Source organism: Nocardia sp. NPDC005825 (assembly GCF_040630175.1).
In the GTDB taxonomy this organism is placed as follows: Bacteria; Actinomycetota; Actinomycetes; order Mycobacteriales; family Mycobacteriaceae; genus Nocardia.
This window is the reverse complement of record NZ_JBEXXC010000002.1, coordinates 288358-519043: the sequence shown is the minus strand read 5'-3', so window position 1 is coordinate 519043 and position 230686 is coordinate 288358. Positions and strand designations below refer to the sequence as shown.

Genomic DNA, 230686 nt, shown 5'->3' with positions numbered 1-230686 from the left:
GTGCCGGAGATGCCGAGTCCGCCCGACGGCGCGGCGACCGAACCCCAGGCGGCGATGAAGCCCTCGTTCACGTTCACCGATCCGGCGTTGACGCGGGCGGCCACCTCGCGGCCGCGGGCGGTGTCGCGGCTCCACACGCTGGCATTGAGGCCGTAGGCGGTGTCGTTCGCCTGCGCGACGGCCTCGTCGTCGCTGTGCACGCGGTACAGCGACACGACCGGTCCGAAGGTTTCCTCGCGGTAGACGGTCATGCCTTCGCGTACGCCCTCGAGGATGGTGGGCTCGTAGAAGTACGGGCCCAGGTCCGGGCGCGCCTTACCGCCGGCGAGGACGGTCGCGCCCTTGGCCACGGCGTCATCGACATGGGCGGAGACATTGTCGATCTGGCGCGGGAAGGTCAGCGACCCGATCTCGTAGCCGAAGTCGAGGGTCTTGCCGAGCGTCAACTCCTTGGTGTGCCCCACGAATTCGCGCACGAACTGGGCGTACACCTTGTCGTGCACGTAGATTCGCTCGATCGACTCGCACAGCTGCCCGGCGGAGGCGAAGCAGGCGCGCACCGCGATCTTGGCGGCGGCGGAGACGTCGGCGTCCTCGAGCACCAGCAGCGGGTTCTTGCCGCCCAATTCGAGCGAGTAGCCGATCAGCCGCTCGCCCGCCTGCTGGGCGATGGTGCGGCCGGTGGCGCTGGACCCGGTGTAGTCGACGTAGTCGGCGCGCGCGATGACCTCGGTGCCGACGACCGCGCCACGCCCGAGCACGGCCTGCCACAGACCCTTGGGCAGGCCTGCCCGCTCGGCGATGTCGATGGCCCACAGCAGGGTCAGCGCGGTCTGATTGTCCGGCCGCCCGATGACGGCGTTACCGGCGAGCAGCGCGGGCAGCGCGTCGGAGGCGCCCAAGGCCAGGGGGTAGTTCCACGGCGAGATGACCGCGACCACGCCCTTGGGCCGGTTGCGCACCTCCACCTGGGTGAGCACCGGCATGACGCCGCGCGGCTTGCGGTGCGCCAGAATCGATTTGCCCTCGGCGGCGTAGTAGCGGGAGTTCACCGCGACGTCGGACACCTCGTCGAAGGCGTGCACCCGGGACTTGCCGGTCTCGAGCTGGACGATGTCGAGGATGGTGTCCTGCTCGGCCAGCACCAGATCGTGGATGCGGCGCAGCAGGGCGGCCCGTTCCCCGACCGGGACCTTCGCCCATTCGGCCTGCGCGGCGCGCGCGGTGGCGAAGGCGGCCTCGATATCGGTGACCGAGGATTGCGGCAGGTCGGCAATCTTGGCGCCGGTAGCGGGCGCGAACACCTCGACCGAGGGCGCACCACCCGCGACGGCATGGCCGAGCAGGCGCTGGACCAGGTCAAAAGGCAGCGCATCGGCGGTGGCGAGCTGCGGGGCAGTCGTCATTGGTCGCCCTCTCGAAGAGTCGGATCCGGTGGAGCTCACTATTAACTGAACACCAGTGTTACATGAACACCAGTGTTAGATTAATAGACGTGACGCATGCGATGTCAAGCCCTTCGGCGGACAAGACCACCCCCGCCCGCCGCGGCCGCCCCCCGCAGACGGAGCAACAGGCCGACCAGGTGCGCGCCCGCATCGTGCTGGCGACCGCCGAGGTGTTCGCCGCGCACGGGTCCCGCGGGCTGAGCGTGGCCCGCATCATCGAGCAGGCCGGACTGGCCCGGCCGACCTTCTACCGGTATTTCGCCAATGCCACCGAGCCGCTGCACGCGGTGCTCACCGTCTCCAACGACGACCTCGTCGGGGGCATCCGCTCGGCCCTGGAACGCACCGAGGAGCCAGTCGAGCTCGGCATCAACATGATCGAGGCGTATCTGCACTGGGCGGGCGGGCACGGCTCGATGCTGGCGCCGCTGTTCGCCGAACTGCACGATCCGAGTTCACCGGTGTCGGAGTACCGGAATCGGGTGGTCGACGACATCCGGATCCTGGTGCGCAACAAGATCACCGGATTGGGTCGGCCCGCCCCCACCGACCTCGAACTCGACACCGCGCTGCACACCTGCGAATACGTCGTCTTCCGCATCTCCGCGGCCGCCCCGAACGGCGAGCCCGACCAGGCCACCATCGACGCCGCCCGATTGACCATGATTCGCGGCGTACTCACCATGCTCGGCACCCGCCAGGACGTGGAGTACGCGCTCACCGTTCCGGGATTGTTCGAATCCGTCTGATCCGCGCCACCTCGCCGGTGGACCCGGGCGGGCGGTCGAACGACATACGCCCTGAACCGCTTCGAGGCGGGTTCAGTAGGCGTCGAGGTGGGCTTCGATGGCCTTGACCGCGGTGCCCGCGCCGTCTTCCTGGGCGATCCGTTCCGCGAGCCGGGTGGCGTTGTCGCGGTAGAAGCTGTCGGTGGTCATCGCGTGCAGCGCGGAGACCAGGCCGTCGACCGAGAGTTCCCGCTGCGCGATGGTCGCCGGGCTGACGCCGAGTTCGCGCATCCGCCGCGCCCAGAAGCCCTGGTCGGCCTGGCCGGGGACGGCGGCGAACGGCATGCCCGCGCGCAGGCTGGCCGAGGTGGTTCCGGCGCCACCGTGGTGAATCGCGGCGGCGACCTGCGGGAACAGCCAGTCGTAGGGCACGCTGCCGATGGTCATGACGTCGTCACCGCTGATATCGAGGTTCATCCAGCCCGTCTGCACGAGTGCGCGGCCACCGAACCGCCGCAGCGTCTCGTTCAGCAGCTCCGAGAATTCGGCGCGACGGTCGCGGCCTTCGGTGGTGCTGCCGAATCCGACGAACACCGGGGGCGGGCCGGCTTCGAGGAAGTCCACGAGTTCGGTGGGCGGCTCCCAGTCGAGGGGCCGCGGCGGCCACCAATAGCCGGTGACCTCCAGCCCCGGGCGCCAGTCCACGGGCCGCGGCGACACACTGGGCGAATAGCCGTGCAGCACCGGCCATTCCGACGCGGTGCGCCGCCGCCGCAGCGTGCGGGCGGACACCTTCGGCAGCCCCAGGTCCCGCCGGAATTCGGCGACCGGTCCGCGATACACGGTGTCGAACAACCATGCCCCGACATCGGCCGTCAGCCGGTTCCGGAACCCGCCGAAGTCCTTGTCCCCGACCAGACTCGGCGGATGCTGCGTGGTCGCCGACAAAGGAAACAGCCGCAATCCGATCGCCGGAATCCCCTTCGCCTCGGCGAGCTGGAACCCCGAGAACTCGGTGATCGGACTGAGCAGCAGCGCATCCATCGGCTCGTCGACGAGCGCCTCGATCAATCCGTTCCCCAGAAACCGCTGCCCCTCCGGCCAGGCCAGCTTCTCCGGCACCACCAGATCCTCGTGGCCGCTCAGATCGACATTGAACGGATCCGACTCGTCGACCTTGACATCGGCCCCCATCAGCCGAAATTCGAGCCCCGCCTCGGTAATCAACTCGCGGAACAAGCAATGCGCGGCAACCACCACCTCGTGCCCGGCATCCCCCAACCGCAACGCCACATCCAGCAGTGGCGCCACGTCCCCCCGGGTCCCCATCGCCGCAATAACCAGCTTGCTCACGCGTCAACTCCTACCCGACGAGACCCGATCGATGTCACCCCTCGAATATCGAATGCGCACTGCCACTTGGCAACTGATCGAACGCCCCAGTCAGGCGTGCATCCGGAACCCGCCACCACCGGCCCGTCCACCACCCGCAGCCGGTACCCCTGGCGGGGGTATCCGCGGACGACGAGCACCCCCTGGAAATCCACTGGCCGAGCTCGCGGCGCCGAGTCCACAATCCAGCCGTGGCCATCACGGAAAGGACAGCGATCCGCATGAGCGCGGCCCTGCTGGGCCACCTCAACCTGGAAACCTTCCGCGGCCAGCCGCCTACACCTCCGCCAAAGCCGCCGCGGTGGCATTGAGCGAAAGCCTGCACGACGAATTGGCTCCGCACGGGATCGATGTGTCGGTGGTCTGCCCGCCGTACTTCCGGACCGGACTGTCCTCCTCCCTACGCGATGACGATTCGCAGATGGCATCGGTGGCGCGACGTGTTGATCGACAAGGCCGTACTCGACGCCGAGCAGATCGCCGCGGTCGCGGTCGCCGGGATCGACACACGGCGATTGCTGATCCTCACCGACACGGCCGGGCCGTCCTCGAACGGGCGATCGATTGGTCCGCGCTCACCCCCGCCGCCCAGTTGGGGCGGAGCGAGGGATCAGAGGCGCTCATGCCGAGTAGCCGACCAGGAACATCCGCACCGCCCGCTGAACAACCTCGCTGACCTGCTGCTCGGTGATGACCTCGCCGAGCAGCGCTCGTTCGCGCAGCTCGCCGTACACCAGCATCCCGAACTGTCGGGCCGCCGCGTCGGGATCGGGCACCGACAGGGTGCCCAGCGCGCACTGCTGGCGCACATAGTCGGCCAGGGTTGTCCCGAACCGGTCCATCACCTCGCGATACACCGCCGCCAACTGAGGAAAGCGCGGGACCTCGGCGATGATCAGCCGGTAGAAGCCCAGATGCTCGGGCGCGACCCAGTTTCGGGCGACTTGTTCACCGAACTGGGTCAGCACCACCTGGGGCTCGTGTCCGCATTCAGCCATTGCGATGGTGGTTGCCGTGTGGGCGCGCGTGGCCAGATCATCGACCACGGCGATCAGCAGGTCGTCCTTGCTCGGGCAGCGCGCGTAGATCGTCTTCTTCGACACCCCTGCCTGGCGGGCGATCCGTGCGACATTGGCTTGGCCGTACCCGTGCTCGGCGAACTCCGCTGCGGCGACGTCGAGGATATGGCGCCAACGTGTAACCAGCGCGGAGTTCGGCGGCCGGCCCGGGCTCACCGGCCGCGGGCGAGGCCGCTCCGAGGTGGCGCTCGTTCCTGTGGTCATCTCCCGACCCTCCCATATCGCACCCTTCGCAACCAACGCATCCTTCGCAGCCGAACAATCCTTGACAAATGGAACCTAGGAGTTCCTATACTAGAAAGGAACCCAGCGGTTCCAATAATATAGATCCAGGCGACACGAGCAGGGCAGTCACCGGTACATGACAGCCCGAATCCGCCCGCGAGGGGTCTCGCTGCTGCTGGATTCGCATCCGAATTTCAAACCAGCCGGCCCGACGACCGGCTGGGTAGGAGGACCTCCGAACATGGTTGAAGATCCCTTGGCGACCGCTCGCGCCGAAGTGCACGGCTGGTTCTTCGAGGACTATCTGCCCCGATGGGTCGCCGTCGCTGCCGGCCTGTCGGCCGATGGGCCCGAGTTCATTCACGATTACTGGGGCACCCCGATGCACGTAGCCGCGGCGGGGCATTCATTCTGGTGCTTGGACAACGCGGCAGTGCTGGAGTTCCTGGAAATCAATCACGCGCCGCTGCGCGACTCTGGTTACACCCACACCGTGGTGCCCGATCGACGAGTGACGGTGTACCACGCCGCAGGCGCGGCGGTGGAAGTCATCTGGTCACGCCGACGCGCCGACGAGAGCGAAGTGCAGCGCTTGGCCGTGCATTTCGAGATCGCCAAGTCCGATTCTGGATGGCGCGTGGTCGGAGTCCAAGCCACCGACACCACAAGCGACTCCCTCGCCGAGATCTGGCCGCAGCAATCGCTGGAGGAGATCGTGAGCCATGGCTGAGTCGACCTATCCGGCGTTGATCATGCCCGAGGGCGTCGAACGCGAGACGGTGACGATTTGGAGCAATGGGATCGCGCTCGACGCGGACATCTACCGGCCCGCACCCATTGCATCGGAAGCTCTTCTGCCCGGTGTCGTACTGAGCCACGGAGCAGGAGGCAGTAAGGCCACCACCGAACGCTATGCCGCTCTGATCGCCTCGTCGGGCATGATCACCATCTCGTTCACCCACAGCAGTTGGTTCGGCTCCGGCTCACCTTCGCAACTGATCGGCAAGGCTCCCGAACTCGACGAGCACAACGAGGCGACTGTGCGAGTGCGATTCATCCGGGATCTACTCGATCCGTGGGCGTGGACTCAGAATGTGCGCGCGGTGCTGGACTACCTCGAAGGTGAACCGCACGTCGATCCGGACCGGATCGGATTGTGGGGCACCAGCTTCGGCGGTGGCGTCGCCATTCATGCCGCCGCCGATGATCCTCGGATCAAAGTGCTGGCGGTACAGGTGCCCGCCGTGGCGCTACGACGCACCCCGATGTGGGGGTTGGCTCGCCAGCGTGCGATCGCCACCGCCCGTGGAGACTTCCCCGCCATCCCCCAAGGCGTGGACCAGCTACCGGGCTCGGACGGAACTCCCTACCTGGCGGCGCTGGCACGCTTCGATCCGCTGCCACAGGTCGACCGGCTGCGGATACCGACGGTCATCATCGACGCCGGCGAGGAGGAGCTGTATCCCACCGTCGACAACGGGCAACTCGCCGCCGAGACGATCAAGTCCCACGGAGTGCCCGTGGAGTATCACGTCATCGCCGGGATCACCCACTACGGCATCTATTTCGACGGCTACGAGTTCGGCAGCCGCACCGCGCGCGACTGGTTCGAGCAGCACCTATGACATCGTTCTCGGCTCGAGGCCTGCGTGTAGCGACGGCGCTGGGAGAGCTGCACGTGCACGACGCCGGCACTATCGGCGGGCCCACCGCGTTGCTGTGGCCGAGCCTGTTCACCGACGGGCACACCAGCTGGGGCGCGCAGCTTCCCGCCCTGCACGCCCTCAAAGGACGCACGTTACTGGTGGACCCCTATGGCACCGGTGAAAGCACTGCCGCGGCAAGACATTTCACCATGGAGGAGTGCGCCGACGCGGCGCTGCAGGTACTCGATGCCGCCGGCGTGGACCGCGCCGCGATCCTGGGCTTGTCCTGGGGTGGTTTCGTCGCGCTGCGCATAGCGCTCTCGCGTCCGGACCGGGTGGCCGCACTCGTGCTGTCCAACACCAGCGCCCGAGCCATGCCGTGGGCGGTGCGGCAGCGAGATCGTGTGCTGGCAAAGCTGGTTCGGGCCGGTGTCCCGACCGGCCTGGGCACGATGGTGGCCTCCGGCATGCTCGGTGAGACCACTCAACTCCGCAATCCTGAGCTGGCCGCGAACATCGCGGTGGGTGTGGATCGCCTCGACCGCACAGGGCTATCGCGGGCGATGCGCTCGGTCCTGGCCGACCGCAGTGACATCTCCGCCGCGCTGCACACGATCCGCGCACCCACTCTGGTACTCGATGGGGCGGAGGACCGCCAATTCGCCCGCCATCACTCCCGAGACCTGGGCAGGTGCATACCCGGAGCCCGGCTGATCGTGTTGCCTCACGCCGGGCATCTCGCGCCCCGCGAGGCCGCCGAGGAGGTGACCGCGCACATCGAACTGTTCCTGACAGACCTGAACCCCTACTGACACGACCGGCGCGCATACCGCGCGCGGAAAGGATTCACCGATCATGACCACACTGCGCTACGAGGTGTTCGTCAGCGACGGCGTTCCCCGCTCACGACCCGAACGCCTGCCCGACGGCGGCGTCATCACCTCCTCGCCCCTGGCCACGACCTTGATCATCGGCGAGCACGACGCCGTCCTGGTCGACCCGCCGTTCACTCACGACCAGATCGAACAGGTCGGGGACTGGGTCGACGGGTTCGGCAAGAACCTCACCTATATCTATGCCACCCACGGACACGGTGACCACTGGTTCGGCACCGCGGAACTGCTCAAACGTTTCCTCAGTGCGATCCCGTACGCCACCGAGGGCACCATCGAAGTGATGGCCGGAAATGCCAAGTTTCGCGAATTCGTCTGGGACTCCGACTTTCCCGGGCTGATCCCGGACGCACCCCTGGTGTACCAGCCGATTCCCGAGGAAGGGATCGACCTGGAAGGACACAAACTCATCGCCGTCGAAGTCGGCCACTCCGACACCGACGCCACCACGGTGCTGCACGTGCCCTCGATTGACCTGGTCGTGGGCGGAGACGTCGTCTACAACGGCGTGCACCAGATGCTGCTGGAAACCGGCGACGACGGGCACGGCTTCGACGCCTGGCTCGCCGCGCTGGACCAAGTGCAAGCTCTGGCCCCGCGCGCGGTGGTCGCGGGCCACAAGAACCGTGCCCTGCCGGACGATCCAGGCATCATCGAGCAGACCCGCCGGTACCTCATCGACGCGCGCGAACTGCTCGAACAGAGACCGACCCCCCAGGAATTCTTCGATCAGATGATCGCCCGCTATCCCGACCGGCTCAACGTCGGCCCGGTCTGGTACGGCAGCCACGGTCTGCTCGGCGTTCCCCTGCCACGCTGACCCCAGCGTACGAGTTCTACCTCTGCCCCGTCGGGGCAACAGTTTTCAGCAACGACGCTGCAGGAATTCCTATGAGAGCCACCCCGAACCGCACTGTGCTGTCTGTCCTGACGGCCGCCTGCACGGTCTGCACAGCCACAGTCGCCCTCGCATCACCGGCCCGCGCGGCCCCGGACTACCCGGTGCCCTACGGACTCACCGCCGGTCTACCCCATTTCACCGACCAGTCCTCCCCACCAGGAGCCAATGACTGGAACTGCCGAACTACCTCCGAACACCCCGAGCCGGTGATCCTGCTGCACGGTCTGACCGCCACCCAGGCTGCGGACTGGATCACGATCGCACCGCTGCTGGCCAACAACGGATACTGCGTGTTCTCCCTGAACTACGGCATAGATTCCCGGCTCCCAGCACCGTTGAACACGGTGACCGGCATGAAATCGATGATCGACTCGGCCACCACGGAACTGGCGCCCTTTGTGGATCGGGTACTGGCGGCCACCGGCGCCGAACACGTCGATTTCGTCGGGCACTCGCTGGGCACGCTGATGCCCCGCTGGTACATCAAGTTCCTCGGTGGCGCGAACAAGGTCGCCAAATCGGTGAACTTGACCCCGCTCAACGAGGGAACTCACGCCAACGGGGGCGCCCTGCTGGCCGCGGCGCTGCGACGAGTCGGTCTGTGGGACCAAACCCAGGAGGCTCTAACGAACCTCGGGATCGGCGCCTTCGTGCAACTGACCGCCGGTTCGACGTTTCTCGAGGAGGTTAATTCCGTCGACGCCTACCCCGCGACGATCGACTACACGTTCATCATGACCCGCTTCGACGAGATCGTGCTGCCGTTCACCAGCGGCTTCGGTCCCGCAATACCGAACGTCACCAACATCGTCGTGCAGGACCAGTGCCCTCTGGAGATCTTCGAACACGTCGGCGCTTCCGGTGATCCCGTTGTCGCGCAATACGTTCTGAACGCTCTGGACCCCGCTCACCAGATGCCCATCGACTGCTTCGGCCGTCCCCGCCACGGCTGAGGGCATCACCTCCCGGGGCCCGGTCACCACAACGCGCAAACGCGCCGCACCGTGGCCGGACCCCTTCACCACAATCCGTCTACCGCTCGACAAGGACGCTGTGATGACTATCGACCGGCCCCACCCGCGCCGAGATCCGGCGAACTCAGGACACGAGTTCGCCTGGCGGCACCTGTATCCCACTGGAGTGACCACCGAACATCAGGAGTTGCCCGCCACCCTGAGCCGCGCCTGGGACGCGCGTGTGCGCGAGGAACCCTATGCGACGGCCCTGATCTATTTCGATGCCATCCTCACGGTCTCGGAACTGGAGTCCCACGCGAGCGCGCTCGCGGCAGCGTTCCGCACCCGCGGCCTCGGCCCGGGCACGGTAGTCGGGATCTACTTGCAGAACATTCCCGCGTTCGTGATCAGCTTGCTCGCGGCGTGGAAACTCGGGGCGACGGCCCTGCTTCTCAATCCGATGTACCGGCGTGCCGAATTGCGGCGAATCATCGACGACTCCGGAGCCATCGGCATCGTGTGCCTCGACCGCGACCACGACGAAACCCGCACCACGGTCTCGGGCAGCGGCGTGCGATGGATCCTCACCGCCTCCGACCGTGACTTCCAGACAGAAGACGATCCCGAAGCGGTCACGGCCGAGGACACCGGTAGCGCTGTCGGTGACAGCAGTCTCGCCGACATCATCACTGCCACAACAGCACCCACCCTCGCGCCGGAGTCAGTCGGCCCGGACGACGTCGCTCTGCTGTGCTACACCTCCGGCACCACCGGCCCGCCCAAAGGAGCGATGGGCACCCACCGCAACATCCTGGCTGCTGCTCGCAACTTCGCCCTGTGGCAAGGCCGGCACGACAACGACCGGCATCTCGCAGTCGCACCGCTGTTCCATATCACCGGAGCCGTCGCGAGCGCCGCCACCGCGCTGCTGCACCGGGTCCCGCTGATCCTCATCAACAGAACCCGACCGGAACTGGTTCTGGACGCGATGCGCCGTCACCGGGCCACGACCACGATCGGCTCCATCACCGTGTTCAATGCCCTGCTGACGCTGCCGCACGCACGCGCGGAGGACATGCGGCATCTGCGGCTGGTCTACTCCGGTGGAGCACCGATACCGCCGGCCACCATCGAGGCGTTCCGGCGCCGGTTCGGGATCTATATCCACAACATCTACGGCCTGACCGAGACCGCCTCCGCTGTGATCGCCGTCCCGCCGGGAGCCACCGCGCCCATCGAACCCGCCGGTGCGACATTGGCGATCGGGATCCCGATGACCGGGATCGACACGCGAATCGTCGACCCCGCAGGGCACGTCCTGAGTGCCGGTCTCGCCGGTGAGCTACAAGTGCGGGGCCCGCAGATTACCCCGGGCTATCTGGGCAAACCCGACGAGACCGCGCATGCGCTGTCCGATGGCTGGTTACGTACCGGCGACGCCGCGATCCAAGACGAGACGGGCTGGATCTACCTGGTCGATCGGATCAAGGACCAGATCAACGTCTCGGGGTTCAAAGTGTGGCCACGCGAGGTAGAAGACGTCCTGTACGAGCACCCCGCAGTACTCGAGGCCGCGGTGATCGGCGCTGCGGACGCATATCGCGGCGAGAAGGTGGTCGCGTTCGTGTCCCTCGTCCCCCAGGCATCCACGAGCACGGCCACGTTGATGGCGTTCGTCGCCGAACGACTGGCCGCCTACAAACGGCCTCGCGACATCCACATCGTGCAGGAGCTTCCGAAAACCGTCACAGGCAAAATCCGGCGCCACGAACTGCACTCACCCCCGGACGACTGACCTCACCGGCGGACACGCTCACACGGACTCCGGCTTACGCGCCCGGTACTCGCGGTCGAATGCCACGAGCAGGTGAATCTCCTTGCACCGCAAATTCATTCAGCATCCGCCAGCCGGTCGGTAGACAACTACTTTCTCGTCGGTGAGTACGGTGCCCGCCGAACCGACCCATCCGGGCTCACCGCGACCGGCCTGGTGATCGGCGCGACAGCGGTGCAGTCGGCGGAGTCAGTGGCGGAGTTGTTCGGCGATCGACTGGACTCGGGCGCGCGTGATACCGGATCGGTGCTCGATGGCGAGCGGGTGGTCGGTGGGCTCGAGTTCGAGGAGGGGGCGGGTTCCGAGCGGCTGGGTGTGGAGTTTGGTTTTCAGGTTGATCGTTGTCGGGGCGTAGATGGGGATTTGGGTGGAGAGCCAGCCGAAATAGGGCGGTTCGTCGACTCGGGCGGGGTCGTCCCACAGCTCGGACATGCGGTGGAAGTTCGGTTCACTGAGCGAAATCCAGACGCCCCAGACGAATTCGTCGTCGCTGTCCAGGATGGGCAGGACGATGCGTGCGCGGACGAAGAAATGTTCGCCGGCGATGACGCACTGCTCTTCACCCAGAACACTGCCGGGCGCTTCGGCTACTTCGTCGTTCCAGTAGGCCGGCGCGGGAAAGGCGAAGCTGAGCGGCGGGCCGTCGTGGAGTTCATCGCAGCAGGTGCAGGCGAAAGTAGAGCTGGTCACAACAGAAGCGTAGGCGGGTCAGCCGATCGGTTGACGCGGGTGTCGGACGGATGGGCTGGGAGAAGGAGCCGGTGCACCGATTCGGGGGTGGGCGGGCGTGCAGAGCATGGAGGGGAAGGCAATTCGGTCGACGGATGGAGCAGCGGTGATGGGGACCTCGTGGTGGCGTGCTCGGGGAGTCCAGGTCGGCGTGGCGGCGCTGGCCGGGGCGGTGCTCGTGACCGCGTGTTCGGCCGAGCCGGAGGCGAGGGATCGCGCGGAGACGAGTCAGCAGACACAGAACGGATCGATGATGATGTCCGACACCAGTGGTTCGGGACCGGTCGACGTGCCGGTGGAGCAGGCGAACAAGGCGTTGCTCAGGGCGGCCGCGGACGGGGACGCGGACGGGGTTCGGGCCGCGTTGAATCACAAGGCGCAGGTGGAGACCCGGGATGGGTCGGGGCGGACTCCGTTGATGATCGCCGTGCTGGATGACAATGTGCCGGTGGCCAAGGTGCTGATGGAATTCGAGGCGGATCCGGACGCGAAAGATGATCGCGGGGAGAGCCCCTGGGTGAATACCGGGGTCACCGGCAGCGTCGCCATGATGGAATTGCTGCTGCCCGCGCAGCCGGATCTGACCTTGCGGAATCGGTTCGGCGGCAACGCGCTGATCCCGGCGGCGGAGAAGGGCCATCTCGACTATGTGCGAGAGGTGTTGCGGCAGACCGATATCGACATCGATCACGTGAACGATCTCGGCTGGACCGCGCTCCTCGAAGCCGTCTACTACGGCAATGGCAGCGCCGTGTACCGCGATATCGTCCGGGTGCTGGTGGACGAGGGCGCAAACGTCGCGATTCGTGATGCCAAGGGCCGCACGGCGTATGACCATGCGGTGCGTCGCGGGTTCACCGAGATCGCGGCGATGGTCAAACCTGCGTGACGTCGTGCGGCTGGACGCGTTCGAAGTGGATGGCGGGGTCGGTGATCTTGCCGTAGCGCAGGGCGGGCAGGTCTCGGAGGTAGTTCATGTGGAGCTTCCAGGGGGTGCGGGTGCCCTGCTTGGGCAGGATGTCCAGGGAGCGCAGAACATAGCCGGGCTCGAAATCGAGGAAGGGAGCCGGGCCGACCGCGGGGTCGCGAACCGGGGTGGCCTTGGTGTAGCCCTCGGCGTCCATGTGGCGCAGCAGCCGGACCACGTATTCGCACACCAGGTCCGCCTTCAGGGTCCAGGAGGCGTTGGTGTAGCCGATGATGAAGGCGAAATTGGGGATGCCCGAGAGCATCATCGCCTTGTAGGCCATGGTGTCGGGGAGGTTGATGTCGTGGCCGTCCACGGCGAGGGCGACGCCGCCGAACGGGATCAGGTTGAGCCCGGTGGCGGTGATGACCATATCGGCGTCGAGGTCGCGGCCGGATTCCAGGCGCAGACCGGTCTCGGTGAAGGTGGTGATGCGGTCGGTGACCAGGTCCAGCTTGTCCTGGCGGATGGCGCGGAAGAAGTCGCCGTTGGGGGTGAGGCACAGCCGCTGGTCCCACGGCTTGTAGCTGGGGTTGAAGTGGGTGTCGATATCGAAACCCTGGGGCAGCCAGCGTTGCTGCCAGCGGCGGATCCAGCCGCGCATGCGCGTCGGATAGCGTTGCGACAGTTGGTACATCGCGGTGCTGATGGCGACATTCTTGGCGCGAGCCGCCGCGTACGCGGCGCGGGTGGGCAGGATCTTGCGGAGACGGACCGCCAGGTCGTCACGGGCGGGCATGGAGATGATGTAGGACGGGGAGCGTTGCAGCATGGTCACGTGGGCGCCCTGCTCGACCAGCGCGGGACCGAGGGTGATCGCGGTGGCGCCCGAGCCGATGAGGACGACCCGTTTGCCTGCCACATCGACCGACTCCGGCCAGTGCTGCGGATGGATGATCGGGCCCGAAAAGCGTTCCGTGCCCGGGAAGTCCGGGGTGTAGCCCTCGTCGTAGCGGTAGTAGCCCGAGCAGCTGAACAGGAAGTCCGCGGTCAGGGTGACCGGTTCCCCGTCGTGGTCGGCGGTCACAGTCCAGCGGTTGCGCGGCGAGGACCATTCGGCCCGCACCACCCGATGCCGGTATCGGATGTGGCGGTCGATGTCGTTCTCGGCGGCGGTGTCACGCAGATACGCCAGGATGTCGTCGCCGTCGGCGATGGCCTTCTCCCCCAGCCACGGACGGAATCGATAGCCGAGGGTGAACATGTCGGAGTCGGAGCGAATGCCCGGATAACGGAACAGGTCCCAGGTGCCGCCGCTGGCCTCCCGCGCCTCCAGAACGGCGTAGGAGCGTCCGGGAAAGGCGCGCTGCACATGATAGGCGGCATCGATGCCGGACAGTCCGGCCCCGACTATGAGCACGTCGACGTGCTCCGGCATGGTGGCCATTCCCCCAGCGTATTCTTCGCGCCGCGAGCGCAGTGCCCGATGCCGCTACGAACGGGACAAGAATTCTCCGATCACGCCCGCCACCCGGTCCGGCGCCCCCTTGTCGATACCGAAGTGGTCCAGGCCGGGCACGGTGACGCGCTCGTTGTGCGGGATCACCGAGGCGAGTAGCTCCTCGTCGGAGGCGGTCCATGCCCGCCGGTCCCTGTCCCCGTAGACGAGTAGCACCTCTGCGCTGATCTCGGCGTAATTCCGGTACGTGCTGTCGAACCGCGCGTACTGCCGATGCTCGACCAGATTCTGCGGGAGCTGCGCGATGACCTCGTCCTTCTCGGGCGCTTTCATCATGATCGGCATCATGCGCCGGAACATCCACCGCGGCGTCTTCCGGACGGCGTCCGGCCCGATCGCCCGCAGGAACTCGATGAAAGCCTCCAGGGGTTTGCCTCGGTCGAGGTATTTCTCGTAGGCATCCATCCATCCCAACGGCATGGACCCGTTCACCGACAGTCCCGGCTCGTACACCGCGACCTTCGCGATCCCCGTGTTCTTCCGCGCCGCCTCGAGCGCCACGAATCCCCCGTAGCTGTGCCCGACCAGAAATGCCGCGCCCGTCTTGTCCTGGAGTGCGCGCACATCCGCGCAGTCGTCCTCGACACCGTGGCCGGGGCGCTGCGGTCCGCTCTCCCCGTGCCCCCGCCGCTCGATGGTGTGCACGGTGAACGCGCCGGCCAGGGCCGTCGCGAACCGCTCGTATCCGCTCGCCAGGGCCAGCACTCCCGGAATCACGATCACGGCGGGCCCGCTGCCCCTGCTCAGGTACGTGATCCGGGTCCCGTCCTCGGACACCACGGAGTCCACGCTCGGATCAGCGTCGAAATCGACCATGACAAGCCCTCCCCTGGTCGGGCCGCCCGGCTCAGAAAGGCCGCGGCGACAGCGGCATCGAGCACCGCTCACGCTACGCCGCCCCGGCCGCCACGCCCACGCCCGACAGAACTCCGCACCCCCGCAGCGTGTCCCGGCCCCGGATCACTCCCGATTACGCAGGCCGCTCGCCCGCAGGACGCGGCGCGCGATGCCCGACCGGATGGATTCCTCGGTCCCGAGGATCCGCACGTGCTTCCGAGCCCGGGTCACGGCCGTGTACAGCAGCTCTCGGGTGAGCAGCGTGGATTCGGGCCCGGGCAGCACCGTCGACACGGTGTCGTACTGACTGCCCTGGCTGCGGTGAATCGTCATGGCGTACACGGTGGTCACCCCGGGGAATTGGGTGGGATGCACCAGATACGGCTCGGTGCCGCGCTGCAGCGCCGCGCGCAGCGTCCCGTCGGGCGCGCGCACGATGACACCGGTGTCGCCGTTGTAGATCCGCGCCTCGTGGTCGTTGGCGGTGACCAGCAGCGGCTGCCCCGGATACCAGTGCCCGGCACCGGGATCGGCGCTGATCCCCGCCCCGATCACCCAGCCCGCGGCCAGCCGGTCCCAGCGTTCGACACCGGCCGGACCCTGCCGGTGCGCGCACAGCAGACGATGCGATTCGAGGGCGGTGAGCGCGGCGGTCGCGTCCCCCTCCAGCGCCGCGTCGGTGGCTTCGTGGGCGGCCCGCAGCACATCCGCGCGCACGCCGGCGATGTCGTCGGGCGCGTGCAGCGACAGTTCGTCACCGCCGTCGGCGAGCAGGGCGAGCGCGCCGTCGGCGTCACCCGCGCGAATGGCGACCGCCAGCTCCGCGATCCGTCCGCCGAAGCGGCGTCCGCGTGTCAATCGGACGATGCCGCCGCGCAGCCGTTCCCGTTCGCGCCCGGACAGCGCGTCCGGATGCGCGGCCGTCGCCCGCAAGTCCCCGCCGAGAATGCTGTCGAGCGCCGGATTCGCCTGTCCCGGAACAGGTCCGGCCACCAGGTCGGCGAGCACCGCGCCCGCGTCGACCGATGCCAGCTGGTCGGGGTCGCCGACCAGGACGAGCCGCGCGTCCGGCCGGACCGCGGGCAGCAGCCTGCTCATCATGGTCAGCGACACCATGGAGGTCTCGTCCACCACGATCACGTCGTACGGCAGCCGATTGAACTCGTTGTGCTTGAACCGGCCCGCGCCGCCGCGCTGCCAGCCCAGCAGCCGGTGCAGCGTCGCGGCCGTGAGCTCGGGCAACCCGATCTCCCCGGCCTGCTCGCGCACCGCTTCCTGCATGCGCGCCGCCGCCTTGCCGGTCGGCGCGGCCAGCGCGATCCGCAGGGCGGGCGCACCGGGCACGGCCTGCTGATGCGCCACCAGCAGCGCCAGCACCCGCGCGATGGTGTGGGTCTTACCCGTACCGGGCCCACCCGCGACCACGGTCGTCCACTGCGTGGTGGCCAGCGCCGCCGCCAGCCGCTGGCGATCCGGCGGCTCGCCGGGCCCGCTGTGATCCGGGAACAACCGATCCAGTTCGCGCCGCACCAGTTCCGCGTCCACCATCGGATGCGAGGCGGCCCGCTCGGTGAGCACCCGCCGGATGGTCTCCTCCTGCCGGAAATACCGGTCGAGGTAGAGCAGCGGCCCGGCATCCCCCGGCGCGTCGATGAGCCGCAGCGGCCGCAACGGCCCCGCCGGACTACCCGTCACCAGCGGACTCACCCGCAGCGCCGCGATCACCGACTCGACGTCGGGCCACGGCAGCGTCGCCGGATCGATGGCCGATTCCTCGGTCCCCTCGGCGTCCACGCCGATCTCGTGCATGCGCCGCACTTCCAGGCACACCGACCCGGACCGCACCGCGCGCACCGCCAGCGCGGTCGCGAACACGACCGCCTCGGAGCGTTCCCCGCCGAGCCGCGCCAGCCGCAGCGCCACGTGCACGTCCGCCGCCGACAGCACCCCGGCGGCATTGAACACCTGCAGCAGCCCGGTGCCGCGCTGCGCCAACTGGATCGAGGTCATCGCACCACTCCCGTGTCACCGGCGAGCAGCGCCGACAGGTCCTCGACCAGGGCGGCGGGCGGATGCCAGTCGAAAACACCGCAGCCGTCCGGGGTGTCGGGCCCGACCATGCCGCGCACGAACAGGTACCGGATGCCGCCCAGATGCCGCGCCGGATCGTAGCCGGGCAGCCGCCACCGCAGATACCGGTGCAGCGCAACCGAATACAGGATGGCCTGCAAGGGATAGTGCGAGCGCATCATCTCCGCCGCCATGCGCTCGCGGGTGTAGTGCGCCACCGTCAGATCACCGACGCCGAGCCGGTTGGTCTTGTAGTCGACGACCAGGAATCGCGGCCCGTCCGTGCGCAACACCGCGTCGATACTGCCGGTCAGGTACCCGCGCAACGGAGTGTCGTCCAGGTGCGCGAGCTGGTCGGCGTAGGGCGCGAACACGTCGTCGGCGGGCAGGTGCCGCCGCAGCAGATCGGCGATGCGCGGCACCGTGACCCGCGCGGCGACCGGATCGTCGCCCCCGGCGAGCGGCAGTTCGAAATCGAGCTCGCTCAACCGATCCCGCGCCGAGAACCCGGCGAGCGTCCCGTCCCCGATCGGGGTGTGCATGACCGCCAGCAGCGCCCCCGAGAGCACGTCGGGGTCCGCGTCGAACATCTGCTCGTTCACCGCGTGCAGGCAGCGGGCCCGGATCTCGGCGGCCAGGTCGGCGGCGTCGGTGTCGACGTACTCCAGCACCTCGTGCACCAGGGTGCCGAACTCCGCGCCGTAGGGCAGCGAATTCATCAGCGAGGGCGCGGCTCCCGCGAACGCGCTCAGATCGTCGGCGAGCATCGCGGGGTCGGCCGGTTCGTCGGAGACGCCGCCGCCCTCGGGCAGATCGGCCGCGGGCAGGGCGTCGTGCGCGCCCGCGGTCAACGCCGAATAGGAGGTGCGTCGCCACGCCTGATCGAGCACCCGGTCGAAGCGGGCAGCGGCCAACGGCTCCGACGCCGTGGTCGTGTCGTCGTGCGGCAGTCGGGCGCGCGCGATCTCCCGCACCGGCTCGACGGCGATGACGCCGGGCTCGGCGGTCGACGCCCACTCCCGGATCCGTTCCAGCACTACCGAATCCGCGGGCACCGGCACCTTGTCCGCCACGGCGGGGCTGCCCGGTTCGCGTCCCAGCAGCATGCGGTGCAGGGGCGCGGTCTGGGTGTCGTAGGCCGGCGCCCACCACGCCACCACCTGCGCGCCGGCCCGCGTCAACGCCACGTACAGCAGCCGCAGTTCCTCGGCCTGCTCCTCGGTTTCGGCGCGCAGCCGCCGGGAGTTGTAGCCCGGCGCGTCGGAGCCGCCGACATCGAGGACGCGGCGGCCCTGCTCGTCGTGGAACAGCAGCGTCGGCGGATTGCGCAGCTTGGCCGCGTCCCACGCGAAAGGCAGGTACACGACCGGGAATTCGAGCCCTTTGCTGGCGTGCACGGTCGCCACCTGCACGGCCGCCGCGTCGCGGTCCAGCCGACGGCTGCGATCGGCGACGCTTCCGGAGGCCGGGTCGCGTACGCGGTCGGCCAGCCAGCGGGTGAGCGCGGACAGGCCCAGACCCTCGCGCAGGGCCGCGTCGTCGAGCAGCTGCGCGATCTGCCGCAGATCGGTGAGCTGCCGTTCCCCGCCTTCGAGGGCCAGCAGACGCGGCGCCAATCGGGTTTCGGCACTGAGCTTCTCGGCGACCGCCGCGAACCCGGCGCGGGCGAACAGCCGGGCCGCGTCGCGCAGATCCGCGCTGAGCCGGCCCACCAGATCGGGTCCCCCGGCGTCGATGTCCGCGGCACTCGCCCCGAGCAGCGCCGTCCCGGCCGCCAGCCGCACCCGGTCTCCGCGATGCGGCTGCTCCACCGCCCGCAGCACCCACAGCCATTCGGTGGCCGCGGGCGTCCCGAACACGCTCGCGCCGCCGGCCAGCACCGAGGCCACCCCGGCCGCCTCCAGCTCGGTCCGCACCATCTCCAGTTGCGCGCGATTGCGTACCAGCACCGCGATATCGCCGGGCCCGATGGCCCGTTCGCGGGGCGTCCCGGCATCGATGAGCACCCCGGACCCGAGCAGCCCGACGATATCGGCGGCCACGTCGACGGCCACCCGCTCCCGCTGCCGGCCCACCGTCGGATACCCGGACTTGTTGAGCGGTCCCGCCCCACTGCGCGGCAGGCATCGCAGCCGCAGCGGCGTCACCCGCTCGGGCGCACCCGACAGCCTCGAGAACGGCCGGGTCGCCGCCACCCGGTGCACGGTGATCTCCTTGTGCCCCAGGGCCGCACCGCCGTGCACGTGCTCGAGCGCGGCCAGCAGCCCCGCGTCGCTGCGCCGGTTGGTGGTCAGTTCCCGCTTGCTGTCGGCGTGCGCCACCGCGTCCAGGTAGCTGAGCACCTCCGCGCCGCGGAAGGCGTAGATGGCCTGCTTCGGGTCGCCGACCAGAACGAGGGTGGCGTGCCCGTGGAAGGCGCGGCGCAGGATGTCCCACTGCAACGGGTCGGTGTCCTGGAATTCGTCGACCAGCGCCACCCGATACCGGTCCCGGATCCGCCCGCAGGCGCGCGGGCCGTGCTCGGGGTCGGCGAGCACCTCGTGCAGCAGCACCAGCAGGTCGTCGAAGTCCCGCAAGCCCGAAAGCCGTTTGCGCCGAGCGGTTTCCACCCGAGCCGCCGACGCGAACGCGACTCGCTCGGCGGCCGGATCGTCGTCGCTCTCGGCCTCCGGCATCAGCAGTGCGTGCGGGTCGCCGACCGCCGCCGCGGCCAGTCGCTGCGCGTCGGCGGGACCGAACACCGATCCGCTGCGCGCGTACCGGCTCAGATACAGGTCGTCGGCGACCGTGGACACCACATCGGCGACGCTCTCGACCAGCCGCACCCCCGGGTCCTGCTCTCCCGACAGCCCCAGCTCGTCGAGCATGCGCTGGCAGAAGCTGTGCGTCGTGGCGATGGTTCCGGCATCGAAGTCCGAGAGCGCCGTCAGCAGCCGCTCCCGCCTGGTCGCGATCTCGCCCGGGTTGCCCTGTGCCAGATGCCGGATCAGCTCGTCGCTCGACGCGAGCGCCCGCTCCGGCTCGGCCAGCGCGGCCGCCACCCCGACGAATCGGTCCCGGGTGCGCTCCCGCAATTCCTGTGTCGCGGCCCGGCTGAACGTCACCAGCAGCAGCTCCGAGACGTCCACGCCCAGCTCGGCGACGAACCGCACCGCCAATCCGACGATGGCGTACGTCTTTCCGGTGCCCGCGCTGGCCTCGAGGACGGTCGTCCCCGTCGGCAGCGGCCCGGTCAGCTCGAACCGGTTCACCGAATCCGCGAAAGTCCCTGGTGCGTCGGCGGTTCCGAACGTAGCGCCCGCGGTCGCGGCACCGGCATCCGATCGCGGTGCCGCCGAGCCGTCATCCCACAGCCCTTGTCCCGCGGGTTCATCACCCGAGCGCGGAGAGACGCTCGTGCCGGCGGTATCCGAATCACGGTGCGGCTCCGACGGATCAGCGAGGCGCGATTCCTGCCGGCCGGTCGCCTCGGGAGCGGCGGCCCACAGCCCCTGCGGCCCGCCGGAATCGGCCTGCTCCGCGACCGTTTCGCGCGCGTCGGCACCCGAGCTCGGCCCACCCGGCGGTGCCGGTTCCGCCCGCAGCAGCCTGCGCGGCGCGGGCCGCGGGGCCAGGTCGGGATCGGTGAACGAGAACAGGTCGTCGGTCATGCGGGGCTCCCGGGGGCGGTCACGGGCAGGAGAGTCCTCCTCGGGGTGGTCATGGCTGACCCTGATTCTCGTTGGTCAACAGGGGATTCCAGAGGCGACGCGCCAGCTCACCGAAACGCGTCGGTTCGGATTCGACACCCGGCACCGCGGCAGCCGCGGCCTCGGTCAGCTGATCGAAGCGCGGCGACTGGCCCAGAATGTGGCGGAAGTATCGGTCGGTGTGTTCGCCGAAGCGATCGTCGAAGTCCTGGCTCGCCGCGTGCAGCGCGTCCTCGGGCGACGCGCCCGCGAGCCGCCGCTCGGCATAGGTGGCCGACGCCGACGGCGCGATCGGCAGCGGTTCGGTGAGGCCCTCGTCGCGCAACAACGTCAGCTCCCGCAGCAGTCCCCGGGCCAGGGGCGCGGGCGGCGCGGTGAGCGTCGACTGCCAGGCCGGACGATGGTGCTTGCCGCGCCCGATGGTGATGGCGCGCCACGACTGATGGGTCCCGGTGGCGGCCAGCGCCAGCAAGCGAATCCACGCCGCCATCCGATGCTTCGGGGCCAGCCGCGAGAACGTCGTGCGCAGCAGCGCGTCGTCGTGGACATCGGGCACGGTGCCGGTCAGCCGACGCCCGTCACCCAGATCCACCGCGATATCGATGGTGCGCGACGGGATCTCGTGCAACGGCCGCGCCACCCGCACCAGCTGGTCGACGGTCCCCTCGACCTCGTCGAGCACGGCAGCGCCCATCCCGAACGGCGGCAGCGTCCCACGCCGCCACTCCGCGGCCCGCAGCACATTCGGATCCACGCCGGTGAGCCGCGCCGACAGCATGCGCTCACCCATATTCCACTTGGTCAGCCCGTCGAGTTCGATGGGGAGCCGGTCGGCGATCTCCTCCTCGTCCTCGGGCACCCGAATTCCCAAGCGCTGCCACAGGAACGCCCGCACCGGATGCTCGGCGAAGGACACCAGATCGGCCAGCTCCACATCCCCGAGCTCGCGGCCCGGCAGCGTGGCCGGCAGGAACAGCGGCCGTGGCTCCGGCGCACGGCCCGCCGCCACCGCACCCGCCAGCGCCACGGTGTCGAAACTGAACGGATTCTCCGGCCGGAAGTTGCGGCGATCGAAGGGCTGCAACGGATGCCGCGTCACCACCTGGTCCATCGCCGCCGCGCCGATGTGCGCGCGCACGGTGTCGAGCAGTTCGGCCAGCGGGATCGCGGGCGGTCGGTGCGCGCCCGAGACCGGATCGGATCCGGTGTGCAGCAACACCAGCCGCTCCCCCGCCGCCATGATGGCGTCCAGCAGCAGCTGCCGGTCCTCGCTGCGCGGATCCCGATCCCCGGGGCACCGGTGCCGGGCCAGCACATCGTCCCCGTCCACGCCGCCCGCGCGCGGGAACACCTCGTCGTCGAGACCCAGCAACACCACCACCCGGTGCGGCACCGACCGCATCGGCACCATGGTGCACACCGTCAGCTCCCCGGTGCGGAAGTTGGCGCGCGAGGGCCGCCCGGCCAGCCGGGCCGTGAGCAGTGCGCCGATATCGCTGAGCCGCAAGGGAATAGATCCCGCCGGTTCCAGCGCCGTCGCCAGTTCGCGACGCGCCTGCACCGCCATCCAGCCCTGACCGGACGGCACCTCGGTCAGCAGGTCCAGGGCGCGCCCCAGCACCGCGGCCCATTCCGACGCGGGCCGTGCGCTGCCCGCGGGCTCGTCCAGGGTGGAGCCGCGCAGGTCGCGCAGGCACACCGCGAGCCGGTCCACGAATTCGGCGAACCGGCCGCCCAGATCGATGTCATTGCTGTCCACGTCGTCCAGCGGCAGCACCAGATCCAGCCAGTCCTCACTGGATTCACCCGCCGCGACCCCGAGCAGGATCCGGTCCACCGCGGCATTGAGCGTGTTCTGCGGGAAGTCGCCCAGCCCGAACGCCTGCCGCTGCCGCTGCCCGATCCCCCAGCGTGCCCCGGTCTCGGCCGCCCACTCCCGCAGCCGCTCGATGTCGTCGTCGTCGAACCCGCAGCGCACCCGAACCGGTTCGGCCGCACACAGATCCAGCGCCTCGGTCACGGTGACGCGGCCGTCGGCCAGCTCCAGCAGCGTGCCCACCACGTCCAGCACTGGATTGACCGCGCGCTGTGCGCGATCGGCCAACCGCACCCGCAGCCCGTGCGCGGGATGCCCGGGCTCGGCCCCGTCGAGGGACCACTGCCCGAACGCCGCCCGCACCAGCGGCGCGTAACTCTCCACGTCGGGGCACAGCACGATGACGTCGCGCGGTTCCAGCGTCGGATCGGCGGCGAACACGCTCAGCAGCGCGTCACGCAACACCTCCACCTGCCGCGACGGCCCGTGGCAGGAGTGCACGGTGACCGTCCCGTCGGCCAGGCCCGGGTCGGGCAGCAGCGACCAGCGGTCCTGACGCACGGCGGCCTGCAGCTCCGACAGCAGCGTGCGCGGTCCGAACTCGTCCGGCCCGGGGTGATAGGTGTCGATGTGGTCATAGCCCGACAGGCGCTCCTGCAGCTCCCGCACATCGCGGCCCAGCGCCGCCAGCAGTGGATGCCGCACGCGCACACCGGAATTCGGGATAACCTCGGCGTCGGCGAACTTGGTCCACAGCGCCGGGCTGGGATGCACCAGCCACAGGTGCACCTGCCGCCCGGTCGACAGCGCCGACAGCACCTCCAGCTGATCGGTGGTCAGCCGCGTCACCCCGAACAGCGAAATCCGTTCCGGCACCGACACGATCGACGGCTCGGCCCGCAGCCGCGCGCACGCCGCCGCCAGCCGCTCGGCGGGACTGGGCACCCCGACCACGCCGCGCACCCGCCGCCACAGCATCGCCTGCCACACCAGATCCGCGGGGAGGTCGTGCCCCGCGCCGTCGGTGTCGCCGCCCGCGGCCCACTCGGTGATCATGGCCGGGCGCTGGGTGCCGTAGCTGTCGAACAGGGCCGCGATCCGCGCCGCCGTCGCGTACCGCCGCCCCACCCGGTGCCCGCCCGCATCGCCGTGGCCGAGGTGGCGGGCGAGCACCGCGCTCCACGGTTCGGACAGCACGTCGTCGAGGACCGGCAGCAGGGTCCAGACCAGTCGCTCCGGCGACCACGGATCCTGCTCCGGATCCACACCGGTCGCCTCGGCGAGGACCGCCGACACCAGCGCGGCCGGATCCGCGAAGTCGATATTGGCCGAGATCCCGTCGGTACCGAGCCCCCCGGCCGCACCGCGACCGGTGCCACCCCCCGCGCCGAGTACCGTGGCCAGCCGCTGGGTGAGCCAGCGCTCGATCCCCTTGGCGGGAACCGCGACGACTTCCGGGGTGAACGGATCGCCGAGCGGTTCGATCAGCAGCCCGGCGAGCGCGTCGGCGAGCGTGTCCGCTCGTTCCGCCCGGTGAATGTGCACGACCTGTGTTTATACAGTCGGCGAACGACATGCAAACACCGGGCTGTGCGGCTCGCCGGGTGACACCGGACACACGCCGGATATTTGCTAGGGCGCGTCACTGCGAATTTCGAGTGTGGTATGCGACAGTGCCTTTCGGGGTGGTTCTCGTTTCTCGCTGAAAGGCTGGTCCGCGTACATGTCTGCGTCGGTGATTCCCCTGGTGCCCAGAACCGGGTTCACGGTGCGACGGGTGGGAGAGCGCTGGGAGCTGGTCAACTCCCGACATTACGGACGCGGCGTGGTGCTGCAGTCCTGGCCGCGCGACCGCCACACCGAGGCGTTCGAGCACTGCTATCGGCTCAACGGCCGCGGAATCGAAGAGCTACGCGCGGCTTTCCGCTGATTCGGACGAAACTCGCAACCCTCACACGAAAATCCGTGTGACAGTGTCGATTCGATAACAGACAACCCGATCACCTGCAAGACGTGCGAATCGGGCATTGTCCCCTCTATTGTGTTCCCTCGTGCGTTCCCCCAAGGCCCGGCGCGTGGCCTCCTCCGCTTGTGTCCTCGCGGCCGCTGCCCTGATTCCGGCCGCGCCCGTCCTCATTCCCGTCGCCGGCGCGGTCCCCGCGCACACGCAGGGCCCGATCGCGGGATTCGACGCGGATATGAGCAGACGCATTGCCGCGGTCGACGACTATCTGGCCACCCGCCCCGGCGTCACCGGTTACGTGATGCGCGACCGCGTCACCGGCGGCATTTACCGGAATGGCAACGCGGACACCAACTTCTGGACCGCGTCCACCATCAAGCTGGCGATCGCGGAGGATCTGCTGAATCGCGCCCGGGTCGGCGCCATCGTGCTCGGTCCCGACGACCGCGCGCTCATGGAGTCGATGCTGGCAACCTCCAACGACAATGCCGCCGACATCCTGTGGAACAAGTTCGCGGGCTTCGACCGCATGGCCTTCAACAACGCCTTCCGGGCCAACGGCATGGTCGGGCTGATCCCGCTGCCGCCGACCACCTCCATCGAGCAGATCAAGCTGTTTCCGGACTGGGGCTTCCAGCAGTGCTCGCCCGCCGACCTGGACCGGCTGATGGACAACATCCTCACCCGCATGCACCCCGACGACCGCGCGTACCTGCTCGACCGCATGCGCCGCGTCGACACCAACCAGCACTGGGGCGTGTGGGGCGCGGGCGCGGCCATGAACCCGGGCCTGAAGAACGGCTGGTCCGACGAGCAGGGCGGCTGGGTGGTCAACTCGGTCGGCTTCGCCGGACCCGGCGAGCGCTACACCCTGGCGATCATGACCGAGCAGGGCAACCAGGGCGGATACCTCGAAGGCTCCGAAACCACCACGCGCGTGGCGCAATTGCTGTTCCAGGGTCGCTGAGCCGCCTCCCCGAAGCTCGAGCGCGGGCGGCCGTCCCGGCCGCCCGCCACGGGGCTCGCGCCAATCCGCACTGAACGACCGCCCATATTGTATTTTCGGGTGAGCTGTCTGGAAGGTCTGTTTTCGGTCGGTCCTGATTGGGCTGCGCTACTCACACTGCATTACCGTTGTGCGTGAGTTGTCGTAGTTTCACCATCTGGCGAGGAGCAGGAACTAGATGAACGCCGAGAATTCCGTCGCACAGCGCCATCGGGTGGTGGTGATCGGGTCCGGTTTCGGTGGACTGTTCGCCTGCAAGCACCTGCGCAAGGCCGACGTCGACATCACACTCATCTCCAAGACGTCCACGCACCTGTTCCAGCCGCTGCTGTACCAGGTCGCGACCGGCATCCTGTCCGTCGGCGAGATCGCCCCGGCCACCCGCATCGTGCTGCGCAAGCAGCAGAACACGCAGGTGATCATGGGCGAGGTCACCGATGTCGACCTCGAGGGCGGCACCGTCACCTCGCGCCTGCTCAACCGGGACTACGTCACCCCGTTCGACAGCCTCATCGTGGCCGCGGGCGCGCAGCAGTCGTACTTCGGCAACGATCACTTCGCCACCTACGCGCCCGGCATGAAGACCATCGACGACGCCCTCGAACTGCGCGCGCGCATCCTGGGCTCCTTCGAGGAGGCCGAGCTGGCCACCGACCAGGAGACCCGCGACCGGTTCATGACCTTCGTCGTGGTCGGCGCCGGCCCCACCGGCGTCGAGCTGGCCGGGCAGATCGCCGAACTCGCCGACCGCACCCTGGACGGCACCTTCCGCAATATCGACACCCGCGACGCGCGCGTCATCCTGGTCGAGGGCGCGGGCGCGGTGCTCGCCCCGATGGGCCCCAAGCTGGGCGCCAAGGCGCACAAGCGGCTCGAGAAGATGGGCGTGGAGATCCAGCTCAACGCCATCGTCACCAATGTCGACGCGCGCGGGGTCACCGTCAAGGACAAGGACGGCTCCGAGCGCCGCATCGAATCCGCCTGCAAGGTGTGGTCGGCGGGCGTGCAGGCCAGCGGCCTGGGCAAGATCCTGGCCGACAAGTCCAAGGGCACCGAGGTGGACCGGGCCGGACGCGTCATCGTCGAACCGGACCTCACCATCAAGGGCTACCCGAACGTGTTCGTGGTCGGCGACCTGATGTCGGTGCCGGGCGTGCCCGGGCAGGCCCAGGGCGCGATCCAGGGCGGCACCTACGCCGCCAAGGCCATCAAGGCCGAGAACGAGGGCAAGCAGAAGGTCGAGGACCGCAAGCCCTTCAAGTACTTCGACAAGGGCTCGATGGCCACGGTGTCGCGGTTCAGCGCGGTGTGCCAGGTGGGCAAGCTGGAGTTCAGCGGGTTCTTCGCGTGGCTGGCCTGGCTGGGTCTGCACCTGTGGTACCTGGTCGGCTTCCGCAGCCGCTTCGTCACGGTGCTGGAGTGGTTCGTGTCGTTCCTGGGCCGCCACCGCGGTCAGATGGCGGCCACCGAGCAGTGGGTGTTCGCGCGGCTCGCGCTCGAGGCGCTCGACGATCCCGCCGAGGCGCTGGAACTGGCCAAGCAGATCGGCGCGGCGGAAAACGCTTCCGGCAACGGCAAATCCGTGGCGAATTCCGAATCGGCGAAATCCACCGAACAGCGCGCGGGCTGACGGCTCGGCCCGGCCGTCCCTTCGAATGAGGGTCTGACCGGGCGGCGTGTCCAGACCAATCCGGCACACCGGCCGGATCCGAATGTTCGACGTCTGTCGATATTCGGAAGAAAGGTCATTCATGGGCAAACGCCAACCGGTCGATACTGTTTCGCCGCGGCGACGGCGCCTGGGCACACTGGCGGTCGCGGGCGCGCTGCCGCTGGTCGCCGCCCTCGCCGCCGCCGGAACCAGTGCGGCGGAACCGGTTTCGTCCGACGATACCCAACCGGCGGTGGTCGACAACCAGCCCGGCACCATGCTGCCGGGCGGCGCCGACACCCAGCCGGGCGTGGTCGTCGACACCCCGTTCGGCAAGCTGGCCGTGCCGGTGCCGCAGGCCATGGCCGACGGCGCGCACGCCTACCTGGCCGCCACCGCGGCCGAGGTCGGCCCGGACGAGCTGATCGAGCCCGCCGCCGAGGTCGTCCTCCCCGTGCGGGTCGGCCGCAACGCCTCCACCGGCTTGCGTGACATCCCCAACGCGCCGCTGACCCCCGTCGACAACGGCAAGCTGCGCTTGGGCGACCCGCTGGACGTCCCCGAGGTGGCGCCGATCGCAGCACCCGAGGGCAAGCTGCGCCTGGGCGACACCCAGCTCGACATCCCGGTCTGGCTCGACGCGGACCAGGCCGCCCAGGTGAACGCGCTCGCCGCGGGCGCCGAGGCCGAATTGGCCCGCACCTACGACTCGGCCGGCTTCGAGCCGAGCCGGTCGGACCGCATGGCCGCCGCGACGGTCGGCTCGGCCGCCGTGGGCGCGGCGGTCGGCGTGGGCGTGGCCGCCCCGCTCGAGGTCGCCGGTGCGGTCATGGGCGGTGTCATCGGCGCGATGGCGGGCACGCCGTTCGCGCCGGCGGGCTGGGTCTTCGGCCCGGCCGCGGGCGCGACCGCCGCCGTGAGCCTGATCGCGGTGCCGGCGGCGACCGTCGGGGCCGTCATCGGCGGCGCCGTCGGCGCGGTCAACGGGTACCTGGCTCCGGCCACCCCGGACGCCGTGGACCGTGCGACCGGTATCGACGACACCACGATGGCGGACGCGCCGAGCGTCGATGAGGCGTCCGTTCAGGAGTGATCGCCGAGCTAACGAGGCCGGAATCCATCACCAGGATTCCGGCCTCTTCGCTATTCAAAACCCGCTTGAATGGCTACTTTTCGGTTAACTCACGGATTCTCGGTCGTCCATTTCGCTCACCAATCCAGGTGGTCGGTGGGTTCGAATGTCGGTCGTCCCGATGTTCCCCCTGCCCAGAAAGGTCATGTATGGCCGCAGGTAAGCACCGCGCACTGAACCCGCACCGGAACAAGGTCGGCAACGTGGTGGCGGCGGGTGCCGTCCCGCTAGTCCTGGCGATCGTCGGATCCGGTGCCGCCAACGCCGCCCCGTCCGAGGTCGCTCCGGGAGTGGCACAACGCGACGACGCGCCCAAGGCCCAGTGGCCGGCGGCGGCGTCCCCGAATGTGAATCCCTATGAGGGCATGCACATTCCGAGTGACACCAAGAGCTCGCTCCAGTGGTCGCGTCAGGCCCCGGACAAGAGCTACCTCGCCCCCGTGGGCGTGCTCCACCCGCCGGTTCCGGTTCAGGCCGTGCCGCCGATCGCGCCCCCGCCGGGCATGTTCCGGTTCGGCGACGTGACGGTTCCGGCGCCCGACTGGATCGACAGGGAACAGGCGATCCAGATCAATGACAATGCCGCGCAGGTCGAGGCGAATCTCGCCACCTTCCTCGACTCGATCGGCATGGAGCGCAGCCGCTCCGACCGGATCGCCGGGCAGACCATCGGCACCGCCGCGATGGGCGCCGTCGCCGGAGCCGTCGCCGCGGTTCCGATCGAGCTCAGCTCCGCCGCGGTCGGCGGTGTGACGGGCCTGGTCGTCGGCGCCACTTTGTTCCCGGTCGGCCTGGTGGCCGGTCCCGTCCTCGGCGCGGCCGCGGGCGCGGCCATGGTCGCCATCCCGGCCGCTGTCGCCGGTGCCGCGATCGGCGCCGCCGTCGGCGCGTTCAACGGATTCAACGCACCGCCCCGCGTCGTCGGCGACTGATCCCTCCCCGACGAGGCCGCTCGACCAGGTAGATGTGCGCACGCGGTGGGAACCGGCGGTGAGGTGGGTTCCCGCCGCGAACGCGACCCGCCGTGTGCCGAAGGCTGTGCGCACGGATCGAAGTTCTTGCGCGACAGCCGTTTCCGATGCGCAGGTCAGGCCGTCAGCAGTCGACCGGTCCGCGTGAACAGCGTGCCGCCCGCGGCCAGCGGCAGCAGCGCCTGATCCAGGCCGGCCGTATCGGCAGGGCGATCGTCGGGATAGGTGAGCACGCTCTCCAGTGCCCGCGGCCCCGACAGCGCGTCGTCGGTGATCGCCTCGGAACCCAGTTCCAGACGGTGCCGCAGCAGCGGAATCGCACCGACGTCGGCGATCAATTCCCCGGTCCAGTGACCGTGATCCTCCCCCGTGCGGCCGATCTGCACCCGTTCCCGAAGTCGCAGCCGCGCACCGTCTTCCAGGCGCACCGTGGTGAACGTGTCGTGTTCCGCGCCGCCCGCGACCACGGTCGGTTCCGGATCGAAGTCCAGTTCCCCGCCCGCGGCCACCTCGAAACGCCAGTGCGCCACCGACTTCCGGGTCTCGCGACCCGGCAGCGCGATGGTCGCGGCCACCGACCGCACCCGCAGCCGCGCGCCCGCGCCCACCACGATCGTGATGTCCAGGACGTCACCGCCCAGCGGTGTGGCGGCGGTGCCGATCAGGTGCACCGTGTCCGGGCCCGTGTGCCGCGCCGCCAGGCCGCCGACCGCGTGGATGCGCGGCAGCGTCCCGGCGGACGCGGTGATGCGGAGCTCAGTGCGAATGGGCAACGCCCGCATCCTGTTCGGCGGCCAGCCGCAGCTGCTCGCGCACCCAGGCCAGCACCGGCGTCGCGGCCGGGTCCTGGGTGAGGGAGGTGAACACGAACGGCCGGCCCTCGCGCACGGTCGTCGAATCGCGTTCCATGACCGACAGATCCGCGCCGACCATCGGGGCCAGATCGGTCTTGTTGATGACCAGCAGATCCGACCAGGTGACCCCCGGGCCGCCCTTGCGCGGCACCTTGTCGCCGCCGGCCACGTCCACCACGAAGATCTGCGCGTCGATCAGACCCGAGGAGAAGGTGGCGGTCAGGTTGTCGCCACCGGATTCCACCAGGATCAGATCCAGCGGCGGGTTGGCCTCGATCAGGTCGTCGATGGCATCCAGGTTGGCGGTGATGTCGTCGCGGATGGCGGTGTGCGGGCAGCCGCCGGTCTGCACGGCGGTGATGCGCTCGTCGGGCAGCACCGCGTTGCGCCGCAGGAAGTCGGCGTCCTCGGTGGTGTAGATGTCGTTGGTCAGCACGGCCAGCGACAGCTCGTCGCGCAGCTGCCGGCACAGGGCCGCGGTCAGTGCGGTCTTGCCCGATCCGACCGGACCGCCGATCCCGATCCGCACCGGTTCCCCGGGCGTCCGCTCCCGCTTGGGGCGGTCGTGACTGTGATCGTGCGGTTCCCCGTCGATGAGGTGAGGTGGCATGTGCGCTCCTTTCACCCCCATCCTGACCCAGTCACGTAAACCGGGTGTTACCTGGCCCGTGACCGGCTACGACGCGAACAGCGGCATGTCCCGGCGGGGGTGCCGTTCGGCGAGCACGTCCTGCAGCGGATCGGAGAGCGCGGCCAGTGATGCGGTGGCGGCGCGGGCGGTGGCGTCGCACACCGGGGCGAGGCGGATGGTGCAGGCGGCCACGGCGGCCGGATCGAGGGCGAGCAGGCGCTGCGCGGCGGTGGCCGCCCCGGTCATGGTGGTGTAGACGGTCACGGCGGCGATATCGGCGGGGGTGGCCTCGCACACCGTGCCCACCACGCCGAACACGGTGGACAGATGGGGGCGGGCGCCGAGCGCGCGCCACTCGGCGTGCGGCCAGACCTGTTTGGCCAGCCGCAGCAGGCCTCGACCCTGGGCGCGGGAGGCGGTGCGGGCGGCCGGGGACGGGGTCCGCGCGTCGGCCTCGAGTTCGGCGCGCTGCGGGTCGAGGGTGCCGGCGCAGACGGCCGCGGCCAGTGAGGCCGCCACCAGTCCCGAGGTGCGGATGCGCCGGCGCAGGAACAGTTCCACGCTGGGCACGTCGCGCAGCAGCCCGGAGGTGATGGCCTCCTCGACGCCGCCGGAGTGCACGTGCCCGCCGATCGGCAGCCGGGAGTCGGCGAGGGTCAGCAGGGTGGCCAGGCTCATCGCCGCACGTCCGGGTGTCGCATGGGTCGATCCTAAGCGACACCCGGCGCGGCGGTGTCGACTAGGTGAGCAGGCAGGGCATGGCCGCCGAGATGCTCTGCAGCGCACAGGTGATGGAGTTGGACAGCCCGGCCGAGCCGGTCATGGGCACCAGTCCGGCGACCGGTGCGGCGCCGGTGTCGGTGACGGGCGCCAGCTCCACCGGGGCGGCCATGGCCGGGGCGGCGCCGATGCCGGAGGCGATGGCGGCGACGGCAAAGGCTTTCAGTGCAACGCTTTTCATGAATATCCCTTTCTCACACAGCATCCTCACAGGATGTGATCGCAGCGAGACTAACCCACGCTCCACAGGTGTGAACGGTGTTTGTTTCAAAATGCGCGATTTGACCTTAACAATAGTTGAGGTTGCAGACTGGGCGGGCAGAACGTCAACGAGGTAGAGGAGTCGCCGTGCACGCCATCCGTCTTCACGAGTTCGGGCCCGCCGAGAACCTGCGGTACGAGACCGTCGCGGACCCCGAACCCGGGGCCGGGCAGGTCCGGATCGCCGTCCGCGCGGCGGGAGTGCACCTGCTGGACACCTCGATTCGGCAGGGCGTGGCGGGCGGCCCGCTGCCCTTGCCCGAGCTGCCCACGATTCCGGGCCGAGAGATCGCCGGGACCGTGGACCGGGTCGGGCCCGGCGTCGACGAAAGCTGGCTCGGGCGAGCGGTTGTCGCGCACATCGGGCAGGCGCCGGGCGGGTACGCCGAGCTCGTGGTCACCGAAGCCGAACGGCTGCACGCGATTCCGGACGGCCTCGACGCGGGTTCGGCGGTGGCGATGATCGGCACCGGCCGGACCACCCTGGGCATTCTGAATTTCGCGGAGGTGGGCCCGGAGACGGTGGCCCTGGTTCCGGCCGCGGCGGGCGGCATCGGCACCCTGCTGGTGCAGTATCTGGTCGCGGCGCGCGCGACCGTCATCGGGCTCGCCGGCGGTCCCGCGAAGACCGATCAGGTGTACGAGAACGGCGCGGATCTCGCCCTGGACTATCTCGATCCGTCCTGGCCCGAGGCCGTGCGCGCCAAGTACGGGGAGCGGCCCGCGACCCTGCTGTTCGACGGGATCGGCGGAGACGTCGCGCGCACCGCGGTCGACCTGCTCGCCGACGGCGGCGTCCGCCTGGTGTTCGGCTGGTCCGGCGGGCAGGCCGACCTCGACGAGCAGGCCCTGGCCGCGCGCGGCATCACCTCGCAGGTGGTGCTCGGTCCGCCGCTGCTGCAGCGCGGGGGCGGCTTGCGCGCCTTGGAGACTCGCGCCCTGGCCGAGGCCGCGGCGGGCCGGTTGCGCCCGGCGGTGCAGTCCTTCCCGCTCGCCGAGGCGGCGGCCGCGCACCACGCCCTGGAGACCCGGGCGACCACCGGCAAAGTGGTGCTACTCCCCTGACCTGCGCCCGAGGCTGCGTTCCATGAACCGTTGCGCGGCCCCGCGTCGCAGGTCCGTCCAGGCCTGCACCGGGCCGGTCCACCAGGGCGAGATCTCGAGGGGCCGGGCGACCACGGCGTGACAGACCAGGTTGGCCGCCTCGTCGGCGGTCAGCCCGGGCACGCCGGAGAAGTCGGTGGGCGCGCTCATGCGGGTGTGCACCAGCGGCATGTACACCGAGGTGGTGGTGACGCCGTCGGCGGCGATCTCGGTGGCCACCGTCCGCAGCCAGATGTCGAACGCGCCCTTCGACGCGCCGTACGCCGACCAGCGCGGCGCGGGCGGCATGCGCAGCCCCCAGGTGGAGATGTTCACGATGTGCCCGCGGCCGCGTTCGCGCATGCCGGGCAGCAGGGTCAGCAGCAGCCGCACCGGGCCCAGATAGTTGACGTCCATGGTGCGGGTGAAATCGTGGAAGCGGTCATAGGATTCGTCGATCGGGCGGCGGATCGAGCGGCCCGCGTTGTTGATCACCACATCCACGCGGCCGTGTTCGGCCAGCACCCGGCGGCCCAGCTCGGCGACGGCGTCGAATTCGGTGATGTCGGACGGGTAGACGTGCGCGACTCCGCCCGCGGCGGTGATCTCGGCGGCCACCTCCTCGAGGTCCTCGCGCGATCGCGCGACCAGCAGGACCGTCGCGCCCGCGGCGGCCAGCTTCCGGGCCGCGGCCTTGCCGATGCCGTGCGAAGCGCCGGTCACCAGGATCACAGTGCCCGACACCGCCTCGCGCAGGGCTTTCTCGCGGGGCCGCGAGGTCGGATAGAAGATCCTCGTCGCCACGCGTTCGGCCAGCGGTCGGCCGTTCGGCTGGTTCGGGGCGTCGTGCTCAGCCACGTTTCCGAGCCTAACCGCCGGACCGGTATGTGATCGCGATTGAGTGGAAATACCCTGGCCGCGACACGGATTCCTGCACCAGGATGGGAACGACATTCCGGGGGAAGGAACCGATGATGACAACCCGAGCACCCGACCGGCCCACGCCGGAACAGGTGACGTTCTGGGACCGGTGCGCCCGCGCGGTGGTGCTGGTGGTGTTCGTGCCGCCGCGACTGCTGTGGGAGGGGATCAAGCGCGTCCCGCGGCTGATCGCGGCCGCGTTCCGGCTGTTCGCCGACCATCTCGCGAAGCCGCTCGCGATCCTGTTCCGGGACTGGGTGTTCCGGCCGCTGCGCGATTTCGTGCGCAATTACCTGTGGCATCTGCTGATCCAGCAGTTGTTGTTCGGCATGGTGCTCACGCCGATCGGCGCGTTCCTGCTGGCGTACGTCCTGCGCCCGATCCAGCGCGCCATCGAGGAATGGTTGTGGCGGCGGGTGCTGAAGCCCGGCATCGCGTGGGTGTTGCGCGCAATCGTGAAACCCTTTGTTGAAGCGATCGTCTGGACCGTGACGAAGTTGTGGGAATGGCTGGTCGTGGTCCCGCTGACGACGTTGTGGCGGTTCGTGCTGCGCCCCGGCGGCCATTGGCTGTTGACCGTCGTCGTCGAGCCGCTGGTCGAATGGCTGATCGTGTGGCCCGCGCGGCAGCTGTGGCGTTGGCTGCTGCGGCCGATCGCGTACGCGATCGTCGCGGTGATCGTGTTCGGCTGGCGGGCGGCCACCGCCGTCGTCGCGGTGACGGTGGTGGCCCCCTGCCGCTGGCTGCATCGCACGGTCGTGCGCCCGCTGTTCGCGGCCATCGGCCGGGCGTGGCGGGCGCTCGCCGATCCGGTGCGTCGGCTGTATCAGCGGGCGATCATGCCCTGGCGCACCCGGATCGCCGAGACGTGGTCCGCACTGTTCGGCTAGTGCGCGGAACCGGCTTTCACCGCAGCGTCTTTCGCGGGAGTCCCGGTCTTGGCGAAGAACGCGACCGCGGCCATGGCGGCCAGCAGCACCGCGCCGGTGGTGGTCGCGACGTGCATGCCGGTCACGAACGACTCGCGCGCCGAATCGATCAGGGCGGTGTCGCCCCCGGCCTCGGCGACGGTCTCCCCCAGCGTGGATCCGAAATCCCCGCCGGACCGGAACACCAGCGCGGCCAGCGAACCCAGCAGCGCCAGGCCCAGACCGTTGCCCAGTTCGAAGCTGGTCTCGGAGATGCCGACCGCCGATCCGGCGCGTTCGGGCGGCACCGAGGACACCGCCACCTCCGACACCAGGGTGAAGGCGATGCCGAAGCCCGCGCCCGCAACCACGGATCCGGCCACATACCAGCCGATTCCGCCGTCCACGCCGACCCCGAGCAGCATGAGATTGCCGAGCGCGGCCATGCCGAGCGCGAGCACGAAGGTGGTCTTGGTGCCGAACGCGCGCCCGATCCGCGCGCCGCCCATGGAGAACACGAACACCACGACCGCGCCGGGAATCCCGAGCAGCGCCGCGGCCAACGGGTCGCGGCCGGTCACCGATTGCAGATACATGCTGGTCAGGTAGCTCATCCCGGCCAGGGCGAGCATGCAGACCGTGCTGGAACCGATGGCCACGGAGAACAGTCCGCGACGGAACAGGCTCAGATCGAGGAGCGGTTCGTCGAGGTGGCGCTGGCGGCGGACGAACGCGGTCAGCAGCAGCGCGCCGACGATGCCGATGCCCACCGCGGGCAGGTCGAAGCCCTCGGCGGCCAGGCGCTTGATGGCGTACACGATCGGCAGGATGCCGCCGATCGACAGCAGCACGCTCACCCAGTCGAGGGGTCCGCGCGCGGCGGCGCGGTGTTCGGGGAGCAGCAGCGGCCCGAAGACCAGCAGTACCACCAGGACCGGAGCATTGATGAGGAACACCGAGCCCCACCAGAAGTGGTGCAGCAGGACGCCGCCGATGATCGGCCCGACCGCCGAGCCGCCCGCGAAGAACGCCGTCCACACACCGATGGCGGTGGCGCGGGAGCGGTCCTCGGGGAACAGGGTGGAGATCAGCGCCAGCGAGGAGGGCAGCAGTGTCGCGCCGCCGAGTCCCATCAGTGCCCGCGCCGCGATGAGCACGCCCGCGCTGGGGGCGAAAGCGGCCAGCGCCGAAGCGATTCCGAAGACGGTGGCCCCGGCCAGCAGGATATTGCGTCGCCCGATGCGGTCACCGAGATTGCCCATGGTGATGAGCAGGCCGGCGATCATGAAGCCGTAGATGTCGAGGATCCAGAGCTGTTGGGTGGCGGACGGATCCAGGCTCTGGGTCAGGGTGGGCATGGCCAGGTAGAGCACCGACATGTCCATCGAGACCAGCAATACCGGGAGCAGCAGAACGGCCAGACCCGCCCAGGCACGGCGGGGCGTCTTCGCGCCGGGGCGCGCGAGGGTACTCGTCATGACCTATCCTTCGGGCTGCTCGGGGCCCACCGGGCCCTGTCCATGGAATGCGCCCGGGCGTACAACGTACGCTCGAGCGCGGGTACAGTGTACGCACACCCCGCGCCGGAAGGGAACAATTCGTCCGATGACCGAGGCCAAGCTCACCCGGGCCGCCATCGTCGACACCGCCATCGCCCTCGCCGACGAGTCCGGACTCGACGCGCTGTCCATGCGCCGCATCGCCGAACGGATGAACGCCGGGGCCATGTCGCTCTACCGGCACGTCCCCAACAAGGACACCCTGCTCGCCGCCATGACCGACGAGGTCGCCCGCCGCAACCCCTACCCCCCGGCCGAGGGGCAGGACTGGACCTGGCGTGACCGGGTGCGCATCGCCGCCGAAGTGGATTGGCGGCTCTATCAGCAGCACCCCTGGGTGCTGTTCACCTTCGCGGTGCCGCGCTACAACTTCGGTGAGCACAGCCTCACGGTGCTGAGCTGGCTGGTGGAGGGCTTCGCCGAACTCGGTGTCGACGCCCGCGAGGCGACCCGCATGTCGCTGTCGGTGTGGAGCTATATCGCCGGGGTCGCCCTGCAGGAGGTCAGCGCCCGGCTGCTGCAGGGCCGTGACAGCAGCGCCGACGAGCGCTCCGGGCTCACCGCTCTGCTCGACGGTGACCCGCGCTGGCCCACCCCGCCCTCGCTGACGGGTCTGGTCGGCTCGGGCGACACCGCCCTGCTGAATCCCGAGCACCTGCTCGATACCGGCCTCACCGCGCTCTGCGACGGTTTCGAGGCCCGCGCCGCGCTCTGACCTGACCGTTGTCCGCTCGAAAACCGTTCGGTATCGGGCTCGTTCAACCCCCGCCGCAAGTACATTCCGGTCGGTACTCTTTGAGAGGTGCGAAAGGTGGGTGATCCGCACGGGTTCCGGACGCCGAATCCCGGAACCGCGTGGTCACCGACGCGTCGATGAACTCCCAGCGGTCACGCCGGAGCTGGGTCTCACTACCAACGATTCTCCTTTTCCGAGGTGAATGATGGCTAGGAAGTTCGAAGGACATATCGCCCTCGACATTCGTGATTCGGTCGCCGACTGGGGACCGTACGCGGAACCGACCGCCCCGCCGGGCGCGCCCAATGTGCTGTATCTGGTGTGGGACGACATCGGCATCGCCACCTGGGACTGCTACGGCGGCCTGGTCGAGATGCCGAATATGAAGCGGATCGCCGACAGTGGCGTGCAGTTCACGCAATTCCACACCACCGCACTGTGTTCACCCACCCGCGCCTCCCTGCTGACCGGGCGAAACGCGTCATCGGTCGGCATGGCGACCATCGAGGAATTCAGTGACGGATTCCCGAGCCTGTCGGGGCGCATCCCCGCCGACACCGCCTTGTGCTCGGAGGTGCTCGGCGAACGCGGGTGGAACACCTACGCCGTCGGCAAATGGCATATGACGCCGTTGGAGGAGGAGAATCTCGCGGCGTCGAAGCGGCACTGGCCGCTGGGGCGCGGATTCGAACGGTTCTACGGTTTCCTGGGCGGCGAGGCCGACCAGTGGTATCCGAATCTCGTCTACGACAATCACCCGATCGCGCAGCCGTATTCGCCGGAGGACGGCTATCACCTGTCGAAGGACCTGGCCGACAAGTCGATCGAGTTCATTCGCGACGCCAAGGTGATCGCCTCCGACAAACCGTGGTTCATGTACCTGTGCCCGGGTTGCGGGCACGCCCCGCACCATGTCGCTCAGGAATGGGCGGATCGATACCGCGGCAAGTTCGACATGGGCTACGAGAAGTACCGCGAGATCGTGCTCGACAACCAGAAGCGCATGGGCCTGATCCCGGAGAACACCGAGCTGTCGCCCATGAACCCGTACAGCGATGTCACCAGCGCCGACGGCAAGCCGTGGCCGGCGCAGGACACGGTGCGCGCCTGGGATTCGCTGTCGGAGAACGAGAAACGGCTCTTCGCCCGCCAGGCGGAGGTGTTCGCCGGATTCCTGTCCTACACCGACGCCCAGATCGGCCGGGTGCTGGACTACCTCGAGGAGACCGGTCAGCTGGACAACACCATCATCGTCGCCTTCTCCGACAATGGGGCCAGCGGCGAGGGCGGCCCGAACGGCTCGGTCAACGAGATGAAGTTCTTCAACGGCTACATCGACACGATCGAGGACAGCCTGGCCAAGCTCGACGAGCTGGGTCTGCCGACCACCTACAACCACTACAGCATCGGGTGGGCGATGGCCTTCAACACCCCGTACAAGCTGTACAAGCGGTACGCCTCGCACGAGGGCGGCATCGCCGATCCCTGTCTGATGGCCTGGCCGGCGGGCATTCCGGCGCGCGGCGAGATCCGCCACCAGTACCTCAATGTCTGCGACGTCACCCCCACCGTCTACGAACTGCTGGGCATCACGCCGCCGGACACGGTGAAGAACGTGCCGCAACGCCCCCTCGAGGGGGTCAGCTTCCGGGCCCTGTTCGAGGACGCCGACGCCGATGTCGGCAAGCACACCCAGTTCTATTCGATGCTGGGCACGCGCGGCATCTGGCATCGCGGCTGGTTCGCCGACACCGTGCACGCGGCCTGCCCGTCCGGCTGGGGACACTTCGATCAGGACCGCTGGGAGCTGTTCCACATCGATCAGGACCGCAGCCAGATGCACGACCTGGCCGCGGAACATCCCGAGAAACTGGAGGAACTCGAGGCGTTGTGGTTCTCCGAGGCGGAGAAGTACAACGGGATGCCGCTCAATGATCTCGACATCGTCTCCGCGCTGGTGCGCTTCCGGCCGACGTACGCCAGGGGCCTGGACCGTGCCGTCTATTACCCGGACAGTGCGGAGGTCGGACCGGGCGCGGCGCTCGAGATCCTGGGCCGCTCGTTCGCGCTGCTGGCCGAGACGACGATCGTCAGCCCGGACGCGGAGGGCGTGCTGTTCGCCCATGGCGGGCGGCTCGGCGGGCACGCCCTGTTCGTCCAGGACGGCCACCTCTGCTACGTCTACAACTTCCTCGGCGAGGAGGAGCAGGCCATCGTCTCCGATTGCCGGATACCGCTCGGCGATCACATCCTCGGGGTGCGCTACGAACGGCACGGCACCCGGCCCGACCATTACACGCCCACCGGTGAGGCCGTCCTCTATATCGATGAGAACCCGGTGGGTTCACTCGATGACATGCGGATCCAGCCGACCGTGTTCTCCGGTGTCGGGGAGGGTGTGCGGGTCGGCCGGGACACCGGGCAGTCAGTGTCGGCCCGGTACCACTCGCCGTTCCCGTTCACCGGCGGAACCATGCACCAGGTCATCGAGGACGTGACCGGAAAGCCGTACCAGGATCTGGAAATGGCTGCGGCCGCCGCGTTCTCACGCGACTGAGCCGCGCGCTCGGGGCGGCGGTGTTCCCGTCGGAACTTTCCGCTGGTCGCCGCCCCGAGCGCAGCCGTCGTGGCACGCTGTGCACGATTGCCGATCATGCACAGTCACGCGGTGTGCGAATACGCAGGGGAGGCAAGGTATTAGCGCTCGATGTCGCCGTCGAGGTACACCCAGTTCCCCTCGTCCCGGCGAAATCGGCTGTTCTCGTGCAGTTCTCCCGCCGATCCGTGGACGCGGTAGTGCGCCCGGAATTCCACGGTCCCCTCGGTGTGGAACGGTCCCCCGCCGGTCGCGCCGAGGATCTCGAGCCGATCCCAGCGCATGCCCGGATCGAAATCGACCTCGGCGGGCCGGGTTTCGGGGTCCCAGCTGCGCAGCAGATACGCCTCGTCCTGGACCGCGAAGGCGCTGAACCGCGACCGCATCAATTGTTCGGCGGTGGTGGCGGCCCGCTCGCCACGGTGCAGCCGCCCGCAGCAATCGGCGTAGGCGGCGGGCAGCCCGCACGGGCAGGCCTCGGGCGCGGGACGGTTCTCGCGGCGCTTCGACATGGGCTCAAGCGTAGAAGCTGCGTCCCTCGGCCCCGCCGGACACCGACCACACCTCCACGATCTGCCCGTTCTCGGCGCGCAGGATGTCGGTGCCGCTGAGTTCGCGCACGATCGTCCCGTCCGGTGCGGTGATCCGGGCGCCGTAGGGGCGGGCGATGATTCCGGTTCGGGTGTCGTCCATCTCGACGACCGGGATGCCCTGGGTGGAGAACTCCAGGCCCGGCCGCTCGGCCCGGAAGGTGTCGATGGCGGCGGCGAAGGCCGCGCGGTCCTGCACGCTGTCGTAGGCGTCCGCGCCCGGCTGGGCGTAGCGCAGGGTGAATGCGGGGGCCATGATCTCGTCGGCCAACGCGAGGTCGCCGTTCCACATCTGGGTCCAGCGGTCGAACAGTTCGATGGCGTAGTCGCGCATTTCCACTCCAATAGTCTCATTGATATCGTATGACTGACACCAAGGTATAGTCTCAGCGATACGGTGTCAAACGAAAGGGATTCGGAATGGCCGAGCTAGGCCCGCAGGACCACATCGTGCTGGGGCTCATCGCCCGCCACGGACCGCTGACCCCCTACGACATCAAGGCGCGTCTGGAGGAGAGCGTCGACAAGTTCTGGCCCATCCCCCACGCGCAGCTCTACCGCGTCCCCCCGCGCCTGGCCGATCAGGGCCTGCTCCGCGAGGAGGCCGAGGAGTCCGGCCGCCGCCGGCGCATCTTCCACCTCACCGACGCCGGGCGCGCCGAATTGACCCGCTGGCTGGGCGATCCCACCGCACCCCAGCCCGAGACCCGCGACCCCGCCCAGCTGAAACTGTTCTTCGCCGATCTGGGCGAGCCCGGCGACGTGGTGGCCCTGGCCCGCAATCAGGTTGCCGAGCACCGGCATTGGCTGGACACCTACCGGACGCTCTACGACGAGATCGACGCCGCCGACAACGTCCGCGCCACCTCGCGGGCTCGCATCCTGCGCCTGGGCATCATGCACGAGCAGGCGTACGTGGACTATTGGGAGGAATTGGCCGCGAACCCCGATCCGCGGCCGTGACCGGTCAGTCGTCGTCGCCGACCACGACCGCGTACGCGAACCCGTCCCACCCCTTGCCGCCGACGGTCTGCACCACGGTCCCGTCCAATCGCGGCTCGGCCGCGATGAATTCGATGACCTCCCGGCTGGCCCGCACCGCCGCGTCCCCCGAATCCGCGTCCGCGATCCCGCCGTTGCGCACCACATTGTCGACGACGATCACCGACCCGGGCCGGGTCAGCCGCAACGCCCACCGCACATAGTTGGTGTTGTTGACCTTGTCGGCGTCGATGAACACCAGATCGAACGGCTCGGGCCGCTCGGCCTCGAGCTCGGGCAGCGAGTCCAGTGCCGCGCCGACCCGAATCTCCACCCGATCCCCCACCCCCGCCCGATCCAGATTCTCCCGCGCGACTTCCGCGTGCAGCGGCTCGAATTCGAGCGTCACCACCCGCCCGGACTTCCCCACGGCCCGCGCCAGCCACGTCGTGCTGTACCCGCCGAGCGTCCCGATCTCCAGCACCCGCCGCGCCCGCACCGACTTCCCGAGCAGATACAGGAACTTCCCCTGCGGCGGCGACACGTCGATGGCAGGCAACCCCGCCGCCGCGTTCGCCCGCAACGTCCCCGAATCCTCGTCCCCCACCAGGGTTTCGACGAGGTAGCGATCCACTCCGGCCCAATCGGCAGTCGTCATACCTCGAAGTCTGCCAGGGGTTGCGGCACCCGCCCAGCATTGCGCTCACGCTGACAGTTTCGCGCTCAGGACTTGACCGCGTCCGCGAGCCTCGGGAGTTGCCGTAGCGGATTGTGGTGTTCGATCTCCATGCGCTGGTCGGCGTCGAAGATCGCGGACAGTCCCGGCGCCGGATCGTGGGATCCGGTCTGGGGCAGGGTGAGCGCGCTGAAGGGCCAGTCGGATCCGAAGACGATGTGGTCGCGGCCGGTGACCGCGAGCACGCTCGCCATGGCCGCGGCCGAGCCGCTCAGCGCGGTGTCGTAGTAGAAGCGCGAGATCTGGTTCTGCGTGTCGAGGATGGAGGGTTTCGGCAGGTCCTCGGGCCACAGCCGGCCCAGCACCGACTGGGAGGCGACGCTGATGCGATGGGACAGGAACGGCACGGTGCCACCGGCGTGCGCGAGCTGGAAGCGGATACCGGGATAGCGCTGGGTCATGCCGGTGACCATCATCATGGTGGCCGCGCGGGTGGTGTCGAAGGTGAACTCCTCGAGGAAGTCCGGCAGCGGCAGTGCGGGTTTGGCGTTGTCGGGGATCGCCGCCGGGTGCACGAAGACGTAGGCGTTGCGCTGGTTCAGGGCGGCCATCAGGGGTTCGAAGCGTGGATCGCCGAGGTAGACGCCGTTGTAGGCGGACAGCAGGATCACCCCGTCGAGACGCAGTTCGTCGAGGGCGTGGACGGCCTCCGCGATCGAGGCGGCGATGTCGGGCATCGGCAGGACCGCGAACGCGCCGAACCGGGTGGGGTGGGCGGTGAACAGCCCGGCGGCGTAGGTGTTGCAGTACCGGGCCATGTCGATGGCTTCCCGGCCGCTCAGGAACGACACGCCCGGGTCGGACACCGAAAGCGCCTGTGCCTGAATGCCGTAGTAGTCCATGAATCCGATGGCCTGCTCGGGCGACCAGTCCGGGGTCGGGTAGCCGCCGATGGTGAGATGCCCGTGCTCGAGCAGCGCGGCCCGGTAGTCCGGCGGCAGGAAGTGCGCGTGCAGGTCGATGCGGTAGGTCCCGGCCGGTGCGGGCTGCTGGGCGCGCGCCGGGCTGCCGAGACCCGCGGGCAGGGCCGCGGCGGTGAGTCCGGCCAGACCGCCGCCGAGTGCGGCTCGCCGGGTGAGGTCGGGTCCGATTGCGGGTCGAGTGTTCGTCACGGGGTTCGCCTTTCGATCATGATCGAAATCGCTTCTGATATTTTCGTCAGATACGATTCGGGTAACAGTGCCGAGGGGAACGAGGGAGCGCATGGCCGCAGCACCGGAGGCGCGGACCCGCACCGATCGGCGGCGTGAACGCACCCGCGCCGCCCTGCTGGGCGCGGCGCAGAAGTTCCTGTCGGAGGGGCGTTCCGCGGTGAGCATCCAGGAGATCACCGAGGCCGCCGATGTGGGGTTCGGCTCCTTCTACAACCACTTCAGTTCCAAGGACGAGCTTTTCGACGAGGCCGTCCGCGCGGTGCTGAACATCTACAGCGGGCTGCGCGACGACATCGTGGCGCTCTACACCGACCCCGCCGAAGTGTTCGCGGTCAGCTTCCGCATGACCGGGCGGCTGCAACGGCAACTGCCCGAAGGGGTCCGGGTGCTCCTGAACTCCGGCACCTCCATCCTGCTGCGCGACGAGGGTCTGGCCCCGCGGGCCCGGCACGACATCGTGGCCGCCCAGGAGGCGGGCCGCTTCGAGCCGATGGATCCCGATATGGCGGTCATGGCCGCGGGCGGCGCGCTGCTGGGTCTGCTCCAGATGCTCGACGCCCGACCCGACGCCGACGCGGGCGCACTCACCGACGAGATGACCTTCCACGTGCTGCGCATGTTCGGCATGACCAAACGCGCGGCGGAGAAGCTCACCACCGCCGAACTGCCCCCGCAGCCGCAACTCTGAGTTCATCGCCGCGCGCTCAGGTCGAGGGCGATATCGGCGAGCATGTCCTCCTGCCCGCCCACGAGACGGCGACGTCCGGCCTCCACCAGAAGTGTCCGCACGTCGACGCCGTAGGTGCCCGAAGCCTGCTCGGCGTGCCGCAGGAAGCTCGAGTACACGCCCGCGAAGCCGAGGGTGAGGGTCTCGCGATCGACCTGGACCGGACGTTCGAGCAGCGGGCGGATCAGGTCGTCGGCGGCATCGGTGAGCGCGTCCAGGTCGGCGCGGTGCTCCCACCCGGACAGGTCGGCCACCGCGACGAACGCTTCCAGCGGCGTATTGCCCGCGCCCGCACCGAGACCCGCGAGGGAGGCGTCGACCCGGATGGCGCCCTGTTCCACCGCGACGACGCTGTTGGCCACCGCGAGCGACAGGTTCTGGTGGGCGTGGATACCGATCTCGGTGGTGTCGTCGAGGACATCGCGGTACGCGCGGACCCGGTCGCGCACACCGTCCATGGTGAGACGGCCCCCGGAGTCGGTGACGTAGACGCAGTGCGCGCCAAAGGATTCCATCGATTTCGCCTGCCGAGCCAGACCTTCGGGGCTGTTGAGATGGCTCATCATCAGGAATCCGGCGACGTCCATCCCGAGTTCGCGGGCGCACGCGATGTGCTGGGCGGCGATATCGGCCTCGGTGCAGTGGGTGGCCACCCGGACCGACCGCACCCCCAGGTCGTGGGCGCGGCGCAGGTCCGCGACGGTGCCGATGCCGGGCAGCAGCAGCGTGGTGAGCCGGGCTCGGGTGAGTGCGCCCGCGGCGGCTTCGAGCCAGTCCCAATCGGTGTGGCTGCCGGGGCCGTAGGTGAGGCTGCCGCCGCGCAGGCCGTCGCCGTGGGCCACCTCCACCGCATCGACTCCGGCGGCATCGAGGGCGGCGGCGATGGCGGCGACGTCGCGCGGGCTGATGCGATGCCGGAGCGCGTGCATGCCGTCGCGCAGGGTCACGTCCTGCAGGTACAGGCCGGTCATCGGGCGGGCTCCGGGGTCGGCGCGGTCGCGGCCAGGCGTTCGGCGACCCGCAGCGCGGCCGAGGTCATGATGTCGAGATTGCCGGCGTAGGCGGGCAGGTAGTGGGCCGCGCCCTCCACCTCGAGGAAGACCGACACCTGGTGGGTGACGGGCGTGTTCCCGGTCAGCGTGTGGCGCGCGGTGTCCGGGGCCAGCGGCGTGATCTGGATGTCCTGTTTGAGCCGGTAGCCGGGCACGTAGGCCGCGACCTCGGCGACCATGGCGGTGATCGATTCCCGCAGGGCCGCCTCACGTTCGGAGTCGGGATCGTCGATGAGCGCCAGAACGGTGTCGCGCATGATGAGCGGGGGTTCGGCGGGATTGAGGACGATGATGGCCCGGCCGGCCGCCGCGCCGCCGACGTCTTCGATGGCGCGGGAGGTGGTTTCGGTGAACTCGTCGATATTGGCGCGCGTGCCGGGCCCCGCGGACTTGGAGGCGATCGAGGCCACGATCTCGGCGTAGGGCACCGCGGTGACCCGGGCGATGGCGGCGACGATCGGGATGGTGGCCTGTCCGCCGCAGGTCACCATGTTCACGTTCGCCGCGTCGAGGTGCGCGCCGAGGTTGACCGCCGGGACCACGAACGGCCCGAGCGCGGCGGGGGTCAGGTCGATCAGCCGTTTGCCGTGCGGTGCGAGCGCGGCCGAATTGGCGTGGTGCGCACCGGCGGAGGTGGCGTCGAAGACGATGTCGATCTCGTCGAAGTGCGGCATGGCGATCAGGCCCGCGACGCCGTCCGCGGTGGTCGGCACGCCGAGTCGCGCCGCGCGGGCCAGCCCGTCGGAGGCCGGATCGATGCCCACCAGCGCGGCCATCTCCAGTGAGTCCGACAGGCGCAACACTTTGATCATCAGATCGGTGCCGATATTGCCCGATCCGATCACCGCGACCTTCGTGCGGTTCATCGTTCCTCCAGGGTGAAGTCGACGGCGCCGAGTACATCCGCGCCGGTGAACAATTCGGAGCGCACGCGGGCTCCGGACCGCAGCGGGGCCATCGGCCCCAACGCTCCGGACAGCACGATCTCCCCCGCGCGCAGCGGGTCGCCGATATCGCGGGCGGTGCGGGCCAGCCAGGCCAGGGCCTCGAGGGGGTCGCCGAGGCAGTCGGCGCCGGTTCCGGTGGACGCGATCTCGCCGTCGACAGTCATGCGCATGGTGATCGCCCGCGGCTCGAAACCGGTGGGCGAGAGGCGTTCCGAGCCGAGCGCGAACCAGCCGCCGGAGGCGTTGTCGGCGACGGTGTCGGCGAAGCTGATGTCCCAGTCCGCGATTCGGCTGTCCACGATCTCGAGCGCGGCGACCGCGTGGTCGACGGCCGCGCGCACGCTGTCGGCGTCGAGGCTCTCGCCGTCGAGGTCGGCCCCGAGCACGAAGGCCAGCTCGGCCTCGACCTTGGGTTGCAGCAGCACCGGCCGCCGCGGCCGCGGCGTCACACCGGCATCCATGTCGTCGAACAGGACACCGAAATCGGGCCTGTCCACTCCGAGTTGCCGCTGCACCGCGGGCGAGGTGAGCCCGATCTTGCGGCCGACCCGCCGGGCTCCCGCCGCGGTCCGTTCCCGGACCCCGATGCGTTGCACCGCGTACGCGAGGGCCACATCGTCGGGTCCGATGAGATCGCGGACCGGGGTGACGGGTTCGCCGCCGTGCCTGGCTCGGGCCAGCCGCGCTGCCGCCGCGCGCACCTCGGGCGCGTCGATCACGTCCGTTCTCATCGAGCCTCCACTGTCGTTGCCGTCGGATACGGCAGCGCCGCACCGGGTTCGGTGCCGGGAATCGCGAGCTGCCGGCGCAGTTCGGCGATCAGTTCCGCGGCTCGTCCGCGCGGGACGACGCCGAAGACGAATCGGTCGGGGCGCAGCAGGATCAGGCCGCCGTGCCGGGCGCCGCCTTTGGCCAGCCAGGACGCCAAGGCGCCGGTGTGGTCCTCGATGTCGGCGATGTCGGCGGCCGTGTCGACAGGGCGCCCCTGCGGTCGGCCGCCGGCGGCATGAACGGTGACGAACCGGATGCCCAACGCCCGCGCCGTCGTGAGATCGTCACCGGCCAGCGCCGTGCGCGGGTCGATCCCGATGCCGAGCAGCGAGAAGCCCAGGCCGAGTGCGTCATCGAGGCGCAGGTGGCGGCCGTCGACGGTCCGCACCGGCGGCTGCGGCGCGAGAGTGCCTTCGATACCGCGTATCCGGTGCCGGGGCATCCCCAGATACGCGCCGCGCCGGTAGCGTGGCGAGGGCTTCATCTTGGCGGCCCGGATCCAGCCGCCGAGGCCCGGCACCCGGGTCGCGGTCATCAGAGCCAGATCGCGCACCTGGGCCAGAGCCGGGTGGGCGAGGGAGACCAGTTCCTTGTTGAGGACCGACAGATCGATCATCGCCTTGGCGTGCGGGCGGCGTTCGGTCTCGTAGGTGTCCAGGATCCGTTGGTCCGCACCGTGTTCGAGGATGGCGGTGAGCTTCCAGGCGAGGTTGTCGGCGTCGCGGACGCCGGAGTTCATGCCCTGGCCGATGAACTGCGGCGTCATGTGGGCGGCGTCGCCCGCGACGAGGACGCGCCCGTCGCGCCAGCGATCGGCGACCACGGCATTGAAGGTGTAGACGAGTTTGCGCACGACCTCGACCCGGTCGGGGTCGACGAAGCGGGAGATGTGGCGGCGCACCGTGTCCGGGCTCTCCATCTCCTCTGTGGTCTGGCTGTCGGTGAGCATGAATTCGAAGCGGTGGTGGCCGCCCGGCTGCGGGCAGGACACGATCGGCAGGGCGGGGTCGCAGACGAAGTCGAAGTAGGGCAGGTGCGCGAACGGGTTCGCGCCGTCGCGGGCCTTCAGGTCCACGACCAGCCAGCGTTCGGGAAAGCTGGTGCCGCTCATGTCGATTCCGAGCGTGGTGCGCACGACGCTGCGGCCGCCGTCGCAGCCGATCAGGAATCGCGCGCGGACGCTCTCGGCGGTCTGCCGGTCGGTGTCGGGCGGGTTCTTGCCGTAGCCGGTGCCGCGGCAGCGGGCGTGCTCGACGGTGACTCCTTCCGCGTCCTGCTCGAAGCCGAGGACTTCGCGGCCGCGGAGCACCGTGACATGCGGGTATCGGTCCAGCGTCCGTTCGAGGGTATTCTCCAGGTACGGCTGGTAGAGGAAGTTCACGATCGGCCAGCCGAGCGGTCGGTCGGTGCGCTGGAACTGGGCCAGGATTCGCCCGTCACCGCGCACCCACTGCACGACCGAGTCGGCGTTCATGTCGGCGGCCAGTTCGTCAGCGGCCCCGGCGGTCTGGAAGATCCGCAAGCCTTCGTCATCGGTGTACACGGCGCGCGCCATGCCGTAGAACTCGGGTTCGCGTTCCAGGACGAGCACGCTGGTTCCGCGTCTGCCGAGCAGGTTCGCCAGGGTGAGGCCGGTGGGTCCGAGACCGACGATCACCACGTCGTAGCCGGTGTCTGTCATCGGGGTCCTCCGGTCAGCTGTGGGACGGTGATCTCGGGTGTGGCGGCGGTCCGCAATGCCTGCCGGAACTGGGTGAACTTGTCGAGCACGGTCTCCCCCACCGGGGTGTGACCCCAACTGCTGATCCCCCGGTAAGTCGTGGGCTCCCAGGTGGATTCGAGTTCGGGACCGATGACCACCGGATTCCAGCCGACCTCGAGTTCGAAGCCGGAGGGGGTCACGCAGTAGAACGACAGCTCGCGGTCATTGGTGTGCTGGCCGATCGACCACTGCATGCGGAAGCCCAGTTCGGTGACCCGCCGGAACGCGGCGAGCATGTCGTCGAGGGTCGCGGACTGGATATTGATGTGCTGCACCCGGGTTCGCAGCGGATCGAGCTTCAGACCGCGGAGGTTGGCGATGGCGATCGAGTGGTGGCGTTCGTTGACCCGCAGGAACCGGATCTTCATCTTCAGGCCCGACACGTTCTCGTCGATGAAATCGGTCAGGCGGGAATCGAAGACGGTTCGGTAGTAGGCTCGCACGGTCTCCGGTTCCCTCGACACCATGGCCACGTGCCCGAGACCGGCCTCCCCGGTGACCCAGCCCGAACTCAGCATCCGCAGCGGAGCCGCGGTGGTGGTCGACGTCGTGAAGATCTCCTGCGCAAGGCCTTTCGGCCCGGCGAAGCGCCACAGGCGTTCCACCCCGCGCAGGGCGGCCTGGTCCGCGCTGCCCTCGGTGATCGGCACGCCCCGGTCGGCGACCCTGGCCAGGATCCGGTCGAAGGTCTGGTGATCGTCGATCTGCCAGCCGAGGGCGGTGACGTCCTCGGCGGGGCCGCGCTCGATCAGGAACCGGCATTCGCGGTCGTCGAGGCGGAAACGCAGTGTGCCAGGGTCGATCTCGTCGACGTGCAGGCCGATGGCGTCCGCGCCGAAGCGCCGCCACTGCGGCAGCCGATTCGATCGGACCGCGATGTAGCCCAGGTGGACGGCGCCGAATACCGATCCGTCGGCGGTGGGTCGGAGGAACTCGCTCATGATCAGTCCTCGAGGAACGCGGCCGCGAGGGTGTTGAACAGTTCGGCGCGCTCCCACTGCACCCAGTGGCCGGTGTTCGCCGCCAGGTACAGGTCGCAGTTCGGCATGGTCTCGGCCAGCATTCGCCCGCCGTCGGGACGATTGACCTTGTCGTTCGCACCCCAGATCACCAGGGTGGGATGGGCGAGCGCGCGCAGCCGCGAGTCGCGGGTGAAATCCATGCGCCACAAGGTCCGCAGCGCCAGCGGGCCCGACGGGCGGCGCAGGGGCGGGTTGGCGACGATCTCGGGGTCGATGCTGGCCGCGTAGCGCTGTTCGATCAGTTCCTCGGGCACGGTGCCGCCATCGAATACCAGGTACTCCCGGATGAATCGGCGCAGCTTGTCGCGACTGGGACCTTCACCCTGGTAGTACCCCAGCAGCGCGTTCAGCCCGGCGGTCGGCAGGGTCCGGGTGGTGCCGACGCCGCCCGGGCCCATGAGCACCATGCGGCCGACCCTCTCGGGCCGATCCAGCGCCAGGCGCAGGGCGGCAGCGCCACCGTAGGAATTACCGACCAGATGCGCGGAATCGATGCCGAGCTCGTCGAGAAGCCCTCCGATCGACCGTCCGAGGTAGCCGAACGGATCCGTCTGGTCGATCCACTTCTCGGATCGCCCGTATCCGGGCAGGTCCGGCACGATCACGCGGAACCGGCGGGCCAGCTCGCCGATATTGCGCGAGTAGTTCGCGGTCCCGGTCGCGCCCGGGCCACCGCCGTGCAGCAGCACGACCGCCGGTCCCGATCCGGTCTCTCCGACATGGATCTCGCGGCCGCCGACCCGGACCGTCCGTTCGATCAGCTGGCTATCGATGCTCGTCATCGCCACCTCCGTACCCGTTGTTGATGAAATCATCAGTTACGACGGTTTCCTCTGTCAAGAAGAAAATGATGAAATCATCAGAACTGTGGGGCGGGTGTCCGCAGACGAAAGAACGCCAATGCCCATCGGGCATTGGCGTTCGATGCGGTATTCGCCCTCCCCGGGACCGGGGAGGACCGTGACTCAGAACAGGAAGTAGCGCTGGGCCATCGGGAGTTCGGTGGCGGGTTGCTCGCTCCAGACCTCGCCGTCGATGCGGACGGTGAAGGTGTCGGGTTCGACCTCGATGCGGGGCATGGCCTCGTTGTTGGGGAGGTCGGCCTTGGTGCGGCGGCGGACATTGGCCACCGGGACCAGTTTCCGGTTGACGCGCAGGCGGTCGGCGAGGCCGTCCTCGATGGCCTGTTCGGAGACGAAGTGCAGGGAGGTCGAGGCCGTCACGCTCGGGGCGGCGCCGAACATGGGGCGCGGGAGGACCGGTTGCGGGGTCGGGATGGAGGCGTTGGCGTCGCCCATGGCGGCCCAGGCGATCGCGCCGCCCTTGATGACGGCGTGCGGGCGGACGCCGAAGAAGGCGGGCTCCCACAACACCAGGTCGGCCAGTTTGCCGACCTCGACCGAACCGATCTCGGCGTCCAGGCCGTGCGTCACCGCCGGGCAGATGGTGTATTTCGCGACGTAGCGCTGGACGCGGTTGTTGTCGGCGGCGCCGTCGCCGGGCAGGGAGCCGCGACGGCGCTTCATGACGTGCGCGGTCTGCCAGGTACGCATGACGACCTCGCCGATCCGGCCCATGGCCTGGGCGTCGGAGCCGATCATGGAGATCGCGCCCAGGTCGTGTAGGAGGTCCTCGGCGGCGATGGTCGAGGGGCGGATGCGGGACTCCGCGAAAGCCAGGTCCTCGGGGATGGACGGGCTCAGGTGGTGGCACACCATCAGCATGTCCAGGTGCTCGTCGAGAGTGTTGATGGTGTGCGGCCGGGTCGGGTTGGTGGAACTGGGCAGCACGTTGAGATGCGAAGCGACGGTGATGATGTCGGGTGCGTGGCCGCCGCCCGCGCCCTCGGTGTGATACGAGTGGATGACCCGGCCGCGGATCGCGGCCAGGGTGTCCTCGACGAAACCGGCCTCGTTCAACGTGTCCGAATGCAGGGCCACCTGTACGCCCGAGGCGTCCGCGACGGTGAGGCAGCGGTCGATGGCGGCCGGGGTGGTGCCCCAGTCCTCGTGCAGTTTGAAACCGCCCGCGCCGCCGCGCAATTGCTCCCACAGCGCGTCCTCACGCACCGTATTGCCCTTGCCCAGCAGCAGGATGTTGACCGGCCAGGAGTCGGTGGACTCCAGCATGCGGGCCAGATGCCAGGCGCCCGGGGTGACGGTGGTGGCCTTGGAGCCCTCGGCCGGGCCGGTGCCGCCGCCGACCAGGGTGGTGATGCCGCCCGCCATGGCCTCGTCCAGGATCTGCGGGCAGATGAAGTGCACGTGGCAGTCGATGGCGCCCGCGGTGACGATGCGGCCATTGCCGGCAATGATCTCCGTCGACGGACCGACCACCAGGTCCGGGTGCACACCGCTCATGGTGTCCGGGTTCCCGGCCTTGCCGATGGCGACGATGCGGCCGTCACGAATACCGATGTCGGCCTTGATGATTCCCCAGTAATCGACGATCACCACGCCGGTGATGACGGTATCCGGGGTGCCCTCGGCGCGGGTGGCGCGGGCCTGGCCCATGGATTCGCGCAGCACCTTGCCGCCGCCGAACACGGCCTCGTCACCGGCGAGTCCCGGTCCGCCGCTGCGGTCCTCGGTGATCTCGATGAGCAGGTCGGTGTCGGCGAGCCGGATGCGGTCGCCGACGGTGGGCCCGAACAGTTCGGCGTATCGGGCGCGAGAGAGTTCGGCCATCAGGCATCCAGCTTTCCGGGAGGGGTGAGGCTGATTCCGTGCACTTCGCGGTCGCCGCCCAGCGGGACCAGCGAAACCCGTTGCCCCAGACCGGGTTCGAACCGCACCGCGGTACCGGCCGGAATGTCGAGGCGGTGGCCGTGCGCGGCGTCGCGGTCGAACGCGAGCGCGGAGTTGGCCTGCGGGAAATGCACGTGCGACCCGACCTGCACCGGCCGGTCCCCCGTATTGAGCACATCCAGTTCGACGCGGTCGGCGCCGGCGTTCAATTCGATCGTGCCGTCGGCACAGAGGTATTCACCGGGAATCATCGCGTCATCCGATCGGGTGGTGGACGGTGACGAGCTTGGTGCCGTCCGGGAACGTGGCCTCCACCTGCACGTCGTGGATCATCTCCGGAATGCCGTCCATGACGTCGTCGCGGGTCAGCACGGTGCGCCCGGAGGCCATCAACTCGGCCACCGTGCGCCCGTCCCGCGCCCCCTCGAGCACGTGATCGGTGATGATCGCGATCGCCTCGGGATGATTGAGCTTCAGCCCCCGCGCCTGCCGCCGCCGCGCCAACTCGGCCGCGTAACTCAACAGCAGGCGTTCCTGCTCGTGCGGCGTCAGTCGCATACGGGCTCCTCGGCAATCACGGGGACGGATCGTCGGTCATTCTGGCACGACCCGCGTTACCAGCATGTTTCAGAGATATACGATTTTCCGCGCCCCGCGAATCCGCCCCGCCCGTCCCCCGCTACGCGCTGAGGTTCTGCAACCGCACCTGTCCCCGCGCCACTGTCCGCTCCTGCTCATCGGTGATGACGACCTGCCACAACTGCTGCGACCGCCCCCGATGAACAGGCGTCGCCACCCCGGTCAACTTCCCCTCCCGAACCGCCCGCAGGAAGTCGGTGTTGTTGTTCACCCCGACGACAGTCCCCCGGTCCCCCAGCCAGGCCCCGCCCGCCACACTCGCGAGAGTCTCGATGACCGTGCAGTACACGCCCCCGTTCACGATCCCCGCAGGCTGGTACAACTGCGGCGTCACCACCCACTCCGCCGCGACCCCGTCCCCGCTCAACTCGGTGAACTTCAACCCGATGAGGTCCGTGAACGTCCCCTCACTCAGCTTGTTCATCAGCTCAGGCGTCACATCAGCCAGGGACTTGATCGAGGAGAAGTCATCGCTCATATGAACACAGTTGCACATAGGCCGGGCCACCTCACCGCCGGGACCCCGCCGCACCCATCCGCCTAAGGCCTCGCTTCCCGAGCACCGGAATGATCGTCGCACTCCCACACCAGCGCCTTGGTCAATTCGCAGGCGCCCAGCCTGGTCCGCCACGGATGACACTCGGCGGGATGCACCGTCTGCAGTTCAGCGAACGCGGTTATCCGCCTGGGGTTTCCACCGACATGCGCCAATGTAGGGGTGATCACGACCGCGCAGTCGATCTCCCGCAACAGCCGGTACAAGGTCCCGATGCGATCCGGGTGCGAGTTGTCCTGCAACAGAACCGAACACACACGCAACCCCAGCTGCAGCGCTCTTTGGCGGGCATAGAACTCCGCCCAATCCAGGTCGGCTCTGGTCGTGAGCAGCGGCCGGAATATGTAGATCACTGCCTTGTCCGGTCGATCGGCCACTAGGCCCCCTCGGGTCGGTGATTCGACGGGGCCGGTCCTCGCGCACCGGCCCCGAACTCTGTGCCATAAAGCTACGAACAGGACACCGACTTCGACCACATCTATGCTCGAAGATGCTCGACTGCCAGTCTTCCAGTTCGATATGGCCAGTGGCGGAGGATCATTGGGAATGCGTGAGCATGCTCGCGCATTACTTCTGATTTGGAGGCTGATCATGCGGATACATTTCCTGGGCAAGGGCGACTCCGAAGGCGGAGGCTGCCCGAGCATGTACTACACAGAACGAGAGACCTACGTCGTCCAAGGGTGGAAAACGGACACGACCGGAACCGTCGAGATCCCGCAAAGGCTGCTCGGTTTCATCCAGCCGGATACGTACATCGGAACGCACCTGACCGACACGGGCAGAGGGACTTTCGCCCTCTCCGGTACGCCGGTGACCGATGGTGAGACGCTGGCGCAGATGGACATTCGCCCCAATGAGACCGCCATCGAGGTGCCCAGGCAGGAGAGGACGTACTACGGCAATGCTGCTAGTGCAGGGTGAGGCCTTCGACAACCTGTTTCGCGAGGCCGAGCGCGAGGCGTTCCACCTCGAGGTCAGAGACGACTACTACCCACCGGACTACCCGCCCCTGGTTCGGTTCCTCGCTGGCGAACCCGAGGACTACGGGTGGTTCCAACCGTGGCTGGACCTGGTTCGGGAGACCACCGAGCGGGGTGTCGCGGTCAACCGGGCACGGGTAGTCACCTTGCCGCACAACGATTACACGCGATACGCGAAGCATGTTGCCCGCCTCAACGCGGAGGCCGGTGAAGACGTGCGATACCTGTCCCGGCACTTGATAGCGCCCGATGAACTGACCACCGATGACTTCTGGCTGTTCGACGACTCGGTGGTGGCCTTCACGGTGTTCGAACCGGGCGAGAACGGGCGTTGGCTCGGTGGCGCCGTGACCACCGATCCGCACATCGTCGAACACACCCGAACCGTCAAGGCACGAGTGTGGCCCCTGGCAGTTCCGTTGTCGGAGTACAGCGAACCATGACAGGTTCGCTCGATCAGGCCAAGGAGGCTCTCGGAGCGCGGCTCCGGGAGCTTCGCTTGGATGCGGGTATCTCCGGTAGCGAACTCGCCCGGCGGGCAGGCTGGCATCAGACCAAAGTCCCGAAGATCGAATACGGGAAGACCAAGCCCACGGATGCCGACATCCGCGCCTGGTGCTCACATACCGACTCCGAGAGCCAGGTATCCGATCTGATCGCGACCTTGCGGAACATCGAAGCCGCGTGGCTGGAATGGCGGCGAGTTCTCGGTACCGGCACCAAACGCAGGCAGCAGGCGTCGATCAAGCTGGAAGCCGAGACCGAGATCATGCGGGTGTACCACCCGTTCCTCGTCCCCGGACTGCTCCAGACAGCCGAATACGCCGAGGGCGTCTTGCGGCAGGTGATCGAGTTCCAGCAGGTGCCGAACGACATCGACGAAGGGGTGTCGAAACGCCTGGAGCGGCAACAGATTCTGTACCGGCGGAATCACAAGTTCCACTTCGTCATCGCCGAGCAGGCGTTGAGAACCACCGTTGGAACCGATAAGACCATGGTCGGGCAGTTGGACCGGCTGCTGGCCGTCGCCGGTTTGCCGCGGGTGGTGCTCGGCATCGTTCCCGCCGAAGAGCCCTACCGGGTATCGATGACGAACTTCACCATCTTCGACAACACCCGGGTGATGGTCGAAACCGTCACCGCCGAACTCACGGTCACCCAACCCAGGGAGATAGCGCAGTACGGACGCGCGTTCGATGCCCTGGCAAGCCAGTCCGTCACTGGCGACGAGGCCAGGAACCTGATTCTCCGGGCACTCGCCACACGGTCCCGCTGACACCTGACGCTGGACCCGCACGACCACAAGGCTTGCAACTTAGGTAAGCCTGACCTACACTCGGAATCGGCGTCAGGATCGTGGGAGGCCCCGAGGGCTGCGGTGGCCCCCGATCCGCTGCCGGTGGTGGGTTCTGTCGAGAGTGATCGGTCGACAGAGCCCACCACCTCTGTATTGCGGGGCGGCGCGGACGGCGAGCGCCGCTTTCGCGCTAGCCGAATATGCTGGGCGCGCAGCCGAAGCTGCCCGTGCTCGTAGCCGCGCGGACCTGCACGGTCAACGACTCCAGGGGGATCGGGCCGACGCCGGTCTCCACCGTCGCGGTAAGAAGGTGCTGACCAGCGGTTTTCGGAGTCCACGACACCTTCGCCGGACCTCCGGTGGGGCTGTCGCTCACCTGGCCGGTGCCGATGGTGGCGCCATTGTCGAAAAAGGTGACCGCCAAGCCGCTCGCCGCGTAGCTATCCCCCGTCAGGTCACCGGCGCTCAACCGGTACAAGTCACCGCTGTTCACCTCGTAGGCACATCCAACCTGTGGATTCGACTGCTTCATAGCGACGTGACCCATGGTGGTTTCGGCCGCGGCCGGAGCGGCGAACAGCAACACCGGGGCCGAAACCGCGACCAAAACCCGAATGCCCCAGCCGATCCGGCGATCCACCCTGATACGTGCACTCATCTGCGCCTCCTGTTCGTCGGCCTCGAACTACGAGGCCGACGAAAGCTATCGCCCACAGGAAGTGAAATGTTCTAATTTCAATGAATCGGGTTGCCCCTACTTCCCGGGGCGCGCCGATCCGGCATCGTGACCGTGAGTACGAGCAGATCGAGGCCGGACGCCGCGAGGACGCGGGGGTCGGGTTACTCCGCCTCGAGGTCGGTCATGCCCCAGAGCATGCGGATCCAGCCGGGGTAGCGGGCGCTTTCGACGTCGTAGAGTTGGACATCTACGGGAATGGCTGTGCCGGTGCGGAAATCACGGATGCGGACGGCGCATTCGCCGGTGTCGCCGAGGTTTTCGGCCTGGGACCACAGGCGGCGGAATTCCGGGTTGCGGCCGAGTCTTCGGAGGAATTCGCCGGACCACTCGGGGACGTCGAAGGCCGCCATGCGGGCGCGCAGGACGCCGACCGAGCCGCGGAGGGCGATGTCGCGGTCGATCAGGGCGGTGGCGGCGCGCGGGTCCTCGAGCAGCCAGGACAGCCAGTTGCCGCCCTCGGTCAGGCCGGGGAAGGACAGCCGGGCGGCGTCGTTGAGGGCCAGCACGTTCCAGCGGGAATCGAAGTATCCGGCGGGGTCGGGGCCGAGGCGTTCGAGGCGGCGCAGCTTCGCGGGGGTGATGGCGTCCAGCAGTTCGCCCAGTTCGGGGGCGGCCGGGTCGGGCAGGCCCGCCAGATCGAACAGGTAGCGGCGCGACCGGTGCGAGACCGGTCGGACGCGGTGCAGGCAGCCGTAGAGGGCCTCGACCACCGCTTGGGTGGGGCGGCCGCGACGGCCGAGTTCCAGGTGGGTGATGTAGCTGGCGCTCACGCCGGCCGCCATGCCCAGTCGCTCCCGTGACACCCTGCGCTCGTCGCGCAGCAGCCGCAGCACCGCACCGAAGCTCGGCGGTTGCACGGCCGCGCCGTCGACCTCGGAGGACCGGCGTCCCGCACCCCGCAGGCCCGGGTCCTCGCACGAAATCGTCGCCACGCCTTGCATGTTCGCCATGTCTCTCCCGCTTCTCTCGGCCATGACTGTGACCCCGACCACGAATCCACGGTATGTGGATGACCGGGCCGCAAAGGGTGCTGAACGTGCCAGCCAATCGGCTGACACCGCCAGAACGGTTTGCCGCCGGGCACGGCTGGGGAAACGAATGGCGCGCAGTCACTCTGAGTCGAATTCTGTGCACTGACGGTCATGGGCACCCGTGGCCGCAAACCCTAGGGTCGATTCCGGGCGGGCGACGCAGTGAGCCGCCTCCCCCGCCCGGTTCCACCCGGCCGGCCGTCGGTGTCGACCCACCTGCAGGGGTCGATCACCCGGCCGGCCGCGAGAAGAACCCCGCATGGAGTGGGCTGGCAGGTCACCGCGTGCGGGCACGGCCCGCACGGTGGCGATGTCGCCATCGCGGCCGCGGTCCTGGGCGCAGCCGGGACCGGCGGTCCGGTGCGCACTCGGCGCGCGGCGAAGTCCACTCCGGTGATCGTCGGCGACGGCTTCGACGTGTTCCCGCGCCTGGCGACTTCGATCGGAGAACCCGCCTGACCTCGGACCGATCGAATTCCTTACCAGCACAGCCCGGTTCGCGAGGATCACCTGATCCTTGGGCGGATCCCACGAGACGCTGTCGGGCCGCACACCCGGAGCATCCAACGCCCGACCCCCGGCCCCTGTTCCGTCGTCATCCGGAACAGGGGCCGCCGCGTGCCCTGCGATCACCTGCCCGGGCCAGGGCGAGGCTTGCTCTGCCTGCCGCCGAATCGACTTACCGCGCACCCGAAACGAACGCTCGCCAACCGGTAGCTGAGGCATTAACCGACACGTCGGAGGCGGCCCGCAGTTTTGCTGTGGGCGCACGATTGTCGCCTCTGCGTGCCGCGCGCGTGGCACTGAGAGTCGATTCTCGGGCGCGAATTCACTGGTCGATTGACCGACAGGTCCCTTTTGCGCGACTTTTCAGCACTGCGGTCCTCGTAATGCCCGTCTCACACATGCATGGAGTTTGCCGTGAACTTTCTAAAATCAGGCGGTTCGCAATTGTTCAGCACGAAACTGGGACTCGGGTAGGGGCGGGTTCCGAGGGGAGTTGAGATGGCTGTCCTTCTGGACGCGCAGTCGTACCCGATCGAGAATCGGCGCGGCCTGGTCACCGACCTCGCGAAGTCGGTCGCTCTCCAGGTCGACGCCGAACTGCTCGATCCACCCGAACACGTCATCACCCGTCACGAGAAGTGGCGGCTGGGCGTGGCCACCCTGCACCGGATCCAGATCTCCGCGGTCCGCGTGCGGCGCACACCCGCGCATGTCCATCGGACACCGTCGTCCGCGGTCGCGGTCGTCCTGCAGAAGCAGGCGGTCCGGCATCACTACCAGAACGGCCGCCACACCGTGACCGCCCCGGGCGAATGCGCCCTGTGGGACTTCGCCACCCCCTTCGAGGTGGGCTGGGACGGCATCGGCGAATCCTGGTGCATCGCGGTGCCGCGGGATCGGCTGGGACTGTCCGCCGAAACCCTGGCCGCCGCCACCGGACGGCTGCGGCACAGCCCCCTGCACGATATGGCCGCCGGGCAGATCACCGAGCTCATCGAGGGCGCCGAAGCCCTCGAACGCGATCCCGCCGCGGTCATGGTCGGCCAGTGCTGCGTGGAAATGGTGCGGGCGCTGCTGCTCTCGGCGTCGGGACCCGCCACCGGCGACGAGACGCCCGCGCATCAGCAGGCCGTGGTTCGTGAGGTGCAGAACTACGTGCGCCGCCACCTCAACGATCCGGACCTGCGGGTCGAGCAGATCGCGGCGGCCCACAATATGTCGGCCCGCTACCTGTACCGGCTGTGCGCCAACGCGGGAATCCGCTTGGAGCAGTGGATCATCGGCGAACGCCTCGCCGCTGCCCGCGCCCTGCTGGTGGATCCGGCGCACGGCGGACGCACCATCAGCGCCATCGCGCACACCGTCGGCTTCCGCGACGCCACGCATTTCACCCGCCGGTTCCGGGCGGCGTACGGGATGACCCCGCGCGACTGGCGCTACGCCGCCGCGACCGCCTGAGCGTTAGCTCCCGGACCCGCCGACACCTCGCGCCTCGGCCCGCCATTCGCTCGGGCCGACGCCGTAGGCGGCGCGGAAGCGGCGGGTGAAGTGGCTGGCGTCACGGAATCCGCAGGCCCGCGCGATCCAGCCGATGGTGCGCTCGGCGTGCCGGGGGTCCGCGAGCATGCGACGGGCCAGCTCCAGCCGCTCGCCGATGATCCACTGCCGCAACGACAGCCCGTGATCCGACCACAGCCGGTACAACCGGCGCACCGAGATATGGTGCGCCGCAGCGACTTCCTCGGCGCTGAGATCACCGCGCCGAAGGTTCGCCCGCAGGTAGGTCTCGATCTGACGCAACAACAGCGGCGCGGGCAGGCCCGCGCCGGCATCGGCCGACTCGGCTCCGGCCGCGGACAACACCAGGGCGCGGACCAGATCCACCGCGGCGCGCCCCAGCTCGGCAGCGCCCGGATCGGATTCGATCGAATCGGCGCGATCGAGCAGCTCCGCGATGAACGAGCCGATCATGGGATAGAGCGGGCTGCCGCGCAGGCTCAGCGCGGCGGACCGAAGGATGTCGGCCGGCAGCCCCAGCTCCTCCACCGACATACGCAGGCTGACGCTGATCGACGCTTCTCGCGTCACCGATATGAACGGGCTGTCGTAGTCCACGGCGCCGCAATCCCCCGGCAGCAGCAGTTCCCGCACGCCGAAATGCTCATGAATCCGGGTCCCGCCGATCTGCCTGGTCACCGAGAACCGCCCGGCCGGACTGGCCCGGACATGCTGAGGCGTCCTGACCAGCTCGAGCCCCGAGGTCGCGAAGCGCAGCAACTCCGCCGGCCCGAAAGTCCACGCCTCCACCCGGGCCTCGGCCGTCCGGTCCGCGGTGAGTCGAACCTCAGCGGCGGCAAGGGTTTCCGACGCCGCGGCGGACACCGCGTCCGCCCGTTCGTGCCGGGCCAATGCCGCGGTATCGAACACGACCGCCATCCACGCCTCCACCAGTTCGATCCGACGACGCGGTGCGGGCACCCCTCGGGATACCCGCACCGCGGTCGGAACAGTAGCAGCAGCAAGTGGGCAGCACACCATCGTGCAGATAGCCCGGCCGCCCTCCGCCACGGCGCAGGAATTGCACCGTCAATGCATCAAGATCGTTTGCCGCACAGTCTACTTGCGAGACTCCGGCGGGCGCGGTACATGACCGAATCGACGGCTACAGCAAACCGGTGGCATGACGTTCGGACGGACCGACAGGTCTACCTGACGCACACCCGGCGCACCGGTAGACCACGGTCCTCGAAGGCCGCCAGCATGGCCTGGCCGCGACGCGCCCCCTCCGAGGAGGACGTATTGGCCAGGGCCGGAACGTAGGTCGCCGCACCCACCACCGATTCCGCGACCAGCCCCCAGAAGCGCCGCACGCTCAGCCCGGAGCAGTGCGTCATCGCCCCCTGGATGAGCGTCAGCGCGGGCAGGCAGCGGTGCGCGAGCCAGACGTAGAGCGCCGGCTCGCACGGCAGCGCCACCACACCGTCCTCACCGACGAGCGGGTCGCCGTCCAGGACGCGAATGGTGGTGTCGGACAGACCGGCCCAGTCGATGCCGCCGTCGTTGTCGGTGTGAATCCACAGGTTCTCCAGGCCCGGATCCCAGGCGCGGCCCTCCGACACCACCATGGCCATCACCCGGCCCACCACCGCGTGGATCAGCGCGGTGGCCACCACCTCGGCGGCGATGTCGGCATTGCTCATCTCCGCGGCGTGGCGCCGGTACATCAGCTCGATGCGGCCCTCACGAATGCCGTCGGCGAGTCGCCACCATCTGCGTTTACCCTGGTCGACCATGGCGGCGACGGCGTAGACACGCGGGTGGTCGGGTTGCAGGGCGCGCAGGCGGTGACAGGCCGTCCCGAAGGCGAGCCTGGAATCGCGCGGCGGGCACACGGTTACGGGTTCGAGCATCGAACCTCCTCATTCATCGACTATTCGGCCAATGTGGGGACCAAAGGCGTGGAGCATGGACAACGTGTACGAGAAGATAGGTTAGGGTTACCATACTTATCGACCAAGAACGTGTCAGGAGTAGTTCGTCACCGTGCCCGCCGTAGTCACCACCAGACGGCGACGTCTGTCCGGACTTCTCGTTCTCGCCGTGCTCCTGCTCGGCGCACTGGCCGCCAGCATCGCCCTGGGTACCCGCAATCTGGGGCTCGGAACCGTCTACGACGCCCTCACCTGCCCTGGTGGACTGCCGCTTTCGTGCCCGGCCACCGACACCGCCGCCCAGATCGTGCGCGAATTGCGGCTCCCCCGAACCGGACTGGCCCTCATCACCGGGCTCGCGCTCGGCATGGCCGGGGCGCTCATCCAGGGCTACACCCGAAACCCCCTCGCCGACGCCGGATTACTCGGCATCAACGCGGGCGCGGCGTTCCTCGCCGCACTCAGCATCCACCTGCTCGCGCTCACCAGCCCGGCCCAGTACATCTGGTTCGCGTTCGCGGGCGCGCTGCTCGCGGGCGCGGTCGTGTTCGGCATCTCCGCGCTCGGCGGCGGTAAGGCCAGCCCACTGAGCCTGGTCCTCGCGGGCGCGGCCGTGACGGCGTTCCTGCAGGCCATGACCAATATCGTTGTCCTGCTCGACGGGACGGCTCTCAACACCTACCGCTACTGGGTGGTCGGCGACGTGGCCGGGCACGACGCCACCGTCTTCCGGCAGGTCCTGCCGTTCCTCGTGGTCGGTGCGATCCTGGCCCTGACCTGCGCCCCGACCCTGAACCTGCTCGGCCTCGGCGACGACGTGGCCCGCGGTCTCGGCGTCGACATCACCCGCAGCCGCGCCCTCGGCCTGGTCGCGGTCGTCCTGCTCGCGGGCGCCGCCACCGCCGCCGTCGGACCCATCGCCTTCCTCGGCCTGATCGTCCCCCACCTGGCCCGGGCGTTCACCGGCCCCGACTATCGCTGGCTGCTCCCCTACTCGGCGTTGCTCGGCGCGATCGTCCTGCTCCTGGCCGACACCGCGGGCCGATTGATCGCCCGACCCGGCGAACTCCAGGCCGGTGTCACCCTCGCGGCCCTCGGCGCACCCTTCTTCCTCCTGCTCGTCCGCCGCCGAAAGCTGGTGAGCCTGTGACACTCCCGACACCTCCCAACGCCACCTCCGACGCTGTGAGCTCGGGCGACTCGCCCGCAAACCCCTCGGCGGGTAGTGAACAGCCGGAATCCACCGCGCTCTCGCACGAAATCCGCCACGGCGCGGCCGCCGGATTGCGGGCCGTCCGACCGGCGGTGCGGGCGGGCGGATTCTCCTCTGTGCTGCGTCCTCTGGCGCTGATCACCGTGATCTCGCTCGCGGCCTTGCTGTTCGGATTGTTCGCGCTGGATATCGCGGTGGGCGAGTTCCGGATTCCGCTCGGGCGCGTGCTGGATGTGCTGGGCGGCGGAGGAACTCGGGCGCAGCGGTTCGTGATCATGGATTCGCGGCTGCCGCGGGCGCTGACCGCCGTGGTGGTCGGGGCGGCGCTGGGGCTGGCGGGCGCGGTGACGCAGTCGATTCTGCACAACCCGCTGGCCAGCCCGGATCTGCTCGGAATCACCTCGGGCGCGAGCGTCGGCGCGGTCGCGGTACTGGTCGGACTCGGCGGGGCCGGGACGGGGACGGCGGCGGCACTCGGGGTTTCGGGGGCGGCGCTGGCGGGCGGGCTGCTGACCGCGGTGCTCATCTACCTGCTGGCCTGGGGTCGCACCGCGTCCGGGGACGCCGGGGTGATGGGATTCCGATTGGTGCTCATCGGGATCGGCGTCAACGCGGCGCTGCTGTCGGTGGTGAGCTGGCTGCTGACCCGGGCGACGCTCACCGACGCCGCGCACGCCCAACAATGGCTGACCGGGTCGCTGAACATGGCCGACTGGTCGAGCCTGATCCCCGCCTCGATCGGCTTGGGGCTGGCGCTGCTGGTCACCGCCGGGTCGGCGCGCACGCTGGCCGCGCTGCGCTTCGGCACCGACACCACCCGCATTCTGGGCGTCCGCATCCAGACCCAGCAGGCGATCCTCATCGCCGCCGCGGTCGGCTGCACCGCGCTGGCGACCGCCGCGGTCGGCCCGCTCGGCTTCGTGGGGCTGGCGGCGCCGCAGATCGCGCGTCGGCTGCTGCGCACGCCCGGCGAACCGGTCATCGCGTCGGCGCTGGTCGGGGCCATCGCCGTGGTCGGCGCGGACCTGCTCGCCCGCACCGCGTTTCCGGTGTCGCTGCCCGTCGGTGTGGTCACCGCGGCCGTCGGCGGACCGTTCCTGCTGTATCTGCTCGTTCGCACCAACCGGAAGGCGACGCTGTGACTTCGACGTCGGCTCCCGCGACTTCTAAGGTGGCACTGTGACTCTCGCTGCGGAATCCCTCACTCTCGGCTACGGCGAGCGGATCATCGTCGACGGCCTGTCGGTCGACATCGAGCCCGGGCTCATCACCACCGTCATCGGCCCCAACGGCTGCGGCAAATCCACCCTGCTGCGCTCCCTGGGCCGGCTGCTGCGCCCCAAGGCGGGCCGGGTCCTGTTGGACGGCAAGGCCATCGCCACCATGAAGACCAAGGACATCGCCCGCGTGGTCGGCATGCTGCCGCAGACGCCGGTCGCGCCCGAGGGCCTCACCGTCGCCGACCTGGTCGCCCGCGGCCGACACCCGCACCAGTCGTGGCTGCGGCAGTGGTCCGCCGACGACGAGACCGAAGTGCTGGCCGCGCTCGAACAGACCGGCATCGCGGACCTGGCCGGGCGCACCCTCGACGAGCTCTCCGGCGGCCAGCGCCAGCGCGCGTGGATCTCCATGGCCCTGGCCCAGGGCACCGACATCCTGCTGCTCGACGAACCGACCACCTACCTCGACCTCACCCACGCCCTCGAGGTGCTGGACCTGGTCGACCGCCTGCACGACGACCTGGGCCGGACCGTGGTCATGGTGCTGCACGACCTGAACCTGGCGATCCGCTACAGCGACCGCCTGATCGTCATGCGCGACGGCCGCATCGAGGCGCAGGGCGCGCCCGCGGACATCATCAGTGCCGAACTGCTGCTGAATGTGTTCAATCTGCGGGCCGAGGTGCTCGAGGATCCGGTGTCCGGGCGGCCCATGATCGTGCCGATCGGCAACCGCCACGTCATCGTATGAGGAATCCCACACCAGCAACCCGCCGGTTACGACGACCTGTAGTACGCATTGCTGTCGTTGCCTCCGTAAGCTGGTGGGATGGCAGGTCTTGGTGAACTCGAGAAAGCGGTCATGGACCAGTTGTGGTCGGCCGACGAACCGCAAACGGTCCGGCAGGTCCATGAAGCCCTCGCTGAGCGTCGTGAACTCGCGTACACCACGGTGATGACCGTTCTGCAGCGCTTGGCGAAGAAGAACCTGGTGGTCCAGCAGCGCGACGACCGCGCACACCGCTACGCGCCCGTGCACACCCGCGACGAACTCGTCGCCAGCCTCATGTTCGACGCGCTGCAGCAGGCCGACGAGGTGGGCAGCCGCCGCGCCGCGCTCGTGCACTTCGTCGAGCAGGTCGGCGCCGACGAGGCTGACGCATTGCGGGCCGCACTCGCTAAGCTCGAAGCCACCGAGGTGGCGCGCAAGGACAAACCCGAGTCCACATAGCTGTACCCTCGGCCCGAGCCCCACAACGCAGTGAGCTGAGGACATGGACTGGACAGCGCCGGTATTCGCCGGTCTCGCCTTGTTACTGGCGGGACCGGTGCCAGCGCTGCTCTCCCGGGCCACCTGGCCCTTCCGCAGTCCCCGTGCCGCTCTGGTGCTCTGGCAGGCCATCGCGCTGGCCGCGGTGCTCAGCGCCTTCGGCTCCGGCCTCGCCATCGCCTCCCGCCTGCTGGTCCCCGGCCCCGACGGCCGGCCGACCACCACCCCCAGCAAGGAAATCGATGTCCTCGGCCTGCCGCTGTGGCTGGGCCTGGTGCTGGTGTTCGCGCTCACACTGCTCGTCGGGGCACGGCTGATCTGGTCGGTGATCCGGGTCGGGATCCACACCCGTCGCCGCCGCGCCCGCCACCGCATGCTGGTCGACCTGCTCGATCAGTCCAGCGTGCAACGCAAATCGGCCGACATCCGGGTGCTCGCGGCCACCGAGCCGATCGCCTACTGCCTGCCCGGGCTGCGCCGCCGCGTGGTGCTCAGCCAGGGCACGGTCACCAATCTGACCGACGAGGAACTCACCGCCATCGTCAGTCACGAGCGCTCGCATCTGCGCGCCCGCCACGACCTGGTGCTGGAAGCCTTCACCGCCGCGCACGAGGCCTTCCCCCGCGTGGTCCGCTCCAAGTCCGCGCTGGACTCGGTGAAACTGCTCATCGAACTGCTCGCCGACGACTCCGCGGTCAAGGTCACCGGCCCCACCCCGCTGGCCCGCGCCCTGGTGGCCTGCTCGAATTCGCCCGCCCCGCAGGGCGCGATGGCCGCGGGCGGACCCAGCACCTTGATCCGCATCCAGCGCCTCGCCGGTCCCATCGGTGACCTGCGCATCGCCGTCGCCGCCTACCTGGCCGCCGCCGCCATCCTCGTGGTGCCGACCCTCGCCGTCGCGATCCCCTGGCTGGTCGAGGTCAGCCGCCTGGTCAGCCGTGCCTGAACCCGCTCCGCCCGCCCGCGAATCCGACTCGGGCGCGGACGGTTCCGCCGTGCCCGCCGAACGCTCCGGCAACACCCCCAACCCGACATCCACCCGCCGCGGTCCCGCGGCGACACCGAATCCCGATCCGGAGGCCACCATCCACACCGATCCGACACCCGCACCGACATCCACCGCGGCGGCGCCGACCCGATTCGCGGATCTCGGTCTGCCACCGGTGCTGGTGCAGGCGCTGCGGCGGGGCGGGATGGATACGGCGTTCCCGATTCAGGCCGCGGTCGTTCCCGATATTCTCGCGGGCCGCGACGTGCTGGGCCGGGCCGCGACGGGGTCGGGCAAAACGCTGGCGTTCGGGTTGCCGATGCTGGTGCGGCTGTTCGGTGCGCCGAGCGCCCTCAAGCGGCCGCGCGGTCTGATCCTCGCGCCCACCCGGGAGCTGGCGATCCAGATCGAGGCGGCGCTGGACGAACCCGCGCTGTCGCTGGGCCTGCGCCTGGCCACCGCCGTCGGCGGGCTCCCGATCAAGAAGCAGGAGGAGCGGCTGGCGCGCGGCGTGGACGTGGTCATCGCGACGCCGGGCCGGTTGACCGACCTACTCGGACGGAAAGCGGTGCAGCTGAACGACATTCGCGTGGTCACCGTGGACGAGGCCGACCATATGGCCGAACTGGGCTTCCTCCCCCAGCTCACCGCGCTGCTGAACAAGGTGCCCGACGACGCGCAACAGCTGTTGTTCTCGGCGACGCTGGACGAGACCGTCGACGGGCTGGTGCAGAAGTATCTCCACGATCCCGCCACCCACGCGATCGGCGCGAGCACGGCGCACGTGCCGAATACGGCTGCGGCAGGCCCGGATTCAGACGCACTCGCGGTGGATTCCGTGTCGGGCACGTATTCGGCAGCGCCGGGCACCGGGTCGGCCACCTCGGGCACGACGGGCACCGGGTCGGCCGCGGTCGGCGTGGACTCGCCGGTCGGCACGGTCACGGGAGACCTCGGGCGAGTCGCCGCGGGACCGACGATCGCGCATTACGCCCTGCACGTCCGACGGCCCGACAAGCGCGCGGTGGTCAGTGAGATCGCCGCGCGGCAAGGCCGGACGCTGCTGTTCGTGCGCACCCAGCACGGAGCCGACAAGCTGGCGCGCAAGCTCCGCGAGATCGGTATCGGCGCGGTCGCCCTGCACGGCGGCAAGGCGCAGAACCAGCGCACTCGCATGCTCGCGGCCTTCGCCGACGGAACCGCGCCGGTGCTGGTCGCCACCGATGTGGCCGCCCGGGGGCTGCACATCGACGACATCTCGCTGGTCGTGCACGTCGACCCGCCCGCGGATCCCAAGGACTACCTGCATCGCACCGGCCGCACCGCCCGAGCGGGCGCGTCGGGCACGGTCGTCACCATCGTCACCCCCGACGATCGCGAGGAGGCGGCCCGGCTCGCGGAGCGCGCCTCGGTGACCCTCACCGACGTCGAGGTGCGCCCGGGCGATCGCCGGCTCGTCGAGATCACGGGAGCCCGCCGCCCGAGCGGCCGTCCGATCGCCGATCCGTCGGCCCCGCCCGCCCCCGAGGGGAAGGCCGACAAGGAGCAGCCGCGGTTCCGGCAGCAGCGGCCGCAGGGCGAGAGCCGCGTGCACAACAAGAAGCGCAAGCCGGGCGCGGCCCGTCGTTCGTCCCGATGAGGGCGACACGTTTGTAGGTTCCTACGACACGCGGGCACGAAGAGCGCGACCTTTCCGGCAAATCCGACGAGATTGAGCTAACTCGGAGCCGGAAAGCAGGCCCAGCAAATTTGTAGCAAACGTCAATGTGGCCTGTGGCGTGCCACAAGAATCACCCTCTCCATTCCCTGCGGGGAATCGCGCACCAGGCGGCGAACGGCGAGCATCGGGACCATGCCCGAGCGAAACATCCTGCGCTACACCGTGATCACCTCCACCCCGGACGGCGGATCGGCCTTCACCGATGCCGAAATCCCGCTGGCCGATCGGACTCTCGCCGCCGGCGTGCCCGCCATGGCGGTGGGCGCGATGCCATCGATCCCAGCCGTGTCCTATCTCCGCAGCGGCGGCTTCGACAGTGCGCCGCATCCGGCCCCGACCAGGCAATGGGTGGTCATGTTGCGGGGCGCGATCGAGGTGACCACCACCGACGGCGAACGCCGGCGGTTCGCACCCGGAGATCTGGTGCTGGCCGCTGACACCGACGGCCTCGGTCATACGACCGTCGCGGTCGGGGCACCACCGTTCGAGGCGCTGTTCATCCCCACCCCGTCCTGAACCGACGGAATCAGATCAAGTCGGCGGTGCCGTCGACGACCTTCAGCAGGCAATCGAAACGGCCGATGCGCCAGCCCTTTTCAGTCGCTGCAACCCCAGCACATAGCTGCCGACGAACCACCGGTGGTGCCGCCGGTGGCGTCGGCCTTCACGTGCACGGCGATGGCGTCGGCGTGCGCCGGCGCGCTGTCGCCGGTGATCTCGATGAGCTGGGTTGCCCGCGGCAATCGGAATTTCTTGGCAAGTCGCTGGCGAACGCACAGCATTCAGCTACCATGGTCCAACGTGCAGTTTCTTCCCGGGCAGACCCCGCCCTATGACCTGACCTACGACGACGTCTTCCTCGTCCCCCGCCGGACGGATGTGGCGTCCCGTTTCGATGTCGACCTGTCCACCTCGGACGGGACCGGCACCACCATCCCCCTCGTGGTCGCGAACATGACCGCCGTCGCCGGCCGTCGCATGGCCGAGACCGTGGCCCGCCGCGGCGGCATCGTGGTGCTGCCGCAGGATCTCCCGATCCCGGCGGCCGCGGACACCATCGCCTTCGTCAAGAGCCGCTCGCTCACCGCCGACACCCCCGTCGTGCTGGATCCCGAGCAGTCGGTCTCCGACGCGCTGGCCCTCATCCACAAGCGCGCCCACGGCGCGGTCGTCGTGGTCGAGAACGGCAAGCCGGTCGGCGTCGTCACCGAGGCGGCCTGCGCCGACGTGGACCGCTTCGCGCGGCTGAGCACCGTCGTCGACACCAGCTTCGTCACCGTCCCGGCCGACACGTCGCCGCGTGACGTCTTCGACATGCTCGAGGCCGGGCACGCGCACCTGGCCGTGCTGGTCCACTCGGACGGCACTCTCGCGGGCGTGATGACCCGCACCGGCACCATCCGTGCCGGCATCTACACCCCCGCGGTCGACGCGAACGGCAAGCTGCGCATCGCGGCCGCGGTCGGCATCAACGGCGACATCCCGGGCAAGGCCAAGGCCTTGGTCGACGCGGGTGCGGACGTGCTGGTGATGGACACCGCGCACGGACACCAGACCAAGATGATCGAGGCGCTGCGTTCGGTGGCGAACCTGGGCCTGGGTGTGCCGCTGGTCGCGGGCAATGTCGTCGCCGCCGAAGGCGTGCGCGATCTGATCGAGGCGGGCGCGGACATCATCAAGGTCGGTGTCGGCCCCGGCGCCATGTGCACCACCCGCATGATGACCGGCGTCGGCCGCCCGCAGTTCTCCGCGGTCGCCGAATGCGCCGAAGCCGCCAAGGAATTCGGCAAGCACGTGTGGGCCGACGGCGGCGTCCGTCACCCGCGCGACGTGGCCCTGGCGCTGGCCGCCGGCGCCTCGAACGTGATGATCGGCTCCTGGTTCGCGGGCACCTACGAGTCGCCCGGCGACCTGCGCGTCGACCGCGACGGCAACCGCTACAAGGAGTCCTTCGGCATGGCGTCCAAGCGGGCCGTGGCCGCCCGCACCGCCACCGACTCGGCGTTCGACCGGGCCCGCAAGGCGCTGTTCGAGGAGGGCATCTCGTCCTCGCGCATGCGTCTGGATCCCGAGCGTCCCGGCGTCGAGGACCTGATCGACCACATCACCTCCGGTGTGCGCAGCTCCTGCACCTACGCGGGCGCGCGCACCATCGGCGAGTTCCACGAGCGCGCCACGCTGGGCATCCAGTCGGCCGCCGGCTTCGCCGAGGGCCGTCCGCTGCCCTCGGGCTGGTGATCGTCTCCCGCTAGTACTGCACAACTCGAACCCGGCGGGTCCGCTCGGATCCGCCGGGTTTCGTGTGTGCGGACCCCTTCGGCGTGTCATCGCCGGTCCGGCGTCGAACGATTCCCGGCGACCGTCCATTGTGATCCGGCCCCGCTGTGCGGAAACCGGCGAAGCCGCCCGGTAGCATGGCCTGACCGGACCCAGGCACTGGGTATCCGTGGCGTACTCCGCCAGCAACCCCTGCGAAAGGAACCAGTTGTCACCCGCGTCCAAGGGCGCTTCACAGGAGGGCTCCTCTACCGAGCCGGGTGACAAACCCGGCTTCCCCGCAATACCGGCTTCGGAAACGGCCGGGTGGTGCTGACCGTGTCGGTTCTGCTCACCATTCTCAGTCTGCTCGGATTCATCGCTCTGACCGCCGGCACGGCCTTGTTCGTGGCCGCGGAATTCTCGCTCACCGCTCTGGAACGCTCCACCGTGGAGGCCCACGCCCGTGACGGCGACCGCCGGGCCCGGCAGGTGCACCAGGCGCATCGCACTCTCTCGTTCCAGTTGTCGGGCGCTCAGCTGGGCATCACCATCACCACCCTGATCACCGGTTACATCGCCGAGCCCGTGCTGGCCCGGCTGCTGGAACCGATGGTGAGCGCGTTCGGGCTGGGCGTCGGGACCGTGAAGGGCATCTCCCTGGCGCTGGCGCTGATCATCGCGACCTCGCTGTCGATGATCTACGGCGAGCTGGTGCCCAAGAACATCGCCATCGCCTCGCCGCTGGAGACCGCGCGCTGGACCGCGGGCCCGATGATCGCCTTCTCCTCCGTCTTCAAGTGGATGATCAATTTCCTGAACGGGGCCGCCAACTGGGCGGTGCGCCGGATGGGGATCGAACCGGCCGAGGAACTCCGGTCGGCGCGCTCTCCGCAGGAATTGGGTTCGCTGGTGCGGACTTCCGCACTGCACGGGGCGCTCGATCAGCGCACCGCGCAGGTGGTGGATCGGTCGCTGCAGTTCGGTGATCGCACCGCGGAGGAGTTGATGACGCCGCGCATGACCATCGAAACCCTCGATCAGGACTGCACTCTCGCCGATCTGATCGACGCCGCGCGCGAAACCGGGTACTCGCGGTTCCCGGTCGTGGACGGCGATCTCGACAACACGCTCGGGTTCGTGCACATCAAGCAGACCTTCGTGCATCCGGTGAAGGATCGCCGCCAGATCACCTTGAAGTCCATCGCGCAGCAGGTGCCCGTGGTGCCGGCCAGCCTGGACGGCGACGAGGTGCTCGAGCGGGTGCGCCGCGACGGCATGCAGGTCGCGCTGGTGGTCGACGAGTACGGCGGCACCGCGGGCATCGTCACCATGGAGGACCTGATCGAGGAGATCCTCGGCGACGTGCGCGACGAGCACGACGAGGAGGAACTCGATGTGCGCCGCACGGCCAACGGCTGGAACTGCTCGGGTCTGATGCGCATCGACGAGGTGTCCCGCACCACCGGATACGACCCGCCCGAGGGCGAGTACGAAACCCTGGGCGGCCTGGTCCTGACCCGTCTGGGCCGGATCCCCGAAACCGGCGACGAGGTGCTGCTGCCCGAACCCGGCAACAGCCAGCTCGAGCACACCCACACCCGGGGCGGCTGGATCGCCACGGTCGAGCGGATGGACGGGCGGCGTATCGACCGCGTCCTGATCCGGCCGATCGACGCCGAGGCCCTCGCGATCTGGGAGCAGACTCATGGGTGACCTGTACGCCGTCCTGTTGACGTTCCTGCTGTTGTTGGGCAACGCGTTCTTCGTCGGCGCGGAGTTCGCCTTGATCTCCGCACGCCGTGACCGGCTCGAAGCGCTTGCGGCGCAGGGCAAGCGGAGCGCCAACACCGTCATCGAGGCGGGCCAGAACCTGTCGATGATGCTGGCGGCGGCGCAGCTGGGCATCACCATCTGCTCGATCCTGCTGGGCCGGGTGGGTGAGCCCGCGGTGGCGCATCTGCTGGAGCAGCCGTTCGATCTGCTGGGCGTGCCGGATTCGCTGTTGCATCCGATCTCGTTCGCGCTGGCGTTGACGATCGTGGTGATCCTGCACATCCTGCTCGGCGAGATGATCCCGAAGAACATCGCGCTCGCCGGTCCGGAGCGCATGGCGCTGCTGCTGGTTCCGCTGCACCTGATGTGGCTGCGGCTGGCCAAGCCGTTGATCGCGGTCTACAACTTCGCGGCCAATATCTCGCTGCGGGCGTTGCGGATCGAGCCGAAGGACGAGCTGGATTCGACGGTGTCGTCGGACGAGCTGGCCGAGATGTTCGGTGAATCGCGCTCCGAGGGTCTGCTGGACGAGGAGGAGCATCGTCGCCTCACGCAGGCGCTGGGCTCGAGCGACCGGATCGTCGCCGATGTGATGGTGCCGCTGGCCAAGGCCCGCTCGGTGCCGTTGCGCGGCGACGGGACCACCCTCGGCGACATCGAATCCGCTGTCGCCGAGACCGGTTTCTCGCGGTACCCGGTTCGGGCGGACGACGGTTCGCTGGTCGGCTACCTCCACGTCAAGGATGTGCTCGACCTGACCGCCGACGAGGACGCGGGGCCGGGCACCCCGATCCCGCGCACCGATATCCGTCCGCTGCCCACGGTCAGCATGGGCACCACCTTGTTCGAGGCGCTGGCCCGCCTGCGCCGAACCAACTCCCATCTGGGTCGTGCGGTGGACAGCCGCGGCAATACCGTCGGCATCGTGGCGCTGGAGGATCTGGTGGAGGAGTTCGTGGGCACCGTCCGCGACGCCACCCACCGTCTCGCCGAATGATGAACGCCCGCATCGATTCCCCCGTGCTGTCCGGTCCCGCTTGGCGGGACCGGGCGGCCGCCCACCGCGCCCGCGTCGACGCGCTGCTCGGCCCGTACCTCGACCGGCGCGCGGCGGGCACCAAACACCCGGTGATCGACTTCCTGTTCACCTATTACGGCAACAAACCCGCGCAGCTGAAACGCTGGCATCCGGGTTTCGGTGTCACGCTGACCGATGCCGAGGAGTACACGGGGTCCCGCGGCTACCACCAGATCTCGGTGGACTCCCCTGACGGCCCGCCCGTCACCGGCTGGACCGCCGACCCCGTCTTCCTCGAAAAGCGCCGCGACACCATCGAATTCGTGGCCTCCCTGTTGTCCGCGACCGCGTCGCGCCCGGCCCAGCTGTCCTGCTTCGGCCTGCACGAGTGGGCCATGGTCTACCGCACCGACGACGTCCGCCACCAGCAGGTCCCGCTCCGTCTGGGCTCCTCCGGCACCGACGCCGTCGTCGAATCCATGCAGATCCGCTGCACCCACTTCGACGCCTTCCGCTTCTTCACCCCCGCCGCGGTCCCCCTCAACATCGAACCCCTCACCCGCGACTCCCAGATCGCCCGCGAGCAACCCGGCTGCCTCCACGCCAATATGGACATCTACAAGTGGGGCTTCAAACTGACCCCCTTGATCAGCTCGGACCTGCTGTTCGACGCCTTCGAACTGGCGTGCGCCGCCCGCGAGCTCGACATGAAGGCCAGCCCCTACGACCTGCTGGACTACGGCTACGAGCCCATTCGCATCGAAACACCGTCCGGCAGAGCCGAATACGTCCGCGGCCAGGCCGATATCGCGGCCCGGTCGGAACTCCTGCGCACCCGCCTGCTCGACGCCACCAGACACCTGCTGACCAGATCGGGCGAATCACATCCCGGATTCGATGCGTTTGCAAACAAATGATATTCGTGACCGGTGTGACGGATTAATCCCGCTTCCGAATGGCGCTGACGTGCACTAATATCAGAGAATCTCGACCGCACACTGGCCGATTGGCACATTCGACTACAGGTTCGGACGGCTAAGGAATTTGGGGGGCAGGGTTGGATAGGGCACCTGGTCGGCGCATCTGACAGGAATAGTGCCACGTATCCGTCCCTGGTCGGCGGATCGGCCACACTCGTCGTCATCTTCGACAGTTCCTGCTGTCGCCCGCGCGTGTCCGCGCCCAATTAGAAGACCAACTGGCCTCGTTCACGAACGACGGGGGGGATTGCCGGGGGCTCCGAGGTGCTGCCCCACCTCGAATGCGGCCCGATAAACGGAATATGCGACATGCCGTTTATTCAGAATGCTCGTTCGGCGACGCACGCGACCGAATCTTTTCGCGATCACGCGAATTCTCGAAGGGTGCGCATCTGCTTTCGACATAGGAGGCGCATAGCTATGACACGGGATCAAGTCGCTCAAGCGATTATCGCGGAGGGGCAGCGACGTGGAATCAGTCAGCGCGGCATCGTGATCGCACTGGCGACCGGGCTGGTCGAGTCCAACTTGACGATCTACGCGAATCCGGCGGTGCCGGAGTCCATGCAGATCGAACACGATGCCGTGGGGACCGACGGCTTCTCGGTGGGCGTGTTCCAGCAACAGATCCGGCAGGGCGACAACGGCGAGTACTGGTGGGCGGATTGCGCGACGTGTATGAATCCGACCACGTCGGCAGGGCTGTTCTACGAGCGGCTCGCGAGGCTGGACTACAACGGTCCGGATTCACCCGGTTCGTATGCGCAGGAAGTGCAGCGGTCGGCGTTCCCCGATCGGTACGACGAACGCATGTCCGAAGCCCAGGACATCTATGACCGGCTGGCTTCGGTATCGCCGGGTGGGGAACCGACGGAGAAGGAACTCCCCTACGACAGGTCGATCGTCCCGCAGGAGAGGTTCTTCTGGTGCGGTCCCGCGGCGACCCAGATCGTCTGCAATTCGTGCGGGGTGAATCTCTCCGAGCAATACTTGGCCACCGAGATCGGAACCACCGAGAACGGGACCGATTACGTCGGATTGATCACTCCGGTGCTGAACAGGATTCTGCCCGCCGCGAAGTATGTAGACACCTATCTGCACGACGACCCGCCGACCGGCGCCCAGAAGGATCGGCTGTGGAAGGACATCGTCAATTCGATCGACGCCGGCTTCGGTGTGGTCGCGAATATCGATGCCCCGCCGAACAATTACCCGCAAGGCGTCAAGGGTTCGGTATCGCCCGTCTACGGCGGCGGTGAGGTCTTCCACTACATCGCGTTGATGGGCTATGACAGCGCGTTCCCGCGCGCAGTGTGGGTCGCCGACAGCGGATTCAGCCCGTACGGATATTGGATCGGCTTCGATCAGCTCGCGACACTGATCCCGCCGAAGGGCTATACCTCGGCTACCGCGGCACCCATGCCCACCTTGCCGATCGGCGACGTGTGGATCCAACTCTTCGGCGACGGCGGCAACAACACACCCGGCACGGGTTGGCCCCAGCTGGGCGGGCGAACCGTCGTCGACGAATTCGCCGCGATCGGTCAGAAGTTGAAGATCAGCGGCTTCGCGGCACCCACCACCGCGGTCGACGTGCCGTTCCCGGTCGGCGTCGACGGTCAGGTTCGTGACGTGTGGATCCAATTCTTCGGCGACGGTGACGACTTCACCCCGGGAACGGGATGGCCGCAGCTCGGTGGGCACACCCTCGTCGACGGCGTCGCCGCCATCGGCCAGAAGCTGAAGATCAGCGGCTTCGGGGCTCCCACCGGTGCGACCAACGTGCCCTTCCCGACCGGTGCCGCGGGCCAGATCCCCGACGTGTGGATCCAGCTGATGGGTATGGGCGGCACCGGCTGGCCGCAGCTGGGCGGGCGGACACTGGTCGACGGCGTCGCCGCCATCGGCCAGAAGCTGGCCATCGACGGCTTCGCAGCCCCTCCCGGCCCACCCCAGATCTCCTTCCCCGCCCGGATCGCCGACCAGGTCAGAGACCTCGAGATCCAGTTCATGGGCATCACCGGCAATGGCTGGGAGCAGTTGGGCGGCCACACCCTTGTCGACGGTCTCGCCGAGATCGGAAAGGCGACCAAAACACCCTGACGCACACGGGCGGCTGCGGCTCGGTGATCCGAGGAGCGTCGAGCCGCTGTCCCGGATCGGCCTGGACCCGAGCGGTCCGATCGAGGTCCGGCGCGCGGCACTGTCCGTGTCGGAGAGCACCGGGATGTGCCCGGAGGGAAGCGAATTGCAGGCGGAGGTTCTCCCGCGTCGCAACTAAAGCAGAATCTATTGCTTCTGAACAACGGCTCTGCCTACTCTCGCTAAAGCAGAACATTCCGCAATAGCGCGGTCGAGCGAGAGGCCAACAATGAGGTCGTTGCTGAAACTGGCGAAACGGGTGGGGGTCAGCGCCCGCGTCATCACCGCCTCGGTCACCACCGCCGTCATGGTCGTCGGCGGCTGCGCCTCGGCGCCGGACCCGCTGGGCGGCGCCCAGCACTTCACCGCCGACTTCCTCAGCGTCGCGGGCGTCTTCGAGGGCAACCCGATCACGGTGCTCGGTCTCGAGGTCGGGAAGGTCGACCGGGTCGTCACCCGCAGCCGGTACGTCGAGGTCCACATGACCGTGGACAAGGGCGTCGACATCCCGAAGAACGTTCAGGCCGCGCTGGTTTCGCCGTCCATCGTGACCGACCGGCACATCGAGCTCACCCCCCGCTACACCGGCGGTGACAAGCTGCGCGACAACGCGGCCGGGGTGACCGAGGTGGTCGACGTGACGCCGCTGCTCATGCAGAACCTGGACCGCTCGGTCAACCGGCAGGAAGGATTCATCCGCACCCATGCCCTTCTCGGGACCGGGCTCTCCGGCGAGATCGTCAGCCTGTTCTGTGAGCGCGTCCAGATGCGCTCCGACGGCTGCCGGACCGGCAAGATGGAGGACTTCGGACCCGACTTCGGTCTCATGGCGGCACTGCTGGGATTGACGAGATAGATGGCGGGCTCCCGCCACCATCGCCGCCGCGATTACTGGAACCCTGTCGGAACACGATCCGGTCGTCGATGCCCGTACGATCGAGCGGGCCTGGCTCTGCGGCGGAACTCGACTCGAGCAGGATGGTGAGGACAACGTGGTGCGAACGCGTCTCGACGAATGGATTGCCGGCGGCCGGTACGTGCAGCTGTGCGGTCACCGGATCTTTCATCGTCAGGACGGTCCGGTCGACGGTCGGCCGGTGACGCTGGTACACGGGTTCCCCACCTCCTCGCATGATTGGGCGCCGGTGCTGCCCGCGCTGGTCGACGCCGGGTGCCGGGTCACCACACTGGACCTGGTCGGGTTCGGGGCCAGTGCGAAGCCCGCGCGGCACGACTATCGGATCACCGAGCAGGCCTCGATCGTCGAGCAGTTGTGGGAGTACCTGGGAATCGAGGCCACGGCGCTGATCGCCCACGACTACGGGGTGTCGGTGGCGCAGGAACTGCTGCACCGCAACCCGTCCCGGATCACCGCCGCCGGGTTCCTCAACGGCGGGTTGTATCCGGACCTGCACCGGCCGACCCGGATCCAGCGGCTTCTGCACAGCCGCGCCGGTGTCGTGCTGCAGCATCTCGCGAGCGAGCCGGCTTATCGGCGCTCGCTGCGGCAAGTCCTCGGTCGCGAGGTGGCCGAGGACGAGCTGCACGACATGTGGCTGGCGTCATCGATGAACGACGGCAAGCGGATTCAACACCGGCTACTGCGCTATATCGACGATCGGCAGATCCACGCGGACCGCTGGCGGTCGGCGTTGGAGAGCTATCCCGGCCCGAAGCTGTTCGTCTGGGGCCCAGCCGATCCCGTCAGCGGAGCGCATGTCGTGCCTCGCCTCCAGGAGCGCCTGCCCGGCGCGCACCTGGTCGTCCTCGACGAACCCCCGGCGACGGGTCACTACCCCCAGGTGGAGAACCCGGCCGCCGTCGCCGAGGCCTTGACCGCGTTCCTGAAGCCCTGACCGTGTTCCCGGCGATGGCAGTCCGGCGCCGACCTCCTCCGCACCCGCCTGCTCGACGCCTGCCGCGAGCTCCTCGCCACCGAGCACCAGGCCGTGTGCCGACCGGTCTCATTGTTTCGGTACTCACGAATTACGTTTGCTTACAAACGATCCCGTGATTGTCGGATGAAACAACGCCACCCGATCGAGCGATTCACTCAGCACCCAACGCTGCTATGCCGACTCAGCCCGTGCGGTCCGGGGCGTAAGCTCCCGACGATATGACGAAACCCGTGAATCTCGACGGCGGCTTCGGCGCGCTCATCGGTTTGGATATGGTCGAATTCGATCAGCCCGGCGCACGCAGTGTCTGCCGGATCACCGTCGCCGACCAGCACCTCAACCCGCACGGCGTGCTGCACGGCGGGGCGATGTATTCGATGGCCGACCAGGGCATGGGTGCGGCCGTGTATTGCGTGCTCGCCGAGGGCGAATCCTGCGCCACCATCGAGATCAAAATCGTCTACCTCGCCGCCGTCCGCGACGGCGTCGTCGAATGCGAATCCCGCGTGATCAACCGAGGCCGACGCGTCATCGCCCTGGAATCGGAAATCCGAAACGCAGGCCGCCTGGTCGCCAAGGCCCTGGGCACCTACGCCGTCTTCCCCGCTCCAGTGCGCGACTGAGCCCGAGGCTCTTGCGGTGGCGGTGGGTGAGGGCTTGGGGCGGATCGGGGAGCAGGCGGATCGGTCTGCGACATTCGGGCTGATCCGGCAGTTGGCCGAGCCGGGAGTCGGTGGAGTGGAGCGGGAGGAAGTCGCCTATGCGCTCCAGCGGTCGGCTGATCCGCGGGCCGTGGCGCCGCTGGCCGAGATCGGGTTGGATCGGGATCGTCCGCGGGCGGTGCGGCTGGCGGCATTGCGGGTGCTGGAGAGCACCGGCATGTGTCCGGAGGGCGCCGCGTTGCGGATGTGGTGGGCCGGGGGCGATGACGTGGTGCGTGCCTGCGTATTACGGCAGGCCCAACGCACCGAGGCCGATCTACTCGAACCGGTCGCATGCGATCCGCGTCATCCGCTGCACAGGCACGCGCTGATCGGCCTCGAGTTCTCGTTCGAGGAACCGCGGTGGCAGCAGTACAAGATCCAGGGCCTCGACCACCCTGACTCGCGGGTGCGGAAGACCGCCGCCGACGTCCTGTGCTGGGACGAGCCGGTGGCCGCTGAGCCCGCCTTGCATCGGGTCGCCGGCGACAGCGACACCGCTGCCGCGTGTGCCGCGATCGATACGTTGCGCTATTACCACAGCAGGGCCACGCTGCGGCTGCTCCACGAGATCGGCCGGGGTGACAGCGAAAGGGCCGGCACAGCACGGGCTTCCGAAGTCGACCTGTTGGGCGAGTTCCAGGACGAGCAATCGGCGATCCGTGAGTGGATCGCTCCCGTGGCCGACCTGCTCGGGCCTCCGGAGCCCGCGGCCTCGACGACCGCCTGATCGATCTGGCCCGCACCGACCTCCGCGAGAACATTCGCGCCGAGGCGGTCTCCCAACTCGGCGACCGGATCGAACCGCTACTCCCCCTGCTTTCCGAACCACCTTTGGTGACCTGGGCGGTGCACACCCGGCTTCTCGACGCCTGCCGCGGCGGGCGTCAGCACATGCCCGACCTCACCCCGTTGCGAGACGTCGACAACCTGCACTTGGCCCGCGCCCTCGCGGATTTCGACGCCCAGGCGTGAGACCGGGCCGGGCGTGGTGCCCGGCCCGGGCGCTCAGCAAGCCGGGGTTCAGCCGCAGGCCGGCGAGGTTTGGTTGGCCAGGGACAACAGATTGCAGATCCAGTCCTTCTGGACTTTCCATTTGCCGTCTTCGGCGACGAAGGGGACGACGGCCTGTTGGGGGGCGCCGCCGCCGATGGCGGCCTGGGCGTCGGCGGTGAGGGTGCCGTTGCCGAGGTCGACGACGTTGGTGACGGTGATGGAGGCGTTGTTCTGCTTGTAGGCCTCGATGATTCGGGTCGGGAGGCTCGGGTCGGCCTGCATGCCCTGCATGAGGTCGAGCTTCTCGGCGTCGGGGACGGCGGGGTCGAGGACCTTCTGCATGGCGGTGTTCAGCTCCGTGGCGGACGGGGCGGGCGGGTATGCCTGTCCGGAGGCCGTTTTCGACGTCGAGGACTTGGCGGGCGTGTGGCCCGGGTGCTTCTCACCACTGCCGCATGCCGACAGACCGAGCACGGTCACGACAGCCAACGCCACCACGGCGAGACGTCCACTCTGACGGAGCTTCACTACACATCCTTCACACATTCCGAATACTTCCGTCACACAAGATGACTGGGAGAAGCTCCCGGAACAAGTCGAGGGGGCGCTTTCAGTCCGAACCCTCATAATTGCCACTGATCATCGCGACCGGCCCCGGGTAGGTTGGAGCGGTGGCGGTTGAACGGGAACGGGTCGAGCTTTTCCTCCGCGATCTGGGCGCGGAACAGATTCCGCACCCCGGGGGCACACTGATGACGCATCTCGCGCGGGTCGCCGACCTGCTGGCCCGGTGGGGCGCGGATACCGATGTCCAGTACGCGGGGCTCTGTCACGCGATGTACGGCACCGACGGATTCGATCGGTCGCTGCTCGAGGTGTCGGAGCGGGCGAAGCTGGCCGCCCTGATCGGTTCGCGGGCAGAGGAACTGGTCTACCTGTACGGCAGTTGTGACCGGTCGGCGGTGTATCCGCGGTTGGGCGCGACGCCCACCGTGTTCACCGACCGGTTCACCGGCCGGGAACACGACGTGGACGACGACGCGCTACACGCGTTCCTGGAGATCACCGCCGCCAACGAGTTCGATGTCATGGTGCACAACACCGAACTCGCGGCTATACACGGAGCTTCTCTGTATCAGCTGTTCGCGCGAACAGCGGATCACCTGTCTCCGGCGGCCCTGCAAGCGTGGCGAAACCGGTTCGGGCCACGGTGATCCGAGGCGCTTCCGTCGCGGTGACCGTGCAGAGCCGGAACAGCAGCAGGAACAGGCAGTCGATGAGGAACGGGACTGCCAGGAATGCCACCGCGGGGACCGCGATCAGCAGGAAGCGCAGCCATTCGCGGACTCCGGCGCCCGCCATACGGCCGCCGAAACGCACGGCGGCCCACATCATCCAGCGCTGCGGTGTGGAGACGCCGCATTCGCGGAGCATGCGGCGGAAGATCCCGTCGGCGTCGGAGCGGCCGACGGGTGCGACCTCGCACAGGTAGTCGTGCAGGATCGCCGCGCGGGTGTAGGCGCCGTAGCGGGGGATCAGCCAGATCAGGGGCCTGGGGACAGAAGCGAAGTCGGTGACGAAACCGACCGGCACGCTGAAGGTGTCGGTGGCCGCGCGGTAGGTCAGCGGCGCCTGCAACCGCCACCGGACCGCGTCGACCTCCTCGACGACCACGGCTTGTTCACCGAGGAACGGCATCGAATCCTCCTCGCCACGATTCGGTGCGGTCGGTCATCGGGCCAGCTCCTGGTTCAGGGCGCCGGCGAGCGCTTTGCAGTGGCCCTCGGCGAGGTAGGCGGTGGTGTGGCGGCCGTCGGTGAGGTAGCCCTTCATCCAGGCCAGCGCGCCGCCCCAGTCCTGCCATCGATCGATGTTCCACCACGGCTGCATGCTGCGGTTCGTCGCGGTGTCGAGCATGTGCTGAGCCCAGCGCGTGGCGGCTTCGGGCGAACTCAGGGAATAGAACTCGGTCATATCGGCCACGCTGCGCAGGGGGTTTCCCGCCGGGAGCGACGTGATCGGGTCGCCGGCGGCGGCGACCCACCAGGTCGGCAGACCGGTGTCCCGTTCGCCGGAGATCCCCCACCCGCCCGGATCGATGCCGACACACCGGCCGCGGGGACGAGACGGATCGGCGATCAACGCCACCCCGCGCACATCCAGTTCCGGATGCTGTCCGGCCGAAATCTCGGCCGCGACATCGCCCGCGATCTGCGCGCCCTGCGAATACCCGCCGAGCACAACGGGATTCGGGCTCGCACCGATAGCGCCGAGCAGCGCCTCGCGCCCCGCCGCGCGACTGTCGGCGTAGGTACCGGGACTGCCGTACTCGGCGGGATAGTCGACGATGCGGGTGGTGAATTCCGCGGGGTCCAGGTCGTGCAGGAACTCCTCGCTGATGTTGTCACCGCCGTGCGGGCAGAATGTGCCGGGCACCATGAGGACGTCGATCATGACCGCACTCCGGTTCGCGCGGTGACGATTCCGCAGGCGGCGGAGAATTCGTCGGGCGACAACCCGTCGGCACTGTTCATGTCGCAGGGTCCGAACGGGGCGCAGCCCTCGGGCAGTCCGCCACCCCATCCCTGTCCATCGGTGTATTGATGCGCGACCTGTCCCGGCAGTTGCGGATCGTTGCCGTAGCCCGCCGCCACCACACGCAGTCCCTCGGGCCGGGTGGGCCACATCGACGCGAAGTCGGAGGCATTGGCGTACCCGATGACCCGGCGCGGATCACCGAGCCAGTCGGCGGCCGCCCAATAGGCGCGATTGATCCCGTCGGATTGGTCGCCGGACGGATTGCCGCCCTGTTCGACATCGAGCATCACGATCATCCGCGGGTGCGGTCCCCCCGCCTCGGTGACCATGTCGATGCAGGTCCGCACCGTCTCCTGCCAGTTCGGACGCCAGTAGAAATAGACGATGAAGCACGCCAGCCGCCCGGAATCGGCTGCGGCGGTGGCCCATCGATAGTTGTGTGCGAAGTGGTCGTCGCGGAATGTGCCGTCATTGCTGCGAAACGACAGGACTTCGTACGGATAGTCGTCGTCGACGGGCGCCTGAAAAGTGGACACGTCAGCGAACAAGGTGTCGGTCATGAAGTTCTCCCCCAGTACTGATCGGCGGTCTCTCCCACCGCCGATCACGAAGGTAGAACCCGATGCCCCCGATCCACCACGCATTTATTCAGAACCATCGAAAAAGACGCGGTCACACCGCTTTTCCGAGTTTCCGGACCGGACGGGTCCGGCGGGGACCATGCCCGCCGCACCGGCGATTCAGGACCCGAACCAGCGCCGCCGTCGAGCGGCCGCGAATTCGGCTTTCTCCGCGGCGAATTCGGCGGATGGCCCGAGGAACGGGGCGACGGGCGATGGGCCGGAGAGGAAGTCCGCTTCGACTTTCCCGACGAGGCCCCCGCCGAACTCGATGTGGCACGTGCCCTGTCCCAGATACCGACCGTCGTGGGGGCTGTCGTGCAGGCGGGCGATGATGTCGGCCGCGACGGTTCGGGCCGCGGTCTCGGCGAATACGCCCGCGCGGGGCACGGGCGCATCGGCGCAGTCGCCCAGGGCGTACACCCCGGGGTAGGGGGTCGCCAAGGTGGCCGCGTCGACATGAATCCAGCCGTCCACTCCCCCGGCGGTCAGCCCGGACACCTGCACGACCTCCGGAACCCGGTGCCGGGGAATGCCGATGAACAGGTCGTAGGGCAGGTCCCCGCCTCGCGTCGACGCGGTGTGGGTCGCCGGGTCCAGTGCCCCCACCCGCGTTCCGGGCGTGTACTCGATGCCACGGTCGGCGAGCGCGCCGAGGATCGCGGTGTCGGAGCTCGGCGACACCGGAATGGGTGAATCCATCGGGGTGATCAGCCGCATGCGGGTCGCCTCGCGCAGATCGCGGCGCACGAGCTCCTCGTGGAGCAGCAGCGCGCCTTCGTACGGCGCCGGCGGGCACTTGAACGGGACGCTCAGGATCGACATCAGGATGGTCCCGCCGGCGAAGGCGTCGAGGCGTCGCCGCAGCCGGTGGACGCCCACGAGGGAGTAGTACTCGTGACCGTCGTCGAGGAATCCGGGAGTGGCGGCGCAGTCGTACTCGGCGCCCAGCGCGACGACGAGCGTATCCGGTGTGTACTCGCCTCGATCGGTGGTGACCGACCGGTGGCCGGGATCGATCGCGGTGACCGTCTCGCGCCGGAACTCCACGGCCGGAAGGTCGATGGTGTCGTACGGTATCCGGACCTCGTCGACGGTGCGCCCCCGGAACAGCACGTCCAGCTTGGCGAAACCGAAGACGAACCCTTCGGCACAGTCCAGCAGGGTCACCCGGACCTCGTCCGGCACGGACCCGGACAGACCCGCGGCGAGTTCGAGCCCACCGAATCCCGCGCCCAGGATCAGAACGGTGTGCATCGTTCGAGTATGCGCCCGATCGCGCCCGCCGTGTGCCCGAAATTTGCGGACCATCATCGCCGGTGTCGTCGCCGGCGACGACGCCACCGGCCGTACCGCCTACGCCGTGACCGGGTGGATCTTCAGATTGCAGGTGTCGAGGGCCTCGTCGACCACGCGGGTGTCGGTCGAGTTGGGCGGAGTGACTTGGGTTTTGACGACCTTGGGGTCGGATTTGCCGTAGACGCCGCAGGCCACCGATTCGGCGATGGCCTTGGCGGGGTGACCGGACTTGACGACAACGGTCGGTTCGGGGTCGCCGGTGGGTTGCGGGCTCATATAGCCGGAGGTGGTGCGTTCGGCGTGGACGACCTCACCGGTGGAGGTGGTGAGGTCGAGCCCGGGGTAGCCCTTCAGGGTGCAGGCCTGGGCGGGGTTGGCGATGGAGAAGGTGAGGGTGATGCCGTGGTGGCTCATGGCCGCGCCCAGGCCGGTGGCGGTGATATCGACCTGGCCGGGGGCGCAGGCGGCGATCGGGGTGTCCGCGGGCGTGGTGGCGGGCGCGGGATTGCCGGTGGGGGCCGCGCCGGGGTTTCCGGCACTCGGGCTACCGGCGCTGGGTGAGACGGCTGGGATCGCCGAGCGCGGCGTCGTGGTCGGAGCGGCCCCGTCCGAGCAGCCGGTGACGCCCGCGATCACCGTGCAGGCCAACAGCATCGTGAATCCCGTAGAGCGCATCGCCCACCTCCGTCGTCGAATCATCGCAGCCTTTCAAGATCGACTGGGCGACCGGCCCTGTTAACCGCCGCGACAACAGATTTCAGACCCGTGCGACGGACCGAGCGCCCACTGGCAACGACTGTCACAGACAATTTTGCCCCCACATCTACCGAGCGGTCAGTTCATGAGTTAGCGTTCGACATGTAACCGTGACCACATCGCACGAGGACTGTGCCACCGGTCACGGCCGATTCCAGGGCTCGACAGAAGACGGGGGTACCGCGATGAGGCGGTTCACGGGTATGCGGCGGTCCAAGCCCGCGGCGGTGCTGGCGGTGACGCTGATGGGAGCAGCGGTGCTGCCGATGCAGGGCGCGTCCGCGGACCTGCAGTCCGACATCCAAACTCAGGTGCAGCAGTTCTTCGACGTGGGCCGGACCTCGGTGCCGCGCGCCGACTGCGGGGCCGACGCGCTGCCGGAAAAGGGCCTGCAGGGCGATGTTCCGGCCGACGATCGCAACAGCGGCCGCAGCACGCTGGGCTACCGCTGCAATCTGTCGTTCGTGGGCGGGTACGTCGGCAAGGGCGCGGGCATCACCTCGACGACCTACGACCACTGCTCGTACACGGGATCACTGTTCCCGGGCAACATTCTGGGCCCCGCGCAGGGCGTGCAGGTGCTGGACGTGTCGGATCCGGCGAACCCGGTGGAGACCGGCAGTCTCACCGAGCCCGCCATGCTCGCGGGCACCTGGGAGTCGCTCAAGGTCAATGCCGAACGAAAACTCCTGGTGGGCACCGGTGTTCCGGTCGGCACCGGCGCGGGATTCCTGTCGGTGTACGACATCTCCGACTGCGCGCATCCCCGGCTGCTGAACCCGGGCGCGGGCACGAATCTGCTGATGCCGCTGCCGATCACGACCCACGAGGGCGGCTTCTCCCCCGACGGCCGCACCTATTGGGCCTCGGGCATCGCCCCCGGCTTCGTCAGCGCCGTCGACCTGACCGATCCGACGAATCCGCACGTGATCTGGCAGGGCCTGACCGGCATCGAGGCGCACGGTTTCGGCATCAGCCCGGACGGCAATCGCATGTACCTCTCGGCGCTGGGCGGATTCACCGTCATGGATATCAGCGCGGTGCAGCGGCGTGACCCGAATCCGCAGGTCGCCCATCTGGGACGGGTGTTCTGGACCGACGGCTGGGCCACCCAGCACAGCATCCCGGTCACCTACGACGGCAAGCCGTATCTGTTCACCGTGGACGAGGGCGGCGCGGGCGGGGTGAAGCTCATCGACGTCTCCGACGACGCCAACCCGCAGGTGGCGGCCAAGCTCAAGCTGGAGATCAACCTGCCCGAGAATCAGGATTCGGCGATGGCCTCGGCCATGGGCGGCTCGGTGTTCTCCTACGACGCCCACTACTGCGCCGCCGATCGGCCGAACGACCCGACCGCGCTGGCCTGCGGCTGGGAGGAGTCCGGCATCCGGGTCTTCGACGTGCGGGATCCGTTCCACGCCAAGGAGATCGCGTACTTCAACCCGCCCGCGCGCAAGGGCCGCAATCTGGAACTGTGGAACTCGCCGCACGCGCTGGCCTCGCTGATCGGTTTCCCGCTGATGGAGTTCCCGTCGGCGGCGCGGGCCATGTTGGAGGGCAAGTTCGACCCCAACCAGGCGCTGTCCTCACGCACCGGGATGGTGGCGTTCGGCGACCTGTCCACCGATTGGTGCTTCTCGCCGCCGGAGTGGCACGGCAGCCAGCTCTGGGCCACCTGCAATGACAACGGGTTCATGGTGTTGCAGCTCGCCGAGGACGTGTACACCCCGCCCGCCGACCAGCAGTCCGTGGTCGGTTCATGACGGAACGCCGTGCCCGCCTGTGGGATCGGTCGCGTCGCCGGTTGGCGGTCGCCGCGCTGGCCGTCGCGCTGCTCGCCGCCGGAATGCTGCTGCGCCCGCTGCTGATCCCCGACACCCATGCCGCGCCACCGGTGCTCGACGCGGTCGAGATCGGGTTCAGCCAGGACATGACAGCGCACCACGAGCAGGCCCTGATCATGGTGCAGCGCTTGGATTCCGGCGTCGATCCGACCGTGCGGCAGCTGGCCCAGCAGATCGCCGACGCCCAGCGGATGGAGATCGGCACCCTGCTCGGCTGGCTGCGCCTGGCCAACGCCTCGCCCGATTCCCGCCACCCCATGGCGTGGATGACATCGACTGCCGCGCACGATCATTCGATGACCGCCATGCCCGGCACGAACGGCACGTCCATGCCGGGCATGGCCACGCAGGCCGAACTCGACGCGCTCGCCGCCGCGCGCGGCAAGGACGCCGAAGTCCTGTTCCTGCAGCTCATGTTGCGCCATCATCGCGGCGGCGTGGCCATGGCCAAGGCCGCCGACGAGCTGGTCGCTTCGGGGCCGGTGAAGGAGGCCGCGCGCGGCATGGTCACCGCCCAGTCCCAGGAGTCGGGGCTGATGACGATCATGCTCGCGCAGCGCAATGCGCAGCCCCTGTCGTGAGAGGCGGGACACCCCTGCGCGCGGCCGCGGATGTGCTGTACTGAGCCCATGATCGAATCTGGTGAGCCGGCCGCGACGGTCGACCCCGTGGTCGAACACTCCCTGCTCGGCGGCCCCCGCCGCTACACCCGCACCCAGGTGGCCGAGATGTCCGGCGTGCCGCTGGAACGGGCCCGCAAACTGTGGGTGGCCCTGGGCTTTCCGGCCGCGGCCACCGACGACGAGGTGGCGTTCACCGACAATGACGTCGCCGCCGTGCGCGCCTTCGCGGAACTCAACCCGGCGACGGTGACCAGCGAGCAGAGCCAGATCGCCGCGGCCCGCACCGTCGGCCAGGCGATGGCGCGGCTGGCCGAGTGGCAGGCCGATCTGATCAACCGCGAGATCGAGGAACAGCTGGCCGCGGCCGGGCAGGCCGTGACGCCGGAGCTGCGCCGCGAGGCCACCACCCGGGCCGTCACGGTGCTGTCCGAACTGCAGGACTACGCCTGGCAGCGGCACATGGCGGCCGCCCTGAGCCGCACCCACGAATCCGACGGCGCGACAAGGCATTTGCTGGTGGGCTTCGCCGACATGGTCGGCTACACCCGGCTGTCGCGGCACCTGGACCCCGACGAGCTGACCGAGCTGCTGGAAGCCTTCGAGACCACCACCACCGAGGTGATCACCGCGCACGGCGGCTGGGTGATCAAGAATGTCGGCGACGAGGTCATGTTCGCCGCCGAGAAGCCCCGCGACGGCGCCCGCATCGCCCTGGAGATGCACACCGCGATCGCCCGTGTGGCTCAGACGATTTCGGAGATGCCGCAGATCCGGGTGGGCCTGGCCTACGGCCCGGTGCTGACCCGCTTCGGCGACCTCTACGGCACCGTGGTCAATGTCGCCGCCCGGCTCACGGGCGTGGCCCGCCCGGGCACGGTGCTGGTCGACGACGGCGCGGCCGCCGAACTCGACGGTGACGACGCCCTGGCCCTGCGGCATCTGCGCAGCGTCCGGGTCAAGGGCATCCCGCGACTGCGGTCGCACGTGGTCCGGGAGCGCAAGCGGCGCTAGCGGACCCGACCGATGGGTCACCGCGTGTGCATCTGCTTGCGCGGTGGCTGGTTCCGAGGTCGGTCGGTCCAGACCGAAGCCAGCACGAACAGAGCGTCGAGCCCTGAAGCAGCCGCCGTGACCGCGGCGGCATAGGACCGATCCCGTACCAGCTCGACCAGTTCGACAGCCACGATGCTCGCGTCGTGATGCAGCGCCGCGCCGAGCGCTCGCCGCAGGTGGTCCCGCGATCGAGTCTCTTCCACAACGATATTCGGGCCGATCGCCTGCGCCAGTCCTCGGGCATCGGTGGCCGCGGAGCTCGCACTGTGCTCGACCGGCCCGCGAGCCTGCCATCCGGGTGCCGTTCTCATCGGGTGTCAGCCCCTGAGGCCGGCCCAGCGGCGATATCGCCCGGATTGTCTGGGTAGGCGGTCATTTCGGCGTACCCCCGCGTGCGGTGTTCTGGGCGGCCGGACTGGCGTCGCTGCCCACCTCGGTGATCTTCCAGCCCGCGCCCTTGTTCACGGTGACCTTGTAGACCACGGTGGTCAGTCCGCCGTCGGGGGCCTGGGCGCTGGTGGAGGTGACATTGAGGAAGACGTTCACGCTGTAGACCCCGTTCTCGTCGGACATGACCTTGGCGGCGACGGGAGTCGCGGAGGACGTCCAGCGCAGGGGGGTGAGGACCTCGCGTAGTTTCGGCGCGGTGGTGTCGAATTTGGCGGCCAGTTCGCCGCTGGTGTTGCCCTTGAGCTTGCCGACCCAGGCGTTGAGGTCGCGGTAGTCGATGGTGGAGGCGCCCAGGGCGTAGTCGGTGGCGACTCGTTCGGCCTGCCGTTCGTCGGCGGCCGCGGCATCGCGGTCGGCGAGATGGCCGCTGGTGATGCCCCACAGCACGCCGAAGGTGGCGGTCGCGGCCACCAGCAGCGCGCCGGCCCCGGCGGTGACCAGGGTGGCCACCGATACCCGGACACTGCGCCGCGCGAGCGGGCGGGGCCCGGAAGCCGGGGCCGGTTCGGGTGTCTCGCCGCCGGTCGCGGTCGATTCGTCGGATGCTGCCATGGTGTCTCCTCGGTGAGTGGTGGTGCTACTTGACGCTGATCCGCAGGTGCAGCGCGCCGTCGTCGGCGGTGCCGTGCAGCGCCTGGCTGATCAGCCCGCTCAGATCGAGCTGCCCCGCCGAGGCGGTGGCGGAGTCGATGAGGGGGCGCAGGGCGGGCGCGAGCTGCCGTAGCTCGGGCCCGTTGTCCCGCAGGAACGCGATGAGCCGGTTCAGGAACGGCAGCAGCCCGTCCCCGCCGACGTAGTCCTCGGGCATGGTGCCGCCCTCGGGATTGCGGACCATGGTCTCGACCACGTCGACGATCTCGCGCAGTTTGCCGCCGTACTGACCCCAGAACGGTCCGCTCTCGGCGAAACCCGGTCCGGCCCAGTCGAGATCGCCGCCCGCCCGCTGGAACTGTTCGAGCAGGGCCCGCAGTTTCTCCGAGCGCGCCAGCAGGGTGGCGGCGAGCAGGCCGGTGGAGCGCCCGAGTTCGGGGATGACCTGCTCGGTGCCGGACAACCCCTGGCTCAGGGTCGAGACCAGTTCGCCCAGCGCCTGCGGGTCGACCTGCTCGAGCACCCGGGTCAGCGAGTCCGCCACCTCCGGGATGGACGCGGGCAGGCGGACCTGCTCGGCGGCGATGCGCTGCCCGTCGCTCAGATACGGTGCGCCCGCGTCGGTTCCGGGCCGGAAGTCCAGGTAGGGCTCGCCGAGCGCCGACAGCTTCTCGATCACCACCGCGCTCGACGCGGGCAGCCGGTAGCCGTGTTCGATGCGCAGGTTCACCACCACGCCGCGCGCGGCGGTGTGCACCGCGGTCACGTCGCCGACCCGCACGCCGCGGTACAGCACCGGCGACTTCGGGAGCAGCCCACCGGAATTCGGCAGCGCCATGCTGATCCGGGTGTAGTCGTGCACCCAGTCGACGCGCACCACGTCGACGGTGAGGTAGCCCGCGCCGAGCGCGAACACCGCCGCGATCGCACCCAGGGAGACGACGGACTCGCGTTTCACCGGACCACACCGATCATGCGCAGCGTGTCGATGATCCGGGTGACCTGCTCGTCGTGCGGCATCGGCGCGGCCTCGACGTCGATGCCGGTCACGTTCACCTTCGGTCCGTGCTCGGCCCAGGGAATGATCTTGTCGCGCACGAGCGACACCAGCGCGTTCAGGTTCGACGGCGCGCTCAGGTCGAACGGGCGGCTGGTGAACGCCAGCGGCACGAACGCCTTGGCCGCGCTGTCACCGGCGGCGGCCACCGGGGCCAGCCACTCCATGCCGTGCGCGACGCCGCCCAGCGCGCCGATCACTCCGAGCAGCTGCACCACCGAGGCCGCCGACGCGGTGACCTGCGCCGCCTCGGCGGGGGTGAGCAGGTTGCTCAGCCGGGACCCGTTCTCCTCCAGCACCCGCAGGTCGTCCTCGATGCCGTGGCCCAGCGCGCTGACCGCGTCGAGGTGCTCGCCGATATCGGTGAGATCCGCGCCGACCACGCCCGCGATGCGTGCGGTGTCCCGGGGATCGCCGGGCATGGTGGCGTTGACCCGGTTCACGACGTCCTGGAACTGGCCCACCGCACCGGTGCCGATGAAGGTGGCCATCCCGGACATGATGTCCTCGACCTGCAGCGCGGGTTTGCTCTGCGCCAGCCCGATCACGCCCTCGGGCCCGAGGTCCGCGCCGGATGCGCCCGCGGGCGTGGTCAATTCGATGTAGACGTCGCCGAGGATCGTGTTCTGGCGCAGCTGCGCGGTGGTCGCGGTGCTCAGCCGCGCCGACCGCTCGATGTCGACCTCGGCCACCGCCATGCCGGGCGCGTCGGCGGTCGGGTTCAGCACCCGCACCGAGACCAGGCTGCCGATCCGCACGCCCGAGGACATCACCTTGGCCCGGGCGGGCAGGTTCAGCGCGTTCGCGAACTGGATGCGCACCCGGTAGGTGTCGCCGGCGACCGTCGCGCCGGGCACCGGCACGGTGGCGGGGTCGAATCCGCAGCCGGCCGCCAGGGTCACGGTCAGCAGCAGCGGCGCGACCCGGCTCCCCCACCGGAGTCGGCAGTCCGGCACCGGCTTTCGCTCCCGATCCCGGTTCATCGCGCACCCGCCGCCGCCAGCACGAGCTGCGAGAGCCCGATGATGCCCGGGTGGTCGCCCACGCAGTGCCCCGGCGACAGCGCGTTCAGCGCCGCGCACACTCGCTCGGCATCGGGCTGCGCCAGTGCGACTTTCGGCGTGTTCCACGCCAGTGCCGGGTCCCCCGCGCCCGGATCGGCGACGCGGCCCAGGGCGGCGGCGACGGGCGGAATCATGGTGAGGATCTCCTTGATGGAACCGACATTCGCGGCCAGCATGCGCAGGTAGGGCACGGTGGCCTGGAGGCCGTCGAGCAGCGGTCCGCCGAGCGGCCGGATCACGGAGTTGGCCCAGGCCAGCAGGGCGCCGACGCGGTCGATGATCGGGATGGCCTGCGCGAAGATGGTGTTGTTGATGTAGTCGAACGCGGGCGCCAGCCGGCTGATGGCCGCTTTCACGTCGTCCCAGTGGATGTCGAGGGTCTGCGACAGCGCCGAGAGCGCGTCGATCAGCTCACCGAGGTGCCCGGTGGCGGCGTCCGGGGACCGCAGCGCCGTCCCGAGTTCATTGATCAGGGAATTGAGTGCGGGCCCGGTGCCGGAGGTCGCCCGCCGCAGCGCGTCGACGCCGTCGTGGAGCTGGTTCGCCTGCGCCGGGTCCGCGCCGCCGCCCAGCTCGGTCGCGAGTTTCGAGACGGCGTCGAGGGTTTCGGTGATGCTCTTGGCGGTGAGCGTGCGGGTGACGCACCGGTGCGGGTCCCAGGTCGCGGGCGCGTTCCCGTCGAACAGGACGGCCAGTTCGCGGTCGGCGACCAGTGTCGTAGCGATGGTGGCGGCCGAGACCTCGCCGCGCAGTGGATGATCGGCGTCCACGTCGAATTCGACGCGTACGCTCCGCTCCCCGGGCGCGAGTGCGGTCACCGTGCCCACGGGGATGCCGCGCACGGTGACGTGACTGCCGACGTACAGCCCGATCGCGTCGGGAAGCGTCGCGCAGTAGGCGCGCATCGCCTTGGGCGGCGACAGCACCACGAGGTAGGCCGCCGTGGCGAGCGCCGCCAGCACCAGGACTCCGGCGATGGACATGAATCCGCGGGATCCGAGTATTCGCTTCATGGTCAGCACCCCGCTCCGGGCAGCGGGATACAGATCCCGTCGAGGGTCCGGTCCGACTGGTCGACGGTGATCCCGCCCTGCGGGCTGATCAGCTGTTGCAGCCGCTGCAGCGTGTCCTGCACGCTCGCCAGCGCCGCGCTGGTGTTCGTGCCCAGTTCGGTCAGCTCCGGGATGAGCTCGGCGACCTTGTCCACCAACGGTTTCAGCGATTCGTCCCACGCCGGGCGCAACGCGGTCAGCCGGGCCAGCAGCCGATTGGTGACCGTGAGCCCCGCCACGATCTCGTGCTCGCGGACGAAGATGGCATCCTCGACCCGCCGCAGCGCGCTGATCAGCCCGAACAGCCGATCCTTGTGCTGGTCGACGGCGGTGACGTATTCGTCGGCGACGGCCAGTACCCGCGAGATGTCGTCGCGCTGGGTATTCATGATGTCCACCAGCGTGTCCACGGCCTGTCCCAGCCGGCGCACGCTGTCGGGTCCGGCCGCGATGGCCGAGGACAGCGCCGCGAAGTTCTTCCGCACGGTGGTGCCGTCGATCTCGCCGACCGGTCGTGCGGCGTCCTGGAACACCTGCATCAGGCTGTAGGGCAGCCGGACCCGATCCTGCGCGATAACCGTGTCTCCCAATGGCTTCTGCCCCGCGGGCAGCACCGCCAGATAGTGGCCGCCGATGGCGGTCAGCATGCGGACGTCGAGGGTGGTGGCATCGCCGAGGAAGACGTCGCCGTCGACGGTGAAGGTCATGCGCACCCGATCGGCCAGCAATTCCAGCCCGCGCACCGAGCCGACCGGGATGCCCGCCACCCGCACGCTGTCACCCACTTTGATCGACCCCGCCTCGGACAGGTCCGCGTGATAGGTGTGCTTGCCCAGCGGCAGTTCGTAGACCACCGCCGACCCGGCCGCCACCACCACGACCAGTCCCAGGCCGAGCAGGCCGAGCCGGACTTCGCGCCGTCGCGGATTCATCGCTTGCACACCGACACCCGCCGGCCGTCGATCAGAATCGCCAGCGCGGCGGGGACGTCGGCCTTGCCGTTCGAGCATGTCCGGTTCACCTCCTGTCCGGTGCGGGGGACGACGCTGTCGAGGGTTTGCAGCAGCCCGGGGAGCTTGCCGAGCGCGTCGGCGGCGGCGTGCGGGTCCGGGAACGCCGTGCGCACCGCCTGTTCCAGGTCGGGGTTTCGCTCGGGGGTCAAGCCGAGGGTGGCCGCGAGGGCGTCGATCGGCGTCAGCACCGACGGGGCGGTCACCACGAAGTCGATCAGGCCGGTCATCTTGTCCTCCAACGCGTTGAACACGTCGGCGATCCCGTTGAGCAGCGTCATCGCGTTGAGCGAGCGCCCGTCGAGCCGGACGGCGATCTGCCGCAGGTTCGCGAGCAGCACCGCCAGCACCGACTGCCGGTCGCGGACATACGACGACACCTTCTCGATGGCGGCCAGCGCCGGGCCGATCCCGGTGCCGTCGCCGTCCAGCACAGCCAGCATGGTCTCGGTGAAGTGGTTGACCGCCGCGGGCGACAACTCGGCCAGCACCGGCTGCAAACCGTTGAACAGCGCGGTGATGTCGAAGGACCCCAGGGTGCGGCGCAGGTCGATGACGCTGCCCGCCGGCTGCACCGGTCCCGACGAATCGGGTTGCCGCACATCCAGGTACCGCTGACCGACCAGGGTCTGGAAGCGGATGGCGACGGTGCTCGCGGTGTACACCGGATGGCCCGGCTGGACGGTGAACCGCACCCGCGCCCGGAAGTCGGGGTCCAGCGCGATGGCGCTCACCTTGCCGACCGCCACCCCGAACATGCGGACGTCGTCACCGGTCTTGAGGCCGTTGGCATCGCTGAACACCGCCGTGTACGTCGTGCCCGCGTCCGCGACCGGACGCTCGATGGCACGCACGACGACGACCAGCAATACGGCCATGGCGAGGGTGAAAGCCGCCATCCGCCAGGCGATTCCGCTCAGACTCCTCATCGGCCCGCCTCCGCGGCCGGGCCGGGCAGGGCCGCCGAGAGCACCGGGATTCCGCTGAGCGTGACGCGCAGGTTCACGGCCGGCCCGTCGGGCCCGTCGGGCATGGCCGCGCGCAGCCGGGTCAGCAATTCGTGCAGCTCCGCGCTCGAGCGGAACGGGGTGGAGACCGCGCCGCCGAGAGCCAGTAGCAGCGGGGTCAGCGGGCCCGCGTAGTCGCCGAGATAGTCACGCGCGGTCGTGAGAGTGTTTGTCGCGCCGGGCAGCAGGTCGTCGGCGATCGCGGCGACCGTCTTGTCGAAGCGAACGCGATCGGTGCGCAGCGCCTCCATGCGGTCGAGATTGTCGAGCAGTTCGATGGTGCCGGTCAGGAACGGCGGCAGCCCGAGCAGCAGCGACGCGTACTGCCCGATCAGATAGGACGGCGCGTAGCGCTGGGTGTCGGCCAGGGTGCGGGCGGTGGTCACCAGCGCCTCGAACAGCGGGGTGAACGCCTTGGAGTCGGTGCTCACCTGCCGCAGCACCTCGGCCAGCTCCGGGGTCAGCACCTGGTTGACCGAGCGGCCCAGCTGTCGCAGCAGCGCGCCGGTGGTCGCATCCGAAAGCCGCTGCGCCGCAGCGCCGGTCAGCTCGATCACGGCGCCCGACCGCAGCGGAGCGCCACCGGTCCCGCGCTGCAGGTCGAGTTCGCTGATGCCGAACAGGTTGCCCGGCGCGGCCAGCAGCGACAGGGAATCGGTGACACCGGGCAGCCGGGATTCGTCGAGCGCCAGCATCATGCGCACCCGGCCGGAACCCGCGCCCTCGATGGACTCGACCGACCCCACCAGCACGCCGTCCAGGCGCACATCCGAACCGGTGACGATGCCGTCGCCGAGTTGCTCGGCGACCACCTGCACGCGCAGCGCGTCATCGCCGCGCAGCGCCTGCGTGCAGACGCCCGCCGCCAGCGCGGTCGCCACGACCGCGGCGGCGACCACGCCGGTGCGGCGCGAGGACCGCGAATTCATTGCCACACCGGGCAATCCGTACAGTGCCATACCCCTCATCCCGTGAACTCGATGGCCGAGTGGAACCCCCACAGCGCGACCGACAGCACCATGTCCAGGGCGATGATGGCCACGAAGCTCGCCCGGACCGCCCGCCCGGACGCGATGCCCACCCCCTCGGGGCCGCCGGTCGCGAAAAAGCCCTGATAGCAATGGATCAGGATGACCGCGACGGTGAACACGACCACCTTCAGCACGGCCGCGAGCATGTCCCAGCCGGACACGAACTGGAAGAAGTAGTGGTCGTAGACCCCGGCCGCCTGCCCGTGCAGCACCACCACGACCGTGCGGCACGACAGGTACGCCAGGATCAGCGCGACCAGGAAGGTCGGCACGATCGCCACCGCGCCCGCGATCACCCGCGTGGTCACCACCAGCGGCAGCGACCGCAACCCGAGCGATTCGATGGCGTCGATCTCCTCGGCGATGCGCATGGAACCGATCTCGGCGGTCATCCGGCACCCGGCCTGCGCGGCGAATCCGATGCCCGCCGCGATCGGCGCGAGCTCACGGGTATTGGCGAAGGAGGACACGATCCCGGTCAGCGGGCCCATGCCCAGCATGTCCAGGGTGGCGAAGGATTCGATGCCCACGCCGACCCCCATGGCCAGGCCCAGCACCGCCAGCATCGGCACCGTGCCGCCGCCGACGATCACCGAATCGCGGCCCCAGGTCATATCGGTGATGACCCGCATGGTCTGGGATCGGTAGTGGCGCAGGGTGAACGGGATCGAGGCGATCACCTGCCACACGAACCCGAGCACGAAGCCGGCGTTCTCCAGCGGCACCCACGCCCGCTCGCGGGAACGGAACGCGCGGAACACGCCGCGCAGCAGTTTCGGGGAATACTCGCTCGCCACCATCACGCCAACCTCACCGGCAGGAACATGGTGGTCAGCTGGGTGAGCGCAACATTGAGCAGCACGATCCCCAGCACCGACAGCACCACCGCCGCGTTCACGCCGTCGGCTACCCCGCGCGGGCCGCCCTTGGCCTCGAGTCCGCGCTGGCAGGCAACCAGCACCACGATCAGCCCGAACAGCACCGACTTGCCCAGCGACACCAGCACATCCCCGAGCACCGTGAACGAACCGAAGGTCAGCCAGTAGCTGCCGGAGGTGACGCCCTGCGCGGTCACCGCGACCAGGTACCCGGCGGCGATGCCCACGAACATGATCAGGATGTTGACCAGCGGGGCCACGAACACCATGGCCACCAGCCGCGGAATCACCAGGCGGCGCACCGGATCCACGCCCATCACGCGCAATGCGTCGATCTCGTCGCGAATGGTGCGCGCCCCGAGATCGGCGGCGATGGCCGAGGCCGCCGCACCGCCCAGCAGCAGCCCGGTCGCGGTCGGCGCGCCCTGTTTGATCACGCCGAGCCCGCCGGTCGCGCCGAGCAGCGAGTCCGCGCCCAGCTGATGGATCAAGGTGCCGACCTGCACCGACACGATCACGCCGAACGGAATCGCCATGAGCACCGCCGGAATCGCGGTGGCGGTGACGAAGAACCAGCTCTGCCGCAAGGCCTCGGGCCAGCTGAAGCGCAGGCGCACGATGTCCACGACGGCGCCGCCGATCGCCTGCCCGGACAGGTCCACCAGACGGCCCAGGGTGCGCACCGCGGACACCACGGTGTCGGCGAAGTTCGCGCGAAGAACCTGCGCCGCACCGGGTTCCACCCGCGTCGACAGCGTGGGTTCCGGCGGTGTCGGCGGCTCGGTCCGGATCGCCGCACGCGAGCCGGTCACCGCGCGGCACCTCCGGCGCCGTGCGGGTCGCGGCGTGCGCCGTGGTCGATGAAGTATGTCGTCATTGGCATGCCTTACCGTCGGATCGGGGTGGTGAGGGTGGGCGGTCAGATCGGCACGGGCAGGCCGATCAGTCTCCGGAGCTCGGCCGTCACGGCGTCCGGGTGCTCCACCGGTGCGCTGTGCCCGCCCGGAAGTTCCATCAGGCCCGCGGAATTGGGGAATCGGCGCACCAGTCGCTGCGAGGCGGCGAAACCCAGCAGCTGATCGTCGGTGCTGCCGATCACCAGCGTCGGCGCGGTCAGCCACGAGATGCCGAACTGGCCGTCGCGCAGGCGCAGCAGTGCGCGCGTCAGGCCCGCGCGGGTCGCGGCGGGGGTGGTCAGCACCTGCTCCTGCATCAACGCGCGCGCGGCCGGGCGCGCCGTCGCGCCGATCACGACCGGCGACATCAGCGCACCGCGCCGGGGCAGTCGCCGGGGCACCGGCATCCCGCCCAAGGCCTTCGCCGCCGCCGGGGCGACCCGGTCCAGGACGGCGGACATCGGGGCGCTCAGCCCGCCGCCGGACAGCGTGGCGGCCAGCGTGGTGCCGATGCCACCGGGACTGGTGTTGATCAAGGCGATGGCGTCCGCGAAGCGTTCCACCTCGCCGGGATGACGCTGCACCCAGGACTGAATCGTGATGCCGCCCATGGAATGACCGGCGACCAGCGCCCGCTCACCCGGGCGCAGCGCGGTGCGCAGCACCGTCGCGAGATCATCGCCCAGGTGCTCGATGGTCCAGCCGCCGCGCGGCGGCCGCCCGCTGCGGCCGTGCCCGCGATGATCGAACGCGATCACCCGGCACTCGGCCGACAACGCGGTGATCTGATGGGTCCAGAAGTCGATCCGCGAGCAGAAGCCGTGGGTCAGCACCACCGGATAGCCGTCCTCGGGCCCGAAGACCTCGGCGTGGATCTCGGTGCCGTCCGCCGACCGGATCGGCAGCTCCCGGCCCAGCGGAAACCCGTCGTACAACTGGAATTCCGCTGAATCCCGCAGTCGGGTGAGTTCGCGCCGACCCAGCGTGCGCCACCGCCGCGGCATCGATCACAGCCCCGTGCCGGGCCGCGGGAACGGCGGCCGGGGACACGGCAGCACCGCGGGTTCGGTGATGCACGCGCTCCTTTCCCACGGGGCCGCGGGACCTCCGGTCAGTTCGCGTCGCACCGCGGGCACCGACAGCGCGCCGTTGATCGAGGCGTAGCCGGTGGTCCGGCCGTCGGCCTCGAACCGGAAGGCCGCGGGCCGGGGTCCCGGACCGCCGCCGAGTACGCGCTGCCAGGCCACCAGATTGCGCAGGGACGCTTGATCGACCGGCGTCACCTCGCGGCCGGGCGCGTCCAGCGCCAGCACGTCGATGTGCAGGTCCTCGCCGATGCTGGTCCAGAAATACGGGTAGCTGTCGAAGGGATCGGTCGCGCCGAGCATGGCGCGCGCGGCGTGGCGGCCCTGGGCCGCGGCCACCCGGTCGTGTTCGATCCGGACGCGGCGGCCGTGGCGGATGCTGTCGAACTCGCAGACATCGCCTGCGGCCCATACCTTCTCGTGACCGGTCCGCAGGGTCGCGTCGCAGCGGACGCCGCCGGAGCGGCCCAGCGTCAAGCCGACCCGCTTGGCCAGGGTGACCTCGGGCCGGGCGCCGATTCCGGCCACCACGATGTCGGCGGGCAGCTGCTCGCCGCCGTCGAGCGCGACCGAGGTCACCCGCTCGTCGCCGTAGAGCGCCTCCACCGTGCGGCCGCCGTGCAGGTCGACGCCCAATCGGAACAGTTCGCCCTGCACGATGTGGCCGATGCGCAGGCCCAGCGCGCGGGCCATCGGCACCGGCTCCGGGAAGACCATGGAGGTGCGGTGGCCGAGCGCGGCGATGGAGGCGGCGGTCTCCGCGGCCACGAACGAGCCGCCGATCACCACCACATCGCGCGCTGTCAGCAGGTCCTTGCGCAGATCGTCGGCATTCCAGGTGGTGCGCAGGTAGTGCACCCCGCGCAGCGCCGCGCCCGGGCAGTCGAGCAGCCGGACGCTGGCGCCGGTGGCCAGCAGCGCCCGGCCCCAGCGCACCGTGCGGCGGCCGATGCGGGCGGTGCCCGCGTCGGGATCGAGATCCATCACCGGCGCGCGCAGCCACAGTCGAATGTCGTGGGCCGGCCACCATTCCGGCGAGTGCACCGCCAGGTCGTCGACGGCGTAGCGGCCGCGCAGGTAATCCTTGGTGAGCGGGAACCGGTGATACGGCGGGTCGCTCTCCCGGGTCGCCAGGGCGATGCTGCCGTCGAAGCCCTGCCGCCGCAGCTCCTCCGCCGCGCCGGCGGCGGCCACGCCGCCGCCGATCAGCAGGATGTCGACGTACTCGCCGTCCTCGGGGGTGCCGGTCACGGTTCAGTCCTCGTAGGGGATGAAGTCGGACTTGCGGGCGCCGCAGACCGGGCAGACCCAGTCCTCGGGGATGTCCTCGAACGCGGTCCCGGGGGCGATGCCGCCGTCCGGGTCGCCGTCGGCGGGGTCGTAGATCATGCCGCAGCGGACACAGACCCACAGCTGGTCGGTCGTGGTGGTTGTCATGACTGTTCTTTCGAGGGGTCGATGGGAGCGCGGACCGGGCTCAGGGCTCGATCGGCGCGGGGGCGGCCAGGGTGAACCGGTTGGCGCGCCGGAAGGTGCCGAAGTCGTTGAACCGCACGCCGTTCTCGCGCAGCACCCGCTGGCAGTCGCCCTTGATGGCCTCGCGCAGATAGAACGGGTCGCGCACCAGGAAGTGGTGGATCGCGTGCGTCTCACCGAAGTTGAAGCACAGCGCGTGGAACGGCTTGAGCCACAGCGCCGTCCACACCTGGGTCTGTTGCAGCACGTTGTGCGCCTGCACATCGCCGAAGTAGTGCATGTTGGAGCTGACGAAGTGCAGGCAGAAGGTCCGCACCGCGTTGGGGGCCAGGATGGTGACCGCCAGGAAGGTCAGCACCTCGCGGCCGGGGATCGCGGCCGGGCCCGCGAAGAACTCGTACACGCTGACCCCGAGGAACAGGTGCCACAGGGTGTAGTGGAACAGGCCGAGCGGGAAGTAGGACAGCGCGTTGCTGGCCGCCAGCTGCCGGGCCTCGGCGGGGGTGCGGGCCTCGTGCTCGATGTAGGACTCCACGATGCGGCGCATGCGCAGCGGCTTGGTGTACATGCCCAGGAACGAGTCCATCAGGCTGACCGTGCGGTGCGGGCCCCAGCCCTCACCATTGGTGATGGCCCGCTCCTCCATGTCGGAGTCGGTGCCGGACACCTCGTGGTGGTGCAGGTGCAGGCGGCGGCGGACCCACGGGTTGATGGTGCTCGGGCGGAAGAACCAGACGCCGAACATCATCGTGTTGTGCACGATCCGGTTGGTCCGGTAGTACATCGAGTGAATGAGGTCGTGCTCGAGCTCGTGCAGGACCGACAGCCAGAACGCCGTCACCAGAATCGTTGCCCACCAGGGCAGTACGCCCAGGCCGTACAGGACGCCGTCGCCGAGCACGCCGACGATCGAGACGATGAAGAATCCCAGGCCGATCTGATCCTGATGCGAGGCCAGCCACGGGTGCCGGGCCCGCCACTCGTTGCCGATCTCGATCAGCGCCCCGCGAATGTGGGCGATCCTGTCCGCGTCGCCGGCGGCCAGGGAACGCTCGCCGGGCAGTCTGGTCGCGATTCTCATGATTCCTCCTCCGGGGATATCGCGGTTACCAGCTTTGCTGCTCCCGGCAGGTGAACGCTTGGCCTAACGGAGTGAATCTCGGCGATGATTCATACTCAGGGTGTGAACTACGACTGGAACGCCGAGCCGATGGTTCCCGCGGACATCGCCCGGGCGCTCTACGCCGAGCGCCACGCGGCGGCCACGGACGTCATCGACACCGTGTCGCGAGACCTTCCGGTCTTCGCCGATCTGCTCGTCGGCGAGCTCAGCGAGCTGGCGGCGGCGGCCATCAAGGTGATGATCAACGGGTTCCTGATGTCGGCGTGCGGTCCGCGGCCCGGCGGACCGAGTTTCGATCACGCCGCGGTGGAACAGGCGGCCTTCGATCTCGGCCGGTTCGAAGCCCAGTCCGGGCGGTCGATCGACGCGCTCAACGCCGCCTTCCGCCTCGGCGCGCGCATCGCCTGGCGGCACTGGAGCGCCACCGCACAGGCCCACGGCATGGGCACCGCCGACATCTCGCGATTCGCCGAACTCAACTTCGTCTACATCGACAATCTCGCCGCGGCCAGCGTCAGCGGCCACGCCGACGAGATGACCGCGGCGGGCCAGCAACGGCAGCGCCGCCGCGAACAGCTCGCCGAACAACTCCTGTCCGGCGCACCCCGCGACGAGATCCCGGCCACCGCCCTGATCGCCGCCTGGCAGCCGCCGGAATCGATGCTGGCGATCGTGCTCCCCCGCGCCGAAACCCGCAACGCGGTCCCGCTGCTCGACCACCGCACCCTGCACGCGGGCGGCGACCTCATGCCCGGCGGCCCCCAACCCGACCTCACCATCCTGCTCGCGCCCACCACCGCCGAACTCTCGCGCGCCGTACTGCTGCGCCGGCTGGCCGCAGTTCCGGCCGCTGTCGGCCCCGAGCAGCCCTGGCTCGAAGTCCGCTACTCGGCGGTCCTCGCCGCCCGCGCCTGGACCTGCTGTCCGCACGGCGCCGGCCCCATCGACACCGAGGAATCCTTGTCGGCGTTGGTGATCCACGCCGACCCCCCGACCCGCGCCCGCCAGCGCACCGCCGCCCTCGCGGTGTTCGACCACCTGCGCCCCGACACCCGCGCCCGCTACGAGGAGACCCTGCGGGCCTGGCTGCTGCACCAGGGCCGCCGCGAGGACGTCGCCCGCTCCCTGGTCCTGCACCCCCAGACCGTCCGCTACCGCATGGACCGCATCCGCGAACTCCTCGGCGAGGACCTCAACGACCCCGACCGAGTGCTCGACCTGGTCATCGCCCTGGCCTGACGGCGTCATCGCCCGTGCCCGACGGTGTCGCCGGCGCGGGGAGTGCGAAATCTCACCGGCGGCGACCGGACCGGCCCTGGGTATGGTCGAGGTGGATGATCGGCCGCACGGCCGGGAGAGGTTGACCATCAGCATGACTCGGGCCGAGGCGCTCAGTATTCCGGCGCACATCCACGGATATCCGGAGGTGGCGTTCGGCGGGTACCTCGCGGGCCTGCTGGCGGCGCATTCCGGTGCGGACACCGTGCGCGTCGACTTCCGCCGCGCCGTTCCGGTCAGCACCCCGATCCTGCTGTCGCACCCCGACGACGGCCGCGCCGCTCTCTCCGCCACCGACGACACCCTGCTGGTCGAGGCCGCGCCGACGACTCTCACCCTCGACCCGCGGCCCACGCCGCCGTGGGCGGCGGCGAAATCGGCTGTCGAGATCGGTTTGTCGGGCAAGCGGGCCGTCACCGACTGCTACGGCTGCGGTCTGGCCTGCGCGCCCGGCATGGGACTGCGCCTGTTCCCCTCCGAGCTGCCCGGCGAGCGGATGATGGCCGCCGCCTGGACTCCGGATGCCGGACTCGGCGACGAGACCGGCGAACTCCCGCCCGAAGTGGTCTGGTCCGCGCTGGACTGCCCCGGCGGGCGGGCCGCCTTCGCCTTCTCGAAGATGGGCCTCGGCGCGTTCACCGCGGCCCTCTCCGCCACCCAGCTCCAGCCCATGTACGCCGGGGCCGACTACATCTCCCACGCCTGGGTGGTCGCGCGGGACGGCCGCAAACACACTGTCGGCGTGGCTCTCTCGACCGCCGACGGCGACCTGTGCGCCTTGTCCGAGGCCCTCTGGATCGAGCCCCGCCAACCCTGATCCGCCGACCGGTCAGAGGTTGGCGATGGTGTGTTCGAGGCGTTCGGCGACCAGTTCCCGCGCCTTCTCGCGCAGGGCCGGACGGAAGCCGCTGGGGTACACCGGGTCTGCGGGCTCGTAGCCCTTCAGGACCTCCTTGGCGAGGGTGATCTTGTGGACTTCGGTCGGCCCGTCCGCGATGGCCATGATCTGGGCGTAGGTCATCATGTCGGTGAAGGGCAGGTCGGTGCTGACGCCGATGGCGCCGTGCAGGTGCATGGCCCGCTGGGCGATGTCGTGCATGACCTTCGGCATGGCGACCTTGATGGCGGCGATGTCGTGGCGCACCTTGCGGTAGTCCTGCTCCTGGTCGATGCGCCAGGCGGTGCGCAGCACCAGCAGCCGGAACTGTTCCATCTCGATCCAGGATTCGGCGATCTTCTCCTGCGTCATCTGCTTGCCGCCGAGATTGCCCCGGCCCATCGGGCGGGACACCGCGCGCTCGCACATCATGTCGAAGGCCTTGCGCACCAACGCGACCGTGCGCATGGCGTGGTGGACACGCCCGCCGCCGAGGCGGGTCTGGGCGACGATGAAGCCGAGGCCCTCCGCGCCCAGCAGCGCGTCGGCGGGGACGCGGACATCGGTGAAACGCAGGTGGCCTTCGTGTTCGCTGAACCCGGGCACGGTGAAGTTGCGCACGATCTCGAGGCCGGGGGTGTCGGCGGGCACGATGAACATCGACAGCCGCTGATGCGGGGCCGCGTCCGGATCGGTCACCGCCATGACGATGTGGAAGGTGGCGAATTCGGCGGCGGAGTTGAACCACTTCTCGCCGTTGATGACCCACTCGTCGCCCTCACGCACCGCGCGGGTCCGGAACGCCGTCGGATCCGACCCGCCGGTCGGCTCGGTCATGACATAGCAGGACCCGATCTCGCCGTCGAGCAACGGCTGCAGGTACTTCGCCTTCTGCTCGGGCGTGCCGAAGTGCGCGAGGATCTCGGCGTTCCCGGAATCCGGCGCCTGACAGCCGAACACCAGCGGCGCCCACTGCGAGGTCCCGAGCACCTCGTTGAGCAGCGCCAGCTTCAACTGCCCGTAGCCGGGGCCGCCGAGTTCGGGCCCCAGGTGGCAGGCCCACAGCTGCTGCTCCTTCACCTTCTCCTGCAGCGGCTTCATGAGCGCCCGGATCTCCGGGTTGGTGCGGTCGTACGGGTTCGGGTAGATCAGGTCGAGGGGTTCCACCTCGGTCCGGACGAACTCCGCGACCCAGTCCAGTTTCTTCTGATACTCCGGATCGGTGCCGAAATCCCAAGCCATGGTCAGCCTTTCGTGGTCGTGCGCGGTTGGATGAGTCCGTCCAGGACGGTGGTGCAGAGGATGCCGGCGATCTCGTCGGGCGTGTGCTGCCCGCCGGGCCGGTACCAGAAGGTCACCGAATTGAGCATGCCGAGCACGCCATTGGTGACCACGTGGTCGGCGGTGCGCAGCACACCCGCCGCGGTGCCCGCGTCGATGACCTGCTGCCACAGGTTCTGGATGCGGTCGCGCAGGTCCTGGAGTTCGCGCGCCCGGTCACCGTTGAGCGCGGACACGTCGCGCAGCTGGATGGCGACGGCGGCGCGGTTCGCGATGATCATGACCACATGCGAGTGGATCAGTCTGCGCAGCTTGGTGACCGGATGGTCGGGGCCGTGCGCGATCTGCTCGGCCTCGCCCAGCATGAGCCGGGTGTAGTCGCCGAGGATCTGCCACAGCAGCTCCTCCTTGGACCCGATGTGGTAGTACAGCGCTCCGCGCTGCACCCCGGCCCGATCCCCGATCTCGGCGACACCGGTGCCGTGGAAGCCCTTCTCCGCGAACAACTCCAGCGCGGCGGCCACGATCCGCTCCCGGGTCTCCCCCGGCCCGGCCTCGGAGGCGGGCGGGCGGCCGCGGCGGCGGGCCGGGACGGCGGCGGTCATCGGAATCCACCGTCCAGGGCGAGAGTCGCGCCGGTGCAGTAGGCCGAGGCGTCGGAGGCGAAGAAGAGCGCGGCCCCGACGATGTCGGCGGGCACGCCGAGACGGCCGAGTGAGGTGTGGCGAGCCAGTTCCGTGCGCATCTCCGGCGGCCACGCCTTGGCGATATCGGTGTCGAACGGTCCGCAGCGAATGGTGTTGACCCGCACCGTGGGTGCGTAGCTGTGCGCGAAACCGCCGGTCAGCGTCTCGAGACCGGCCTTGGCGGCCGCGTACGGCACGGCCATCGGTTCGGGATGGGCCGCTTCGATCGAAGATATATTCACGATCGATCCCCCGCCCGCCTCGGCCATGCGCGCACCGATGAGCGCCGAAAGCCGGAACGGCCCCTTCAGATTGGTGGCGATCACCTTGTCGAACATGGCCTCGGAAACCTGGTCCAAGCTGGGATAGAGCAGCGACATCCCGGCGTTGTTGACCAACACGTCGACACGCCCGAACTCCGCGTAGGCCGCTTCCGCGAGCGTCTCGCACTGCCCCCAATCGCCCACATTGCAGGCCACGGCCAGGGCGCGCTGCCCTGTGGCGTCGCGCACTTCCCGCGCCAGTTCCTCACACGCGTCGAGCTTGCGGCTGGCGATCACGACGTCGGATCCGGCGGCCGCGAACGCCCGCACCATCTCCCGTCCGAGCCCGCGGCTGCCGCCTGTTACCACAGAGACCTTGCCCGACAAGGCTTTTCCCATGAATCGCACCTTCGCGTCGCGCCCCCGGAAAATGTTCCACCCAGTACATTAAATGTACCGATCGATACAAACAACCCCCATCGTCCGAGGCCCCCACTGCGAGGCCGGGGAATACCGCCCAGTAACCGCGAGTAATATGACGGGCGTACTTTTTCCACCCGGCTTCTCGAAATGAGGCAGTAGATGACAGAGCGGATTCAGGTCGGCGGGCTGCAGGTTGCCAAGGTGCTCCACGATTTCGTGGAGAACGAGGCCCTCCCCGGCACCGGAGTTGATTCCGCCGCGTTCTGGTCGGGTGCCGAGGCCGTCATCAATGACCTCGCCCCCCGCAACCGCGCCCTGCTGGCGGAACGCGACGACATCCAAGCCAAGATCGACGAGTGGCACCGCGCGAACCCGGGCGCAGGCTACGACAAGGCTGCCTACAAGCAGTTCCTCACCGAGATCGGCTATCTCCGTCCCGAACCGGCCGACTTCCAGATCGGTACCGAGAACGTGGACGCCGAAATCGCCACCCAGGCAGGACCGCAGCTGGTCGTGCCGGTGATGAACGCCCGCTTCGCCATCAATGCCGCGAACGCGCGCTGGGGCTCGCTCTACGACGCCCTGTACGGCACCGACGCCATCTCCGAGGCCAACGGCGCGGAGAAGGGCTCGGGCTACAACAAGGTCCGCGGTGACAAGGTCATCGAGTGGGCCCGCAACTTCCTCGACGACGCGGTGCCGCTGATCACCGGCTCGCACGTCGGCTCCACCAAGTACTCGATCGAGGACGGCGAGCTCGTGGTCGGCCTCGAGGACGGCACCGAGATCGGCCTGGCCGACAACGACACCCTCGTCGGCTACCTGGGCGATCCGGCCAACCCGACTTCGGTGCTGCTCAAGCACAACGGGCTGCACATCGAGATCCAGATCGACCCGTCCTCCCCCATCGGCTCCACCGACACCGCCGGTGTCAAGGACCTGGTTCTGGAGTCCGCGGTCACCACGATCATGGACTTCGAGGACTCGGTCGCGGCCGTGGACGCCGAGGACAAGGTCCTCTGCTACCACAACTGGCTGGGCCTGATGAAGGGCGACCTGGCCGAGACCGTCACCAAGGTCGGCAAGACCTTCACCCGCACCATGAACCCGGACCGCGTGTACACCGCGATCGACGGCGGCGAGCTCGTGCTGCACGGCCGTTCGCTGCTGTTCGTGCGCAACGTGGGTCACCTCATGACCTCCGACGCGATCATCGACGCCAAGGGCAACGAGATCCCCGAGGGCATCATGGACGGCCTGATCACCGTCCTGATCGCCAAGCACGCGCTCAACGCCGCGGGTGACGAGTCCGCCAAGCGCAACACCCGCACCGGCTCGATCTACATCGTGAAGCCGAAGATGCACGGCCCGGACGAGGTGGCCTTCACCGACGAGCTGTTCGGCCGCATCGAAGAGGTCGTGGGCCTGCCGGTCAACACCCTCAAGGTCGGCATCATGGACGAGGAGCGCCGCACCACGGTGAACCTGAAGGCGTCCATCCACGCCGCCAAGGACCGCGTGGTGTTCATCAACACCGGCTTCCTGGACCGCACCGGCGACGAGATCCACACCTCCATGGAGGCCGGGCCGATGGTCCGCAAGGCCGAGATGAAGGGCCAGCAGTGGATCAAGTCCTACGAGGACTGGAACGTCGACACCGGCCTGGCCACCGGCCTGCCCGGCAAGGCGCAGATCGGTAAGGGCATGTGGGCCATGCCCGATCTGATGGCCGAGATGCTCGTCCAGAAGATCGGCCACCCGAAGTCGGGCGCCAACACCGCCTGGGTGCCCTCGCCCACCGCCGCCACCCTGCACGCCACCCACTACCACCTGGTGGACGTGTTCAAGCGGCAGGCCGAGATCGCCAAGGGCGGCCCCCGCGCCACCGTCGACGAGATCCTCGAGATCCCGCTCGCCCCGAACACCGACTGGTCCGCCGAGGAGATCCAGCAGGAGCTGGACAACAACTCGCAGGGCATCCTCGGCTACGTGGTGCGCTGGATCGACCAGGGCGTCGGCTGCTCGAAGGTGCCCGACATCAAGGACATCGGCCTCATGGAGGACCGCGCCACCCTGCGCATCTCCAGCCAGCTGATGGCCAACTGGCTGCGCCACGGCATCGTCACCGAGAAGGACGTCATCGCCTCGCTCGAGCGCATGGCTCCGGTCGTCGACCGCCAGAACGCCGGCGACTCGTCGTACTTCGCCATGGCTCCGGACTTCAACGCCTCCATCGCCTTCCAGGCGGCGAAGGAACTGGTCCTCGAGGGCACCACCCAGCCCAACGGCTACACCGAGCCGATCCTGCACCGCCGCCGCCGCGAGGCCAAGGCGTTCAACAAGAGCGTGTAGGACTCAGCCGCTTCGGGCTCCGACTCAGGTTGAGCCGCAAGGGAATCCCCGGTCGATCACCATCGGCCGGGGATTCCTCGTTTCGGACCCGGTCGGATACGCTGCGCAGCGTCCAACACCCCGACCATGAGGATTCACCGATGGGTTCTGCTGTACTCGAGATCGTCAATGTCATCCTGACCCACGTCAACGCGACCGTGTCGTGGTTCACCTCGGGCTCGGCGGGCCCGATCCCGCTGTAAGACCGCGCGGACGACAACAGCGCGAACCCCTCCACCGTACGAACGGCGGAGGGGTTCGGGCGTTTTCGGGTCAGAGGGTGGCGGAAGCGGTGGCGAATTCGCCGGCGGAAGCCAAGGCGACGTCCTCCTCGACCTCGTGCGGGGTCAGGCGGCGGCCGGTGCGGCCGAGGCCGAATCCGGCCAGCAGCGCCGCCACCGCGAAGAAGGCCGCGCCCGTCAGGAAGGCGATGCGGTAGGCGCCTTCGACCGGGAGCGCGATCACCGCGCCGTTGGGCAGGGCGTGGCCGAGGGTGTCGCTGGTGAGGATGGTGACGACCAGGGCGCTGCCGATCGCACCACCGACGGTGCGCATGATCGAGTTGATCGAGTTGGCGATGCCGGTCTCGTGCGGTGCCACATTGGCGACCAGGAGTGCGGGCATGGCGGCGTAGGCGATCGCGATGGCCGCGTTCGCGACGATCAGCGCGACAACGACTTCCGCGCTGTTCGTGTGCAGCGCCGCCAGTGCGGTGAGCGCGAACAGGCCGATGACGCTGGCGAGCAGCAGGACGTAGCGTGCGCCGATCCGCCCGACCAGGCGGCCGGCGATCGGGCCCATCACCACCGAGACCACCGCACCCGGCAGCATGAAGGCCACGCTGGTGCGCAGCACGGAGGCGTCGAAACCGAAGCCGGCCAGCGCGCGAGGCGTGGCCACGAAGTAGGTCGCCCCGAGGAACACGCTGAACATCGCGAAACCGACGCAGAAGCTGGCCATATTGGTGACCGCGACCGGGCGGTACGCCAGCAACGTGGTCGCCACCAGCGGTGAACGCAGCTTGGACTGGAGCAGCAGGAACCCGGCCAGCACGACCACCGACGCGATGAACAGTCCGATCACGCGGGCACTGCCCCAACCCCATTCGTGACCTTGGGAAATCGGCAGCAACAGGCAGACCAGACCGACACCGAGGACAGCGGCGCCCACGTAATCGACGCGGCCGCCCTGGCCCGCGCGCCGCGGCAAGGTGAAGAACGCCAACGCCAGCACCGCCACCGTCAGCACGACACACAGCCAGAAGATGCGGCGGTAGTCCGCGCCGCCCTGCGTCAGCAGACCCGTGGCCACCAGCGCGACACCGCTACCCACGCCCAGCGTCGAGGCGGTGACGGCCAGTGCCCCGGTCAGGCGCTCGGCGGGAAGTTCATGGCGCAGCACGCTGATGGCCAGCGGGAACAGACCGAAACTGGCTCCCTGCAAGGCCCTTCCGGCGATGAGCAGATCGATGCTGTGCGCCGAGGCCGCGATCAGGCTGCCGGCCAGCGTCACCACCAGCGTCGCCAGGATGACCGGCTTGTGTCCGTAGACATCACCCAATCGCCCGAGCAGTGGCGTCAGCGCCGAGGCGGCCAGCATGGTCGCGGTCGTGACCCATCCGACGGTGGTCGCCGAGACACCGAGCTGCAGGCCGATCTGCGGCAGCGCGGGCACGGGCAGGGTCTGGGCCATGGCCAGCAGAAACACGGTGCTGGCCATGGTCAGCACGATCGCGGTCGGCGAGGCGGAACGCCGATGCTCGAGCGGGGAGGTCATTCGTGAAACCCTACGACGTAATCGACACAGTGTCGATTATGATAGACGCCACGTCCATTGCAGGAATGGAGCTCGAATAGGGTGTACGCATGGTGCAGCAGGGCGGACGCAAGGTGAACCAGACCCGAGTCACGACCGAGGGTCTGCGCCGCCGCGGCGCCGTGTCGAAGGGCGATCAGCGCGAGGCCGAGATCCTCGACGCGACCCGCCGGCTACTGACCACGAAGCCGATGGCCAACCTGACCGTCGACGACATCACCACCGCGACAGGCATTTCGCGCACCAGCTTCTACTTCTACTTCCCGTCCAAACACGCGGTTCTCGCGCGTCTGATGGAGGACGTGAGCGACGGCTACGCCAAGACCCACGTCTGGCTGCCGTCCACCGGCCCGCAGCGCGAACTGCTGCGCACCCAACTCGCGGGGACGGCCGCGATCTGGCACGACAACAGCACGATCCTGGTCTGTTCACTGGAGGGTTACGACAACAACTACCCGCCGCTGACGGAATTCATCGCCACCATCCAGAACCGATTCACCAGCGCGTTGGCCGCCAAGATCGAGCGCGACCGCGCGGCAGGCCTCGCGCCCGGGGGCATCGACTCGGCAACGCTGGCGACTCTCGTCACCCTGATGCGCGACGGCCGGCTGTCGCAGTTGTCCGCGGCGCCCCCGGACCAGGTGACCCGCGGCCTGGACGACCTCACCGAAGCGATTCTGCGCCTGATCTACGGCCGCCTGGACTGACTCGGCTGCTAGATGCCCGCGCCGATCAGGCGTTTCCGAGTCAGCTCACCACGATGACCGATTTGCCGCGTGAGTGGCCGGCGGCCAGGTGGGTGATGGCGGCGGGCGCTTCGGACAGGGCGTAGGTGCGGTCGATGTGCGGGACGACCGCGCCCGCGGTCGCGAGTTCGGCGAGCGTGACCATGGCTTCGGGTTTGGGCAGGGCCAGCAGGGCGCGCAGGCGCTGGCGCACGAAGGGCGAGAGCAGCTCAGCGCGCACCGAACGACCGAGGCCGCCGAAGAAGCGGCCGCCGCCCTCACCGCCGCCGAGGACCAGGGTGCCGGTCTCGGTGAGCAGGTCGCGCAGCACCGCCAGCGGGCGGTTACCGGCCATATCGAGGATGAGATCGTAACGGCCGCTGAGCTTTTCGGTCCGGTAGTCGATGACATGATCCGCGCCGAGCCCGGTGACGAAGGCGGCGGACGCGCCCGAGCAGACACCGGTCACCTCGGCGCCGTCGTGCTTGGCCAGCTGGACCGCCAGATGACCGACACCGCCGGAGGCGCCGATGATCAGCACGCGCTGACCCGCCTCGATGCGGCCCGCGTCGCGCAAACCGGTGAGCGCGGTCGTACCCGAGATCGGCAGCGCCGCAGCCTGTTCGAAGCTCAGGTCGGCGGGCTTGGGTTGGAGCTTGGCCGCGGGAGCGGCGGCGAATTCGGCGAACGAACCGGGGACCGTCCCGAATACCTCGTCACCGGGCTCGAATGCGGTGACCTGCGGGCCGACCGCTTCCACGATGCCCGCGACGTCCCAGCCGCGTACCCGCTCCCGGGGTTTGCCGGGGCCCAGCGCCAGCCGGGCGACCAGCGGTTCGCCGGTCATCATGTGCCAGACACTGGGGTCCACACCCGCGGCACGGACCCGGACGAGTACCCCGCCCGGCCTGATCTGCGGGGTGGGAATGTCGGTGTAGGACAACACATCGACGGTGCCGTAGACGTCCTGGGTGATGGCTTTCACGACTCATCCTCTTCCGGATATTCGAAGACCTCGTCCAGCGGTGCGCGGAATACCCGGGCGATCTGGAACGCCGTCTCCAGCGATGGCGAGTACTTGCCTTGTTCGATGGCGTTGACGGTCTGGCGGGTCACGCCGAGCCGGTCGGCCAGCTCGGCCTGGGTCATCTCGCCGTGGGAGAACCGCAGGGCGCGAATGTTGTTGGTGACCTTCGTGGGTTTCACCATGGCCGCATCCCCCGCCGATAGGCCTCCAGCTTGGCGGCCGCGCCGACGACCGCGGACAGCGTGAATCCGAGGTAGATGACATTGGCGATCCAGAAGGTGTCACTGTCGACCAGGGCCAGCACCAGCGCCGCGATGGCGCCGAGAACGACGAATGCTTGGCCGACATGCGTCCCGCGCAGGTCGATTTCACGGTCGCGCTGATCGCGCCGGTCGCGATCGCGGGATCCGATGGCGACGGCGATGGCAGCCACGATCGAGGCCGCGATGGAACCCCCGATCGCCCACAGCATCGGCGCGACATAGGCGACCTCGACCAGCGCCGTGTGCCGCGCCCGCACCAGCATGACGATCAGGTAGATCGCGTACGAGACGACGGCCACGACACCCAGGATCCAGGTTCGCTTCTCCTCATAGGGCACGCGATCAGTGTAAAGAAATCACGACACAATGTATAGTTTTCTTTACATTGACGTCGAAATCACCTTCGCCGCAATCGATTCCATCGGCTACTGTCGGGACCATGGCCGATCTCGAAGCCCTGGACCGTATCGAATCGCTCGGTCCGGAATTCTTCGCCGACCCGCACACCCACTACCGTCGCTGGCGCGAGGACGGTCCGGTGCGGCAGGTGCGATTCCCGGACGGGATCGTGCGGTGGGTCGTGCTGGACTACGCGGCGGGGCGGGCCGCGTTGAACGATCCGCGGTTGCACAAGGCGGCGGCGGTCAACGACGAGCTGCTCAGCCGGAAACGCGGTGTGCCGCCGTCGGATCCGAAGCAGCTGGCGGTGCTGACCCACATGCTGAGCACCGATCCGCCGGGGCACACCCGGTTGCGGAAGCTGGTGACCCGGGCGTTCACGCCGCGACGGGTCGCCGAGTTGGCGCCTCGGATCGAGGAGATCACCGACGGGCTGCTGGACGCGCTGGCGGGCCGGGACGAAGTGGATCTGCTGCACGAGTTCGCGGAACCGCTGCCGATCACGGTGATCTGCGAGTTGCTGGGGGTGCCGCTCGGGGATCGCGACGATTTCCAGGAGTGGACCCGGGCGCTCGTCGCGGTGGCGGGGCTGGAGGAGAATCGGGCCGGGGCCGCGGCGGCCATGGCGGACTACCTGACCGGGCTGGTGCGGGCGAAACGGGAACGGCCCGAATCGGATCTGCTGTCGGCGCTGGCGCTTCCGGCCGACGACGGGGACACCCTGACCGAGACCGAACTGGTCGGAATGGCCACGCTGCTGTTGATCGCGGGCCACGACACCACCGTGAACCTGATCGCCAACGGCACCCTCGCGCTGCTGCGCAACCCGGAACAGTTGCGCGCCTTGCAGACCGATCCGGAGGCGATTCCGGCCGCCATCGAGGAGTTCCTGCGCTTCGACGGACCGGTGAACATGAGCACCGTCCGCCACACGGCCGAACCGGTCACCATCGCCGGAACCGACATCCCCGCAGGGGAATTCGTCTTCGTCGCGCTCCCCGCCGCCAACCGCGACCCCGAGCGCTACGGGGAACCCGACGCCTTGGACCCGACCCGTGACACCGGCGGCCATCTGGCCTTCGGCCACGGCATCCATTTCTGCGTCGGCGCTCCCCTGGCCCGCCTGGAAGCGCGAGTCGCCTTCTCGGCCTTGCTCTCCCGATTCCCGGATCTGCGTCTGGCGCGTCCGGCACAGGAGCTGGAATGGCATCCGAGCACGCTCATGCACGGGCTGAAGGAGCTTCCCGTCCAGCTCTGAAGGCGTCCATAGGCGGCCGCGCGGATCGGGGATTTCCGCGCGACTCGCCCATCGCCGAAGCGACGAGCGTCACAAAACTGGTCGGTCGTCCATAGCTAATGAGTGGCGAATGACGAGGCCGGGCGAGAAAACGTCGCGGTCCATTCGCGACAGAACAAACCGAGTGGTCACCTTTCGATAAAACTTCACCTTCCGAAACCGTTCGATGCGCTAACGTCACTCAGGCCGTACTGGTGGGACCGCATTTTCGGACGATGTGGAGGTGTCGCAAGAATGGTCGGGACAGCAACGCCGCTGAAAGAAAGCCCGCGCTTCGCCGCGTGGCTCGACGCGGTCAAGCAAGCCCCACCACAATCGGTATTAATTGCTATTGGTTTGCTGTCTTTGATACCGGCACTCCTGACCAGCGGTCCCGTTCTGGCGGCCATCGCGATCTGGTACCGCAGCAACCGCAGTCTCGAGGCCAGCGTGACGCTGTTCTTCACGACGCTGATCCTGACGGCGATGTTCGCCGTCTCGGCGCTGTCCCTCGGCGCGGCCTGGCGCCGCAGCCGCACGACCCCGATGCCGGCCGACGTGCAGGGTTGATCCCGCCGCGAAGAGAACGAGCTGCCTCATGAACGTAGTCGTTGTTCCTTCCGTTCCCCGTCCGATCGCGCTGCTGCCCTGCCGGCGGATCACGCTCAGCTTCCAAGCCGAGCAGACCCGATTGCGCGATACCGCCGAGCGGCTCGCCCTCCTGTGCCACCGCCGCTGGCTGGGCCGCTCCGACTTCGACATGTTCCCGCCGCTGCACCGCTGGGGCGCGGTCCCCGCTCTGCCGTTGCCGCAGGGACTTCCGACGCCGCACAGCCTGATCAGCGCGGCGGCCCAGGGCGCGCGGCTGGCCGCGGCCACCCCGGTCGAATTCCTGGCCGCCGCGATCATGCTGTCCACCGGCTGCCCGGCGGCCGCGACCACCGACCCGCTGGCTCCGACGCCGGGACCGAGCCTGACCGCGCAACCGCTGAGCCTGTCGATCCTGGCCATGGACGAGGACGACGCCACCCTGGCCGTCGACCTCGCCGCCACGGCCATCGCCGTCTCCGGCGGGCGGATCTCGCAGCGGCACGAGGACTGGATTCCACTCGACGAGGAGCTGCCCCAGCACACCGGGACCCACGGCTCGGTGGCCGGTCCGGCACCCGCCGCCTGATAGTGCACGACCCCCGCGCGCCGCGTCAGAGCCCGAAGACGCGGCGCGCGTTGCCGTCCAGGTACAGCTCGCGGGTCTCGTCGTCCAGGCCCAGCGCGTCCAGACCGTCGAGAGCGTGCTGGGGCAGGATCATCGGATAGTTGGTGCCGAACAGCACCTTGCGCCGCCCGCTCGCGGACTTCAGATACGAGACGAGTTCGGGCGGCAGCCTTTTCGTGGTGTAGGCCGAGGTGTCGATCACCACGTTCTCGTGTTTGCGCGCCACCGCGATCATCTCCTCGGTCCACGGATAGCCGACGTGACCACACACGATGGTCAGCTCCGGGAAGTCCAGGGCGACGCGGTCGATATAGGGAATCGGGCGGCCCGGCTCCGAGGGCCGCAACGGACCGGTGTGCCCGACCTGCGTGCAGAACGGGATCCCGAGGTCCACGCAGGCGGCGTAGAGCGGGTAGAAGCGGGCGTCGGTCGGCGGCACCTCCCACAGCCACGGCAGCACGCGGACCGCCGCGAAGCCCTCGTCGCGCACGCGATGCCGCAGCTCGCGCACCGATTCCATGGGCTTGCGCAGGTCCACCGAGGCCACGGCGGTCAGGCGGTCCGGGGCCTCGGCCACCCACGCGGCGACCTCGTCATTGGAGATGAGCGCGCCCTCCGGCGCGCACCACGCCGAGATGAGCGCCCGGTCGACGCCGCCCGCGTCCATGGCCGCCAGCGTCGCCTTCAACGGGATCTCACCGGTGGGAATCACTCCCCCGGTCCACCGCCGCAGCGAATCGAAGATGTCACGCGCGAGAAAACGCTCCGTCGGATGTTGAGCCCAAGCGTCGATCGTCACGTTTCCAGTGTGGGGAACAAACGGCCGTCGCGGATCGTTCTCCATGCACCAGGGGCGGAAAAAATCAGCCGACAACGCAGCGTCGTTGTGCCACCATGTGATTCATCGAAGATCAGCCGACCGATACGGTCGTGACCAGCAGGAAGGGGGAGACGGCTTTGAATCCGAGTATCGACGAACAGTACCGGGGCTTCGGCCGTCTCCGGGCCCATTCATAACCGGCCGACCCCCTTTTCCTGTTCGATCCCTTTCACGAAACATGGTGACCCCCATGCTGTTCCGTCATGCCGAAGACCCGGAGATAACCACCGACAATTGGATACACGCCGGAGTGCTGCTGCTCAACGCCTCCTACGAGGCGCTGACCACGATCCGCGCCGAGCGCGCGGTGGTGCTGCTGCTCGGCGGGGCCGCCGAGACCGTCGCCGAACGGCAGCCGCACTTCCCCATCCGCTCGCGGCACGTGGAGGTGGCGCTGCCGGAGACCATCCGGCTCACCCGCTACATCTACCTCGAGCACCGGATCCTGACGCACGACGACGACAGCCGCGCCACCCTCCCGGCGGTGCTGCGCCGCGACCGGTACCGCTGCGGGTACTGCTCCGGCTGGGCCCGCACCGTGGACCACATCCGCCCGCGGTCGAGGGGCGGGCCCAATACCTGGGCCAACCTCATCGCCGCGTGCGGTCCCTGCAATACGTACAAGGCGGACCGGACTCCCGCGGAGGCCGGCATGCGCCTGCTGTGGGAGCCCAAGGCCCCCAATGACAGAGAGCGGGCCCAGCGCCAGATCTGGAAGGAACTGGCGGCTTCCTGACTCGAGGAACGACAGACGGCCATCACGCGTGATCGGACATGAAAGGAGCGAGATCCGATGACGAACACTGCACTGCAGGAGCAGACCCTGGCGGATCTGCTCCCCATCTCCGACTCGAAGGACTACTGGGCGCGCGCGGCCTGCAAGGGTGACCCGAACCACGAGGCGTGGTTCCCGTACCCGTCGCAGGACTTCGACTACGCCCGCGGCATCTGCGCGGGTTGCCCGATCCGCCGCGACTGCGGTGACTTCGCGGCCCGCACCGGCCAGTCCGGCGTCTGGGGTGGGCACGAGTACGACCGCGGCAAGATGATCCGCGACTAGGTAGCACGGGCGGTCACCTCGGACAGCGGGGTGGCCGCCCGTTTTCGTGCCGGTCGGGATGGGCGTTACCGGCTGGAACAGGTGGGGTGCTGGGCGTCAACATAGGATGGGCGCTCGTGGGTACTCATCGCGCCGCGGGCGGGTCACGAGGTGTCAGCAAAGGACCGGTTATCGCAGTCGTCGCGGTGATTGTCTTAGCGCTGGCGGTCGTCGGCTGGGCCTGGTTGTCGAATCGGTCGAAGGAGAAGGACAGCCGGGCCGCGTCGTCGTGCGTGGAGGGGACCGCCACACTGGCGGTGACCGTCGATCCGGACATTCTGACGCCGGTCAAGGCCGCCGCGGATCGGTTCAACGCCACCGCGCCGCATGTTCGCGATCACTGCGCGCAGGTGGCGGTGACCGCACAGCCGTCGGCGGCGATGGTGGCGGCGTTCGTCGCGAACAAGTGGGACCCGGCCTTGGGGCCGCAGCCCGCGCTCTGGATTCCGCAGTCCTCGCGGTCGATCGAGCAGATGCGGGTGCCGGGTTTGATCGCGGGTACGCCGGCCCCGGTCGCGGTGAGCCCGGTGGTGCTGGCCGTGCCCGAGGAACTGCGCAACGCCCTCGACACCGCGAAGGTGCACTGGGCGGATCTGGCCAGGCTGCAGACCGGTTCGCTGGCCGATGCCGGGCTGCCCGCGTGGGGCAAGCTGCGTCTGGCCATGCCCGCCGGTGACCCGACGGTCGCCGTCGCGGCCGCGGTCGGGTCGGGCGTCTCCGGTACCGATCCGCTCGACGAGAAGGCGGTCGCCACCGGACAGGTCGTCTCCGCGATCTCCGGTCTGGCCGCGAGCGCGCCCGCCGTGAAGGACGCTTCGAGTGCGCTCGCCGATCTGGCCGGCGCGGCCGATGCCGCCGGGGCGGTGCACGCCGTGCCCGCCACCGAACAGCAGATTCGCGCCCACGCGGGACTGACCGCCTACCGTCCCGACAATGCGGGCCCGGTGGCCGACTTCCCCGCCGCACAGCTCACCGGCCCCTGGGTCGACCAGACCCAGAACCTCATCGCGGGCCTGTTCTCCGACTTCCTGCGCGCGCCCGACCAGTCGAAACTGTTCACCGACAACGGTTTCGGCGCGGCCGCCCCCGCGGCCACGAAGGCGCCGTCGAAAGCCGTCCTGGACAAGGTGAATCAGATCCTGGCCCACCCGGTGCTGGGCGTGCAGGCGACCGTCCTGCTCGACGTCTCCTCCTCCATGTCCACCGCCGAGGGCTTCGGCACCCGGCTCGGCAATGCCGTGGCCGCGTTGTCGTCCACGATGACCGTGATGCCGCCGGAGTTCGGGCTCGGCGTGTGGGAGTACTCCAAGAACCTCGACGGCGCGAACGCGCACAAGGTGCTGACCCCGACCGCGCCGCTGACCGACGCCCAGCGCACCGCCCTCGCTCAGGGCCTGACCACGGTGACCGCGAGCCAGTCCAAGCAGGACCGCACCTACCCCACCCTGGAGGCGGCCTACAAGAGTGTGCTCGCCAACTACGCCGCCGCCCGCACCAATTCGATCCTGCTCATCACCGACGGCCCCGAGGACGACTCCCCCGTCACCGGTGACCAGCTGCTCGCCGATATCGCCGCCGCGACCGATCCGGCGCATCCGGTGCGCATCGACGTGATCGTGGTCGGCGGCGCGGGCACCCAGACCCTGCAAACCCTCACCCAGCGCACCGGCGGCACGTACACCAAGGTCAACACCACCGCGGATCTGCCGTTCGGCACGGCCGTCTCGCAGGCGCTGACCACTCCCTGACCGAGCGGGCGGATCCGGCCGGGCAACAGCACGGCAACACAAGGCCGAAATGTCCGGGTCCGCCAGCAAACTCGTGGCATATTCGGCGGATGACACACAGTACGGGTCCCGAACCCACATTGAAGCAGGGCCTGGCCGCCGGAACGACCATCGCCGCCGGCATTCTGCTGCTCGTCATCGGCGTGCTCTCGGTCCTGCAGGGCATTTCCGCGGTGGCCTCGGACGACCTGCTGGTCGTCGGCTACGACTACATCTACAAGATGAACACCACCGGCTGGGGCTGGATCCACATCGGCGTCGGCATCGTCCAGATCATCGTGTCGATCGGCCTGTTGAAGGGCTCCACCTGGGGCCGCACCGCCGCCCTCGTGCTGGCGGCGCTGTCCATCGTGGAGAACTTCCTCTGGATCCCCTACTACCCGGCCTGGTCGCTGCTCATCATCGCCCTCGACGTCGTGGTGATCTGGGCGATCTCCACCTACAAGCCGGCCTCCGCCTGACCCCTTTCACCCTGCGCCACAACGACGAGCGCCCCATCGGTTCCGTGAACCGATGGGGCGCTTGCCCGTTCAGCTGTCCCGCGCCGCGGTGCCGAACAGTTCCCTGCCGGTGTGATCGGCAGCGGAAAGCTCGTCGAGAGCGGCCGTGATACGGCGTTCCTCCCACTGGAAATGGGATTCGAGAATCGCGGACAAACCCGCGACCTCGCCCCGCACCGCCACCAGATTGTCGACGGTGACATCGGTCAGCAGGCTGGTCATCCTGGTCAGGATCTCGGCGACCAGCCGATGGTCGGCACCGAGCTCGGCGAGCACCGGCGCCAGCTCCGGAAAGCGCTGGGCCAGCACCGGAAATGCCGTCTCGTCCTCGTTCGTGTGGTGATTGGTCAGCGCACGACAGAACGCCAGGCAGTGGCCGCGCAGCTCACGAAGCGGACGAACAGGGTTGTCTTCTCGATGCTCGTCGAGCTCGCCGGCGACACGCTTCAGTTCGCCGCGCAGCCAGTTGTGAGTGTCGATGAGTTCACGCCCGAGGGCGCGCACGCGAGTGCGATCGGTGGACACAGGGGTCTCCCAAAGTCGATGTGGAGGAACGAATCCGCGCCACGAGCGGGCGCGAGCCGCAGATCAGCAGGGCGGGAGAAGTGGACCCATGGCTGCCTCCTGGAATTGCGGTGCCTCCATGCCGAACGCCGTCCACCTGGCGTCGTCACGCGACACGAGCCCCATCGTACCGAAACGACAAGCGCCCCACCGGTTCCGGAAAACCGATGGGGCGCTTACCTGTTCAGCTGGGACGGATCACTCCGCGTCGATGTACGAATCCATCGGCGGGCAGGAGCAGACCAGGTTGCGGTCGCCGTAGGCGCCGTCGATGCGGCGGACGGACGGCCAGACCTTGGCGCGGGTGTGCTTGACGCCCATCGGGTAGACGGCGGTTTCGCGGGTGTAGGGGTGGTTCCAGTCGCCGACCAGGCACTCGGCGGTGTGGGGGGCGCCGCGCAGCGGGTTGTCCTCGACGGGCCAGACACCGGCTTCGACCTGGTCGATCTCGCCCTTGATGGCGATCATGGCCTCGATGAAAGCGTCGAGCTCTTCGAGGTTCTCGCTCTCGGTGGGCTCCACCATGAGGGTGCCCGCGACGGGGAAGCTCATGGTGGGGGCGTGGAAGCCGTAGTCGGCCAGGCGCTTGGCGACGTCGTCGACGGTGACGCCGGTGCGCTTGGTGATCTCGCGCAGGTCGAGGATGCACTCGTGGGCGACCATGCCGTTGTCGCCGGTGTAGAGGACCGGGAAGTGCGGGTCCAGCTTGCGCGCAATGTAATTGGCCGAGGCGATGGCGGTGAGGGTGGCGCGGCGCAGGCCGTCGGCGCCCATCATGCGGATGTAGGCCCAGGTGATCGGGAGGATCGACGCCGAACCGTACATGGCCGCCGACACCGCGTGCGAGCCCTTCACCAGCGGGTCGCCGGGCAGGTACTGGGCCAGGTGCTCGCGCACCGCGACCGGGCCGACACCGGGACCGCCGCCGCCGTGCGGGATGCAGAAGGTCTTGTGCAGGTTCAGGTGGCTGACGTCGCCGCCGAATTTGCCCGGACGGGCCAGGCCGACCAGGGCGTTGAGGTTCGCGCCGTCGACGTACACCTGACCGCCCGCCTCGTGCACCAGGTTGCACAGCTCGGCCACCTCGTGCTCGTACACGCCGTGCGTGGACGGGTAGGTGATCATGATGCAGGCCAGGCGCTCGGCGTGGTCCGCGATCTTGGCGCGCAGGTCGTCGAGGTCGATGTCGCCGTTGGGGCTGGTCTTCACGATCTCCACCCGCATGCCGACCATGGCCGCGGAGGCGGCGTTGGTGCCGTGCGCGCTGGACGGGATCAGGCACGTATCCCGGTGGGAGTCACCACGATCCAGGTGGTAGCGGCGGATCGCGAGCAGGCCCGCGTACTCGCCCTGGCTACCGGCGTTGGGCTGCAAGGAAACCCGGTCGTAGCCGGTGACCGCGCACAGCCAGCCCTCGAGGTCCTCGATCAGCTTGATCAGGCCGGGCGCGTCCTCGACCGGCGCGTACGGGTGCACCCGGTTGAAGCCGGGCCAGGTGATGGCCTCCATCTCGGCGGCCGCGTTGAGCTTCATGGTGCAGGAGCCGAGCGGAATCATGCTGCGGTCCAACGCGATGTCCTTGTCCGAGAGCGCGCGCAGGTAGCGCAGCATGGCGGTCTCGGTGCGGTACTTGGTGAACGCGGGCGCGGTCAGGTACTCGGAGGTGCGGACCTCGATGTGCGGGCGCTGCTTGCCGTGGAACAGCGCGCCCTCGGGGCCGACCGGAACCTCCGCGCCGAAGCAGTCGAGCACCGCGACCACGTGGGTGTCGGTAGTGACCTCGTCGCAGGCGATGGCCACATGGTCGGCGTCGACGAGACGCAGGTTGATGCCCTCGCCCTTCGCCTTGGCCACGATGGATTCCGCCCCGCCGGGCACGTTCACCAGGACGGTGTCGAAGTAGGTCTGGTGCACGACCGCGTCGCCGAGGCCGGCAGCCAGCCACTGTGCGTGCCCGTGCACGCGGCGCGCGATCGACCGCAGCCCGTCCGCGCCGTGGTAGGAGGCGTACATGCCGGCCAGGATGGCCAGCAGCACCTGCGCGGTGCAGATGTTGGAGGTCGCCTTCTCGCGGCGGATGTGCTGCTCACGGGTCTGCAGCGCGAGCCGGTAGGCCAGATTGCCGTCGGCGTCGACGGACACGCCGACCAGACGGCCGGGCAGCTGCCGCGCGTGCGCGGTGTGCACGGCCAGGTAGCCCGCATGCGGCCCGCCGAAGCCCAGCGGCACGCCGAAGCGCTGGGTGGTGCCGAAGCAGGCGTCCGCGCCCTGCTCGCCGGGCGGGGTGATGAGGGTCAGCGCGAGCAGGTCCGCGCCCACCGCGACCAGCGCGCCGCGCTCGTGGGCGGCCTCGATGACCGGGGCCCAGTCCACGATCCGGCCGGACGCGCCCGGCTGCTGCACGATGACGCCGAAGAAGTCGCCCTCGGGCAGCCCGCCGTCGGCCAGGTCGGCCTCCACGATCTCGATGCCCAGCGGCTCGGCGCGGGTGTAGAGCAGGGTGCGGGTCTGCGGGAACAGATCGGTGTCGATGAGCAGCCGCTCCGACTTGGACTTGCGGTTGGCCCGCTGCAGCAGGGTCATGGCCTCGGCGGCGGCGGTGGCCTCGTCGAGCATGGACGCGTTGGCGACCTCCATGCCGGTGAGATCGCCGACCATGGTCTGGAAGTTGAGCAGCGCTTCGAGGCGGCCCTGGCTGATCTCGGGCTGGTAGGGGGTGTAGGCGGTGTACCAGGCCGGGTTCTCGACGAGGTTGCGCAGCAGCACCGGCGGGGTGAGGGTGTCGTAGTACCCGAGCCCGATCATGGAGGTGGCGACGGTGTTCGAATTGGCCAGTGCCGCAAGCTCGGCCAGCGCGTCGTGTTCGGAGACGGCGTCGGGCAGCACGGTGAGGCCATTGCCCTCGGGGGCGTCCAGGATGCTGGCGGGCACGGCCCTGGTGGCGAGTTCGTCCAGCGACTCGACGCCCACGGTCTCGAGGATGCGGCCGGTTTCGCCGCTGTCGGGGCCGATGTGGCGGTCGGCGAAGGATCGAGTCCAGATCACGGCTGCTCCAAGGGGTGGGCGGGGGTCGACCATGGGGTCGACGTGTCGTCTGCCCTCCCCCTCTGTCCTCGATGCCTGAGAGATTCGGACTCCGGCCTGGCGACCGGTGACCTTTCACCATGGGCGGACGGCACGCGGCCATCACTTTCCAGAGGCGTCGAAACTCCGCACGGTCCCTTGTGCCTGAGAGATTGACGGGGAGGTGCTGCTCCTTCGGCGTCCGAGACTATCCCCGGAACTCTCCCGCACGGCTGCGACGCACTGTCAGTCTAAGCGGCCGCAGGTTACAAGAATGTTGCCGACCGGACTAACCGGTCTTGCTCATCCGCGCCTTACGCCGGAACGAGAGCTCGTCCTCGGGGCGATCCATGGCGGACGCGGTCTCCGCGCGCTCGGCCGGGAAGTTGGCGATCGCTCCGGTGAGCTCGCGCATGGCGCCGCTCACCGCGATGCCGAACACGCCCTGGCCACCCTGCAGTAAATCGACCACCTCTTCGGCGGAGGAGCATTCGTAGACCGTGGTCCCGTCGCTGAACAGGGTGATTCCGGCGAGATCCTCGACACCGCGGCTGCGCAGATGGTCCACGGCGATGCGGATGTTCTGTAGCGAGATACCCGCGTCGAGCAGCCGCTTGACGATCTTGAGGACCAGGATGTCCTTGAACGAGTACAGCCGCTGGCTGCCGGATCCGGTGGCGCTGCGGATGGAGGGGACGACCAGTCCGGTGCGGGCCCAATAGTCGAGCTGCCGGTAAGTGATTCCGGCCACCTGGCACGCGCTGGGCACGCGGTAACCGACGAGTTCGTCGGGCACAGTGTCATCGGGGAACAGCCCTGGCTGCACCACATCCCGAGGTTGCGGTTGATCTCCCACTGACTTACTCCCTTACTGCGCGCCTATCAGGGCTGGGCTCTTGATCGACTCTGGAGCGTTGGCCTAACAATCGAGGCTACTCCCCTGATTGTGGCCGCAAAATCGGCACCGTTAAAGCATGGCCGAGCGCGTGTTTCTCACCCTAAAGCTGAGGTAGAGACTAGGAAATGTCTCATTTCGGATGCTTTGCCCGGTCACGAGTTGGTCAGCTGTCCGTGGCCTTGAAATCATCCGGCGATACCGATTCGAGAAACTCCTTGAACTTCTCGACTTCGTCCTCGCGCTCGTCGGGCATGACCAGTCCGGCCTCCTCGAGCACCGGCTCCTCGGCATAGATCGGGCAGCCCACCCGCAACGCGATGGCGACCGAATCCGAGGGCCGCGCGGAGATGCGCAGATCGTTCTCGAAGACCAGGTCGGCGTAGAAGGTGCCCTCCTGCAGATCCACGATCCGCACCTCTTTGAGGGTGTGGCCCAGCTCCTTGATCAGGATCTTGATCAGGTCGTGGGTGAGCGGGCGGATGGGCGTGACGCCCTCCTGCTCCAGCACGATCGCGGTGGCTTCGGCCTGCCCGATCCAGATCGGCAGGTACCGGTCCCCGGACACCTCACGCAGCAGCAGCACGGGCTGATTCTGTGGCTGTTCGACACGGATGCCGATCACACGCATTTCGCTCATCGCACTGCCTCCCAGATCCTCACCAGGCCGCCCAACCCGGCTGTATTACCGAGTCTAGGCGAAGAATTCAGCCGCCGAGGGAAGCGCGCACCGAGGTCTTCACGAGGCAGGTGTGCAGCGTCAGCGACAACGCGGCCAATTCCCGGACCGTCTCCTCGGCGCGAGCACGGGCATCGGCGTCGCGGCTCTTGGCGATCGGCGCGGCGATCTGGGCCACCATGGCGGCCTCACGGTCCGCGGCCAGCTTGAACGCGCGCAGATGCCTTGCCTCCAAACCGAATTCGCTCAGCGCCTTGGCGGTGCGAGCGAGCGTGACGGCATCGCCGTCGAAGTACCCGGCGGCGCCGGGGGTGATCAGGTTGGCCCGGATCAGTTCGGTGAGGAACTTCTCGTCGATGCCGGCCTGGTCGAGCAGATCCGCCCGGGTGATCCGGATTTCATGATCGAACCGGAGTTCCTCGGGCGACACCTCACCGGGCACGGCGTTCAACCGGCGCAGCCGGCCGCCCCCGTTGGCGGACAACGCATCCGGGGTTTCCGGGATGCCCCGGGATTCGGGCACGATGCCTCCCACGGCGTTCGCCCGGGCCCGTGCTTCCCGGACTCCGAGCGTCGCCGCCCCACTGTCGATCGCTTCGAGCTGTTCCTTGATCACCTTCAACGGCAGGTACTGGTCCCGCTGCGCGGTCAGCACGAAGCGCAGGCGCTCGACATCCGCCACATGGAAGCGGCGGTATCCCGAGGGCGTGCGCTCCGGGCTGATCAGGCCCTCCGATTCCAGGAATCGGATCTTGGAGATGGTGATGTCCGGAAAATCCGGACGCAGGAGATCCAGCACGGAGCCGATCGACATGCCTCCGCGCGTCCACTGCGCTGCGCCAGTCATTCCGCTCGGCCCTATAGCGCCGAGTCGCTCGTCGCCGGTCGCGGACCCGTCAGGAAGACCAGGCGGAACTTGCCGATCTGGACCTCGTCGCCGTTCTGCAGCTCCGAGGAGTCCACCGGCTCACGGTTGACGTAGGTGCCGTTGAGGCTGCCCACGTCGACGACCTGGAAGGTGTCGTCGTCCTGGCGGAATTCCGCGTGGCGACGGCTGACCGTGACATCGTCCAGGAAGATGTCGCTGTCGGGATGGCGTCCCGCCGAGGTGGTCGGCTGGTCGAGCAGGAAGCGCGAACCAGCGTTCGGACCACGCTTGACCACCAGCAGGGCCGCGCCCGCGGGCAGACCCTCCACCCCCTGCACCGGCTGCTCGCCGGTCTGCTCGGTGCGCGACGTGTCGACCTCGTTCAGGAAGTCGGCACGGAACACCGAAGTGGTCTCTGCTGCCGTTTCCTGGTAACCCGGGTCCTTGTTCTCGCTCACCCTTGCTCTCCTCCTCGAACCGAATAATCCATGCAAGCAATTGATGCCCTCAGCGATGCGGCGCTCCGGCCGCTCCCCGCCTCGGGTGGGTTCCGGAAATTCCGGGCACCGGCTGCGCGCACTTCTGTTGGCATTGACCGTACCCTGCCAGGGCGTACCCGTGCAGGTAGAACTGTGAAGGCTGCTTCAGCCTCCGATAACTCCTTGATAACCTGCGGCATCGAGGAGCTTGCCGAGCGCCGCGTCGAGGGCTTCGGCGGAGTCCGCCTCGAGGTCGAACAGCCAGCCGTCGCCGTAGGCGTCGGAGTTGACCGTCTCGGGCTCGGCGTCCAGAAGCTCGTTCACCGCAACGACTTTGCCCGACAGCGGCGCGTAGATGTCGGACACGCTCTTGGTGGATTCGATCTCGGCGATGCTGTCGCCGGACTTCACCTCGGAGTCCACCGCGGGCAGCTGCACGAACACGACGTCACCCAACTGCGACTGCGCGTAATCGGTGATGCCCACCCGCACCCGGGTCGGACCCACCTTGCTCACCCACTCGTGCTCCTCGGAGTAGCGCAAATCCTCGGGTACTGCGGTCACTGGCAGTGTCCTTTCAACGGGCGGTTCCTCTCGGGATCGTCGTCGATCCGTCCGTCGCACACCCTATCGGGAGTGATCATGGTGTGGCACGGGCGGTATCGCTCGGGCCACGGCGAGGGCTTTGCCGAGGTACAGGATTCCGGTCCAGACGTAGACCGCCGTGCCCCAGATCAAGAATGCCCCACCGAAGGCACGGCCGAAACCCGCGGCGGCCCAGTCCATCTGCCCGGCCAGCAGCCAGGGCAGCGCCGACATGAGCGCGAAGGTGGCGGCCTTGCCCAGGTAGATGACCTCGGGCGGGGGCAGGTCGCGACGCTTGTAGATGCCCAGGGTGAGGGTCAGGATGCCGTCGCGGGCGACCAGGATCAGCACCACCCACCAGGGCAGGATGCCGCGAATCAGGAAGCCGCCCAGCGTCGCCAGCAGGTAGAGCCGGTCGACCAGCGGATCCAGGATGGCACCCAATTTGGACGATTGATCCAGTAGCCGGGCCAGCTTGCCGTCGAGGAAGTCGGTGAAACCGCTGGCGACCAGCAGCGCGAAGGCCCAGCCGTCGGCCTTCTCGACCAGCAGCAGCCACAGGAACACCGGTACGCCGATCAGCCGCACCAAGCTGAGCACATTGGGCACGGTCAGGATGCGGTCGCTGTACACCGGTTCGGCGTTCCGCTCGGTTGTCACAGTCCCCGTCCTACCGCAATCGGCGCGCCATCACCATCCGGGCACGCCGCCGCGCCGGACGCGAACCTACTCCGTGAGAGAGTTGTGTGCAATCCTTCTCACATCTGGTTGGGACCGCGAGAGGAAAGACCATGCCCGACTTCGACTATGACGTCGTCGTGATCGGCTCCGGCTTCGGGGGTAGCGTCAGCGCGCTGCGCCTGAGCGAGAAGGGCTACCGGGTGGCCGTGCTGGAATCCGGCCGCCGCTGGAACGCCGAGGACATCCCCAAGACGAACTGGAATGTGCGCAAGGCGATCTGGGCCCCGCGTCTGGGCCTGACCGGCACCCAGCGGATCAGCGTGCTGGGCAAGTGCGCGGTGTTCTCGGCGGCGGGCGTGGGCGGCGGGTCGCTGATCTACGGCAATACCCTCTACGAGCCGCTCCCGGCCTTCTACACCGACCGCCAGTGGGCCCACATCACCGACTGGCGCTCAGAGCTCGCGCCCTACTACGACCAGGCCCAGCGGATGCTCGGTGTGACCGAGAACCCGCGCATGACCCCGGCCGACGACGTGATCCGTTCGGTGGCAGCCGATCTGGGCGTGGGCGACACCTTCCACCCCACCCGGGTCGGCGTGTTCTTCAACGAGGCCGCCCCCGGCGAGGAGGTCGAGGACCCCTACTTCGGCGGCGCGGGCCCGCGGCGCAACGGCTGCATCCACTGCGCGCGCTGTTTCACCGGCTGCCCGCACAACGCAAAGAACACCACCCCCAAGAACTACCTGTACCTGGCCGAGCAGGCCGGTGCGCACGTGTTCGAACTCACCACGGCCACCAAGGTGCGGCCCATGACCGGCGGCGGCTACGCCATCGAGACCGAACGCTCGGACCGCTGGGTCCGCAAGGGCCGCAAGGTGTTCACCGCCGAGCAGGTGGTGTTCGCGGCGGCCGCGCTGGGCACCCAGAAGCTGCTGCACAAGATGCGTGACGAGGGCGTGCTGCCGAACCTGTCGCCGCGGCTGGGCGAGCTGACCCGCTCCAACTCCGAGGCGATTCTCAATGTGGTGAGCAAGTCCCGCGACGATTTCGCCGAGGGCATCGCCATCACCTCCTCCATCCACCCCGAACCCGACACCCACGTCGAGGTCTGCCACTACGGCAAGGGACAGAACGGCCTGTTCCCGCTGTCGGTGCCGATCGTCGACGGCGGCGCGTTCCGGTTCCTGCGCTTCCTGCTGGCCATGGTGCTGCATCCGGTGGTGTTCGCGCGCAGCCTCAACGCGCGCCGGGCCTCGGAGCGCTCGGTCATCCTGCTGGTCATGCAGTCGCTGGACAATTCGCTGACCTCGTTCCGGCGCTGGGGGCAGCTGAAGACTAAACAGGGCATGGGCAAGCCGAATCCGACCTGGATCCCCTTGGCTCACGAGGTCGGCCGCCGCTTCGGCGAGCGCGTCGACGGCGATGTGCAGATGCTGGCGATGGACGTGTTCAACATTCCCGCCACCGCGCACTACATCGGCGGCTGCGTCATCGGCGAGGGGCCGGAAAGCGGTGTGGTGGACCCGTATCAGCGCGTGTACGGCCATCCGGGTCTGCACGTGGCCGACGGTTCGGCGGTGACGGCGAACCTGGGCGTGAACCCGTCGCTGACCATCACCGCGCAGGCCGAGCGCGCAATGGCGTTCTGGCCCAACCGAAACGAGGTCGATCCGCGGCCGCCGCTGGGCGCCGCGTACCGTCGGATCAGCCCCGTCGCACCGCAGTCGGCGGCGGTGCCGGAGTTCGCTCCGGGCGCGTTGCGGCTGCCGATTTTCCCGGCGGACCACCGGAACTGAGCGCGGCGGCGCGCCCGGCGGTAGTTTGGGGCGTTGTGCCCGTACCATTCGCGGTACCGATCCGACGAGGAAGGTGAGAGCCGATGCTCGTCCGAGTGCAGAACGCCGCCGGCACGCACGCCGAGAGGGTGCTGATCGACTGGCTGCGAACCTGGAAGGGCAGCACCGACCCCCAGGGTGTCGCGACCGTCAATTGCAGTCTGTTCCACGGCGATAAGCTGCATCCCTTCGACGCGGTGGTGTGGACGCCGACCAGCTGCGTGGTGATCGAGGCCGAGGCGCTGGGCGAGCGGCTCGACGGCGAGCTGCAGGTGCCGGTCAACGGCCCGTGGCGGGTCGGGGACCGGATCGTCACCTTCGAGGGCGGCGACAAGCGCAGCCCCCTGGACAAGTCCCGCGATCACACCTTCGCGTTGCAGACCTGGCTGGCCGAGCGGGGACTCGGGCAGCGGGTCATCCACGGCATCGTGCTGGTGGTGCCGCCGCCGGGGTCGAATCTGAAGGTCACCCAGCTGTGGAACGACCCGAGCTTCCAGGTACTGCTGGGCGACGAGCGGCGGCTGCGTGACCATTTCACGGGTCTGCTGTCGCGGGGACGCCCGCAGTGGTCGGCCAATGACGTGGCGTGGGCGTTCCGCGGCCTGGGGATCCTGCCGTATCTGCCCGCCCCGCAGGATCTGCTGAACGAGGGCTTCATGGGCCCGGTCGATCCGACCCTGTGGCACGGCGGCCCCCAGCAGGCGCAGGCCGAGGCGTACGCCTTGGAGCAGGCCCGCTTGGAGCAGGAGCACGCCTCGGCGGGCCGCGGTTTCGTCATGCCGTCGCCGTGGTTCAGCCCGTGGAAGCTCTACCCGCGCCGCAGCGACCGAATCGAGGTGGGCCGCGGGGCCATGCGGGTGATGCTCACCCTGGGCTTCATCATCGCGGCGCTGTGGGTGGTCTGGTTCATTCTGGCGGGGGCGGCGTCGCTGTATTAGCCGCCCGTCCCGCGGTGGTTGCCGCGAGGTAGCGGCACGGCAGGTAGAGGGCTGTCACGAGCGCCACGGCGGCCGCGGTGCCGCCGACCACATCGGTCGGATGGTGGTATCCGAGACCGACCATGCCGATCATGACGGCGGGCAGCACCACCACCATGACGACCACCGTGGCCCGGTGTACCCGTGCGGATTCGGTCACGAGCGCGAACGCGGTCACCACGGCGACCAACTGCACGGTGTGCCCGCTCGGGTAGGCCAGATAGTGCTCGAGCTTGCGTTCCCAGAACGGTTTGAGCGCATAGGTATTGACCGCCACCACCAGTTCCGGGGCGATCAGCGCGAAACCCGCCTGCCACCACAGCCGCCGGTAGGCCAGCCACGCGGCGGACACGGCCAGCAGGGTCAGCACGACGGGACTGTTACTGGGGAACACCAGCACTCGGTACACCCAGGTGTGGGCGTCGAGCGCCGAGTGGATGCCGTTCTCGAGGGTCAGGTCCGCGCTCGTCGAGCCGCCGCCGGACGGAAAGGTCAGCGGCACAAGCAGGGTGACGATCACCCCCGCCAGGATCACGGCGGGCAGGGTGGCCGGGTGGGGCCGGGCCGCCGGGAGCTCGGGGACGGGGGTGGTCGGTCTGCTCACGTCTGCACGATAGCGTCCGCGTTCATTCGCGCAGCGCGGCCCGTTCCCGCAGCGGCCGGACGGTTCAGCACAGCCTTGCCATCTCAGCCGAGCATCGCCGCGCGCAGCAGACCTTCCGGCACACCCAGGCCCTCGATCAGCGTGAGCGCCTGCGGCCGTAGCCGGTCCACGAGTTCGTTCACCCCGCGCCGCACCGACTTGGCCCGCTCCACCGACATGAACCGGTGCATGATGTACCAGGCCTGATTCTGCTCGATGGCCGAGTAGACGAACAGATCGCAGACGGTGTCGGCCAGCGCCCGCGCCTCCGGATCCTCGATCGCGGCGATGCCGTCGATGAAGGCCTCCAGCACCAAGCGCTCGATGTGCGCCGACCCCGCGGCCAGGATGTGATCCTGGGCGTTGTTGAAGGCCTCGAACGGCCCGGTCTCCTTCGCGCGGGCCCGCAACCGGTGTCCGGCCGTCCGGACCAGGTAGTCCTCGCGGTCGGCGAACAACTGCAACTGGATCGAGCGCCGCGACAGGTCGCCCTCGTCGACGGTGTCGTCGCCGCGGTCGCGCAGACGCTGAATCATCTGGCGCACACCGGATCGCTCGCGCACCACGTCGCGGGCCATGGTGGCGGCGAACTTCACCCAGCCGAGCGCGTCGAGATCGCGGACCTCGTCGGCGTAGGCGGTCAGCAGATCCTTGGCCACCAACTGGGTCAAGACGACATTGTCACCTTCGAACGTCGTGAAGACGTCGGTATCGGCCTTCAGGGTCACCAGGCGGTTCTCGGTGAGATAGCCCGCGCCGCCGCAGGCTTCGCGGCATTCCTGAATGGCGGCGGTGGCGAAGCGCGTCTGCGCCACCTTGAGTCCGGCGGCCCGGTTCTCCAGCGCGCGCCGGGCCCGCGGGTCGTTCTCCTGCCCGGTCTGCACCAGATGCATGCGGTACACGAGATCGTTCTGCGCGAAAGCCAGTGCGTAGGAGCGGGCTACCAGCGGCAGCAGGCGGCGCTGATGGCTGCGGTAGTCCATCAGCACCGTCTCCTCCCCGGTGTCGGGGTCGGCGAACTGCCGGCGCTGCTCGCCGTAGCGGACCGCGATGCTCAGCGCGACCCGGGCCGCGGCGGCCGCCGCGCCGCCGACGCTGACCCGCCCGCGCACCAGGGTGCCCAGGGTGGTGAAGAAGCGGCGGCTCGGGTTCTCGATCTCGGAGCTGTAGGTGCCGTCCTGGGCCACGTCGGCGTACCGGTTGAGCAGGTTCTCGCGCGGAATCCGGACCTGGTCGAACAGGATTCGGCCATTGTCGACGCCCGGCAGACCGCCCTTGTAGCCACAGTCGGAGGTGGTCACGCCGGGCAGGTCACCGCCGGCCTCGTCGCGGATGGGGACCAGGAAGCAGTGCACGCCCTGGCTCTGCCCGCCGGTGATCAGCTGCGCGAAAACCGCTGCCATGCGGGCGTGTTCGGCCGCGCCGCCGATGTAGTCCTTGCGCGCCGAGGGAGTCGGGCTGTGCACCACGAACTCCCGGGTGGCCGGGTCGTAGGTGGCGGTGGTCTCCAGGTTGGCGACATCGCTGCCGTGGCCGGTCTCGGTCATGGCGAAGCAGCCGAGCAGTCGCAGCGGGATCAGCTCGTCGAGGTACTCGCGGTGCCGCTCGGTGCCGAGGTTCTCGACCGCGCCGCCGAAAAGCCCCCATTGCACACCGCTTTTCACCCACAGCGACAGATCGTTGTAGGCGAGCATCTCGAGCGCGGTGACGACCGCGCCCGCGTCACCGGGGGTGCCGTCGGGGTGACGGAAGCCGGATTCGACCCAGCCGAAGGAGGAGACCAGCCCCATCTGCTCCAGCACCCGTGCCCGCGCGGCTTTCAGATCGAGGCTCGGATCGGCGAACAGGCGGTCGTCGTCGAGGACTGCGCGGGCCCGTTGGCGCACCTCCCGCCAGGGGCCGTCGAGTGCCGTGCGTAGCTCTTCGGAGATCGAAACGCCGCTCGTCGCCATACCCAAAACACTACTGCTCCGGCTGTGCTCATCCTGGTGATCTGGATCGCCCGTGTACGTTTCTTACCGTGAGCAATGAGGTGGCCGTCGAGTCGCCGGGTCTGCCCGCGGGGCTGCGCACCCGGTGGTGGCGCCGCCTGCTCACCACCGTCTCCGATCACGTCGTCGCTGATCAGCGCGCCACCGTGGACACCGTCGTGGAGGCGCCCGCCCCGGTCCAGCCGATCGATCTCACCGACGACGCGACCGTGACCGAGGTGCTGGATCTGGCCGAGCGGGTCGGGGAAGTCGTGCTGGCCTCGGGCACGGCGGTGATGGACACCACCACTCAGATCGAGTTCATCGCCGCCACCTACGGGCTGTCCAAATGCGATATCGACGTCACCTACAACTCGATCCGTATCTCCGCCGACCGCGGCACCCGGCTGCCGCCGGCCACCACCATGCGGGTCGTGCACTACCGGTCGCTCGACTTCACCCGGCTCGCCGCGGTGGACCGGCTGACCCGGCGCATCCGCAGCGAACTGGTGCCGCCGCAGGACGCGCTGTCCGCCCTCGACGAGATCACCTCCGCGCCACACCCGTACCCGCGGTGGTCGGCGACGCTGGGCTGGGCGCTGATGGCGGCGGCGGTGGCGCTGTTGCTCAACGGCGGCTGGCTGATCGGGCTGCTGAGTTTCGTGACCACCATGCTCATCGACCGCACCAACCGGCTGCTGAACCGGCGCGGGCTGCCGTTCTTCTTCCAGCACATGATGGGCGGCGTCATCGCCGCGACGCCCGCGGTTCTGGTGTCCACCTTCGCGGCCGGACTGCGTCTGGACCCGGCCCTGATCATCGCGGCCGGAATCGCGGTGCTGCTGGCCGGTTTACAACTGGTGGGCGCGGTGGAGGACGCGATCACCGGGGCGCCGGTGACCGCGTCGGCGCGCATGCTGGAAGTGATCATGATGACCGTCGGGATCATCGGTGGGATCGCGCTCACGCTGCGGGTGGCGGAGGTGTTCGAGGCGACGGTGCCGACGGTCGAGATGGTCTCGACCCGCGACCTGACGAATCTGCCGCTCAAGCTGTTCGCGGGTGCGGTGACCGCCGGCGCGTTCGCGCTGGCCTGTTATGCCGAGCAGCGGGCGCTCGCGGCGGCCGCGTTCAGCGGTGGCGCGGCGACCGTGGTCTATCTGCTGGCCCAGCATTTCGGGTTCGGGCCGGTCGTCTCCTCGGGCGTGGCCGCCACCGTGGTGGGTCTTGCCGGTGGCCTGCTGGCCCGGCGCGCGCTGACGCCCCCGCTGGTGGTGGCGGTCGCGGGCATCACTCCCCTGCTGCCGGGCCTGAAGGTCTATCGCGGGCTGTACGCATTGCTCAATGACGAACTGCTGATCGGGCTGAACCAATTGTTCAGTGCGTTCGCGGTCGGTCTGGCGCTGGCCGCCGGTGTCACCCTGGGTGAGTGGATGGCCCGTGACCTGCGGCGTCCGCGCATCATTCGCCGCATGGGCTCATTGCGCCGACCCCGTCTCGCGGCCGGCTGATTTCGCGACCTCGATAAATACCTTTCATCTATCATGAAATCACGTTTCTAGTAATTCTAATTGTATTGCCAGACAAGGCTTTTAATTAATTCTGATCATGCCTGTTACCGTGCAGTATGACCACGAGCCGCCGCCCGCGCGAACGCGATGTCTTCGCGCTATGGGGACAACTCGTCGCCCGCTATCGCTTCCTCGTTCTGGGCGCGGCCGCGGCCGCCCTGCTGGCCCTCGGCGCGTACTCGCTGGGGTTCGAGGGTCGCCTCAGCGCGGGCGGTCTGGACGACCCGAATTCGGAGTCGGTGCAGGCCGCGGAGCTGGCGGCGGGCGCGTTCGGGCCGAATCACGCCGCGGACATGGTCATCATCTATCACTTCCCGGACGGGACGACCGTCGACGATCCCGCCGTGAATCAGCCGGTGGTGGACAGTCTCAACAACCTCACCACGCGGTTCCCCGACGCGGTGCAGGCGGTCAACGCCACCTACTGGCCCGGGGTGACGACGACCCTGGGCTCACAGTCGGGCCTGGCCACCAAGGACAAGACGCGCGCGGTCGCCTCCATCGCCCTCAAGGGTGAGACCGGTGACGCGCTGTCGGCGCACTACGTGCAGGTGAAGAACGCGTTCGCGGTGCCGGGCATCGATGTGAAGGTCGGTGGGCTGCAACCCATCGGGACCGCGCTGACCGACACCATCTCCGCCGACACCCATCGCATGGAATTGCTGGCGATCCCGGCGGTCGCGATTCTGTTGTTCTTCATCTTCGGCGGCGTGGTCGCGGCGGCGCTGCCGCTCATGATCGGTGTGCTGACGATTCTGGGCGCGAACGGCATCGTGCGGGGGATCACCAATGTCGCCGAGGTGAATTCGTTCGTCGCTCCGGTCGTTTCGATGATCGGGCTCGGCTTGGCCATCGACTACGCGTTGTTCATCGTGAGCCGCTTCCGGGAGGAGGTGGCCGCCGGGTACGACGCCCCGACCGCGGTGCGGCGTTCGGTGACGACCGCGGGCCGCACGGTGGTGTTCTCCGCGACCATGATCGTCGCGAGTCTGGCCGGGATGCTGTTGTTCCCCCAGGGCTTCCTGAAGTCGATCGCCTACGGTGCGATCGCCACGGTCAGCCTGGCCGCGTTCACGGCGGTCACGATTCTGCCGGCGATGCTGGCGATCCTGGGCCCGCGGGTGAACGCCCTGGGCATCGAGCGATTCCGGCGCGCCGACGCGGCCCGCGATGTGGAGCAGAGCTTCTGGGGCCGCTGCACCGCTTGGGTGATGCGGCATCCGCGCAAGATCACCGCGCTGCTGATTCTCGGCCTGCTGGTGCTGATCCTGCCGGTGCGCAATATCGCTTTCGGCGGTTTCAGCGAGAAGTATCTGCCGCCGGACAATGCGGTGCGGGTGGCCCAGCACGAGATCGACACCTATTTCCCGCTGCGCAAATCCGACCCGATCGAATTGGTCATCGTCACCGGTGACAGCACCGAGGTGGGTCCGCTGGTCGAGCGGGCGAGCTTCGCCCCCGGTCTGCTGCCCTCGGGTTTCGAGATCCCGACCCGGTCCCAGACCGATCCGACGATCTACAAGACCCAGGCGTATCTGGTCGATTCCAGCAAGTACGACAAGACGATCGACTTCCTGCGCAATCTGGAGACCGCCGACGGCACCACCCTCATGGTGACCGGCGTCCCCACGGTCCAGCACGACACCATCGCCGCGCTGCTCGACCGTCTCCCTCTGATGATCGCGCTGGTCCTGGCCGCGACCACGATCCTGATGTTCCTGACCTTCGGTTCCCTGGTGCTGCCGCTGAAGGCCGCGTTGATGAGCGTGCTGGGCCTGGGCTCGACCCTCGGCATCCTCACCTGGATCTTCACCGAGGGTCACGGCGCGACGCTGCTCAACTTCACGCCGCAGCCGATTCAGGCGAACATCCTGTTCCTCATCATCGCCATCATCTACGGCCTCTCCACCGACTACGAGGTCTTCCTCCTGTCGCGCATGGTCGAGGCCCGCGCTCGCGGCGCGAGCACCGAGGAGGCGATCCGGTCCGGCACCGCGCACACCGGTCGCATCATCACCGCGGCCGCGCTGATCCTGTTGGTCGTCACCGGGGCGTTCGCCTTCTCCGACCTGGTCCTCATGCAGTACATCGCCTACGGCATGATCGCGGCCCTGATCATCGACGCCACCGTCCTGCGCATGATGCTGGTCCCGGCGGTCATGAAGCTGCTGGGCGACCGTTGCTGGTGGGCCCCGGCCTGGATGAAGCGCATCCAGCAGCGCATCGGCCTGAGCGAACCCATTCTCGACGACGAGCGCGCCCCCGCCGAGCCCCCGGTGGCCGAGATGGTCGGCGCGTCCGGAGGTTCGCGCCTCAGCGTCTGATGCTGTCATTTTCGGCCACACCAGACCGTCACTAACAAAGTATCCATTCGATAGACACGGCGTCAGCTAGGCTGCCGGCTGTCCCGGCCCGGTGTTGTACGCACCGGCGGGTGCCGGGGCGTCTATCGAAGGGAACACCCATGATTCGACCTCGTACGATCGGCGCGACCGTGGTCCTGGCCGCCGCCTTGACCTTCGGGGTTTCGCCCGGCCTGGCGCTCGCGGTCGATCCGCCGGTCGCGACCGCCAATGTCCTGCTCGATCCGGCCACGCGCTCGCTGAACCTGTCCGGTGTGCAGAATGCCCGCGACGCGGGCGGGTACCGGACCACCGACGGTCACAGCGTCCGCACCGGTGTGGTATTCCGCACCGCCGCACTGAGTTCGGCGACCACCGCCGACGTCGCGTCGCTGGCCGCGCACAATGTGGTCTCGGTGCACGATCTGCGCACCGGCTACGAGCAGTTGCTCGCGGGCTCGGACAAGATCCCCGCCGGAGCGGCCGAGCACCATGACGACGTCCTGGGCGGGCTCTCGCCGATATCGGGGCTGAGCACGGCGTCGTCGGCGGCGAACGCGTATCCGCAGTTCATCACCGCTCCGGGCGCGAACGCCGGCTTCGCCGACGTGATCCGCGACATCGCCTACAACAACGGCGGAGTCCTGTTCCACTGCACGGCGGGCAAGGACCGCACCGGCTGGGCGGGCGCGGTGCTGCTGACCCTGCTGGGTGTCGACAAGGACACCGTCTACTACGACTTCATGCTGTCCAGCTACTACCGCGATGCCGCCCCCGGCGACGTGAACAACGGCGTGACCGCCGCCGAGCTCGACTCGGCCTTCGCCCAGGCGAACAAGTCCTACGGCAGCTTCGCCAACTACGTGAGCAACGGCCTCGGGCTGACCGCGGCCGACATCGCCGCGCTCAAGGCCAAGATGCTGGCCTGACCGAAGCGACCGACCGGTGGCCCGTAACCGGATCGGTTGCGGGCCACCGTGGTTCGTGACGCCGGGTCAGCGCGCGACGAGGCCGATGCCGCGGCCGATATCGGCCAGGGTGGAGTCGAAGAGCACGTCGGGGTGCGAGATCTGGATCGGGTAGTTGCCGAAGACCTCGAGGGTGACGTGGCCGTAGAGGCGCGCCCAGAACTGGATCATGACGTAGCTGACGCCCAGGTCGAGTTTCTCGGCGGGGAACTTCTGGCCCGAATCCGCCAGCACGCGAAGCAGTTCCGTCTGGAAGGTGATCAGGTCGTCGCGCAGTTCCGGCGGGATCAGCTCGGTGGGGGTGGTCACAACCTGGTAGTCGGTGAGCAGGCGGCCCGCGGCCCCGAGGAAGATGCGGCCGACCGGTTCGCCGAATTGCTGCATGGCGCTGGTGATTCCGGCGGTCACCGGCGAGGCGAAGACCAGGGTGAATTCCCGCGAGTGGTTCAGCGCCCAGCGGCGGAAGCCCCGGCAGATGGCGAAGAAGCGGATCCCGGCGTCGTCGGGCAGACCCTCGACCGACGCCTCGAGATCCTTGGCCAGGTCGAGGCAGACGTCGGTGCGGACGGCGGCGACCAGGTCGTCGCGCGATTCGTAATAGCGGTACAGCGCGGGGGCGGTGATGCCCAGTTCACGGGCGATGGCCCGGAGCGTGATCGCGTCCGGGCCGTGGTCGACCAGTAGTGACCGCGCGACGCGGCGGATATCGGCGTCGCTGACCGCCGGCGCTCGTCCGCGTCGGCGAGGTTCACTCATGGTTGACTCCAATGTAGAAACGAGCAGGGCCCCGGATGGGGTATCAAAAGTTACCGCGTCCGGGGCCCGATCGCTCACTCGTAGGCGACTTCCCAGCTCTTGATGCCGTTGAGCCAGCTGGAGCGCAGACGAACCGGCTCCGAGATCTGACGGAGGTTCGGCATCACGTCGGCGATCGCGTTGAAGATCAGATCCAGCTGCAGGCGGGCCAGGTTGGCGCCCACGCAGTAGTGGGTGCCGGTGCCGCCGAAGCCGACGTGCGGGTTCGGGTTGCGCAGCACGTTGAACTTGTACGGGTCCTCGAAGTAGTTCTCGTCGAAGTTGGCCGCGCTGTAGAACATTCCGATTCGCTGCCCCTTCTTGATCGAGGCGCCCGACAGCTCCAGGTCCTCGGTCGCGGTGCGCTGGAAGGCGATGACCGGGGTGGCCCAGCGGACGATCTCGTCGGGAGCGGTGCGCGGACGCTGCTCCTTGTAGATCTCCCACTGATCGGGGTTGTCCACGAACGCCTTCATGCCGTGCGTGGTGGCGTTGCGGGTGGTCTCGTTGCCGGCCACCGACAGCAGGATCATGAACCACGCGAACTCGTCCGAGGCCATCGACTCGCCGTCGAGGTCGGCGTGCAGCAGCGTGGAGGCGATGTCGTCCATCGGGCAGGCGCGACGCTGCTCGGCAAGGTTGTAGGTGTAGCCCATGACCTCGGCGGTGGCGACCTTGTGGTCACCGTTGAACTCCGGGTCGTCGTAACCGATCATCTGGTTCGACCAGTCGAAGATCTTGCCGCGGTCCTCCTGCGGGATGCCGATCAGCTCGGCGATAGCCTGCAGCGGCAGCTCGCAGGCGACCTGCTCCACGAAGTTGCCCGAGCCGTTCTTCTTGGCCTCGTGCACGATCTTCTCGGCGCGCTCGCGCAGCGCATTGCGCAGCGACTCGATGGCGCGCGGGGTGAAGCCCTTGGAGATGATGCGGCGCAGCTTGGTGTGCTTGGGCGGGTCCATGTTCAGCAGCAGGTAGCGCTGCACCTCGATCTCTTCGCGGGCGATGTCGCCGTAGAAGCGGATGACCGCGGTGTTCTCCTCGGAGGAGAACTGCTCGGGGTTCTTGGAGATCTCCTTGATGTCATCCATCTGGGAGATCGCCCAGTAGCCGCCGTCGTCGAAGCCGGTCAGGCCATCGGCCTGCGGCACCCAGAACGGAGCGGCTTGCTTGCGAAGAGCTGCGAACTCCTCGACCGGCAGGCGCTCGGCCAGCAGGTCGGGGTTGGTGAAGTCGAAACCGTTGGGAATGGACGGCGCGGACACGGAACCTCCTTTGGAACACGTTCGACGTCGAGTGAACCACACCACAGGCCGGTTTGTGAACACGTATTACTAAATAGCGTTCATTTGATCTGTCACCAGTTCGGTTCGGTGCCGTAGACCTGGCGATATTCGCGGTCGAAGGTGCGGCGGCCGAGCAGCCGCCAGGCCAGGCGCGCGGTCCTCGGGAGCTCCGCGAGAACCTTGCGCCGATCGGGCGCCGAGGCGGCGTGCAGCAGGAAGCCGAGGAAGACCAGCTGGCGATCCTTGGGCATGTGCGCGCGCCCGCGTTCGCCGAGCGCCCGCCACTCCGGCACGGTCATGACCTGCTCGACGATCGACAGGATGTGAGTCTCCTCCTCCGCGAGGTGCTCGTCCAACGCGGCCGCGAGGGCGGTGGCGGTGGCCGCGAACCGGTCTCGTGCGGCGGGGTCGGCGGCCGTGGCGAACGCGGCGGCGTCGCGCTGCGCGCGGGTCGAGAGTTCGGCGATGCGTTCGTGCTGTTCCTCGAGGCGCAGGACCAGGGCGGCGGCCATCGGGGCGCGTTCGAGCAGCAGCGGCCACATCAGTTCGTCCTCGCCGGTGTGATGGCTGTGCAGCCCGGTGCCCAGTTCGGCCAGGAAGTCGGCGAGGACGCGGGCGCGCTCGACATCGCCCGGGGCGACGCCCGCCGCCAGGGCGGGCAGGGCGCGGAAGTGGCGGCGAAAGGCGTTGTGCACGACCACCATGTCGTAGGTGTCGGGCCGGGCCTGCGCGATGTCGGTGCTCATGGCTGCTCCTGTCGAAGTCGGTGATTGCGACCAGAGTGCTTCGGCGCGCTTGGAATCGACTCGAGGCGGACTTGGGGGCGGCGGTCCTAGACTTACGCGATCATGGTTCGGATTCGGGTACTCGGCGCATTGACCGCGACCGGCGAGCGCGGGGAACTCGATCTCGGCGGGCCGCGGCAACGCGGGGTGCTGGCGCGGCTGCTGGTCGCCGGGGGCGATGTGGTGCCGGTCGATCGGTTGATCGATGACCTGTGGCGCGGCGAGCCGCCGCCCCGAGCGCTGGGCTCGCTTCAGGCGTACGTCTCCAATCTGCGGCGACTGCTCGAACCCGATCGCGCGCCGCGGACACCGGCGACGGTGCTGATCAGCCGTGCTCCCGGGTACGCGCTGCGACTCGACACCGCCGAGGTGGACGCGTGGGCGTTCGGCGCCGACCTGGACGCGGCCGCGCGACTGCACGATCCACGCGAACGGCGGCGCGCGCTCGAGCGGGCCCTGGCCACGTGGCAGGGTCCGGCGTACGGGGCGTACGCGCAGGAGTCCTGGGCGAACGCGGAGGCCGTGCGACTCGAGGAGTTGCGGCTCAGCGCACGCGAACAGCTCGCGGTGGCACTGCTCGAACAGGACGAGCCGGCGCTGGCGGCGGCCGAGGCCGAGGTGCTGTGCCGGGAGCATCCGTTGCGGGAGGAGGCGTGGCGGCTCACCGCGCTGGCCCGGTATCGCGCGGGCCGCCAGGCCGACGCGCTCGCGGCGCTGCGGCAGGCGCGCGAGGTGCTCGCCGAGGAGTTGGGCATCGATCCGGGACCGGCCCTGGCCCGGCTCGAAGCCGATATCCTCGCCCAGCGGATCCCCGTGCAGGAGCAGGTGATCGCCGTCGCCGCGCCGCCGCGCGATCCGGTTCCGGGTCCGGTGATCCCGGAGTTCCTCGGGCGTGCAACCGAACTCGCGTCTCTGCGCGCGGCGGCCGCTGCTTCCGGTCCGCGGACGGCGACCGTGGTGGGTGAGGCGGGCAGTGGCAAGTCCTCGCTGCTGCGCCGCCTGCATGACGACTTGCGAGATGCGGGTTATCACGTCGTGCTGGGTCATTGCCCTGAGGACGAGGCCGCGCCCTCGGCGTGGCCCTGGGTCGAGATCCTGCGCGCCTTGGCCGCCGTGCACGACCCCGCCGGGCTCGCGCCCACGCTCGCTCCCCTGCTCACCGATACCGCGGGCGCACCCGAGGCCGACCGCGCGCACGGCAGGTTCCTGCTGCACCGTGCGGTGTGCGACTACCTGACCGCTGTCGCGGCCGCGGGACCGCTGGCGATTCTCTTCGACGACGTGCATCGCTGTGATGCCGAGACAGCGGCCCTGCTCGCCGCAGCGGCGACCCGGGCACCGGTGTTCGTCGTGATCGGCTACCGGCCCGACGAGGCGCCGCCCGCGCTGACCCAAGCGCTGGCCGGTCTCGCGACCACGATCCGGACGCGAATCCAGTTGCGCGGCCTGGGCCTCGAGGACAGTGCCCGGCTCGTCACCGCGCTGACCGGGAGCGCCCCTGCGGACTCGGTGCTGGCGACCCTGCACGAACGCACCGGCGGCAACCCCTTCTACCTCACCGAGACCGCGCGGCTGCTGAGCAGCGAGGGTGAGCTGGTCGCCGCGTCGGAGGTTCCCGAGGGCGTGCGAGATGTGCTGCGTCGCAGACTGTCCCGCTTGCCGGAGACCGATGTGGCGTTGCTGCGGCTGGCGGCGGTGATCGGCCGGGAGTTCGATCTCGCGGTGCTGCTGCGGGCCGCGGAGGTGGGCGAGGAGGACGTGCTGAACGCGGTCGAGGCGGGCAGCGTGGCGGGTCTGCTCGACGAACCCGCCAGCGGCCGTGCCCGTTTCACTCACGTCCTGGTTCGCGACACCCTGCTCGGGGATCTGTCGCGGGTGCGCCGCGATCGCTGGCATCGCCGGATCGGGGCCGCGCTCGAGGAGATCGCCCCGGACGATCTGACCGCCCTGGCCCATCATTTCGGTGAATCGGTGACCCCGGAGACGGCGCGGCGGGCCGCCCGTTACGTGGTGGCGGCGGCCGAACGCGCCGAGCGGCGTTTCGCCTACGACGTTGCCGCGACCGGTTACGAACGCGCGGTGGGCGCGCTGGAGCGACTCCCCCGCGACGAGACCGTCGACGAACGGGTCGCGTTGCTGGGCAGAGCCGGTCACGATCACCTCTCCGCGGGGTCCGCGCTGGCCGCGCGTGCCGCTCGTGACCGTGCGGTGCGGCTGGCCGAGGACGCCGATCGCCCGGACCTGGTGGTGCGGGCGTTCACCGCCTGGGACGCGCCGACGCCGTGGATGAACCGGCAATACGGCGTGGTCGAGCACCCGATCGTCGCCCGGTTGGAGAACGCGCTGCGCCTGCCCGGCCTGTCTGCGGCGGATCGCTGCCGATTGCTCGTGGCGCTGGTCGACGAGATCGGCGGCGAGTCAGGCGAACAGGCGAGCCCGGCGGCGGCCGAGGCCGAGGCGATCGCCCGTGAGCTGGGCGACGACACCCTGCTCGCGCCGGTGCTGCAGGCCCGGGCGTCGCTCTACGACACCCCGGATCGGGGCGTGCTGGGCGCCGAGCTGATCGAGATCGGGCGGCGCACCGGCGATCACACGTATCAGCTGCTGGGCCACACGATCGCGCTGCAAGCGGCCGCCTCCGCCGGGGACCTGGCCGCGGCCCGCGAGCATGTCGAGGCGACCACGGTGACGGCCGACCGCTATCAGTGGCGGCAGGCTCAGCTGGCCAACGCGATGGCGCGCGGGCTACTGGCGCTGGCCGCCGGCGACCCCGACGACGCCGAGCGGCACTACCTGCGCGCCGGTGAATTGCTCACCGGCGCGGGCATTCTCAATGCGGACGGCATCGTGCTGATGGCCATCTTCACGGTCCACCTCTACCGGGGCCGGCTGGCGGAGCTGGCGCCGGTGGTCACCGGCTTCATCGAGTCCACCGAGACGGTGCCGTCGGACACGGTGGTCGACTTCTACGTGCTGGTCCTGCTCGCCGCGGGCGATCTGCGCGCCGCCGAATCGACCCGCGGCCTGACCCGACCGGTGCGCCACGACCGATTCCGCTCGTTCTTCCTCACGCTGCGCGGCATGGTGGTCGCGGAGTTGGGCACACCGCGCGAGGTGGCGGAGACCTACACCGACCTGCTGGCCTACCGGGGCCGGCTGGGCGGCGCCGACACCGGCGCCTACGTCGTCGGCCCGGTCGACCTGGTGCTCGGGGAGCTGGCGACCCGCCGTGGCGAGGCCGCGCTGGCCGCCGAACACTACCGCGCTGCCCTCGCCGTCGCGCTGGCGTGCGGAAACCCGGTGTGGATGACTGCCGCCCGGGCGCGCCTCCGCCACTGACCGGTCACTGGTCGTCTACTAGTGGGTGGCTCGATCGTTGTTCCCGACCGTCCCACCGACCCGAGGAGCCCGCCGTGCCCGACCTTCACCGCACCGCCACCGAGCTGTTCCTGAAGACCTCGACCACCCTGCACCGCCGCCTGATCGACGTCACCGCCGGCAAGCTCGGCACCCGCTTCAAGAACATGCCCACCCTGACCCTCACCACCACGGGCCGCCGCACCGGCCGCTCCCACACCGTCGTCCTGACCGTCCCGGTCGTCGACGGCCCTCGCTACCTGATCGTGGCCTCCCGAGGCGGCGACGAGATCTCCCCCGCCTGGTTCCACAACCTGTCCGCCAACCCCTCGGTGGAAGTGTCCTTCCAGCACGGCCCTTCCCACCCCATGACCGCCCGAGTCCTCCCCGCCGCCGAACGCGAAGCCCGCTGGCCCCAGATCCTCGAGGCCTACCCCGGCTACGCGAACTACCAGGACCGCACCACCCGAGTGATCCCCGTCGTCGAACTGTCCCCGCGCATCGACCGCTGATCGACGTTCCGGGGATCGCGCTCCGTCCTATCGGACTCGGTCAACGGCACAGGGATTCGATGAACGCCGAGAAGCCGGGGAACTCGTCGCGGGCATCGGCCACGATCTGCGCGGTCGAACGGCCTGCCCCCGGCGCGTGGCGCTCGGCGATGGCACGGAACTCGTCGTTCGGCTCGGTGTCGATACTCGGATAGTTGAAGGCCTCCGCCGGCCCCGACCCGTTGGCGAAGATCCAGAGCAGGTCCCCGAGATTCCTTGCGATCACACCGGTTTCCCCCTCGGACCCCACATAGACGATGGGCTGCGCGACGAGCGGCACATCCGGCCGGATCAACCAGCAGCCGGCGTAGTCGCCCGCGCCGGTCGAACCGAAGAAGCGGAATTCACCACCGTCGACCTCGTCGTTGCCGGTCCACAGCCGGAACCACCAGGCGGTGCGATCAGCCGCTTCGAATTGCTCGTACGGCTCGAAGTCACACCCGGTCGATTCGTCGGTCTCCTCGTCCCAGTTCCACTCGAAACCGATGGCGAAGACTTCCGCCAGGGCAGGGGGAAGGGTCAGGTCTGCGATGTCGTGCACCGCGACAGCATATTTCGCGGCGGTGACCCAGCCTTAGAAGGCATTCCACTTCTGGTGGCGGTCGCCATCCCGCATGCTTGCGACCCGGTGCCGGAATTCCGAAGCATGTCTGTCGCTCAGGCCGACGAGCTGCATCAGCCAGGTGACCATGGTCAGTTCCCGGATATCGCGCAGGAGCGAGTAGTGAGGATGCGTGGTGACGTCGTCGCCGTAGATCTCGGTGAACCGCTGGTAGTCGGCTTCGGTGAGGTCGAAGCGGTCGACGGTCATGGCGATTGTCGTTGTGTCCCAGGCCTTCGGACCGAACGCGACCACTTCGAAGTCACACAGCAACGGTCCGCTGGCGGTGGGGATGATGTTGCCCTGGTGGGCGTCGCCGTGGATGACGCCGAGGTCGGTGAATTCGAGCGACTGATAGCGGGTGCGCAGGTCCTGGTAGAGGTCGGTGAGGAACGCGACGTCGGCGGGGTCGGCGTTCCCGGGGTCGGCGAGGCGGCCGGGGACCGCGGAGAACGGGTCGAACGTCGGCAGTGGGAAGTCCGGTGCCGGTAGCGCGTGGAAGTCTCGCAGTAGCGTGGCGAGGTCGTCGATCGTCACGGTGCCCGCGGTGTCGGCGAGGGTCCAGTAGGTGACGACGCGGCCGTCGACCCGTACCAGTTGCGGGAGATTCTCAGCGATTCGGACAGCGGGGAAGTCGTTGCGGGCCAGCCATCGAGCGACGGCGAGTTCCTTCTCGACCTTGGGAAGGTTGGCATCGCTGCGGGCGATGCGGGCGATCACGCCGGCGGAGGGCAGAGCGTAGATCGCATTCTCACCGATGCGGACGAGGCGGGCGTCGCCGATGGGTAGGCCGGATTCGAGCGCCGCGAGTCGCAGTGCACGCGTGGCGGATTCGCTGGTGAACACGGACGACGTGGTGCCGGTCATGGGATCGAGCGTATCGCTGTCCGAGGCCGGGTCCACTGGCCGGAGCCCGAGCGCTGCTCTGCGAGCCGCGATCATGCCACGCCATCGTCCGACAACACTCTCGGTTCCGCCGATCCATCGTGGGCCGGAGTGGTCTGGGCCCGGTTCGATGCCCGCGAGGCTGTGCACGATATCGACGAGGTACCGGTATTCACCGTCGCTGGTGGATTCCTCCAGCGAGTTCAGCGCGGTGCGGAGTTCAGGCTGTTCGCCCCGGATGGCGTGGTGGTAGCAGACCGCGAACCGCAGGTAGGCGAGGGCGGAACCGAGTCCTGTGCGGGTGTAGGAGTGTTCGAGTTCGGCGGCGTGCCCGGCGATATCGGTATCGCTGCCCGCCGCTTGCAGTAGGACTGCGGTGGAAACCTGCGCTTGGGACCAGGTTTGGTTGAGTCCGTGGAGTAATGCGTTGGCGTGTGCGATCTGGCTGGTGGCACGCGCGGGATCGTCGAACGCGGCGGCGAAGGCGAGACCGGCCTGGGCGAGTGCAGCGGGTCCGGGCTGATCCTGTTCGAGGGCCACCTGCCGGGCGGTGTGGTAGGCGGAGCAGGCGAGGGTGATTTCGCCGTGGACCCACCACAGGTGTCCCAGGGCACGGAAGTAGTGGGTGTCGCGGTCTAACGCTTCAATGGTGGACAGTGCCTCGGGGAAGTCGCCGAGGTGACGGGCGATATGCGAAAGCCCGCGTAGTGCTTGTCTGGCAAGAGGACTGCTACCGGCGGCGACACGGCGCATGTTGTCCGCGGATTCGCGGTAGAGGCCGAGGTGGCGTTGATTCTCGCCGAGGTAGTAGCGGGTGAGGTCTTCCATGCTCGGCGGCAACCCCGCCATCGACAGCACTGCCGTCAACTCGTCCACGCTGTCGCGGCGATGTGCCCGCTGTCCGAGGGAGATCGCGTGCAGTGTGCGCGCGATTGCCGCGGCCGCGCCGTCACTGCCCGGAGCGGGAAGGGCGAGAGGTTCCCAGATGGATTCCAGGACATAACGCCAGGCGGCTTCGAGTAGCCAGCCGGGTTCGAGGTCGAATTCGCTGCCCAGCCGCAAACCCTGGGTGAGGCACGCCATCAGCTGCCGCCGCGACCGATAGCCCGAGGCTGTGGGGACCTGGTCGCGGAGAGCCGTGAACGTTGCCTGCGCGGCGCGCCGCCAGTCGGCAGGCGACCACCGGTCCTCGGTGGCGGCGTCGGCGGCACGGACGGCGGTGCGGAGCAGCTCGTGGAGCCGGTAGGGCCAAGGGGATTCCCGGTCGTAGGTGATGAACGGTCGTTCCACGAGGTTCAGGGCGGCGGAGTCCCGGGCCGATCGGGATGCGTTGGTGGCCAAATCGATCGAGAACGCATCGAGCAGGCTCACCGTCCTGAGGATCGTCCGCTCGTCAGGAGACAGGTCCCGCATGATGCGGGCAACAAGCGCCGGGAAGTCGCGCTGGAATTCTTCCGGCCCGGGTGCCGCGCCCGTGCGGGCGAGGACGTCCTGGAACCGCATCACCGCCAGGTCGAGGTACAGCGGAAGGCCGTAGGAGCGGGCCGCTATCTCCGAACGGACGGCATCGGGAATCACGGGTCGGCCGCCGCGGGTGAGGCGAGTGCGGAGATAGTGGTCGCGGTCGGAGTCGGAAAGGTATCCGACGAGGTGCTGGCGGGGCTCGGCGGCAGCGTCAGGTGCCAGACTCGGCCATCGGTGGCCACCGGTCCAGTCCAGCTGGCCTTCGAGGCTGGTGTCGTCCCACTGCAGGCGGTTGCGGCCGGTGATGATGAACAGGGCGTTCGGCATCAACCACACCATCCGCTGATACAGCTTCTCCACGTCCCGGTGCCCGCGCTCGGTGATGTCCTCGAAGGTGTCGAGCATGATCACCGGTGTCGCCGCATGTTTCGCGGGAATCTGCGAGAGGTCCCAGGCGAGCAGGTGTGGAAAGTAGGACAGCGTGTCGATGTCCTGCGGTGCGTCGAGGAGGTCTGGTAGCCGGGCACACCGCGACAGTGCGCGGACCTTGTCATGGCGTTCCCGCAAGGCTTTGCTGAGGCCGGTGACGAATCCGAGTACGGTCGCGCCAACCGCGCTGGGCATCTCGACCGCACCCGACAGGTCTTCCATCACCGCGCGGAGATCCTCGGGGACGGCGGCCTTCTCCGAAAGCCGGCGCAGCAGCCCGTGCCGTCGCAGGTAGCCTTCGAGCGATTCGCTCGGGTGGTTGACTTCCCAATAGCAGCGCAGGGCGATGTCGAAGGCCCGCAGCGGGCACCCCAACTTTCCCAGCGCGAGCCGGACCGCCAGCAGTGCGTCCTCGAACCCGACGCCGCCCTGACGTGCGAGATCGATGCGGACCGGTAGCAGGCGCCCGACCTGATCGGGGATGGGCGACCAGAAGGTCTCCGCGCCATGGGAACCGGTGACGCCGAGATGAGTTTCGAGGCGCCGGGAGAAGGTGGTCTTCCCGATGCCGCCGACGCCGTAGAACACCAGAACATTCCGGCGCGGGGACGAGAAATCATCGACTCGACAGCGACCGGCCTGTTGATCGTTGACATGGGTGACGAGACTCTCGGCCACCGCGGACCACTCGTCGTGGCGATTGGTGAATACGTCCACGGCGGCGATGTCGTCACCACCGGAGCTGAACAGCGACCGCAGATCAGACGAGCCCGACACCCTGCACCCCCTACCGACGGCAGTCGCGTACCGACGCCTGTCGTAGGACCCCGACTATACGGCAGCCGTCAGCTCTCTACGATCCAATTCTCTTTCAGGAGAACAGCATTCACGATCAAAGATCCTTCACTCCGAACCGTCGAGCGCACCGCCGATCACGCCGGCCGTGAAGGCGTCCCACTCCCCGGGGCTGAAAACGAGGGCCGGGCCGGTCGGGTTCTTGGAGTCACGGACTCCGACCCGGCCCGCGGCTAGGAACGCGACCTCCACGCACTGGGATCCGGTTTCGCTGTAACTGCTCTTGAACCAGCGGCCCTCGGTTGAATCAACGGTCACGATCGAACTCCCTTGCTACCTGGCGGATCAGATCTCTGGTTCGTACCTCATCCAGGGTTTCGGCCCGGATGGCCGCGGTCAACTCAACGTAGCGATCGACGTCCTCGCGCCCCTCGACGTACAAGTCGCTTGTCAGTCGGCCCTCGACGTAGACGATCGGCGGCTCGATCTGGGTGTTCCTCGAATCGACACCGAAATCCAGCAGCACGAACGGACCGTGTTGGAAACCCCACGTGTACCCGGACGTGTACGGCTGAACCCGCACGGTCACGTTCGGCCGGGTGCTCGCGTCGGCGAGATGCTGTAGCTGCGCAGCCATGACGCGCTTGCCGCCGACTACCCGGTGCAGCGCCGCTTCGTGAAGCAGCACTTCGACAGTGAGCGGGTTGGCCTTGCGGGTCACGATGATCTGACGTCTCGACCGAATCTCCACGCGGCGCTGGATGTCTTCGTCGTTCTCGAAGCCAGGGAAGGATCGGAAGACCGCGCGCGCATAGTCGGCGGTTTGCAGAAGCCCGGGTATCTGCTCCTGGTAGGTGATCAGGCGTCGGGCGGATCGTTCCATGCCGACATACATGTTGAACGCATCGCTGAAAAGCCCACCAAGGGAGAAGATCCCATCCTCATCCTTGGCCGTGGCCGCGCGAAAGGCCAGGCCGACCGCCCGCTCGGTGTCGTCGGCGTCCACCTCGTAGAGCATGCACAGCTCTCGCACATCCTGCCGTCGCGGCTTGACCGTTCGCCCCGTCTCCAATCGCTGTAATGCGTTGAAGCTGAGCTGAACCTGGACCGCCGCCTGCTCGAGGGTCAAGCCCGTGGCCTGACGGCGTTCACGGAGGAACCTACCCAGTTGCCGCCGCAACAGAGTCGGCGATACGTCCTCCACCATGGCTGCTCCCCTGGAAAGTGAATACAGCTGACAACGGAATCCGAATGTTGATGCACGGCCGATTTGGTTCCTGCCGTGGGGCTTCAGACTAGCTGATCTGAATATTCAGATTCTCCGCTTTCAGAATCGCCCCCGGTGGTGTCCTGGTAGCAGCGATGACACGGAGGCGGGTGACTATGTCCAGCAACAACCAGTGGTCGGTGCAGGCGATCATCGACCGCATCGAACATGAGAAGCGGCAGACCGTAGTGAGCGACCGAGCGACCGAGGAGCCCTCGGCGGCCGGGTATTCGGTGCGCGGGTTGTGGTCGTGCTACTCCGATCCCGGCACACTGACTGCCGCACAGGCGCATACGGCGATGCGGCTACATCTCGGGTGCGGGGTCGACACCTGTCTGGTGCGCTCGCGGGCGCGGGCCGCCCTCGTGGCGGCGGGGCGGATGGTGCTCGACAGACGGGCCGTGCGGTCCCGCTCCGAGGCGAGGCGTTCGCTGTCGATGATCGTGCGTGCGGCGATAGTGGGCTGCAGCGCACTGTTTTTGGGTGGTCAGCATGTCTTGCGATGACCCCGATGCGATCGAGATTCAGGTTATCCAGGATGTTCTCGACATTGTCGAGGCTCGGCTGCGCGAGTGTGAACGGTGGGGGCGGCGGTTGACGGTGCCGCGGTCGCGGGTTCATGCCGCGGTGCTGCACGCCGTGATCGTCAGCGCGCGGGAGTCCCACGGGTGCCGGGCCACACTGGACCGTGCCGGGATTCTCGACGCGATCTTCGACGGTGTCGAGTCCTCGCCTGCGACGAACGCCATGGACCCGGTCGACTCGGCCATCGAACGGCACTTGGTCAATACGAACTGACCGTTCGTCGAGCGGACTCACTCCGGTTGGCGCTGTTCAGCGTTCAGGGATTGGTCATGCGTTCCAGGGAGTCCAGTCGGAGGGCCTCGTCGGTGATGCCGACGAGGAGGACGGGGTCGAAGCGGGCCACGGTGTCCAGGACCGAGGACCAGGGGGCGACGCTCCAGGCTTCGGCGAGGAGGCGGCGGATGCGGCGGCGGGCGAAGCCCTGGGTGGCGGGCGGTGTTGCGGGGTAGGCGCGGACCAGGGTGTCGGCGATGCGGGTGAGGAGGTGGCCGCGGATGTCGCGGGTGGTGCCGCGGGCGAGGTCGACTGCCTGGTCGAGGGCGCCGATCGCGAGGGCGGCGTCGACCAGGCGGGCGGCGGCGCGGTCGCGGACCTCGGCCGGGGGGAGTTGGGAGAGGAGTTCGGTGGCGGAGGCCAGCGCTGTCTTCGAGCGTTCGGAGCAGTCGCCGTCGGCGAGCGCGGGGATCACCTGTGCCATGGCGTGGATTCGTTCTCCGGTCACCGGGATCGAGTGGCGGCGGGTGAGCACGTTGGGTTCGCGGCCCGCTTTCACCTGGGCGGCCAGGATCTCTCGGTAGGCGATGGACCGGGCGAGGTCGCCGGTGAGTTGTTCGGCGACCTCCAGCGCCCGGTCCACCGCGCCGGCGCGGGCGGTCGAGCCGGCGAGCAGCGACAGCACGCGTTCTTCGCCGAGCGGGGTCATCCATCGGGTCGCCAGGAGCCCGGTCACCGCGTCCCCATCGCCGAGGGCCGCCGAGAACAGGGCGCTGACCACGCGATTCGTCAGCAGGTCGGGTGAATCGCGTGCGGTGGAGGCACGTTCGGCCTCGTCGCGCACTCGGGCGGTGACCAGGTCGGCGAGCTCGCCGCTGCCTTCTTCGACGACGGTTCGCAGCGCGATCGCGATCTGCTCGGCATCGTCGAGCAGCTCCGCGACGGTGGCGGGTTCACTCCAGATCGCCGCGCCCGCACGGATTCGCGTGGTCAACCACACCGGGAGCAGGGTGATCCCGTCGATCAGCTCGCGGGCCATATCGAGCTGCCCGGTGTCGGCGAGCAGCACCGCGAGGCCGCCCAGCCCCGCAGCCAGACCGTCGACCGGATCGAGCGAGCCGTGATACATCACGACGAGGTGGTCGGTCAGATCGCGCACCCGCTCGACCGCCGCATCGGCCAGCAGCGCGCGAACGAGCGCGGCCAGCGGTGTGCTCGGCTCGGGCGCCGGGGTGCCGCCGAGCCAGTCGGTGGCGCAGACCGTGGTGAGGAATGACCGGTCGGTGCGCAGGTAGCCGCCGTTCGGCAGCGTGGTGCCGACCCGCAGGGCGCTCATCGCTCGCTCGAGGAAGGCGCTTCTGCCGGTGGCGGATTCGGATGACCGCGTCGCGAGATAGGTGAAGGCGAGGATCCGGTGGTCGTCGCCGTCGATCCGGTCGGCGATCGCGACGGCGCGGGTCATCTCGCCCGCGACGGCCAACGCCCGCATCATCGTGTACCGGACCAGGTCGCGTTCACGCGGGTCGATGCTCTGGTACGCGCGGAGTTCGATCTCGGTGACGAGCCGCCGGGCATCGGCCGTCCGATCCGCCGCGAGCAGGGCGGTCAGCGCGCGGACCGCCACCTCGAGTCCGCCTGTCCCCCGGGTGAATCGGCGAGCCAGCGCGACCACGCGATCGGCTTCCCCCAACACGACGAGGCACTCGGCCAGCTGCACGACCGCGGCCTCGATATGCCCCCACGGGTAGTCGGAGATGCCGCTGATCGCGTCGTTGAACGCGGTCTCGAACCCGGTGTCCGACGCCTCCAGCTGGGCGTGCCAGGCCTCGATGTCGACCAGCACGGTGTCGGTCTCCGCGCGCAATACCTCGCCGAATCCGGCCGTGACGAGATCATCGGCGATGGCGGCCAGCACGTGCGACCGGACCACCTTGCTGCTGATCGACGCGAGCTCCGCCCGGATCGACCGCACCTGCGGGGCAGCCGATTCGGCGTCGCCCTGCGAGACGAAGGAACGCGCGATCGCGGCCAGGGCGACCACCCGCACCCCGACGGATTCGGTGGCGCCGCTCAGCTCCTCGACGCGGTCGTGATCGTCGAGCGCCGCGTAGGCGCGCACCGCGGGCCGCACGATCTCGTCGCGTTCCGCGGTGCGCGCCCACACCACGTGGCGGTCGATCTCGGTCTTCGCGGCCTCGATCGCCTGGTGAGAGCCGATCGACCGCCAGGCCGGAATCAGGTGCGCGAGCACCCGAACCCGTTCGACGGGTGTGGTGATCTCGTCGGCCAGCAGTTCGGCGCTCTCGATATCGGGGACGGCGATGAGGGCCTCGACGAGACGAGCGAGGTCCGCGTCGCGCACGAGGGAGGTCTCCGACTCCCGCAGCGAGTCGATCACGGCCCGATTGTGGTGCGGATCGTCGCGGAGAAATTGAGTCGAGGCGACGCCGATCCGGGCGCGCAGGCGGCGATGCGGGTCCAGCAGCCCGTCCGCCAGGCTTCGCGCGCGCACGAGTTCACCCATGTCGGCCAGTGCCGCAGGCAATTTCGCGGGAATGTCGCGGCCGCGGCGGGTCAGCCGGTGCCGCCGCAGGGCGAGCTCGCCGACGGCGACCAGGTCCGGATCCCGCTGGTCGAGCCAGACACCCGATACGGTCGCGATCTCGGTCCGCGCGATCTGGTCGCTGCCGGACAGCAGCAGGAGCCGATCGTGGCGCGCGGTGTCGAGGGCGAGTTCGGTCATCCGCACCATGTCGCCGTGCCTGCGCAGCATCGAGAAATATCGGGTCAGCAGATAGGTCGGCGTCTCCACCGGCCACCCGCGGTCGCGGAAGCGATCGGCCCAGGCGTGGAACCGGTTTCGATACTCCGCGAGGAGCGCGCGGCCCAGCGTCGCTTCGGCCTCGCGTTGCAGGGTCTCGTGCGCGAGCAGGTACACGTGGTCGGCCCCGAACCGGCTGGTCCGGACCCGGAAGGTGCGCCCGGTGACGCCCGAGAGAATGGTTTCGATGCGGAACGGCGGCCACCCGGTCAGATCCTCGAGCTCGGCGCGGGTCAGCCCGCGAGCCGCGGTCACCAGTCCGAGAACCTGCTGGTCGGCGTCGGAGCGTTCCAGAATCCCCCGCAGTTCCAGTTGCGCGGCATCGCGGATGTCGAAGGCTTTGGCCGACGGTCCGAGTTCGCGGCGGCGGCAGTGCCGCAGCGGATGGGCGGCGGGAACATCCAGCGGGAGTCCGGGATTCGGCCGCCCGGAGACCAGGACCCGCAGGCCGGGTCCGGGATTCTTCGGCAGCAGCGAGGCGATGCTGGTCCGCCCCCGATCCTCGTCGAGCCCGTCCACCAGCAGCACGACCCGATGCCCGACCTCCGCGGCCCGTTCGCCGGCCAGCGCGAGCATATGGCGGCGCAGCCCGTCCCGGCTCCCGGTCGCGCTGGCCACGGTGGCGGCCTGATCCGGCAGCAGCGCCGAGAGCTGTTCCAGCACAGCGTCGGTGAACGCCCGATGATCGTCCTGGTCGGCCATGCGCGAGGTGATGAAGAAGGCCACCACCCGCACCCGCGGCGGCGGATTCAGGGCGAACCAGGACATCAGGGCCGTCTTGCCCGCCCAGGGTCCGGCCCGCCACCACAGGTACGCCTCGTCGCCGGTGCAGAAGTCGGCGAGTTCGGCCAGTTCCGCGTCGCGATCGGACAGTCCCTCGGCGGGCGCGATGTCGCGGATCGTCGCCCGGTACGGGGTATCGCCGATAGCGGGAAGCGCGGCGGGTTCGGTGCGACCGGTCCATCCGGCATTGGCGGCCAGTGCGATTCGTCCCGCCGTGCCCCGTTCCAGCGCTTTCGGTTTCGGCATGTTCGCAGCGGGCAGCCGGGTGCGAAGTTCGCGAAACAGGATGGTCATGGTGAGGTACCGGTCGGCTGTCGGCACCCCGGCGCGCAGGGTGTCGAGCATCATGCCGGTGAAGGCGGTGCGGCCGCCGCTCCCGGTGGCCCGCGCGAACTTGGCCTTCTCGTCGGTGGCGGTGAGGACGAACGCGCCGTCGATATCGGTGGCCTCCCGCAGCGGCTCGCCCTCCCCGGCGAGAACGTCACGGCCGAAGGCTCTTCCGCTGTGGCAGCAGTCGAGGATCACGACCACGGGGCCGCGCACGTTGGACTTGATCCGCGACCTCAGCACGGGATACGGCAGCGCGGTGACATCGGCGTCGGCCGAGCGCGAACCCGAATGGGTCAGATGCAACTGGTTGTCGACCGCGACGCCGTGGCCGACGTAGTAGACGAGCAGCAGCCCGGTCGCGGCGCGAGCGGCGGCGGTGACCCGGGCCGCGATGGTCGTGCTGTCCCCCGGATCGAGAATCACATCGATGTGATCCGCGGGCAGTCCCGTTTCACCACGCAGGAATTCGGCGAAGTCGAGCAGGCTGCGCTCCACCTCGGGGAAGGACTCGAAGCCCGAATCCGGGGCGTAGCGTGCGGTTCCGATGAGGATCGCGCGCGCGGCTTCCGGATCTGGAAGCGTCATCCTCCCCTGCCCTTCCCCCCGTACGTCACTGTTCCAGAGAGTCTGCCACGGGTTGCCGAGGAAAGACGCGCACCGCTGGATGCGATGCGCGCCTTAAGTATTGGTCGCTTGCTTCAGTACGCGCCCTCGCCGCGGGTCACCGTGCCGATCGTCTTCGCGATCAGCAGCAGATCCAGCACCATGGACCAGTTCTCGACATAGGACAGATCCAGGCGCATGGCATCCTCGGGCGTGAGGTCGGAACGCCCGCTCACCTGCCACAACCCGGTGACGCCCGGCTTCACCAGCAGACGCCGTCGCATGACGCCGTCGTAGGAGTCCACCTCCCGCTGCACCTGCGGCCGGGGTCCGACGATGCTCATCTCACCGCGCAGCACATTGAAGAACTGCGGTAGTTCGTCGAGGGAGTACTTGCGGATCACCTTGCCGACGGAGGTGACGCGCGGATCGTCGCGGACCTTGAAGAACAGCGGATTGCCGCCATTGCTGTCGATGAGCGCGTTGATGTGCGACTCGGCGTCGGCGTACATGCTGCGGAACTTGATCATCCGGAACGGTTGCCCGTCCCGGCCGATCCGCTCGGACAGGTAGAAGATCGGGCCGCGGCTGGACAGTTTCACCGCGAGCGCGATCAGGGCCAGCGCGGGTGCGATGGCCAGCAGGGCGGCGACGGCGAAGCAGAAGTCGAACACGCCCTTGCGAATCGACTTCGCCCGGTCGTACTGCGGCTTCTCCACGTGCAGCATCGGCATGGACGCGACCACCCGGTGGGTGAGCCGGGTGCCCGCGATGTCGACCAGGCCGGGCGTGACGATCAGTTCGGCCCCGAGTTCGTCGAGCTCCCATGCCATGCGACGGAAGTCGGCGGGCCCGAGATTGTCCGTAGCGGTCACCGCGACGGTGTCCGCCCCGGTGCGCCGCACGGCGTCGAGGACGTCGTGATCACCTGCGACCACGGGGATTTCCCGGCCGGCGACCTCGAGCACCGATTCCGCCAGCTGCCCCTCGGCGCGGGTGCAGACCCCGATCACCTGATAGCCGGAGTCACGGTCCAGGGAGAAGGCCGACACCATCGCTCGCGCCGCCTCGGGACTGCCGACCACCAGCATGGCGGTGCGGTAGGCGCCGCGCGCACGCCGGCCCGCGACCCAGCGCCGCCAGATCCGCCGTTCCACCATGAGCAGGACCATGCCGAGCGGCAGGGCGATGGCGAGGTACCCCCGAGCGATATCCACGCGCAGCAGTAGCGAAACAATAGCGATTCCGCCGAAGAGCTTGAGTGACGCGGACACCACGCGCCGGTATTCCTCTGTGCCGCTACCGATCACGCGCGGCGAGCGGGTCCCGCTGAGGGCCAGCGTCACCGACCAGGCGAGCGCCAGCACGGCGGACACCATGGTGTAGCGAACCTCGAGCGGGAGTTGGGACGCCAACGGGGGCTCCGCACCGGATCCGCCGAAACGAATCCACTGGGCGAAACCGACGGATAGGATTAATACGCAAAGGTCGCTGATAAATAGCCGACTGGCGTAATCTGCTTGCCAGCGTTCACGATCCGAGCGCGGCTCGGGACGCGGTGGCCGGTGGACGCGCACGGCGCGACCGGCAGAAATTTCATAAGACATGAAACGAACGCACCTCCCCCACGGGAGAACTCGGTTCCGATCCCCGCTGATCAGTTCCACGACCAGGCTGACGCCGGTTTCCCAAGGGCTTTCAGACCATGACAACCGATGATGCCGCCGAGTCTTTCGGCGGCCAGAAGGCGAATGTTACACACCCCGGATGTCATACACCCTCAATCTCGCACGGCCTCAACGTTTCCGGAAAGTAACGGGTAGGAACCTGACCGGTTCCCCCCATCCATCCCCCCTATTTCCCCTATTCGCAAAATCGCAGGTTGAACTACGCAAGCCACACGGTGTGAGCTGGTCGAAACCCTTGCGGCGCAAGGCTCGACGGTTTGCCGACCGGACGCCCGGTTCTGCGGGTCGCAAATTTACAGTTGTTTTGGCACTATCCGTCCGTCGTCGGGCCCCGAAGCACCTCGCAATCCTGTTGTAACGTAAGGCCGGACCGAGCCGACCCACTGGTCATCCGGCGCTGCGCGGGCAGCCCGGACTCGGTGAAAGATGGGGAAAACTTCGTGCAATGCCGTCTTTGCAATTCGAATCGATTGCTCAGCGTTCTTGATCTAGGCGCCACGCCGCCTTGCGAGAAATTTCTCACCGCCGACGAGCTGGACCTGCCCGAAGCGACGTATCCGCTGCACCTGCGGCTCTGCGAAAACTGTCTGCTGCTGCAGATTCCGGCGCTGATCACCCCGGAAGAGACATTCACCGAATATGCCTACTTTTCATCGTTCTCGGACAGCTGGGTTCGGCACGCAAAACTCTTCGTCGACCAAGCAATCGAACAGCTAAAACTGAACGACAATTGTTTCATAATTGAGGTGGCGAGCAACGACGGCTATCTCCTGCAGCACGCGGTGGCCGCCGGCATCCCCTGCCTGGGCATCGAGCCATCGGTGAATGTCGGTGCGGCAGCACGGAACAAAGGCGTACCAACCGAAACAGGCTTCCTCGACGAGGAGCTGGCCGGCCGCGTGGCGGCCGAGCACGGACCGGCAAATCTGGTGGTGGCCAATAATGTCTATGCCCATATCCCGGATCTGCTCGGCTTCACCCGCTCGCTGCGCGCGCTCATGGCCGACGACGGCTGGCTGTCGATCGAGGTGCACCACGCCCTGAACCTGGTGGCGCTGGCCCAGTTCGACACCATCTATCACGAGCACTTCCAGTACTACACGCTGCTGTCCGCCCAGCGCGCCCTGGCCACCGCCGGCCTCGAGGTGGTCGACTGCGAGCTGATCGGCACACACGGTGGCTCCCTGCGCATCTGGGCTAGACCGCAGGGTGTGGGCACCCCTGCCGATCGGGTCGCCGAGGTGCTGCGCCTCGAAGCCGACGCCGGGCTGCACGAGGTCGCCGGCTACCTGGAGCTGCGCCCCGACACCGAGCGGGTGCGCCAGGACCTGCTGCGATTCCTGTTGGACGCCAAGGCCTCCGGCAAGCGGGTGGTCGGCTACGGCGCCCCCGGCAAGGGCAACACCCTGCTCAACTACTGCGGCATCCGGACCGACCTGCTGGAGTACACGGTCGACCGCAACCCCTACAAACACGGGCGGTTCACGCCCGGCACTCGCATCCCGATACACGAACCGGAGCGGATCGACGCCGATCGCCCCGATGTGGTGCTGGTGCTGCCGTGGAATCTCGAGCGCGAGATCACCGCGCAACTGCGGCACGTCATCGAGCGGGGCGGCGAGATCGTCTACCCGCTCCCCCATCTTCATCATGCGACGCTCGACGACGCCGCCGCATCCACACCTGCCGAAAGGTAAAGCTCGTGAAGGTCGTACTGTTCTGCGGCGGTTACGGCATGCGCATGCGCAACGGAACCGAGGACGTCATCCCCAAGCCCATGCAGATGGTGGGCCCGCGCCCGCTGATCTGGCACGTGATGCGCTACTACGCGCACTTCGGGCACAAGGACTTCGTGCTGTGCCTGGGCTACGGCGCCACCCACATCAAGAACTTCTTCCTCACCTATCAGGAGTCGGTGTCCAACGACTTCGTCATCCGCGGCGGCAAGGTGGAGCTGCTGCAGTCCGACATCAGCGACTGGACAATCACCTTCGTCGACACCGGGGTGGAGTCACCGATCGGTGAGCGGCTGCGCCGGGTGCGCGGCCACCTCGAGGGCGAGCCGTACTTCCTGGCCAACTACGCCGACGTGCTGACCGACGCCCCGCTGGACGAGATGATCGGGCAGTTCCAGGATTCCGGGGCGGCCGCCTCGATGATGATCGTGCCGCCGCAGTCCTCCTTCCACTGCGTGGACGTGAACTCCGCGGGCGAGGTCAAGAACATCACCCCGGTCTCGCAGCTGCCGATCTGGGAGAACGGCGGCTACTTCGTGCTGACCCAGGAGATCTTCGACCACCTGCCGCCCGGCGGGGATCTGGTGGAGGACGCCTGCGGCGCGCTGGCCGGGCAGGGCCGGCTGTTCGGGTATCAGCACCACGGCTTCTGGAAGCCGGCCGACACCTTCAAGGAGCGCGCCGAGCTCGACACCGGCTATCAGCAGGGCGATCGCCCGTGGATGGTGTGGGAGCGTCCCGGCGCATGATCGGCTTCGACACCGGCGCGATCACCGAGATCGCGCTCCTGGCCGCGCATTGCGATGATCTGGCCATCGGAATGGGCGGCACCCTGCTGACGCTGGCGCAGGCGCGCCCCGGCCTGCGGGTGCGGGCGCTGGTGCTGACCGGCGCGGGCACGAAGCGGGCCGAGGAGGAGCACGCCGCGCTCGAATCCTTCTGTCCCGGAGCGGAAATCGATCTCACCGTGCTCGACATTCCCGACGGCTACGCCCCCGCGCACTGGGCGCGGGCCAAGCAGGCGGTCGCCGCGCTGGCTCGCGGCGGCGCGGCGCAGGTGGTCTTCGCACCACACCGCGGCGACGCCCACCAGGACCACCGGCTGCTGGCCGAGCTGGCCCCCTCGGAATTTCGTGACCATCTGGTGCTCGGCTACGAAATACTCAAGTGGGAGAACGACACTCCGCAGCCCGCGATATACCATCCGCTCGCTGACGGGCTGGCCGAGACCAAGGCCGCCCTGTTGCTGAAACACTATCCCTCGCAACACAATCGAGACTGGTTCGAGGAACAGTCCTTCCTGGCCCTCTCGCGGCTGCGCGGGGTGCAGTGCCGCGCCCGGCACGCCGAGGCGTTTCTGCTCGAGAAGGCCGTCATCACTTTCGGAGGTGCGTAGTCATGCGGGTGCTCGTCACCGGACATCAGGGGTATCTGGGGACGGTCATGGTGCCGTTCCTGCAGCAGGCCGGGCACGATGTAACCGGTTTGGACATCGGCTATTTCGCGGACTGCGTGCTGGGCGACGCTCCGCCCCCGCCGCCCGCCATCGCGGTGGATCTGCGCGAGGTGACCGTCGACCAGCTCGCCGGGTTCGACGCGGTGGTGCATCTGGCGGCGCTGTCGAACGATCCGCTGGGCGCGCTGGCGCCCCGGATCACCTACGACATCAACCATCACGCGTCGGTGCGGCTGGCCCGGCTGGCCAAGGAGGCCGGGGTGCGCCGGTTCCTCTACGCCTCCACGTGTTCGGTGTACGGCGCGGCCGGTGACGGCCTGGTGACCGAGGACGCGCCGCTGCGTCCGCTCACCCCGTACGCCGAATCCAAGGTGCGGGTCGAGGACGATGTGGCCGCCATCGCCGACTCCGGCTTCTCCCCGGTGTTCCTGCGCAATGCCACCGCGTTCGGCTTCTCGCCGCGACTGCGCGCCGACATCGTGCTCAACAACCTGGTCGGCTACGCCGTGCTGACCGGCGAGGTGAAGGTGCTCTCCGACGGCACGCCGTGGCGGCCGCTGGTGCACGCGCAGGACATCGCGCTCGCCTTCGCGACCTGCCTGGACGCCCCGATCGAGGCCATCCATTGCCGCGCCTACAACGTGGGCACCGAGACGAACAATCTGACGGTCGCGCAGATCGCGCGGGCGGTGGTCGACGTGGTCCCGGAATCCACGCTGGCCATCACCGGCGAGAGCGGCGCGGATCCGCGCTCCTACCGCGTCGACTTCGGGTACGCCCGTAGGGAATTGGGCTTCTCGGCGCGCTGGAGCATTCCCGACGGCGCGGCCGAGCTGTATCGCGAGTACACCGCGCGCGGGCTCACCTCGGAGGCCTTCTTCCAGCGCTTCACGCGCCTCGCGCACCTGACGTCGCTCCAGGAGGCCGGGGTGCTCGACGACGAACTGCGCCGGATCAGGACCGGGGTGTGAGCTGATGGGCGGCGAGCAACTCGCGCCACGATCCCGCACCCGCGTCCCGCTCCGACACCACCGTGACCGGCTGCGGCCAGGCGATGGCCAGGTCGGGATCGTCGTAGGCCACACCCAGGTCCTCGGCCGGGTCGTGCGGGCGGTCGATGCGGTAGCAGACGTCGGCGACCTCGGTGAGGGCCTGGAAGCCGTGCAGGAAGCCCGGCGGCACGTAGAGGTGCCGGAAGTCGTCGTCGTCCAGCCGGAAGGCCTGCTGGACACCGAAGGTCGGCGACTCGGGCCGGATGTCCACGAGCACGTCGTGCACGGCGCCGTGCGCGCACCGGACCAACTTGGCCTCGCCGCGGCCGGAGCGCCCGTGCAGTCCGCGCACCACGCCCCGGCGCGAGCGCGACTGGGAGTCCTGCACGAAACTCGCGGCCAGGCCCGGCCGGCCCAGGTGCTCGTCGAATTCCCCGGCGTCGAAGGTGCGGGTGAACAGGCCGCGATCGTCGCGGAAGGGTTGCGGGGTCAGCAGCAGGACGTCGGCGAGGTCGGTCGCTTCGATACGCACCAGGCCATGCTGCCATGAGCGCGACGGCGGCGGAGGCCGTGCGGACCGAACCGGCCCGGGGCTGCCGCGGCTGCGGGTACGGCCCGCTGGTGCGGGTGCTCGATCTCGGGAAAATGCCTGCGGCGGACGACTTTCCGAGTCTGGACTCGATATCCGGCGGCGACGAGGCGGCGCATCCGCTGGCCATGGACCTGTGCGCCGGCTGCGGGCTGGCGCAGCTCGCCGAGGACGACACGGTCACCGCCGAACCGCGCGGCGTGGAGCCACGGGCGCTGCGGGATCAGGCCGTGGACGCGGTGTCCCGGGTGGCCGCCGGGGGCTGGCTGCCCGGCGGCGGCACCGTGCGCGAGTTCGGCAGCCCGCACGGCGGCAGCTGGCTGCCGCTGCTGACCGACCGCGGCTACTCCGTCACCGAGGGCCCCGCCGACGTGGTGATCGACTGCTTCGGCATCATGCACGAGCCCGATCAGCGCGCGGCCTTCGCGCGGCGGGCGGCGGCCGTCGCGCCGGGCGGCGTGCTGCTGATGCAGTTCCACTCGCTGCGCGCGATCGTCGAGCAGGGGCAGTGGAACGCGTTGCGGCACGGGCATTTCGCCTACTACTCGATGGACTCGCTGCGGGCCCTGCTGCGCTCGGCGGGTTTGGCGGCGGTGACGGCGTGGGAGTTCGAGCTCTACGGCGGCACCGTCCTGGTGGCCGCGACGCACGGCCCCGCCGACGCCGATCCGGCCATCACCCGGATTCGCGTCGCGGAGGCGGCGGTCGCGGACCCGGCCGTGGTGCGCGGACTCCAGTCGGCCGCCGATGAGCAGGCTCGGGCCCTGCGCGCCTGGCTGGAATCGGAGAACGCCTCCGGCAGCACTGTTTACGCCTACGGGGCGGCCTCCCGCGCGGTCGCCCTGCTCCATCTCGCGGGCGCGCACCGCGGTCTGCTGGCCGGCGTGGCCGACGCCTCCCCGGGCAAGCAGGGCCGCCGCATGCCCGGAACCGACATCCCGATCCTGTCGCCCGCCGAACTCGTTGCGGCGCAGCCGGATCGGGTCCTGCTGACGCTACCGGACCTGCTCCCCGAGGTTTCCTCCCGGTGGCCCGAACTCGACGGGAAGTGGGTGATCGACGTGCGGGAATCGCTATGAAACCCAGCAACTCTCGTCCGACGGCGCCCTGAGAGGCGCCGGGCACGCGACACGTCGGTCAGTGAGCGCGATCATGCGATTGCGGCCGCACGCAGGGTAATCGAGTGGGATAGTCTCAGCGTGGGGTAGATCACCGGCCGAGGGGGACGGGTGGACGTCCATCCGTGCCCTGAGTGCACAGGGGAATCATCAAGCGAGCGTACGCAATTACGCAGCAATACCTGATGAGGGAATGGGAAGTATCATGCGCAACACCAAGACCGTGCTTTCGCGCACCGCGGCCGTAGCGGTCGCGAGCACCATCGGCGTCGTCCTGAGCGGCGGCGCGTCCGACGCCGCGATCGACGGCAACAATTCCGTCGTCGATCAGCAGGGTCGGACCGTCGAGGCCCTGTCGGCGGACACCCGAATCGATTTCGTGCCGCCCCTCGACGGCAATCCGCTGACCCGCGAGTGGTTCCACAGCGGCAAGGCCTGTTTCAAGGTGGCCCTGCCCTCCGGCGATCCGTGGAGCGGCCACCTCACCATGGGCTACCAGGTGGGCTACCCGGCCACCCTGTCGGGCAAGATCTCGTTCCAGTACCAGACCCCGGGCCTCGAGCTCGAGATCGGCGGGGACGGCCCCAAGGCCGACATCTACAACCTGATCCCGACGCTGGGTGTGCAGCTCGACGTCGGTTTCGGCCCGGGCATCCAGTCGGTCGACGTGGCCGGCGGCGATGTCTCCGGCGCCGACGGCTGCATCATGATGTCCGGCTTCCACGCCACCGTGACCGGCGTACTGGGCACCACCACCATCCGCCCGTTCGTGCGCCTGGTGAGCAGCTCCGGTGACACCGTGGTGGCCTACGGCCCGCTGGCCCGCATCTGATCTCCCGGGCCCGGGCGGTCTCACACCTCGCCACCGCCCGGGCCCGCGTGTCGAATTGCGCTGCGACACAGGTCTTTCTGTGCGCATTGCCCCCGCTCAGTGCAGGAGATCAGGGCGGCGCAGCGCGGTCGCGACGGTGCGCACCCGGACGCGTTCGGCGGCGGCGCGGGCCAGCCGCCAGTCCCCGCCGAGCACCGCGCCGCGGCCCACGTATTCGGGGTATTCCGACCCCAGCCGGTGGTGGAAGCGCAGCATCTCGGTGAGCTTGCTGACCGTCGAGGTCTGGCTGCACAGGTTGAAGCTCGAATTGCGCCAGGCCGCCAGGATTTCCGGCATGCCGAAGAAGTCGCCGAAGGCGCAGACGCGGGCGAACAGGTCCACGTCCATGGGGAACACCAGGTCGCCACGGAAGCCGCCGACCCGGTCGAAGTCCTGACGGCGGAAGACGGCCGCGGCGGTGGGCCCGAAGTCGGCGGGGCCGCGGTGCACGATGGTGCGCATGAGGGCGCGAGCGTCGCGGCGGCCCAGCAGATCGGGCAGACCCAGATCGCTCTCCTCGACGCGGCCGTCCTCGTCGATGACCTGGAATTTCGAGGAACAGATCGCGATGCCGTTGTCGCCCATGATCTCCAGCTGCTTGTCCAGCGAGCCGGGCAGCAGGATGTCGTCGGCGCAGACGACCTTGACGAAGCGGCCCGAGGTCAGCGAGACGGCCTTGTTCCAGTTCTCGCCGATGGGCAGGGTTTCCTGATTGCGGTGGATGACCACCCGCGGGTCGTCGAAGGATTTCGCGATGGCGCCGGTGTCGTCGGTACTGGCATTGTCCAGGACGACGACCTCGATGTCGGTGTCCTGGTCCAGAATCGAGCGCAGCGTGGTCTCCAGGGTGCGGCCGGAATTGTAGGCCGGGACGCACACCGAAAGGTTCTTCATCATTCCCCCTGAACTGGTTCGGCCGGTTCGCCGGGTGAGCCCTCACCTCCCGCCACGAGCCGGAACACCCGATCCAGGCCCGCACGGCCGGCGTCGATCTGCTCAACTGCCTTCTGCTGCAGAGTATCCCGCAGCTCCGGCGCGGACTCCCACAACTGGCGAATCGCACGGGTCAACTCGGCGTCGAGATTGTCCACGTCCAGGTGCACGATGCGCAGTCCGGCGGCGGTGTCGGCGTCGAACATGTCGGCCAACCCATAGAATTTGTCGTCGTAGTACTGCGAGGCCGTTACAGCCACGGCCGGAATACCCTGGGAGAGCGCGAAAACCGCGAGGTGATAGGCGCTGGTCACCAGGACCCGGCAGCGGGAGACCTGTCGCGCCACGTCCTGGGCGGTGCCCGCGCGGCCGATGACGGGCCGGGTGCGGGCGGCGCCCTCGAGCAGCGGCAACGTGTGGCGGCGGTCCTCGTCGTCGTATTCGGAGATGATGAGCGGGGCCAGCGCGGTGTTCAGGGCGGCGGCCTCGCGGCGCAGCACCTCGCCGAGGGTGTCGCGGGCCGAGTCGCTCACCTTGGAGTAGTCCGAGATGCGCAGGCACAGGCCCAGATCGGTGCCGATGCCCGGACGGCGCAGCCGGTAGGAGAACTCCACCGCGTCGTCGCCGGTGACCAGGATCCGGTCCTCGGGGACGCCGAGCTCGGCCAGCAGTTTGGGTCCGCGGCGTCCCTCGCGCAGGGCGATGAGATCCGCCCCCGGCAGCACCTCGGCCGCGCGGCGCAGCAGATCGGCATCGCGCATGGGGCCCAGCCCCTGACCGATCATGACGTTCGGAATGCCCTGGCGCTGCGCGGCTTCGAGCAGGTTGAGGGTGCGATGCGCCTGATACAGGTCGACATCGGTCATATAGCCGCCGCCCTGGGCGATGACCAGGTCCGCCCCGGCCAGCGCGGCCGGCACCGGCGGCAGGTCCGGAATGCCGGTCGGTTCGGGCTCGGGCTCTCCGGTGGCGAGCGCGTGAACTTCCTTGCGCGCCCAGTTCTTCACGCCGCGCAAATAGTGTTTGGGCACCTCGGTGGCCGATCGCCAGCGCAGCGCCGCCGGACCGAGCACGTGCACCCCGGCCGTCTCCTCGAGCCGTCCCGCGAGCCCGTCGCGCCCCCACGGCCCGCCCGCGTGCGCCACCACCGGCTCGGCCTGCGGCAGCACCCCGCGCAGGATGTGCGGCTCGTCGGTCAGCATGCCGATACGGGCGTGCGGCCAGTGTTCCCGCAGTCGTTCCACGGTCATCACCATCATGGCGATATCACCGCGATTGCGGAGCCAGTACTCGCCGTTGTCGACGAGCACCTTCAACGTCCCGGCACCATCCCCCGCGCCAGAGTTCCCCACGCGATTCCTTCCGACGCCCGTTCCGAGCACGAATCCGCTGCGAATCTATCGCACGACCAGTCCTTCGCGCTACACGAACGAAGGGCCCGGGCGGCGCGAAATCGACTCGCCCGCAAGATCATAACTGGGCGCACGACCATTTAGGTCAGCTCGGAAACAGGGGGCTGACCCACTTGCTGCACAGCCACTTTCCGTCCACGTAATCCATCGACATGGTGATGTTCTGATGCTTGGCCTTGTCGGGGGTGTTCTTGGTGGCGGCGGTCAGCTCGGTGATGTCCACCGCCAGCTCGTAATGGGTTCCGCCGCCGGAGGTCACCGTGCACGCCGCGGTGTCGGACCAGGTGTGTTCGGCGTCGTTCTCGAGCAGCAGCCGGATGGTCGGCAACAGCGTCTGGGCCTGCGACTTCCACTGTCCTGTCGCGCCGGCGATCACCTTGGCCTGCCAGCCGTCGCCATTGCTGTAGTCGTAGGAGCTCATGAGCTTGCCGTAATCACAGGCGGCCTGCGTCGCAGCGTCCTTGGACGCGGCCGCCGGAACGGGTTGCTGCTGCCCGGAGGACTTCCCCCCACCGGGGGCGGAACCGAATGCGCCGGTGCCGAATCCGAGACCGATGCCACCCGCCGCCACCAGCCCCACGACGAACGCCGCGATCAGCCGTTTGCGGCCGGGTCGCGGTGCGGCCGCGGTTCCCTCGGCGAGCGACCGGCCCGCCGAGGCGTCGACGGAGGGTGGTCCGGTGTGCGCCACGACCGGGTACCGCGGCCCCGACGAGTAGCCGCCGACCTGGGTGGGCAGCTGCTCGCGGTGCGAGGGCGTCGGCCCGGACCCGGCGGCGAGGCTGGGCTGGGTCGTCGCACCGGTGAAAGTGCCGCGCTGATAATCCATTCCCGGCCGCGATCCACCGGTGGGCATCGGGACGCCCGAATCCCGCCCCGCACCCGGCCACGGCTCGTGCGACCACGGCCCCCGCACCCCGCCCGTCCCGGTGAGCGCCGCCTCGGCCGCGGCGGCCAGTTCACCGCAGCTGCCGAATCGGTGGTCGCGGTTCTTCGCCAGCGCGCGCTCGATGACCGCGTCGAAGGCCGGGGGCACGGTGCCGTGCACCTGACTCGGCCGCGGAATCGGTGCGCCCAGGTGGGCCGCGACCAGCTGCGCGGTGCTCTCCCCCGGGTACGGCAGCTGCCCGGTGAGCATGTGGAACAGCGTGCAGCCCAACGCGTACACGTCCGCGCGGTGGTCGGTGTCGCCGCGCAGCTCGAACTGTTCGGGGGCGGCGTACTGGAAGCTGGCGTACATCTCACCGGTGCGGGTGAGCGTGCTGGTGTGGTCGACCGCCTTGGCGATCCCGAAATCGGCCAGGAAGACCTGCTGTTCGGTCCCCCAGGCCAGCAGGATGTTGGCCGGTTTCACATCACGGTGCAGCACGCCGGACCGGTGCGCGTGGTCCAGCGCCCGTGCGGTCTCGCCGATGATCCGCACCGCGTGGTCGGGCCGCACCGGGCCGTCGCGCAGGATGGCCGCCGCGTCGGTGCCCTCGATGTACTGCATGGCCATCCAGAGCCGGTGGTCGTCGTTGCCGCGCGCGTACACCGCGACGATGTTCGGATGCGACAGCCGCGCGGCGGTATCGGCTTCCCGCAGGAAGCGGGCCCGCACCTCGGGATCATCGGCCTTGCCCGCGGCCAGCAGTTTCAGCGCGACCGATCGGGGCAGATCGCGGTCCTTGGCGAGGTACACCTCGCCCATCCCGCCGACGCCGAGCAGCCGTTCGATGGTGTACCCCGCGAATACCTGCCCTTGCGCGAGTGTGCGCCCCACAGCCTGCCTGCCCTCTCCGACCACGTCATTCCCGCCGATCACCGTAACCCAGATACCGTTCGGCGACGCGAGCGTTAATCACCCGGGACGCTTTTCCGGATGGAAACGAATTGCTTATTCTGTGTCACAACATAATTCGGAATTCATTCCGGCCCGCCCCGGCGCGACTTGATCTTTCTCGCCACACGGACTGGTCAGTCGCATGATTGCCGTTCGTTAGCCCTCCTCCACCCCCGGATTGGCATACACTTGCGCTGCAAGGGCGTTCGGATCGGGATGTCGGTCCGAATGTGGGCGACGGACCCGGGGGTGAGGGTTTTGACACGGCCCATTCGGGTGTTCATGACGGGGTCGGAGTGGTTCACGGCCGCTCACGGGGGACTGAATCGGTACTTCACCGATCTCTACGACGCGCTCGCCCGCGACAACGGAATAGCGCTCAGCGCAAGAGCTTTCGGCGACGCCCCCGCCGGGGCGCGCTCCTGGGGACCGACGGGCGGCTCCACCCTCGATCGCGCCCGCACCGCGTTCCTGGATCGGGACGCGCTCACCCGCGACACCGTGATCGACCGGCACTTCTGCCTGTACGGTCCGGCCGCGGTGCGGAACCCGCTGGTGGTCCATTTCCACGGACCGTGGGCCGCCGAGAGCCGCCTGGCGGGCGAGGGTCCGCGCGCGGTCCGGGCCAAGTACCTCGTCGAGCGCTTGCGGTACGCCCGCGCCGACCGATTCGTCGTGCTGTCCGACCATTTCCGGCGTTTGCTGGTCGGCGACTACGGCATCCGGGCGGACAAGGTCCGGGTGATTCCGCCGGGCGTCGATCTGGACCGCTTCATCGCCACCGAGCCGGACGCGAACTCCGGGATCGTGCTGTGCGTGCGGCGGCTGGAGAAACGCATGGGCATCGACGTCCTGCTCCGCGCCTGGTCCGCGGTCGCCACCCGGCATCCGGACGCGCGGCTGGTGATCGTCGGAACCGGCACCGCCGAGACCGAATTGCGGGAACTGGCGGCGAGCCTGTTCGGCGACGAGCCGCACTCCCCCGTCCGGTTCACCGGCACGGTGTCCGACGCGGAACTCACCGACCTCTACACCCGGGCCGATCTCACCGTGGTGCCGTCGCTGGCCCTGGAGGGCTTCGGCCTCATCGCCCTCGAATCCCTCGCCGCCGGACGCCCGCCCGTGGTGTCCGACTGCGGCGGCCTGCCGGATTCGGTCCGCGACCTCGATCCCTCGCTCATCGTCCCGCCGGGCGATGCCGAGGCGCTCGCCGCCCGGCTGGTCGCGGCCCTGGACGGGGTGCGGCCGGACCCGAAACAGTGCCGCGCCCATGCGGAGACGTTCTCCTGGGCCGTCGCGGCCCGGCGGCACCGTGACCTGTATACGGAGCTCACCGCGCGATGACCCTGAAGGCCGTCTTCCTGGCACACACCGCGGCCCCCTCCGGGGCCGAACTGGCGACCCTGCGACTGGTCTCGGCCATGCCGGCCGGACGCACCGCCGTGGTGTACACCGAGGACGGCCCGATGCTGCGCCTGATGGCGGAGCGCGGTATCGAAACCCGCGTCGTGCGCAATGATTTCGACTCCCGCGCCATGACCATCGACAAGGCCGGGGTCCGCAGCCTGCTGGTCGGCGCGACGGGCCTGCTGCGCCTGGGCTGGACCCTGGGCGCGACCGTGCGCGAACTGGAGGCCACGGTCCTGGTCGCGGGCAGCACCAAGGCGATGCTCATGGGCGCGGTGGCCGCGCGCCGGGCCGGGGTGCCGCTGGTGTGGCATGTGCACGACCGGGTTTCGCGCGACTACTTCGGCCGCGCGCTGGCGCTGATCATCCGGGTGCTGGGCTGGGTCGTGGCCCGCGGCGTCATCGCCAACAGCCGCGGCACCCTGGCCTCGCTCTACACCTGGCGACGCCGGGCTGTGGTCGCCTACCCGGGCGTCGAATTCCCCGCCGGTGACGAATCAGCCGAGTCCGCGGCCGATTCCGGGATCCTCGGCGACGCCCGCCCGCAGGGCCAGCGTCCCGCCACCGAGACCGTCATCGCCGTGGTCGGCCGTCTCGCCCCGTGGAAGGGTCAGGACCTGTTCCTGCGCGCCCTCGCCGACGCGAAAACCCTGCCGCGCGAGGTGTTCCTGGTCGGCGGCACCTTCTTCGACGAGCAGTCCTACCGCGCCGAACTCGAGGTGCACGCCACCGCCCTCGGCCTCCCGGTGACCTTCACCGGCCACGTGGACGACCCGGAATCCTATCTGCGCCACGCCGATATCCTCGTGCACTGCTCGGTGCTGCCCGAACCGTTCGGGCAGGTCGTGGTCGAGGGCATGCGGGCGGGCTGCGCCGTCATCGCGACCCGGCCGGGCGGCCCGGAGGAGATCGTCGACCCGGGCGTGAACGGCCTGCTGGTGACCGCCGGGAACCGGGCCGAACTCACCCGCGCCCTGGACCGCCTGATCGCCGATCCGGAACTGCGCACCAAACTGGCCGACGCCGCGCGACTGCGCGCGCGGGACTTCGACGTGGCCGCCGCGGGCCGGACCGTCACCGAATTCCTGACCGGCCTGCCCGGAAAGCGGTGGCGTCGTGGATGATCCGACCGACCCGCTCCCCTACGACCCGCCCACTGTGCAGCTGGAGAGCCTCGGCACCCTGAGCCGCTTGCGGCAGCGCCGCCACCTGCGGCACCGCATCCCCGAGGTCGACCAGCAGGCCACCGCCTTCGAACACGACGAATCACGCCGCGACCACGGCCCGGCCGCGCACCGGCCCGCCCACCCGGGCGGCTTCGACCGCGGGCCCGCATTCGGCCGGGCATCGTTCGAGGAGACCCGCGCCGCCCGCTACGCGGCCCCGTCGCGGGGTCCGGTGCTGCCCACCTTCTACGGCGACCCGATCGAACCGCCGACCGTCCGGCTGCCCGTCATCGTCCCGCAGCGCGACGCGTCGGGCGCGTACCGCCCCGCCGACGGCGAATCCGACTCCGCCGCAGATCTTTCCACCGACACCGGTAAACACCGTAAACAATCGTCGTCGGGCCTGGGCGGCATCGGTGGCATCATCCGCGACATCGGTCTGGTGACCTTCGGCAAGTACGGCCAATACGTCATCACCCTGGTCACCGTCCCGCTGCTGGCCCGGATGCTCGGTCCGCACGGCACCGGCCTGCTGGCCATCGGCATGTCCTCGTACTTCATCGGCTCACTGGTGGTCGACCTCGGCGTGACGTCGTTCCTGGCCGCCAAGGTCCCCGACGACGATCCGGGCAACCGCGAGGTGAACCGGCTGCGGGGCACCTATCTCGCCATCCGCGCCACCACCCTGACCATCATCGGCGCGGCGCTGCTGGCCACCATGACCGTCGGGGTCTCCCCCAAACTGCACATGGTGCTGCTGGGGCTCTTCGCCGGCGGATTCTGGTCGGTGTCGGAGGACTGGCTGCTGATCGGCCAGGGCCGGTTCGGGACCTCCACCATGTATCAGGGCGTGGGGCGCATCGGCTATCTGGCGCTGCTGGTCGGGCTGTTACCCCGCTTCCCGAGCGCCTCCATGGCCGTGCTGTGCCTGCTCATCTCCTCGATCGCCACGGTCTCGCTGACCTGGTGGGATTCCTTCCGCAGGTTCGGCCCGCCCGCCCGGCCCTACGGCGTGAAGGCCGTACTGCGCATGGCCGCACCGATTTTCACCTCCCGGCTGCTGGTCACCGGTTACGGCCAGGGGTCGGCCGCCGTCTACGGCGCGGTGCTCGAGGCGGCCTCGCTGGGCCTGTACTCCGCGGGGGACCGCCTGGTCCGCGCCATCCAGTCCACCCTGGACCCGATCGGTTTCGCCCTGCTGCCGCGCATGGCCCGGCGCAGCGGCGACGATCAGTTCTGGCGCAATCAGATTCAGATGATCGTCGGCTGCGTGACCCTGGCGTGCCTGGCGGTGGTGGCGGTCTGGATCATGGCGCCGACCCTGATCCACCTGATCTACACCGACGACTTCACCGGCGCGATCTCGCTGCTGCGCGTGGAGATCCTCATTCTGCCCGCCACCACCATCACCTCGTATGTGACCACCGCCGTGCTGCCGGTCAAGCAGGACACCATGGGCGTGCTGATCGGCGCGATCATCGGCACCTGCGTCGCGGCGACGGCCTTGGTGGTGGCCATGCGAACCGGCTCGGTGTGGAGCCTGGTCTATGGCACCGTTTCCGCGGAATTCGGTGTCGCGCTGTGGTACATCATCCGGGTGCGCTGGCTCATGGTCCGGGAACGGACCCGGCGGGACGGGCCCATCGAACCGGCCACCGCATTGCTGACCAAGGGGGACGTGGCGTGAAGGTGCTCTTCGTCGGGGATGACTGGGTGGGCAGCAACGCGCGCTCGCTCGCCGACGGATTCCGGCAGGCCGGACACGAGGTGGTCGTCATCGACACCACAGCGGTGACGCTGCCCGCACGGCTGTCGCCGCCGTGGGTGTACTCGAAGTTCGCGCACCGCCGCGCCCCCTGGGATGTGGAGGCCCTGCACCGCGAGATCGACAGCGCCGCGCAGGCATTCGCACCGGACGTGCTGTTCGCGTTCAAGTCCGTGCACCTGGATCAGCAGCGGCTGCTCGGCGCCCGCGCCGGCCTGCATGTGCACTACAGCCCCGATGACGTCTCCAATCCGTACAACACCAGCCCGGAATACCTGGCGCACGAGGCCGAATGGGACCTCATCGTCACCACCAAATGGCACAACGTGCCCGAACTCACCGCGCGTGGCGCGCAGCACGTGAAATTCGTTCGTAGTGCTTATGATCCGGCGCTGCACCACATCACCGCCCGCCGCACCGTGCGCCGATTCCTGCTCGGCTTCATCGGCGCGGTCCGGCCCGATCGCGAGGACCTGCTGGTCTCCCTGGCCCGGGAACACCACGGGGACATGCTGCTGCGCGGCCCCGGCTGGCGGCGGGTGCGCGCGCTGTGGCAGACCGGCGCGGACGTCGGCGGCGCGGTCTACGGCGAGCACTTCTCGGCGGCCGTCGCCGCGGTCACCGCCAACCTGGTGCTGCTGAACTCCGACAACCGCGACACCCACACCTGCCGCACCTTCGAAGTCCCCGCCGCCGGTGGGCTTTTCGTCGGCGAACGCACCGACGAGCACGCCGAACTGCTCCAGGACGACGCCGAGTGCTACCTGTTCTCCGGCCCCGCCGAACTGCGCGAGATCCTGCGCCGCTGCACCAAGTATCCCGAGCAGGCCGCCAAGGTCGCCGAGGCCGGGCACCACCGGATCGTCACGGGCGCGCACAGCTACGCCGACCGCGCCCGCGAGATCGTCGACGCCCTGGCATGAACCGCGCGGTCCGGGCGAAAAAGACCTTGCCGCAAGCGGGTAACGCCGCGGCACGCCCGGCGACATAAGGGGGTGATGGGAGAGTGATGGCCTCCGCTCAGTTCGCCGTATTCCTGGTCGCCGCCGCGCTGGCGACAATCGTCGTGGCCGCGATGTTCCTGCCCGGGGTGGCCCGGGTGTTCCTCATCGCGCAGACCGCGCACTGGTCGCTGTCGTTCATCGCGCGGCCGGTGGTGCTGCTGTGGGTCGAGCCCGTCCCCGGCTTCGGCGACAATGTGCCCGACCCGCGGCTCTACGAGTACGGCTACGACGACGGCATCGCGGCGGTGCTGCAGCCGGTGATCTTCGGCCTGTGGTTCTACGCGGGCCTGATCATCGCCTACGTCCTGTGGGTACGGTCGCGGCCGCCGCGGAACCCGCCGCGCACAGCGCCTTTCGCGGGCGACCCGGTCTTCACCCAGACCCTGTTCCTGCTCTACGGCATCGGCACCCTGGGCCGGCTGGCCGCCTACGCGACCGGCTCCACCGGCAAGGCCGGTGAACTGGAGAGCCCCAACCCGCTGATCAACCTGGTCACCATTCTCGCCACCCTGGGCGCGGTCGGCCTGATCGTGTTCTTCCGCAGCGACTCCGGCCGCACCACCCTGCTGGTGGTCGGCGCGCTCGTCGGCGGTGAACTGCTGTGGACCGCGACCGTGCAGTCCAAGACCCCGATCATGGGCGCGGCCCTGGCCATCGCCGTGCGCTTCGCCATGACCGGCTGGACCCGCCGCAATGTGATCGGCGTGCTGAGCATCATCGCCCTGGCGCTGGGCGGCTTCGGCTGGCTGCAATCGCTCAAGACCGACTCCGCAGCCAAAGCCGAAGCGGCGCAGGTCGATGCGCAGTATCCGACGGTGGTGCACCCGTTCCTGAGCATGCTGCGCCGCTTCGATCTGCTCGAGGCCGCCACCGACGCCTGGTTCGCCGGCCCCCACTCGTGGCTCACGCCGCAGCAGGTGGCGGTGCACGCCTTCCAGAGTCTGATCCCCACCCAGCTGCTGGGCGCGGAGAAGTTCCGCTCCGGCGCGGCCTGGGCCGAGCAGGTGCGCGGCGGGTCGGTGGACATGTCGACGGTGGAGGTGTCGCTCGCCGAGGGCAATATCAACGAGGGCTACGTGCTGGGCGGCTACATCGGGGTGGCGGTGGGGGTCACCATCACGTTCGTGCTGCTGCTGATCTGGATCCGGGCCCTCTACAGCAAGTACCTGGCCATGGCCATTCTCGGCTTGTCCGTGATCGAGGTGCCGGTGCTGTTCGAGCGCGGCATCCTCGGCACCGTCGAGATGCTCGGCAAATACCTGCAGGCCGTGGTGCTGGCCTGGACGGCGTATCTGGTTGTTGGTGAATTCCGAAGACGAGTGGAGCAGCCGCCGGGGGCCGGTGTTCCATCCGGGAAAACGAGGACAGCGCAATGGGTTTGATCGACTACTGGCGACTGCTGCGGCGGCGCTGGCCGATAATCGTTGCCGCGGTGGTGATCTGCACGGGGGCGGCCTACGGCTACGCGAGCACCCTGCCGACCGAGTACACGGCGACGAGTTCGGTGTACGTGTCCATGGCGACCGGAACCTCGGTCAACGACTCCTATCAGGGCGGACTGGCCGCGCAGCAGCGGGTGCGCTCGTATGTCGACCTGGCCAACTCGGTCACCGTCGCGACCTACGTCCGCGACCAGCTGGGCCTCAAGGCCTCGGTGAACGATCTGCGCGGCCGCATCTCCGCGGTGTCGCCCCCGGCCACCACGATCATCGTCATCACGGTGAAGGACTCCACCGCGGCCGGGGCGCGCACCCTGGCCGACGAGGTGGTCTCCCAGTTCCGGGCGCTGGTCTCGCGACTCGAGGTCACCCAGACCGACGCCGCGCCCGCGGCCCGCGCCGAGGTGATCGACAAGGCGCAGACCCCGACCCAGCCCAGCGCCCCGCAGAAGAAGCGCTACTACATCCTCGGCGTGCTGGCCGGGCTGATGCTGGGCGTGGGCGCGGCGGTGGTCCGTGACAAGCTCGACAAGCGGGTGCGCACCTCCACCGAGCTGGAAGCCTTTCTCCCGGTGCCGATCCTGGGCATCGTGGACGACGGGCGGCCCGGCGCGGCCGGGGAGCTGCGGCGGCTGCGTACCCGGCTCACCGAGGATCCCGACCTGGTCAGCCTGCTGCTGACCTCGCTGTCCCCGCACTCGGAACCGGACGTGGCGATCGGGCTGGCCCGCACCTTCGCCGACACCGGCGCGCGGGTGGTGCTGGTCGACGCCGACACCACCGGGCACGGCTCCACCCGGCGCACGCCCGCGGCCGCGGCGGCCGGGCTCTCGGAACTGTTGCGCAGCAACGGGAATCCCTCGGCGGCGGTCATGCCCTGGCCCGAGGTGGGGATCAATGTGCTGCCGCTGGGCGGCGTGGACTTCCGCACCCCCGACCTGCTCGATTCGGAACGATTCGCCGACATCATGTCCAAGCTGCGCAGCGAGTTCGACCACATCGTCGTGGAGTGCGCGCCGGTGACCGCGGCGGCCGACGCCATCGCGCTGGCGCGGCGCTGTGACGGCACCATCGGCGTGATCGAACTCGGCCAGACCACCTCCAATCAGGTGCGCGGCGCGGTGGCCACCTTCGGCCACGACAACAAGCGGATGATCGGGACCGTGGTGTTCTCGCGGCCGCACAAGAGCGTCGGCGAGATGGTCCGGCATCCCCTCGATCTGGTGAAGCGGTGATCGAGGGCGGCGGGGGGACGGACCAGGCGGGAACGGACGGCGAGGCGAATACCAGCAGCGGCGTGCGGCGCCGGCGCATGCTCATGGCCGGGCTGGGGGCCGCGGCCATCCTGCCCGTGGCGGCGGCGTGCTCGAGCGGGGATTCCGGGGACGGCGCCGAGTTCCGGTCCCCGCACGTCACCGATCAGCCCGCGGCCCGCAATGTGAAGGACTTCGGCGCGGTCGGGGACGGGAAGGCCGACGACACCGAGGCTTTCGAGAAGGCCGCGGCGGTGAGCGGGCGTCCCCTCGTGCTCTACATTCCGGCCGGGCAATACGTGCTCACCCGTTTCCCGGCGCTGTCGGACTACGCGACGGTGCTGGGCGACGGCGCGGACGTGACCACCATCAACTACGACGGTGACGACACCTTCATCGCGCTGCAGCGCAAGCAGCGGGTCCGCTTCTCCCGCCTGGGCTTCTACTTCTCGGGCGCGAAGGTGACCGCCGTGCGGCTGTCGGAGTGCTTCCGCTGCACCTTCGACTCGGTGGTGCTGCGCGGCAATCACCTCAGCGACAACGCGCCCCGGTTCCAGGAGCAGCGGGGGCTGGTGCTGGACCGCAATACCGGCGGCACCACCGTCATCAACTCCGACATCAACAATTTCGGCTACGGCATCGTCACCTCCTGCATCCAGAACTACGTGACGTCGTCGAAGCTCACCAACAACCGCATCGGCGTGCTGGGCACCGGCGGTGACCACAATGCCGGATTGGCCATGGCCAATGTGGAATTCGTCTCCGACAACGACCCCCGCACCACCGACAAGCACGTGTTCGTCGACGGCCCGGCCAATGACTGGTGGCTGACCAACGTGTGGTTCGAGGGCGCCGACACCGCGCTCGCCATCGGCGGCCCGGCCGGCGGGCCCGCCCAGTTCGGACTGGTCAACTGCAAGGTGGCCGCACGCAAGGTGTGTCTGGACCTGATCCGCTGCCGCCAGCCGTATCTGGCCAATGTGCAGTTCGATCCGGATCTGGACGCGCCGCCGATCGAAGTGCGGGTCGATCCCAAGGGCGTGGCCGAGGGCACCGCGATCAATCTGATCTCCGGGTCGTTCGAGGACGTGGATCCCAAGTCCTTCCCCGACGGCTGGCACGTGATCGGGCGCGGGGCGATCCACGGGGCGCGCTTCGCCGGAACCACGGTGGCGCAGGCCTTCCAGCCCGGCACCGACATCTTCCAGGTCCAGGACCGCGACGGCACGGTGCTGTCGGCCGTATTGAACAGTGGGGCTTATCTTTCCGATCGCAGCGAAGGGGGAATCGTGTTGAAGGATGCGGCCGGGGTGTACTGGCGGATGTCGGTGGGGACCGACGGCGCGGTCAAGACCACGTCACTGGGAAAGCAGCGGCCACACTCGTGAGCGGGCAGCCGACAGCACTGCGTCTGGGACCGGCGCGACTACACGGCAGCACCCTGCTGCTGCGGCTGCCGCGCTACACCGACTTCCCGCAGTGGCGGGCGCTGCGGCTGCGGGATCGGGCCTTCCTGGAACCGTTCTGGCACACCTCGCCGCTGTGCTGGGCCGACCGCCACACCGAGAAGGCCTGGGTGCGTGAATGCCTGGAGGCGGCCACCAATGCCCGCACCGGGCATCGCGTGGCCACCGTGATCGAGATCGACGGCCGCTTCGCCGGGCAGGTGGAGATCGGCAATATCGACGATCGGGCCAAGCAGGGCGAGATGGGGATCTGGATCGACGCGCGGCTGGGGCGGCACGGCTTCGGCGGCATCGCGGCGGGCCTGATCCTCGACTTCGCCTTCGACGCACTCGGTCTGGAGCGCGTGAACGCGCCCATCTCACCGGGGAACGCGGCCGCCACCAGTGGCGCGGTGCAGATCGGGTTCGTGCGGGAGGGCCGGATGCGGCTGCACTTCGACGTCGGCGGGGCGCGGGCCGATCACGATCTGTGGTCGATGACGCGGGCGGAGATCCCGCCCAAGGGGTTCACCGAGATGTGGACCGAACGGACCCTCGAACACCGCACCCCGCCCGCGCCGCCCTGCGCACCCGAAGACGCGCTGCCGGCCCCGGTAATGCCCGACACCGCAATGCTTTTCGGTGTCCAGGCCCGCTATCGCGCCGGGCAGGTATGGCGAGCCGCGCAGCGGCTGCTGCCCGCCCGGCCGGTGATCTTGCGGCTGCCCGGTCACGACGGGACGGTGCTGCGTTCGGCGCGGCCCGCCGACGGCCCGATGCGGGCCGCGGCCGTGCGTAACGCGGGACCCGTGGCCGCCGACGGAATCGGTAGCAGCGGAACGGCGTGGCTACGCGAAATCGCCCTCAGCGCAGCGGGTGTCCGCTCCCCCGCCGGTCTGCTGTTCGTCCTCGACGTCGCGGGCGCCTACGCCGGCACCGCCCGGCTGTTCGACCTCGACCTGTTCGATCGCAATGCCCGGATCCAGTTGTGGACCGATCCCGCCCGCGCCGACGACGCCGTGCGCACGGCCGCCACCCGGGCACTGCTGGGCTACGCCTTCGACCGGCTCGGACTGTTCCGGGTCAGTACGGCCGTGGCGGCCGGAGACACCGCGTCCGCCGCCGTCGCCGCCGACGCGGGCCTGCACCAGGAGGGAACCATGCGCAGCTACACCGGACTCGACGGACACCGCGGCGACCACGACCTGTGGGCCATCACCGCCGGGGGTGATCACCATGCGTGACTACCGGCGCAGCAGCGCGATGCAGGCGCGCCTGCACGAACTGGTGCCGGGCGGCGCGCACACCTACGCCCGCGGCGCGGACCAGTATCCCGAGGACATGGCCCCGATCCTGGTGCGCGGCAACGGCGCCCGGGTCTGGGACGCCGACGGCAACGAGTACGTCGAATACGGCATGGGCCTGCGCTCGGTGACCCTCGGCCACGGCTTCGCGCCGGTGGTCGAGGCGGTGGCGCGGACCATCGCCGACGGCGTCAACTTCTCGCGGCCCACCGAGCTGGAACTGGCGGCGGCCGAGGACTTCCTGAGCCTGGTGCCGGGCGCGGACATGGTGAAGTTCGCCAAGAACGGCTCCGACACGACCACGGCGGCCGTGCGGCTGGCGCGCGCGGCGACCGGGCGGGAGAAGGTCGCGATCTGCGATCAGCCGTTCTTCTCGGTGGACGACTGGTTCATCGGAATGACGGAGATGAACGCCGGGATCCCGGCGGCCCCGACCGTGAAGTTCCGGTACAACGACCTGGAATCGCTGGAAGCCGTGCTGCGCGGCGAGGACATCGCGTGCGTGATCCTCGAACAGGCCACGGCCCTGGCCGATCCCGCGCCGGGCTTCCTCGAAGGCGTGCGCGCCCTGTGCGACAGGTACGGCAGCCTGCTGATCTTCGACGAGATGATCACCGGGTTCCGCTGGTCGGCCGGTGGGGCGCAACAGCTCTACGGCGTGGTGCCGGACCTGTCGTGCTGGGGCAAGGCCATGGCCAACGGCTTCCCGCTCTCGGCGCTGGCCGGGAAACGCGAATACATGGAACTGGGCGGCCTGCGCACCGACGCGGACCGGGTGTTCCTGTTGTCCACCACGCACGGGCCGGAAACCGCGTCGCTGGCGGCCTTCCGGGCCGTCGTCGAGGCCTACCGCGACGGTGATCCGGTGGCGCGCATGGAGGCATCCGGTCGCCGCCTGGCCGCCGCGGTGAACGCCATCGCCGCCGATCTGGGCATCGCCGACCAGCTGGAGGTGGCGGGCCGGCCGTCGTGCCTGGTGTTCCTCACCCGCGACCCGGAAGGCGTTCCGTCCCAGCCGTTCCGGACGCTGTTCCTGCAGGAGCTGCTGGATCGCGGCGTGCTGGGCCAGTCCTTCGTGAACTCGGCCGCCCACACCGACGCCGATATCGACCACACCGTCGACGCCTGCCGGTCGGCGGCCGAGACCTACCGCAAGGCGCTCGAGCAGGGCACGGTCGCGGGGCTGCTCGCCGGGCGGCCCGTGGCCCCGGCGCTACGGCGCACGGCCGCACCGCGCCGGCTCGCGGATTGATCGAGGAGTTCTGATGTCGGCACCCCGGATCGCACTGGTCCACGAACGCTTCACCGAATACGGCGGCTCCGAGGCGGTGGTCGCGGAGTTCATGAAGACCTGGCCCGGCGCACCGGTTTTCGCGCCCATCACCGACCCGCGGTGCACGCGCACGCTGCTGGAGGCCGCGGGACTGAGCCCCGCCGCTCCTGGCGCCGGTGGGCCGGGAGCCATGTCCTCGCCGGCGAGCGAGCTGGTGCGCGACACCTGGTTGTCGCGGGCGTACGCCGCCAGTGGACGACGCTCGCACGCCCCGCTGCTCCCGTTCGCGCCGAGGGCCTTTCGCACCCTCCCCCTCGAAGACGCCTACGACGCGGTCGTGGTGAGCCACCACGCCTTCGCGACCCAGGCCGCCTTCGCCACCACCGCACCGGTCATCGCCTACGTGCACAGCCCGGCCCGCTGGGCCTGGGACAGCGCGTTCCGGGCCCGCGAGGCGGGCGGCCGAGCCGGGCAGGCCGTACTGACCGGACTGGGCGCGCTGGCCCGGCGCAACGAACTGCGGGCCGCGCCCCGGCTCGCACACGTGGTCGCCAATTCCCAGGCGGTCGCCGATCGGGTCCGCGACTGGTGGGGACTGCCCGCGTCGGTGGTGAATCCGCCCGTGCGCGTTGCCCGTTTCGCCCCCGATCCGAGTATCGAGCGCGAGGACTTCTTCCTCTTCGCGGGCCGCCTGGTCCCCTACAAGCGACCCGACCTCGCCATCGCGGCCGCCCAGCGCGCCGGGGTGCGGCTGGTCATCCTCGGCGGCGGCCGCTACCGCCAGCAGCTCGAGGCGATGGCGGGCCCGGAGACCACCTTCCTGGGCGCGGCCTCCGACGACGTCCTGCTCGACATGTACCGGCGCTGCCGCGCGCTGCTCATGCCGGGCGTGGAGGATTTCGGCATCGTCCCGGTGGAGGCCATGGCCTGCGGCGCGCCGGTGCTCGCGGTCGGCGCGGGCGGCGCGCTGGACACCGTGGTGCCCGGCATCTCCGGCGAGCACGTCCCGGCCGGGACCGACACGGAGGTGACCGACGGATTCGCGCGCGCCATGCGCGATTTCGACCCGGCCGCCTATCACGCCGACACCATCCGCAAGCATGCCGCGACGTTCTCCCCGGAGGCGTTCCGCACCCGAATCGCCGACATTGTGTCGCGCAATTCCCGCTGACCGACTATTCATGGATCTGCAACAGCCATCGCGCTCGATAGCGTCAGCGGCGGCGTCATCATGGTCCAGGAGTAGCGAACATGCCCACCGTCCCCCTCGTCGATGCCCACATGCACCTGTGGGACACCAGCGCACACGCCTGGTACCCGAGTTTGGCGAGGTTCGTCGATGCCGGAAAACCCGAGATCGCGCAGAACTTTCTACCGGCCGACTTCGATCGCGGCCTCGGCGGCATCCGGGTGGACGGGCTGGTGCACGTGTCCGCGACCACCGCGCCGCACGCGTACCTGGCCGAAACCCGGTGGGCAGACGCCATCGCCGACGCCGACCCGCGGCCGTTCGCGCTGGTCGGCGGCATCGACCCGACCCTGCCCAAGGACGAGCTGATCGACCACCTCGACCAGCAGGCCCGCACCCCGCGGCTGCGCGGCATCCGGGCCTTCGCCGGGCTCTCGCCGAACACACCCGCGGCCGACACCGTCGCGGGCTGGCTGCAGGAGCACGACGCGGTCTTCGACCTGGTCGCCCAGCCCGGCGAGATCCTCGACTGGATCGACTTCCTGGCCGGCTACCCCGATCTGCGGGTGGTGCTCGAACATCTGGGCTTCCCGCAGGGGCGCTCCTCCGAGGCCCGCACCGCCTGGCACAACGCGATCTCCCTGGCCGCCAAGGAGACCCAGTGGCTGTGCAAGCTGTCCGGGTTCGGGCTGATCTGCCGGGACCTGTCCTGGCCGACGGTCGAGTACTGGCTGGAATCGAGTGTGGCGCTGTGGGGTTGGCGGCGACTGATGTTCGCCTCCAACATGCCGGTGGACTCGATGGCGGGGACCTACACCGAACTGGTCACCACCATCGATCAGGCCGTCACCACCGATGCCACCGAGCAGGAGGCGGAGTACTTCTACCGCACCAACGCCCTGGACACCTACCGGCCGCAGTAGATCCGGAGCCGACGGGGCGGCGACTCGACGCCGCCCCGTCGCCCGTCAGGTCCGGTACCGGAACAGGATTCGTCCCCTGGTGAGGTCGTAGGGGCTCAGCTCGACGAGCACCCGGTCCTCGGGCAGGATCTTGATGTAGTTCTTCCGGATCTTGCCGCTGATGTGCGCCAGGACCCGATGCCCATTGGGCAGTTCCACCGTGAACGTGGCATCGCGCAGGCACTCGACCACGGTGCCCTGGATCTCGATGCCCTTGCCTTTCCGGCCAGGATTCGTCATCGCAGCACCAGTTCCAGGTTGCCGCCGACCCGGCGCGCGCCGACGCTGTCGAACAACGCCAGAGCCGCACCATTGGATTCGTTCACTTCGGCTGTCGCGGTGGGTATTCCGCGATCGTGCAACGCGCCCAGCGCCTCGGACAGCATGACCCGGCCGATGCCGCGTCGCCGCGCCTCGGACCGCACCGCGATGAGTCCGATGCGCGGCAAGCGCGTCGCCTGGACCACGCGCAGCAGTCCGACATAGCGATCGGCCTGTGCCGCGGCCACATACAGCGTCGGATCCACCACGGTGTCGCCGCCGGGCCCGCGCAGGAGCTCGGCGGGCACCTCCTGCCAGCCGATCGTCGATTCGACTTCCTCGCGAATGAATCGGTCCACGACGCGCAGCGGTTCCTCCTCCGCGCTGCCCGCGGGCACCACCGTGATGTCCGGGGGCGGTGTCACGGCACCCAGTCCGGTGGTCGCGGGATCAGTGGGCACGAGATACTCCCACTCACGCCTGCTGGTCACGAAACCCGCTCGCCCCCAACAGGACAGCAGTCCGTCGTCGCCCTCGTCGACCACGGTGTGCAGCGGCCGTCGCAGGGTGGCCAGCATGGCCGTCGCGATCTGATCGAAGACGTCGTCGTGCCACGCGTCGATACTGGCGAACAGCCGCCCATCGGGCCGTCGTGAAACCTCGCCGCACGCGACCACCAGGTCGTTCTCGACGGCTTCCCACCGCGTCGATTCGACCCGGCGGATATCTACAGAATTAGTGTTCATCGGTCGTCACCTTTCGGAATTGCCTACGCAGAGAGGCGCTCCCGGCGACGACTAGTTCGTTCGCCCATCCGCGACCACGAGGGGGAGCCCCCACATCGGTACTGTCTGCACGGGTCTCACCTCCTCGCCTGATGTCACGGTGTCCAGAACGCTAACAGGCCGCTCCCACACCAGCCCACCGATTTTTCTACCTGCGGTTTTCCCCGGCCCACGTCTCCGGTGAGGTGGTCCGCCACCAGCCGGTCCTGGTCGACGGGCTGCCCGGGTACATCTCGTGGCGCGCGGACGGCACCGCCCGATCGGTCATGTCGTTCGCGGTCACCGGCGACCGCGTGACCGCTGTCGCACTGCTCGTCGACCCGGCCCGGCTCGCCGTGCTGCGACCGGACACGGTCGGTGGCGGCGCGGGCTGACATCAATTGCCGGAATCGGCCGCGCAGTCGATCTTCGACGGATACGTTGGCCGAAATGTCCAGTTGAGTCGGGTGATGGTGATCGCTATGGCGTCTCGTGGGTGGGGTGTGCGCAATGCCGGCGTCGCGGCGTCGGTCGCGGTGGCCGCGATCGCGGTCGGCGGACCGGCGGGGACAGCCGCGGCGCAGACACCGGGATGCGATGCGCCGCAATGGGTGAGCGGATGGATGGCCGCGCCCTCGGACGCCTTCGGGGCGGTGGATCCGTCGATGGCGCCGCAGGCGCACGTGGGCGGGCAGACGTTCCGGCTGGTCGCGACACCCCACCTGGGCGGGTCCGTGGTGCGGATTCATCTGAGCAACCGGAATCGGCCGGTGCCGGTCGAATTCGCGCACGTCACCATTGCCGAGCAGGCCGCGGGCCCGGCGGTGCGGGCCGAGACGCTGCGGGAGGTGAGCTTCGACGGGAGCTCCCGCGTCACCGTGCCCGCGGGCGGCGAGGTGGTCAGTGATCCGATCGAGTTGCCGTTCGAGGCTTTTCAACCGCTGGCGGTGAGCGTGTACGCGCCGGGCCTGACGGTGCTGCCGACCGAGCACTTCAATGCCAATGCCACCAGTTACTACAGCCTGCCGCTCACGGGCGACGCCACCGACGAACCGACCGGTGCGGCCCTGCCGCTGCCGACCACCTCGATGCCGTTCCTGTCCGGCCTCGATGTCCAGGCGCCCGGCACCACGTCGACCATTGTCGCGTTCGGGGATTCGATCACCGACGGCTATGTCGGCGCGACCTACCTGAGCGTGCCGCAGGATCCGAACGTGGTGGACCGCAATGTCCGTTATCCCGATTTCCTGCAACGCCGCATCGACCAGGCGGGCCTGCCGTTCACCGTGGTCGACGCCGGGATCAGCGGAAACCGGGTCACCCGAGACGGATTGATCCCGCAGTTCGGACCGGCGGGCGTGACCCGGGTGCAGCGCGACGCCATCGCCAAGGCCGGCGTCACCGACGTCATCATCCTCGAGGGCATCAATGATCTCGGCGTCCCGATCGGCGTTGATTTCGACCAGCTGGTCGCGGGCTACACCGACCTGATCACGCAACTGCACGCCGCCGGGCTGGCGGTCCATCTCGGCACGATCATGCCCGCGGGCAACGCGCTCTCCGACGGCATCGCCACCCTGCCCCTCGCCGGGCCGGTGCGGCAGCGGGTCAATGCGTGGATCCGCACCCAGACCCTGTCGGACAGCGTCATAGATTTCGACGCCGCCCTGCGCGATCCCGCCGACCCCGATGTGCTCGCGCCCCGCTACGCCGGCGCCGACAATCTGCACCCCAACCCGGCCGGATACCAGGCCATGGCCGAGGCCATCGATCTGAGCGCCTTTCGCGGCCGCTGCCGCTGACCCTGCACCGCGCCCCGTGTGACTCGAATCATGGCGGGAGGGCAGCCGGTCCCCGGTCACGGCAAGTGTGACTCTTGTCGACTTCACTCGGCGGTAGACCGATCGTCATACTGAACTCGGTACCTACTGACGAGTAACACCGAGGAAAGGTGGAGGTCGATGAATCGCCGTCGAGTGGCAGCCGGGATTGTTGTCACCGGTATCGCGTTGAGCGCACCCCTACTGGGCGCGGGCTCCGCGGGAGCGACTCCGGTGAGCGGGGGCTGCCATTCCGGCACCCGCGCGCCGACCTCCGATCCGCACACCTACGACTCGTGCATCGAGGGCGAGTGGGGCAACCTCCGCCAGTGCCCGCCCTTCACGGTCGTGACTCAGGCGGTCGACGGCGATGTCCGCTGCGTCAACGAATAGCCGCAAACCATGCGCAATCGAACCAAGTGAGCGACCGCTCAGGACATTTGACCAGTTGCCCATGAATTGCCGAGCGCACCCCGAGTTACATCAAACCCGTTGTTACACATACCAACTCGAATAGCCCCGGGGTGACCAGTCACACAGGGCTGTCACGGCCGTTCGGCTTGAACGGCCCCGCGCGGAACCGTAAAGTTACCGGCTAGTTAGGCACGATGGTGTTCCTACCTCGGCCCGACATTCTGCTAGGGGGCCATTCGCACAACGTCCGCATCCACCGACGCATGTCGGACGAACCCCGTTGGGTATCAACAGGTTCGTAATCAAGGAGGGGACGATGACTTCCTACATCGTCACGGGCGGAACCGGATTCCTCGGTCGGCGGCTCATCGCCGGACTGCTGGAACGCGACCCGGAAGCCGTGGTCCACGCACTGACGCGGGAGGCCTCGGTGGCCAAGCTGCGCGAGATGGCGGCGGGCTGGGGCGCCGAAGATCGCGTGTTCCCGCTGGTCGGCGACCTGACCGCGCCCGGCCTGGGCTTGATCGACGACACGCCCGGCGCCGACCACGTCATCCACCTCGGCGCGGTCTACGACATGACCGCCGACCCCGAGGTCACCTACGCCGCCAATGTGCAGGGCACCGCCTCGGTGATCGCGCTGGCCCGCGAACTCGGCGCGGTCCTGCACCACGTGTCCTCGGTCGCGGTCGCGGGCGACCATCGCGGCAAGTTCTTCGAGGACGACTTCGATCTGGGTCAGGGCCTGCATTCGCCCTACCACCGCACCAAGTTCGAGGCCGAGAAGATGGTGCGCGAGGCCGCGGACCTGCGCTGGCGGGTGTACCGCCCGGCCATCGTGGTCGGCGACTCCCGCACCGGCGAGATGGACAAGATCGACGGGCCGTACTACTTCTTCCCCGCCATCGCCGGACTGGGCGCGCTGCCCTCGGAACTGCCGGTGCCGATCCCGGATCTGGGCGCCACCAATATCGTTCCGGTCGACTACGTGGTCTCGGCCATGCTCGAACTGATCGCCAAGCCGGGTCTGATCGGCCGCACGTTCCACCTGACCAACCCGGAACCGCAGCCGTTCACCGAGATCTACAACGCGCTGGCCCGCGCGGCCGGCGCCCCCACCGCGATCGGCACCGTGCCGGGCTCGCACACCGCGCTGCACGCCCTGGGCGGACTGCCGGGCGTGCCCACGGTGCGCGATTTCCTGTTGGAGCGCTTCGGTATTCCCGCCGAGGTTGCCCCGCACACCGCGTTCGAGTCGACCTTCGTCTCCGAGTCCACCCGGGCGCACCTGCGCGGCACCGGCGTCGAGGTCCCGGCCTTCGAGGACTACGCCGAGACGCTGTGGTCGTACTGGCGCGCCCACCTCGACCCGGACCGCGCCCGCCGCCACGACGGCGGTCTCGGCGGCCGGATCGTGCTGATCACCGGCGCGTCCAGCGGCATCGGCCTGGCCACCGCGCACGCCGTGGCCAAGCGCGGCGCGACCGTGCTCATGGTGGCGCGCACCGAGGAGGACCTCGAGGCCGCGGCCGCCGCGGTGCGGGCCGACAGCGGTGCCGCGCAGGCCTACGTCTGCGACATCACCGACGAGAAGTCGGTGGAGCTGCTGGTCAAGCAGGCGCTCGCCGACCACGGGCACGTCGACTACGTGGTCAACAACGCCGGACGCTCGATCCGCCGCTCGGTGCTCAACTCCACCGACCGCATGCACGACTTCGAGCGGACCATGGCGGTCAACTACTTCGGCGCGGTGCGGCTCATCCTGGCACTGCTGCCGTCCATGCGGGAACGCCGATTCGGGCACTTCGTGAACATCTCCTCGATCGCGGTGCAGACCAAGGTGCCGCGCTTCGCCGCCTACGTGGCCAGCAAGTCGGCGCTGGACAACTTCAGCGAGATCGCCGCAGTCGAGAACGCCGACGCCGGAATCACTTTCACCTCGGTGCGCATGCCGCTGGTGCGGACCGCCATGATCGCGCCGACCGACCTGTACAAGTCGATTCCGGTGCACAGCCCCGATCAGGCCGCCGACATCGTGGTGCGGGCGCTCGAGCATCGGCCCAGCCGCATCGACACCCCGATCGGCACCTTCGCGCAGTTCGTGGACACGGTCATGCCGTCGGTGAAACGCGCCATCCTGCACCAGGGTTACCGGATGTTCGGCGAGTCCAAGGCGGCGCGTTCGCAGCCGAAGACCGGGCACCCGGCGGTGGACGCCGAATCCACCACGGCGAGCGGCGAGAGCGCGGCGGAGGTCACCGCCAAGCCCGATTCCCGCAGTCCGCTGCTGGCGCTGGCCCCGATCGTGCAGCCGCTCATGGGCCTGCCCGCGCCGGCGGCGCGGATCACCAACCGGATTCCGGGCCTGAACTGGTGATCACCCTGTCCGGCAACGGCATTCGGATCCGTTCGGTGCAGTAGCGGTACCTCACACAGAGTTCGGCCCGGTGCGGGACAGCGCACCGGGCCGACTCGTGCGATACCCGCGGCTCACTGTGGGATGAGGCCCCGAGTGCCGTGACACCCGACGCCCCGCGAACCGCGGGTACCCGGGCCCGCTCCGGGGTCTCGCGGGCGGGTCCGCCGAGACCGCCCGGGAGCCGGGCCCTTCCCCTCCCCGGGGTCAGATGTGGTCCGCGGCGAAATTGGCCGCGGCCACCAGATCACTGCCGTAGGCGACGTGCGCGTTGGCATTGAGGCCGGAACCGCACACCGGGTCGCCGCCGACGCACCAGTCCCCCGTGCGGGACAGGAACTCGCCCGGCACATTCCAGCCCAGGCCGCGGACGGGGTCGCCGAAGAGCAGGACCGCCGCCACCCGGTCGCCGAGATAGCCCGGCAGCTGGACGCGGCCCGGGTACCAGGACACCACGCCGGTGCCCAGCGCGGCCTGCACGACCGCCGCCCCCTGCGAGTAGCCGACCAGGACGAACTGCTGACCCGGGCAGGCGGCGGCGCGAATGATCAAGTGCCGCACCAGATCCGCGCTGCCTGCGCCGACGTCGAAGCTGTAGTCGGCGGGGTAGTTCACGCGGTAGGCGGACATCGAGACGGGCAGCCGGTCCTGCAGGACGCCGAAGAGGGGGTCGCCGATCTGATCGCCGAGCCAGCCGGGTTCGCCTGTGCCCCTGGCCACTACGACGTCCACATCGGCGCAGCCCTGCGCGTGGGACCTCGGTTGTGGCACGAACACGGTCGCGATCGTCAGCATGATCGCGAACCCCCATGCCGTACGCCATCTTCCAGACAGCAGCACCTTCCGGTCGCCCATCGTCCTCACCTCTCACGTCGTTGTGAGAAGTCCGGTGACTCTTGTCATTGACTAGAGACCGATCACCGGACCATGTGACCCAAGGTAAGAACGCTCCGGAACGGCGGCAACGAATTCCACTGGAGAGACACCTGATTGGTACCCAACCGTTTCATCATGAAACTTGTTATCTACGTGCAACTTTGGGGCAACAAAACGGCCTCGGACCGGATCCGGAGCACACCGCGAACCGCACGCAAAATACAACCGGTTCTCATAGTGTGTTGGTATGGAACGACTTACCGGGCTCGACGCGAGCTTCCTCTATTTCGAAACAGACACCCAACTCCTGCACGTCTGCGCATTGCTGATACTCGACCCCGCCGCCGACGGGGTCACCTATGAGCACGAGGCGTTCAAGGCCGAACTCGGCCGGCGGCTGCATCTCATCCCGGCCATGACGCGGCGGCTGCACGCGGTCCCGTTCAACCTCGATCATCCGGTCTGGGTACGGGATTCGAACTTCGACCTCGACTACCACGTGCGCCGGCTGGCGCTGCCCAGCGGAGCCGGGGACCGCGGGCTGGCCGAATTGGCCGCCGACATCGCCGGACGCCCCCTCGACCGTGCCCGCCCGCTGTGGGAGATGTGGGTGGTGGAGGGCCTGCCGCACGGCCGGGTGGCGGTGGTCTCCAAGTACCACCACGCCATCGTGGACGGCATCACCGGCACCAATATGATGATGCACCTGTGCGATATGCAGCCGGGCGTGACCTACACCCCGCCCGCCGAGGACACCACCGCCGAGGCCGAACCCACCGATCTGCAGCTCGCCGGCGAGGCCCTGCTGAACCTGCCGGGGCGCCTCGGCATGGTCGGCATGGTGCCCAAGACGGTCGGCATTCTGGGCGGGCTGGTCCAGCGGCGGCGCGAATCCGGCAGTCGCGGTATGCCGTTGCCGTTCACCGCGCCCCGCACGCCGTTCAATCGGGCAATCACCCAGCATCGGGCCATCTCCTTCGAACAGACCGAGTTGTCGGATATCAAGGAGATAAAGACCGCCTTCGGGGTGAAGGTCAACGACGTGGTGCTGGCCGTGGTCGGCGGCGCGCTGCGCAGCTACCTCGAACTGCACGACGAACTGCCCGAAACCTCGCTCATCGCCTCGGTTCCGGTGTCCACCCACGACACCTCACGCCACGAGGAGGGCACCAACAAGGTGTCGACCATCTTCGCCCGGCTCTACACCGAGATCGAGGATCCGGTGGCGCGGGTGCTGGCCATCGCCGAGGACAATCGCGGGGCCAAGGAGGAGCACAATCTGATCGGCGCGGACTTCCTCCAGGATTGGGGAAAGTACGCCCCGCCCAACACCTTCCAGCTCGCCGCTCGGGCGTACTCCTCGCTCAAGCTGGCCGATCACCACCCGGTGGTGCACAACCTGGTGATCTCCAATGTGCCCGGGCCCAACTTCCCGATGTACTTCCTCGGGGTGCGGGTGTCGTCGATGTATCCGTTCGGACCGGTGTTCCACGGCGCGGGCCTGACCGCCACCGTGATCTCCAACAACGGCCACCTGGACTTCGGCTTCATCGCCTGCAAGGAACTGGTCCCCGATGTCGACAAGATCGCCGACGCCGTCCCCGAGGTGATCACCGCGCTGCTCAAGGCCGCGCGCGAAAAGGGCTGAGCCCCAACCGAGTGGCTACCGTCTAGAGCCGCTCCGCCACCGACCGCACAGCCTCGAGGAACACCGGGACAAAGACGTCCGCCTCGAGTGCGCAGGCCGCGTGGCCCGCCCTGGCGAGGAAGATCTCCGCTCCCGGAATCGCTTTCGCCATCTCCAGCTGACGGAACACGGGCAGCGCCCGATCCCGCGTGGTGATCACCACCGCCGTCGGCATCTTCAAGGTCGGCAGCCATTCCGACGCATCGAAACGCCCCAGCACCGCGAGCGCCTGCGCGAGCGCCCAGCCGCTGGTGGCCCGCAGTTCCGTCATCGCCCAGCGATCCATCCGGCCCACCGGCCACGAGGACTCCGGCAGCGTGGGCAGTTTGTCGCGGCGCAGCTCCGCCCGGCGGAACGACCACTCCGAGAACAGGGCGGCCGTCGCCGACCAGCCCCGATGGAAGGCGCGCTCGCGCCACTTCTCCTGGAAGCGGTAGGTGGTCGCGGCCAGGACCAGCCCGCCCACCCGGTCCGGGTGCCGATGCGCGGCCAGCTGGGCCACCACGCCGCCCATGGAGTAGCCCGCCAGGATCGGGCGCTCGACGCCCACGGCGTCGGCGACCGCGATGACGTCGTCGGCCAGATCGTCGAGATCGAAATGCTCGGACCGGATTCCGTGGCCGTGCCAGCGCTGATCGAACAGGACCACGCGGTAGTGGGCGTTCAGCTCACGCAGCGAGGGGAACCAGTTGAGCATGGCGGTGGTCGCCATGCCGTGCAGCAGCAGGACGGTCGGCGCGGCCGCGGACGGGCCGGGCAGGTCCACCACGTAGGTGGCGCCGCGGCCGGGCAGCTCCACCATCTCACCCTGCGGCACCTCGGTCAGCCGGGAGATGCGCGGTGACAGGCGGCGGCCGCGCCGGGGCGCGGCGGGCGTGGTCGTATCCGAGCTGGGGTTCGTCATCGAGGGCCTCCCGGCACACCGTCGCGGCGGTCGAACTGGAACACGTTTCACTCGATGATGCCATACCGCGGGCGCCGCGGCCGGTTACGGCGTGCAGGGGGCGGGGGCGGCGACCAGCGTGGTCACGACCACCGGGGCCGCAGGCGGCGGCGGGGTGACGGACGGCTCTTCGGGGATGTCGTAGAGGTGAATTCCGGTGCGGCGCAATTGCCCTGGCTCGATCGCGACTCCCGGGACGTACGCGACGTGGCCGTAGATGTCTGTCACCTGGGCAGTGAACGGGCCCCTGCCCATGCCCGACACGGTCCAGTAGTTGTCGTAACCGCGGCGCATCGGGCGGTAGTCACCGCCGGAATCCGGGCGCAAGGCTACTTGCGCGAGCGGATTGCCGGTGCCGGAGAACAGGATTCCGATCCAGCTGGTCGAGGAGCTCTGCTGGACGCGGTAGAAGAGCTCCGGGGCGGGGTTCGGGTCGCGAACGGTGCTGATCCTGACCGGCGCGATGCCGTCGACCGAGTTGGCGATCGCCTCGAAAGCCGAACGGCTCAAGTCGTATTGGTCCGGGCCGCAGCCGGGGCAGCGGTCGACGACCTGGGCGCGGACGCTGCCGAGCGGGCCGTCGATGTCGACGTAGGAGCCGCAGGGGGCGGAACCGTCGTATCGGCTGGTCGGCACCCCGACGTAATAGCCGTCCAGCGGCAGATCCGGCAGGGAGCACGCGACGCCCTGATTGAAGGCGTAGAACCGGGCCTCCGCCCGTTCCTGCGGCGGTCCCGCGTCGACGGATTGGATCTGCTGAGGAGTAACCGAACTCGGTGCGGGCGCGGCGGGCAGCGTCACGACCGTCGGCGTCGGCGCGGCCGTGCTGCAGCTCAGCGACTGGGGTCTGATCCACCACGTGGCCAGTCCCACCACCACCGCTCCCACCAGAATAGTCCACAACCACGGCCTGCCAGGATGGACCTCTTCGTGTCCGGTGCGGTGCATGGCCGGTCCCCAACCCTCCGAATTTGTGTTTGCTGACGCGATGCTGCACTCCCTTTCAGGAAAGCAGCCGGGGCGGTGACGCCGAGGTCGAATGGCGATTTCGGAGTGAAAAGCGCGGCGTGTTGGCGGTGTGTCCGCATGTAGAACCCGGGGCCCGGTCGCTACGTATGTCCGTATGTCCGCGTCTCCGATGTCCGCACACCCGGGGAGAGATCGCCATGGCCCAGCTCGCGCCCTTCTACCGGCAGGTCCAGGCTCACTACGACCTGTCCGACGACTTCTACGCGCTGTTCCTCGACCCCTCCATGACCTACAGCTGTGCCTACTTCGATCGCACGGGCCTGACCCTGGAGGAGGCACAACTGGCCAAGATCGATCTGGCGCTCGGCAAGCTGGGGCTCGAACCCGGCATGACCCTGCTCGACGTCGGCTGCGGCTGGGGTTCGACCATGATCCGCGCGGTGCTCACCTACGGGGTCCGTGTCATCGGACTCACCTTGAGCCGCAACCAATTCGAGCATGTCGGCGCCCAGTTGCGCGATCTCGGCATCTCCGAAGCCGAAGTGCGCCTGCAGGGTTGGGAGGAATTCGAGGGCACCGCCGACCGGATCGTCAGCATCGGCGCGTTCGAGCACTTCCGCAAACAGCGCTACCCCGAGTTCTTCACCCGCTGCCACCGCATGCTTCCCGCCGATGGCCGCCTGCTGCTCCACACCATCATCGGCCACAGCCTCGCCGACCTGCGAGCCGCCGAGATTCCCGTGACCCGCGAGGACGCCCTGTTCCACATCTTCGTCAAACGCGAGATCTTCCCCGGCGGCCAGCTCCCCCAGAAGGACACCGTCCCCCGCGAGGCCGAGGCGGTCGGATTCCGCACGACCCGCATCCAATCCCTGCGCCCCCACTACGCGAAAACCCTTGACCTGTGGGCCGAATCCCTCGCGGCCCACCACACCGAAGCCGTCGCCCTCACCTCCGAAGAGGTCTACCAGCGCTACATGAAGTACCTGACCGGCTGCGCCCACTACTTCCGCGCGGGCCACCTCGACGTCATGCAGTTCACCTTGCAGAAATAGGCCTCACGCGGGGTGCCCCCGCACGGGGGTGCGTCCATCAGAACCGTCGGCGGCCTTCCGGACGGTCGTATGGTGCGTACACCAGCCCCGCCATCTGTTGTGCCGCCGTCAACCCATCGGTACAGGCGACACAGACTTCCAGGCGACGATCTTCGCTTCCAGATCCGGGCGATCTTGCTCTGTGATCACAAGTAGCCGTCGGGCGTACGAGTTGCGGCGGCGGGCGCCGACCTGCACTCGATCTTGACCGTTGCATGGTGAACATGTTTGGCTATCACTGCCATTCGTTCACGGGGAGATCAAATGCGCTCGTCCGCAGTACCTTTCATCAATCAACTGATAGCCGTGCTGGCGACTCTGGTGGGAATCCTTGCCACCCTTGTCATTCCAGCGCAGGTCGCCTACGCCGAACCGCTCGATTGCACGGCCGTGGCCGCGCGGATCGAAGCGCACAACCAGGCCGCGGCCGTTCACAACGCGAATCCGCCGGATTCGAGCAACCAGGCCGCGGTCGCCGCGTACAACGCCGAGGCCGAGCGGGGCAATGCGGAGATTCCGGAGTTGGAGTCCCTCGCCGATCAGTGTCGGCAGCAGGGGGTCGATGTTCCGCAGGTCGGTGCGGCGCCGCAGACCGGCGAGCCGGATGCCTGCCCGGCGGCGCTCGTCGTTCCGGTCGGTCACCCGGGCCTCGCACAAGACATCGCCGCGTGCCCGCCTTCGGCCGCGCAGCCGCCACCGCCGCCGGCCAATCGGCGCAAGCTCCGTCCGGCGGTGCCGTCGAACGTGCTGCCACCGATCAGCCGGGTACTGCCGGGCGCGCCGAAGGCGCCCTACCAGCCGGCGCAGCTGACCGGAACGCGCCTGGATCCGCCGACCACGGTGCTGCCGGCGTCCTTCGCCGCCAATCCGGCGCTGAAAACCGTTCCGGGGTATCAGCTTCCGGCACCGGGCCAGGCCAACCCGAGCGCGGCGGCCCCGAACATCTCCGAGACCGCCGCGAACTTCCTGCCCTACGTGATGCAGAATCTGTCCCAGGGCTTGCCGTTGCCGGTCGGCAGCTACGGGGTGCCCACGGTCGACGGCTACGAAGCGGCAGCCAACAGCACCCCCGTCCTGGACGTGCACGGCGGCGGCGGACTCATCGCCTACGGCCCGATGGACGACGTCTACGGCCCCAGCGGCGTATACATGCGTCTGGTTCCCGGTATGCAGGACAAGGGATCCGACGCCACCCGCGCGCTGCTGGGCGACAACGTGCCCCTGGACTACGACGCCGGCCATCTCGCCGGGTCGACCAGCGGCGGGTCCGGTCGCATCCCGCAGAACCTCATCCCCGAGAACTTCCACAACAATCGCGGGGTGAAAGCCCAGTGGGACAAGCTGATCACCGGCGTCGCCGAGGGCACCAATCCCGATGTGGATCAGCAGGTCGTCCATGCGCTGGCCATCCCGGTGTGGGGCGCGCCCGGTGAGCCGCCGACGGCGGTACTGCTGTTCGCGTGGGGTGAGAAGGGCTGGAATCTGCCCCCTATCATCATCGACAACTCCATCTGACCGCACAGAACAGGACGAGCCATGACCGCCATCGACGACCTACGGAGCCTGCTGCCGGTGCCCCCGAGCGTGTCACGCCCCGCGATCGACTGGGTGGCGGTCGAACACCGCATCGGGATCCCGCTGCCCGAGGATTACCAGCAGCTGGCCGGCACCTACGGAGAGTCGGAGTTCTCCTCGATCGTGCGCCTCAGCGTCCCGGATGCCACCTCCCCCTCAGCGGATCTGGAATGGTGGATCAAGGATGCGCGCGAACGCCTGGAGAACCCCGACCTTCCCCTCGAATGCGACGACATTCCAGCAGGTTTCGCACTGAACCCCGCATCCCTGACCGCATGGGGCAGGCTGGCGGACGGCGGCTACTGCCTCTGGGATTCGAGGGACGGCGACCCGAACACCTGGCCCGTCGTGATCGGCAGCAAAACCCACACCCGCTGGGGCTTCTACCGCGGCACCGCCACCGAATTCCTCAGCGCCCTGCTCACCGAATCACTGCCCGCCGGTCGCCTCTTCGACGAATTCGCCGACATGGTCGATGAATTCGGCGCGTACTGCGACTTCTACCATGAGGGCCGCAAGATCGACCGCGTCACCGCCGCCTAGTCGGACCGCACGCTGCAAGCGGTGACGGAAGTGGACCGGCCGAGGAAGGCCAGCAGACGCTGGTGAGCGGGTGCGTCGGCCGACGACGGTTGCGCCGGGCCGAACATGCCCGGGCGACGGAAGGCGTCGAAGTCCATGGATCGCATGACGCTGAGCAGGTGGTCGGCCTGCTGGTCGTCGATGAGGGGTTGTTGTCCGGTGGCTACGGCCAGGTCGATGCCGTGGACCAGGATCTCGGTGAGGTGGATCAGAGCGGCCATGGGGCCGGGGACCGGTCCGAAGCCGAGCCGGACGGTGGTGTCCAGCGCGCCGGGGCGTGACCAGGCCTCGCGGTCGAGGTGCGCGGCGGCGGCGTAGGCGGTGCGGTGGTGGGTGCCGAGCCAGTCGTCGTGGTGGCCGCCGCCGGGATCAGTGTGGGTGAGTTCGGCGGCAAAGACGCGCAGGCCGCCGACCAGATGGTTGAGCTCGAATCGGACATCCCAGCCGGGGCAGAGCGAGGGCAGACCGAGCTGCGGGTCGTCGATGCCTGCGACGATGGCGCCGGTGGTGTCGAGGGCGTCGCGGATTCGGTCGACGAGGGTGGGGACCACGGTGTTCATGGTGGTGTCTTTCGATCGGAGGACCACTCGAGTCCATCGAGCCGGAACGGTTCCGTCTCGGCTATGTCGAGAACGGTACAGCCGGGCCCAGTCGATACGCAACCGTTCCGTCTCGTGTTAGCGTGGATCACATGCCCCATCCCCCGCGCCGCACCTCCGGCGGCCCGGTCCTGCAGGACGACCTGACCGAGGCACTCGCCACCGCCTTCTTCGAGGAGCTCGCCGCGGTCGGCTACGGACGCCTCTCCATCGAGGCCGTGGCCCGCCGCGCGGGTGCGGGCAAGGCCGCCGTCTACCGCCGCTGGCCCTCCAAACAGGCCATGGCCACCGACCTCATCACCAAGGTCGCCGTCGACGCCGCCGACACCCCCGACACCGGGACCCTCCGCGGCGACCTCCACACCTTCCTCACGGCAGCCGCCGAAGGCCTCCGCCACCCCCTCGCCTCGAAGATCATCCCCGACCTTCTCGCCGAAGCGGCCCGCGAACCAGCCCTCGCCGCCACCCTCACCACCGGCATCGCCACCACCCGCCGCGACCGCGCCACCACCGTCCTCCGCCGCGCCATCACCCGAGGTGAACTCCCCGACGACCTCAATCTCCCCCTCGCCCTGGACTTCCTGGCCGGCCCCCTCTACTGGCGACTCACCATCACCGGCATCGCCCTGGAACCCACCTACCTGGAGGACCTCACCACCATGCTCCTGACAGCATTCCGCGCCAATACCATTCCGACCTAACGGCGACGCATGGCCTCCAACACCTCGGGATCAGCGGGAGCGATGGTCACGTCCTGCGGAGAGTTCCGCGGGAAGGTCCAGGTCAGGTCGAAGGTGCTGGTAGCGACCACGAAGTCCGCGTCGAGCGTGACGTGGTGGAATGGATTGGAGCTCCCCGACACCGCGATCCACCGCAGCGTCTGCTCCTCGTCATCGTCGGTCAGCGCGACCCACCCGATGCTTCCGTGCGACGCCGACTCCCCCACCATCGCGCGGCTACCGTCGTGCACAGCCGAGCCGAACGTCGGGTCCACATCGACCCATTCGACCGCCGACCAGGCCGTAGCCCGAAAATCCTCCTGCCAGAACCACTTGTCCGGCTTTCGCGGCTCACCGTCCGGCTGATGGAAACTGCGCTGCACCAATGTCATCGTCAGCAGCGTCCCGTCGGCGAACACGATCGAGTCCCCATCCGGCGCCTCCCGCGCCCGCCACCGCTCGAGCACCTGCCGCGCCGTGGCTTCACGACTGTTCATCGCCAGCGCCCCTTCGAGCCTGGTCCACATCTGACCAACGGCCTTCTCGGTATCGAGGATCGACCCGAGGTGTGCTCGAAATGCCGGCTGTTCAGCGGCATACATCGCAAACCACCGCGTCCCGGCACTGGCTTCGACGTTCGCGATCCGATCAGCCAGCTTCAGAATCACCGCCGAAGGGCAATCCGCGATCTTGGCATAGATGTCCTGGTTCCGTTCCGCACGCGTCGCTCCGATGCCGGTTACCGCCCACACCAGTTCGGCGACCCCCGCACCGAAGGCCGCCTCCAGTTCTACCCTGGTCACGGCGGTGTCCTCCAGCACGTCGTGCAACCACGCGGCCACTCCCAGATCGCCCGAGAACCGGAAGTCGCCGAGCACATCCCGAACCGTCGCGAGGTGGATCAAATACGGTGCGCCACCGTATTTTTGGTCACCGTGAGCCGCTCGCGCGAAGCAGCGTGCGGTCTCCTCGATGTCGTCGTCGATCATGCAGTCGAAGCTACCGGCGCGGGCCGGCGAAGGCGGTGCGGAGGAAGGCGACGAGTTGGGTGCGGACTCGGGGCTGGGTGAGGCCGTCGGTGCCGGCGCGCAGGGCCGAGAGGAGGGCGGAGACCAGCAGGGAGAGGAGGACTTCGCCTGCTATGGCGGGGTCCAGGGTGGGGTCGAGGTAGCCGTGGGCGATGCCCTCGCGGATCCGGGCCACGGATTCGGCGGCGTAGGCGCGGGCGTTGTGCAGGCAGCGGTCGAGGACGGCGTCGTCGATCGAGGAGGCTTCCAGGAGAAAGAAATTCACCAGGCCGGGTTCGGTGGCGACCAGGTCGTAGCAGCGGTCGATGACCCGGGTGTAGCGGTCGCAGAAGGCGTCCATGGTGGTGGGGGTGACGTCGCCCTCGGGGCCCAGGAGGAGGTCGCGAATGTGGAGGAAGCTGTGGTCGATGACGGCGTCGAGGATGGCGCGCTTGTTCGGGAAGTAGTTGTAGAAGGTGCCGTGGCTGACCCCCGTCGCGGCGGCGATGTCGTCGACGGAGATGGTGCGGAATCCTCGGGTGACGACCAGTTCGTAAGCGGCGGTGACCAGTTCGGCGCGGCGGCGGTCGGCTCGGGACGGGCGGGGCGGGTGGGGATCGGGGGCCGGGGCGGCGGTCACGGGGGTGATGGCGGGCTCAGGGGGCGCAGGGTTCGGTCGAGGTAGGCGAGGACCGCGGTCATGCTGCGGTCGCGGATGACCGGATTGCCCGCGCCCAGCAGTTCCCGCATGAGCCACGGGCCGACCAGGGTGGGGATGGTGTGGCCCAGCACTTCCGGATCGATGTCGGGACGGATCCATCCTGCCTCCAGGCCGCGGGTGAGTTCGGCGGCGATCAGGGAGGCGGTGAGGGCCTCCAGGCCGAGCAGTCGGTGCGCCAGTTCGGGATCGATGGCCCCGGCCTCCACCACCAGCAGCCGCAGCACGCGCGGCTCACGTTCGAGCAGGTCGTACAGGCGGGCCATGGCGGCGCGGACCGCGGCCACCAGGTCGTCCACGGTGTCGGCCGCGCCGAACACGGTGTGCAGTCGCATGGCGTCGGTCACCTTCTCGATGCCGAGATCGATGACGTGGTCCAGGATTTCGCGTTTGCTGCCGAAGTAGCGGTAGACGGTGCCCTGGCCGATGCCTGCGCGGGCGGCCACCTCGGAGATGGCGGTGGCCTCGTAGCCATGCGCGGTGAACACCTCGTAGGCGGCTTCGATGATCTCCCGGCGGCGGCGCGCGGGGAGTTCGCGCTGCGGCGGGCGGCCGATGCGTGCCGAGGCTATTTCGCGGCCCCACCCTTCACACCGGCGTCCTTGGGGCCGTAATCGGTGACCAGCCACTCGCCGTCGTGCCCGGCCACCGTCACCACCAGCAGGTTCGGCACCGTCGCCGGGTCGGGCTGCTGCACGTTCTGGGTGCGCTGGGTGGCGTAGACGGTGACCGTGTACTGGTCGTTGCCCTTGGCCTCCACCGAGGTGCCCACCACATCGCCCGACGCCACCACCTGGGCATCGGTCATGATCTTGGCGAGGGTGTCGTGGAACTGGGTGTACTTGTCGCGCAACGGATCCGAGGCTCCCCGCTGCACGCCGTCGAAGAAGGCGGGCAGGTTGCGGTAGTCGTAGGTGAGCGAGCGCAGCGTGTAGTCCTTGGCCACCTGCGCGGCGCGATCACGATCGGCGTCGCCGGCCTTCAGCGCGTCGTAGTCTCCCGAGGCGTTGTGCCACAGCACCCCCAGCACCACGGCCGCGATCGCGAAGATCGCCGCGGCCGCCGCCACGAACGGATTGAGTCGTTCACCGATCCCCTTCGGGGACTTCGCCTCCGGAGATTCCTCGACGGTCTCCACCGCGTCGGGCTTGGCGGTCTCGGTCTGCTCGGTCTCGGTCACGGTCTGCCTTCTCTCTAGCGAGGAATCTCGATGCCCACGTGCGCCGCGCCGTCGCCGGGGAACATCGTGGACAGCAGGTCCACGATCGATCCGGCGTCCACGCGCAGCGGTTTGATCACGCTGGTGGCGGGTTTGAGGACGGTGGCGATCTGCCCGAGGTCGGGCCCGATCAGGCGCAGGTATTCGTCGATCTTGGTGACCAGCGGCCCGATCGGATCGTCGAAGATGCGCTCGCCGATGTAGGAGTAGTTCTGGAACGCGGCAATGATGTGCAGCAGTTCGGGCAGCGCGGTGGTGAGATCCCCGGCGGCCGCGCTCAGCGTGGGCGCGCGCCCGTCGAACTTGTCGCCGAGGGTCTGCACGTTCGAGTACAGCCGTCCGATGGCTTCGCGCTTGTCCCGCAACAGATTCGCGGTCCCGACCAGCGCCTTGGTGAGGTTGGCGACCTCGGCGTCGCGGCCCTCGAACCCGGCGGCCACGGTGCCGGCCAGATTCCGCAGTTTGGCCGGATCCAGTTGCGCGGTCAGGGCATCCAACTTGGCGAGCGCGTCCCCGACGGTGGTCGCCACCCGCACCTGGCGGTTGGGCACCACGCTGCCGTCGCGCAGGAACGGCCCGGCGGTCCCGGTCGGCCGGAAGTCGAGGAACTGCTCCCCCGCCGCCGACAGGTTGGCGATCTGCACGACGCTGTCCACCGGAATCCGGTACTTGGCGTCGTATTCGAGGGTGACCGCCAGTCCGTGCGCGGTCGCCCCGATATCGCGCACCTTGCCGATGGGCAGCCCGCGCAGCGTCACCTGGGAGGTCTTCATCAGCCCGCCCGACCCGTCGAGCAGCACGGTGACGGTGTTGTTCTGGCGGCGCGGATCCAGATTCAGCACGCCGACGGCCATGTAGCCGCCGCACACGAAGGTCAGCACCAGCAGCATGACCAGCGACATCGGCCCGGACAGTGACAGCTTCATCAGGGCACCATCCCGATCCCGCGCAGCGTGCCGATCAGCTGGTCGGCTTGCGCGTCGGCGGCGGATACGTTGCGCACCTTCACATCCGGCGCGCTCAGGAAGGGAATGATCTTCTCCTTCAGCAGCGTGTGGAAGGTGTCGAGATTCGCCGCCAGCGTCAGGTCGGCGTATCCGGCCGTCACCGCGGTCGGAGCGAGCACGGACACGATCGACCGGAAGTCGCCGATGTGCGGCAGCAGCAGATCCCCGGCGTTCTTGGCGAGCGGACCGCCGCTGATGATCAGATTCACCACGGCCAGCAGCACATCCGACAATCCGGCCGCCCGATCCGGCCCGAGCGTCAGGATCCGGTCCACCGCGCCGCGACCGGATTCCAGCTTCGCGGTGATCTGTTGCGCCGAGGTGAGGATGCGATTCAATTCGTCGGTGTGGGTGGCCATATCGTGCAGCGCCGCGCGCCCGGCCCGGTTGACCCGGTCCAATTCGGCCGGGTCCGAGGGGAACGCGGCATTCACATCGGTCACCAGTTTCTGGATGTCCGACCAGCGTCCGCCGGTGATGATGTTCGACAGCGCTCGCAGAATGTCCTCCACATTGGTGGCCGGAATGGTCTGCGCCACCGGAATCACGTCACCGTTGCCGAGCATCGTGCTGCTGGCGTTCTTGGGCGCTTCCAGCGCGATATGGATATCGCCGAGGATCGTGGACTGCCGCAGTTCCGCCGTCGTGGATTTCGACAGTTTGGCGTCGGTGTGCAGTTTCACCGTCGCCACCGCGGTGGTTCCGATCAGCTCGATGTGGTCGAGCATGCCGACCTCGACACCGTCGGAGATCACCTTGGCGCGGTCGGGCAGATTCAGCACCGATCCGAATTCGATACGCACCGAATAGGTTTCGCCGGAGGGATAGGTGCCGGGAATCGGGATATCGGTCGCCTTCACCCCGCAGCCGGTCAGCACCAGCGCGGCCGCGGTGACCACCGGCAGCAGCCGCACGACCGCCCGCCTCATCGCACACCCGCCTGCGGTAGCTGCGCGGCCAGCGGCGGCAACGCGGTGAGCAGCGAGGTGATGTCACCCTGGTGCTGCTGCACGAAGGTGTGCGCCTGCGGCAGCACCACATCCAGCAGGCTGTAGATCTGCTGATCGTATTTCCCGGCATTGCGCGCGATTACGGGCAGGAATTCGACCGCGATATCGACGGCTCCGGAGAATTCCGCCGAGAACTGCCCGATCAGCTGCAGGCCGTTGCGCAGATTGTCGAGCACCTGCGCCATATCCGGCCAGTTGGTCACGAACATGGTGGTGAGCTGATCCAGATTGTCGACCAGCCGCCGGAACGCGGCATCCTTCTGCGCGGGGTCACCGACGACCGCGGACAGTCGCTGCAGCAATTGATTCCACTGCTGCCCGGTCCCGTCGATCGCCTTGTCGGCCGCGGTCAGGGTGTCGTCGAGCAGCGAATCCGGTGTGCCCGAGCCGCCGCCGGTCAGATCACCGGCCAGCTTGCCCATGGCGTCGAGGGCCTCACTGATCCCGATGGGCGTTTTGGTCCGTTCCAGCGGAATGCATTTCGCGGTGTCGAATCGCGGGCCGCCGGAGTACGGCTTGGTCAGTTCCACGTGCCGGTCGGTCACGATGGAACTCGACATGGTGACGGCCGCGATGTCGGCGGGCAGCTTCACCGAGTCCTTGACGCTCATGGTGACCCGCATACGGTCGCCCAGCGCCTCGATCTTCGACACCGTGCCGACCTCGACCCCGAGCATGGTCACGCTGTTGCCCTCGTACAGTCCGACGGTGTCGGTGAACTCGGCGCACACGTGCTGCTTCGGATCGCGGACGGTCGTCGCCCACGACACCCCCACCGCCCCGGCGGCCACCACCACGACGGCGAGCCCGGCGGCGAGCGCTGTTCTGCCCCAATTCATTCAGCACGCCTTGCCTTCGAAGGGAATGCACAGCCGGACGCCGGCGGCCGGGTCCCGGACCTGCACCTGAGTGCCCAGCAGCCCGCTGAGCCGGTTGATCACCTCGCGCATCCCGTTGATCACGGTGTCGAGCCGGTTCGGGTCCTCCATGAGCTTGGAGAACAGCTGCTCGAACTGGGTGACCGACGGCTCGATGCTGTCGTAGGCCATGAGCGGCCGGTGCAGCACGATCAGCAGTCGTTTGAGCAGGGCGAACATGCTCACGATGTCGTTCTTGCGGTTGCCCAGCCGGTCGGCGACTGTGCCGAGCTGTTTCACGAAGTCCGCCAGCAGCGCCTTGTCGTCGGCGATGGCGGCGATGTACTCGTCGGAGACGGTGAGCGCGCTGTTGAGCTGATCGGTGCGCTGGGCCAGCACCCCGGTGAGTTCATCGGCATTGCCGATCACCCCGCGCAGCGCGTCGGGTTGTTGCGCCAGCGCCGAATTCAGCTGGCCGATGGTGTCGCGCATGGTGGTGGCGTCGACCTTGCCGAACACCGGGGTGCCCTTGTCGAGAATGTCGCTCAGCTCGAACGGGGTGGTGGTGCGCTCGGGCGGGATGTGCTTGGACGCCAGGTCCTTGTCCCCGGCGAGGGCCAGCGCCAGGTAGTGCCCGCCGATCGGGGTCAGCATCTTGACCTCCACCGCCGACCGGTCCCCCACTCGCACATCGCGATTCACGGTGAAGGCCACCTCCACGTGATCCCCGACCAGGTCCACGGCGCGGATCTTGCCGACATCGATGCCCGCCACCCGCACCTCGTCGCCGGGCCGGGCCCCGCCGGAGATGCGGAAGTCGGCCACGTAGGTTCGCTGCCCGAACGGGATCACGTACACCGCGCCCGCGACGGCCAGCGCGATGACGCACACCACGACCCCGGCGATACCCCAGCGCAATTGCGTGTTCTGGTCCCCGCGACCGGTGAGCACGTCCCGGATCAGCTCGCCCATCCGGGCGATCAACGCTCTCATCAGTTGCACACCACCAGGTTCTGGTTGGACAGGATGACCCCGGCCACCGCGGGCAGCGCGGCCTCACCGTGGGAGCAGGTGATGCGCGGCTTGAACCCCTGCCCGGGAACCGTCTGATTCAGCCCGGTCACCACTTGCGGTGCCAGAGCCAGGATCTGGGTCAGTTCGTCGGTCTGCGGCACCAGTCGCCGGAGCAGACCGTCGACCGGACCATAGGCGGTGTCGTAGGCGTCGCGCGTCTCCTCCAGCAGCGGAACCACGGGCGCGAGCAAGGTTTGCGCGGTGTCGACCGCGCTCAGCATGGCCTGGGTCTTGGCGGTGAACTGGTGCAGGATGCCCGACAGCTGCTGCACCAGGTCGCCGACCGCCTTCGATTTGCCGCCGACGGCGTCCGCGACCACGCCCAGATTGCGGATGAGCAGCACGATCACGGCCTCGCTGTTGCGGGCGTGCTTGGTGAGCGTGTCGACATCCGCGAGCACCGGCCCGATCCCCGAACCGTCGCCCTGGATGACGCGCAGCAGGTTGGTGCCGAGCTGGTTGAGCTGCGCGGGATCGAGCGTGTCGAACATCGGCTTGAAGCCGTTGAACAGCTTGGACACGTCGAAGCTCGGGATGGTGCGCTCGACCGGGATCGTCGTCCCGGCGGCGATCTTCGTACGCCCCGGCCCGTCGGTGAGCAGTTCGACGTACCGCTGGCCGATGAGGTTCTGGTATCGCACCGCGGCCTTGGTGTTGTCGTACACCGGCCGCTCCCGATCCACGGTGAAGCGCACCCGCGCCCGGCTGCCGTCCAGCGACACCGTCTCCACCTTCCCGACCGCGACACCGGACATGCGCACCGAGTCCCCGGCGAAGAGACCCGACACGTCGGTGAACACCGCGTCGTAGCTGACCTTGTCGCCCGGGATCGGCGTCCGCAGCGCGGTCACGATGAACGTGGTGCACCCGGCCACGACCAGCAGGAACACGACCAGCTTGAGAGCAGACCTGGTGACCTCGCTCATTTGGCCCCTCCCCCCAGCGAATCCGCCAGGTACGGCATGGTTTTCGCGATCAAATCCACCTGCAGCCGCACCCGGCCGTCGACCACCGGGAACGCCCCGTCCATGGCGCGCAGCAGATTCGGGACCCGATTGTGGGCCGCGGCCACCGAGCCCACGGACACGCTGATCGGCACCGCCACATCGAGAATGCCGTCGAGGACCTTCTCCAGTTCCGGATTGTTCTGCTGCAGCAGATTCGAGATCCCCACCAGCACCGCGTCGTTCACGCCATGGGTGGAGCGATTGGTGCGCGCCCGGTTCTCCGGATCCCCGAAGTAGGCGCTCTGCTCGAGTACCGCGAGGATGGCGTGCCCGGCCGCGGGCGTCACGTCCCGGAACGCGCCGGTCATGTCGCCGCCGATGCGCAGATAGTGGGCGAGGCTGTTCTGCTGTCCGTCGGCCAGGGTGCGCGCGGTCTCGAAGAACGACCGCAGGACCGGGCCCATGCTGGCGGCATTGTCGAGCATCAGATCGAACAGCCGGTGCACGGCCGCCGAATCCAGCACCTGGGTCAACCGCGCCGCCCGCCGGAACACGCCGGCGACGGTCGCGTTGGTGGCGCCCTCCCCGATCTGGAGCACGGCGTGCTCACGCAGCTTGTTGCCGTCGGTGCCGGGCACCAATTCGATGGCGCTGGAACCGAACACGTTCGACGAGGTGAACCGCGCGGTGACATCATCGGTCAGCGCGTCGGCCTGCCGTCGGTCGATCCGCAATCCGATGCGCTGGTGCCCGTAGCCCACGGTCTCGACGGTCGCCACCGTCCCGATCGCGTACCCGCGGAACTTCACCTCCGCGCCCGGGGCCAACCCCTCGCCGAGGGTCGCCGCGTCCACGGTGACCTCGAACCGATCCACGAAAGAGCCTCGGGCATAAGAACTCACGACAATCGTCACAGTGACGAGGACGACGGCGACCAGCAGGCCGCGCAATCGCAGCAGCCACGGTCCGGCGCTACGGCCGGAATGATCCTTGAAGACGGCCATGTTTCACCCCGAGATCCGGATGCCGACATCCAGGCCCCAGATCACGATCGTCAGGATCATGTCCAGGATGACCACCAGCACCAGACTGGCGCGAATGGCGCGACCCGAGGCCCGGCCCACGCCCTCCGGTCCGCCCGAGGCGTAGAAGCCCTGGTAGCCGTGGATGAGAATGATGGTGACCACGAAGATCGTCGCCTTGATCAGCGAGGCGATCACGTCGCCGGGCTGCAGGAAAGCGTCGAAATAGTGGTAGTAGGTGCCCGAGGACTGCCCGTGCAGGACGTTCACCACGGTCGCGCACGACAGGTACGACAGGATCAGGGTCAGCAGGTGCAGCGGCACGATGGTGATCGCGCCCGCGATCACGCGGGTGGTCACCACGAAGGGCATGGGCCGGATGCCGATGGCCTCCAACGCGTCGATCTCCTCGGAGATGCGCATGGCCCCGATCTCGGCCGTCATCCGGCAGCCCGCCTGCGCCGCGAAACCGATGGCCGCCACCATGGGCGCCATCTCGCGGGTATTGGCGTAGGCGGAGACGAACCCGGTCAGCGGGCCCATCCCGACCATGTTCAGTGCGGTGAAACCCTCCACGCCGATGGACCCGCCGACCGCGATGCCCAAAAACGCCAGCACCGCCACGGTGCCGCCGCCGACGATGAGCGAGCCGGAGCCCCAGGTGATGTCGGACAGGATGAGCATGGTCTGCCGCCGGTACACCCGCAGCGTGTGCGGGACGGCCGCCAGCACCTCGTAGACGAAAGTCGCCTGGTGGCCCAGGGATTCGAGCAGGGACATCGGCGCCTGCGCCGAAGCGCCGATCGTGCGCCCCGCGGTCCCGAGTGGCGTGTACTTCGCCGGTACCTGGGTCATCAGCCCACCTGCGTCGGGATAAACATCGACACCAGCTGCGTGATCACCAGATTCACGCCGAAGGCGGCGATCACACCGATCACCACCGCCGCGTTCACGGCATTGGCCACGCCCTTGGGTCCGGCGGTGGCCTCCAGCCCGCGCTGGCACGACACGATGAGCACGATGACGCCGAAGATGATCGATTTCACGATCGCCACCCACAGGTCGCTCATCTTGGCGAAGGCCGCGAACGCCGACAGGTACGAGCCGGGCGTCACGCCCTGGAAGCCGACGGCGATCACATAGCCGGTGAACACGCCCATGAAGATGATCAGCATGCACAGCAGCGGCGTCAGCGCGATCATGGCCGCCAACCGCGGGGCGACCAGCCGCCGCACGGGGTCGATTCCCATGACGCGCAAGGCGTCCACCTCGTCGCGAATGGTGCGCGCGCCCAGATCCGAGGAGATGGCCGACCCCGCCGCACCGCCCAGCAGCAGCGCGGTCACCATGGGCGCGCCCTGCCGGATGACACCGAGGCCGCCGGCCGCGCCGGACACCGAGCTCGCGCCGACCTGCTGGGTCAGGCTCCCCACCTGCACCGCCACGATCACGCCGAACGGAACCGACACCAGCACAGCGGGAATCGCCGTCACGCTGACGATGAACCAGCCCTGCTGGAGAGTGTCACGCCAGGGATGGCGGAGTTTGACGATATCGAGGATCAGGAATCGGAACGCCGCGCTCGCCAGCTGAATGGTGCGGCCGAACGTGCGCAGCCCGGAGAGTACGAATTCGATTGCCTGCCATAGTGATTCCGGCCCCCGAACAACTTTCTCGACCAATGTTCACCACCCCACAGCCCCTACTGTTTGGTCGATGCCGACCGGTCCCTCTGTTGACCCGGTTCCGACTGACCGAGACAGTAATACAGATTTCGGACTGACGTGTCAGTCTTCACCGAAATAACCAGGGCCTTGACAGGGGTTGCGAGAGCGGAGAAAGATACGCGCGCCGCGCGAATAGCACGCATTACCAGCACTTTTCAGCAATAGGTCGGCAAATGCGAAATGCCACCGGACCATTCGGTTGGTCCGGTGGCATTTCAGATTTTGCGAAGTGTTAGCTCAACTGCGGGCGACCGCCCTCACGACTGTCCGGACAGTACGAGCGCCTCGGCCAGCGGCAAGGATTCGTCGGCGCACGCCCCCGGGTCCAGCACGGCTCCCCGGCCGATCAGGTCCCGCGCGACCCGGAACTCCGCCGGGCGGGCGATCGCCACGACCCCGACCGCGCGGCCGCCGCGCAATGCCAGCACGGTCGCGTCGCCGGACTCCGCGCTCCCCCGCACGATCAGCTCGTCCTCCGCCCGAATCATTCCCGCGAACTGCACGTTCCGGCCGTACTGCATCGACCAGCCCCACGGCACCTCCGCCGTCAGGGCGGGCAACCCGAGCATCGACCGGGCCGCGGCCGCACCTTGCGCCTGCGCGCTGTTCCAGTGCTCGTCACGACGGGACTCACCCGATTTCGAATCCAGTCGATTCACCGCGTCACCCGCGGCGAACACTCCCGGAGCCGACGTGCGATACCGCTCGTCCACCCGGATACCGTCGTCCACGGCCAGCCCGCCGGTCACCGCGAGCCGAGTGTCCGGGACAGATCCGATCGCCACCAGCACCGACGCGGCGGTCCAGGTGCGGTCGTCCTCGGCCACGGCGACCACGTCGTTGCCGGTATAGGCCAGGTGCGAGAGCCGCACCTCGGTCGAGATGGCTACCCCGTTGTCCGCGTGCAGCTTCCGGATGTAGTCGCCCACGACGGCGGGCGCGACCCGCTCCAGCGGCGCGGTCCCCGCATCGAGCACCGTGACCTCCGCGCCCAGACCCCGCGCGGTGGCCGCGACCTCGCAGCCGATGAGACCGGCCCCGATGATCAGCAGCGACGGATCCCGCTCCAGCGTCGCCCGCAGCGCTTCGGCCTCGGCCCGGCCCCGCAGGGTGTGCACCGGCAACGCGGCGTCGGGCGCCACGGACCGGTCCGAGGTCACCGCCAGCTGCCGCGACCGGGCGCCGGTGGCCAGCAGCAGCGAGTCGTAGCCGATGGCGGTCCCGTCGGCCAGCCACACCAGACCCGGTCCGGGATCGATGGATTCGACCGGCACGCCCACCCGCAGGTCGATGTCGTTGCCCGCCCAGAAGTCGGCGGGATGCAACAGCGACCGCCGGTCCTCGACCGCGCCGGCCAGCAGCTCCTTGGAGACCATCGGCCGCCGGTAGGGCGCCGAGAGCTCCGCGCCCAGCAGCACGATCTCCCCGGTGTAGCCCTCGGTGCGCAGGGTGCGCGCGGCGGTGGCTCCGGCCACGCCCGCGCCCACGATGACGATGCGCCCGCTCACGCGCGGCTGACCTCGACCATCTCGAAATCGCTCTTGGCCGCACCGCAATCCGGGCAGGACCAGTCGTCGGGGATGTCGTCCCAGCGGGTGCCGGGCTCGATGCCGTCCTCGGGCCAGCCCAGCGCCTCGTCGTATTCGAAGCCGCACTGCAGGCAGCGGAAGAGTTTGAAGTCGGTGCTCATGTCAGTGTCCCTTCTGAGCGGAAGCCGGTTCGAAGTCGATCTTTTCGCGCACCCCGCAGTCGGGGCAGCACCAGTCGTCCGGGACGGCGGACCAGGCGGTGCCCGCCGGGAAGCCCTCGCGCGGAGCGCCTTTCGCCTCGTCGTAGACGTAATCGCAGATCGGGCAGCGGTAAGCGGCCATCACGCCACCACCCCGTACTTGGCGAACACGCGGGCGCGCTTGCGAGGCTGGACATTGGCGCGGGTGATGTCACCCGAATAGTGCTCGAGCACGCGGTGATCCATCACCTTGCGCCACAGTGGCGGGAAGTAAGCCAGCGAGATCATGCTCGCGTAACCGCTGGGCAGGTTCGGAGCGCCGTCCATACTGCGCAGGATCTGATAGCGGCGGGTGGGGTTCGCGTGATGGTCGCTGTGCCGCTGCAGGTGGTACAGGAAGATATTGGTGACGATGTGGTCGGAGTTCCAGCTGTGCTCCGGGGTGCAGCGCTCGTAGCGGCCGCTGGCGGTCTTCTGCCGCATCAGGCCGTAGTGCTCGAGGTAGTTCACCGTCTCCAGCAGGGCGAAGCCGTAGATCGCCTGGATCACCAGCCAGGGCAGCACGCCCGGTCCGAACGCCGCGGTCAGCGCGCCGAACAGCACCACCGACATCAGCCACGCGTTGAGCACGTCGTTGCGCAGCGTCCACGGACGCCGGCCGAGCCGTTCCAGGCGCTTGGCCTCGAGCTCCCACGACGAGCGCAGGCTGCCCCACACGCTGCGCGGCAGGAAGCCCCAGAAGGTCTCCGCGAAGCGGGCGCTGGCCGGGTCCTCCGGAGTGGCGACGCGGACGTGATGGCCGCGGTTGTGCTCGATGTAGAAGTGGCCGTAGAACGTCTGGGCCAGCGTGATCTTCGACAGCCAGCGCTCGAGCTCGTCCTTCTTGTGGCCCAGTTCGTGCGCGGTGTTGATGCCGACGCCGCCCATCACGCCCATGCTCAGCGCCAGGCCCAGCTTGGAGATCAGGCCCAGGCCGCCGTCGACGCCCAGCCAGGACAGGTCGCTCGCGGTCCACAGGTAGCAGGCCACGGTCAGGCTCAGCAGCTGGAACGGGATGTAGGCGTAGGTGCAGTACCGGTAGTACTTGTCGTTCTCGAGGTACTCCATCACCTCGTCGGGCGGGTTCTGGCCGTCCGGGCCGAAGAAGCGGTCCAGGATCGGCAGCAGCACGTACACGATCAGCGGGCCGATCCACCACCACACCGGCGAGACCGCGGTCCAGCCGAACTCGTTGAAGGTCCAGACCAAGGCCATCGCCAGGAACAGGGCCGTCGGGGGAACGAGGCCGAGCAGCCACAGATAGCGCTTGCGGTCACGCCACTGCGGGCGGGCCGTGGCCTCTTCCGCGCTGAAATGAGACGTCGTCATTGCCGTACTCCTAGCGTTTACACTTTCTCAAGAACTGTATTCATTAGATACACTGTGATCCAGTCTGTCAACGACGAGACGAAAGTTGAGCCCATGTACGATCGGGACGTGGTTGAAGCACCGAACTTCCAGACCGAGATGCGGCTGTTGCTGCGCGAGCGGATCATCGAAGCGGGCCGGCGCATCGTCATCACCGAAGGGTGGGGCGCGGTGAACATGTCGCGGCTCGCCAAGGAGGTGGGCGTGAGTCGCCCGGTGCTCTACAAGGAGTTCGCCAACAAACACGAGCTGGCCGAAGTGGTGGTGCAGCAGGAAGTCGACGGCTTCCTGGTCGGCATCGCCGAATGCCTGGCCGCGCATCCGACCGAGGTCGCGACCGGGATGACCGCGGCGGCCGAGTTCACGCTGCGGACCGGCGCCGACAACACACTGATCAAAGCGGTGCTGGCCGGGCGATCGGAGACCGACAGCTCACTGCTGCCGGTGCTGATGACCGAGACCGAGCCGGTGCTGGGCCGCGCGGTCACCGCACTCTCGGCGGGCATCCGGTCGCAGTACGGGCTGCCGGCGATGAGCGACGCCGAACTGACCTCGATGACCGAGGTGCTGGTCCGGCTCGCGCTGAGTCACCTGTTCCAGCCGACCGGGCCGATCGACCGGGCCGTGGGGCAGATCAACAAGGTGATCGTCGGCGCCTACGGCGCGGTGCTGTAGCGACGGCGCGGCACGCGAGAAGGCCTGCCGCGCCGCCGAATCGGGCTACGCGAGCCGCGCCGCCAGGCGGGTCGCGTTCATGTAGGCGATCGCCTCGATGCTGACCATCGGGTTCACCCCCGACGAGGTCGGGAAGCAGGAGGCGTCGGCCACCACGATGTTCGGCACATCCCAGGTGACGCCGTCGGGATTGGTCGCCGAATCCGCGGCGGAACCGCCCATCCGGGCCGAGCCCATGATGTGCAGCGCGCCCATCGAGCAGCGGCCCGGCGCGTACCCGGCGGCGGCCGCCCGGGCGGCGAAGTCCTCGTGGCTACCCTCGACGCCCGGCGCGTAGCCGACGCCCGCCTGGTGCCCGGAGAAGATCCGCTGCGCGCCCGCCGCCTCCAGAATGCTTGCGGCATTGACGATTCCGGTGTGCATGTGGGCGGCGTCGCGGGCCGACAGCCGGTAGCGCACCACGGCCTCGCCCTGCTTGTCGGTCTCGACCGAGCCGTGGTCGCGGTCGCGGGTGATGACGCCGACGGCGACGGTATTCGCTAGTTTCAGCATGCGGTCGCGATGCGCGGCCGCGCCGGTCCAGGCCTGGAAGCCCACCGACATGCCCGGGGTCATGGGCCCGGTCTCGTAGATGACGCCGTAGCCGTTGCCGTCCAGGTCGCGATCCTGTTTGGAGTAGCGGGTCTGCAGGCCGCCCTCCCACGGGCGGATCTCCTCGTCGAAGACGCCGAACACCGCAGTGGCCGGATGCAGCCGGAGATAGTCGCCGATGGCACGATTCGTCAGGCCGGAGCGGCGCAGCAGGGCGGGGGTCTGGATCGCCCCGGCGGCGACCACCACCGCGCGGGCACGCACCCACACCGAATGCCCGTCCGCCGTCACGGCTTCCACGCCGGTGGCGGTGCCATTGCTGACCTCGATGCGCCGCACGTCGGTGCCGACGAACAGGCGCGCGCCCGCCGCGGCCGCATCCGCCAACCAGGTCTTGACCGCCGACTGCTTGGCCCCGATGCGGCAGCCGAAACCACAACGCCCGCATTCGATTCCGGCATCGCAGCCGCGAACGTTGCGGGGCAGCGACTCGACGTGCCAGTCCAGTTTGCGCAGGCCGCGTTCGAGGATCTCGTCGCGGCGCGAGGCGGGCGAATGGTCGAGGTTCACCCCGAGCCGGGACACCACCGCGTCGAGGGCGTCGGTGTACTCCTGCTCGGCGAACTGGCTCGCGCCCAGCCGGGCCCATTCCGCGCGCACGTCGTCCGGGGTCCGGAAGGAGGTGGTCCAATTGACCACCGTGCCGCCGCCCAGCGCGCTGCCCGCCACCAGGCTCAGCTGGCCTTCGGCGGTGGCGGCCGGACCCGGCGCGTACAGCTTCAGGAACCCTTCCTTCTCGCCGATGCCGAAGTCCGGGTCGTCGAAGTAGTCGCCGCGTTCCAGCACAACGACATCCAGGCCCGCCTGGGCCAGGACCGCCGCGGCCGTCCCGCCACCCGCGCCCGACCCGATCACGACCACATCGCACACGACCGTCGTGTCGGAGTCCGGCCGCTCCGGGCTGAGCCCGCGCTTCGCACCTTCGACCGGGCCGAACGCGGGCGGGAAGCCCATCCTTTCCCACACCGGATTCACCCCGGTCGGCCCCGGCGTCAGGTAGTAGGAGGTGACCGCCGCCCCCTTCAACGCCTGGAACAGCGCCCGCTTCTGCTCGATCCGGGAGTTGGCCATCCCGAGCAGCATTCGCTCCCGCTCCTCGGCGCCGAGCCGCGAGAACTTGCGCCACCCCGCGCCGTTGAGCGCCCCGAACACCCGCGAATCCCACACGCGCATGAGCAGTTCGAACTGCCGCCGCTCCGCCTCCCGGGGATTGCGTCCGAGCAACTCGGTGACGGTGTCGACGACCCCCAGCGCGGAAGCCGACGCCACCTCACCCCCGTCCCCCGGCGCGAAAGTGTCACAAACCATCTCGAGTACGGCCCGCCGCGCCGCATCTGAACCCATGCCGCCATCATGCGCTACCCGCCCGCCCCTGTCCCGGCAATTGCGGCACACCGCCCTCACATGCTGCCGAGCCGAATCCGCCTACCCTCGAATCGTTCAGTCAGCCCCTATCGAACAGGACCGGTCGTGACCCTCGAACAGAACTGGGATCGCATCCGCGAGACCGTATCTCGCGCCGCCCACTGCACCCTCGCGTCGACCGATCCGGACGGCGCGCCGACCATCGCACCGATCGGCACGGTGTTCCTGCGCGACGACGCGACCGGCTTCTACTTCGACCAGTACGCCGAGGCGCTGGGCCGCAACCTGGACCGCGATCCGCGGGTCTGCCTGCTGGCCGTGGACGGCCGTGGACTGTTCTGGTTCCGTTCGCTGCTGACCGCGCGCTTCCCGTCGCCGCCCGGAGTCCGGCTCTACGGCACCGCCGGGCCCCGGCGCGTCGCGACCGCGGACGAACTGCGGCAGGTGCGGACGCGAGTGCGACTTCCGGCGCGGCTCCCGGGCGGGAAATTGTTGTGGTCGGACTTCTCTCACGTCCGCGACATCAGCTTCACCGATTACCGACCGGTTCGGTACCCGCACATGATGTCCCACCTCTGGCGATAACACGCCATCCGCCGCGCGGAGTTGGCACGATTCGACACTTCTCCGCCGCCCTGCGGCGTGCGACAGTTGCTCGGCCAGTGCTGTCGGCGCCGACCGAATGTGGGGTGAGGGCATGATTATCGCGATCTGGGTGGTACTGCCGTATGCCGCCGTCGTGTCGTGCGCGGTCGGGCATCTATGGCGGTATCGGCGCGACGGTTTCCGCGGCTATCTGTACGGGCCGCACATCGACAAGGCACAGCGGATCGGGATCGCCGCCGTGCGTCTCGGGTTCCCGGTGGTGTTCGCGGTGCGGGTGGCGGAGATGCTCGCGTCGGGCCCACACACGCGGCCCGAGCACGACATTCACGTACTGCTGTCGGCGGTCCAGATCGTGGCCGCGCCCGTGACCGTCGCCGGGGTGGCGCTGATCCTGATCCCGCCATTGATCTCCGCCGACACACGGCACCGGGTCACCCCGCTCGACCGCTTCACGCTGCCGCTGCTCAGCGCCGCACTCCTCTCGGCCGTCCTGGTCACCTTCGACGGCAGCGCCACCGACGGCCGCTACCGCGCCGCCGAAACCCTGTTCCCTTGGGCGCGTTCGCTGCTCGCGCTCCACCCCGACCCGTCCGGCATGGATCACGCCCCCGCCCTGTACCAAGCCCGCGGGCTGATCGTGGTGGCGATCATCGCGGTCTGGCCGTACACGCGACTGGCCGGGATCCTGTCGGTGCCCGCACTGCGGGTACTGCGGCAGGCGGTCCCCGCACCGTATCGGTCCGCGCCGACGGTCTGAGACGGGCCGCTCAGCGATTTCCAGGAGATAGCTCCCATTCCTTGGAATCACTCGTCACGCAGGCCGGTAAATGGTTTCCCTATACAGAGGGGCTATCACTCCGGATCCGAGTAGCGCGCTACTCATGCCTCGGTCGTCGGCAACGGCGACACTCGAGCAATGGCGCGCATTTTCCTCAGCCATTCCAGCCGAGACAATCGGCAGGCCATTGCGCTGAAGGCCTGGCTCGTCGCGCAGGATCCCGCTCTTGCCGACGAGATCTTCCTCGACCTGGATCCCGAGACGGGGATCGCGCCCGGGGTGCGATGGAAAGACGCCCTGGTCCGAGCCACATCCCGGTGCGAAGCCGTGATCTGCCTGCTGTCGGAGCAATGGGATTCCTCACCGGAATGCCGCACCGAGGTACGGACCGCGGAGAACCTCAACAAACGAATATTCGCCGCACGCCTGGAACCGTTCGTGAGCCGCGAGTCCACCCGGGAATGGCAGCAATGCGATCTGTTCCCCGCCGGACCGACGACAGCGGTACCCGTCGCCGGGGGCCCGCCCGTCGAATTCTCGACCGAGGGTCTGCGGCGACTGTGGCGGGGTTTGCGGGAGGCGGGTATCGGAGCCGAGTATTTCGAGTGGCCACCACCCGGAGATCCCAGCCGGGCGCCCTATCGAGGATGGGATCCGTTCGAGGCGGTCGACGCAGCCGTGTATTTCGGCCGGGACGCCCAGATCCTGCGCGGCCTGGACATGCTACGCGGAATGCGCGCCGCCGGCGTCGAGAACCTGTTCGTCATCCTGGGCCCGTCGGGCACCGGCAAATCGTCGTTCCTGCGAGCAGGACTACTCCCCCGCTTGCGCCGCGACGACCGGCACTTCCTGGTTCTCGACATCGTCCGGCCCGAACGGGCCGCGGTCACCGGCCCGGTCGGCCTGGCCGCGTCCCTCTACGCGGTGCGCCAGCGGCTCGGGCTGAGAGAACCGACCCTCGGTGCGATCAAGACAGCCTGCGCGTCCGACCCCGCTCAGGTCACCGGCTGGCTACGGGAGGTCCAGGCCGCTGCCGCGGACGAGAAGCCCGATTCGAGCGATACGGTGACCCCGACGATCGTGCTCCCCGTGGATCAGGCCGAGGAACTGTTCGGCAGCGAGGCGGGGCGCGAGGCGGCGTTGTTCCAGTCGATTCTCGCCCGGCTGGTCGCGGACGGCCTGGATATCATTGCCGCACTGACCATTCGGGCCGATCGCTACGAACCGCTGCAGACCTCGCCCGCCCTCGCCTCGGTGAAGAGCGTGGTATTCGACGAATTGCGACCTCTGCAGCCCGCGCGGTTCGCCGAGGTCATCCGAGGACCGGCGGAGCGCGCCACCGCGGCCGGCAATCCGCTCACCGTGCGCGAGGATCTCGTGGAACGACTGCTCGCCGACTGCGCGGACAGCGCCAACCCGCTGCCATTGCTGTCGCTGACGCTGTGGCGGCTGTACCTCGACTACTCCGCCGCCGGCGAACTGACCGTCGCCGACTACACGGCGATGGGCGGAATGGCGCACGTGGTCGAGTCGGAGATCGATTCCATACTCGCCCAGGACGACTCGGAGCGGCAAGAGCAACTAGAGCGATTGCACGCGGCCTTCGTACCCTGGCTCGCCACCATCGCCCAGGACAACGATCAGCCACTGCGCCGCATCGCGCGCCTGGCCGACCTGCCCGCCACCAGCCACCCACTCATCGCGGCGTTCGTCGACCACCGGCTACTGGTCCAGGACGAACGCGGCGGCGAGACCACCATCGAGGTGGCGCTGGAAAGCCTGTTGAGCGAATGGCCCGCCCTGGCCCAATGGTTGCGCGAGGAAGCCAGCGATCTGCGCACCGCGGACGGCCTCGACCGCGCCGCGATCGAATGGGAGAGCAGCGGGCGTGACGACGCCTGGCTGATGGCGGGCACCCGGCTGAGCGAGGCCGAAAAGATCGCCGCTACTCCGGCATTCGCCGATCGGCTGGCCGGCGCGCGCGAGTTCCTCACCGCGGGCCGCCGGCGCCAGGACGCCGAGACCGCAGCCGAACAGCACCGCCACGCCAAGGAATTGAACGATGCGCGCGCCTATGCCGACGGGCTACGCCGACGGTCACACATCTTGCGGGCCGTCCTGGCACTGACCCTCGTCGCCGCGCTGGTGGCCGGATTCTTCGCGATACGAACCAGTTTGGCCCAGCACGAGGCCGATCGACGACTACACGAAGCGACCGCCCTGCGCCTGGTCTCCGAGGGGCAGGCCATGCTCGCCGGGATTCGGCCCGGCGGTGACACACGAGCCATCGAACAGATCCTCGCCGCGCGCCAGATCGGCTCGCATCCCGACGATGGAGCGGTCCTCGACGCGCTCTCGACGACATCCGCCCAGGTGAAGATATTGGACACACCCGCGCGGAACTCCGTCACGGCATTCGCCGTCAGTCCCGATGGGCGGCACGCGGCGTCAGCGAGCGGGGGGACGATACAACTGCTGGACGCGGTCACAGGCCGGACCACCGGCCCTACATTCACCGCGAACAACAAGAGTCCCGTGAACTGCCTGGCCTACAGCGCAGACGGCCTGCGGTTGGCGTCCGCGGGCAATGACGGAACGGTCCAGATTTGGGATGCGCTGAATGGTTCGCACATCGCGGGCCCCTTCCAGACCGGACACACGGCGGTGATGTCGGTGGCATTCGGGCCGGACGGACGCCATCTGGCCGCAGGCGTGTTCCCGGATGCGATCCAGATATGGAATATCGGTGCGGGACAACAGCTTCGCACGATACGAAGCACCGACCCAGCCTGGCGGCTCGCCTTTCTACCGGAGGGAAAACGTCTTGTCGCCACCACGGATTCCGGCCTGCAACTCTGGGACACCGAATCGGGCGCGGCGGTCGCACATACCCCGGACCAGGAAGCCAAGAGCGCATCTGTCGTCGCGGTCGCTCCGGGCGGTGGCCTCATCGCATCCGGTGGATACGACAAACTCGTACATTTCTGGGACGCGACAACCCTCCAGCCCGCCGGGGCTGCACTCAACGGTCACGACGATTCGGTGGGAGCGATCGCATTCAGCGGGGATGGGCGTAGTGTCGTCTCCGGAAGTTGGGACGGAACGATTCGGCTGTGGGACGTCGCATCCCGGCAGCCGGTCGGCACGCCTCTGACCGGACATCACAGCAGCGTGAAGGGTGTCGGCTTCACCACCGATGGACACCGAGTGCTGTCGGCGGGCGACGAAACCATCCGGATGTGGAACGCCGACACCGCCGCCACGATAGGTACGGTGATCGCGGCGGACGACTCGTCGCTGAACTCGGTCCATTACAGCCCGGACGGTACCCGCCTGGTATCCGCGGGTGCCCGCAATGATCCGCATTCGAGTCTGCCCGGCGTTATTCGTGTCTGGGAAGCCGCAACGGGAGCCCTCGTCTCGAGCATCACGACGGATGGCACGTTACCTGCGAATGCGATCTTCAGCCCCGATGGCGCCCGCATCATTGCCCTGGAGATGGGCTACAAGACACCGACCGATCGGATCGCTGTCACGATCGATGATCTGATCCCCGTCTACTCGATCGCGACCTTCGACGCGAAAACCGGCGCACCTGTGACCACCTGGGAGATCGATGCACAGAAGGCAGTCGGCACCTCGGTACTGAGCCCGGACGGAACCCGTCTGGCCACTGTCGGCGGAGCGCTGCCGAAAGACTTTCTGGCCAACGGCTTCAGGGCCTACGATCTGACATCGCCCACACTCGGAGTCGACTTCAGTGTGATGCTGTGGGATCCGAGCACCGGACATCGTGCCGGCACCCCGCTCGACGAGCATTCGATTGTCAGTGCCGTGGCCTTCAGCCCGGACGGCCGCCGCATTGTCACGAACGGTGGATTCGGCCAAGTGAAGATCTGGGACGCCGAGTCCCATCGTCAGGTCGGCGAGCCGATCTCCGATACCGAAACCTCGACCTTCCTCGCGTACAGCCCGGACGGCCGGCGGATCGCCTCGGCCAACTCCGAATCCATTCGGCTGTTCGATGCTGATTCCGGGAAGCTCATCAGTAACTCGATCACAGATCCCTCAGGGTCCATACACGCCATCTCGTTCAGCGCCGACAACCGATACCTGATCGCGGGGGTCGGCAAGTCCGTCCGGATCTGGGACGCGGCATCCGGGCTTCCGGTCGGCAGGCCGATGACCGGCCCGGCCGACACCATCCAAGGACTGTCCGTCAGCCCCGACGGCCGCCGGCTCGCGACCATCGGATCACCGTTCGGCATCGACGATCACGCGGTCATCCATCTCTGGCCCGGTCCCGCCGTCTGGCCGGACCGGTTGTGCGACAAGCTCACCACGAACATGAGCCAGCAGGAGTGGAACGAATGGGTCTCCCCGGACATCCCGTACCGGGAGGCCTGCCCCGGCCTGCCGCGCCGGTCGGACGACGGCACATGAGCGGAACCGACGATCAGGTCGTCGCCGAACTCTGGGCCGATCGGCTGCGCTGGTCCCGCGCCGCGGGCCGGCTCAAGCGCCGCCTCGATCGGGCGCGGATCATCGCGTTCGCGGCCAGCACCATCGGCGCACTGTGCACGACCGCGACTGCGTCGGTGCTGCATTCGGGTGGCGCGGCCCGGACCGGTGTCGCGGCGGTCGGCGCCGCGTGCCTCGCCCTGGCCGCCTTCGTCGGGATCCACTACCTGACCCCTGACGCGGTCCGGGCGTGGACGCGGGCGCGGGCGACGTCGGAGGCCGTCAAGCGACTGATCTTCGAGTTCCGCGCGGGGGCTCAGTCCAGCGCGGATGCCCTCCGCCACGGCGTGACCGACATCGTCACCGCCGCGGCGGATCTGCTGCCCGTCGTCGGCACCGGTGACGACACGACGCCGGCGGCCCCGCCGCCATCCATGACACCGGAAACCTATGTCCGGCAACGAGTCCAGGGGCAGATCGGCGACTACTACCAACCGATGGCCGGTCGGTACACGCGGTCCGCGGCGCGCTGGCGCTGGTTCGCGATGACCCTGGGTGTGGCGACCGCGCTCGTCGCGACCGCCACGGCCGTCACACCGGGTACCGGCCCCACCGCCCTGGCCCCCTGGGTCGCGGTCCTCACCACGGCCACCGCCAATGTCGCCGCCTACCAGACCGCCCGCCGCTACGACTACCTCGCCATGACCTACCTCGCCACCGCCCAACGTCTCCGGGGCCTCGCCGACGACTGGGCCGCCGGAGCACTGTCGGACTGGCCCCTGTTCGTCTCCACCTGCGAGTCCGTGATCGCCACCGAGAACACCGCGTGGATGGCCAAGTGGACCGAGGGCAGCGTCGCCCGTTTCTGATCGACATTCGCCGACTCGGGCGACGCGAGCGATCCGTCCACGCCAACGGTCCGATCATTCCGGCCGGCGGCCGCCGCGGCCGATAGAGTCGGGCCGGAGACGGTTCGCCGGTCACGCCCGATGGGAGCCACCGTTATGCACGATGACCGCCGGTTGATCGAGGGCAGGCTCGGGCGGGTGCTCGACCGCATCAAGCCCGCCGTGTATCCGGAATCGACGCCGATGCGGGTGTCGATCTGGGAAGCGCCGGGCGAACCGGTGCCGGTGGCCGAGGGTCTGGCCGCACCGCGAACACCGACGTCACCGGGCACTCCGTGGGGTGCGCCCTGGGGTACCAGCTGGTTGACCGTCGAGGGGACGGTTCCGGCGGAGTGGGCTGGACGCACCGTCGAGGCGATCATCGACCTCGGTTTCGACGCGAACCAGACCGGATTCCAGTGCGAGGGTCTGGTGTATCGCCCGGACGGGACGCCGGTGAAGGGGCTGCACCCGCGCAATCAGTGGGTGCGCATCGCCGCTCCGGCGCGCGGCGGCGAACAGGTGCTGTTCCATGTGGAGGCGGCGTCGAACCCGATCATCCCGTTCTTCGGGCCGACCGGGCTCGGCGACCTCGCCACCGCGGGCACCGCTCCCCAATACCGTTTGGGCCGAATGGATCTCGTCGTCTTCGATGACGACGTGTGGCAGCTGGTCCAGGATCTCGAGGTGCTCGGCGAGCTCATGCACGAGATGCCCGAGGACCCCGCGCGCCGGTACGACATCGTGCGGGCCATCGAACGCGCCCTGGACGCCATCGACCTGCAGAACGTGAACGCCGGGGCGAGCGCCGCCCGTGCTTGCCTCACCGAGGTGCTCGCACGCCCGGCCGTGCCGTCCGCGCACCTGATCTCCGCGGTGGGGCACGCCCACATCGACACCGCCTGGCTGTGGCCGCTGCGCGAGACCGTGCGCAAGGTCGCGCGGACCACCGCAAATATGACCGCGCTGCTCGACGCCGAACCCGACTTCATCTACACCATGTCCCAAGCGGCGCAATACGACTTCCTCAAACAGCACCGGCCCGAGGTGTACGCCCGGGTCAAGCAGGCGGTCGCCGACGGACGGTTCGTGCCCGCCGGCGGCATGTGGGTCGAATCGGACACCAATATGCCCGGCTCGGAAGCCATGGCCCGCCAGTTCGTGCACGGCAAACGGTTCTTCCTCGAGGAATTCGGCATCGAGAACGACGAGGCGTGGCTGCCCGACACCTTCGGCTTCGCCGCCGGACTGCCGCAGATCATCAAGGCCGCCGGATCCAAATGGCTGCTCACCCAGAAGATCTCGTGGAGCCAGACCAATACCTTCCCGCATCACACCTTCCTGTGGGAGGGCATCGACGGCACCCGGATCTTCACCCACTTCCCGCCCGTCGACACCTACAACTGCTCCATGCAGGGCCGCGAGATCGCCCACGCCGCCAAGAACTTCAAGGAGAAGGGCCGCGCCAACCGGTCCCTCGCCCCGACCGGCTGGGGCGACGGCGGCGGCGGGACCACCCGGGAGATGATCGCGCGCGCCGCCCGCCTGCGCGACCTGGAGGGCTCCCCGAAGGTGACCTGGGAGCGGCCCGCCGACTTCTTCGCCGCCGCCGAGGCCGAATACGCGAACCCCGCCGTCTGGGTGGGCGAGCTGTACCTGGAACTGCACCGCGCCACCCTGACCAGCCAGGCCAAGACCAAACAGGGCAACCGGCGCAGTGAGCACCTGCTGCGGGAAGCCGAACTGTGGGCGGCCACCGCAGCGGTCCGCACCGACTTCGAGTACCCCGCCGCCGACCTGGACCGGCTCTGGAAGACGGTGCTGCTGCACCAGTTCCACGACATCCTGCCCGGCTCGTCCATCGCGTGGGTGCATCGGGAAGCCGAGGCGACGTACGCGCGGGTGGCCGCCGAACTCTCGGCCATCATCGAACGGGCGCAATGGGCGCTCGGCGGCGAACGGTCCGGCTCCCACGTCTTCAACCCCGCCCCGCACGCCTGGCGAGGCGTCCCGGCCGGCGGCGCGGGACCGGTGGTGCCCGGCCGCGGCGCCACGGTGACCGAGCGTCCGGACGGCGGATTCGTACTCGCCAACGACCGGACCCGGGTCGAAGTCGACGCGCGCGGATTGGTCGTGTCGCTCTACGACCTCGGGCAGCGGCGCGAAACCCTGCCGCCGGGCGCGGCCGCGAATCTGCTCCAGCTGCACCAGGATTACCCGAACTCCTGGGATGCGTGGGACGTCGACCAGTTCTATCGCAATACCGTCACCGATCTGACCGAGGTGGACTTCCTCGTCGCAGAGTCCGGTGCCACCACCGACGTCTCCGTCCGCATCGGCCGCTCCTTCGGCTCCTCCACCGTCGAGCAGGTCCTCACCCTGCGCCCGGACACCGGGGCGCTGGACATCGCCACCACGGTCGACTGGCACGAGACGGAGAAGTTCCTCAAACTCGCCTTCCCCCTGGACATCCACGCCGACCGCTACGCCTCCGAAACCCAGTTCGGGCACCTGTACCGGCCCACGCACACCAACACCAGCTGGGAGTACGCCAAGTTCGAGGCCTGTAATCACCGCTTCATCCACCTGGCCGAACCCGGCTGGGGCGTGGCCCTGGTCAACGACTCCACCTACGGACACGATCTGACCCGCGCGGTGCGGCCCGACGGCGGCACCACCGTCACCGTCCGCGCGTCCCTGCTGCGCGCGCCGCGGTTCCCCGATCCGCAGACCGACCACGGCGCACACCATTTCCGGCACGCGCTGCTGCCGGGCGCCTCGATCACCGATGCCGTGCGCTCCGGATACCGGATCAATCTGCCGCCGGTCACCCCGGGCGTCGCCGAACCCGTGGCGCCGCTGTTCACCGTCGACAATGACGACGTGGTGACCAGTGCCGTCAAATTGGCCGAGGACGGTTCCGGCGATGTGGTGATCCGGCTCTACGAAGCGGGCGGCGGTCGCGCGACCGCTTTGCTCACACCGGATTTCGAGTACACCGGTTATCGCCGCTGCGACCTGCTGGAGCGGTCATTACCCGAGGAAAACGTCGCGGAAGCCACCGAGGCGGGAATTCGACTGCGCCTACGGCCTTTCCAGCTCGTCACGCTCCGGTTCACCCGGTAAACCATTGCGATCACCGGCTTTTCAGGACGACCTCACATAATCGAACCGGCGGCTGCTCTGATCCAGTGAGCGGAAATTCCCGACCTGCGTTCCCTGGGTCGGGCAGAGGAGGAATGTGCTCTTGACCATCGAGGTCGAATTCTCCGGCCGCGCCGCATCCTCACCGCTGTCGGCCATGCGCAGGGTGGCGGTGAATCCGCCCGACGGAATGACCGCGTACAGGCCCTCGCCGTTCCCGAGCCGGGCGCTGTGAAAAGTGAGTCCGCCCGCCCCGTCGAAACTCAGCACGGTCCCGGGTTCACCCTCGACGGCGAATTCCCCGCGGTAATCCCCCAGGCTCGATCCGCACGTGCCTGCGGCCGCGCTGATCGGCGCGTTCGCGGTCACCGCGGCGGAAACCGCCAGCGTGAGCGCCGCCGCGACGACGATCCTCGAACCAGGTCCAGCAGCCATCGTGCGTCCCTCCCGGTCAGGTCCTCCCGGCAGTCCACAATAGAACCGGATGAAACACCCCCGGACACGCCGGTTCGTAACCGAAATGTGGTCTGGCACAGTCCATAACACAATAGTCTGAAAACACACCGTTCCGACCGATTAGTTTGTCTGTGCCACAGTGGAATTCACCGAAATGTGCACACGATCAGCAGGTCGCGACATTCCGGTGATCCGGCAATGCCAGCAATTGCTTTGACCTGGTTGTAGCGTCGTACGACATGACGCAAAAGAAAGCGATCGGCCTGCTCGTCAGTGCGTTCGTTTGTGCGGCCGTATTCACCATGAACCCGTCCGCGGCATGGGGATCCGGCGACGTCGGGACCCCCGCGGCTCCCGGAGCTGTAGCGCCCAAGGGCCCGGCCGGCAATGGCCCCGCCGGAGTCGCCCCGGAGCGGATCGTCCCGGTCCCGCCGCCCGCCGGCGCGTTCCTCTGCCCGACCCCCTGATATCTCCATCCACCACTACCCCCGAAAAGTCCACCCACCGGCTCGTGCCGCGCCCGCCAGAACCGGGTCCGCGGCACGAGCCATTCGGGTGCTACGGGGAATTCAGGCCGCCAGGGCCGACGACAGCCGCCGCAGTTCCGCGACCGGTTCGGCGACATCCACCACCAGGCGCGTGAAATCCGCGCCCGCCAGTTCGATCAGCACGCCCTGACCGTCGAAACGGGTATCCCAGAACTCCTTGCGGCCCTTCCCGCGGAAGATGCCCGCGGCGATCACGCCCGGGAAGAACGTGCCCGGCGTCCGCAGCCACGGCGGGCGCAGATCCACCGGGGCGGGCGCCACGGCAGTGACCTGGGCCAGGTCGAAGCTCACGTGGTCGCGCAGCGCGAGCAGCTTGTGCGCGCCGGTGACCCGCGCCGTCACAGTGGTTCCGGTGACCTCGAATTCGACCATTCCGCACCTCGCACGCTCGCCCGACACTGTCTGCCATCCACAGTGCCGGGCGAATCTGGTCGTAGCCTGAGGGTTTCCTGACGCTTCTCTCAGGCTTGCGCGCGACCCTGTCAGTCGGTCGGCAGGGTGATGTTCTCCGCGGCGGCCTTGGCGGCCACCTCGGCGGGGAAGATATTGCGGAACAGGTACAGGTCGCGGCCGAGCTTCCAGCCGGGCGCGAGCGCCACCGCGTACCGCTCGAAGTAGCCCAGCTGCTTGCCCATCAGCACCAGCTGCTGCGGGCCGGACGCGCCGCGGCGCTTGCCGAACTCCAGCAGCCGCGCCGAGACCAGGCCCAGATCCAGTTTGTCCAGGCTGCCCGAGAGCACCGGGCCCAGCGCCGTCGCGAGCTGACGGCCGATGGTGGCGTCGTCGCCGCTGTCGTCGGCGACCAGGTCCAGGGCCCGCAGCGCGCGAGCCACCGGACGGAAGTCGTTGTCGATGGAGCTGGCGTAGAACAGCGCGCGCACGAACTCGCGCCACTCGGCCTCCATCCGGCCCACGATGCCGAAGTCGAGCATGGCCACCCGGCCGTCGTCGAGCAGCCACAGGTTGCCGGCGTGCACGTCGCCGTGGAAGACCCCGTGCACCGCAACCGATTCCATCCACGCCTTCACCAGGCGGCGGATCAGCAGTTCCGGTTCCGGGTGGGCATCGCGGATGTCGTCGAAGCGGTCCAGTGGCATGCCGCGCATGCGCTCCATGCACAGCACCCGGGGCGCGCAGAAATCCCAATACACCTCGGGCACGGCCACCTTGGTGTTGTCGCCGAAGGCCGACAGGTGTTCGCGGGCGCGGGCCTGGTTCTCGGCCTCGATCAGGAAGTTCAGTTCCGCGACCGTGGCCTCGTACAGATCCCGCACCACCGCTTGGGTATTGGCGACGCGGGCGTTCTCCGACCGCTTCTCCAGGGCGCGCGCCAGCTTCATGGCGGCGCGCAGGTCCACGATCATGCGCCGGGCGATCTCGGGCCGCTGCACCTTCACCACCGCGGGGCGGCCGTCGGGCAGCACGCACGCGTGCACCTGGGCGATGGAGGCGGCCGAGAGCGGTTCGTCGTCGAACTCGAGGAACAGCTCCGAGATCGGCTTGCCCAGATCGGCCTCGATGATGGCGCGCGCGTCCGCGGCCGCGAAGGGCGGGACGTCGTCGAGGCAGCGGAGGCAGGCGTCGGCCAGCTCGCGCGGGAAGGCGCCGGGCGAGGACGCGATGAGCTGGCCCAGCTTCACGAACATCGGGCCGAGCGTCTCGAAACCGTTCACCACGCCCTCGGCCGCGGCCCGCTTGCGCTTGGCCGGGCGCAGGCCCCCACGCAGCACACCGGCCACCACCGAGCCGCCCAGCACCGCGCCGACGACCGCGGTCCGCCGCCACTCCGAGAATCCGAAGGTGTCCAGGTCGGGCCGGATCACCTCGGGCGTCCCCGATCGCACAGTCATAGGTGAGCTCACGGGCGGCAGTGTATCGCTGACGGCGGCGGACTTCGCGCCATGGGCGGGGCCTGGCGCGGCACGTGACCGAAGCTCGACCGGCGCGAGACCGGGCACATCGCCCAGGCGTTCGCTGGTTAGGAAGTGGACATGCACGGTACCGTGGGCGGTCGAGTCGCGATCCGGCTCGACGCGGGCACCGATCGAGCCCGGCCATTGAAGGTGAAAGGCAAGACCTACGTAATGACGGGTACAGCGGAAAAGCTGGCGGAACTGCGCAAGCTCCTGGAGATCGCCGAGGAACCGACCGGCGAGAAGGGTATCCAGAAACGACTTGCCAAAGGCGTCGCCAGCGCCCGAGAACGGGTGAACATACTGCTGGACCCGGGCAGCTTCGTCGAAATGGGCGCGCTCATGCGCTCGCCGGGCCAGCCGCACGCGCTCTTCGGCGACGGTGTGGTCACCGGCCGCGGCCTGATCGACGGCCGCCCGGTCGTGGTCATCTCCCACGACTCGGGAGTGCAGGGCGGTTCGGTCGGCGAGACCTTCGGCCGCCGCGTCCGCCTGGTCATGGAGTTCGCGTACAAGAACGCCTGCCCGGTCGTGGTGATCAACGACTCCGGCGGCGCCCGCATCCAGGAGGGCGTGACCGCCCTGGCCTGGTACGCCACCATGTGCCGCCTGCAGGAGGACCTGTCGGGCTTCGTGCCGATGGTCGCGGTCATGTTCGGCAAGTGCGCGGCCGGCTCGGTGTACGGCCCGGTCAATATGGACGTGCTGGTCGCCACCGACGACTCCTACATGTTCGTCACCGGCCCCGAGGTCATCAAGGGCATCACCGGTGAGGACATCAGCGCCGAGGAGCTGGGCGGCGCGGCCGTGCAGGCCCGCAACGGCCTGCTGCACCACGTGGCCCGGACCGAGGTCGACGCGCTCAACTGGGCCCGCGAGTACCTCAGCTACCTGCCCAGCAGCTGCATCGAGGAGCCGCCGGTCATCAACCCGGGCCTGGAGCCCGAGGTCACCGACTCCGATCGGGAACTGGACCGGATCATCCCGGACTCCGATCGCCAGGGCTACGACATGCACGAGGTGCTGCTGCGCATCTTCGACGACGGGGCCTTCCTCGAGGTCGGCGAAGCGGCCGCGCAGAACCTGATCACCGGATTCGCCCGCGTGGACGGCCGTCCGGTCGGCGTCATCGCCAACCAGCCCATGGTGCTGGGCGGCGCGCTCGACGCGGCCTGCTCGGACAAGGGCGCGTACTTCATCCGCCTGTGCGACGCGTTCAACATTCCGCTCGTCTACGTCGTCGACACCCCGGGCGTGCTGCCCGGTGTCGAGGAGGAGCGCAACGGCGTCATCAAGCGCGGCGGCCGCATGTTCCGCGCGCTGATCGAGGCGACGGTCCCGATCGTCACCATCGTGACCCGTAAGGCGTACGGCGGCGGCTACGCGGTCATGGGCTGCAAGCAGCTCGGCGTGGACGTCAACCTGGCGTGGCCGACCGCCCGCATCGCGGTCATCGGCGCCGACGGCATGGTGACCGTCACCGGTAAGAAGACCCTCGCGGCCACCCCGCCCGAGCAGCGCGAGACCGTCCGTCAGCAGATGGTCGACTTCTACAACGCGCTCATCGACAACCCGTGGGTGGCGGCCGAACGCGGCTACATCGACGCGGTCATCGAGCCCTCGGCCACCCGCCTCGAGATCCGCAAGGCCCTGCGCCTGCTGCGCGACAAGAACGCGGTCCGCAAGCCCAACCCGCGCAAGCACAACCTCTTCCCGATGTGAGAAGGGCTGCCCGCGTTCAGCATTCGTTGGGCGCGGGTATCCCCTGCAATCTCTCGTCGAGCCAGGTCAGGGATTCGGGGTAGCCGGTGAAGGCGGCGATGAAGTGTTCGCCGACGACGCTGCGGTAGACGGCAGGCACGCCCAGGTCGCACTGCTCGCGGTAGAGGTTCTTCGCGCCTTCGGCGGGGACCCAGAATTCCTGTTCCCCGTTGAAGATGAACAGCGGCACCGGTGACTTCCTGCCGTCCATGCGGGTGATGGCGTAGATCTCGTGCGCCAGCTCGCTGTCGAGCGGATCGGGGATATTGGCGGCGATGTCGATGGGCAGCTGCAGCACGCCCGGCAACCCGAACACCTCACTGCACTGACTGTTGATCAGCTGCGAGGTCGTCACCCACTGCGCCAGGTGGTTCATCCGGGCCAGGATCTCGGGCCGCTCGCGGCCGATGCCGAACACCGCGCCCAGGAACACCCCCGAGGCGAGGTTGGCGTTCATCGAGCGCGCCAGGATGCTGAAGTCCGCGGGCACCCCGCCCAGCGCCGCGCCCACCACCACCTCCGACAGTTCGGGGGCGTACTCGGACATCAGCTTCACCGCGCCGTTGGTGGCGATGGCGCCGCCGGAGTACCCGATCATCCCGAACCTGCTCTCGCCCAGCTCATCCGGCAGGTAACCGCGGGTCGCGCGGATGGCGTCGAGGATGGCGTGCCCGGCCACCGTCGGCTCGGCGTAGGCCATGCGCGGGCCCTCGTGGTCGGTGATGAGCACGCCGTAGCCGCGCAGCAGCGCCAGCTGGGTGGTGGGCAGGACGTAGCCGGTCAGGTTGGCGGCCCGGGTAAACCCGTGCGCGAGCGTGTATCCCGGGTTGCAGTCGCGGCCCAGCGCGTCGATGGGCAGATTGTTGACCACCACCGGCCGCTGTCCCGGCCCGGTCCACGCCCCGACCGGCAGCACCAGACTGGCGATCCCGTAGGACGGCTCGTCGTGAGAGTCGTTGGTGCGGTACTTGAACTGGAGCACCTGCCGCACCGGCACGATCAGAGTCGGTGCGGCCGTGGCGGTTACGTCGCGCACCGCGACCATGCCGCCCGGGTCCAGGGCGTCGAGCCCGGCGGGCCAGTCGTCGATGAACGGATAACCGATCGCCGCGGGCATGGTGGCGGCCCGCAGCGCCGCCAGATCCGGTGCCAGCTCCGGAGTGTCGACCAGCGGCGACTCCGCGGGAGCCGGGGGCAGGGCGGGCGCCGGGAGCAGCTGGTCGATCCAGCGCTGGATATCGGGCAGGGAGATGCCGGGCGGGTTCGGTGCGGCTCCGGGCTCGGGTGGTTGTGCGAAACCCGGTGCGGCGCAGACCATGACGATCACGCAGCAGCCGATCGTCAAGGCGGCGGCCAGTCTTCGCAAGCGACGCACCACAACACCCCCACGGATCGGTCGGTCGGTGGTCCGCGAAGCCTACGGCGACGCACCACCTCGACACTCGGGAGTGGTCGGTTCGACGCCACTTCGAGACCGGTCCGTGCCCTAACCGGACCGCGTGTCACGCCCATCCCGTCATCGGTCCGCGATCTCGCGGACCGATTGCCGAGGGCGCGAGCGGGTTACAGCCGCTTGCGCATCACCATGTCGAGCTGAGCGTTGCTGATCTGGCGGCCCGAGTTCGACACCGAGGTCACCATGCAACTGCCGAAGGACCCGAGCCGGTCGAACAGCGTGGCCACACCCACCGCCAGGCCGTGCTCACTGAAGTGGCTGTCGGCCTCCACGCCGATCTCGGTGCCCACGGGCTGCCGCGAAAGGCCCAGCGTCATATCGGTATTGATGAACCCGATGCCCTTGTCGCCCCAGTTGGTCATCATGCTGGTCGCCTCGGCCACCACCGCGACCCGCACGAACGGGCTCAGCTCCTCCCCGGTCACCACCCGGATCGGGTTCTGCCAGGTGCGCTTGCGGTCGGCATTCTCGTGGTCGGTGGGCACCGAGTTCCACACCGGCGAGCCCTCGCCGCTGTTGAACAGCGGCGTCTGCGGCAGCGCCGAGGGCGGGGCGAGCTCGAGCGAGGGCGGCTGCGGTTCCCGCTCCCGCCGCCACAGCTCCCCCGGCGGCTGTTCGGACGGCTGCAGCAGCACGGCGGTAGCGCGCGCGGCGACGGTGCCGCCCTGCACCACGCTCACGTCGGCGACCCGGATCCGCCTGCCGTCGCGCACCCGCACGACCGGCGTCGTGGTGTGCTCGAAGCGGGCGGCGCTGAACAGGTCCACGGTCAGCCGAACGGGCACGAAACCCTCGGTGGCCTGGGTGCGTTCGAGCTCGCGCGCCAGCAGGCCGGTCAGGGCCGGCCCGACCACCTGCGCCGAGGACCACTGGCTGGCCGCGAACGACGTCGGGAAGAACCCGCCGTCCACCTCGTCGAAATACGCGGGCACATCCACCACGGCATCGGCTCCAGTCCACTCGAATCGATCAATTCACTGTTCCCAGAGCTAACACAGGCGTAAAACCCGTTTCAATCCGGGGCCCGCTGGGTGGGTGATCGAGTCGCGGATTCGGCGGGCCGGAGCACGGGTACGCCATCGACATGGTCCGCGCCATCGACCGGCTAGTCGACACCCTGACCCTCGCCGTACAGACCCTGCAGGACAACGACATTCCCTGCGCCCTCACCGGGGAGTGCGCGGTGTACGCCCGGGGCGGTCCCGTGACCGACACGCCTCCGGAGGTCGACGTGCTGCTGCGCCCGGCGGACCTGCCACGCGGGGTGCTGCTGCTGTCCGCCGCGGGCCTGCGGCCGCCGCGGGGGACCGAGTCCGAGCGGGCCACGCTCTACGACGGCGGGGTGCGGCTGGACCTGGTGTTCGGCACCGATCACCGGCCCGTCACCGACGCGCTACTGGCACGCGCCGAGCGGCTGCCCATCGGGCCGATCGCGGCGCCCGTGGTGACCGTGGCCGACTTCCTGGTGGACGAACTGACCGTGGCCGATCCGCAGCGGCTGGACTTCACGCGGCTGCTGCACATCGCACGGGAATTGCGCGCACAGGTCGACTGGGAGCTCGTCAGGACCGGGACCGCGGTCTCACCCTACGCACGCGCGTTTCTGGGCCTGCTGGACGATCTGGGCATCTCTGACGGCCACGACGGGGTGCGGGCGGGCCTGTTGTGATCGCCGTGCGACCGGGGTGGTTGTGCACCGGGGGCGACACCGTGTGATTCGGGCGAACCTGACCGGGTATCCGGTTGTTATCGGTTCTGCATTACTTCCGGAGAAAGGACAGTGATGTTGCCTGTCACTCCGTACGCCTACCCCGTCGCCCACATTCCGCCGGGCGGCGCCC

The 230686-nt window shown here is 68.8% G+C and carries 216 protein-coding genes and 1 riboswitch (2 of these 217 running past the window's edge); of the genes, 102 read left to right on the top strand and 114 right to left on the bottom strand.

The genetic code is table 11. The features are described from left to right. A protein-coding gene (locus ABZ382_RS07035; RefSeq protein ID WP_357085245.1) for a succinic semialdehyde dehydrogenase crosses the window boundary here: on the bottom strand, positions 1-1406 show its 5' portion. 166 nt of this gene lie to the left of the window's left edge; 1406 of the gene's 1572 nt are visible here — the first part of the coding sequence; it begins with the start codon at positions 1404-1406; its stop codon lies beyond the left edge, outside the window. A gap of 89 nt (positions 1407-1495) precedes the next feature. On the opposite strand from ABZ382_RS07035, the gene ABZ382_RS07030 reads away from it, so the two are divergent. Then, positions 1496-2197: a TetR/AcrR family transcriptional regulator gene (locus ABZ382_RS07030; protein WP_357085243.1), complete on the top strand. Its 702-nt coding sequence runs from the start codon at positions 1496-1498 to the stop codon at positions 2195-2197. 72 nt (positions 2198-2269) lie between these two features. On the opposite strand, the gene ABZ382_RS07025 is transcribed toward ABZ382_RS07030, so the two are convergent. Then, positions 2270-3529, bottom strand: a complete 1260-nt coding sequence (locus ABZ382_RS07025; RefSeq protein WP_357085241.1) for a glycosyltransferase — start codon at positions 3527-3529, stop codon at positions 2270-2272. 31 nt (positions 3530-3560) lie between these two features. Between ABZ382_RS07025 and ABZ382_RS07020 the strand changes: the two genes are divergently transcribed. Next, positions 3561-4244, top strand: a complete 684-nt coding sequence (locus ABZ382_RS07020) for an SDR family NAD(P)-dependent oxidoreductase (protein ID WP_357085239.1) — start codon at positions 3561-3563, stop codon at positions 4242-4244. On the opposite strand, the gene ABZ382_RS07015 is transcribed toward ABZ382_RS07020, so the two are convergent. Further along, positions 4189-4803, bottom strand: coding sequence for a TetR/AcrR family transcriptional regulator (locus ABZ382_RS07015; RefSeq protein WP_357085237.1), 615 nt, complete (start codon positions 4801-4803; stop codon positions 4189-4191). The genes ABZ382_RS07020 and ABZ382_RS07015 overlap by 56 nt on opposite strands. A gap of 310 nt (positions 4804-5113) precedes the next feature. Here ABZ382_RS07015 and ABZ382_RS07010 point away from each other — a divergent pair, with 310 nt between their 5' ends. The 6 genes from ABZ382_RS07010 (at position 5114) to ABZ382_RS06985 (ending at position 11063) form a co-directional block, all read left to right on the top strand. After that, positions 5114-5602: a hypothetical protein gene (locus ABZ382_RS07010; protein WP_357085235.1), complete on the top strand. Its 489-nt coding sequence runs from the start codon at positions 5114-5116 to the stop codon at positions 5600-5602. Continuing rightward, on the top strand, positions 5595-6497 hold the full coding sequence (locus ABZ382_RS07005; protein ID WP_357085233.1) for an alpha/beta hydrolase fold domain-containing protein: 903 nt from the start codon (positions 5595-5597) through the stop codon (positions 6495-6497). Before ABZ382_RS07010 ends, ABZ382_RS07005 begins: the two co-directional genes overlap by 8 nt. Continuing rightward, positions 6494-7330, top strand: a complete 837-nt coding sequence (locus ABZ382_RS07000) for an alpha/beta fold hydrolase (protein WP_357085231.1) — start codon at positions 6494-6496, stop codon at positions 7328-7330. The genes ABZ382_RS07005 and ABZ382_RS07000 overlap by 4 nt, the downstream gene beginning before the upstream one ends. Before the next feature lie 43 nt (positions 7331-7373). After that, entirely contained in the window at positions 7374-8231 is an 858-nt protein-coding gene (locus tag ABZ382_RS06995; protein ID WP_357085229.1) for an MBL fold metallo-hydrolase, read from the top strand. A 71-nt stretch (positions 8232-8302) separates the two neighbouring features. Continuing rightward, positions 8303-9265 carry an alpha/beta fold hydrolase gene (locus tag ABZ382_RS06990; RefSeq protein ID WP_357085227.1) on the top strand — a complete coding sequence of 321 codons (963 nt, stop codon included), beginning with the start codon at positions 8303-8305 and terminating at the stop codon, positions 9263-9265. Positions 9266-9473: 208 nt separating this feature from the next. Next, positions 9474-11063 carry an AMP-binding protein gene (locus ABZ382_RS06985; RefSeq protein WP_357085225.1) on the top strand — a complete coding sequence of 530 codons (1590 nt, stop codon included), beginning with the start codon at positions 9474-9476 and terminating at the stop codon, positions 11061-11063. Positions 11064-11291: 228 nt separating this feature from the next. Here the strand turns inward: ABZ382_RS06985 and ABZ382_RS06980 are convergent, their stop codons facing one another. Further along, entirely contained in the window at positions 11292-11792 is a 501-nt protein-coding gene (locus tag ABZ382_RS06980; RefSeq protein WP_357085223.1) for a DUF2199 domain-containing protein, read from the bottom strand. A gap of 148 nt (positions 11793-11940) precedes the next feature. Here ABZ382_RS06980 and ABZ382_RS06975 point away from each other — a divergent pair, with 148 nt between their 5' ends. Continuing rightward, the gene (locus ABZ382_RS06975; protein WP_357085221.1) at positions 11941-12720 is read left to right on the top strand and encodes an ankyrin repeat domain-containing protein; all 780 of its coding nucleotides are present in this window, start codon (positions 11941-11943) and stop codon (positions 12718-12720) included. On the opposite strand, the gene ABZ382_RS06970 is transcribed toward ABZ382_RS06975, so the two are convergent. The 5 genes from ABZ382_RS06970 to recC all read right to left on the bottom strand — a co-directional run bounded on the left by ABZ382_RS06970 (position 12707) and on the right by recC (position 24214). After that, a complete protein-coding gene (locus ABZ382_RS06970) occupies positions 12707-14176 on the bottom strand; it encodes an NAD(P)/FAD-dependent oxidoreductase (RefSeq protein ID WP_357085910.1) in 1470 nt (489 codons plus the stop codon). The two genes, ABZ382_RS06975 and ABZ382_RS06970, sit on opposite strands and share 14 nt — an antisense overlap. A gap of 54 nt (positions 14177-14230) precedes the next feature. Beyond that, complete coding sequence (locus ABZ382_RS06965) at positions 14231-15073, bottom strand: alpha/beta hydrolase (protein WP_357085219.1); 843 nt, start codon at positions 15071-15073, stop codon at positions 14231-14233. A gap of 144 nt (positions 15074-15217) precedes the next feature. Beyond that, positions 15218-17104, bottom strand: a complete 1887-nt coding sequence (recD, locus tag ABZ382_RS06960) for an exodeoxyribonuclease V subunit alpha (protein ID WP_357085217.1) — start codon at positions 17102-17104, stop codon at positions 15218-15220. Further along, a complete protein-coding gene (locus ABZ382_RS06955; RefSeq protein ID WP_357085215.1) occupies positions 17101-20814 on the bottom strand; it encodes a UvrD-helicase domain-containing protein in 3714 nt (1237 codons plus the stop codon). The genes recD and ABZ382_RS06955 overlap by 4 nt, the downstream gene beginning before the upstream one ends. A gap of 49 nt (positions 20815-20863) precedes the next feature. Continuing rightward, on the bottom strand, positions 20864-24214 hold the full coding sequence (gene recC, locus ABZ382_RS06950) for an exodeoxyribonuclease V subunit gamma (RefSeq protein WP_357085213.1): 3351 nt from the start codon (positions 24212-24214) through the stop codon (positions 20864-20866). Positions 24215-24446: 232 nt separating this feature from the next. Between recC and ABZ382_RS06945 the strand changes: the two genes are divergently transcribed. From ABZ382_RS06945 to ABZ382_RS06925, 5 genes are all read left to right on the top strand, one after another. Beyond that, positions 24447-24599, top strand: coding sequence for a hypothetical protein (locus ABZ382_RS06945; RefSeq protein ID WP_357085211.1), 153 nt, complete (start codon positions 24447-24449; stop codon positions 24597-24599). A gap of 121 nt (positions 24600-24720) precedes the next feature. After that, entirely contained in the window at positions 24721-25599 is an 879-nt protein-coding gene (locus ABZ382_RS06940; protein ID WP_357085209.1) for a tat pathway signal sequence, read from the top strand. 217 nt (positions 25600-25816) lie between these two features. After that, positions 25817-27268, top strand: a complete 1452-nt coding sequence (locus ABZ382_RS06935; RefSeq protein WP_357085207.1) for an NAD(P)/FAD-dependent oxidoreductase — start codon at positions 25817-25819, stop codon at positions 27266-27268. Positions 27269-27389: 121 nt separating this feature from the next. After that, positions 27390-28382 (top strand): hypothetical protein, encoded by a 993-nt coding sequence (locus ABZ382_RS06930; protein ID WP_357085205.1) that lies wholly within the window; start codon positions 27390-27392, stop codon positions 28380-28382. Between the two features lie 188 nt (positions 28383-28570). Further along, complete coding sequence (locus tag ABZ382_RS06925) at positions 28571-29353, top strand: hypothetical protein (RefSeq protein ID WP_357085203.1); 783 nt, start codon at positions 28571-28573, stop codon at positions 29351-29353. 155 nt (positions 29354-29508) lie between these two features. Here the strand turns inward: ABZ382_RS06925 and ABZ382_RS06920 are convergent, their stop codons facing one another. From ABZ382_RS06920 to ABZ382_RS06905, 4 genes are all read right to left on the bottom strand, one after another. Further along, positions 29509-30159 (bottom strand): urease accessory protein UreD, encoded by a 651-nt coding sequence (locus tag ABZ382_RS06920; protein ID WP_357085908.1) that lies wholly within the window; start codon positions 30157-30159, stop codon positions 29509-29511. Further along, on the bottom strand, positions 30149-30856 hold the full coding sequence (ureG, locus tag ABZ382_RS06915) for an urease accessory protein UreG (RefSeq protein WP_357085201.1): 708 nt from the start codon (positions 30854-30856) through the stop codon (positions 30149-30151). Before ureG ends, ABZ382_RS06920 begins: the two co-directional genes overlap by 11 nt. Before the next feature lie 66 nt (positions 30857-30922). Next, positions 30923-31555 (bottom strand): urease accessory UreF family protein, encoded by a 633-nt coding sequence (locus tag ABZ382_RS06910; RefSeq protein WP_357085199.1) that lies wholly within the window; start codon positions 31553-31555, stop codon positions 30923-30925. A gap of 61 nt (positions 31556-31616) precedes the next feature. Further along, the gene (locus ABZ382_RS06905; RefSeq protein ID WP_357085198.1) at positions 31617-31838 is read right to left on the bottom strand and encodes a hypothetical protein; all 222 of its coding nucleotides are present in this window, start codon (positions 31836-31838) and stop codon (positions 31617-31619) included. Between the two features lie 167 nt (positions 31839-32005). On the opposite strand from ABZ382_RS06905, the gene ABZ382_RS06900 reads away from it, so the two are divergent. Continuing rightward, positions 32006-32983: a zinc-binding dehydrogenase gene (locus ABZ382_RS06900; protein ID WP_357085196.1), complete on the top strand. Its 978-nt coding sequence runs from the start codon at positions 32006-32008 to the stop codon at positions 32981-32983. Here the strand turns inward: ABZ382_RS06900 and ABZ382_RS06895 are convergent. Then, a complete protein-coding gene (locus ABZ382_RS06895; protein WP_357085194.1) occupies positions 32972-33859 on the bottom strand; it encodes an SDR family NAD(P)-dependent oxidoreductase in 888 nt (295 codons plus the stop codon). The two genes, ABZ382_RS06900 and ABZ382_RS06895, sit on opposite strands and share 12 nt — an antisense overlap. A gap of 116 nt (positions 33860-33975) precedes the next feature. On the opposite strand from ABZ382_RS06895, the gene ABZ382_RS06890 reads away from it, so the two are divergent. Next, complete coding sequence (locus tag ABZ382_RS06890; protein ID WP_357085192.1) at positions 33976-34812, top strand: hypothetical protein; 837 nt, start codon at positions 33976-33978, stop codon at positions 34810-34812. Here the strand turns inward: ABZ382_RS06890 and ABZ382_RS06885 are convergent. Continuing rightward, positions 34809-36308 carry an MFS transporter gene (locus ABZ382_RS06885; RefSeq protein WP_357085190.1) on the bottom strand — a complete coding sequence of 500 codons (1500 nt, stop codon included), beginning with the start codon at positions 36306-36308 and terminating at the stop codon, positions 34809-34811. The two genes, ABZ382_RS06890 and ABZ382_RS06885, sit on opposite strands and share 4 nt — an antisense overlap. A 127-nt stretch (positions 36309-36435) precedes the next feature. On the opposite strand from ABZ382_RS06885, the gene ABZ382_RS06880 reads away from it, so the two are divergent. Beyond that, positions 36436-37104 (top strand): TetR/AcrR family transcriptional regulator, encoded by a 669-nt coding sequence (locus ABZ382_RS06880; protein ID WP_357085188.1) that lies wholly within the window; start codon positions 36436-36438, stop codon positions 37102-37104. Between the two features lie 226 nt (positions 37105-37330). Then, entirely contained in the window at positions 37331-39682 is a 2352-nt protein-coding gene (locus tag ABZ382_RS06875) for an arylsulfatase (RefSeq protein ID WP_357085186.1), read from the top strand. A 140-nt stretch (positions 39683-39822) separates the two neighbouring features. Here ABZ382_RS06875 and ABZ382_RS06870 read toward each other — a convergent pair whose 3' ends face one another. Further along, positions 39823-40233: a YchJ family metal-binding protein gene (locus ABZ382_RS06870; RefSeq protein WP_357085184.1), complete on the bottom strand. Its 411-nt coding sequence runs from the start codon at positions 40231-40233 to the stop codon at positions 39823-39825. A gap of 4 nt (positions 40234-40237) precedes the next feature. After that, the gene (locus tag ABZ382_RS06865; RefSeq protein WP_357085182.1) at positions 40238-40645 is read right to left on the bottom strand and encodes a nuclear transport factor 2 family protein; all 408 of its coding nucleotides are present in this window, start codon (positions 40643-40645) and stop codon (positions 40238-40240) included. 86 nt (positions 40646-40731) lie between these two features. On the opposite strand from ABZ382_RS06865, the gene ABZ382_RS06860 reads away from it, so the two are divergent. Then, positions 40732-41274, top strand: coding sequence for a PadR family transcriptional regulator (locus ABZ382_RS06860; RefSeq protein WP_357085180.1), 543 nt, complete (start codon positions 40732-40734; stop codon positions 41272-41274). 4 nt (positions 41275-41278) lie between these two features. Here ABZ382_RS06860 and ABZ382_RS06855 read toward each other — a convergent pair whose 3' ends face one another. Both ABZ382_RS06855 and ABZ382_RS06850 read right to left on the bottom strand, forming a co-directional pair. Beyond that, a complete protein-coding gene (locus ABZ382_RS06855; protein ID WP_357085178.1) occupies positions 41279-41950 on the bottom strand; it encodes an O-methyltransferase in 672 nt (223 codons plus the stop codon). A 65-nt stretch (positions 41951-42015) separates the two neighbouring features. Next, positions 42016-43140, bottom strand: a complete 1125-nt coding sequence (locus ABZ382_RS06850) for an amidohydrolase family protein (protein WP_357085176.1) — start codon at positions 43138-43140, stop codon at positions 42016-42018. A 91-nt stretch (positions 43141-43231) separates the two neighbouring features. Here ABZ382_RS06850 and ABZ382_RS06845 point away from each other — a divergent pair, with 91 nt between their 5' ends. Further along, positions 43232-43870: a helix-turn-helix domain-containing protein gene (locus ABZ382_RS06845; protein WP_357085174.1), complete on the top strand. Its 639-nt coding sequence runs from the start codon at positions 43232-43234 to the stop codon at positions 43868-43870. 2 nt (positions 43871-43872) lie between these two features. Here ABZ382_RS06845 and dmpG read toward each other — a convergent pair whose 3' ends face one another. The 11 genes from dmpG to ABZ382_RS06790 form a co-directional block, all read right to left on the bottom strand. Beyond that, positions 43873-44880: a 4-hydroxy-2-oxovalerate aldolase gene (dmpG, locus tag ABZ382_RS06840; RefSeq protein ID WP_357085172.1), complete on the bottom strand. Its 1008-nt coding sequence runs from the start codon at positions 44878-44880 to the stop codon at positions 43873-43875. Further along, complete coding sequence (locus tag ABZ382_RS06835; RefSeq protein WP_357085170.1) at positions 44877-45827, bottom strand: acetaldehyde dehydrogenase (acetylating); 951 nt, start codon at positions 45825-45827, stop codon at positions 44877-44879. Before ABZ382_RS06835 ends, dmpG begins: the two co-directional genes overlap by 4 nt. Beyond that, a complete protein-coding gene (locus ABZ382_RS06830; protein WP_357085168.1) occupies positions 45824-46639 on the bottom strand; it encodes a fumarylacetoacetate hydrolase family protein in 816 nt (271 codons plus the stop codon). Before ABZ382_RS06830 ends, ABZ382_RS06835 begins: the two co-directional genes overlap by 4 nt. After that, positions 46636-48360 carry a bifunctional 3-(3-hydroxy-phenyl)propionate/3-hydroxycinnamic acid hydroxylase gene (locus ABZ382_RS06825; protein WP_357085166.1) on the bottom strand — a complete coding sequence of 575 codons (1725 nt, stop codon included), beginning with the start codon at positions 48358-48360 and terminating at the stop codon, positions 46636-46638. The genes ABZ382_RS06830 and ABZ382_RS06825 overlap by 4 nt, the downstream gene beginning before the upstream one ends. Next, entirely contained in the window at positions 48357-49382 is a 1026-nt protein-coding gene (locus tag ABZ382_RS06820; RefSeq protein WP_357085164.1) for a VOC family protein, read from the bottom strand. Before ABZ382_RS06820 ends, ABZ382_RS06825 begins: the two co-directional genes overlap by 4 nt. Positions 49383-49384: 2 nt before the next feature. After that, positions 49385-50245, bottom strand: a complete 861-nt coding sequence (locus ABZ382_RS06815) for an alpha/beta hydrolase (RefSeq protein WP_357085162.1) — start codon at positions 50243-50245, stop codon at positions 49385-49387. A 183-nt stretch (positions 50246-50428) separates the two neighbouring features. Further along, positions 50429-52150 carry an urease subunit alpha gene (locus ABZ382_RS06810; protein ID WP_357085160.1) on the bottom strand — a complete coding sequence of 574 codons (1722 nt, stop codon included), beginning with the start codon at positions 52148-52150 and terminating at the stop codon, positions 50429-50431. Further along, a complete protein-coding gene (locus tag ABZ382_RS06805; RefSeq protein ID WP_357085158.1) occupies positions 52150-52461 on the bottom strand; it encodes an urease subunit beta in 312 nt (103 codons plus the stop codon). The genes ABZ382_RS06810 and ABZ382_RS06805 overlap by 1 nt, the downstream gene beginning before the upstream one ends. A 4-nt stretch (positions 52462-52465) precedes the next feature. Continuing rightward, the gene (locus tag ABZ382_RS06800; RefSeq protein ID WP_357085156.1) at positions 52466-52768 is read right to left on the bottom strand and encodes an urease subunit gamma; all 303 of its coding nucleotides are present in this window, start codon (positions 52766-52768) and stop codon (positions 52466-52468) included. Between the two features lie 121 nt (positions 52769-52889). Then, positions 52890-53327 carry a PaaI family thioesterase gene (locus ABZ382_RS06795; RefSeq protein WP_357085154.1) on the bottom strand — a complete coding sequence of 146 codons (438 nt, stop codon included), beginning with the start codon at positions 53325-53327 and terminating at the stop codon, positions 52890-52892. Between the two features lie 62 nt (positions 53328-53389). After that, positions 53390-53782, bottom strand: coding sequence for a hypothetical protein (locus ABZ382_RS06790; RefSeq protein ID WP_357085152.1), 393 nt, complete (start codon positions 53780-53782; stop codon positions 53390-53392). A 103-nt stretch (positions 53783-53885) separates the two neighbouring features. On the opposite strand from ABZ382_RS06790, the gene ABZ382_RS06785 reads away from it, so the two are divergent. The 3 genes from ABZ382_RS06785 to ABZ382_RS06775 are packed head-to-tail and all read left to right on the top strand — an operon-like array spanning position 53886 to position 55664. Then, entirely contained in the window at positions 53886-54329 is a 444-nt protein-coding gene (locus ABZ382_RS06785; protein ID WP_357085150.1) for a hypothetical protein, read from the top strand. Further along, the gene (locus tag ABZ382_RS06780; RefSeq protein WP_357085148.1) at positions 54310-54831 is read left to right on the top strand and encodes a DUF6879 family protein; all 522 of its coding nucleotides are present in this window, start codon (positions 54310-54312) and stop codon (positions 54829-54831) included. Before ABZ382_RS06785 ends, ABZ382_RS06780 begins: the two co-directional genes overlap by 20 nt. After that, the gene (locus ABZ382_RS06775) at positions 54828-55664 is read left to right on the top strand and encodes a helix-turn-helix transcriptional regulator (RefSeq protein ID WP_357085146.1); all 837 of its coding nucleotides are present in this window, start codon (positions 54828-54830) and stop codon (positions 55662-55664) included. The genes ABZ382_RS06780 and ABZ382_RS06775 overlap by 4 nt, the downstream gene beginning before the upstream one ends. Positions 55665-55875: 211 nt before the next feature. Here the strand turns inward: ABZ382_RS06775 and ABZ382_RS06770 are convergent, their stop codons facing one another. Both ABZ382_RS06770 and ABZ382_RS06765 read right to left on the bottom strand, forming a co-directional pair. Further along, complete coding sequence (locus ABZ382_RS06770; RefSeq protein WP_357085144.1) at positions 55876-56343, bottom strand: hypothetical protein; 468 nt, start codon at positions 56341-56343, stop codon at positions 55876-55878. A 182-nt stretch (positions 56344-56525) separates the two neighbouring features. Beyond that, positions 56526-57374 (bottom strand): helix-turn-helix domain-containing protein, encoded by an 849-nt coding sequence (locus ABZ382_RS06765; protein ID WP_357085142.1) that lies wholly within the window; start codon positions 57372-57374, stop codon positions 56526-56528. A gap of 345 nt (positions 57375-57719) precedes the next feature. On the opposite strand from ABZ382_RS06765, the gene ABZ382_RS06760 reads away from it, so the two are divergent. Both ABZ382_RS06760 and ABZ382_RS06755 read left to right on the top strand, forming a co-directional pair. Beyond that, positions 57720-57914, top strand: a complete 195-nt coding sequence (locus ABZ382_RS06760; protein ID WP_357085140.1) for a hypothetical protein — start codon at positions 57720-57722, stop codon at positions 57912-57914. Positions 57915-58460: 546 nt separating this feature from the next. Next, a complete protein-coding gene (locus ABZ382_RS06755) occupies positions 58461-59420 on the top strand; it encodes a helix-turn-helix domain-containing protein (RefSeq protein ID WP_357085138.1) in 960 nt (319 codons plus the stop codon). Positions 59421-59423: 3 nt separating this feature from the next. Here ABZ382_RS06755 and ABZ382_RS06750 read toward each other — a convergent pair whose 3' ends face one another. Further along, the gene (locus tag ABZ382_RS06750; RefSeq protein WP_357085136.1) at positions 59424-60458 is read right to left on the bottom strand and encodes a helix-turn-helix domain-containing protein; all 1035 of its coding nucleotides are present in this window, start codon (positions 60456-60458) and stop codon (positions 59424-59426) included. 209 nt (positions 60459-60667) lie between these two features. After that, positions 60668-61372 (bottom strand): hypothetical protein, encoded by a 705-nt coding sequence (locus ABZ382_RS06745; RefSeq protein WP_357085134.1) that lies wholly within the window; start codon positions 61370-61372, stop codon positions 60668-60670. Positions 61373-61505: 133 nt separating this feature from the next. Between ABZ382_RS06745 and ABZ382_RS06740 the strand changes: the two genes are divergently transcribed. From ABZ382_RS06740 to ABZ382_RS06710, 7 genes are all read left to right on the top strand, one after another. Next, positions 61506-62543 carry an iron ABC transporter permease gene (locus tag ABZ382_RS06740; RefSeq protein WP_357085132.1) on the top strand — a complete coding sequence of 346 codons (1038 nt, stop codon included), beginning with the start codon at positions 61506-61508 and terminating at the stop codon, positions 62541-62543. A 110-nt stretch (positions 62544-62653) separates the two neighbouring features. Further along, on the top strand, positions 62654-63748 hold the full coding sequence (locus tag ABZ382_RS06735) for an iron chelate uptake ABC transporter family permease subunit (RefSeq protein ID WP_357085905.1): 1095 nt from the start codon (positions 62654-62656) through the stop codon (positions 63746-63748). Between the two features lie 37 nt (positions 63749-63785). Continuing rightward, a complete protein-coding gene (locus tag ABZ382_RS06730; protein ID WP_357085131.1) occupies positions 63786-64577 on the top strand; it encodes an ABC transporter ATP-binding protein in 792 nt (263 codons plus the stop codon). 78 nt (positions 64578-64655) lie between these two features. Beyond that, on the top strand, positions 64656-65057 hold the full coding sequence (locus ABZ382_RS06725) for a BlaI/MecI/CopY family transcriptional regulator (RefSeq protein WP_357085129.1): 402 nt from the start codon (positions 64656-64658) through the stop codon (positions 65055-65057). A gap of 43 nt (positions 65058-65100) precedes the next feature. Continuing rightward, positions 65101-66042, top strand: coding sequence for a M48 family metalloprotease (locus ABZ382_RS06720; protein WP_357085127.1), 942 nt, complete (start codon positions 65101-65103; stop codon positions 66040-66042). 217 nt (positions 66043-66259) lie between these two features. Then, positions 66260-67723 (top strand): DEAD/DEAH box helicase, encoded by a 1464-nt coding sequence (locus tag ABZ382_RS06715; protein WP_357085903.1) that lies wholly within the window; start codon positions 66260-66262, stop codon positions 67721-67723. A 213-nt stretch (positions 67724-67936) separates the two neighbouring features. Then, on the top strand, positions 67937-68320 hold the full coding sequence (locus ABZ382_RS06710) for a hypothetical protein (RefSeq protein WP_357085125.1): 384 nt from the start codon (positions 67937-67939) through the stop codon (positions 68318-68320). A gap of 80 nt (positions 68321-68400) precedes the next feature. On the opposite strand, the gene ABZ382_RS06705 is transcribed toward ABZ382_RS06710, so the two are convergent. Then, positions 68401-68547 carry a hypothetical protein gene (locus ABZ382_RS06705; protein WP_357085123.1) on the bottom strand — a complete coding sequence of 49 codons (147 nt, stop codon included), beginning with the start codon at positions 68545-68547 and terminating at the stop codon, positions 68401-68403. A gap of 58 nt (positions 68548-68605) precedes the next feature. On the opposite strand from ABZ382_RS06705, the gene ABZ382_RS06700 reads away from it, so the two are divergent. From ABZ382_RS06700 to ABZ382_RS06655, 10 genes are all read left to right on the top strand, one after another. Next, positions 68606-70042 carry a GuaB1 family IMP dehydrogenase-related protein gene (locus ABZ382_RS06700; protein WP_357085121.1) on the top strand — a complete coding sequence of 479 codons (1437 nt, stop codon included), beginning with the start codon at positions 68606-68608 and terminating at the stop codon, positions 70040-70042. Positions 70043-70399: 357 nt separating this feature from the next. Then, positions 70400-71776 carry a hemolysin family protein gene (locus ABZ382_RS06695; RefSeq protein WP_357085119.1) on the top strand — a complete coding sequence of 459 codons (1377 nt, stop codon included), beginning with the start codon at positions 70400-70402 and terminating at the stop codon, positions 71774-71776. Beyond that, positions 71769-72833, top strand: a complete 1065-nt coding sequence (locus ABZ382_RS06690; RefSeq protein ID WP_357085118.1) for a hemolysin family protein — start codon at positions 71769-71771, stop codon at positions 72831-72833. The genes ABZ382_RS06695 and ABZ382_RS06690 overlap by 8 nt, the downstream gene beginning before the upstream one ends. Then, positions 72830-73771, top strand: coding sequence for a 3-methyladenine DNA glycosylase (locus ABZ382_RS06685; protein WP_357085116.1), 942 nt, complete (start codon positions 72830-72832; stop codon positions 73769-73771). The genes ABZ382_RS06690 and ABZ382_RS06685 overlap by 4 nt, the downstream gene beginning before the upstream one ends. Before the next feature lie 372 nt (positions 73772-74143). Beyond that, on the top strand, positions 74144-75937 hold the full coding sequence (locus ABZ382_RS06680) for a C39 family peptidase (protein ID WP_357085114.1): 1794 nt from the start codon (positions 74144-74146) through the stop codon (positions 75935-75937). A 277-nt stretch (positions 75938-76214) separates the two neighbouring features. Further along, positions 76215-76832, top strand: coding sequence for an MlaD family protein (locus ABZ382_RS06675; RefSeq protein WP_357085112.1), 618 nt, complete (start codon positions 76215-76217; stop codon positions 76830-76832). A gap of 136 nt (positions 76833-76968) precedes the next feature. Beyond that, a complete protein-coding gene (locus tag ABZ382_RS06670) occupies positions 76969-77832 on the top strand; it encodes an alpha/beta hydrolase (protein WP_357085110.1) in 864 nt (287 codons plus the stop codon). A 260-nt stretch (positions 77833-78092) separates the two neighbouring features. Continuing rightward, a complete protein-coding gene (locus ABZ382_RS06665; protein ID WP_357085108.1) occupies positions 78093-78497 on the top strand; it encodes a PaaI family thioesterase in 405 nt (134 codons plus the stop codon). 16 nt (positions 78498-78513) lie between these two features. Further along, a complete protein-coding gene (locus tag ABZ382_RS06660) occupies positions 78514-79305 on the top strand; it encodes a hypothetical protein (RefSeq protein WP_357085106.1) in 792 nt (263 codons plus the stop codon). Next, positions 79242-79550 (top strand): hypothetical protein, encoded by a 309-nt coding sequence (locus ABZ382_RS06655; RefSeq protein ID WP_357085104.1) that lies wholly within the window; start codon positions 79242-79244, stop codon positions 79548-79550. The genes ABZ382_RS06660 and ABZ382_RS06655 overlap by 64 nt, the downstream gene beginning before the upstream one ends. A 48-nt stretch (positions 79551-79598) precedes the next feature. Here the strand turns inward: ABZ382_RS06655 and ABZ382_RS06650 are convergent, their stop codons facing one another. Continuing rightward, positions 79599-80099 carry a hypothetical protein gene (locus ABZ382_RS06650; RefSeq protein WP_357085102.1) on the bottom strand — a complete coding sequence of 167 codons (501 nt, stop codon included), beginning with the start codon at positions 80097-80099 and terminating at the stop codon, positions 79599-79601. A gap of 143 nt (positions 80100-80242) precedes the next feature. On the opposite strand from ABZ382_RS06650, the gene ABZ382_RS06645 reads away from it, so the two are divergent. Beyond that, on the top strand, positions 80243-80785 hold the full coding sequence (locus tag ABZ382_RS06645; RefSeq protein WP_357085100.1) for a DUF6817 domain-containing protein: 543 nt from the start codon (positions 80243-80245) through the stop codon (positions 80783-80785). On the opposite strand, the gene ABZ382_RS06640 is transcribed toward ABZ382_RS06645, so the two are convergent. The 5 genes from ABZ382_RS06640 to ABZ382_RS06620 all read right to left on the bottom strand — a co-directional run bounded on the left by ABZ382_RS06640 (position 80685) and on the right by ABZ382_RS06620 (position 84703). After that, positions 80685-81269 carry a DUF1353 domain-containing protein gene (locus ABZ382_RS06640; RefSeq protein WP_357085098.1) on the bottom strand — a complete coding sequence of 195 codons (585 nt, stop codon included), beginning with the start codon at positions 81267-81269 and terminating at the stop codon, positions 80685-80687. The genes ABZ382_RS06645 and ABZ382_RS06640 overlap by 101 nt on opposite strands. A gap of 33 nt (positions 81270-81302) precedes the next feature. After that, positions 81303-82025 carry an alpha/beta fold hydrolase gene (locus tag ABZ382_RS06635; protein ID WP_357085096.1) on the bottom strand — a complete coding sequence of 241 codons (723 nt, stop codon included), beginning with the start codon at positions 82023-82025 and terminating at the stop codon, positions 81303-81305. Further along, on the bottom strand, positions 82022-82669 hold the full coding sequence (locus ABZ382_RS06630) for a hypothetical protein (protein WP_357085094.1): 648 nt from the start codon (positions 82667-82669) through the stop codon (positions 82022-82024). The genes ABZ382_RS06635 and ABZ382_RS06630 overlap by 4 nt, the downstream gene beginning before the upstream one ends. A 180-nt stretch (positions 82670-82849) precedes the next feature. Further along, positions 82850-83986 (bottom strand): FAD-dependent oxidoreductase, encoded by a 1137-nt coding sequence (locus tag ABZ382_RS06625; protein ID WP_357085092.1) that lies wholly within the window; start codon positions 83984-83986, stop codon positions 82850-82852. A 99-nt stretch (positions 83987-84085) separates the two neighbouring features. Continuing rightward, complete coding sequence (locus tag ABZ382_RS06620) at positions 84086-84703, bottom strand: DUF4232 domain-containing protein (RefSeq protein ID WP_357085090.1); 618 nt, start codon at positions 84701-84703, stop codon at positions 84086-84088. Positions 84704-84969: 266 nt separating this feature from the next. On the opposite strand from ABZ382_RS06620, the gene ABZ382_RS06615 reads away from it, so the two are divergent. Genes ABZ382_RS06615 through ABZ382_RS06605 form a run of 3 tightly spaced genes read left to right on the top strand, consistent with a single transcriptional unit; the run spans position 84970 to position 88262 of the window. Further along, complete coding sequence (locus ABZ382_RS06615; protein ID WP_357085088.1) at positions 84970-86547, top strand: hypothetical protein; 1578 nt, start codon at positions 84970-84972, stop codon at positions 86545-86547. Then, positions 86544-87209, top strand: a complete 666-nt coding sequence (locus tag ABZ382_RS06610; RefSeq protein ID WP_357085086.1) for a DUF305 domain-containing protein — start codon at positions 86544-86546, stop codon at positions 87207-87209. Before ABZ382_RS06615 ends, ABZ382_RS06610 begins: the two co-directional genes overlap by 4 nt. Before the next feature lie 48 nt (positions 87210-87257). Beyond that, entirely contained in the window at positions 87258-88262 is a 1005-nt protein-coding gene (locus ABZ382_RS06605; protein ID WP_357085085.1) for an adenylate/guanylate cyclase domain-containing protein, read from the top strand. A gap of 17 nt (positions 88263-88279) precedes the next feature. Here the strand turns inward: ABZ382_RS06605 and ABZ382_RS06600 are convergent, their stop codons facing one another. From ABZ382_RS06600 to ABZ382_RS06535, 14 genes are all read right to left on the bottom strand, one after another. Next, a complete protein-coding gene (locus ABZ382_RS06600; RefSeq protein WP_357085083.1) occupies positions 88280-88615 on the bottom strand; it encodes a hypothetical protein in 336 nt (111 codons plus the stop codon). Positions 88616-88676: 61 nt separating this feature from the next. Further along, positions 88677-89306, bottom strand: coding sequence for a hypothetical protein (locus tag ABZ382_RS06595; protein WP_357085081.1), 630 nt, complete (start codon positions 89304-89306; stop codon positions 88677-88679). A gap of 25 nt (positions 89307-89331) precedes the next feature. Beyond that, entirely contained in the window at positions 89332-90303 is a 972-nt protein-coding gene (locus tag ABZ382_RS06590; RefSeq protein ID WP_357085079.1) for an MlaD family protein, read from the bottom strand. Next, positions 90300-91385, bottom strand: a complete 1086-nt coding sequence (locus ABZ382_RS06585) for an MlaD family protein (RefSeq protein WP_357085077.1) — start codon at positions 91383-91385, stop codon at positions 90300-90302. Before ABZ382_RS06585 ends, ABZ382_RS06590 begins: the two co-directional genes overlap by 4 nt. Further along, on the bottom strand, positions 91382-92479 hold the full coding sequence (locus ABZ382_RS06580) for an MlaD family protein (RefSeq protein WP_357085075.1): 1098 nt from the start codon (positions 92477-92479) through the stop codon (positions 91382-91384). Before ABZ382_RS06580 ends, ABZ382_RS06585 begins: the two co-directional genes overlap by 4 nt. Before the next feature lie 2 nt (positions 92480-92481). After that, positions 92482-93450: an MlaD family protein gene (locus tag ABZ382_RS06575; RefSeq protein WP_357085073.1), complete on the bottom strand. Its 969-nt coding sequence runs from the start codon at positions 93448-93450 to the stop codon at positions 92482-92484. Next, positions 93447-94457, bottom strand: coding sequence for an MlaD family protein (locus ABZ382_RS06570; RefSeq protein WP_357085071.1), 1011 nt, complete (start codon positions 94455-94457; stop codon positions 93447-93449). Before ABZ382_RS06570 ends, ABZ382_RS06575 begins: the two co-directional genes overlap by 4 nt. Next, positions 94454-95470 (bottom strand): MlaD family protein, encoded by a 1017-nt coding sequence (locus ABZ382_RS06565; RefSeq protein WP_357085069.1) that lies wholly within the window; start codon positions 95468-95470, stop codon positions 94454-94456. Before ABZ382_RS06565 ends, ABZ382_RS06570 begins: the two co-directional genes overlap by 4 nt. Before the next feature lie 29 nt (positions 95471-95499). Beyond that, the gene (locus ABZ382_RS06560) at positions 95500-96366 is read right to left on the bottom strand and encodes an ABC transporter permease (protein WP_357085067.1); all 867 of its coding nucleotides are present in this window, start codon (positions 96364-96366) and stop codon (positions 95500-95502) included. Then, on the bottom strand, positions 96366-97139 hold the full coding sequence (locus tag ABZ382_RS06555) for an ABC transporter permease (protein ID WP_357085901.1): 774 nt from the start codon (positions 97137-97139) through the stop codon (positions 96366-96368). Before ABZ382_RS06555 ends, ABZ382_RS06560 begins: the two co-directional genes overlap by 1 nt. Before the next feature lie 224 nt (positions 97140-97363). Next, entirely contained in the window at positions 97364-98344 is a 981-nt protein-coding gene (locus ABZ382_RS06550) for an alpha/beta hydrolase (protein ID WP_357085065.1), read from the bottom strand. Between the two features lie 3 nt (positions 98345-98347). Beyond that, positions 98348-99676 (bottom strand): NAD(P)/FAD-dependent oxidoreductase, encoded by a 1329-nt coding sequence (locus tag ABZ382_RS06545; protein ID WP_357085063.1) that lies wholly within the window; start codon positions 99674-99676, stop codon positions 98348-98350. A 3-nt stretch (positions 99677-99679) separates the two neighbouring features. Beyond that, positions 99680-99862: a rubredoxin gene (rd, locus tag ABZ382_RS06540; RefSeq protein ID WP_357085061.1), complete on the bottom strand. Its 183-nt coding sequence runs from the start codon at positions 99860-99862 to the stop codon at positions 99680-99682. Positions 99863-99902: 40 nt separating this feature from the next. Beyond that, positions 99903-100982 carry a fatty acid desaturase gene (locus ABZ382_RS06535; RefSeq protein ID WP_357085059.1) on the bottom strand — a complete coding sequence of 360 codons (1080 nt, stop codon included), beginning with the start codon at positions 100980-100982 and terminating at the stop codon, positions 99903-99905. 102 nt (positions 100983-101084) lie between these two features. Between ABZ382_RS06535 and ABZ382_RS06530 the strand changes: the two genes are divergently transcribed. Next, positions 101085-102263, top strand: a complete 1179-nt coding sequence (locus ABZ382_RS06530) for a helix-turn-helix domain-containing protein (RefSeq protein ID WP_357085057.1) — start codon at positions 101085-101087, stop codon at positions 102261-102263. A gap of 133 nt (positions 102264-102396) precedes the next feature. Next, complete coding sequence (locus ABZ382_RS06525; protein ID WP_357085055.1) at positions 102397-103119, top strand: hypothetical protein; 723 nt, start codon at positions 102397-102399, stop codon at positions 103117-103119. 12 nt (positions 103120-103131) lie between these two features. Here the strand turns inward: ABZ382_RS06525 and ABZ382_RS06520 are convergent, their stop codons facing one another. From ABZ382_RS06520 to ABZ382_RS06510, 3 genes are read right to left on the bottom strand one after another with little or no spacing between them, the layout of a single operon-like run. Next, on the bottom strand, positions 103132-104421 hold the full coding sequence (locus ABZ382_RS06520) for an acyl-CoA dehydrogenase family protein (protein WP_357085053.1): 1290 nt from the start codon (positions 104419-104421) through the stop codon (positions 103132-103134). 2 nt (positions 104422-104423) lie between these two features. Beyond that, entirely contained in the window at positions 104424-105065 is a 642-nt protein-coding gene (locus ABZ382_RS06515) for a TetR/AcrR family transcriptional regulator (RefSeq protein WP_357085051.1), read from the bottom strand. Beyond that, positions 105062-105808, bottom strand: coding sequence for a glucose 1-dehydrogenase (locus ABZ382_RS06510; RefSeq protein ID WP_357085049.1), 747 nt, complete (start codon positions 105806-105808; stop codon positions 105062-105064). The genes ABZ382_RS06515 and ABZ382_RS06510 overlap by 4 nt, the downstream gene beginning before the upstream one ends. A 183-nt stretch (positions 105809-105991) precedes the next feature. Here ABZ382_RS06510 and ABZ382_RS06505 point away from each other — a divergent pair, with 183 nt between their 5' ends. Then, positions 105992-108184, top strand: a complete 2193-nt coding sequence (locus ABZ382_RS06505; RefSeq protein ID WP_357085047.1) for a malate synthase G — start codon at positions 105992-105994, stop codon at positions 108182-108184. A gap of 312 nt (positions 108185-108496) precedes the next feature. On the opposite strand, the gene ABZ382_RS06500 is transcribed toward ABZ382_RS06505, so the two are convergent. Continuing rightward, on the bottom strand, positions 108497-109999 hold the full coding sequence (locus tag ABZ382_RS06500) for an MFS transporter (RefSeq protein ID WP_357085045.1): 1503 nt from the start codon (positions 109997-109999) through the stop codon (positions 108497-108499). A gap of 89 nt (positions 110000-110088) precedes the next feature. On the opposite strand from ABZ382_RS06500, the gene ABZ382_RS06495 reads away from it, so the two are divergent. After that, positions 110089-110745 (top strand): TetR/AcrR family transcriptional regulator, encoded by a 657-nt coding sequence (locus ABZ382_RS06495; protein WP_357085043.1) that lies wholly within the window; start codon positions 110089-110091, stop codon positions 110743-110745. A gap of 40 nt (positions 110746-110785) precedes the next feature. Here the strand turns inward: ABZ382_RS06495 and ABZ382_RS06490 are convergent, their stop codons facing one another. The 3 genes from ABZ382_RS06490 to ABZ382_RS06480 are packed head-to-tail and all read right to left on the bottom strand — an operon-like array spanning position 110786 to position 112391. Beyond that, complete coding sequence (locus ABZ382_RS06490) at positions 110786-111748, bottom strand: NAD(P)-dependent alcohol dehydrogenase (protein ID WP_357085041.1); 963 nt, start codon at positions 111746-111748, stop codon at positions 110786-110788. Continuing rightward, on the bottom strand, positions 111745-111972 hold the full coding sequence (locus ABZ382_RS06485) for a helix-turn-helix transcriptional regulator (RefSeq protein WP_357085040.1): 228 nt from the start codon (positions 111970-111972) through the stop codon (positions 111745-111747). Before ABZ382_RS06485 ends, ABZ382_RS06490 begins: the two co-directional genes overlap by 4 nt. Then, a complete protein-coding gene (locus ABZ382_RS06480) occupies positions 111966-112391 on the bottom strand; it encodes a hypothetical protein (protein ID WP_357085038.1) in 426 nt (141 codons plus the stop codon). Before ABZ382_RS06480 ends, ABZ382_RS06485 begins: the two co-directional genes overlap by 7 nt. A gap of 101 nt (positions 112392-112492) precedes the next feature. Between ABZ382_RS06480 and ABZ382_RS06475 the strand changes: the two genes are divergently transcribed. The 3 genes from ABZ382_RS06475 to ABZ382_RS06465 all read left to right on the top strand — a co-directional run bounded on the left by ABZ382_RS06475 (position 112493) and on the right by ABZ382_RS06465 (position 114905). Continuing rightward, entirely contained in the window at positions 112493-113710 is a 1218-nt protein-coding gene (locus ABZ382_RS06475) for a cytochrome P450 (RefSeq protein ID WP_357085036.1), read from the top strand. 273 nt (positions 113711-113983) lie between these two features. Next, on the top strand, positions 113984-114298 hold the full coding sequence (locus tag ABZ382_RS06470; protein ID WP_357085035.1) for a hypothetical protein: 315 nt from the start codon (positions 113984-113986) through the stop codon (positions 114296-114298). Positions 114299-114326: 28 nt separating this feature from the next. Further along, positions 114327-114905: a hypothetical protein gene (locus ABZ382_RS06465; protein ID WP_357085033.1), complete on the top strand. Its 579-nt coding sequence runs from the start codon at positions 114327-114329 to the stop codon at positions 114903-114905. A gap of 25 nt (positions 114906-114930) precedes the next feature. On the opposite strand, the gene ABZ382_RS06460 is transcribed toward ABZ382_RS06465, so the two are convergent. Beyond that, positions 114931-115743 (bottom strand): amidohydrolase family protein, encoded by an 813-nt coding sequence (locus ABZ382_RS06460; RefSeq protein ID WP_357085031.1) that lies wholly within the window; start codon positions 115741-115743, stop codon positions 114931-114933. A gap of 271 nt (positions 115744-116014) precedes the next feature. Here ABZ382_RS06460 and ABZ382_RS06455 point away from each other — a divergent pair, with 271 nt between their 5' ends. The 4 genes from ABZ382_RS06455 (at position 116015) to ABZ382_RS06440 (ending at position 119171) form a co-directional block, all read left to right on the top strand. Further along, positions 116015-116560 (top strand): HNH endonuclease, encoded by a 546-nt coding sequence (locus ABZ382_RS06455; RefSeq protein ID WP_357085029.1) that lies wholly within the window; start codon positions 116015-116017, stop codon positions 116558-116560. A gap of 57 nt (positions 116561-116617) precedes the next feature. Next, positions 116618-116884, top strand: a complete 267-nt coding sequence (locus ABZ382_RS06450; RefSeq protein ID WP_357085027.1) for a WhiB family transcriptional regulator — start codon at positions 116618-116620, stop codon at positions 116882-116884. Positions 116885-117069: 185 nt separating this feature from the next. Continuing rightward, a complete protein-coding gene (locus ABZ382_RS06445; RefSeq protein WP_357085025.1) occupies positions 117070-118671 on the top strand; it encodes a hypothetical protein in 1602 nt (533 codons plus the stop codon). Positions 118672-118760: 89 nt separating this feature from the next. Further along, positions 118761-119171, top strand: a complete 411-nt coding sequence (locus tag ABZ382_RS06440) for a hypothetical protein (protein ID WP_357085023.1) — start codon at positions 118761-118763, stop codon at positions 119169-119171. Between the two features lie 69 nt (positions 119172-119240). Here ABZ382_RS06440 and ABZ382_RS06435 read toward each other — a convergent pair whose 3' ends face one another. The 8 genes from ABZ382_RS06435 to ABZ382_RS06400 form a co-directional block, all read right to left on the bottom strand. Beyond that, positions 119241-119735 (bottom strand): hemerythrin domain-containing protein, encoded by a 495-nt coding sequence (locus ABZ382_RS06435; protein WP_357085021.1) that lies wholly within the window; start codon positions 119733-119735, stop codon positions 119241-119243. A 237-nt stretch (positions 119736-119972) separates the two neighbouring features. Next, positions 119973-122852 carry an aminomethyl-transferring glycine dehydrogenase gene (gene gcvP, locus ABZ382_RS06430; RefSeq protein WP_357085019.1) on the bottom strand — a complete coding sequence of 960 codons (2880 nt, stop codon included), beginning with the start codon at positions 122850-122852 and terminating at the stop codon, positions 119973-119975. Positions 122853-122979: 127 nt separating this feature from the next. Next, positions 122980-123075: riboswitch (glycine riboswitch) on the bottom strand. Positions 123076-123126: 51 nt separating this feature from the next. Then, the gene (locus ABZ382_RS06425) at positions 123127-123693 is read right to left on the bottom strand and encodes a MerR family transcriptional regulator (RefSeq protein WP_357085017.1); all 567 of its coding nucleotides are present in this window, start codon (positions 123691-123693) and stop codon (positions 123127-123129) included. Positions 123694-123898: 205 nt separating this feature from the next. Then, entirely contained in the window at positions 123899-124372 is a 474-nt protein-coding gene (locus tag ABZ382_RS06420) for a bifunctional nuclease family protein (RefSeq protein WP_040807814.1), read from the bottom strand. Between the two features lie 67 nt (positions 124373-124439). Further along, positions 124440-125225 (bottom strand): MerR family transcriptional regulator, encoded by a 786-nt coding sequence (locus ABZ382_RS06415; RefSeq protein WP_357085015.1) that lies wholly within the window; start codon positions 125223-125225, stop codon positions 124440-124442. A gap of 44 nt (positions 125226-125269) precedes the next feature. Next, complete coding sequence (gene garA / locus ABZ382_RS06410; protein ID WP_213555026.1) at positions 125270-125737, bottom strand: glycogen accumulation regulator GarA; 468 nt, start codon at positions 125735-125737, stop codon at positions 125270-125272. A gap of 186 nt (positions 125738-125923) precedes the next feature. Beyond that, positions 125924-126322 (bottom strand): glycine cleavage system protein GcvH, encoded by a 399-nt coding sequence (gene gcvH / locus ABZ382_RS06405; protein ID WP_357085010.1) that lies wholly within the window; start codon positions 126320-126322, stop codon positions 125924-125926. Positions 126323-126385: 63 nt separating this feature from the next. Further along, complete coding sequence (locus ABZ382_RS06400) at positions 126386-127003, bottom strand: CDP-alcohol phosphatidyltransferase family protein (protein ID WP_357085007.1); 618 nt, start codon at positions 127001-127003, stop codon at positions 126386-126388. 131 nt (positions 127004-127134) lie between these two features. Between ABZ382_RS06400 and ABZ382_RS06395 the strand changes: the two genes are divergently transcribed. Continuing rightward, a complete protein-coding gene (locus tag ABZ382_RS06395) occupies positions 127135-128820 on the top strand; it encodes a GMC family oxidoreductase (RefSeq protein ID WP_357085004.1) in 1686 nt (561 codons plus the stop codon). A gap of 83 nt (positions 128821-128903) precedes the next feature. Beyond that, positions 128904-129797 (top strand): nuclease-related domain-containing protein, encoded by an 894-nt coding sequence (locus ABZ382_RS06390; protein ID WP_357085001.1) that lies wholly within the window; start codon positions 128904-128906, stop codon positions 129795-129797. On the opposite strand, the gene ABZ382_RS06385 is transcribed toward ABZ382_RS06390, so the two are convergent. Together ABZ382_RS06385 and ABZ382_RS06380 are read right to left on the bottom strand one after the other, a co-directional pair. Then, the gene (locus tag ABZ382_RS06385; RefSeq protein ID WP_357084998.1) at positions 129766-130440 is read right to left on the bottom strand and encodes a phosphatase PAP2 family protein; all 675 of its coding nucleotides are present in this window, start codon (positions 130438-130440) and stop codon (positions 129766-129768) included. The two genes, ABZ382_RS06390 and ABZ382_RS06385, sit on opposite strands and share 32 nt — an antisense overlap. A gap of 83 nt (positions 130441-130523) precedes the next feature. Further along, complete coding sequence (locus ABZ382_RS06380) at positions 130524-132431, bottom strand: acyl-CoA dehydrogenase (protein ID WP_357084995.1); 1908 nt, start codon at positions 132429-132431, stop codon at positions 130524-130526. Between the two features lie 137 nt (positions 132432-132568). Here ABZ382_RS06380 and ABZ382_RS06375 point away from each other — a divergent pair, with 137 nt between their 5' ends. From ABZ382_RS06375 to ABZ382_RS06365, 3 genes are all read left to right on the top strand, one after another. Continuing rightward, entirely contained in the window at positions 132569-133960 is a 1392-nt protein-coding gene (locus ABZ382_RS06375) for a threonine/serine exporter family protein (protein ID WP_357085898.1), read from the top strand. Between the two features lie 116 nt (positions 133961-134076). Next, on the top strand, positions 134077-136344 hold the full coding sequence (locus ABZ382_RS06370) for an MMPL family transporter (RefSeq protein ID WP_357084990.1): 2268 nt from the start codon (positions 134077-134079) through the stop codon (positions 136342-136344). Positions 136345-136484: 140 nt separating this feature from the next. Then, positions 136485-137291 carry a tyrosine-protein phosphatase gene (locus ABZ382_RS06365; RefSeq protein ID WP_357084988.1) on the top strand — a complete coding sequence of 269 codons (807 nt, stop codon included), beginning with the start codon at positions 136485-136487 and terminating at the stop codon, positions 137289-137291. A 66-nt stretch (positions 137292-137357) separates the two neighbouring features. Here the strand turns inward: ABZ382_RS06365 and ABZ382_RS06360 are convergent, their stop codons facing one another. From ABZ382_RS06360 to ABZ382_RS06350, 3 genes are all read right to left on the bottom strand, one after another. After that, a complete protein-coding gene (locus ABZ382_RS06360) occupies positions 137358-138086 on the bottom strand; it encodes a TetR/AcrR family transcriptional regulator (RefSeq protein WP_357084985.1) in 729 nt (242 codons plus the stop codon). A 74-nt stretch (positions 138087-138160) separates the two neighbouring features. Next, positions 138161-139387, bottom strand: coding sequence for a cytochrome P450 (locus tag ABZ382_RS06355; protein WP_357084982.1), 1227 nt, complete (start codon positions 139385-139387; stop codon positions 138161-138163). Between the two features lie 92 nt (positions 139388-139479). Then, positions 139480-140154 carry a hemerythrin domain-containing protein gene (locus tag ABZ382_RS06350; RefSeq protein WP_357084979.1) on the bottom strand — a complete coding sequence of 225 codons (675 nt, stop codon included), beginning with the start codon at positions 140152-140154 and terminating at the stop codon, positions 139480-139482. Between the two features lie 102 nt (positions 140155-140256). On the opposite strand from ABZ382_RS06350, the gene ABZ382_RS06345 reads away from it, so the two are divergent. Both ABZ382_RS06345 and ABZ382_RS06340 read left to right on the top strand, forming a co-directional pair. Next, positions 140257-143532 (top strand): BTAD domain-containing putative transcriptional regulator, encoded by a 3276-nt coding sequence (locus ABZ382_RS06345; RefSeq protein ID WP_357084976.1) that lies wholly within the window; start codon positions 140257-140259, stop codon positions 143530-143532. 74 nt (positions 143533-143606) lie between these two features. After that, complete coding sequence (locus tag ABZ382_RS06340; RefSeq protein ID WP_357084973.1) at positions 143607-144062, top strand: nitroreductase/quinone reductase family protein; 456 nt, start codon at positions 143607-143609, stop codon at positions 144060-144062. 40 nt (positions 144063-144102) lie between these two features. Here the strand turns inward: ABZ382_RS06340 and ABZ382_RS06335 are convergent, their stop codons facing one another. The 4 genes from ABZ382_RS06335 to ABZ382_RS06320 all read right to left on the bottom strand — a co-directional run bounded on the left by ABZ382_RS06335 (position 144103) and on the right by ABZ382_RS06320 (position 149482). Next, a complete protein-coding gene (locus tag ABZ382_RS06335; protein WP_357084970.1) occupies positions 144103-144642 on the bottom strand; it encodes a hypothetical protein in 540 nt (179 codons plus the stop codon). A gap of 33 nt (positions 144643-144675) precedes the next feature. Next, positions 144676-148257, bottom strand: coding sequence for an aminoglycoside phosphotransferase family protein (locus ABZ382_RS06330; RefSeq protein ID WP_357084967.1), 3582 nt, complete (start codon positions 148255-148257; stop codon positions 144676-144678). A gap of 126 nt (positions 148258-148383) precedes the next feature. Beyond that, positions 148384-148593: a DUF397 domain-containing protein gene (locus tag ABZ382_RS06325; protein WP_357084964.1), complete on the bottom strand. Its 210-nt coding sequence runs from the start codon at positions 148591-148593 to the stop codon at positions 148384-148386. After that, complete coding sequence (locus tag ABZ382_RS06320; RefSeq protein ID WP_357084962.1) at positions 148583-149482, bottom strand: helix-turn-helix transcriptional regulator; 900 nt, start codon at positions 149480-149482, stop codon at positions 148583-148585. The genes ABZ382_RS06325 and ABZ382_RS06320 overlap by 11 nt, the downstream gene beginning before the upstream one ends. A gap of 176 nt (positions 149483-149658) precedes the next feature. Here ABZ382_RS06320 and ABZ382_RS06315 point away from each other — a divergent pair, with 176 nt between their 5' ends. Together ABZ382_RS06315 and ABZ382_RS06310 are read left to right on the top strand one after the other, a co-directional pair. Continuing rightward, positions 149659-150048 (top strand): hypothetical protein, encoded by a 390-nt coding sequence (locus tag ABZ382_RS06315; RefSeq protein ID WP_357084961.1) that lies wholly within the window; start codon positions 149659-149661, stop codon positions 150046-150048. Then, complete coding sequence (locus tag ABZ382_RS06310) at positions 150035-150340, top strand: hypothetical protein (RefSeq protein WP_357084958.1); 306 nt, start codon at positions 150035-150037, stop codon at positions 150338-150340. The genes ABZ382_RS06315 and ABZ382_RS06310 overlap by 14 nt, the downstream gene beginning before the upstream one ends. A gap of 43 nt (positions 150341-150383) precedes the next feature. On the opposite strand, the gene ABZ382_RS06305 is transcribed toward ABZ382_RS06310, so the two are convergent. Both ABZ382_RS06305 and ABZ382_RS06300 read right to left on the bottom strand, forming a co-directional pair. After that, complete coding sequence (locus tag ABZ382_RS06305) at positions 150384-154859, bottom strand: hypothetical protein (protein ID WP_357084955.1); 4476 nt, start codon at positions 154857-154859, stop codon at positions 150384-150386. 113 nt (positions 154860-154972) lie between these two features. Continuing rightward, on the bottom strand, positions 154973-156484 hold the full coding sequence (locus ABZ382_RS06300; RefSeq protein ID WP_357084952.1) for a sugar transferase: 1512 nt from the start codon (positions 156482-156484) through the stop codon (positions 154973-154975). Positions 156485-157005: 521 nt separating this feature from the next. On the opposite strand from ABZ382_RS06300, the gene ABZ382_RS06295 reads away from it, so the two are divergent. Genes ABZ382_RS06295 through ABZ382_RS06280 form a run of 4 tightly spaced genes read left to right on the top strand, consistent with a single transcriptional unit; the run spans position 157006 to position 160728 of the window. Beyond that, positions 157006-158262, top strand: a complete 1257-nt coding sequence (locus ABZ382_RS06295) for a class I SAM-dependent methyltransferase (RefSeq protein ID WP_357085896.1) — start codon at positions 157006-157008, stop codon at positions 158260-158262. Positions 158263-158267: 5 nt separating this feature from the next. After that, positions 158268-159050, top strand: coding sequence for a glucose-1-phosphate cytidylyltransferase (locus ABZ382_RS06290; protein ID WP_357084950.1), 783 nt, complete (start codon positions 158268-158270; stop codon positions 159048-159050). Then, positions 159047-159697: a PIG-L family deacetylase gene (locus tag ABZ382_RS06285; protein ID WP_357084946.1), complete on the top strand. Its 651-nt coding sequence runs from the start codon at positions 159047-159049 to the stop codon at positions 159695-159697. The genes ABZ382_RS06290 and ABZ382_RS06285 overlap by 4 nt, the downstream gene beginning before the upstream one ends. A gap of 2 nt (positions 159698-159699) precedes the next feature. Continuing rightward, a complete protein-coding gene (locus tag ABZ382_RS06280; protein ID WP_357084943.1) occupies positions 159700-160728 on the top strand; it encodes an SDR family oxidoreductase in 1029 nt (342 codons plus the stop codon). Here ABZ382_RS06280 and rfbC read toward each other — a convergent pair. After that, a complete protein-coding gene (gene rfbC, locus ABZ382_RS06275) occupies positions 160712-161281 on the bottom strand; it encodes a dTDP-4-dehydrorhamnose 3,5-epimerase (protein ID WP_357084940.1) in 570 nt (189 codons plus the stop codon). The two genes, ABZ382_RS06280 and rfbC, sit on opposite strands and share 17 nt — an antisense overlap. A gap of 14 nt (positions 161282-161295) precedes the next feature. Here rfbC and ABZ382_RS06270 point away from each other — a divergent pair, with 14 nt between their 5' ends. Then, positions 161296-162417 (top strand): class I SAM-dependent methyltransferase, encoded by a 1122-nt coding sequence (locus ABZ382_RS06270; RefSeq protein ID WP_357084937.1) that lies wholly within the window; start codon positions 161296-161298, stop codon positions 162415-162417. A 244-nt stretch (positions 162418-162661) separates the two neighbouring features. Continuing rightward, positions 162662-163288 carry an MspA family porin gene (locus ABZ382_RS06265; RefSeq protein WP_357084934.1) on the top strand — a complete coding sequence of 209 codons (627 nt, stop codon included), beginning with the start codon at positions 162662-162664 and terminating at the stop codon, positions 163286-163288. Between the two features lie 96 nt (positions 163289-163384). Here the strand turns inward: ABZ382_RS06265 and ABZ382_RS06260 are convergent, their stop codons facing one another. The 3 genes from ABZ382_RS06260 to ABZ382_RS06250 all read right to left on the bottom strand — a co-directional run bounded on the left by ABZ382_RS06260 (position 163385) and on the right by ABZ382_RS06250 (position 167434). Beyond that, positions 163385-164224, bottom strand: a complete 840-nt coding sequence (locus ABZ382_RS06260) for a glycosyltransferase family A protein (RefSeq protein ID WP_357084931.1) — start codon at positions 164222-164224, stop codon at positions 163385-163387. Next, positions 164221-165612 (bottom strand): polysaccharide pyruvyl transferase family protein, encoded by a 1392-nt coding sequence (locus tag ABZ382_RS06255; protein WP_357084928.1) that lies wholly within the window; start codon positions 165610-165612, stop codon positions 164221-164223. The genes ABZ382_RS06260 and ABZ382_RS06255 overlap by 4 nt, the downstream gene beginning before the upstream one ends. 145 nt (positions 165613-165757) lie before the next feature. After that, entirely contained in the window at positions 165758-167434 is a 1677-nt protein-coding gene (locus ABZ382_RS06250; RefSeq protein ID WP_357084925.1) for a serine/threonine-protein kinase, read from the bottom strand. A 342-nt stretch (positions 167435-167776) separates the two neighbouring features. Here ABZ382_RS06250 and ABZ382_RS06245 point away from each other — a divergent pair, with 342 nt between their 5' ends. The 11 genes from ABZ382_RS06245 to ABZ382_RS06195 all read left to right on the top strand — a co-directional run bounded on the left by ABZ382_RS06245 (position 167777) and on the right by ABZ382_RS06195 (position 181662). Beyond that, positions 167777-168838, top strand: coding sequence for a glycosyltransferase family 4 protein (locus ABZ382_RS06245; RefSeq protein WP_357085894.1), 1062 nt, complete (start codon positions 167777-167779; stop codon positions 168836-168838). Further along, positions 168835-170025, top strand: coding sequence for a glycosyltransferase family 4 protein (locus tag ABZ382_RS06240; protein ID WP_357084922.1), 1191 nt, complete (start codon positions 168835-168837; stop codon positions 170023-170025). The genes ABZ382_RS06245 and ABZ382_RS06240 overlap by 4 nt, the downstream gene beginning before the upstream one ends. Positions 170026-170470: 445 nt before the next feature. Next, positions 170471-171754, top strand: coding sequence for an oligosaccharide flippase family protein (locus ABZ382_RS06235; protein WP_357085892.1), 1284 nt, complete (start codon positions 170471-170473; stop codon positions 171752-171754). Next, the gene (locus tag ABZ382_RS06230; protein WP_357084919.1) at positions 171751-172755 is read left to right on the top strand and encodes a glycosyltransferase; all 1005 of its coding nucleotides are present in this window, start codon (positions 171751-171753) and stop codon (positions 172753-172755) included. Before ABZ382_RS06235 ends, ABZ382_RS06230 begins: the two co-directional genes overlap by 4 nt. 86 nt (positions 172756-172841) lie before the next feature. Beyond that, positions 172842-174218 (top strand): hypothetical protein, encoded by a 1377-nt coding sequence (locus tag ABZ382_RS06225; RefSeq protein ID WP_357084916.1) that lies wholly within the window; start codon positions 172842-172844, stop codon positions 174216-174218. Continuing rightward, a complete protein-coding gene (locus ABZ382_RS06220) occupies positions 174209-175510 on the top strand; it encodes a Wzz/FepE/Etk N-terminal domain-containing protein (RefSeq protein WP_357084914.1) in 1302 nt (433 codons plus the stop codon). The genes ABZ382_RS06225 and ABZ382_RS06220 overlap by 10 nt, the downstream gene beginning before the upstream one ends. A gap of 77 nt (positions 175511-175587) precedes the next feature. Next, the gene (locus ABZ382_RS06215) at positions 175588-176916 is read left to right on the top strand and encodes a glycosyl hydrolase family 28-related protein (protein ID WP_357085890.1); all 1329 of its coding nucleotides are present in this window, start codon (positions 175588-175590) and stop codon (positions 176914-176916) included. Continuing rightward, positions 176913-178217 carry a GNAT family protein gene (locus ABZ382_RS06210; RefSeq protein WP_357084911.1) on the top strand — a complete coding sequence of 435 codons (1305 nt, stop codon included), beginning with the start codon at positions 176913-176915 and terminating at the stop codon, positions 178215-178217. The genes ABZ382_RS06215 and ABZ382_RS06210 overlap by 4 nt, the downstream gene beginning before the upstream one ends. Further along, positions 178210-179529, top strand: a complete 1320-nt coding sequence (locus ABZ382_RS06205) for a glutamate-1-semialdehyde 2,1-aminomutase (protein WP_357084908.1) — start codon at positions 178210-178212, stop codon at positions 179527-179529. Before ABZ382_RS06210 ends, ABZ382_RS06205 begins: the two co-directional genes overlap by 8 nt. A gap of 13 nt (positions 179530-179542) precedes the next feature. Beyond that, positions 179543-180721, top strand: coding sequence for a glycosyltransferase (locus tag ABZ382_RS06200; protein WP_357084907.1), 1179 nt, complete (start codon positions 179543-179545; stop codon positions 180719-180721). Positions 180722-180801: 80 nt separating this feature from the next. Continuing rightward, positions 180802-181662, top strand: a complete 861-nt coding sequence (locus tag ABZ382_RS06195) for an amidohydrolase family protein (RefSeq protein ID WP_357084904.1) — start codon at positions 180802-180804, stop codon at positions 181660-181662. A gap of 45 nt (positions 181663-181707) precedes the next feature. Here ABZ382_RS06195 and infA read toward each other — a convergent pair whose 3' ends face one another. Together infA and ABZ382_RS06185 are read right to left on the bottom strand one after the other, a co-directional pair. Continuing rightward, positions 181708-181941 (bottom strand): translation initiation factor IF-1, encoded by a 234-nt coding sequence (gene infA / locus ABZ382_RS06190; protein ID WP_357084901.1) that lies wholly within the window; start codon positions 181939-181941, stop codon positions 181708-181710. After that, a complete protein-coding gene (locus ABZ382_RS06185; RefSeq protein ID WP_357084898.1) occupies positions 181938-182708 on the bottom strand; it encodes a GNAT family N-acetyltransferase in 771 nt (256 codons plus the stop codon). Before ABZ382_RS06185 ends, infA begins: the two co-directional genes overlap by 4 nt. A 224-nt stretch (positions 182709-182932) precedes the next feature. On the opposite strand from ABZ382_RS06185, the gene ABZ382_RS06180 reads away from it, so the two are divergent. The 4 genes from ABZ382_RS06180 (at position 182933) to ABZ382_RS06165 (ending at position 187337) form a co-directional block, all read left to right on the top strand. Beyond that, a complete protein-coding gene (locus ABZ382_RS06180; RefSeq protein WP_357084895.1) occupies positions 182933-183121 on the top strand; it encodes a hypothetical protein in 189 nt (62 codons plus the stop codon). An 87-nt stretch (positions 183122-183208) separates the two neighbouring features. Beyond that, positions 183209-184528 carry a GDSL-type esterase/lipase family protein gene (locus ABZ382_RS06175; protein WP_357084892.1) on the top strand — a complete coding sequence of 440 codons (1320 nt, stop codon included), beginning with the start codon at positions 183209-183211 and terminating at the stop codon, positions 184526-184528. Between the two features lie 159 nt (positions 184529-184687). Next, a complete protein-coding gene (locus ABZ382_RS06170) occupies positions 184688-184939 on the top strand; it encodes a hypothetical protein (protein ID WP_357084889.1) in 252 nt (83 codons plus the stop codon). Between the two features lie 337 nt (positions 184940-185276). Beyond that, complete coding sequence (locus ABZ382_RS06165) at positions 185277-187337, top strand: SDR family oxidoreductase (RefSeq protein WP_357084886.1); 2061 nt, start codon at positions 185277-185279, stop codon at positions 187335-187337. Positions 187338-187583: 246 nt separating this feature from the next. Here the strand turns inward: ABZ382_RS06165 and ABZ382_RS06160 are convergent, their stop codons facing one another. Next, a complete protein-coding gene (locus ABZ382_RS06160) occupies positions 187584-188231 on the bottom strand; it encodes a cutinase family protein (protein ID WP_357084883.1) in 648 nt (215 codons plus the stop codon). Positions 188232-188499: 268 nt separating this feature from the next. On the opposite strand from ABZ382_RS06160, the gene ABZ382_RS06155 reads away from it, so the two are divergent. Further along, on the top strand, positions 188500-189900 hold the full coding sequence (locus ABZ382_RS06155) for a wax ester/triacylglycerol synthase family O-acyltransferase (RefSeq protein WP_357084880.1): 1401 nt from the start codon (positions 188500-188502) through the stop codon (positions 189898-189900). A 22-nt stretch (positions 189901-189922) separates the two neighbouring features. Here ABZ382_RS06155 and ABZ382_RS06150 read toward each other — a convergent pair whose 3' ends face one another. Then, positions 189923-190843 (bottom strand): alpha/beta hydrolase, encoded by a 921-nt coding sequence (locus tag ABZ382_RS06150; RefSeq protein ID WP_357084877.1) that lies wholly within the window; start codon positions 190841-190843, stop codon positions 189923-189925. 84 nt (positions 190844-190927) lie between these two features. Next, positions 190928-191755, bottom strand: a complete 828-nt coding sequence (locus tag ABZ382_RS06145; RefSeq protein ID WP_357084874.1) for an expansin EXLX1 family cellulose-binding protein — start codon at positions 191753-191755, stop codon at positions 190928-190930. Positions 191756-192048: 293 nt separating this feature from the next. Between ABZ382_RS06145 and ABZ382_RS06140 the strand changes: the two genes are divergently transcribed. From ABZ382_RS06140 to ABZ382_RS06130, 3 genes are all read left to right on the top strand, one after another. Further along, a complete protein-coding gene (locus ABZ382_RS06140; protein WP_357084871.1) occupies positions 192049-192906 on the top strand; it encodes a cyclopropane mycolic acid synthase family methyltransferase in 858 nt (285 codons plus the stop codon). A gap of 345 nt (positions 192907-193251) precedes the next feature. Next, entirely contained in the window at positions 193252-194460 is a 1209-nt protein-coding gene (locus ABZ382_RS06135) for a hypothetical protein (RefSeq protein ID WP_357084869.1), read from the top strand. Positions 194461-194481: 21 nt separating this feature from the next. Further along, entirely contained in the window at positions 194482-195063 is a 582-nt protein-coding gene (locus ABZ382_RS06130; RefSeq protein ID WP_357084866.1) for a hypothetical protein, read from the top strand. Here the strand turns inward: ABZ382_RS06130 and ABZ382_RS06125 are convergent. Then, the gene (locus ABZ382_RS06125; RefSeq protein WP_357084863.1) at positions 195060-195662 is read right to left on the bottom strand and encodes a TIGR03086 family metal-binding protein; all 603 of its coding nucleotides are present in this window, start codon (positions 195660-195662) and stop codon (positions 195060-195062) included. The two genes, ABZ382_RS06130 and ABZ382_RS06125, sit on opposite strands and share 4 nt — an antisense overlap. A gap of 131 nt (positions 195663-195793) precedes the next feature. Between ABZ382_RS06125 and ABZ382_RS06120 the strand changes: the two genes are divergently transcribed. Further along, positions 195794-196402 carry a TetR-like C-terminal domain-containing protein gene (locus ABZ382_RS06120; protein WP_357084860.1) on the top strand — a complete coding sequence of 203 codons (609 nt, stop codon included), beginning with the start codon at positions 195794-195796 and terminating at the stop codon, positions 196400-196402. On the opposite strand, the gene ABZ382_RS06115 is transcribed toward ABZ382_RS06120, so the two are convergent. The 16 genes from ABZ382_RS06115 to ABZ382_RS06040 form a co-directional block, all read right to left on the bottom strand. Continuing rightward, on the bottom strand, positions 196399-197409 hold the full coding sequence (locus ABZ382_RS06115; RefSeq protein WP_357084857.1) for an HD domain-containing protein: 1011 nt from the start codon (positions 197407-197409) through the stop codon (positions 196399-196401). The two genes, ABZ382_RS06120 and ABZ382_RS06115, sit on opposite strands and share 4 nt — an antisense overlap. A 10-nt stretch (positions 197410-197419) precedes the next feature. Further along, positions 197420-198067, bottom strand: a complete 648-nt coding sequence (locus tag ABZ382_RS06110) for a TetR/AcrR family transcriptional regulator (RefSeq protein ID WP_357084854.1) — start codon at positions 198065-198067, stop codon at positions 197420-197422. Further along, complete coding sequence (locus ABZ382_RS06105) at positions 198064-198774, bottom strand: TetR/AcrR family transcriptional regulator (RefSeq protein ID WP_357084851.1); 711 nt, start codon at positions 198772-198774, stop codon at positions 198064-198066. Before ABZ382_RS06105 ends, ABZ382_RS06110 begins: the two co-directional genes overlap by 4 nt. Further along, positions 198714-199325: a G1 family glutamic endopeptidase gene (locus tag ABZ382_RS06100; RefSeq protein ID WP_357084848.1), complete on the bottom strand. Its 612-nt coding sequence runs from the start codon at positions 199323-199325 to the stop codon at positions 198714-198716. Before ABZ382_RS06100 ends, ABZ382_RS06105 begins: the two co-directional genes overlap by 61 nt. Before the next feature lie 14 nt (positions 199326-199339). Next, positions 199340-200290 (bottom strand): MlaD family protein, encoded by a 951-nt coding sequence (locus tag ABZ382_RS06095; protein WP_357084845.1) that lies wholly within the window; start codon positions 200288-200290, stop codon positions 199340-199342. Then, complete coding sequence (locus ABZ382_RS06090) at positions 200290-201300, bottom strand: MlaD family protein (protein ID WP_357084842.1); 1011 nt, start codon at positions 201298-201300, stop codon at positions 200290-200292. Before ABZ382_RS06090 ends, ABZ382_RS06095 begins: the two co-directional genes overlap by 1 nt. Beyond that, the gene (locus tag ABZ382_RS06085; RefSeq protein WP_357084839.1) at positions 201297-202220 is read right to left on the bottom strand and encodes an MCE family protein; all 924 of its coding nucleotides are present in this window, start codon (positions 202218-202220) and stop codon (positions 201297-201299) included. Before ABZ382_RS06085 ends, ABZ382_RS06090 begins: the two co-directional genes overlap by 4 nt. Beyond that, a complete protein-coding gene (locus ABZ382_RS06080; protein WP_357085888.1) occupies positions 202221-203231 on the bottom strand; it encodes an MlaD family protein in 1011 nt (336 codons plus the stop codon). Next, positions 203231-204238 carry an MCE family protein gene (locus ABZ382_RS06075; RefSeq protein ID WP_357084836.1) on the bottom strand — a complete coding sequence of 336 codons (1008 nt, stop codon included), beginning with the start codon at positions 204236-204238 and terminating at the stop codon, positions 203231-203233. Before ABZ382_RS06075 ends, ABZ382_RS06080 begins: the two co-directional genes overlap by 1 nt. Then, positions 204235-205263 (bottom strand): MlaD family protein, encoded by a 1029-nt coding sequence (locus tag ABZ382_RS06070; RefSeq protein WP_357084833.1) that lies wholly within the window; start codon positions 205261-205263, stop codon positions 204235-204237. Before ABZ382_RS06070 ends, ABZ382_RS06075 begins: the two co-directional genes overlap by 4 nt. 3 nt (positions 205264-205266) lie before the next feature. After that, on the bottom strand, positions 205267-206136 hold the full coding sequence (locus tag ABZ382_RS06065; protein WP_357084830.1) for an ABC transporter permease: 870 nt from the start codon (positions 206134-206136) through the stop codon (positions 205267-205269). Then, positions 206136-206918 carry an ABC transporter permease gene (locus ABZ382_RS06060; RefSeq protein ID WP_357085886.1) on the bottom strand — a complete coding sequence of 261 codons (783 nt, stop codon included), beginning with the start codon at positions 206916-206918 and terminating at the stop codon, positions 206136-206138. Before ABZ382_RS06060 ends, ABZ382_RS06065 begins: the two co-directional genes overlap by 1 nt. 347 nt (positions 206919-207265) lie before the next feature. Next, entirely contained in the window at positions 207266-208516 is a 1251-nt protein-coding gene (locus tag ABZ382_RS06055; RefSeq protein WP_357084827.1) for an FAD-dependent oxidoreductase, read from the bottom strand. Beyond that, the gene (locus tag ABZ382_RS06050) at positions 208513-208698 is read right to left on the bottom strand and encodes a rubredoxin (protein WP_357084824.1); all 186 of its coding nucleotides are present in this window, start codon (positions 208696-208698) and stop codon (positions 208513-208515) included. Before ABZ382_RS06050 ends, ABZ382_RS06055 begins: the two co-directional genes overlap by 4 nt. A 1-nt stretch (position 208699) precedes the next feature. After that, positions 208700-208879, bottom strand: a complete 180-nt coding sequence (locus ABZ382_RS06045; RefSeq protein ID WP_357084821.1) for a rubredoxin — start codon at positions 208877-208879, stop codon at positions 208700-208702. Beyond that, entirely contained in the window at positions 208879-210105 is a 1227-nt protein-coding gene (locus ABZ382_RS06040; protein ID WP_357084818.1) for an alkane 1-monooxygenase, read from the bottom strand. Before ABZ382_RS06040 ends, ABZ382_RS06045 begins: the two co-directional genes overlap by 1 nt. 108 nt (positions 210106-210213) lie before the next feature. On the opposite strand from ABZ382_RS06040, the gene ABZ382_RS06035 reads away from it, so the two are divergent. Beyond that, positions 210214-210819, top strand: a complete 606-nt coding sequence (locus ABZ382_RS06035) for a TetR family transcriptional regulator (protein WP_357084815.1) — start codon at positions 210214-210216, stop codon at positions 210817-210819. Positions 210820-210864: 45 nt separating this feature from the next. Here the strand turns inward: ABZ382_RS06035 and ABZ382_RS06030 are convergent, their stop codons facing one another. Further along, entirely contained in the window at positions 210865-212814 is a 1950-nt protein-coding gene (locus ABZ382_RS06030; RefSeq protein WP_357084812.1) for an FAD-dependent oxidoreductase, read from the bottom strand. Between the two features lie 126 nt (positions 212815-212940). On the opposite strand from ABZ382_RS06030, the gene ABZ382_RS06025 reads away from it, so the two are divergent. The 5 genes from ABZ382_RS06025 to ABZ382_RS06005 all read left to right on the top strand — a co-directional run bounded on the left by ABZ382_RS06025 (position 212941) and on the right by ABZ382_RS06005 (position 222693). Further along, on the top strand, positions 212941-213420 hold the full coding sequence (locus ABZ382_RS06025; RefSeq protein WP_357084809.1) for a pyridoxamine 5'-phosphate oxidase family protein: 480 nt from the start codon (positions 212941-212943) through the stop codon (positions 213418-213420). 112 nt (positions 213421-213532) lie between these two features. Continuing rightward, entirely contained in the window at positions 213533-214198 is a 666-nt protein-coding gene (locus tag ABZ382_RS06020) for a respiratory nitrate reductase subunit gamma (protein ID WP_357084806.1), read from the top strand. Between the two features lie 159 nt (positions 214199-214357). Further along, entirely contained in the window at positions 214358-218662 is a 4305-nt protein-coding gene (locus ABZ382_RS06015) for a TIR domain-containing protein (RefSeq protein ID WP_357084803.1), read from the top strand. Further along, complete coding sequence (locus ABZ382_RS06010) at positions 218659-219549, top strand: DUF4231 domain-containing protein (protein ID WP_357084801.1); 891 nt, start codon at positions 218659-218661, stop codon at positions 219547-219549. The genes ABZ382_RS06015 and ABZ382_RS06010 overlap by 4 nt, the downstream gene beginning before the upstream one ends. A gap of 135 nt (positions 219550-219684) precedes the next feature. After that, positions 219685-222693, top strand: coding sequence for a glycoside hydrolase family 38 C-terminal domain-containing protein (locus tag ABZ382_RS06005; RefSeq protein ID WP_357084798.1), 3009 nt, complete (start codon positions 219685-219687; stop codon positions 222691-222693). A gap of 21 nt (positions 222694-222714) precedes the next feature. Here the strand turns inward: ABZ382_RS06005 and ABZ382_RS06000 are convergent, their stop codons facing one another. Beyond that, positions 222715-223146: a hypothetical protein gene (locus ABZ382_RS06000; RefSeq protein WP_357084795.1), complete on the bottom strand. Its 432-nt coding sequence runs from the start codon at positions 223144-223146 to the stop codon at positions 222715-222717. 260 nt (positions 223147-223406) lie between these two features. On the opposite strand from ABZ382_RS06000, the gene ABZ382_RS05995 reads away from it, so the two are divergent. Further along, on the top strand, positions 223407-223634 hold the full coding sequence (locus tag ABZ382_RS05995; RefSeq protein WP_357084792.1) for a hypothetical protein: 228 nt from the start codon (positions 223407-223409) through the stop codon (positions 223632-223634). Positions 223635-223736: 102 nt separating this feature from the next. Here ABZ382_RS05995 and ABZ382_RS05990 read toward each other — a convergent pair whose 3' ends face one another. Together ABZ382_RS05990 and ABZ382_RS05985 are read right to left on the bottom strand one after the other, a co-directional pair. Further along, positions 223737-224087: a hypothetical protein gene (locus ABZ382_RS05990; protein ID WP_357084789.1), complete on the bottom strand. Its 351-nt coding sequence runs from the start codon at positions 224085-224087 to the stop codon at positions 223737-223739. Between the two features lie 110 nt (positions 224088-224197). After that, entirely contained in the window at positions 224198-225577 is a 1380-nt protein-coding gene (locus ABZ382_RS05985; RefSeq protein WP_357084787.1) for an AarF/ABC1/UbiB kinase family protein, read from the bottom strand. Positions 225578-225799: 222 nt separating this feature from the next. Here ABZ382_RS05985 and ABZ382_RS05980 point away from each other — a divergent pair, with 222 nt between their 5' ends. Further along, a complete protein-coding gene (locus ABZ382_RS05980; protein WP_357085885.1) occupies positions 225800-227350 on the top strand; it encodes an acyl-CoA carboxylase subunit beta in 1551 nt (516 codons plus the stop codon). 16 nt (positions 227351-227366) lie between these two features. Here ABZ382_RS05980 and ABZ382_RS05975 read toward each other — a convergent pair whose 3' ends face one another. Beyond that, positions 227367-228755, bottom strand: coding sequence for a lipase family protein (locus ABZ382_RS05975; RefSeq protein ID WP_357084784.1), 1389 nt, complete (start codon positions 228753-228755; stop codon positions 227367-227369). Between the two features lie 197 nt (positions 228756-228952). Beyond that, entirely contained in the window at positions 228953-229786 is an 834-nt protein-coding gene (locus ABZ382_RS05970) for an acyl-CoA thioesterase domain-containing protein (RefSeq protein WP_357084781.1), read from the bottom strand. Positions 229787-229929: 143 nt separating this feature from the next. On the opposite strand from ABZ382_RS05970, the gene ABZ382_RS05965 reads away from it, so the two are divergent. Both ABZ382_RS05965 and ABZ382_RS05960 read left to right on the top strand, forming a co-directional pair. Next, entirely contained in the window at positions 229930-230514 is a 585-nt protein-coding gene (locus tag ABZ382_RS05965) for a hypothetical protein (protein WP_357084778.1), read from the top strand. Positions 230515-230628: 114 nt separating this feature from the next. Then, positions 230629-230686, top strand: partial view of a hypothetical protein gene (locus ABZ382_RS05960; protein ID WP_357084775.1) — the beginning only. Its footprint extends 296 nt past the window's final position; the window shows 58 of its 354 coding nt (coding positions 1-58); its start codon is at positions 230629-230631; its stop codon lies beyond the right edge, outside the window.

What these genes read in the sequence shown, in the direction of transcription:
- ABZ382_RS07020 (WP_357085239.1), top strand. Translation starts at nt 3,561, where the DNA reads ATGTCACCCCTCGAATATCGAATGCGCACTGCCACTTGGCAACTGATC.
- ABZ382_RS07010 (WP_357085235.1), top strand. Translation starts at nt 5,114, where the DNA reads ATGGTTGAAGATCCCTTGGCGACCGCTCGCGCCGAAGTGCACGGCTGG.
- ABZ382_RS07005 (WP_357085233.1), top strand. Translation starts at nt 5,595, where the DNA reads ATGGCTGAGTCGACCTATCCGGCGTTGATCATGCCCGAGGGCGTCGAA.
- ABZ382_RS07000 (WP_357085231.1), top strand. Translation starts at nt 6,494, where the DNA reads ATGACATCGTTCTCGGCTCGAGGCCTGCGTGTAGCGACGGCGCTGGGA.
- ABZ382_RS06995 (WP_357085229.1), top strand. Translation starts at nt 7,374, where the DNA reads ATGACCACACTGCGCTACGAGGTGTTCGTCAGCGACGGCGTTCCCCGC.
- ABZ382_RS06990 (WP_357085227.1), top strand. Translation starts at nt 8,303, where the DNA reads ATGAGAGCCACCCCGAACCGCACTGTGCTGTCTGTCCTGACGGCCGCC.
- ABZ382_RS06975 (WP_357085221.1), top strand. Translation starts at nt 11,941, where the DNA reads ATGGGGACCTCGTGGTGGCGTGCTCGGGGAGTCCAGGTCGGCGTGGCG.
- ABZ382_RS06970 (WP_357085910.1), bottom strand. Translation starts at nt 14,176, where the DNA reads ATGCCGGAGCACGTCGACGTGCTCATAGTCGGGGCCGGACTGTCCGGC.
- ABZ382_RS06965 (WP_357085219.1), bottom strand. Translation starts at nt 15,073, where the DNA reads ATGGTCGATTTCGACGCTGATCCGAGCGTGGACTCCGTGGTGTCCGAG.
- recD (WP_357085217.1), bottom strand. Translation starts at nt 17,104, where the DNA reads ATGACCTCGATCCAGTTGGCGCAGCGCGGCACCGGGCTGCTGCAGGTG.
- ABZ382_RS06955 (WP_357085215.1), bottom strand. Translation starts at nt 20,814, where the DNA reads ATGACCGACGACCTGTTCTCGTTCACCGATCCCGACCTGGCCCCGCGG.
- ABZ382_RS06935 (WP_357085207.1), top strand. Translation starts at nt 25,817, where the DNA reads ATGAACGCCGAGAATTCCGTCGCACAGCGCCATCGGGTGGTGGTGATC.
- ABZ382_RS06930 (WP_357085205.1), top strand. Translation starts at nt 27,390, where the DNA reads ATGGGCAAACGCCAACCGGTCGATACTGTTTCGCCGCGGCGACGGCGC.
- ABZ382_RS06925 (WP_357085203.1), top strand. Translation starts at nt 28,571, where the DNA reads ATGGCCGCAGGTAAGCACCGCGCACTGAACCCGCACCGGAACAAGGTC.
- ureG (WP_357085201.1), bottom strand. Translation starts at nt 30,856, where the DNA reads ATGCCACCTCACCTCATCGACGGGGAACCGCACGATCACAGTCACGAC.
- ABZ382_RS06910 (WP_357085199.1), bottom strand. Translation starts at nt 31,555, where the DNA reads ATGAGCCTGGCCACCCTGCTGACCCTCGCCGACTCCCGGCTGCCGATC.
- ABZ382_RS06905 (WP_357085198.1), bottom strand. Translation starts at nt 31,838, where the DNA reads ATGAAAAGCGTTGCACTGAAAGCCTTTGCCGTCGCCGCCATCGCCTCC.
- ABZ382_RS06890 (WP_357085192.1), top strand. Translation starts at nt 33,976, where the DNA reads ATGACAACCCGAGCACCCGACCGGCCCACGCCGGAACAGGTGACGTTC.
- ABZ382_RS06885 (WP_357085190.1), bottom strand. Translation starts at nt 36,308, where the DNA reads ATGACGAGTACCCTCGCGCGCCCCGGCGCGAAGACGCCCCGCCGTGCC.
- ABZ382_RS06880 (WP_357085188.1), top strand. Translation starts at nt 36,436, where the DNA reads ATGACCGAGGCCAAGCTCACCCGGGCCGCCATCGTCGACACCGCCATC.
- ABZ382_RS06875 (WP_357085186.1), top strand. Translation starts at nt 37,331, where the DNA reads ATGGCTAGGAAGTTCGAAGGACATATCGCCCTCGACATTCGTGATTCG.
- ABZ382_RS06870 (WP_357085184.1), bottom strand. Translation starts at nt 40,233, where the DNA reads ATGTCGAAGCGCCGCGAGAACCGTCCCGCGCCCGAGGCCTGCCCGTGC.
- ABZ382_RS06865 (WP_357085182.1), bottom strand. Translation starts at nt 40,645, where the DNA reads ATGCGCGACTACGCCATCGAACTGTTCGACCGCTGGACCCAGATGTGG.
- ABZ382_RS06860 (WP_357085180.1), top strand. Translation starts at nt 40,732, where the DNA reads ATGGCCGAGCTAGGCCCGCAGGACCACATCGTGCTGGGGCTCATCGCC.
- ABZ382_RS06855 (WP_357085178.1), bottom strand. Translation starts at nt 41,950, where the DNA reads ATGACGACTGCCGATTGGGCCGGAGTGGATCGCTACCTCGTCGAAACC.
- ABZ382_RS06845 (WP_357085174.1), top strand. Translation starts at nt 43,232, where the DNA reads ATGGCCGCAGCACCGGAGGCGCGGACCCGCACCGATCGGCGGCGTGAA.
- dmpG (WP_357085172.1), bottom strand. Translation starts at nt 44,880, where the DNA reads ATGACCGGCCTGTACCTGCAGGACGTGACCCTGCGCGACGGCATGCAC.
- ABZ382_RS06835 (WP_357085170.1), bottom strand. Translation starts at nt 45,827, where the DNA reads ATGAACCGCACGAAGGTCGCGGTGATCGGATCGGGCAATATCGGCACC.
- ABZ382_RS06830 (WP_357085168.1), bottom strand. Translation starts at nt 46,639, where the DNA reads ATGAGAACGGACGTGATCGACGCGCCCGAGGTGCGCGCGGCGGCAGCG.
- ABZ382_RS06825 (WP_357085166.1), bottom strand. Translation starts at nt 48,360, where the DNA reads ATGACAGACACCGGCTACGACGTGGTGATCGTCGGTCTCGGACCCACC.
- ABZ382_RS06820 (WP_357085164.1), bottom strand. Translation starts at nt 49,382, where the DNA reads ATGAGCGAGTTCCTCCGACCCACCGCCGACGGATCGGTATTCGGCGCC.
- ABZ382_RS06815 (WP_357085162.1), bottom strand. Translation starts at nt 50,245, where the DNA reads ATGACGAGCATCGATAGCCAGCTGATCGAACGGACGGTCCGGGTCGGC.
- ABZ382_RS06810 (WP_357085160.1), bottom strand. Translation starts at nt 52,150, where the DNA reads ATGGCCGAACTCTCTCGCGCCCGATACGCCGAACTGTTCGGGCCCACC.
- ABZ382_RS06805 (WP_357085158.1), bottom strand. Translation starts at nt 52,461, where the DNA reads ATGATTCCCGGTGAATACCTCTGTGCCGACGGCACGATCGAATTGAAC.
- ABZ382_RS06800 (WP_357085156.1), bottom strand. Translation starts at nt 52,768, where the DNA reads ATGCGACTGACGCCGCACGAGCAGGAACGCCTGCTGTTGAGTTACGCG.
- ABZ382_RS06795 (WP_357085154.1), bottom strand. Translation starts at nt 53,327, where the DNA reads ATGAGCGATGACTTCTCCTCGATCAAGTCCCTGGCTGATGTGACGCCT.
- ABZ382_RS06785 (WP_357085150.1), top strand. Translation starts at nt 53,886, where the DNA reads ATGCTCGAAGATGCTCGACTGCCAGTCTTCCAGTTCGATATGGCCAGT.
- ABZ382_RS06780 (WP_357085148.1), top strand. Translation starts at nt 54,310, where the DNA reads ATGCTGCTAGTGCAGGGTGAGGCCTTCGACAACCTGTTTCGCGAGGCC.
- ABZ382_RS06775 (WP_357085146.1), top strand. Translation starts at nt 54,828, where the DNA reads ATGACAGGTTCGCTCGATCAGGCCAAGGAGGCTCTCGGAGCGCGGCTC.
- ABZ382_RS06770 (WP_357085144.1), bottom strand. Translation starts at nt 56,343, where the DNA reads ATGAGTGCACGTATCAGGGTGGATCGCCGGATCGGCTGGGGCATTCGG.
- ABZ382_RS06765 (WP_357085142.1), bottom strand. Translation starts at nt 57,374, where the DNA reads ATGGCGAACATGCAAGGCGTGGCGACGATTTCGTGCGAGGACCCGGGC.
- ABZ382_RS06755 (WP_357085138.1), top strand. Translation starts at nt 58,461, where the DNA reads ATGGCTGTCCTTCTGGACGCGCAGTCGTACCCGATCGAGAATCGGCGC.
- ABZ382_RS06745 (WP_357085134.1), bottom strand. Translation starts at nt 61,372, where the DNA reads ATGCTCGAACCCGTAACCGTGTGCCCGCCGCGCGATTCCAGGCTCGCC.
- ABZ382_RS06725 (WP_357085129.1), top strand. Translation starts at nt 64,656, where the DNA reads ATGGCAGGTCTTGGTGAACTCGAGAAAGCGGTCATGGACCAGTTGTGG.
- ABZ382_RS06720 (WP_357085127.1), top strand. Translation starts at nt 65,101, where the DNA reads ATGGACTGGACAGCGCCGGTATTCGCCGGTCTCGCCTTGTTACTGGCG.
- ABZ382_RS06710 (WP_357085125.1), top strand. Translation starts at nt 67,937, where the DNA reads ATGCCCGAGCGAAACATCCTGCGCTACACCGTGATCACCTCCACCCCG.
- ABZ382_RS06690 (WP_357085118.1), top strand. Translation starts at nt 71,769, where the DNA reads ATGGGTGACCTGTACGCCGTCCTGTTGACGTTCCTGCTGTTGTTGGGC.
- ABZ382_RS06685 (WP_357085116.1), top strand. Translation starts at nt 72,830, where the DNA reads ATGATGAACGCCCGCATCGATTCCCCCGTGCTGTCCGGTCCCGCTTGG.
- ABZ382_RS06680 (WP_357085114.1), top strand. Translation starts at nt 74,144, where the DNA reads ATGCCGTTTATTCAGAATGCTCGTTCGGCGACGCACGCGACCGAATCT.
- ABZ382_RS06665 (WP_357085108.1), top strand. Translation starts at nt 78,093, where the DNA reads ATGACGAAACCCGTGAATCTCGACGGCGGCTTCGGCGCGCTCATCGGT.
- ABZ382_RS06640 (WP_357085098.1), bottom strand. Translation starts at nt 81,269, where the DNA reads ATGCCGTTCCTCGGTGAACAAGCCGTGGTCGTCGAGGAGGTCGACGCG.
- ABZ382_RS06635 (WP_357085096.1), bottom strand. Translation starts at nt 82,025, where the DNA reads ATGATCGACGTCCTCATGGTGCCCGGCACATTCTGCCCGCACGGCGGT.
- ABZ382_RS06630 (WP_357085094.1), bottom strand. Translation starts at nt 82,669, where the DNA reads ATGACCGACACCTTGTTCGCTGACGTGTCCACTTTTCAGGCGCCCGTC.
- ABZ382_RS06625 (WP_357085092.1), bottom strand. Translation starts at nt 83,986, where the DNA reads ATGCACACCGTTCTGATCCTGGGCGCGGGATTCGGTGGGCTCGAACTC.
- ABZ382_RS06620 (WP_357085090.1), bottom strand. Translation starts at nt 84,703, where the DNA reads ATGCGCTCTACGGGATTCACGATGCTGTTGGCCTGCACGGTGATCGCG.
- ABZ382_RS06615 (WP_357085088.1), top strand. Translation starts at nt 84,970, where the DNA reads ATGAGGCGGTTCACGGGTATGCGGCGGTCCAAGCCCGCGGCGGTGCTG.
- ABZ382_RS06610 (WP_357085086.1), top strand. Translation starts at nt 86,544, where the DNA reads ATGACGGAACGCCGTGCCCGCCTGTGGGATCGGTCGCGTCGCCGGTTG.
- ABZ382_RS06605 (WP_357085085.1), top strand. Translation starts at nt 87,258, where the DNA reads ATGATCGAATCTGGTGAGCCGGCCGCGACGGTCGACCCCGTGGTCGAA.
- ABZ382_RS06600 (WP_357085083.1), bottom strand. Translation starts at nt 88,615, where the DNA reads ATGAGAACGGCACCCGGATGGCAGGCTCGCGGGCCGGTCGAGCACAGT.
- ABZ382_RS06595 (WP_357085081.1), bottom strand. Translation starts at nt 89,306, where the DNA reads ATGGCAGCATCCGACGAATCGACCGCGACCGGCGGCGAGACACCCGAA.
- ABZ382_RS06585 (WP_357085077.1), bottom strand. Translation starts at nt 91,385, where the DNA reads ATGAACCGGGATCGGGAGCGAAAGCCGGTGCCGGACTGCCGACTCCGG.
- ABZ382_RS06580 (WP_357085075.1), bottom strand. Translation starts at nt 92,479, where the DNA reads ATGAAGCGAATACTCGGATCCCGCGGATTCATGTCCATCGCCGGAGTC.
- ABZ382_RS06575 (WP_357085073.1), bottom strand. Translation starts at nt 93,450, where the DNA reads ATGAATCCGCGACGGCGCGAAGTCCGGCTCGGCCTGCTCGGCCTGGGA.
- ABZ382_RS06570 (WP_357085071.1), bottom strand. Translation starts at nt 94,457, where the DNA reads ATGAGGAGTCTGAGCGGAATCGCCTGGCGGATGGCGGCTTTCACCCTC.
- ABZ382_RS06560 (WP_357085067.1), bottom strand. Translation starts at nt 96,366, where the DNA reads ATGGTGGCGAGCGAGTATTCCCCGAAACTGCTGCGCGGCGTGTTCCGC.
- ABZ382_RS06550 (WP_357085065.1), bottom strand. Translation starts at nt 98,344, where the DNA reads ATGCCGCGGCGGTGGCGCACGCTGGGTCGGCGCGAACTCACCCGACTG.
- rd (WP_357085061.1), bottom strand. Translation starts at nt 99,862, where the DNA reads ATGACAACCACCACGACCGACCAGCTGTGGGTCTGTGTCCGCTGCGGC.
- ABZ382_RS06535 (WP_357085059.1), bottom strand. Translation starts at nt 100,982, where the DNA reads ATGAGAATCGCGACCAGACTGCCCGGCGAGCGTTCCCTGGCCGCCGGC.
- ABZ382_RS06525 (WP_357085055.1), top strand. Translation starts at nt 102,397, where the DNA reads ATGACTCGGGCCGAGGCGCTCAGTATTCCGGCGCACATCCACGGATAT.
- ABZ382_RS06520 (WP_357085053.1), bottom strand. Translation starts at nt 104,421, where the DNA reads ATGGCTTGGGATTTCGGCACCGATCCGGAGTATCAGAAGAAACTGGAC.
- ABZ382_RS06515 (WP_357085051.1), bottom strand. Translation starts at nt 105,065, where the DNA reads ATGACCGCCGCCGTCCCGGCCCGCCGCCGCGGCCGCCCGCCCGCCTCC.
- ABZ382_RS06510 (WP_357085049.1), bottom strand. Translation starts at nt 105,808, where the DNA reads ATGGGAAAAGCCTTGTCGGGCAAGGTCTCTGTGGTAACAGGCGGCAGC.
- ABZ382_RS06505 (WP_357085047.1), top strand. Translation starts at nt 105,992, where the DNA reads ATGACAGAGCGGATTCAGGTCGGCGGGCTGCAGGTTGCCAAGGTGCTC.
- ABZ382_RS06500 (WP_357085045.1), bottom strand. Translation starts at nt 109,999, where the DNA reads ATGACCTCCCCGCTCGAGCATCGGCGTTCCGCCTCGCCGACCGCGATC.
- ABZ382_RS06495 (WP_357085043.1), top strand. Translation starts at nt 110,089, where the DNA reads ATGGTGCAGCAGGGCGGACGCAAGGTGAACCAGACCCGAGTCACGACC.
- ABZ382_RS06485 (WP_357085040.1), bottom strand. Translation starts at nt 111,972, where the DNA reads ATGGTGAAACCCACGAAGGTCACCAACAACATTCGCGCCCTGCGGTTC.
- ABZ382_RS06475 (WP_357085036.1), top strand. Translation starts at nt 112,493, where the DNA reads ATGGCCGATCTCGAAGCCCTGGACCGTATCGAATCGCTCGGTCCGGAA.
- ABZ382_RS06470 (WP_357085035.1), top strand. Translation starts at nt 113,984, where the DNA reads ATGGTCGGGACAGCAACGCCGCTGAAAGAAAGCCCGCGCTTCGCCGCG.
- ABZ382_RS06465 (WP_357085033.1), top strand. Translation starts at nt 114,327, where the DNA reads ATGAACGTAGTCGTTGTTCCTTCCGTTCCCCGTCCGATCGCGCTGCTG.
- ABZ382_RS06455 (WP_357085029.1), top strand. Translation starts at nt 116,015, where the DNA reads ATGCTGTTCCGTCATGCCGAAGACCCGGAGATAACCACCGACAATTGG.
- ABZ382_RS06450 (WP_357085027.1), top strand. Translation starts at nt 116,618, where the DNA reads ATGACGAACACTGCACTGCAGGAGCAGACCCTGGCGGATCTGCTCCCC.
- ABZ382_RS06440 (WP_357085023.1), top strand. Translation starts at nt 118,761, where the DNA reads ATGACACACAGTACGGGTCCCGAACCCACATTGAAGCAGGGCCTGGCC.
- gcvP (WP_357085019.1), bottom strand. Translation starts at nt 122,852, where the DNA reads ATGGTCGACCCCCGCCCACCCCTTGGAGCAGCCGTGATCTGGACTCGA.
- ABZ382_RS06420 (WP_040807814.1), bottom strand. Translation starts at nt 124,372, where the DNA reads ATGAGCGAAATGCGTGTGATCGGCATCCGTGTCGAACAGCCACAGAAT.
- ABZ382_RS06415 (WP_357085015.1), bottom strand. Translation starts at nt 125,225, where the DNA reads ATGTCGATCGGCTCCGTGCTGGATCTCCTGCGTCCGGATTTTCCGGAC.
- ABZ382_RS06395 (WP_357085004.1), top strand. Translation starts at nt 127,135, where the DNA reads ATGCCCGACTTCGACTATGACGTCGTCGTGATCGGCTCCGGCTTCGGG.
- ABZ382_RS06390 (WP_357085001.1), top strand. Translation starts at nt 128,904, where the DNA reads ATGCTCGTCCGAGTGCAGAACGCCGCCGGCACGCACGCCGAGAGGGTG.
- ABZ382_RS06380 (WP_357084995.1), bottom strand. Translation starts at nt 132,431, where the DNA reads ATGGCGACGAGCGGCGTTTCGATCTCCGAAGAGCTACGCACGGCACTC.
- ABZ382_RS06370 (WP_357084990.1), top strand. Translation starts at nt 134,077, where the DNA reads ATGACCACGAGCCGCCGCCCGCGCGAACGCGATGTCTTCGCGCTATGG.
- ABZ382_RS06365 (WP_357084988.1), top strand. Translation starts at nt 136,485, where the DNA reads ATGATTCGACCTCGTACGATCGGCGCGACCGTGGTCCTGGCCGCCGCC.
- ABZ382_RS06360 (WP_357084985.1), bottom strand. Translation starts at nt 138,086, where the DNA reads ATGAGTGAACCTCGCCGACGCGGACGAGCGCCGGCGGTCAGCGACGCC.
- ABZ382_RS06350 (WP_357084979.1), bottom strand. Translation starts at nt 140,154, where the DNA reads ATGAGCACCGACATCGCGCAGGCCCGGCCCGACACCTACGACATGGTG.
- ABZ382_RS06345 (WP_357084976.1), top strand. Translation starts at nt 140,257, where the DNA reads ATGGTTCGGATTCGGGTACTCGGCGCATTGACCGCGACCGGCGAGCGC.
- ABZ382_RS06320 (WP_357084962.1), bottom strand. Translation starts at nt 149,482, where the DNA reads ATGGTGGAGGACGTATCGCCGACTCTGTTGCGGCGGCAACTGGGTAGG.
- ABZ382_RS06315 (WP_357084961.1), top strand. Translation starts at nt 149,659, where the DNA reads ATGTCCAGCAACAACCAGTGGTCGGTGCAGGCGATCATCGACCGCATC.
- ABZ382_RS06310 (WP_357084958.1), top strand. Translation starts at nt 150,035, where the DNA reads ATGTCTTGCGATGACCCCGATGCGATCGAGATTCAGGTTATCCAGGAT.
- ABZ382_RS06305 (WP_357084955.1), bottom strand. Translation starts at nt 154,859, where the DNA reads ATGACGCTTCCAGATCCGGAAGCCGCGCGCGCGATCCTCATCGGAACC.
- ABZ382_RS06300 (WP_357084952.1), bottom strand. Translation starts at nt 156,484, where the DNA reads ATGTCTTATGAAATTTCTGCCGGTCGCGCCGTGCGCGTCCACCGGCCA.
- ABZ382_RS06285 (WP_357084946.1), top strand. Translation starts at nt 159,047, where the DNA reads ATGATCGGCTTCGACACCGGCGCGATCACCGAGATCGCGCTCCTGGCC.
- ABZ382_RS06280 (WP_357084943.1), top strand. Translation starts at nt 159,700, where the DNA reads ATGCGGGTGCTCGTCACCGGACATCAGGGGTATCTGGGGACGGTCATG.
- ABZ382_RS06270 (WP_357084937.1), top strand. Translation starts at nt 161,296, where the DNA reads ATGAGCGCGACGGCGGCGGAGGCCGTGCGGACCGAACCGGCCCGGGGC.
- ABZ382_RS06265 (WP_357084934.1), top strand. Translation starts at nt 162,662, where the DNA reads ATGCGCAACACCAAGACCGTGCTTTCGCGCACCGCGGCCGTAGCGGTC.
- ABZ382_RS06260 (WP_357084931.1), bottom strand. Translation starts at nt 164,224, where the DNA reads ATGATGAAGAACCTTTCGGTGTGCGTCCCGGCCTACAATTCCGGCCGC.
- ABZ382_RS06245 (WP_357085894.1), top strand. Translation starts at nt 167,777, where the DNA reads ATGACGGGGTCGGAGTGGTTCACGGCCGCTCACGGGGGACTGAATCGG.
- ABZ382_RS06240 (WP_357084922.1), top strand. Translation starts at nt 168,835, where the DNA reads ATGACCCTGAAGGCCGTCTTCCTGGCACACACCGCGGCCCCCTCCGGG.
- ABZ382_RS06225 (WP_357084916.1), top strand. Translation starts at nt 172,842, where the DNA reads ATGGCCTCCGCTCAGTTCGCCGTATTCCTGGTCGCCGCCGCGCTGGCG.
- ABZ382_RS06220 (WP_357084914.1), top strand. Translation starts at nt 174,209, where the DNA reads ATGGGTTTGATCGACTACTGGCGACTGCTGCGGCGGCGCTGGCCGATA.
- ABZ382_RS06215 (WP_357085890.1), top strand. Translation starts at nt 175,588, where the DNA reads ATGCTCATGGCCGGGCTGGGGGCCGCGGCCATCCTGCCCGTGGCGGCG.
- ABZ382_RS06205 (WP_357084908.1), top strand. Translation starts at nt 178,210, where the DNA reads ATGCGTGACTACCGGCGCAGCAGCGCGATGCAGGCGCGCCTGCACGAA.
- ABZ382_RS06200 (WP_357084907.1), top strand. Translation starts at nt 179,543, where the DNA reads ATGTCGGCACCCCGGATCGCACTGGTCCACGAACGCTTCACCGAATAC.
- ABZ382_RS06195 (WP_357084904.1), top strand. Translation starts at nt 180,802, where the DNA reads ATGCCCACCGTCCCCCTCGTCGATGCCCACATGCACCTGTGGGACACC.
- infA (WP_357084901.1), bottom strand. Translation starts at nt 181,941, where the DNA reads ATGACGAATCCTGGCCGGAAAGGCAAGGGCATCGAGATCCAGGGCACC.
- ABZ382_RS06185 (WP_357084898.1), bottom strand. Translation starts at nt 182,708, where the DNA reads ATGAACACTAATTCTGTAGATATCCGCCGGGTCGAATCGACGCGGTGG.
- ABZ382_RS06175 (WP_357084892.1), top strand. Translation starts at nt 183,209, where the DNA reads ATGGCGTCTCGTGGGTGGGGTGTGCGCAATGCCGGCGTCGCGGCGTCG.
- ABZ382_RS06170 (WP_357084889.1), top strand. Translation starts at nt 184,688, where the DNA reads ATGAATCGCCGTCGAGTGGCAGCCGGGATTGTTGTCACCGGTATCGCG.
- ABZ382_RS06165 (WP_357084886.1), top strand. Translation starts at nt 185,277, where the DNA reads ATGACTTCCTACATCGTCACGGGCGGAACCGGATTCCTCGGTCGGCGG.
- ABZ382_RS06160 (WP_357084883.1), bottom strand. Translation starts at nt 188,231, where the DNA reads ATGGGCGACCGGAAGGTGCTGCTGTCTGGAAGATGGCGTACGGCATGG.
- ABZ382_RS06155 (WP_357084880.1), top strand. Translation starts at nt 188,500, where the DNA reads ATGGAACGACTTACCGGGCTCGACGCGAGCTTCCTCTATTTCGAAACA.
- ABZ382_RS06150 (WP_357084877.1), bottom strand. Translation starts at nt 190,843, where the DNA reads ATGACGAACCCCAGCTCGGATACGACCACGCCCGCCGCGCCCCGGCGC.
- ABZ382_RS06140 (WP_357084871.1), top strand. Translation starts at nt 192,049, where the DNA reads ATGGCCCAGCTCGCGCCCTTCTACCGGCAGGTCCAGGCTCACTACGAC.
- ABZ382_RS06130 (WP_357084866.1), top strand. Translation starts at nt 194,482, where the DNA reads ATGACCGCCATCGACGACCTACGGAGCCTGCTGCCGGTGCCCCCGAGC.
- ABZ382_RS06125 (WP_357084863.1), bottom strand. Translation starts at nt 195,662, where the DNA reads ATGAACACCGTGGTCCCCACCCTCGTCGACCGAATCCGCGACGCCCTC.
- ABZ382_RS06120 (WP_357084860.1), top strand. Translation starts at nt 195,794, where the DNA reads ATGCCCCATCCCCCGCGCCGCACCTCCGGCGGCCCGGTCCTGCAGGAC.
- ABZ382_RS06115 (WP_357084857.1), bottom strand. Translation starts at nt 197,409, where the DNA reads ATGATCGACGACGACATCGAGGAGACCGCACGCTGCTTCGCGCGAGCG.
- ABZ382_RS06095 (WP_357084845.1), bottom strand. Translation starts at nt 200,290, where the DNA reads ATGAAGCTGTCACTGTCCGGGCCGATGTCGCTGGTCATGCTGCTGGTG.
- ABZ382_RS06090 (WP_357084842.1), bottom strand. Translation starts at nt 201,300, where the DNA reads ATGAGGCGGGCGGTCGTGCGGCTGCTGCCGGTGGTCACCGCGGCCGCG.
- ABZ382_RS06085 (WP_357084839.1), bottom strand. Translation starts at nt 202,220, where the DNA reads ATGAATTGGGGCAGAACAGCGCTCGCCGCCGGGCTCGCCGTCGTGGTG.
- ABZ382_RS06080 (WP_357085888.1), bottom strand. Translation starts at nt 203,231, where the DNA reads ATGAGAGCGTTGATCGCCCGGATGGGCGAGCTGATCCGGGACGTGCTC.
- ABZ382_RS06075 (WP_357084836.1), bottom strand. Translation starts at nt 204,238, where the DNA reads ATGAGCGAGGTCACCAGGTCTGCTCTCAAGCTGGTCGTGTTCCTGCTG.
- ABZ382_RS06070 (WP_357084833.1), bottom strand. Translation starts at nt 205,263, where the DNA reads ATGGCCGTCTTCAAGGATCATTCCGGCCGTAGCGCCGGACCGTGGCTG.
- ABZ382_RS06065 (WP_357084830.1), bottom strand. Translation starts at nt 206,136, where the DNA reads ATGACCCAGGTACCGGCGAAGTACACGCCACTCGGGACCGCGGGGCGC.
- ABZ382_RS06050 (WP_357084824.1), bottom strand. Translation starts at nt 208,698, where the DNA reads ATGAGCACCGACTTCAAACTCTTCCGCTGCCTGCAGTGCGGCTTCGAA.
- ABZ382_RS06045 (WP_357084821.1), bottom strand. Translation starts at nt 208,879, where the DNA reads ATGGCCGCTTACCGCTGCCCGATCTGCGATTACGTCTACGACGAGGCG.
- ABZ382_RS06040 (WP_357084818.1), bottom strand. Translation starts at nt 210,105, where the DNA reads ATGACGACGTCTCATTTCAGCGCGGAAGAGGCCACGGCCCGCCCGCAG.
- ABZ382_RS06030 (WP_357084812.1), bottom strand. Translation starts at nt 212,814, where the DNA reads ATGGGTTCAGATGCGGCGCGGCGGGCCGTACTCGAGATGGTTTGTGAC.
- ABZ382_RS06020 (WP_357084806.1), top strand. Translation starts at nt 213,533, where the DNA reads ATGATTATCGCGATCTGGGTGGTACTGCCGTATGCCGCCGTCGTGTCG.
- ABZ382_RS06015 (WP_357084803.1), top strand. Translation starts at nt 214,358, where the DNA reads ATGGCGCGCATTTTCCTCAGCCATTCCAGCCGAGACAATCGGCAGGCC.
- ABZ382_RS06010 (WP_357084801.1), top strand. Translation starts at nt 218,659, where the DNA reads ATGAGCGGAACCGACGATCAGGTCGTCGCCGAACTCTGGGCCGATCGG.
- ABZ382_RS06005 (WP_357084798.1), top strand. Translation starts at nt 219,685, where the DNA reads ATGCACGATGACCGCCGGTTGATCGAGGGCAGGCTCGGGCGGGTGCTC.
- ABZ382_RS06000 (WP_357084795.1), bottom strand. Translation starts at nt 223,146, where the DNA reads ATGGCTGCTGGACCTGGTTCGAGGATCGTCGTCGCGGCGGCGCTCACG.
- ABZ382_RS05995 (WP_357084792.1), top strand. Translation starts at nt 223,407, where the DNA reads ATGACGCAAAAGAAAGCGATCGGCCTGCTCGTCAGTGCGTTCGTTTGT.
- ABZ382_RS05990 (WP_357084789.1), bottom strand. Translation starts at nt 224,087, where the DNA reads ATGGTCGAATTCGAGGTCACCGGAACCACTGTGACGGCGCGGGTCACC.
- ABZ382_RS05980 (WP_357085885.1), top strand. Translation starts at nt 225,800, where the DNA reads ATGACGGGTACAGCGGAAAAGCTGGCGGAACTGCGCAAGCTCCTGGAG.
- ABZ382_RS05965 (WP_357084778.1), top strand. Translation starts at nt 229,930, where the DNA reads ATGGTCCGCGCCATCGACCGGCTAGTCGACACCCTGACCCTCGCCGTA.